Origin of the sequence: Tenacibaculum sp. SSH1-16 (assembly GCF_040104435.1) — a bacterium.
Classification (GTDB): domain Bacteria; phylum Bacteroidota; class Bacteroidia; order Flavobacteriales; family Flavobacteriaceae; genus Polaribacter; species Polaribacter mesophilus.
Map to the genome: position 1 here is coordinate 230,687 of NZ_JBECOV010000002.1, position 230,686 is coordinate 461,372.

The window sequence follows — 230,686 nt, forward strand, 5'->3', positions numbered from 1 at the left end:
ACTTCTTTTTATTGGCCCTGTAAAATCGTCAATATTATCTTTTACTTCGTTTACTTCTCTATTTATATCTTTAACAAAGTCTGTATCTATACCTTGTTTTTTGGCACTGTCATTAATCTCTCTTTTTATATCATTCGTAGCGTCTTTAATTTGACGCATACCCTTTCCTAACCCTCTGGCTATTTCAGGAATTTTATCTGCACCAAATAACATAACCACTATTAATAAGATTACAAAAATCTCAGGTCCACCAATAAATAAAAATATTCCATTCATTACTGCAAAGATAATTAATTTAAGCTTCTTATATTTTTTTGAATTAAAAAAAAGCAACCAAAACTTGGTTGCTTTTAATTGTATAATGATAAAAGTATTTTTTTAGTCTGCTAAAATAATTACTTTATTATCTTTCATTTCAATAGTACCAGATTTTATTTTCATAATTAAAATCTTATCATCTTCTGGTAGTCTTTCTATACTTCCATGTAAATCATCAAAAACTAGGTGCTCTTGAGTATGGACGTGCACTTTAATTTTACCTTGACTTAAAATAGATACTACAGGTGCGTGGTTATCTAATATTTGGAACTCTCCATTTATACCCGGAACTGCTACAGAATCAACTTCTGATGAAAATAAGATAGCTTCTGGTGTTACAATTTCTAAATACATATTTTAATGCTTTAGGCTTTAAGCTTTTGCTTAAAGTAATTAATTATGCTTCTGCTAACATTTTTTCTCCAGCATCAATTGCTTCTTGAATTGATCCTTTTAAGTTGAATGCTGCTTCAGGATATTTATCTAATTCACCATCCATAATCATGTTGAATCCCTTAATAGTGTCTTTAATATCTACTAATACACCTGGAATTCCTGTGAATTGCTCAGCTACGTGGAATGGTTGAGATAAGAAACGTTGTACACGACGTGCTCTATGAACTACCAACTTATCTTCTTCAGATAATTCTTCCATACCTAAGATTGCAATAATATCTTGTAATTCTTTATAACGTTGTAGTATTTCTTTTACTCTTTGTGCACAGTTATAGTGCTCATCTCCTAAAACATCAGCAGTTAAAATTCTTGATGTAGAATCTAATGGGTCTACCGCTGGATAAATACCTAACTCAGCAATTTTACGAGATAATACTGTAGTAGCATCTAAGTGAGCAAACGTTGTTGCTGGTGCTGGATCCGTTAAATCATCCGCAGGTACATAAACCGCTTGTACAGATGTAATAGATCCTTTCTTAGTAGAAGTAATACGCTCTTGCATTGCTCCCATCTCTGTTGCTAATGTTGGTTGATATCCTACCGCTGATGGCATACGTCCTAATAAAGCCGACACCTCTGAACCTGCTTGTGTAAAACGGAAAATATTATCTACGAAAAATAATACATCTTTCCCTTGTGCTTCACCAGCTCCGTCACGGAAATACTCAGCAATTGTTAATCCAGATAAAGCTACACGAGCACGTGCTCCTGGTGGCTCATTCATCTGACCGAATACGAAAGTTGCTTTAGAATCTCTCATTCCTGGTTTATCAACTTTAGATAAATCCCATCCTCCATCTTCCATAGAGTGCATAAAATCATCACCATATTTGATAATTCCAGACTCTAACATTTCACGTAATAAATCATTACCTTCACGAGTTCTTTCACCTACACCTGCAAATACAGATAAACCTCCGTGTCCTTTTGCAATATTGTTAATTAACTCCTGAATTAAAACTGTTTTTCCTACTCCTGCTCCTCCAAACAATCCAATTTTACCTCCTTTTGCATAAGGTTCAATTAAATCAATTACTTTAATCCCTGTAAATAGTACTTCGGTAGAAGTTGATAATTCTTCAAATTTTGGTGCTTGACGGTGAATCGGTAAACCAGCTTCACCTTCTTTAGGTAAATCTCCTAATCCATCAATTGCATCTCCTGTTACATTAAATAAACGACCGTAGATATCATTACCTATTGGCATTTGAATTGGGTTACCTGTAGCAATTACTTCTTGCCCCCTTTGTAAACCATCAGTTGCATCCATAGAAATGGTACGAACTGTATCTTCACCAATGTGTTGTTGAACTTCTAAAACTAAAGTTGAACCGTCTGCTTTTTTAATTTCTAACGAGTCATAGATCTTTGGTAATTCAGCATTTTCTGTATTAAACTCAACATCGATTACTGGACCAATAATTTGAGAAACTTTACCTGTTATTGTAGACATTACTATATGTAATTAAAGTTATTTTATTTACTATATGAGTTTTAACTCATTTTTTCAAGGTGCAAAGGTAATTTTTTTAGTGGAATTTAAAAAACCTTTCGTAAGTATTTTTACATAAAAAAAAGCCTCACAAATGTGAGGCTTTTATTGATATTGTGATTGTAATTAAATTACTTTACTAATTTAATCTCAACACGTCTGTTTTCAGCTCTACCAGCTCTTGTTTTGTTATCAGCGATTGGATAATCTTCACCAAAACCTGCAGAAGTTAATCTTTTTGAATCAATTCCACCTTTAGTGATTAAGTAATCTAAAACAGCCTTAGCTCTTTTTTCTGATAATCTTTGGTTTAACTTGTTTGACCCTGAACTATCAGTGTGACCTTGAATGCTAAAGTTAGCTTTTGGGTACTCCTTCATAATTCCTGCGATTAAATCTAATTTACCAGTAGTACCAGTTCTAAAAGAAGTTTTTCCTGAATTAAAATAGATAGCTCTTGCAAACTCATTTAATTTCTTAACAGCTTCTTCCTTAATCACTACTTCAGGACATCCGTTGTTAGATGCTACACCTGCTTCATTTGGACATTTATCGTCTTTGTCTAATACTCCGTCTCCATCAGTATCTGGCCAAGGACAACCATTGTTTGCAGCTGGACCAGCAGTGTTTGGACACTTATCTTTTCCGTCTACAACACCGTCTCCATCAGCATCTGGACATCCGTTGTTAGCTTTAGTTCCTTTTTCAGTTGGACAAGCATCATCTTTATCAGCGATACCATCTCCATCAGCATCAGGACAACCATTTAAAGCAGCTAAACCAGCAACTTCTGGACATGCATCGTCAGAATCTTTAATTCCGTCTCCGTCAGTATCAGGACACCCGTTGAATTCTTTTAATCCAGCAACTTCTGGACATGCATCATCCTTGTCATATACACCATCTCCGTCAGTATCTTTTCCTCCGAATTTAAATACTAAACCAATAGAGTGTTGGAAGTGATCTTGCACCTTATCAGCAAATTCTTTTTTCCCTCCAGATTGGAAGTTTAACCCTAAGTTATCGTTAAACCAAGTATTAAATCCTAAACCAGCATTTAACATTCCTTCTCCTTCGTCAGCTAAAGAAGTATAACCTCCACCAACATATACATAAGGATCGAACCATCCTGTTTCACCGAATAAGTTGTTTAAGTCATACTTTACGTTAGCATCGATAGCCCAGTAAAGCTCATCCATATCATCCTCCTTATAGACAGTTTCAATTTTATTTAATGATCCTGCTAATTGTAATGTAAACCCATCGTTTAAGTATCTATCAACAGTTACTCTTGAAATTGATGGTAAGATATTCCAGTCACTAGTACCGATGTAATCTTTAGCATAATCTCCAAATTTCGTAGGAATCCTAACGTCTACTGCGTTAACTCCGAAACCAACCGCCCAAGGGTTGTCTGAATCCTGTGCGCTAACGTTTACAGCAGCAAACGCAAATAAAGCCATCACAGCTAATTTTAATTGTTTCATTATTAAAAATTTAAATTAAAAGTTCGTTTATATATTACGCAAATGTAAGTTGTTCAAACTTATTTACAAAAACAAATCTACAAAAACTTACAATAAATACAAGTTTTTGAAGGACTAATTTATATCACTTTCAGCTCTTTCCCAACCTTTACAAATGCTTTTATAGCCTTGTCTAGATGGTCTTTATCATGAGCTGCAGACAACTGTACTCTAATTCTTGCTTGTTCTTTTGGAACTACTGGATAAAAGAAGCCAATGACATAAATGCCTTCTTCTAACAACCTATTTGCCATTACTTGTGATAATTTAGCATCGTACAACATAACTGGAACAATTGCAGCATCAGCTCCTACTAAATCAAACCCTGCTTTTTCCATTTCAGTACGGAAATAGTTAGTATTCCACTCTAGTTTATCACGCAATGTAGTATCATTAGCTAATAAATCAAATACTTTTAAAGATGCTCCTACAATAGCAGGTGCTAATGAGTTTGAAAATAAATATGGACGTGAACGTTGGCGTAAAATTTCTATAATTTCTTTCTTTCCTGTGGTATATCCTCCCATGGCTCCACCAAGTGCTTTCCCTAAGGTTCCTGTAACAATATCAACACGATCCATTACATTTTTTAACTCTACAGTTCCTCTACCTGTTTTTCCAATAAACCCAGCTGCATGACATTCATCTACCATTACCATAGCATCGTACTTATCTGCTAAATCACAAATTTCATCTAACTTCGCTACGATTCCGTCCATAGAAAAAACTCCATCAGTTACAATAATTTTAAAACGATGTCCTTGCTTATTTGCCTCAATTAATTGCTCTTCTAATGATGCCATATCGTTATTATCATAACGATAACGTGCTGCCTTACACAAACGCACTCCATCAATAATAGATGCATGGTTTAAACTATCAGAAATAATAGCATCTTCTTTGGTTAATAATGGCTCGAAAACACCTCCATTGGCATCAAAAGCTGCTGCATATAAAATAGTGTCCTCAGTAGTATAAAAATCAGCAATCTTTTTTTCTAGTCGCTTGTGAATATCTTGCGTTCCACAAATAAAACGTACGGATGACATTCCAAAACCATGCGTATCCATTGTGTCTTTTGCTGCTTGAATTACTTCTGGATGATTTGACAACCCTAAGTAGTTATTAGCACAAAAGTTAATCACTTCTTCTCCTGTAGATATTTTTATCACTGCGTCTTGTGATGAAGTAATAATTCGTTCTGACTTATATAATCCAGCATCTTTTATATCCTGAATTTCTTGTTGTAATTGTTCTTTTATTTTTCCGTACATAATTTATGTTTGAAAGTTGTTTGCTATAATGGGTCAAAGTTAGTTGTTAAACTTCTTCAACCAAAATTTCTTCGTCAATATATACAAGTAGTTTTTTCAACACCTTAAAATTCAATGCTTGTAATACTCTTCCATATCGCAATAATTGCTGATGATATGCTTTAGAGGGCTTCCCTGTTTTGTAATCTATAATCACGACTTCGTCTTTCGAATAAAAAACTAACCTATCTGGAATTACTATTTGCCCATCAATATCTACAATTTCTCTCTCGTTAAACACTACAACTTCTTCAGAAAAATATTCTTTTAACTCAGAGTGATTTGCTATTTGTTGTATATTTTTTATTACTTCAGATGATTTTTCTCGTGGCAATACTCCTTGCTGTTCATAACGATAAACCACTTTCTCAACATCTTCTTTCGTCTTTATTTCTGCCATCATTTCATGAACCAAATTACCAAACTCAATAGCTTTTCCTTGTTCTGTATCCCATAATTTTGATGCACTTGCCAGCATATGTATATTATGTTCTTTCCAAAGTGTAGATATAAAGCACTCTTGTATTTGAACTCCTGATGCTTTCTCTTTTAAAATACTTACCCTTTCTTTATTTCCAAAGGAATACTCCAAAACTTCATCATTCCATTCACCTACCTTTTTTAGGTAGTTAATAAATACTCCCGAGTAAAAATTCGTATTTTCTTCTCCTTTGGATGAAATTTTATTTTCTGTTACAATATATAATTGCTCAACAGCCCTAGTGAGTGCTACATATAATAAATTGAAATTATCTAATTCCAGCTCTTCTCTTTGTTGTTCATAAATCTCAAAACCTCTATCATTCACATAATTCAACTCTTTATTAAAAGGAACGAGTAATTCTTTAAACTTGTCGTAATTCTCTGGTAATTCATTTAACCAAACCTTAGGATTTACTTGTCGGTAAATGTCCAAATCGTATGGAAAAATAACTACTGGAAATTCTAAACCTTTTGATTTATGAATTGTCATAACCTGTACCGCATTTCCACTCTCAGGAGCTACAATGCTCAGCTTATCTTTTTTTTCCGACCAATAATCTAAAAATTCTTGAATACTTGTTCCTTTTCGTTGTTGTTCTAAAACCACATCTAAAAAGAATTGCACATAGGCATCTGATGAAGCTATTAGCTGAAAACTTCTAATAATTTCCTCTATTTTCTCGTAAAAAGGTAACTGATGAAATGTAGATAAATCAAAAGATGTTCCATATTCTTTTAACTCTAAAAAGAGTTTTTCATTTGGTTGTTGTATTAAACTATCGATAAACAAGTGTTTATCTTTAGCTACTTTTAAATGTTCTTGCAAAAAATAAAGCATTTCCAGACAGGTTTCCTTATCATTTGGATGCTGAATTACTTGCAAAACATTTACTATAAAATTGACTTTAGAACTATTTTCTAACAGTAATGTTTCCGAGGAAACTATATCAATTCCGTTTTCAGATAAGTAATTTGCTACTGCAATTCCATCTTTCTTTTTACGAACTAAAATACAAATCTCATTCAGCGTAAAGTCAGCTTCTAAATTTTTAACAAGCTCTAAAACTTTCTTTGGATACTTAATTCCTTCCTCTTCTTTATTTTCTTCTTTCCTTAAAAAAGAAAGCGAGACATATCCCCCTTTTTTAGCAGTTGTTAATTGTTTATTTCCTTCAATAAATAATTGTTTATATGATTCGTTTTGAAGAAAATTTGCTGTATGTTGAAAGAACTGATTATTAAAATTAATCACCTCAGCATAACTTCTAAAATTAGTTTCTAAAGTTTTTACTTCTTTAGAAATTTGAAACGGATTATCTTTTTCTGAACCCAATCCTATAAATTGTTCTGATTTACCTCCACGCCAACGATAAATTGCTTGTTTTCCATCACCTACCAACAACAAATTACTATTTTCTTGTGCTAGCGCATTATCTATTAGCGGTATTAAATTTTGCCATTGTAAGGTTGATGTATCTTGCATTTCATCAATAAAATAATGCATAAATCGTTGCCCGATTCGCTCGTAAATAAACGGAGCAGGTTGGTCTTTGATGTTTTCTGAAATTAAATGATTGAATTCTGCATTCAATCTTAAATTATTTTCTTCTTTTAAGTGTGTTAATTCTTGATTGATATTGTTTAAAACTGCTAATGGAATAATACTTTTCAACGCTAGCTTATTCATTGAAAACTGTTGATATAATTGTTCCGATTCTGCATACAGCTTTAGTAATTCTGGTAAAATTCCTTCAATAGCAGATTTTATATCCTCTGATTTTGATTTTGAATAAAAGTTACCCTCCTCAATTCGTTCCCTTAATTTACTTTGATCAAAAAACTTTGCTTTTTCAGGATTTTTAGACAGTGCTACAAAATGATTTGGCAACATTGATCGGTAAAAATCTTTATGATCTAGCTGTACTGATTGAATAGCTTGCAAAGCTTCTTCTCCAATTTCTTTCCAACGTTTTTTTATTTGCGTTTGATGTTTTGACAACTTTGTTTTTAGATTAGTAAAATCGGCAAGTTCGTTATCAGCTAGGTTTTTAAAATGCTTGGTATCATCTTCATTCAACAAAATTTTAGCAAACTCATTTAATTCACGAGAGATATCCCATGATTTATCATCATCTGCTTTATCTAGAGAAAAATCAATAAGTAATTTAGTCAACGCTTCATCACTTCCTATTTTTGAAATCAGTACATCTACTGCTTCATTTAGCAAAGAAACAGCATCCATTTCCACTTCAAAATTAAGTGGTAGCCCTAAATCATAAGCAAAACTCTTAATAATTTTATGTGTAAAACTATCAATCGTAGTAATTGAAAAAGCAGAATAATTTCGAAGAATTTCATTTAATATTTTTTTACTTCGGTCTTTTACGACACTTCTATCAAGTAATGTTTCTTCTAAAATAATCTCAAGCAAATCATTTGCTTCTCCTTCTGCAAAAGCTTGTAAGTTATCTAATACACGCTCTTTCATTTCACCAGCCGCCTTGTTGGTAAACGTAATTGCCAATATTTTTTGAAAGCGAAAAATATCTTCAGATTGCAACAAAACTTTTAGATACTCTTTAACTAATGTAAAAGTTTTACCACTACCAGCAGAAGCATTGTATACTTGAAAAGTTGACGGGTTTTCTAACAAAGTAAAATATAATTAGGTAGGCAATTTAACCAAAAAAAGATTCCCGCTTTTGCGGGAATTGTACTTTTATGTTTCATACGAGGGTTTTTCTATCCTAAACCAACATCTAACGACATCATTACTATAAACCCACCAATAAAACCTAAGGTAGCAATATCAGTATATTTATCTCGTTGGGTTTCAGGAATTACTTCTTCAACTACTACAAAAATCATCGCTCCTGCAGCAAATGCTAATGCATAAGGTAAAATTGGCGTAAAAAAAGATACCGCTACTGCACCTAGAACTGCTGCCATAGGCTCAACGATAGCTGATAATTGTCCGTACCAAAAACTTTTAAAACGACTTACGCCTTGTCTTCTTAATGGCATTGCAACTGCAAATCCTTCTGGGAAATTTTGAATTCCAATACCAATAGCTAGCGAAATAGCAGCAATTATCATTTCGGTTTGCTCTACCCCAACCATGGTTGAAGCTGCTCCAAACAACACTCCTACTGCCAAACCTTCTGGAATATTGTGTAAGGTAATTGCCAAAACCAACAAAGTTGTTTTATGCCAATTTGTTTTAACTCCTTCAACTTCGTCTTCTTTAAAATTAATATGCAAATGTGGCAACCATTTATCCATTCCAAAAAGCGCCAAAGCCCCCAGAGCAAACCCTATTGCCGAAGGAAGTACTTTTACAAATCCTTCACCCGGACTGTTATCAATTGCAGGTGATAGCAAACTCCAAAAACTTGCTGCCACCATTACTCCTCCTGTAAAACCAAGCATTCCATCTAAAACAGCTCTATTCATTTTTTTAAAAAAGAATACTAAACTTGCTCCTAAAGCAGTTAAACCCCAAGTAAATAACGAGGCATACAAGGCTGCTTGAATTGGGTGTTCTTTACCAAAACTTACTAGTTGATTAAATAAATTCATTTATAAAATTATTTCTTATTATTTGCTTAACGTGGTTTTTGAATATATAGATTGCTTGCTATTTTATTAGATACTGTAAGAGTTTTCCCGTCCATTTCTATGACTAAAGAACCATCAAAAGGCTCTTTTTCTACCACTTTTATTTGTTTCCCTAATGCTATTTCTTGCTTATCTAAAAATCGTAAAAACTCTGAAGAACTATCATCAACACCAACGCAAACACCTATTTCATTTTTCTTTAAAGTAGACAACAAACTTTTTTCTATTATTTGCAAGTTTCCTTCTTTGTCTGGAATAGGGTCTCCATGCGGATCTCTTTTTGGATAATCTAAAAAAGCATCTAATTCGTTAATTAATTTTGGGGATTTAATATGCTCTAACTGTTCTGCTACTTCATGCACTTCATCCCAAGAAAAATTAAGCTTATCTACCAAGAAAACTTCCCATAACCTATGTTTACGAACAATATTTGCTGCTATTTTCTTTCCAAAATCAGTTAACGTTACCCCTTGATACTTTTTATAAGCAACTACATCTTTTTCAGATAATTTTTTAATCATATCAGTTACTGAAGATGCTTTTGTATCTAATTTTTTTGCAATCGCATTCGTGCTAATTCCTTTCTTGTAATCAGCAGCTAAATGATACATTGTTTTTATATAGTTTTCTTCAGATTGACTAAACATTATATTTTTTTAGGTATGCAAATATATAGTTTTTGATTTAATTAAACATATTTTTAGTCTAGACTAAAAATTAATTTATATTTGCAAAAATATTTTGATTTAAAACCATTCAACAGCAAATCATTTTTAACATGAAAAATCATATTACCTTAGTAATTATATTATTATCAACTATTGTAAGCGGACAAACAATTAAAGGGAAAGTCACTTCATCTTCAGGAGAAACTATACCTTTCGCTAATGTATTTATAAAGGGAACAGAAAACGGAACAACTACAGATGAATCTGGAAACTACACATTAAAAACAGCTAAAAACAAATTTGTTTTAATTGCTTCATCTATTGGTTTTTTACCAGAAAGAAAGACTATTACAATAAACACTAACGAAGAGAAAACAGTAAATTTCATACTAACTGAAACCGCAGAAATTCTAGATCAAGTTACTGTTACTGGAACACGTACTGATAAACGCAGAACTAACAGCCCAGTTATAGTTAATGTTATCAATAGCCAAACCTTATCAGATGTACAAGCTTGTAACTTATCTGAAGGATTAAAATTCCAAACTGGTTTACGTGTAGAAACAGATTGCCAAACTTGTAACTATACCCAACTTCGTATGAATGGTTTAGCTGGCGGGTATTCACAAATTTTAATTAATGGTCGTCCTATTTTTAGTCCGTTAACTGGGTTATATGGTCTAGAGCAAGTACCTACTAATATGATTGAACGTATAGAAGTAGTCCGCGGTGGTGGCTCTGCCTTATATGGTTCAAGTGCCATAGGAGGAACTGTAAATGTAATTACAAAAATTCCGAAGAAAAATAATTACAGCATTGGTTATACTTATCAAAATATTAAAGGAGTTTCAGATCACATAATTGCTGGAAATGCTACAATAATAAATGAAGACAGAAATGCTGGTGCTTCGTTTTTTATCAATAATAGAAAAAGAGACCTGTATGATGCTAATGGTGATAATTTTTCTGAATTACCTGAATTGAAAAATAATTCCTTTGGAACTAATTTATTCTTCCTTCCAACAGACAATCAAAAAATAGAGGTTAACTTTAGTAAAATGAATGAATATCGTTATGGTGGTGAAATGGTAGATAAAGCTCCTCATTTTGCGCTACAATCAGAAGAACGTGTGCATGATGTTTATGTAGGAAATATTGATTATCAAATTAATTTTAATGATGACAAAAGCTCTATAATTTCCTATTTAGCTACACAATATACCGATAGAGAACACTACACAGGAATTCGCCCTGACACAAACACTCCTGAAGACACAGAACATTTAGCTAAACCACCATATGGTAACTCTACGACAACGACTTTTCAAGGAGGTTTACAATTCAATCATAAATTAGAGAAATTTTTAGGTGGAAATAATGTACTGACTTTAGGTGGTGAATTTGTACAAGATGATGTTTTTGATGTTATAGAAGCATACGAGTACAAAGTAGATCAATTAACACAAAACTTCGGATTCTTTTTTCAAAGCGATTGGGAAATCAACAAGCAATTAAATTTACTAACAGGTATTCGTTACGACAACCATAAATTAAACGCTTTAAAGCAAGACGGAACAGAAAAAACTATTGTAAACAACGTAGCTAGTCCACGAGTATCTTTACTATACAAGCCTTTTGAAAACACACAAATTAGAGGAACTTGGGGAACTGGTTTTAGAGCTCCACAAGCTTTTGACACCGATTTACACATAGCTTTTGCTGGTGGTGGAATTTCTCGAGTATTATTAGCAGATGATTTAAAAAGAGAACGCTCTAACAGCTACACACTTTCATTCAACTACGACAAGCCTACTGAACATTATATTTACGGATTTACTTTTGAGAGTTTTTACACTAACTTAAAAGATGCTTTTTATTTAGAGTCTATTGGAGAAGATGAGTTTGGTGAAGTTTTTGAAAAAAGAAATGGTGATGGCGCCGTAGTAAAAGGAATTACTTTAGAAACACGATTAAACTACGATGGAATTCTACAGCTAGATGCTGGGTTCACCTACCAATCTAGTAAATACAACTCAGCTGTAAACAACTCAGACGAACTACCCTTAAAAAAAGAATTTTTACGTACACCAAACACTTACGGATATGCTACTGCGACTTATACTCCAAACCAAAAATTTAAAACAGCTCTAAATTTAGTATATACTGGAAGTATGGAAGTACTACATTTAGCTTCTCCCAAAAATTTAACAGAAGACGAATACTTTAGTTCTCCTTCTTTTTTTAATTTAGGGGTTAACGCTAGCTATACATTTAATTTAGAAAAACTAAACACGAACCTAGAACTTACTACTGGAATCAAAAATATTTTTGATGAATACCAGTCAAAGTTTGATATAGGTAAAGAGCGTGACAGCAATTTCATTTACGGTCCAGCTACACCGAGAACCTTTGTTTTTGGTATAAAGTTTACAAACAATTAATGCTTTGATAACATATCGAAAGTCAGTTAACATTAACTAAACATTCTAATAATACAAACGTAATTTATACCTAACATTAGCTTTACTATTTAACTTGAATTTTGCGGGATAAATAAACAGAATTCAAAGATTAGAATGAAAAAAATATTATTTATAGCTTTTTTAAGCTTATGTAATCTAGCATTTTCTCAAAGCAAAGGTACTGTTACTGGTACAGTTACTGACAAAGAAATGAGCGGAGAGGCGTTACCTTTTGCTAATGTCTTTATTAAAGGAACTTCTATCGGGGGGACAACCGATATGGATGGTAAGTACACCCTTAGTGTGCCTGCAGGAAACCAAACCATTGTATTTAGTTTCGTTGGTTATCAAACTATTGAAAAACAAATAGTAATAAAAGAAAACAAAACACTTATAGTAAACCAAGAATTAGGCGCTAATGAAGGGGTAGCACTTGACGAGGTTAAAATTAACGCAACTGTTAGTAGAGAAAAAGAAACTGCTTTACTATTAGAACAAAGAAAAGCTACAGTAATTAAAGAAAGTATTGGAGCACAAGAACTATCTAAAAAAGGAGTTAGTGATGCTGCTACTGCTACAACTAAAGTAGCTGGGATATCAAAACAAGAAGGTTCCAATAAAGTTTATGTTAGAGGTTTGGGGGATCGATATAACACAACAACTTTAAATGGATTACCTTTACCTTCTAACGACCCTAGGTTTAAGAACATATCTTTAGAGCTTTTTGGGACTGACATGATCCAAAACATTGGAGTAAGCAAAACTTTTTCTGCTAATTTAAGCGGAGATGTTTCAGGTGCAAATATCGATTTAGCTTCTAAAGAACACTCTGGAAATTCTTCAATCAATATTGGTTTTTCTTCTAGCGCTAACACACAAACAACTGGCAAAAGTTTCAAGACAATTGATGGTGCAAATTGGTTTGGTATAGCTAACAACACTAAACATAAAGTAACTAGTCTTAATATTTTACCTTTTACAGATAATTTTACTCCAAATAATACTCACGCTGCTTTAAATACTAATTTATCAATCTCAGGTAGTAAGAGGTTTGATATAAACGAAGACTCAAGTCTATCTATGTTTTTAGTAGGTTCCTTTGGAAATAAATATAATTTCAGAAATGGAACATCAATAAACTACCTTAGAAATGACGGATCAACAGGAAACCGTTTTACATCTGCTAAACAATATAATTATGAAACTTCTAAAATGTTGATGGGAAATTTTATTTATAAGATTAATAATAATCATAAAGTTTCTTATAATTCATTATTCATACACTCAAACAATCAAAATATACAAGACTATTTTGGGAAAAAGCCTGATGTTGCTGATTCTGAAGGAGTATTTGCTAACATAGTTCTTCAAACAGAAAACCAAAATAGACTTTTTGTAAACCAATTATTATCCGAGCATAAGTTTGGTGAATCTATTGATTTAAATTTAGGCGCAACATATAACATGGTTAATAATGATGAGCCTAATAGAAAGAAAAATATTTTTGTTGTAAATAAAAATGACAATACCATAAAGTTTGCTTCGGGGGCTGCTAGAAATAATAGTAGATACTATCATAATTTAACTGAAGATGATTTTGCAGCTAAGACTAGCTTAATTAAATATTTTGGAACAAGAATAAAAGACGAACACAAAGCTAAGATAACTTTAGGGTACGAATTTAGAAATACTGTTAGAGACTTTAGAGCTATTTATTTTGATTATGATTTAGCTGCTCCTACAGAAGTTGACCCAAATAATATTAGTCAAGTTTTAAATCAGCAATCATTAGACAATGGTGTTTTTAGATTAAAAACTGGATTCGGATTTGGAGACAACGCTTTAGATCCTTTCACTTATGATGCTGATAAAATGACAAATGCCGCTTATGCCATGTTAGATTATCAAATAACAGATAAGTTCTTTATGAATATAGGTGCTCGATATGAAAATATCTGGATGGATGTTGCATGGAAAACAAACTTAACAAACTCCACTACAGACAATGGAGGACCTAAAAAGCTGAGAGATAATTATATTTTACCTTCCTTAAACTTAAAGTATGACATTAATGATGATAATTTACTAAGGTTATCTGCTAGTAAAACGTACACCTACCCACAATTTAAAGAAGTCGCTCCTTTTGTTTATGAAGGTGTAGATTATCAAGAAGAAGGTAATGAAAACCTACAACCTTCAACAAATTATAATTTAGATTTTAAATGGGAAATGTTCCCTAATAGAGGAGAATTAATTTCTGCAACCATTTTCGGTAAGTACATTGAAGATGGTATAAATAGAATAGAGTTAAATGCAGCTTCTGACAACTTTTTCTCTTTCAACAACACCGGTAACACCACTATTTATGGAGCAGAAATAGAACTAAGAAAACAAATTCTTAACCTTTCTAAAAACAACGATGAACATGACCAAAATATTAAGTTAGGGTTGAATGCGACATATATGAACACCAATCAAACATTTAATGTTACAAATCAGTTTAATCCCACCAACTCAGAGGAACCTACTGAAGGAGCAGCACCGTTTTTATTAAATACGGATATTTCTTACAATTACAAAAAAGATAATAAAGAAACAATTGCTACCTTAATATTTAATTATCAGGGAGAGAAACTTTACAGTATTGGTTCAGTTAATGGGTTACAAAGTATTTATCAGAAATCTATACCAACACTAGACTTCGTTTTTAAAAGACAGTTCAACAAGAAGCTTGGTTTAAAAATTAATGCCAAAAACTTATTAAACCCTAGCTATGAAATGTATAGAGATGTTCCTAACAAACTTGTAACAAAATCTTTCAAAAGAGGAATTGACTTCTCATTAGGGTTATCTTACAAATTATAATTATTAATATTTTATTAAACTTAAGGTAATCTTACCTTGAAGCAATAACACCAAATTTGCAACACTATTTAAAATAAATAAAAGAAAAAATGAAAACAATTAAATTATTATCAATTTTAGCAATTTCTGCATCATTAATGGTTGGATGTTCTGATGATGACCCAGTTACACCTCCAAGCCAAGGTTTTGATTTAGAAATTAACGGGCAAGATGACTTTGATCCTAAAGACTTAAAAGGAAATGTTAATGCAGACATTACATTAAAAGCTGGAGTTGAATATTTATTAACTAGTTCTTTAAGAGTAAAAGAAGGTAAAATTTTAACTATAGAGCCAGGAACAACTATTAAGTGCAAGGCAGGAGGTACTGATGTTTATGTAGCTGTTGAAAGAGGTGCAAAATTAGAAGCTGCAGGAACGGCTTCTCAGCCAATTGTTTTTACTTCTAATGCAACTAGTCCTAGATTAGGAGATTGGGGAGGTATTGTTATTGCTGGTAAAGCTAAAACAAATAAAGGAGCTGAAGCAGAAACTGAAGTAGCCGGTTTAAAATATGGTGGTACTCAAGATGATGATAACTCAGGAACATTAACGTATGTTAAAGCTGAGTACACAGGAGCTAAAATCAACGGAGATCAAGAATTTAATGGATTTTCTTTCTATACTGTAGGGTCAGGTACAACAATTAACAATTTAGTTGTTTCTAATGGAGCTGATGATGGTATTGAATTCTTCGGAGGTACTGTTAACGTAACAAATGTAATGTGTATTAACATTAAGGATGATATGTTTGACTTTACTGGAGGTTATACAGGAACTATGGACAACATGTTTGGTGTAAGAGAAAACGGATTTAACGATGCTACTGAAGACCCAAGAGGTATAGAAGGAGACAGTAATGGTTCTAACCCAGCAGCTGCACCAATATCTACTCCTACGATTAAAAATGTTACAGTATTAAACTTATCTAGCGTTACAGCTTTAAAAGCAGGAGCTGAAATTAGAAGAGGAACTGAAGCTACAATTGACAATGCTTTATTTGCTGCTTATGGCGGTGCTACTTTTGGAAATTTAATTGACACAAAAGATGATAAGGGCAATGGATCTTTAACAATCACAAACTCTTATAAAATGGGTACTGTTGGTGATAACAAAGAAGGTGGGACTATTACTGGAACTGTTGTAGAAGATGCTGAAGCTATTACTGCTGATGGTGATAACTTAACTGTAAAAGCAGGTAGAGGAGCTGACTTTACAAAATTTTCTTGGACAGGATATACTTTAAAAAAGTAATCTAACTCTAATTAAAAATAAAAAAACCGAGCAATATGCTCGGTTTTTTTGTTTTATAGTTTATTTACTTTTTAGTAATCTGTTGTTAACTCATAAACAAGAAAAAATCTTGATTTTTATAAGTGATTAATTATAAAATATATAAACTATGAAAAAAAAATTATTCCTTTTAGCATGCCTATTGTCACTACAAGCTTTTTCTCAATCTTATAATTCTCACGTTTTCTATTCAAGCTCTAAAGCTTTAGGTACTTTCAATAAAGAAATGGTTGAAAACATTCCTTGTGAAGAGACATTTGATTTTCAAGATTTAATTGGTAGGTTTTATGTGAACATTCAAGACTCAACACCTTTAGAACCAAACAAGTTCTACTTTTTAGATTTTGGTCAGGGCTTCAATTACTATTATTTAACATCTTCAAGAGTTGGTGAACATTCAGATGAAGATTACAGATTAAGCCTTCCTCATTCAATAACTCAAATATCATGTAGAAGCACTCCTTTACCAAAACAAATAAAAAGTTTTAAAGTAAATCAAGCATACTATAAAAATTTTTCAAGAAATAGTACTTTTGAATACGAATACGAAATTCAAGGTGATTATAGAGGTAAAAATAATAGTGGTAATAATGATATTACTATCTCTATATACTACAACAGTATCAATCAAAGTAACCTGATAACAAAAACTGTATGGGAAATGGATGAAGAGTTCTTCCCCATTTTAACCAAAAGAGAACCATGGGGAACTAGCTTTATTGACTATGACACCGACCCTAAAAGAAAATTTTATTTGAAATTTGAATATGCTGGTAATTCAGAGATACTTACTTATACGGTTCCTAAAGATACTAGAGATTTTGATGGTGATGGGGTACAAAACTGGCAAGACAACTGCCCCAACCAAGCAGGTCCTTCTTCTAACAATGGATGTCCTGTTGGCAATCCTGATTTTGTAATTGTAAGCATATCTATTGATGCAGGTGGTTTAACCACAAATACGAACGATGATAATTCATTAACTCTTAGAGAAAATCAAAACCATAAATTCTGTGTTAATATTAAAAACATAGGAGCTGCAACCGGTACAATTAATAATACAGCTTTAATTCTAACAAACAGCTCGAGCTTGAATAGTTCAAGTATTGTAGCTAACCTTCCTTATCCTAGCTCTTCGTTAAACATAGCTCCAAACCAAACTAAAGAGATGTGCTCAGAAATATATATATGGGATAATTACTTAGGATATAACCTTTCAAACTTTAATTATTTACATGCTATAGCAGATTATCATGGAAATACGTCTGAATCTAATGAGAGTAACAATCAGGCTTACGCTAGCGTTAACTCCTCTTCTTCTAAAAGCCCTGCTACCCAGTTGACTATCCATGATGTAAACGGGAATAAGGTTAAAGAAACTACTATCAACAATAAAACAGAAGAAACTGATGTTATTAAAAGCCTATCCGAAGGTTTCTATTTTATTGATAAAGACGGTAAAAAAAGTAAAATTTATAAAAAGAATTAATATCCTTTCTTTAAACAAAAAACCGAGCAATTTGCTCGGTTTTTTGTTTATTCTTTTACATCGGAAAGCTTATATAAAAAATCTTCTAGCTTTTTTAATTCTTTTAGTGGGGTTATTACATCAAATGTACTTGAGCTATATTCCTTATCAACTGTTTTTTAAACAATTCTACTAATAGTTAATCCATCTCTTATAGGCAGTAATACAGTTTCTAAACGACTATCTTCACTTAAAAGTCTATTATACTCTAAAAGAACTTTAGTGTCTATATCTTTAGGATTTAACTTCTCAACTACTTTTCCGCTCCAAAGTACATTATCAGATAAAATAACACCTCCTTTATTCATTTTTTCAATAATCAAGCGAAAATAGTTTACATAGTTAGATTTATCTGCATCGATAAATACTAAATCAAATTTGGAATCTATAGTTGGAATTATATCTAAAGCATTACCAACATATTGAGTTATTTGGTTTTTATGGTCAGATTGCTGAAAGTATTTATGTTGGAGCTCCTCTAACTCTTCATTTTTATCAATCGTATGAATCATTCCATCTTTTGAAAGTCCTTCAGCCAAGCATAAAGCAGAATACCCTGTGTATGTACCAATCTCTAAAATTGATTTAGGTTGAATTAATTTTGAAATCATAGATAAAACTCTTCCTTGAAAAGCTCCACTTAACATGCGAGGGTTTAAAACCTTTTGCCAAGTTTCTCTACTTAGTTCTTGTAGTATTTTTGGTTCAGCTTGAGAATGTTTAACAACATAATTATCTAATTCTTCAGGTAAAAAGTTCATGTAGGTTGTTTTTAATGGGCAAAATTAAAAAAACGGAATTTATCACTATAATAAATTCCGTTTCAATCTAACAAAAAATCAAAAAATGGTTCTTTAAAAAACCAAAATTGTCTAATTAAATTTACTTAACTGTTCTTTTAATTTTTCTTTGTCTTTACTTGATAAACAAGCGGTATGTTTTTTACAATCTTCTGATTTTAACTTGAAGATATCAGACATTTTTCTATTTTGTTTTGTATACAAGGCACAAATCTTACAAGTTAATAAATGCCAAGTAAGTTGCATTCTTTCATATATAGAAGCTTCTCCATATTGACTTTTGTCACAAATGGTAGTAGCTTCATCACATGTAATTTTTAAAAATTTAAACATTTTTTTACTTATTAAACCAGTTCTTTTCCATACAGCTTCTTAACTGTGTTCTTGCTCTATGTATTATAACCCATAAATTGGACGGAGAAATATCTAACTCCTTACAAATATCTTCAGTTTCAAATTGTTGAATTGTTTTCATTTTAAAAACCATGGCATATTTTTCAGGAAGCCCATCAATACATTTATCTAATTGATTTTTTAACTCTTCATTTTCAATATTCCTATCAGCATCATTATCCCATGTTTGTGGTACTCGCTCCTCAATCCAGTTTCCTTCATTTTCTCCGCTATCATAAAAACTCATTCTAACTTCAGCTTGTCCTTTTTTAGAATTTATTTTTCGATAATAATCGATTATTTTTCTCTTTAAGATTGAAACTAGCCATGTTCGTTCTGTAGACTTTCCTTCAAAGTTTTTAGCAGATTTTAATCCTGCAAAAAAAGTTTCTTGCACTAAATCTTTAGCTATGTTTGAATTATTTACACGAACAACAGCATAATTGAATAAATAATCTGCATAATTGTCTACCCATTTATCAGGAGATAAAGTATTTGAAGGATTTGTTAGATTCATTAAATCAAAGATAAGTTATTTTTTGTGGAAATAAGTAACATAAATTCTACTTAGTCCATTAGGAGTATTTTTAATAAAATTAATTATTTCATCTAAACTTTTCTTTTTACTTAACTTATTTGAAATTTTACTTTTATTTGTTGTATAATAAATTTTATTACTTGAAAGGTCTACAAAAGGGCAATAATCTAATTTGTTAGAGTTAATATTTGTTAAGTGTCTAGAAGCTAACCATTCTTTATTTCTTCCTTTTTTACTTATGTATAGGTCACCTCTACCTAAATCATCTTTTCTTCCATACGAAGTGAAAATGATAAAACTTTCATCAGGAGCAACAAAGGCATTAAACTCGTATTTTTCAGAATTTACTCCAGGACCAAGAGAAACAGGTTTGGAGTAAACACCATTAATAAGTCTACTTACATAAATATCTTCTTTACCTTTAGAGTTTTCATATTCTGCAGTAAAAAATAAGTCTCCTTTTTTTGTCACTGACGGATAAAATTCATCCGCAGGAGTATTAACTGGCGACCCAATATTTATAGGCTTAGACCAATCATGAGAAAAAGACTCACGTGTTACATACCAAATATCCATATCTTTCTTTACCTCACCAGAGGTATTATTCATTCTGTTAGAAGCAAAGAAAAGCTTCAATCCGTCAGGAGACAAAAAGGGCTCTAAGTCTTTATGCCTACCAGAAAAGTTAACAACTCCAGGTTTCTGCCATTTTCCATTTACTTTTTTTGAAAAAGCTATAAACGAATATTCTTTCAAGTAGCTTTCAACAGTGAAATAAAATTCATCTTGATTTTTGCTTATTGAAAAATCTCTGACGTTTGGTAAATCACTAAATAACTCTGGGTGAAATAATTCAGGTTCTTGAGCAAAACTAAAGCAAGAAACAAATAAAAAAAGAAATCCAATTTTTTTCATAAAACTATTGTTTAAGGGCTTTACAATTGTTTCTACGTCTCATATCAACTAAGTATATAATCTCCCATTTTCCATTATTATTAAAAAGTTGGAGAGAATTTGCTCCACAATGACTAAACTTTCCGTTTAAATAAAACTCATAAGGTGTCCATACAGAAGCTAAATTACCATCCACTTTAATACCCCATGACACTAATTTTTCTAAATAAGTATGTTCTGGTTTTTTATTAGCAATATTAGTAAGTAATTTGGCTTTACTTTCTGTAACCAAAACTTTTTTGCCTTCCTTATTAGTAAAAGTAGTTTGAATGTTAATTGTAGAATTAAGAGTTGAGCTTACTAATGTACTATCACCTTTATGAAGCCCTTCAAAAAAAGTTTCAATAGTTTTTTTAATGTCTTTTTTTTCTGAGCTTTCTTGTGCACTTATCACAGTTGTAAGAGCAAAAACAATTAATAAAGTAAAAACCTTTTGCACGTTAGTTTGATTTAGTTAGGTAAAGCTATTAAAAAAATAAAAGGCTAAAATTTAATTAACAGAAGATTAACGGCATTAAAAAAAGTAAATTAAAGAGATTATGAAAATATAATAAATAAAACCAGTGAATAATAATTATGTATTTTTACAATCCATAAAAAAAAAGAAATGTCAGTAGCAAAAAAACAATATAAAAGAATTACCACTAAATCTCTTGTTGAAATGAAAGCAAATGGAGAAAAAATCTCAATGCTTACGGCTTACGATTATACTATGGCAAAAATTGTTGATGGTGCAGGAGTAGACGTAATCTTAGTGGGAGATTCAGCATCAAATGTAATGGCTGGTCATGAAACTACATTGCCTATTACATTAGATCAAATGATATATCATGCAAGTTCTGTAGTAAGAGGAATAGATCGTTGTTTAGTAGTGGTTGACTTGCCTTTTGGTAGTTATCAATCAGATCCAAAAGAAGCATTACGTTCGGCTATTCGAATTATGAAAGAAAGTGGAGCACACTCAATAAAACTAGAAGGAGGAAAAGAAATAAAAGACTCTATTAAACGAATTTTAAATGCAGGTATTCCTGTAATGGGTCACTTAGGGTTAACTCCTCAATCTATTTATAAGTTCGGAACTTATACAGTAAGAGCAAAAGAAGAAGCTGAGGCAGAAAAGTTAATGACAGATGCTTTAATGTTGGAAAGATTAGGTTGTTTTGCTATTGTATTAGAAAAAGTTCCTGCTAAGTTAGCACAAAAAGTTGCTGAAGCTTTAACAATTCCAGTTATAGGAATTGGAGCAGGTGCAGGTGTAGATGGACAAGTATTAGTAACTCACGATATGTTAGGAATGACACATGAGTTTAATCCTCGTTTCTTACGTAGGTACTTAGATTTATATACAGGAATGACAAATGCATTTGAACAGTACATTACAGATGTTAAAAGTCAAGACTTTCCAAACGAAGAAGAACAGTATTAATGTAAAAGTCTTCCTTTTGGGAGACTTTTTTGTTTAAGATTATATTTTTAAAATGAAAATACTTCATTTAGACACTAATCACTCTCTGTTAATAAATAAACTAAAGAATTTAGGTTTTGAAAACTATGAAGATTATATCTCTTCAAAATCAGAAATTGAAGCTAAAATTCATTTGTATGATGGAGTTATTATTCGTAGTCGATTTACCATTGATAAACAATTTTTAGATAAAGCATCAAACCTTAAATTTATAGGACGAGTAGGAGCTGGATTAGAAAACATTGATTGTGATTATGCTGAAAAGAAAGGAGTACACTTAATATCAGCACCAGAAGGAAATCGAAATGCAGTAGGAGAGCATACGTTAGGAATGTTACTTTCTTTGTTTAACAAGCTTAATAAAGCAGATAAAGAGGTACGAGAAGGTAAATGGTTACGAGAAGAAAATAGAGGTGTAGAATTGGATGGAAAAACTGTTGGAATCATCGGTTATGGTAATATGGGGAAAGCCTTTGCTAAAAAACTCCGTGGTTTCGATGTAGAAGTAATATGTTACGATATTAAGCCGAATGTTGGTGATAATAATTGTAAACAAGTTTCTTTAGAAGAACTTCAAAAAAGAACTGATGTTTTAAGTTTACATACTCCACAAACAGAATTAACGATGAATATGGTTAATTCAGACTTTATTAATGGTTTTTCAAAACCATTTTGGTTGTTAAATACAGCTAGAGGAAAATCAGTAGTAACAAAAGATTTAGTAGTGGCTTTACAATCAGGAAAAGTTTTAGGAGCAGGATTGGATGTATTAGAGTATGAAAAAAAATCGTTTGAAAACCTATTTACAAACCAAGAAATGCCCGAGGCATTTCAGTATTTAATAAAAGCAGAAAATGTGTTGCTTTCTCCTCATGTTGCTGGTTGGACCATAGAAAGTAAAGAAAAGTTAGCGCAGACTATTGTAGATAAAATTAAAGAAAAATTTTGTTAACTTGATGCTTCAAAATCATGTAACATGAAATATGAAGCAGCTACAGTAGAAGAATATATTTCTCAAGTCCCAGAAGAACGACAAGAAGTTTTACAAAAGCTTCGTAACCTTATTAAGGAAAACCTACCTAAAGGATTTGAAGAAGGAATCAATTATAATATGATTGGGTATTATGTTCCACATTCAAAATATCCCGATGGTTATCATTGTAATCCAAAATTACCTCTTCCTTTTATGAATTTAGCTTCACAAAAAAACTCAATAAATCTATATCATAGCGGAATTTATGCTAAAAAAGAGTTATATGATTGGTTTGTGACAGAATATCCTAAGTATTCAAAAAGGAAATTAGATATGGGAAAAAGTTGTATTCGTTTTAAAAAGCTGGATGATATTCCGTATAAATTAATTACTAAATTATGTACAAAAATGACTGTTGATGAATGGATTTCTATCTACGAATCAGTTGTAAAAAAGAAATAAAATGAAGAAAAAAGGTAAAGTAATAGGAATAGGAGGAGTTTTTTTTAAAACAGAAGACCCGAAAGCAACGAAAGATTGGTATAAAAACAACTTAGGTTTTAACACAGATGACTGGGGTTGTACGTTTTGGTGAAAAGATAATGAGGGTAAAAAAGCTTCAACACAATGGAGTCCGTTTGCGAATGATACAAACTATTTTGAACCGTCTAAAAAAGATTTTATGTTCAATTACCGAGTAGAAAACTTAGTGGGGTTGTTAGAAGAGTTAAAAGAAAAAGGAATTACAGTGATGGATAAAATAGAGGAGTATGATTATGGTAAGTTTGGATGGGTTGTAGATTTAGATGGAAATAAAATTGAATTATGGGAGCCAAAAGACGAAGCTTTTTTATAAATTTAGCACCGTCTAATAAATAAAAAAATAAAAAAATGGATGTAATTGATGAAAACGGGAATACTGTTCCTAATCAAGAAAGTAAACGTGTATTAGCTGGTATTTTAGGAATAATCATAGGGGTATTTGGAATTCACAAATTTGTGTTAGGATATACAAAAGAAGGAATAATAATGCTATTGGTAACTGTGTTAACTTGTGGTTTTGGTGGCTTTGTAAGTAGTATTATTGGTTTAATTGAAGGGATTATTTATCTAACAAAATCAGATGAAGAATTTGTTGAAACCTATCAAGTAAATAAGAAAGGATGGTTCTAATCATCATATAAAAAAGCGCCTAAAGGCGCTTTTTTTATTTCAATTCAGAAAGGTTGTATAAAAAACCTTCCAGCTTTTTTAATTCTTTTGGTGGGTTACCTGCATCAAATGTACTTGACCTATATTCCTTATTAGCTATTTTAATAGTAAACTTCGCATGCAAAGCTGCGTCTGTTATTCTTTTTTCACTTGGTGCTTGTAAATCGCTTATTTGTTCTAAATTCAACTCATTTACTATAGTGTTTAATTCTTCTAATTGTTCTTTAGTTACTTTTTTACTCCCTTCTTTTTGATTTATTTTGTACGATAAGTTATTTCCTTCGATAGTTAACTGCACTATACTTCCTCTTGTTTGAGCTTCATAAGCTATTTTATCAAACTCTTTTATTTTATTTTGTGCTGCACAGTTCATCATTAATAAAAATACTACAGGAGTTATTATTTTTAGGTATTTCATCTATTCTTACTTTCTAGTTAATCATAATAAAAAGACGCTCTTTTAAATAAAGAACGTCTTAATATATGAATTTCGTATTAAAATAAATTAGTCTGCTATAGTAGACTCTAAATTCTACTGGAACAAATACTACACACCTATTCTAGTTTTTTGATCTTCTGTAAACATGTATATACAAGTATCATTAAAATAATAATCCACAAAGGGTTTATAACCTTTGCAAACATTTTAAAAACATTAATTATGAATAATAATTAACACTTTAAAAACAACTAGTGATAAACAAGTAAAATATCTGCTTAAATACCAAATATAAAAAAGACACCTAAATTAGGTGTCTTTTTATACTATATTATATTAAATAGCTATTTAAGCTTTTTCTTAACTGCTACTTCAGTATATGCTTCTAATGTATCTCCTTCTTTAATATCGTTATATCCTTTAATTTGAAGACCACAATCGTATCCTTTAGTTACTTCCTTAACATCGTCCTTAAAACGTTTTAATGAAGCTAACACACCATCATGAACTACAATTCCATCTCTAATTACACGAACTTTAGAGTCTCTTGTAATTTTCCCTGTCATCACCATACATCCTGCAATGTTACCAATCTTAGAAATTTTATAAACTTCTCTAATTTCAACATTACCAAGAACTTCTTCTTTCATTTCAGGAGACAACATTCCTTCCATTGCATCTTTCAGGTCGTTGATAGCGTCATAAATGATTGAGTAAGTTCTGATATCAACTTCTTCTCTATCTGCTACCGAACGCGCATTTCCTTGCGGACGTACGTTAAATCCAACGATAATTGCATCTGAAGCTGTTGCTAATAATACGTCAGATTCTGTAATTGCTCCAACTCCTTTGTGAATAATATTCACTTGGATTTCTTCTGTAGATAGCTTTTGGAACGAATCTGTTAACGCTTCAACCGAACCATCAACATCTCCTTTTAAGATGATATTTAACTCTTTGAAGTCTCCTAATGCAATACGACGACCAATTTCTGCAAGTGTTAATGTTTTTTGTGTTCTAACAGATTGTTCACGTTGTAATTGAGAACGTTTTGCTGCTATTTGCTTAGCTTCACGCTCATCTTCAAATACATTGAACTTATCACCTGCTTGTGGTGCACCATCTAAACCTAAAATTGATACTGGCGTAGAAGGTCCTGCCTCTTTTACTTTCCTTCCTTTATCATCAAACATAGCTCTTACTTTACCACTATGCTTTCCGGCTAAGATATAATCTCCAATTTTTAATGTACCTGCTTGTACCAATATTGTAGATACATATCCTCTACCTTTATCTAATAAAGCTTCTACTACAGCTCCGTTTGCGTTTTTATTAGGGTTTGCTTTTAACTCTAATACTTCCGCTTCTAATAATACTTTTTCTAATAACTCATCAACCCCTTGTCCTGTTTTAGCAGAAATTTCTTGCGACTGAATGTTACCTCCCCAATCTTCTACTAATAAATTCATAGAAGAAAGTTGTGTTTTAATATTATCTGGATTCGCGTTAGGCTTATCTATCTTGTTTATTGCGAAGATAATTGGCACTCCTGCTGCTTGTGCGTGAGAAATCGCCTCTTTTGTTTGTGGCATTACATCATCATCTGCAGCTACTACAATAATAACTAAATCCGTTACTTGAGCACCACGAGCACGCATTGCTGTAAAGGCTTCGTGACCTGGAGTATCTAAGAAAGCTATTTTATGTTCTCCTACCTTCACTGCGTAAGCACCAATGTGTTGTGTGATACCTCCTGATTCACCTTCAATAACATTCGCGTTACGGACGTAATCTAACAATGATGTTTTACCGTGATCTACGTGTCCCATCACTGTGATAATAGGTGCACGAGTTATTAAATCTTCTGGCTTGTCTTCAACTTCTTCTATAGATTCCTCAACTTCAGCTCCAACAAACTCTACAGTATAGTTAAATTCTTCTGCTACAATTTGTAATGTTTCAGCATCTAATCGTTGATTCATTGTTACCATCATTCCTAACATCATACATGTAGAAATAATTTGGGTAACGGGAACATCCATCATAGTTGCTACTTCACTAACCGTAACAAATTCTGTTACTTTCAACACCTTACTCTCTGCTTGTGCTGCCTGTAATTCAGCTTCACTTTGCTGGCGGTGGGCATCTCTTTTATCTCTACGGTATTTTGCTCCTTTTCCTTTTTTAGATTTACCCTGAAGTTTTTCTAAAGTTTCTCTAACTTGTTTTTGGATTTGTGCTTCTGTTAGTTCTTCTTTTGGAGCAGCTGCTGGTCTTCTACCTCTTTGACCTCCTCGGTTACCACCTCTCTGGCCTCCTCGGTTTTGACCTCCTCGGTTATTTCCTTGAGGTTTAGCGCCTGTTCCAGGACTTCCTGGTTTGCTAATTCTTTTACGCTTCTTTTTATCTCCATCAGCCTTATTAGCTTCAGGTTTCTTCTTTTTTGGTCTTTCAAATTGTTTTAAGTCAATTTTTTGACCTGTAAAATTAGGACCTTCTAATTTTTTGTACTGAGTTTTAATTTTCTCAGCATTTTCTGGAGTTATTTCTACCTCCTTTACTGGTTGCTTCACCTCTTTAACCTTATTTTCAACAGTCTTTTTAACTTCTTTAGGCTGTTCTTTCTTCACTTCCTTTTTAGGAGTATTAACTGTTTGTTCCTTTGGTTTTTCAGTTTTAGGAGGCTCTGGCTTTTTCTCTTCGACCTTAACTGGTTCTTCAACTTTTTTAGTTTCTTGAACTGGTTTAATAGGCTCTTCTTTCTTTGGTTCCTCTATTTTCTCCTCTTTTTTAGTAGGCTCCGGTTTTACCTCTTCAGCTACTTCTTCAATAGCCTTACCAGTTTCAACATCTATTTTACCTACTGTTTTAAGTTCTAACTTTTCAGCTTTGGCTTTTAAAACTTCTTGTTTTTTAGCTTCCTCTTCTAATCTCTTTCTTTCTTGCTCTTGTTCTAATTGCTGACGAATTGCCTCTTTCTCTTTTTTCTTTTCTTCGCTCACTTCCTTAGAGGCCACCTTTTTAGATTTATCAGTTTGGAAACCATCAAATAAAATTTGATATTCTGCATCTGATATTTTGGTAGTAGGGCGAGCTTCAATCTCATAGCCATTTTTAGCTAGGTGTTCAACAGCTCTATCTAAAGAAATGTTTAGTTCTCTTAAAACCTTATTTAGTCTTAATTTTTTGCCTTCAGCCATATATTATTTTATACTTTTTATTGAAAAAACACACTTTACACGTCTCTAGTACGTATAGTTATGCTCTTTTTCTTCTTTTTGCTAGATTTTATACAGTTTCCTATATTTAGGACACTAGCTTCCTTTTTTGTGTTATATTTAATCTTCGAATTCTTCTCTTAAAATTCGTTGAACATCTAAAATTGTTTCTTCCTCTAGATCTGTTCTTTGTACTAACATTGATACATCTTTTTCCAAGACACTCTTTGCTGTATCTAAACCTATTTTCTTGAATTCTTCAATTACCCAAGCTTCAATTTCATCAGAGAATTCTGTTAATTCAACATCTTCTTCTTCAATACCTTCTCTTTGAACGTCAATTTCGTAACCTGTCAACTCACTTGCTAAACGAATATTTACACCAGCTCTACCAATTGCTTTTGATACTTCTTCTGGTTTCAGCAAAACATTAACACGTCCTTTCTTACCATTCTTTTCTTCATCAAACATTTCAATGTCTACTGAAGTTACTTTTGCAGGACTTAAGGCTCTTGCTACAAATAACTGTTCGTTCTTTGTATAGTTAATTACATCAATATTTTCGTTTCCTAATTCACGAACAATACCATGAATACGAGATCCTTTTACACCAACACAAGCTCCAACGGGGTCTATTCTATCATCGTAAGAATCTACTGCTATTTTTGCTTTATCTCCAGGAATCCTTGCTACGCCTTCAATAGTAATTAAACCATCGAAAACTTCAGGAATTTCTTGTTCAAATAATTTCACTAAGAACGCTGGTGAAGTTCTTGATAAAATAATAGCGGGTTTATTACCTCTTAACTCTACAGATTTTATCACTCCTCTAACTGCATCTCCTTTTCTAAAGAAGTCTGAACGAATTTGTTCACTCTTTGGTAAAACAATCTCATTTCCTTCATCATCCAACAAAATTACAGCATTATGACGAATATGGTGTACTTCTGCACTATAAATTTCTCCTTCTAAGTCTTTAAATTGTTTAAAAACGTTTGTACTATCATGCTCGTGAATTTTAGAAATTAAGTTTTGGCGTAATGCTAAAATAGCACGTCTACCTAAATCTACTAGCTTTACTTCTTCAGAAACATCTTCTCCAATTTCAAAATCTGGTTCAATTTTCCTTGCTTCTGCTAGTTCTATTTCCTCATTATCATCTTCAGACATTCCATCTGCCACCACCACTCGATTTCTCCAAATCTCTAAATCTCCTTTATCAGGGTTTATAATGATATCAAAATTCTCATCTGACCCAAACCTACGCTTTAAGGCTGCACGAAATACTTCTTCTAAGATAGACATTAATGTTACTCTGTCTATACTTTTATTATCTTTAAACTCCGAAAATGATTCTATTAACGCAATATTTTCCATTTCATTCTCTAATTAAAATATGATCTTCACTTTTGCTTCTTTAATATCCTGATACGCTAGTATTTTTGTTTTTTCTACCGTATGCTTTCCTTTACCTATTGGCTTAGGCTCTCTTGCTTTCCAAAATAGGGTAATGGTATCTTCTGTTACCTCAGTTAACGTTCCTTCAAATTCTTCTGTTGCTGTTTTAACTTTTAGAATTCGGTTGATATTCTTTTTATACTGACGTTTTACAGCTATTGGATGTGCAATATCTGGTGTTGTCACTTCTAACGAAAAATCTTCTTCTTCTCTATCTAAATTATGCTCTATATTCCTACTAATACGAATACACTCACTTAGTGGCACACCTGAATCTCCATCTACTATTACCTTTATTTTGTTATCCGACAAGAATTGTAAATCTATTAAATATAAAGATTTGTTTTCTTCTAAGGCTTCTTGTAATAATTCTCTAACTCGTTCTTGATTCATCTTAGGTATAAAAAGAGGGGACTAACGTCCCCTTCATCTATCTGATTAATAAATTTGGTGCAAATATAGTAAGTTATTCATTAACACACAAATATCAACCCTCTTTCTTTATAACATTGTTTTTTGTATCTTTAAGAAACTATCTCTCTTAAAACTTTCTTATTATGAAAAAAATATTAGTACCTACTGATTTTTCGAAGTCTTCTGAATATGCTTCGAAACTAGCTTCAAAAATAGCTAGCAAAGCCAACAGTGAAGTACACTTACTTCATATGGTTGAACTTCCTACAGGAATCGTTGACATGGGGGCTGGAACTAACTTTAGTATTCCAGAAAGCATGTTATATATTAGAAAGGTTCGTGACAGACTCCTGGATTACAAAAAGGATTTTTTTCCTAAAATTAAAAATGTTAAACATGCTATCAGATTTCAAAGTCCATTTGAAGGTATTAGAGATTATTCTAAAAAAAACAGTACAGATTTAATCATTATGGGATCTAAAGGGCATACAAACCTTGAAGAAATCTTAATTGGGTCTAACACTGAAAAAGTTGTACGAAACTCTGAAATACCTGTCATTGTTACAAAAAAGAATAACGACAGTTTTACACCAAAAGATATCGTCTTTGCATCTAGCTTTAAACCTAAAAAAAATAAGGCTTTTGAACGATTTCTTGATTTTAGTAATAATTTTGATTGTACAATACATTTACTAAAAATAAACACTCCCCAGAAATTTGAAAACTCTCAAGACACTAACGAAAGAATTAAAAAAATTATAGACACATATGGTTTAGAAAATTACACTATTAATATTTACAATGACTCTTCTGTTGAGAAAGGAATTCTTCATTTTGCTAATAAAATTAACGCAGATATAATTGCTTTAGCTACGCATGGAAGAAGTGGCTTATCTCATATTTTTAATGGCAGCATTACTAAAAGTCTCTCTAAAAGTGCTATGCGACCAATGCTAACATTTAAAATTTAACAAAAAGGTCAAGGGAAAACCTTGACCTTTTTCTTTCATTAATTATTTTCATATACCTTTAGCAAATTTATAGCTTCCTTTTTTGCACTCCAATTTTCTATAATTTCTTTCCGAGCACTACTTCCTAAATAAGCATTTTTTTTACTCATTAGATTTACCATTATTTTTTGAAGTTCTGGTACACTTCCTGATGTAAATAAATATCCTGACTTCAAATGTGTTACTAGTTCAGAGTGAACTCCAACATCTTTTGTTGCTACTACTGTATTTCCACACGCCATTGCTTCTGCACAAACTAAAGAAAAGCCTTCTGTAAAAGATGGTACTACTGAAATTTTAGCTGCTTGGTAATAAGAAACAATATCTGAGGTTTCATCAATAAAATAAATCTGGTTTTCTACTTTATTTTTTTTCACTATTGCTTTTAATTCTTCTAAAAACAATGGTTTATCTACTTTACCGACAACAACCAGCGCCCAATCTTTATTTTCTTTTAATTTAGGAGCTACAGCTTCTAACAATATTTTTTGTCCTTTTGCTTTTCTTACCCTACCTGCACAAAGAATAATATTCTTTTGAGCAATATTACTTAACTTTTTTTCTGGATTAGGAATAAAAAGGTTTGTATTTATACCATGAGGTACTTTAACATTTGAAATACCTAGTTTTTTATGCATTGCACTTGTTAACGTAATAACTTCATCTGATTTTCTTAGTAAAAATCGTGTAAAATTAGAAGGATCTGTTTCTGCATGTCGCGTAGTTATTAATTTAAATTTTGCTCCTAAAAAACGATACCATAACATTTTTAAAACTTCATTATTTCGATGACAATGAACAACAATACTCTTTTTTGAGAATAACAACTTTTTTAACTCAGAAGTTGTCATTTTTTCACCTTTGATACCATAACCATAAAGATATGTTGTACACAGTTTTTTTAACTGAGGTAATACATTTTCAATACTTCTTGTAACACCTGTTCTTCGTTTATGAAAGTGAGTATGTATAACTATAAGATCAGAACTCATCTAAGCAAATCTTCTTTCTATGATTTGAAATAATCTATTTTCATATTCTTCTTTATCAGACCAATCATAATCTGGTTTAATCATTTTATTAATAAATTTTTTTGCTTCTTTTTCTGTTTTAAAAGTATTTAATTGAGAAATAACCCTATTAAAATCATTTTGATTTCCTTCAAAAAGGTGTTTTACAAAAGCAATTCTATCGTTTAAATCAATTTGAATTGTATTTAGAAAGTGATCATTTATTGTTTTCTTAGGTGCCGCCTTAGTAAATAAATCTGTAATTACATCAACTGATATAGTATCTTGCAACTCATCTTCTAAAGTAGGAGTTTTCCTATCCCCAACATCTTTTATATCATTTTTTACGTCCTCTCCATCACTATGTAACAGTTCTTCTAATTCATCAAAAGGCTGTTCAATGATTTCATTAGTAATTATTTCTTCATTAATTCCTTCTATTACTTTTTCAGCTATTTCATCTGCTTCTTGCTCAAAACCTTCTTTTAAGTCTTCTTCTAAGTGATGTACTTCCCTACTTTCTATAGACTCTTGTTCCTCCTTTTGTATCTTTTCTTCTGTAGACTTCTCTACTTTTACCTCTTCTTGAATTGGTTCTTTCTTTTTTTCAACCTCAGCATCCAAATCATCTACAACTTCTTTCTTTGTCTCTAAACTTACCTCTTCTATCTTAGGTAAAATTTCTTCAACAGCTTCAGCTTGCTTTTTTTCTTCGGCAAGTAAAACATCTTTTAACAGTTCCTCTTTAGTTTTTGTAGGATTAGGAGTATTATTTATGTATTCTTCTACATACGCTAAAACCGAAAGTTTTTCGTAAACCTCATATGCCTTTTGCTTTAACTCAAACACATCTTCTCTATTTTTCATCTGTAAAATACTGTGTGCTAAACTGGTTAAATCTGATGCTAGTTTTTTGTGCATAAGTTGTCGTTTGATATTAATTTTTGCTGTTAAATTTTAATAAATTTGTTCCTCATTCGAAAGTAATACAAAAATCAATAATTAGAGCTTAAAATTACAAAATGTTTCTTGAAAATACAGTAAATCATACAGAACAATTTGGTTGGATTGAGGTAATTTGTGGCTCAATGTTTTCGGGGAAAACCGAAGAATTAATTCGTAGACTTAAACGTGCTCAGTTTGCTAAACAACGTGTTGAAATTTTCAAACCTGCAGTTGACACAAGATACGATGAGGAGGAAGTAGTTTCCCACAATAAAAACAGTATTCGTTCAACACCTGTTCCTGCATCTTCTAATATTAGATTATTAGCCAATGATGTTGATGTTATTGGAATAGACGAAGCCCAATTTTTTGACGACGAAATTGTAGCTGTTTGTAACGACTTAGCAAATAGAGGAGTTCGTGTTATCGTTGCAGGTTTGGACATGGATTTTAAGGGTAAACCTTTTGGACCAATGCCTGCGTTAATGGCTACTGCAGAATATGTTACTAAAGTACATGCCGTATGCACTCGTACAGGAAACTTAGCCCATTATAGTTATAGAAAAGCACAAAGTGAAGATCTAGTTTTTTTGGGCGAAACTCAAGAGTATGAACCACTAAGCAGAGCTGCTTATTACAAAGCCATGAAGGAACACGAAACACAAAATAAAAAAGAAAGCACTAATGAATAACAATCATGTTACCGTATTAGAAATTAATACTAAAGCTGTACTACACAATTTAGCTTATTTTAAACAGAAGCTACAACCTACTACAAAAATTTTAGTTGTTGTCAAGGCTTTTGGTTACGGAAGTGAGTCTACTGAAATTGCTAAAATTGTACAAGACCATGTTGATTATTTTGCTGTTGCTTATTCTAATGAGGGAATGGCTTTACGTGAGGCTGGAATTACAACGCCTATCTTGGTTTTAAACCCTCAAATTCAAAACTTAAAAGATATTGTTAAATATCGCTTAGAGCCTAATCTATATAATTTTAAAATCTTTGATGCTTTTTTAAAACTTGCAGATGAAGAGCCTTTAATGAATTACCCTGTTCATTTAAAATTTAACACAGGATTAAATAGAGTAGGCTTTTGGCATACTGACGTTCCAACTATTGTAGCAGAGCTAAAAAAATCAAACAATGTAAAAGTTGAATCTATATTTTCTCATTTAGCAGCTAGTGAAGATTTAAACGAACAAGAATTCACCATAGGTCAAATAAATAACTTTGCTTACATAGTAAAACAAGTTTATGAGCACTTAGGATACCAACCTATGATACATATCTTAAATACATCTGGTATTATCAATTATCCACAAGCTCAATTTGACATGGTTCGCCTAGGCATAGGCTTATATGGTTTTGGAAATGATGAACAAGAAACAGCTCAACTTAAAAACACACATACGCTTAAATCTATAATTTCTCAAATCAATATAGTTCAACCAGGTGAAACTGTTGGATACAATAGAGCTTTTGTTGCTAGTCAACCTACAAGAAGCGCTACCATTCCTATAGGACATGCAGATGGTATATCAAGAAAGTTAGGAAATAAAAATGGATTTGTGTTCATTAACAATAAACCAGCTCCTATTATTGGAAATGTTTGTATGGATATGATAATGGTTGATGTTACTAAAATTGATTGTAGTGAAGGTGACGAGGTCATTATTTTCAACCATCAACAACACGTAGAATATATGGCTCATAAGTGTGAAACTATTTCGTATGAAATACTTACTGCCTTATCTCAACGTATAAAAAGATTGGTTAAAAGCTAATTTTTTTATATTTTTCAGTTCAATTAACTATTAAAAATCAAAAATATGGGAATGCTCAAAGAGTTTAAAGACTTTGCAATGAAAGGAAATTTAGTAGACATTGCAGTAGGTTTTGTAATGGGTGCTGCTTTCAAACAAGTAGTAACCTCTTTCACTGGAGGAATTGTTTCTCCTTTAATTGGACTTATTTTTAAAGCTAATTTTAAGGACATAAAGTATGTAATTAAAGAAGGAGTAACTGATGAAGCTGGTAAAGTAACAGGCGAAGTTGCTATAATGTATGGTGAATTTTTAACCAATGTTATTGATTTTATTATTGTAGCTTTTGTTATGTTTATGGTGGTAAAAGCAGTAAATGCTATGAAGAAAAAAGAAGAACCTGCTCCAGAAGCTCCAAAGGGACCTAGTCAAGAAGAACTATTAGCAGAAATTAGAGATTTACTAAAAAAGTAATCCGATTAAATATTAAATAGAAAAGCTCGCAATTGCGAGCTTTTCTATTTTCTAATAGTTCTATCTAATTTACACATGCTTTCCTTTCTCCCAACCATGTTTTCCTAAATATTGCTCACCACTTTCAACCGCTCCATCTTCAATACTTGTTCCCATAGAATCATTCCAACGATTTAAATACCCAAAAAGAGAAATCACACCTAACATTTCAACTATTTCACCTTCATCCCAATATTTATACAATTCTTCTTTTATCTTTTCATCTACCATATTTGGAACCATAGAAGCTGCCAATGAAAAATCTAACGCAGCGCGTTCAGCATCAGAAAATGCTGGGTGGGTTTTATACTCCCAAATATTATCCAATTGTTCTTGTTCAGCTCCATAACGCTCCGCTGCACGAATTGCATGAGCTTGACAATAACGACAACCAGTAGCATTGCTACTTACCCAAGCAATCATACGTTTTAAAGCAGAAGTTACACGACCATGGTTAGCCATTACCGCTTTATTTAAATTAATAAATGCTTTAGAGATTTCTGGTCTGCGCTGCATAGTTAAAACTGAATTCGGACAAAAACCTAAGGTTTCATTATAAAAATCAGATAATTTTTTAGTTTCCGCATCATGATTCGGATCTAAAGGAGTTACTAAAGGCATAGTTTTATTTTTTAAGTTTTTAATACTAACTTTTTACTGTAAGTTTGTGTTACTATTTAAATAATTAAGTCGAAACACACAGAGACTTACTTACGCAATAAACAAAAAATTATCAAGATATGGCAACAAACACAGTTACAACGATTTGGAAAGAAAACATGCAATTTGAAAGTAACAACCCTAGTGGACACCCAATAGTAATTGACACTTCTGAAGAGCATGGAGGAAATAATACTGGTTTACGACCTAAAGCTATGATGCTTTCTTCTTTAGCCGGTTGTTCAGGTTTAGACATTGTTCCTATGTTAGAAAAAATGCGTGTAAAAATTGATGATTTTAAAATTGTTGTTACTGGTGAATTAACTGAAGAACACCCAAAATATTATCATAAAGTTTTAGTGGATTATCATTTTTACGGAAGTGATTTAGACGAGAAAAAAATTAACAAAGCAGTAGATTTATCGATAGAGAAATACTGTGGTGTTATGGAAATGTTTAGAAAATTTGCTGATGTAACTACCGCTATTCATTTACATAATAACTAATCTATTTTCGATAAAATTGCTATGCGCTGGACATTAAAACCGCAACCAGACACTATTAAAGTAAAACAATTAGCCAAAGAACTATCTATCGACACAACCTTGGCTAAAATTTTAGTACAACGTGGTATTGAAACCTTTGATGAAGCAAAACATTTTTTTCGTCCTTCATTGAGTGATTTACATGATCCTTTTTTAATGAAAGATATGGAAGTTGCTGTACAGCGTATAGAAACTGCTATTACTAATAACGAAAATATTTTAGTTTTTGGCGATTACGATGTTGACGGAACTACCGCTGTTTCTTTGCTATCTTCTTACCTAAAAACAATTCATCCTAATATTGCAACCTATATTCCTGATCGATATGAAGAAGGATATGGTGTTTCTTTTCAAGGAATTGATTTCGCTGAAGATAATGGCTTTTCACTTATCATTGCTTTAGACTGCGGTATTAAAGCTATTGATAAAGTTACCTATGCTACTGAAAAAAATATTGATTTTATTATTTGTGACCACCACAAACCTGGAAATGAAATTCCTAAAGCAGTTGCTGTTTTAAATCCTAAGCAAATGGATTGTAACTATCCATATGATGAACTGTGTGGCTGTGGTGTTGGTTTTAAATTGATTCAAGCATTAGCTTCAAAAAGAAATCAAACAATTAACGATTTAATTCCATATTTAGATTTAGTAGCTACTGCAATTGCAGCTGATATTGTTCCGATGACTGGGGAAAATAGAGTTCTAGCTTATCATGGATTACAAGTCATTAATTCACAACCTAGAAATGGTATTAAAGCTATCATTCATCAGTTGCAAAAAAAAGAACTTACCATTACAGACGTAGTTTTTATCATTGCTCCTCGAATAAATGCTGCTGGGAGAATGAAACACGGAAACTATGCTGTTGAACTGTTAACCGAAATGGATTTTGATTCAGCAGTTGAGTTTGCTGCTGCAATTGAAAAGTTCAATTCTGACAGAAAGGAGCTGGACAAAGCAATTACACAAGAAGCCTTACTTCAAATTAAAAATAACAACGAACAAGAAAATTACACCACAGTTGTTTTTGATGAAAATTGGCACAAAGGAGTCATTGGTATTGTAGCTTCTCGTTTAACAGAAACTTACTACAGACCTACCTTGGTTTTTACTAAAAGTGGTGAAAAATTGGCTGCCTCAGCTCGTTCAGTAAAAGGATTTGATGTATATAATGCTTTAGAAGAATGCTCAGAATTTATTGAACAGTTTGGTGGACATAAATATGCAGCGGGTTTAACTTTATTACCCGAGCAATATCAAAATTTTAAAAATAAGTTTGAAGAAGTAGTGAAAGCCACTATTGATAAAGACTTGTTAACTCCAGAAATCACTATTGATGCTGAGCTTGACCTATCAGAAATTACACCTAAGTTTTTCCGTATAGTCCAACAAATGGCACCTTTTGGTCCGCTAAACATGAAACCAATTTTTACTACTTCAGCAGTAAGAGATAATGGATATGGTAAACAAGTTGGCGCAGACAAAAGTCATTTAAAACTAAACCTTATTTATGGTTCAGACCAAAAAACATATAATGCCATAGGTTTTGGTCTAGGAAATAAAATAGCCATCGCTCAAAACGATTTTGACATTGTATATACTTTAGATGAAAACACATGGAACGGACACACAACTATACAATTGATTTTAAAAGACTTAAAATAGCTGCTACTTTTATTTAGAATAATTCCAAATAATCTTATATATTTGTTACGGTAATAAAATATAGTTATGGACGGAATTACTAAAATATACGACAACAACATAGGTATTTCATTTCACTGGAAAGATAACAACTCTAAGCTAGTTCAATTAATATTTAGAGATACAGGGTTTCATTTAACTGAAGAAGAAATTGAATTATTTTTAGAAAAAGTTACTGATTCAAAACTTCAAAAAAACTGCGCTACTTGTAGTAAAGGTAAAGACTGTAGATCCATTCTACTACAAACACCTTCTAATAAAGTTAGCATGGCAGTTTCTTCAGTCGAACTGTGGCAGATAGACGACCTTTTAAAAGGCACACTATTTCAACTAAGAATGAATAATTATCTAAATGAGCTATGTAGAAATTAAGAAGGCTTGCAAAATTAGCAAGCCTTCTATAATTATTTATCTTCTTTAATTAAGTACATATATACCGGATAGTGATCACTATATCCTCCTGTATACTTTCCATAAGAGAAACTTCTGAAAGGATACCCTTTATAACGACCACTTTTTTGTGTTAAAAAACGTTTATTAAAGATTCCTGATTTAAACATTTTATAGGTTAAAAAATCTTTTTCTCCCTTATCTAATAGTGGAGAAGTAAACATAATTTGATCAAATAAATTAATATTATCTCTATACCCTAATGTATTAAATCCACGACGGAACATATCTTCATAAGGATTATAAATATCTCCCTCTTTAACGTTTTTCTTCTTACTTTTAGTTTGCAAAACAGATTTAAAGCTAGAGTTAATAGGATCATCGTTAAAATCACCCATAATTAACACTTTTGGATTTGGGTCGTTCAGCTTAATTTTTTCTATAATTTGCTTCACTTTATAAGCGGCTTTTTCACGCAATGGTCTACTCTTCGCTTCCCCTCCTCTTCGAGATGGCCAGTGATTTACAATAACATGTATTAATTCGTCATCTAAATAACCCGATACTAATAAAATATCGCGTGTATATACCTTTCTGTTTTGACTGTAAATATTAGGATTAAATACCTCAAAATGAATTGGCTTAAAATAACGTGGTTGATACAACAACCCAACATCAATCCCTCTTTTATCAGGAGAGTCAAAATGAATAATATTATAACGCTTCTTTTTTAACCTTTCCGATGCTACTAAATCTTCTAAAACTTTCTTGTTTTCAACCTCAGCAACGCCTAAAATTGCTGGACTCGTTTTTGTCTTTTCAGCTCCTAACTGTGAGATAACTTCTCCAAGTTTATCTATTTTATCTATATATACCTCTTCTTTATCTCCTTTCATTTCCATGATGGGACTTGCTTCATCATTCTTTTCAGGATCATTTTCGGTATCAAAAAGGTTTTCTAAATTATAAAAACCAACAGTTCTTATTTTATATTTTTTTGCTCCTTGTTGTGCATATGAAGAAAAAACAACAAGAGTTAAGACTAAAAATAAAGCTATATTTCTCATTTAATAAATTTTACGCAACAAAAGTAAAAACAATTTTCAAGCCAAAATCTATAATTTACATAAAACCATTTTTAGTAACTTTAACTTAATATTAACACAATTAGAATTTTCGTAGTTTTGCCTCCCTTTCGCTTTATTTTTTAGCTATGGGAAACAAATGTATTTAAATATTTTACAAACAATCATTTATGAAAAATTTTACGATAACAATGTTATTGCTTTTTTCAGGTTTATTTGGCTTGAATGCACAGAACATTGTAAAGGGGATTGTAATAAACGGCGATTCTGAAAATCCTATGCAAGGTGTTTCTGTAAGTATAAAAGAAGTAAGCGTCTCGAGTACTACAGACGCCAGCGGGGCTTTTACACTAAATGGGTTACCAAACGGAAGACAAATTGTAACGGTATCAGTAAATGGGTATGAAACCCAAAACTTTCCAGTTGAACTATCTGGAAAAACAGTAGATTTAGGCACAATCTTTATGTATGAAGATTTATCTGAAGATCAAGATTTAAGCACCATCACTATTACAGATGATGAGTTAAATGATGATACTAGTGCTGCTGATAACATTTCTGGTTTACTACAAGCCTCTAGAGATGTATATTTACGTACTGCCGCTTTTGAATGGAGTGGCTCTTTTTACAGAGTACGTGGTTTAGATTCTGAAAATGGTAAAGTTTTGATTAATGGAATTGAAATGAACAAACTATACAACGGAAGACCTCAATGGAGTAACTGGGGAGGTTTAAACGATGTATTGCGTAACCAAGAGTTTAGTAATGGACTAACTCCTTCAAACTATGCTTTTGGTGGTGTTTTAGGTTCTACAAATATTAACACAAGAGCTTCTGAATATAGTGAAGGTGGACGTATTTCTTATGCTTCTTCTAATAGAAGTTACAACCACCGTCTAATGGCAACATACTCTTCTGGTTTATTAGCTAATGGATGGGCAATAACTGTTTCTGGTAGTAGAAGAGCTGGTAACGAAGGGTATGTTGATGGTACTTTTTACGATGCCAACTCCATCTTTTTGTCACTTGAAAAGCAAATTAACGATGCTCACAGCTTAAACTTAACTATAATTGCTGCAGAGAACCAAAGAGGAAAATCTTCACCAAATACTCAAGAGGTTTTTGATATTAAAGGAATTCGTTATAACTCATATTGGGGAAAACAAGGAGACAAAAACAGAAACTCAAGAGTTAAGAGATTATACGAACCAATTGTAATGTTGAACCACTATTGGAACCTTTCTGAAAACACTACATTAAACACTAATATTGGTTTTCAGTTTGGAGAAATAGGTAATAGCCGTTTAGATTATAACGGTGCTAACAATCCTGATCCTACGTATTACAGAAAGTTACCAAGCTGGTATTTATCAGATCCTAATGGACCAGATTATGAAAATGCATACAAATCATTAACTGGTTTCCAAAATGATGGACAAATTGATTGGGATGAATTGTATATTGGAAACGAAGGAAGTCCAGAAAATGCTCGTGTAATTTTATATGAAGATAGAAACGATGATCAGCAATTAACAGCTAATATGATTTTATCTTCAGAGTTAAATGAAAATATTACACTAACTGCTAGTGGTGAATATAGAAAGTTAAAGTCTGAAAACTTTGCTTCTCCAATAGATATGCTTGGAGCTACAGGTTATTTGGATGTGAATACTTTTGGTGATAATTTTGACCAACAACAAAGTAACCTCTTAACTCCTAATAGAATAATTGGATTAGGAGACCGCTTTAAATACAACTATATCTTCAATTCTGAAGTATATGGTGGTTTTGCTCAATTACAGTTCAAATACAACAAAGTTGATTTTTATATAGCAGGACAAGCGAACAATACTACACACCAAAGAGAAGGTTTATTCCAAAACGGGTACTTTCCAACTAACTCTTACGGAAAATCAGATAAGTTAGATTTCTTTAACTATGGAGCTAAAGGAGGATTAACCTATAAAATTTCTGGTCGTCACTTAATTGATGTAAACGGAGGTTATATTACAAAAGCACCTTCTCTGCGTAACTCTTTTGCCAACTCAAGAGCTAACAATGTTACAGTTGCTGATGTTGCTGAATTAAATAGTGAAAAAATATTATCTGGAGATGTTAGCTATGTTTTTAGAAGCCCTTTAATTACTTCAAGAATCACAGGTTATTATACAGACATTAAAGATGCTACAGAAATTTCATTCTTCTTTGCTGATGGTATTGGAGGAGATACTTCGGCATTTATTCAAGAAATCTTAACTGGTATAGATAAAAGACATTTTGGTGTTGAGTTTGGGATTGAAGCGCAAGTTACTCCTACAATTAAATTAAAAGGGGCTGCAAACATTGGTCAGTACACCTATAATAATAACCCAAATCTTGTAATTACTACCGAAAACGCTAATACAGAAGGTTTCATTGATGGTAAAAGAGATATGGGGCTTGCTTCTCTTAAAGATTATAAACTTGCTGCTGGACCTCATAAGGCTTATTCTTTTGGTTTTGAATATAGAGACCCAGATTATTGGTTTGTTAGTGTTACTGCAAACTATATGGATGAAGCTTATGTAGATGTTTCTCCTATTAGAAGAACTGCTAATTTTATAAGTGATGCAGACGGAGCTGCTTTTGCAGATTACGACCCAGTGTTAGCTAGACAATTATTAACTCAAGAGCAATTTGATGATTATATAGTTGTAAATGCAATCGGGGGAAAATCATGGAAAGTAGGCGATGGTAAATACATTGGTTTATTTGCTAGTGTTAGTAACTTATTCAACGAAGAATATAAAACAGGTGGTTTCGAGCAAGGAAGAAATGCAAATTATCACCAATTACGCGACGATAACGCTAACGGGACACCAACCTTTGGAAATAAATACTGGTACGGTAGAGGCACTACTTATTTCTTAAACTTAAATTATAGATTCTAAAAAAACACTTAAAATGAAAAAAATAAATTTATACAAGATTTTTGCAATACTTTTTATTGCAATTTCTGCTTCATGTGTTGACAATAATGATTTTGAATTACCAACTATTGGACCAGACAAACAGTACGAAAACTTAAAGTCTTTAGACGAAGTCATAGCACAATATAACGGTAATATAGTTGAATTTAATGACGACACCACTATCTTTGGTTATGTTGTTTCTGACGACAGAGAAGGAAATTTCTATAAAGAATTAGTTATTCAAGACAAGCCTGAAAATCCCACAGTAGGAGTTGTAATTAAAATTGATGATGCTAACTTAGGTGCTAGATATAATATAGGAAGAAAAATATATGTAAAACTAAAAGGTTTAGCCTTAAGCAAACCATATTCAGCTTTTGAAATAGGTATCAAAGGTACTGGTAATCGTACTGATAGAATAAGCGCTAACGATTATATAAGTAAAATAGATAGGTCTTCTGAAATCGTTGATATTATACCAACTACTTTAACAATTGGTGAGTTAACTGAAAATCACATCAATACCTTAGTTAAAATTGAAAACCTCCAATCTGAAACAAAAGGATTACAATATGCTTACCCTGAAGACAATAGTTATATTACAAGAACCATGACTTCTTGTGAAACTTTTGAAAAAATTGATATTTCAACAAGTAAATTTGTTAGCTTCAAAGAATACTATATCCCTGATAACAAAGGTAGCATTACTGCTATTTTAGATGAATTTGCTGGTAACTATCAATTAGTTCTTAGAAACACTAATGATATTAACTTTACCGATGAATATGGTTGTAACGCACCTCCTATTGACGCTACTCTAAATGAAGTTAAAGCCTTTTATAAAGGTAGTGGAGAAGCAACAATTACAAAAAACTTAAAAATAAAAGTAGTTATTACTTCTGATTTAGCTTCTGGTAACTTACATCCCTTAAGTGCATTTGCTCAAGATGCTACTGCTGGTATTGCTTTACGTTTTAGTGGAGATCATAACTTAAACTTAGGAGACGAAGTAGAAATCGCTGTTGGAGGAACTAAACTAAGTGAATATAACGATTTATTACAATTAAACATTTCTCCTTCTAGTATTATTAAATCTACAGCAGGCACTTTACCAACCCCTGAGACTATCACTTTTGCTCAAGCTTTAACTGGTGATTACGAAAGTAAATTAGTACAAATTGATGGAGTACAATTCAAAGACAATACCAAAATTTATGACGGTAACAATGAGTTAATTGCTGAATGTGATGGTACTCCTTTAACCACTTATGTTAGAAAAGAGGCAACTTTTGCTAACAATAATGTAAATGATAAAAAAGGGGCTATAACAGGTATTATGACTGTTTTTGAAGGTACTCCTCAAATCTATTTAAGAAACGAAACTGATCTTAATTTTACAGAAGACTATGTTACATGTGGAGGTACTACTACTAATGCTATTTTCTTTTCTGAATTAGCAGACCCTAACAATAATGCTAATGCTAGATTTATAGAGTTATATAATTCTGGAACAGATCCAATAGACTTAACAGGTTGGACAATTAGAAGATATACAAATGATGCTACTTCATCAACATCTTCAATTGACTTATCTGGTAAAACCATAGCTGGAACTAGTACTTTTGTAATTGCCAAAAATGCTGCAGAACTCTCAAGTATATATGGTGTTACTGCTGATATGGAGTCTACTTCTGCAGCAGCAGATTCTAACGGAGACGACCAATTAGAGCTAGTAGATCCAAGCGGAACTGTAATCGATATCTTTGGAGTTATTGGGGAAGATGGATCTGGTACAAATCACGAATTTGAAGATGGTAGAGCTTACCGCAAAGCTTCAGTAACACAAGGAAACCCAACATATACATTTGCAGAATGGGATATTTGGAATGACACAGGAGATGCAGGTACTACAAATGCACCTCAAGATGCCCCTGGTGCTTTTACACCTGGAGTAAGATAATCTCTTTTTTGATATAAACAACCCAAGGCTTAAACCTTGGGTTGTTTTTTTAGCTAAGTGACACTAGATTCATGCTCTTAGTTTTTAATAAACACAAAATATTTATCAAAATGTAAGTAGACGGATTTTCCACACGTTTTTCTTTTGATTATAGCTATGTAACGTTAAAAACACCTTTTCTTCCTTTCCATTTATTAATCGACCATTATTCCCTTTAAAGTTTTTCCCTAGAAAACTATAATAATCCTCTTGCGTTAATTCATCTATAGGCTTTTTTAATTCAACTGAAAACATACTACTATTAAACAAACTAGTCCCCATAAGCTCTTTGCTATAACAATATAGTTTATTACTATTTGAGTCTTCTATATATAAATAGTCATATATACTCATAAAAAAAGGTTTTGGCTTGTTTTCTAGCCTTAACCCTTTTGCTGTTTTTACAATTGTATTAACCCCCTTATTTATCTTAATTCGTAATTCTTCATTAAAATATATATTCCCAACAGAATCTTTTATATGATAAGAGGGGTTCAAATCTTTATTATAGAGACTTTCCCATATACAAAGTAGTAGAGTACTAAAAAAATATAAATCATACTCAGGGTTTGATTTACTTAAACCATCTATTCTTAAAACTAAGGATGGATTAATAAGTTTCTCTATTTCTTTATCTATATTCTTTTTCATCTATTGCAGTTTTTTTTAGAGTATCAACATAATGAATAGTTAAGACTAAACATAGACACTAACTACAAATAACTACTCCAAGATTTTTGTCCTTCCTGTATTTCTTTTTCAGGATATTGTTTGTTGTACTTTTTATATTGACTTCCAAAAAATACAGGCACATTTTCAGCAGGAGTTGTATCAAAATCGTTGACAATAGTCGTTCCTAAAGTATATAATTGTCTTAAGTTAGGCATATCTTTAACAAACTTAATAGATGCTAAACTTTTACAATCCATAAGTTGTAATACTTCTAATTCTTTCAATTCACCAATAGGATTAAAATTTTGTAGTTTCCAACAAATATCAAATTCTAAATATTTTAACTTTTGTAAAGTTGTTATATCTGAAATGTCAGTTAAACTTCTAACACCACCAAAAGACACACACTTTAAATTGGTTAAAGTTTCAATTCCTTTTAAAGATTTTATTTTTGCTGTTTTAAAACTTAAGGTTTTTAAATTGGTTAATGAACTTAATTTGGTTAAATCTTTTTCATCGTAATCTGAAATGGTTAAGTGTTGTAAATTAGTTTTGTTTAATGCTTCAATATTTATAATGCTTTTTTTTGTCCAGACATTTAAATGTAATGAATACAGAGATTTAGGAAGATTTGAACAATCTAAAATAAAATCACAATCCCTCCATAAAGGAATAACCAAGCCTTCTATTTTTGGGAGTTTATAAACAAAAGAATTATCTCCATTATTTCCATATTTATTTCCAATATCTAAATTTTTAACTGTTTTAAATTTTTCTATAAACTCTTTTAAAAACTTATTCTCAAATTTACCAGAAAGTCTGACAGTATATTTGTTTTTCAAAAAATCAGGATTTATATTTTCTAAATCCGAATCTGGTTTAACCATTAAATATGGAGAGTGTTTAAAACCTGATAAATACATATTATTTAAAAATTAGGGGAGTTAAAAGTTGGTGGTAAATTATATTTTTTTGCTACTTTTTCAGCTTTATCATAAAAATCTTTTAATCCTTCCGGAGAGTTTAATTTAAATCTTCCTCCAACAGGATTCACTTTATTTAATAATTTAGCCAAAGAATTTTTTGCAGGGTTAATTTTTCCATCATATTTTCTCAAAATTACAAATTGCTCATACATTTCACGCTCTAATTTAGTTGAACCAGACATTTTATAAACAATTTCTTCACTTTGTTTTATTGTATTTTTTAATTTACCGCTTGTTCAAATTCATTCTTCCCAGTAGTATTTTACATTTAAACGCTCATAGTTAGGGTAGTCTTTTTTATTTATAATAATTTCGCCCCAAAAAGCTGACATTTCTCCTACTTCAGGACAAGGTTCATTAGGTTCTTCCCAATTTATATTTATTATATTGTTTTTTAGTGTAACCGATATTTCACTCGGACTTGCCCCAAAGCAACCACCCCCAACTTCAAATAAATAAACTGCATTTTTCGAATAAAATCTTTCGTTTTTATTACTTTTCTGAGTTAACCCTATCCTTAGTGCTTCTTTGTATGTTGTAACTAACTTTGCCTTTCCTTCCCATTTTACTGAATAATCTATAGCTCTAAATGATAATTCTCTTTCTTTTTGGGGTTGTTTTGGGATTATTTTACAAGAAAGAAGTAATATCCCTATAAAAACTATTATACAATTTTTCATATTTTTTGCCTATTTTTTTCATCAAGAACTGAGCATTTACCATTCAATAAAATAAGTTCTTAATAGTTTTTAACTTTACGAGCCTTCTTCAAAAATATCTTTATCATCCAATGTGATTTTTCCTGTTTTTCCATTAATACGGATATTATAAATATAAAGTCCTTTCACATAATAAATCCACCATTCTCCATCATCCTTTCTAATCGTTGTATTATTCGTGTCTTTTAGGTTTACCTCACGTTCCTTAAGCAACTTTAATAAATCTTCCCATGTATAATTGTAACCTTTGTCATAATTGGTTTCTTTTATCAAATTACCTTTCTTGTCGTACTCTTTCCATATGCCTTTTTGGAAACTAGAATTAAAATATTTTCCTGTTATCTTAAGGTTTCCATTTTTATAGTATTGATTTTTTACTTCAAAAAAAGATTCTTTTTGCTTAATAGTTTCTGCAAAAACTTCTTTAAGTTCCATTTGTTCTACAATAGTTCCATCACCTAAAACATGGTAATATTCATTACGAATTGTGTCTTTATATTTATTAAATTTTTCTATATCAATTTTTTTCATCGTTGTTATTTTTTGAGCGTTACAAGCTGTAACAACAATAAATCCCATATAAAGAATAAACAACTTAGTGCTATGAGCCTTCTTCAAAAATATCTTTATCATCCAACGTGATTTTTCCTGTTTTTCCATTAATACGGATATTATAAATATAAAGTCCTTTCACATAATAAATCCACCATTCTCCATCATCCTTTCTAATCGTTGTATTATTCGTGTCTTTTACGTTTACCTCACGTTCTTTAAGTAACTTTAATAAATCTTCCCATGTATAATTGTAACCTTTGTCATAATTGGTTTCTTTTATCAAATTACCTTTCTCGTCGTACTCTTTCCATATACCTGAATAAAAATCGTTTTCAAGAAAAAAACCGCTTATTTTTAATTTTCCATTTTTATAATATGAATTAAACTCTTGAATATATTTATCCTTATATTTTATAATTTCAATATATTCATCATTATCTTCTCTTTGCGTTATAACAGTTCCATTTTCTAGAGTTTGGTAATATTCATAACGAATAGTATCTTTATGTTTATTAAACTTTCCTATATCAAACTTTTTCATAATTGTTGTTTTTTGAGCGTTACACGAGGTAAACAATATTATTAATATTGTAAATATTCTGTTTTTCATATTATTCGGGCTTTATTAGTGTATTATTCCATAGTTTTCTCCATTGCCAAAGCCATGTTAATATTCGTTTTTTATTACCATAAATACCCCAATGCGAATAATCCATAATATTATAGGTTTCTCCTTTTTTATATGTATAATTTGCTTTTGAAGAAAAAGTATGATACAAACCTAAAGCATGCAAGGCTTCGTGAGCTACTGTAGCCACGTTATGCCCTTTAAACAATACAACTGCGTCCGAATTAAAGTCTTTAGACTGTCCGTTAACTCTTCTATTTGTTTTATTTCCATTTTTATCAAGAACAGGACATTGATCGCCAATAAAATAAACTTTTAAATAGTTGTTATATTTAGTATCCATTTTACCATTTAAATAATCGTGTAAGCCTGTTCTATTCTCAATATATCCTTGACCTTTTGGGTCAACTTGCTTATTAAAGGTTTTATCTTTTTTTAAATCCAAAGTTTCAATTATAATATTGGGCTTAATTAAGGCTTGTTGTAAATATTGGGTTAAAAATGTTCTCTTGCCTGTAGAATTTCCTTTTACAGGTTTACCTTTACCTTTTAAATCAGTTTTTACCTCCACAAAAACAACATCTAATTTTTTACGTTTACTTTTAGCATTGGCTAAAATGTTTAGTTGCCCTAATTGTTGGTTACCATACATAACCTTAATGGTTTGGTCGGTACTAAACTCCTTTAAACATTCAACGGTTAAAAAGTCATCTAATCTTTTTTTCTTTTTACTTTGAGCTGGTATAGTATCTGTACTTAACTTAAATAATTCGGTGTTGTATTCTAAACAAATATCTAACTTTTTAGGGTTATTTATCGTTTCTAACTGCAAGCTTAATGTTACGGTTTGCTGTGGATATAAAGTTAACCAACTTTGTATGTACTCAATTTCTTTCCCTGCACTATCTTTATACCAAGGAAATGTAAGCGTTTTATACTCATTGTCTTTTAGTTTTTTATATTTAAGAGGGTCTTTTTTAAACTTTTTTACTCGTTTTTTTAGTTTAAAATCATTGTACTGATTAGGTCCTACAATATCTTCATAAGTAACATAATCATCTTTCTCTTTTTTATGTCTTATATAATCAAAACCGTATTCCCCACTATAATTTTTACTAGGTCTAAAGTCTACAATTACTTTAGGCGGTGCTATAATTTCTAAAGAAGTGCTTTCCTTAGTACTGTCAAAATAAGTAGCAGTAGCAACCAGTTCATCTATCTCTACATTTTTAAAATCTTCCCACTCTTTCTTTATTTTAAAGTCGGTTATAGTTACTTTATTACCAGCAACATGTTCTTCCAATACTATTTCTTTAGTATTATTATCAAAACTAGTATTGTCTTTTTTTGCAATACTAATTTTTACCTTTCCTCCATTAGGGTTATTCAAATCTATTTCAAGACCTAAGTTTTCTTCGTAATGACTACTATTTACAACTTCATTACTCTTATTAATCCAGTTTACTTTTACAACACGAGGTGTTGTGTCTTCTTTCGCCTTATAAGGAGTATCTTCTATAGGTGGTATAAAACTCTCTTGCCACGGTTTTATATAACGAGTTCTACTTTTTCTACGCCAATCGGTACTATTGTTAAAAAAACGATAGTCTTGCATTGCAGGCGATATGGTTAAGGTAACCTGCATACCTTTTTGATTATCAAAAACCTCATGGTAATTTATAAGTACACCGTCTTGAAAGTTGTATTGGAATAGCTCTACTCCATCAAAATCATCTTCATAAAAAACTACTTTCCCATCCCTTAATAGGTAAAGATTAAAAGGATGTCGTATTTTTTTATTGTCTTTTCTATCGGCTATAATCCATTCAATAAAGGTATCATCGTACATTTCTGGTTTAAAAGTAACGGTAAAAGCACCTCCCATTAGGGCTGATGTTGGTTTACCATTCCAATCGATAAGACGAATGTAATTTAAACTAGTAGAGATTAATTCTCGTTCCTCTCCACACACAAAGAGTTTGGCTTTTATATTCATAGTAATTTTCTTTATAGCTAAACACTGTTATACAGAAACTTAACAGCTTCTACATAAAAACATTGATAACAAATTTAATAGAAATAAAATAAGAGCAAAAAAATAGATAGAAAAATAATTTTAAAAAAACTACTATATTTAAAGCGCTTAACAAAAAGAAGTTATAAAAATTGCTTTTGTATTTAAATTGCTGTATACAATAAAAAATTAACATCCTTTATAACCCATAAGGTTAAGCAAAAAACAATACAATAACTTAAAATTACAATCTTATGGCATCAATTTCAGAAACAGGTCATGCAAAAAATGTAGCTAACTTTCAAGAACTAATATCTTTTTCTAAAGGATATGCAGAAACGTATAACCCTGTAAATACACGGTTAACCATTACTGAATTAGAAAAACTATATACCACTGCCTCAGAAAAATTAGAAGAAGTAGCCACTGCAAAAGCAGCGTATAGTAACGCAGTGAACAATCGTAAAAATGCTTTTGCAAACTTAAAATCACTAGCAACAAAAACACTTAATAGTTTTATAGTATCTGGCGCAGATGCGTTAGCTATTCAAAATGCAAAAACAATTAACAGAAAACTACAAGGGTCGTCAAAAAAAACAACTGTAGAAAAAGAAAAAACAATAGAAGAGTCAACAAACAAAACAATTTCCACCTCACAACAATCTTACGATCAGTTAATCAACCACTTTGCAAACCTCATACAAGTTTTAGTACAAAATACCATTTACAACCCAAACGAAGAAGAACTAAAAACAACTTCGTTACAGGCTAAACTTAACCAATTACAAGAAAACAACACAAAGCTAATTAATGCCTATACACAGTACAGCAATGCTATGATTCAAAGAAACAATACACTATACAATCCATTAACAGGCTTAGTACAAACATCAAAAGAAGTAAAACTTTACGTAAAAAGTATATTCGGTACCAAAAGCCCTAAATACAAACAAATAAGTGGGTTAGAATTTAAAGTTATAAGAAAATAACTAATAGCTTTATTATTAAAGCAAACTGCAGTTACACTTTGTGTAACTGCAGTATTTTTTTTATAAATGGTAAAAATAGTTAAGCTAACTGAATTTATTATTTTATATACTTCAATTATACTTTTTATAACTTCTTTAATATTTTTACTTACTGCAATATTATTTTTATCATAAACATTTATAAAACTATAAACTCAAATAACATATAAAGAAGTTGCAATAATAATTCTACTAACTTAAAGTTTTATTTTTACACTTTGTAAAACCTACTTTTTAACCAATTGTTTAGTATACCTTTTCCCTGTATCATCTAAAGACACAAAATAAATTCCTGCTGATAGTTTTGAAACATCTATATTACTATTTCTAGAACTCATTTTTACTTTTGTAAGCAACCTTCCGTTAGCATTATAAATAGCAACTTCTCTATTTTTCCACAACTCATTATTTACTTGTAAAACTATAGAGTTTCCTTCGATAGGGTTAGGTGAAAAGGCAATTACATCTTTATCATTTACTAAAACTTGCCTTGCATTTAAATTATCGGTTTTAGCACTACCACAATTTCCAATATTATTCCATCCACTTGAAGTTCTTTCATACAAAACATTAAAATAAACAACCCTATCACCAACCTGATAGTTTTGGGAAGAATCATATTGAGGTACCCCATCACAAATATTAGTATTAGTACCTCCATCACCCTCAATAATAGTTATAGTATAATCTTCAACCTCTCCATAATCAAACGAACCACAAGAAGAAGGAATATTATTGTATCGCATAGACACTCTCATTCTTGTATTACCTAATTTTGCAGTAGTAGGTACGGCAAACGTGCCATTAACAGAACTATCAGAAGAAGCACTTTTAACCCATACTTGCTCTCCACTATCTTCAAAATCAGAATCCTGATTATAATCAATCCAAACAGTATATCCTTCTTTATAAACTGTACCTGTCCATTTAGGAGTAATAGTAATTGTATTAGAGCTACCTCGTTCTAAATCAGTAGAAATACTAGTAAAATCTTGATACCCATTTGTAGCTCCTGAATTATTATTAATTGACCCAAGTGTTACATTCTGAATATATTCATCATTTACATTATTTCCTTTTGATTCACAATACGTTGGTACACTAACGCTTCCTTTACTTTTAGCTACTTCAATTAAGTACTCTAAACCAAGTTTCGCAAATTTTGCCGCATGCGTAGCATTTGCAGTTGGAAATCGGTCAGACGTATCGTTCACTGTATGAATATATGGACTCGAACCATTAAATGAAGCTTCAAAAGGAAAAGCTGCATCATACCCTTGTTGTGCCCAACTATAATGATCTGAACAACCATAATTACATCGTGTATAATCGTAAGTAAATTGATGACTTCCTGAAGCATTGTAATGATCCATAAGGCTAGCTAAAAAAGCATTAAGGGTACTACTATTATAACTATCATCAGAAATATAAACATCCTTTGGTGACCCTTTGTAATTCGTCATATCAAACTGCACATACGACAACACATTAACATTTCTATTTTTATAATCCTGAGCAATTTCTTTTGAACCTCTTAAGCCAACTTCTTCGGCAGCAAATGCCATAAACTCTATAGTTCTTTTTGGTTCAAAATTCATTTCAAAAAGTACTCTTGCCATTTCAGTAATCGTAGCAATACCAGAAGCATTATCATCAGCACCAGGAGCATTCGTTTCTCTTTCTGGACTAACAGAATCAATATGACCACCTATTATTACGTATTCATTTGGAAGATCACTTCCTTGAATAGTCATAACAACCGAAGGCATTGTGGTACTATTGTGGTTAACTATTCTTACACTAACATCAGACCTGCCACTAGCCATGGTTTCCCATTTCTGTTTTAAATCCAGAACAGCATCTTTTGCCTTTTGTGTAGTATGATATCTAGTACCATAGTTTTCAAGCTCTACTATTTGATTCGCAATATTTGTATTATTCACCAAACCCAAACTTTGATTTACAAGTTGGTCTTCACTAATAGTGTAAGAAGCTCTTTTATAATGCGATTTTTTACTTTGTAGCTTCTGAATTGTTTGTAAAGCATCTTTTTCAGAAGACTCATAAATAAACCCAGGACCATGAGTTAAAATCATATGGTGTAACTTTTCTGCCGCATAATCACTTAACTTAACAGCACTGAAGCCATTAGCAGAGGAAATAATTTTAATATCAGAAGGAGCAACTTCTTGCAGTTTTAAGGCGTCTTTAGTTTCAATGGTACCATAAAACATCTTTTTTTGGCTGTAAATAGTAGAAAAACTAAGGCACAGCAATAGTAGCGAAAGTAGAAAATACTTTTTTTTCATTTTTGAAGGGTATTAATATTAATTTAAAATTTTACGTAAGTTATTAAAAATTAACATCATAGAACAACAATTGTTTTTTTAATTATCTTTTAGTTATAAACTTAATTCTAAAATTTATTCATTCTATCGCTCAACCAGTTTTGCAGTATATTCCTTTTTTTGCATCTTTATATACACACAAATTTTTGCTACAAATGTTTTCAAAACATAGGATAACCAAAGCTTTTAAAAAAGCAAAAGAACTACCTTTAAACAAGGATTCTAAATACATTTTATTTTCTGATTGCCATAGAGGTGATAACAGTTTTGCTGATGATTTTGCTCACAATCGAAAAATATATCACTATGCATTATCTCAATATTTACAAAAAGAGTTTATCTATATAGAATTAGGAGATGGAGATGAACTTTGGGAAAATAAATTTGTAAATATTTTCAATGCAAATAAAAACATCTACTTATTACTTCAAAAGTTTCATCAACAAAACAAACTACATTTTATTTGGGGAAATCATGATATGAATTACAGAAAACCTAAAAACGTTGCTAAAAACTTTAACTCTTATTACGATACCATTGACGGAAAAAAGAAAGAATTAATGCCCAATGCTTCCTTTTCAGAAGCAATTAAATTGATACAAGAAAATGGGAAATCTATTTTTTTACTTCACGGTCATCAAGCAGATTGGTTTAACTATACTTTTTGGAAATTAAGTAGGTTTTTAGTTCGTTTACTATGGCGACCACTACAAATACATGGAATTAAAGATCCTACAAGTCCCGCTCAAAACTTTAAAGAGCTCATAAAGGTAGAGAAACGTTTGGAAAAATGGATTAAAAACAATAATAACCAAATGATTGTTACAGGACACACACACCGTCCTCGATTTCCATCAGAAAACGAGCTTCCACATTTTAACGATGGTAGTTGTGTACACCCAAGATGCATTACTGGTTTAGAAATTGAAAACAATGAAATAACTCTTATTAAATGGCATGTAATTACTAATAAAGATGGTACCATGCAGATAACAAGAACAGTTCTTGAAGGACCTAAAAAAATAACTAACTACATTTAAAACCTTAACTCTTTCTTAACTTCAGGTGTTACATCATATAACAATTTATTAAATTACACTTAATATTTACATTAAAAAAGAGAAATACTTTTGAATTACCTCTAACTTGAGGTGTATGGTCAATATAAATTTATTAGTTTTTGTCGACTATTTATTTGACTTACCATATACTGCCTTGAAAACAAGGCAGTTTTTTTAATATTTGCTTAACTTTAAGTTAACATTAGGGTTAGTAATTTGTCTCGACAAAAACTAATAAATTATCCTTAATGTATTACAAAAAAATACTTACAGCTGTAAGTATATTTATGTTGACGCATATATATGCACAACAAGGAAAAGACTCAAAATTTGGTAATGGCTTATTTAATATCATAGGGAAAGATAGTACTTGGTCTATGAAAATGAGTGCCAGAATGCAATTCTTAGCAACTGCCGAATGGGATTCTAACAAAGATGGTTTATATAACCCAACATCTTCAATGTTAGTAAGAAGAGCTCGTTTAAAATTTAAAGGATTTGCTTTTTCCCCTAAATTAAAATATAAAATGGAGCTTGGGTTATCTAATAGAGATATTAGTGGCGCTTCTGAACACACAGGAAATGCACCAAGATATATATTAGATGCTGTTATAAAGTGGAATTTCTTTCAAAATTTTGAATTATGGTTTGGGCAAACCAAACTACCTGGCAACCGTGAGCGTATTATTTCTTCAGGTGATATGCAATTAGTAGATCGCTCTCTATTAAACAGCCGTTTTAATATTGATAGAGATATGGGAGTACAATTAAAACACCATTTTAATTTATCTGACAAGTTTATTGTAAAAGAAGCACTAGCCTTTTCTCAAGGTGAAGGAAGAAATGTTACTGTAGGCAACCTAGGAGGACATCAATATACCGCTCATCTAGAACTTTTACCTTTTGGAAAGTTTGAAGGTAAAGGAGATTATGTAGGTGGTGACTTAAAAAGAGAACAAACACCTAAACTTGCTATTGGTATGAGTTACGACTTTAATAACAATGCCGTAAAAACTAGAAGTAACCAAGGTACTTATATGGTTAATGATGAAGGATACTATCAAACAAACATATCAACCTTTTTTATGGATGCTATGTTCAAGTATAAAGGATTCTCTTTTATGGGAGAATATTCATACCGAGACGCCGAAGATCCTTTCGCAAAAAACTCAGACGGCACACTTACTGGAGAAATTGTACAAGTAGGAAGTGGTTTAAACCTTCAATCAGGATATTTGTTTTCTAAAAACTGGGAAATATCTGGTCGTTTTACTAATATTTCTTTAGATAAAAAAATCACAGGAAAAGGAACTGAAAATCAATATACAATAGGATTATCAAAGTATATTGTTGGTCATAAATTAAAAGTACAAACCGACATTAGTTACTTAGATATAGCGACAGCTACAAATCAATTAATGTATAGATTACAGGTAGACATACACCTTTAAATGATAACATAAACATAACATGAGAGCATTCTTGTGTAACTAAATTTGCAAAACTTAATTAAAAACTAAAAAATGGGAGATCCATATATTTTGATGCTAGTCGCTTTGGCTGTTTTAGCTATTGTAGACTTGGTTGTTGGAGTTAGTAACGATGCTGTAAACTTTTTAAATTCAGCAATCGGTTCTAAAGCAATTAAAGTAAGAAATATTATGATAATTGCGAGTGTTGGAGTATTTTTTGGAGCAGTTACTTCAAGCGGAATGATGGAAGTTGCGCGTAAGGGGATATTTAATCCTAACATGTTTATGTTTCAAGACATCATGTTTATTTTTATGGCAGTTATGATTACTGATATTTTACTATTAGATATCTTTAATTCATTGGGTATGCCTACATCAACTACTGTTTCTATTGTATTTGAATTATTAGGAGCCGCAGTTTGCATTTCGTTAATTAAAATATCTGCTAATGATTCACACTCAATTTCTGATATATGGAATTATATAAATCATAAAAAAGCAGTTCAAATTATAAATGGTATACTACTCTCTGTTGTAGTAGCATTTTCTGTTGGTGCTATAGTACAGTTTTTTTCTCGTTTAATTTATTCATTTAACTTTGAGAAAAGACCTACCTATATCAACTCTTTATTTGGTGGTTTTGCTATTACTGCAATTACTTATTTCATAATTATAAAAGGGATGAAAGGAACACCTTTTTATAGTGATGTTAAACATTTAATTGAAGGAAATACATTGCTCATTATTACTGGAAGCTTTATTTTTTGGAGTGTAGTATCTCATATATTAATACAGTTTTTAAAAGTTAATATTTTAAAATTAATTATTGGTATTGGTACTTTCTCTTTAGCTATGGCTTTCTCTGGTAACGATTTAGTAAACTTTATTGGTGTACCAATTGCTGCTTGGAACTCATACCAAGCTTGGGAAGTATCTGGTGTTGCTCCTGATGCTTTTTCTATGGGGATTTTAGCTAAAAAAGTACCTTCTAACGTATGGTTATTATTGTTAGCTGGAGCTATTATGGTGGTTACTTTGTGGACTTCTAGTAAAGCGAGAAATGTTATTAAAACTGGTATCGATTTATCGCGTCAAGGAGATGGGCATGAAAAGTTTCAACCAAATCCATTATCAAGAATTGTAGTAAGAAGTGCTATGGGGATTAATGCAGTTGTTAGTTTTATTGTACCTAAAAAAACTTTAAACTTTATAGACTCAAAATTTCAAAAACCTGTAATTGAATTACCTAAAGACAAAACCTATGAAATGCCTGCTTTCGATTTAGTAAGAGCATCTGTAAACTTAATTGTTGCTGGTATTTTAATTTCTATTGCAACCTCTATGAAGTTACCTTTATCAACTACTTATGTAACGTTTATGGTAGCAATGGGTACTTCTTTAGCTGATAGAGCTTGGGGGCGTGAAAGTGCCGTTTATAGAGTTGCTGGTGTAATTAATGTTATTGGAGGATGGTTCTTAACAGCCATTACAGCTTTCTTAACTGCTGCTTTAGTAGCTTATTTAATTAGCTGGGATATGGTAATGATTCCTGTATTGTTATTGGTGGTTGCTCTTTTAATTGCAAGAAACACATTACAACACAGAAAGAAATCTAAAGAAGAAAAGAAACAAGTACATATGGAAAGAGCAGAATTAATCACTATTAACGGAGTGATTGAAGAAAGCTCAGATCATATTGCTGGTGTTGCTCATCGTATTAACAAATTATACTCAAGCGTTGTAAAAGATCTTGCTACTCACGATTTAATAAAATTACGTAAAACTGATAAGCACGTTACTAAGTTAAACGATGAAATCGATAACTTAAAAGACGGAGTTTTCTATTTTATTAAGTCGTTAGACGATACTTCCGTACAAGCAAGTAGGTTTTATATTTTAATTTTAGGGTATTTGCAAGACGTTGCTCAGTCTATTAGTTATATATCTAGAGCTACTTATAAGCACGTTAACAACAATCACAAACACCTTAAAAAAGGGCAAATTAAAGATCTTAAGAGTATTGATAATACACTTTCTAAGTTATTAACTGATATTGGAGATACTTTTGAAAATAGAAGCTTTGATAATTTAGAGCATATTATTAATGAAAAGAAAGAATTATTAAAGGATGTATCTAAATCTATTGAAAAACAAGTAGATCGTATTAGAACAGACGAGACAAGTCCAAAAAATACTACATTATACTTTAGTATTTTAATAGAGACACAAGATTTAGTTTCTGGATTAATGAGTTTACTGGAAACCTACGAAGAGTTTCATATTAGTACAAAATCAGCAGAAATAGAAGCTTAATCAAACAAAAGCCGAGGGATTACCTCGGCTTTTTTATTTCTCTATTTTTATAAACTATAATTATTCCTTCTTCTTCATGGGGCGCATTAAACCTTCTTGTGCTACCGAAGCAATCAGTTTACCTTCCCTTGTATAAATATTTCCACAAGCAAAACCTCTTGCACCATTAGTGTTTGGGCTTTCTACCGAGAACAACATCCAATCGTTAAAATCAAAATCGCGGTAAAACCACATCGAATGATCTAAACTTGCCATTTGTGTGTTTCCGAAATTAGCTACACTTGCATTTGGGTTTAAGCAAGCCGTTAAAATATTATAGTCTGATATATACGTTAATATTTGTTGTTTAATTCCTAACGATAAATCAGAAGCTTCTCCTTTTAATTTAAACCAAACATCTACTACTGGAGGTAAATCTTTTCGGTCTAACGGATTTACGATCTGCACTGGTTTAAAATCAATAGGTCGCTCAATACTTAAAAAATCTTTCATTTTCTTTGGTAAAAAAGCTCCAAATTGATCTAACATATCTGTCCAACTCAACAACTCTTCAGGTTGTTTTAAGTCTTTTTTTATAGGCATTTGATGCTCATATCCTTCTTCTTCTTTATGAAAAGAACAAGACAGTATAAAAATCGTTTTATCTTTTTGATGTGCTGTAACTCTACGTGTAGAGAAACTACCTCCATCACGAATAGTTTGCACATTGTAAGTTATAGGCAACTCTAAATTTCCTGCCTCTAAAAAATACGAGTGTAGCGAATGTAATATACGTTCTTTAGGTGTCGTTCTATACGCTGCATTTAGTGCTTGTGCTAATACTTGGCCTCCAAAAACATTTGGACTTCCTATATCTCTACTTACTCCATTAAAATTCCCTTCACCTAAATCGTCAAGGGTAAGTATATTTAATAATTCTTGTGTGTTTTTCATTTGTTAATACAGTAAAAAGGGTTAATTCTTTATACTTGTTTTGTTTTAAAAGGCTTTATTAACCTAAATTCTGTTGGTTGAATTCTGTTCAAAAATAAGCTTAAAATACGATTTGGAATGCTTTTTCTATGCCGTAAATAAATTGTTAAGTCCTGTGGTGTTGCTCCTACTGAACTTTTTATTTCGCTAGCTGTTCTTCCAAAATTTATCGTTTTTATATTATAGTCTATACCCAATAATATATAATCATATAGCATTCGTTGGTAAATAGCATAGGTTTTATTTACGGTATAATCAATTCCTACAAAATGGGCATCTAATGAGTTTTTATTTTTTATTCCTGACAAAAACCCAACTAACTTGGTTCCTAACCAATATACTTTAATAACATAGTTATCTTTTAAATTTTCTTTTAAAGATATATACGTTTCTATATTAAAATACCCTAAATTAAAGCTTGCCTTGTTTGATACATTTTTATACAATGACGTCACACTTGGCAATAATTGTTTCAAAACATCAATACTTACTTCTTCCGTTCGTAAGTCTTTACTCTTCTGTAACGCTTTTTTTGCTTTTACTCTATACTTTGTTTTTAATGCTGCTAAATAATCATCAAAAGTATTCCAATTATCATCTAACGTTAACATCATATTTGGATCTACATTAAACGAATTATATCCTACACTATGTAATGCATCGGTAATAAAAAGCGATTCGTTTACAAAATCTTTCAACATAAAAGCATCAATTGTTTCTTTTGAAATGTCTTTTTCAAAGGCTACAATAGCTTTAGCTAGCTGTTTTACAATTCGCTTTTTATCTTTATTTGGTTTAATAAATATTCCGTGCTCTCCACTTACAAAAGTATTACCGCATGTAAGTATTTTAAATGGTTTTTGAGGAGACAACAAATGTAGTTTCCTCCCAATACATCGTATCCATTCTACAACCGATTGTAAATTATTTTGAACACTTTCTAAATAAAAATCTACCAATTGAATAGTAGCAAAGGCTATTGCTTCTTTGTTTTCATCAAATAATAAAATATAAGAAAACTGTATTTGTTGATTGTTCTTTTCTAAAGCTTCTAAATACGCTGGCTGAAAATATAAATTATCTACACAGTCAAGCTCTTTCCAAACATTTTCAGGTATTTCCCTTACTGAAGAAAAGTAGCGTATATTGGATGATTTTTTTTTACAGGATAAAATAATAGTGTTTTTTACGATTTGTATTCGTGTAAATTAGTAAAAGTTTGTTAATTACTCTATAAATTATTTTAAATGACACCATTATTCCAAACAGGCACTTTTAAAAATCTACTTATTTTTACCATATCGCTCAACAAGTATTCTTTATCTCCATGATTTAACAAGTTATAACGTTCTCCACTTTGAGTAACTAAATTCACCTCGTAACAATGGTAACCTCCAGACTTGTTTCCTTGAATAAATTTTGATAAAACTTGTAAAGCATATACTTGCTGAAAAGATATAATTTCACCATCTACTAATACCTTTCTTTTTTGTGAGTTTAAAAAAGCTTTAGCTCCAAATGAAAACAATAAAAAAACTCCTATTAATACAAAGGGACCTCCTGAGATGAAAAACATTTTTCCTCCTTGCATAAAGGTTAATGGCTCTTTTGAAAACTCAAAAAACTCTATATAAGACCAAGCCACATAATTTAATCCCATCAAAAAGAAACTCCAAGCCATAAATTTCATATAAGTACTCGAAGTAATTTTATATCCAGAACTCGTTTTTCGTAAACGTTCGCTTAAAAAATTACTCCCTGACCCTTTAACTGGATCCCAAGAAATGTATTGACCTATAGCGTCTGTTGTAAAATCTTCAAAAGAAAATTCTATCTGTTTATTATTTGACGAGTTTTTCTTTCTTTTTGCCCAGTAACTAGAACCAAACATACCAATAAACATAAAAGCTAATACTGCCAGCATTCCGCCTGTTTTATAATAGGTGTACCGTTGTTTATCTATACTCAACTGATGAATTGGAACTGTAATTTCTAGACGTTTTATATTGTTTAAATCTTCTCTTGTAGGTTTAGTAAGTTGTTGTAATGAGTCCAGTTTTCGTGCACTTTGTTGTACTTCAATTTCTCTCTTATGAAATGATTCATACATGTTTTGTAACTGAGGAAATACTACAAAAAAGAAAATTCCGATTGGAATTATTGCAAAAACCCAAGAGCTGGTGAGAGATACTTTTTTCATGTTTTATTTTTTGGAAAGCAAATTTGAGAAAAGTTTTTGGTTTTGTCGTATAAAAAAAGACCTTTACATAAATGTAAAAGTCTTTCTAAATTATATTTTAAAAACTCTATTTGCAGTATTCTACTTCAAATGAACCAGATACTTTATTTTGTTTATCGATTGATTTAGCTTCTATTTTTAAATTAATTTTAGAATCTGAAATACTTACAACTTCAACATTTGATCCCAAAACATTAACTAAGTTTCCTTCTCCATCTTTGAAAACAACATTTACATCATTATACGTTCCAACTTTACCTTCTACTAATAAAGAAACTTCTAACTTATAATCAAAAATATCTGAATCACAACCTACCTCTTCGTTTGTAATATTAATTGAAACTTCTCCATCTTTTCCTGATGCAAATGACTTCCCTCCTTTAGCAGTAAAATCTTTTCCATATACCTTTCCTTTTAAAATAGTACTGGGTATTGGAGTACCTATGTTGTCCGTATTATCATCATCTGAACAACCAGTCATTACCAATGTTAAACATACTAAAGTTACATAACTAATTTTGAAAAAATTTTTCATTTATTGAATATTTATTATTTTTTAATAAGCGCTAATATAACCTAAAATAAAAAAGTACTAAATAAATAGTTTATTGTTATTATTACTCACAAAAAGGAACCGTAAAAAAGCCTTCTATTGAATTATCTGAACTTGAATTTGCTTTTATTTTTAAGGTAACTTCATTACTTGTTAACCTTACAACCTCAACAGCTCCTTGAAGGTAATTTAAAGGATTCGCTCCTTTCTTATTAAAAACTACATTCACGTTATTATAAGTTCCTAACTCTGCTTTCACATAAGTTGTAATTTTTAATTCGTAGTTGAGAACATCAGAAGTGCAATCTGCTTGAATGTTGGTTACATTTACTGAAAGTTCATTATTTCCAGACATAAATGCTTTACCCCCTTTGGCCGAAAAACTTGTTCCAAATACTTTTCCTGATAATTTTGTGTTTGCGATTCCTTCTGGATCATTATCGCTATCAGAACAACTACTCATTACTAAAGTAAGACACATCAAAACCGCATAGCTAATTTTAAAAATCTTTTTCATTTGTTTAAATTTTAATTTGTTTTTATAGGTTGCGAATTTAGCTTAAAAATAAAAACCCACAAACAAATTAATTGCTTGTGGGCTTTCTATATTTATTTAAGGTTAACTTACCCTACAATATTGATAATTTTACCTGGAACAATAATTACTTTTTTAGGCTCTCTTCCTTGTAATTGTTGTTGTGTTTTTTCATGTGCCATGACTGTTTTCTCAATTTCATCTTTGCTCATGTCTAACGGTAATTCTAAAGTAAAACGCATTTTTCCATTGAAAGAAACTGGATAGTTCTTTGAGCTTTCAACTAAATGTTTTTCTTCAAATTTCGGAAAAGCTACAGTTGCAATAGACTCATTGTGCCCTAACTGACTCCATAATTCTTCTGCAATATGCGGAGCATACGGAGAAATTAGCACTAATAAAGGTTCTAAAATTTGTCTCTTATTACACTTTTGAGCAGTCAACTCGTTTACCGCAATCATAAAGGTAGAAACTGACGTATTGAACGAGAAATTTTCAATATCTTCTTCTACTTTCTTAATTGTTTTATGTAAGGTTTTTAACTCCTCTTTGGTTGGTTCTGCATCAGAAACATTGATACCATTTTCATCAGTAAATAATTTCCATAATTTCTTTAGGAAAGAATACACTCCTGAAATTCCTGAAGTTTTCCAAGGCTTGGTTTGCTCTAACGGTCCTAAAAACATTTCAAACAAACGTAAACTATCCGCTCCGTATTCTTCACAAATTAAATCTGGATTCACCACATTGTATTTCGATTTTGACATTTTTTCAACCTCGCGTGAAACTTTAAAAGTTCCATCTTCTTCATATATAAATGTAGCATCTTTAAATTCTGGTCTCCAATTTTTAAAAGCTTCTGTATCTAATTCATCAGAAGCATTTACCAATGAAACATCAGCATATTTATGTTTCAAAACTTCAAATTGAATTTTATCACTTAAATAATTTATTAACTCTTCTTTAGTTTGAATTTCATTTAAATCTAAAAGTTCAGTGCCGCTTAAAAATTCATTAATACTATTACTCCATAATATTGGAAGACTAGAATCAAGGAATTCTAATAATTTATTTTTTGCTTCTTCATTCTCAAAAAAACCATCATTTATTAATTTTTTCGAAAATAAAAACTTAGGATATTTTTTCCATTTCCAAAAACTACTATTAATTTTGAGAACAGGAATTACTTCATAAACAAAAGCAGAAGTTCCTAAGATCATTCCCTGGTTAATCAGTTTTTTAGCAAACTCATCCACAGGTAACAATCCTCTATCAAATAAGAATTTTTGCCAAAAACGCGCATATAACAAGTGCCCTGTAGCATGTTCAGAACCTCCAATATATAAATCTATTTGCTTCCAATAGTCAACCGCTTCTTTACTTACAAATTCTCCTTCATTATTTGAGTCCATATAACGGTTAAAATACCAAGAACTTCCTGCCCACCCTGGCATTGTGTTTAACTCCAAAGGAAATACAGTTTCATTATCTATTAACTCATTACTCACTACTCTATTCTCAATACTATTCCATGCCCAAACTTCAGCATTTCCTAACGGTGGCTTTCCATCTTCAGTAGGTAAATATTTCTCTACTTCCGGTAATACGATTGGTAAATGCTTTGCATCAATCATTTGTGGCATTCCGTCTTTGTAATATACTGGGAAAGGTTCTCCCCAATAACGCTGACGGCTGAATACTGCATCTCGTAAACGATAGTTTATTTTTCCGTAACCAAATCCACGTTTTTCCAATTCATAGATTACAGTTTTCATTCCTTTCTTATAATTTAAACCATCTAAGAAATCAGAGTTTGCTAATTTAATTCCGTCTTTAGCATCATTCGCTTTTTCAGAAATATCAACATCTGCAAAAATATTCGGAATCTCTAATCCGAAGTGTTTTGCGAAATCGTAATCACGTTGATCACCGCATGGTACCGCCATGACTGCTCCTGTTCCGTAACTTGCTAATACATAATCACCAATCCAAATCGGTACTTGTTTTCCTGTAAATGGGTGTAATGCATACGCACCAGTAAACACTCCTGAAATAGTTTTTACATCTGCCATACGATCACGCTCAGAACGTTTTGCTGTAGCTTCTACGTAAGCTTCAACAGCCTCTTTTTGCTCAGCAGTTGTAATTTTCGCTACTAAATCGTGCTCTGGAGCTAAGGTCATAAAAGACACTCCGAAAATAGTATCAGGACGTGTAGTAAATACATCAATTTTAGCATCGTGACCATCCACGTCAAAAGCAACCATCGCTCCTTGCGAACGACCAATCCAGTTGGTTTGAGAATCTTTTAATGGTTGTGGCCAATCGATATTTTGTAATCCATCTAACAAACGTTGCGCATAGGCAGAAATTCGCATAGACCATTGAGTCATTTTTTTACGAACTACAGGATGCCCTCCACGTTCTGAAACTCCGTTAACAATTTCATCGTTTGCTAATACAGTTCCCAGTGCTGGACACCAGTTTACTTCAGTATCCGATAAAAAAGTTAAACGGTATTGTAATAATATTTCTTGTTGTTCTTTTTTAGAGAAGCTCTTCCATTCTTCCGCAGAAAAAATAGTTATATCTTCATCAGCAACTGCATTTACATTCGCATTTCCTTCTGCTTCAAACTTTACTACTAAGGTTGCAATATCTTCTGCTTTATCTGTGTCTTTATTATACCAAGAGTTGAACAATTGGATAAAAATCCACTGTGTCCATTTATAATATTCTGGATTTGAAGTACGAACTTCACGAGACCAATCAAATGAAAATCCGATGTTGTCCATTTGATTTCTGTAACCCTTTATTACAAAATCCAAGTGATTTTCTAATTTGGTAGATATTTTTTCTCCCTTTTTGATTAATGCCTCATCCTTAATAAATCCATCTTCATCAATATACTTCTCATCTAATTTACCTTCTTCATTCAAACAACCATCAATATTTATAATAGTTGTATTTTTCGGATGCTGTCCTGTTTGAATCGCATATTGTTCAGCAGGCAACCCGAAAGAGTCATATCCTTGTGGATGCAATACATTAAACCCTTTATGGCGCTTGTAACGCGCATAAATATCAGAGGCGATATATCCTAGTGGATGCCCAACATGTAACCCTGCTCCTGATGGATAAGGAAACATATCTAACACATAATATTTTGGTTTATCAGAATTGTTACTAGCTTTAAATGTTTGGTCCTTAGCCCAAAACTCTTGCCACTTACGTTCTATTTCTTGGTGATTGTATTGCATTTGTAATCGCTTGTTTTAAAGGATACAAATTTACAGTTATTGTTGATAAGTAAAAAGTTTAGTTCTTTTAATACTTTATAAAGACTTAAATAAACAAAAAACCTCACAAGCATTTAAGCTTTGTAAGGTTTACAAATTGAAATAAGAGAGTTTTTATATTGTACTAATGTGCTATGTACATCAAAATTACTTTTAACGTTACTACATACATATCATGACTATTAAACGTTATATGCTTTTACTAATTCTTTTATTTGGTGTTATTCGCAAAATATTAATTGAGTTATTATAAAAGCTGAAAAATATCTTTACTGCCTATTTTTGAGTAATAAGTGATTTAATTTCAGTCTCTAAAACTGTTAACATAACTTCATTAGCTTCTTTTTTAACTAGTTCTATTTTTCTAATTTAGGGAACTCAACAACTAACCTACTTATGAGCGAAAATATAACGACTTTAGATATTAAAGAAAAAGTATCTATCTTACTTAAAGACTCTATTAAACAATCTGAAATTGAAAATTTAATAAACGAAATACATACTTACTTTAAAGAATTAACTCAACTTACTGGATTTGACAATCATATAGAGCACTTAGCTGCCATAACAACTTCAAAAGGAAAAGCTTTAGGGTTGAATCATGCAGCTCAATGTTTACTAGATTATAAACGAACTGTGAAGTTTTTAAAAGCTATGATAATGGCGATTAAAGAAAAACAACAAAATCATCCTAATGAAACAATCCGTGTTTTTTATGCTGGTTGTGGACCTTATGCTCCGTTTATTACTCTAATTGCTCCGCTTTTTAGTCCTGAAGAAGTACAGTTTTCTTTACTAGAGATTAATGATAAGTCTCTAGAATATGCAAAAAATCTTATTCAAAAATTGGAACTTACCAATTATATAACAAACTACTATACTGCTGATGCTGTTACTTTCAAAATACCTGAACCTGAAAAGTATCATATACTGTTTAGTGAAACATTGGATGCTTTGTTATATAGAGAGTGCTATGTTCCTATTTTATTTAATCTACTACCTCAACTATCAGAGGACATCGCTGTAATTCCAGAAAATGTATTGATAAAAATGAGCTTATCGGTTAATTCAATTACAGATTCTAAACATATAACTGAAGAAATTGACACCATTATAAATGTTAGAGAGGTTATTTCATTAAACAAATCTGATATTATTTCTACTCAACTACCCGATAAAAAAGTAACTGTAAAATCGTTAAATATAGAACAGTACAATTACTTACTATTAGACACATTGGTGCATATTTATGATAATATCTGGCTAACAAGAAACGAGTCTTCATTAACAATTCCTCTTGAAATGGGAATTGAACATCCTTTCCTATTTAATTCAATTGTTTACACTTACCAAATGCATCCAGATATTGAGCTAAAATACAAACTAGAGCAATAATATTTCTTAGATTATTTTAAACAAAAAAAGCATAACCAAATTAGTTATGCTTTTCTTATTTCTGAAATTTCTTTTGCTTATCCTTTTATAGGAACAGTAACAATAATGTTGTCCCAACCAATGTACATGTTAAATGTATCATCTTCTCCTTCAAAAACAATTGAAAAAGCTTCAATTGTTTCGTCCGACTTAGAAGTAGGAGCAATAACTCTAGCTACATCTTCACTTTCGTTATAAAAGTAAGACCCCCAAACATTTTTAGCTGTATTTAAAATAAGAGTCCATTCTTTTTCCCCTGGAATTGTAAATAAGGTATAGGTTCCTGCTTTTACTTTTTTACCTCCAAAAGTTATATCTTTATAAAATGTAATTTCAGCTGCTTCATTCGCTCCTGTTCTCCATACTTTTCCCATAGGAGCTAGTTTTGCTAACGATCTTCCTTTTAATTGTGGACGGCTATAAACAACTTTTACTTTTTTATCTGAAATTCTATAACTACTAGGAAAAGCAGCTGCATCCATTGGACTTTTATCTAAATTCGCAAATTTTTGAGCTGTTACTTCGTTTGAAAAAACTAGAGCTACAGCGAGCACGATAATTGATAAAATTGATTTTTTCATGTTCTTATTTTTAATTATTAATTGAGGGTTTTGTCATCAAATTTAAGAATCCTTACGTAAAATTCACTCTTTTTTTAAAACAATCCTATTTTTTGACTCTAAACAAGCAAAGAATAATTTTCTTAAAAATTGTAATTCAAGTAAATAGATGTTCTATATTCTACTTCTATAGTTCCTTGTGCTAAATTTTGCTGTATTGGATACATTGCTAAGGCTCCTACTGTTAATTTTTTTGCATTATACTCGGCACCTAAGCTAGAAAACAATGCATGACCTTCAGTATTTTTAACTTTTAATCCAATCATTTTATTACTTTCATAGAATTCTCCTGAAACTCCTATTGAAGGCACAAAACTATTTTGCTTACTATCTTTAAAAGCATAAAAGAAAGTACTATTGAAATTAAATTGATTTCCAAATCGATATTCTTCTTTATTTGTAGTTTTTATGTAATAATTAAGATAATTTGTAACTCCAAAATTATTTCTCTTAAATACGTACTGAAGGTTCGTTATTACATCAACACTTCCTGTTCCTAATTGAAAACTAGGGTTTATTGAATTATTAATTGCTTCGTTGTAAGTTCCTGTTGGTAACTTTAACCCTCCACCAACTTTTAATAAATGATTAGAAGATATAACCTTATCTTTTTCTTCTTTATAACTTCCTGTATTTTTATTTAAAACGGTATAATTAATTAAAAAAGATATATCTCCTAAACCTTCAATAGCTGTTGTTTTATCAACATAGTCTCTTGAATGAAAATGAAAAGGAACAAAAATTTGGGCTTCTAAATACTCTTTAATAATTGGAATTCGAGACCAAACTTGTACTGTATTAAAATACTCATTTATAATTGGAGAGTTGTTAAAAATCCCATCTTTTGATTGGTATTTTTGGTGTAAATAACGTACACCAACAAAATTATTATCTATTATTCCTCCCATTCCTAAACTACCTCCGCTGTTACTACAACCACAAGCATCGCAGTCTAAAAATAGCTCATATCGCTTAGGGAATGTGTCCGCTTGTATTTGTCCTGAAATTAATAATACTAATATGAGTAGTACTTTATTCAGCAAATCTTTTATCTGTGATAAATTCTTCATCTGTTAATGTTTTTAAAAAGGCTATAATGTTTTCTTTTTCTTGCTCGTTTAATGCTATTCCGATTGTTCCATTCTCATTTTTAAGAATTGGATCTAGGTTTTGGGTTTCTTGAACTCCTGTTGCATAAAAATTCAATACCGATTTTAAAGACCCAAATCGACCGTCATGCATATACGGAGCAGTAAGTTCAATATTTCTTAGACTAGGCACTTTAAACTTGTATTTATCTTCTTCTAATAAGGTAACCGTCATTCTTCCTAAATCGTTAATTTCTGGGTTTATTGGTAAACCATTATTTCTAAAAGCATCATCTGTAAACAAGTCAGATGTATGACAAGAAGCACATTTTGATTTAAAAAGCTCTAGTCCCTTTCTTTCTTGCTCAGAAAACTCTCCTCCTTTTTCCACTCGAATATATTTATCGTACTTTGAATTGGCTGAAACCATCATTAACATAAATTGAGACATCGCCTTAAACGTGTTGTCAGCATTGATTTCTCCATCTTCAAAAGCTTGACTAAACAATTTTCGGTAAGCTGCATCTTGTTGTAGTTTTTCCAAAATATTGGTTACTGTTTCGTCCATTTCAACGGGATTGGTAATTGGTATTATTGGAAATATATCTAAGTGAAAAGCAGCTCCATCCCATGAAAACTGTTTTTGGAAAGCCATATTTTGAATTGGAGGCGTATTTCTAGTCCCTACTCTATCTTCTACACCGTGACTTAATTGATGTCCATGGTGTGTAAACGCAAACTTTTGCTGATGACAAAAAGCACAAGAAACTACTCCGTCTGACGATAGTTTTCCTTCATAAAAAAGCTTTTTCCCTAACTCAAATCCCTTTTCTGTAATTGGGTTTGAGCTTAAATTATAATGAGGTTCAGGAAAGTTGCTCGGTTGTTCAAAAGCTAATTCAACATTAGTATACACATCTTCCTGCTTACAACTAAAAAAAGAACATACTAGCAAGACAATCATTATTTTTTTCATTACATACGGTATTAATAGCTAATTTTTTTCAATTAGCCTATTACACTTAAAAGAATAGAGTGAACTTTCACCCTATTCTTTTTGATTAGATGTGTTAATTAATGATGGTTTGTATGATGTACATGGTGAACCATGAACATCTCAGTATAGTTTTCTGCTATGGTAGCTGCTTTATCTCCCCCCATAATAGTTGCACCTTCTGAAAGTTTAATTTTAGATTTACCATCTAACATTGTATTGGCATCTACTTTAATATGCAACTGTGGCGATTGTTCTTTACTCACAATAGCAGCATCCATAGGTAATTCTACTTCCTTATATAAATCTACTGTTGTTCCTCTACTTGCAATATGAAGCATATATTGTTTTTCATCACTAGTAGTGTTTTCTTTGTAATTTCCTTCTAAAACCACAAACTTATAACCCGCTTGCCAACTCCAAGTTAAATTGTATTTTTCTGCTAAAGTCCAAAAGTCTTGCTGAACAGCTTGTCCTTCTTTAAATCGTTCTTGATCTACACCAATTCCGAATTTAACTTTTGTATACTTTCCTGCTGGTACGTCTTTAAGTGATATTTGAATTTTCTTAGGTTTGTCTCCTCCTCCTTCACTAATTATAAAGTAACTTTCTTCTTTAGGGTATACAAATTCTTCTCCTTCTTCTGTTACAAGCACAAAGTTACTTACGATATAATCGAAAGAATTTACAGTTAATACTTCTCCATTTCCGTTCGTGTATGTTGAAGTCCCTAATAAAAGCTTGTCTTCAGCAAAACCGTTATCGAACTCTATTACTACTTCGTTTTTTCCTTCTAATTTATCATTAATTATTTCATCGTCACTACATGAAGTGAACACCATAGCAAAAGCTATGATAGCTAATATTTTTTTCATCTTTTAATTTTTATATACTACAGTACTTCTTTAACAATGCTGAGCATCATTAAAGTTTTTGCCTGTAAATTGTGTTTTAATCTTGTTTTTATTTTACAATAGTCTACTCTTTTGATTACGTTATTTGTAACCAATTAGTAGTAATTTTAGCCAATTATGAAGATTAAATAATAGGAGGATGAAATACTTCTTTATTAAATAAGTAGTGATAGTTTTTTTTATAAGAAAATGTTCCTTTCTCTTTTACAAACTGTTTTTCTTCTAAATTTATATTAAGAATAGAAACAAACCCAATAGGATATTCTTCCATCGAGATTCGTAGCGATTTAAAGTCGTCGTCTTGTTGTTTTTCAAGCTCCATCATTAACTGACACTTACCGTTACAGTTTAATTCTGGCTTATCTTTATTAATACATAAAACTTTTGATATATAATCATAATTTATTGCATACTCAACAAAAGGAGCTATTGGGCGCAACATGGCTATCATGTAGAGTGCAACAAAAAAATATATGCTTAGTTTTTTTATCAAAAAAAGGACTTTTTTCTCACGCAAAGATACGATTATCCCTACTTATAATCAATAATAAAAATACATGTTTTTTGTTTTATTTTAATTTGTTCTAAATAAAAAACTTATCTTTGCAAAGATTTTATTGAAGAATAATGATTGTTTTTTATACTGAAACCAAGAAAGTTACCTCTAAAGCTTCTATTAAGAGACTAGAAAAAGTTACTTTTTGCAGCTCCGCATGTACAAGTAATTGTATTAAGCCTAAAAGTAAATGCTGTAACAAATATCAAAAGAAAGGTGTTAATTGTAAAAGGTGCCCTTTAACATTTGATTTAAAAGCAGTTTCGTAATTAACAACTATTTTCTCACGTTTGTTTATATATTATAAACAAAAGCCCTTAAAAGAAATTTCTTTTAAGGGCTTTTTTAGTTTTTGCCTACGATTTTCTTTATGCTACCTTTAATAAAAAGTAATTTTTCTTACCTCTTTGTAATAACACGTATTTATCAGCAATAAGGTCTTTTGAAGTGATAACAAAGTCTTCACTTACTTTTTCTTTATTTACTGATATTGAATTCTCTTTTAAAGCTCTTCTTGCATCACCGTTTGATTTTAAGAATCCAGTTTTAGCGGCTAAGGCTGCAATCATATCTAAGCCTTCAGCTATGTCTTCCGATGTTACCTCAGCTTGCGGTACACCATCAAACACATCTAAAAAGGTTTGTTCATCTAAATTCTTTAAGTCGTCAGCTGTTGACTTTCCAAATAAAATATTTGAAGCAGCAATCGCTTTATCTAACTCTTCTTTAGAATGTACGAAAATTGTTACTTCTTCAGCTAACTTCTTTTGTAATGCTCTTTGGTGTGGTGCTTCTTTATGTTCAGCAATTAAAGCATCAATAGTTTCTTTATCTAAAAACGTAAATATTTTAATATACTTTTCAGCATCTTCATCCGAAGTATTTAGCCAAAATTGGTAAAACTTGTAAACTGACGTTTTATCTGCATCTAACCAAACATTTCCTCCTTCAGACTTTCCAAATTTAGAACCGTCAGCTTTTGTTATTAATGGGCAAGTAGCTGCAAATGCTTTTGCATCCTCTCCTGGTGTCATTCTACGGACTAGTTCAGTACCTGTGGTAATATTACCCCATTGGTCAGAACCTCCCATTTGTAATTTACAGTTTAAGGTTTTATATAAGTGATAGAAATCATACCCTTGAATTAATTGATACGTAAACTCTGTAAAACTCATCCCGTTACCCGCTTCTCCTGTAATACGTTTTTTTACAGAATCTTTTGCCATCATGTAGTTTACAGTGATTCTCTTACCAACATCACGTACAAATTCGATAAATGAAAAGTCCTTCATCCAATCGTAATTGTTTACTAATAAAGGAGAATTTTTAGCTCCGTTATCAAAGTCTAAAAAGCGACCTAATGTTCTTTTTAAACCTGCTACGTTTTTAGCTAAAGCCTCTTCATTTAATAAATTACGCTCATCTGATTTTCCTGTTGGATCACCGATCATACCTGTTGCACCTCCTACTAAAGCTACTGGCTGATGCCCTGCTTTTTCAATGTGAACTAGTAAAATAATTGGAACTAAACTACCAATGTGTAACGAATCTGCAGTTGGATCAAAGCCAATATAAACCGACGTCATTTCTTTTTGAAGTTGTTCTTCGGTTCCTGGCATAATGTCGTGAATCATTCCACGCCATTGTAATTCTTCTACTAAATTCTTGGTCATTTTATTCTATTTTTAAAGAAGCAAAGATAAGTTTATCAACCAAAATAAACTAAATTCGCTTTATGATTTTAGTTACAGGAGGAACAGGTTTAGTAGGCTCACATTTATTATATCATTTAAGCCAAAAAAACGACAAGATTCGAGCTATTTTTAGAACTGAAGAAAAGCGTGAGCATGTAAAAAAAATCTTTTCTTTTTACACAAACGATGTGCAACAGTATTTTTCTAAAATCGAATGGATACAAGCTGACATTACTGATATTCCTTCCCTAGAACCTGTATTTGATAACATCACACAGGTTTATCATTGTGCTGCATTGGTTTCTTTTAACCCAAAAGATTATAGAAAAATGCGTCAGGTAAACATTGAAGGAACTGCCAACTTAATCAACTTTGCTATTGATGCGAATGTTGATAAGTTTTGTTTTGTAAGCTCTATCGCTGCTGTTGGTAACGCTATTAATGGAAAACCAATTAACGAAGAAAACGAATGGCTTGATACTGATGAAAATCATGGGTATGCAATTACCAAGTATGGTGCTGAAATGGAAGTTTGGAGAGGTAGCCAAGAAGATTTAAGTGTAGTAATTGTGAATCCTGGTGTAATTTTAGGAGGAGGTTTTTGGAATGAAGGCTCTGGTAAGATGTTTACCCAAATAAGTAATGGATTAAACTTTTATACTGAAGGTGTTACTGGTTTTGTTGGAGTAAATGATGTGGTGAAGGCTATGATAGATCTAATGAATTCTAACATAAAAAATGAACGTTTTATTCTTGTTTCAGAAAACAAATCGTTTAAAGATGTTTTATTTAGTATTGCTGATAACCTAAATAAAAAGAGACCCTCTAAAAAAGTAGGACAGATTGCTACTTCAATATTTTGGAAAATTGACTGGTTTTTAACAAAGCTTACTGGTAAGGAGCCTTTACTAACTAAGAACTCTGCAAAATCTGCTCACAACAAATCGTTCTATACTGCTAAAAAAATTATAGAACAACTTAATTTTGATTTTGAATCAGTGAATGATGTAATTACTAGAGTTTCTAAAGAGTTTAAAAGGTAAGTTACTTAATTTTCTTTAAGTCCTTTTTTTCAAACTCTCTATCTTCTCTTTTTATTAATTCTTTAGGAAGATCATTCAATAATAGTTCTTTATCTAAAATTGTATCTCTTTTTAATTTTCCTTCCTTTTTAATTCCTTTTATTGAATCTTGAACCTCTTGCTTTTTTCTATATAAAACGTATAATGAATCAATGTTCTTTTTTACTTTATTTAAAATTTCAGTATACTCATCAACCATAGAAGTGTAATATATATTACTAGCATCAAAGCGAGCACTGTCAATTCTATACTTTTCGTATACCAAAAACATATAGTTTTTTTCTCTCTTTAAAAACTTATTTTTTTGATTTTTGGCAGAAGAAGCAATATACATATCGGTTAGTAACGAAATCATAGAATCTTTCGGAATTAAATTATCAGGCTTTTTGTATATCGTATTACTTGTACACGACACCAAAAACAAACCAATACATATGTAAAAAAAAGACTTCATTTATCTGTTAAATAATAATCGTTTCCCTTTAATTTCTTCGTTAAAAATTCCCTCGTTATACATTAAGTTACCATTTACAAAAGTGTGTGTTATTTGATTTGAAAACTCAACACCTTCAAACGGAGACCATCCGCATTTATATAACACATTTTCTTTATCAACAGTCCATTTCTTATCTGCATCAATTAAAACCAAGTCAGCATAAAAACCTTCTTTTATAAATCCTCTTTTTTCAACTTTGAAGATTTTCGCTGGATTGTGGCTCATCTTTTCTACTGCTTTTTCTATTGACAGTACTCCTTCTTTCACCTTTTCTAGAATAGCTGGAACTGCATGCTGTACTAATGGACCTCCACTAGGTGCCTTTGTATACATATTATCCTTTTCTTCTAAGGTATGCGGTGCATGGTCGGTTGCAATTATATCAATCCTATCATCTAACAACGCCTTCCATAATCCATCTTTATCTTTTTGTGTTTTCACAGCAGGATTCCACTTAATGTGTGTTCCTTTTTTATCATAATCTGCATCGGTAAACCATAAGTGATGTACACAAACCTCTGCCGTAATTTGTTTTTCCTCTAACGGAATATCATTTCGAAATAAGTGCGTTTCTTTTTCTGTAGATAAGTGGAAAATATGTAAACGTGCTCCTGTTTTCTTTGCTAATTCAATTGCTTTTGAAGATGATAAATAACAAGCTTCTTCACTACGAATTAACGGATGGTATTTTATAGGAATATCATCACCATATTTTGCTTTGTACTCTTCTGTATTTTTCCTAATGGTTGCTTCATCTTCACAATGCACAGAAATTAACATCTTAGTTGATGAAAATATTTTTTCTAATACTTCTTCATTATCAACTAACATGTTTCCTGTTGAAGAGCCTAAGAATAGTTTAATTCCCGCAACGTCTTTTGGATTCGTTTTTAACAATTCTTCTAAGTTGTCATTAGTTCCACCAAACATAAACGAATAGTTAGCATACGATGTTTTACTTGCAATTTCAAACTTGTCTGCTAATAATTCTTGAGTTGTTGCTTGAGGTACTGTATTTGGCATTTCAATAAAAGAAGTAATTCCTCCTGCAATTGCTGCCTTACTTTCTGTAGCTATATTTGCTTTGTGTGTTAAACCTGGCTCACGAAAATGTACTTGATCGTCAATCATACCAGGAATTAAAAACTTTCCTTCTGCATCTACCATTAATACATCACCTGTAGGAATTATGTTTTCTCCTATTTCCTTAATAAATTCTCCTTCTATTAAAACATCGCCTTTAAAAACCTTGTTTTCGTTAACGATTTGTGCGTTTTTAATTAAATATGATTGTTTCATTTTCTACTAAATTTCCATTTTCATGTTAATCAAACTTTTGTTAAAACCAAAGCGTTCGTACGCCTTTATTGCTGATAAATTGTCGTTGTAAACATCAAGTCTTAACTCTCGTATTTCTTTGCTTTTTGCCCAATTTTTTAACGAATTCAAAATTAAAGCACTTATTTTTTTACCTCTAAAATTAGGTTTTACATATATAAAACCAATATATCCATTATGTTCATTTTTACGATAACTTCTAGATTTTTCTATTCTGAGATAACCTGACCCCACAATTTCATCTCCAGATACTGCCACAATTAAATGTACATTGTCAGCAAAAATCATTTCTTTCAGATTATAGTAACTAATTTTTCCTTCCTTCAGTGATGAATCAAAAGGTCTTTCAGCTTCTATTACACCCTGTTCAAACCCTAACAAGATTTCTAAATCTTCTTTTTTTGCTTCTCTTGTCGTAATTGTGGTCATTCTCCTATTTCGGTAATCCGTTAATTCTCATTTTTATCACTCCAAAAACAGCTTCTTTGATTATGCCTTTACTTAATTTAGACTTTCCTAAGACTCTATCAGTAAAAATAACTGAGACTTCTTTGATATTGAATTTGTGCTTCCATGCCTTGTATTTCATTTCAATTTGAAAAGCATATCCTACAAATTTAACTTTATCTAACTTAATTGTCTCTAAAACTTTTCTTTTATAGCATACAAAACCAGCTGTCGTATCATGAATAGGCATTCTGGTTATTAACCGTACGTATTTTGATGCAAAATAAGACAATAACACTCTGCTCATTGGCCAATTAACAACATTTACCCCTACTGAATATCTTGAACCAATAGCTACATCTGCTCCATTATTAACACATTCATTGTATAATTTGATAAGATCTTTTGGATTATGTGAAAAATCAGCATCCATTTCTATAATATAATTGTATTTTTTAGAAATTGCCCATTTAAAACCATGAATATACGCAGTTCCCAATCCACTTTTCCCTTTTCTTTTTTCAATAAAAAGCTGATTAGGAAATTCTTTTTGTAACTTTTCTACAATTATTGCAGTTCCATCAGGGGAACTATCATCTACAACCAACACATGAAACACCTTTTCTTGACTAAAGGCTGCTCGAATAATAGCTTCAATGTTTTCTTTTTCATTATACGTAGGAATTATGATTAAAGCGTCTGACTTCATGTAATTTTCATATAAATCTGGGCAAAGATACATTTATTTATTACTAATTTTGTGTTAATTAAAAAAGTATAAAAACAATTGAAAGCAATAGAAAGAGTTGTATATAATGATAATTGGATTACTTTAGTTATCATACTAGCTATTGTATTATTGGCTATGATGAAGCTACTAAAACCTACTAAGTTATATGGATATACTATTGCTTTTGTAACTCCTGGTTTTTTTCATAAAAGAATGGAAGAAGGTGTTTCTTTTTTCACACCTTTTAAATTGTTACTGTTTTCTTTTTCTATAATTGTTATTTCTTTATTTTTATTTTTCACTTTAGTATCAGAAATATATTCTCATAGTTTTCTAGCTTTTTTAGGACTCTTCTTGTTTGTTTCTGTATATTTTTCTGTTCGTTTTTTTTTAGATTATGCATTGGCAAATATTCTTGGTTTATCTAAAACCGTAAGCTATTTTTTATATACAAAATCGGGTTATTTATATGTTCTTAGCATTTGGTTATTTCCCATTATCATACTGTATCAATACACTTTTACAAATAAACTTTTCTTAATTTATTCTTTCTGTATCTTGCTTGTTTTTAGGGTCTTTTTAATTTTAACAAATAATAAAAAACTTGTAATTAGTAAGTTGTTTTATTTTATTTTGTACTTTTGCACCCTTGAAATAGCACCGCTATTAATTCTTTATAAAACAACAACTACGTAATAAAGAGAAAGTTTATGAAAGTTAAAACTATTTTAGTCTCTCAACCAAAACCAAAAACAGAAACATCGCCATATTTTGACTTGGCAGAAAAGCAAAAGGTTAAGGTTGACTTTCGATCGTTTATTCATGTCGAGGGAATACCTGTAAAGGAAGTAAGAGCTCAAAAAGTTGATTTAAACAATTACACAGCCATTATACTTACCAGTAGAAATGCTGTTGATCATTTTTTTAGAATCGCTGAAGAAATGCGTTTTACTGTCCCTGATGATATGAAGTACTTCTGTCAATCTGAAGCTGTAGCCTATTATTTACAGAAATACGTTGTGTACCGTAAACGTAAAATTTATGTTGGTAATAGAACATTTCCTGAGTTAACTAAATTAATCAAGAAACATAAAGACGAGAAGTTTTTACTTCCTTCTTCTGATAAATTAAAATCTTTAATTCCTGAAGAATTAGATAAATTGGGAGTTAACTGGAAACGTGCGGATTTATATAGAACTGTAGTCAGTGACTTATCTGATTTAGAAAATGTTTTTTATGATATTTTGGTATTCTTTAGTCCATCAGGGATTGATAGTTTATTTGAAAACTTTCCTGATTTCAAACAAAACAATACTCGAATAGCTGTTTTTGGAAACACTACTATTAAAGCTGTTGAAGATAGAGGTTTACGTGTAGATATTGCTGCTCCGACACCAGAAACACCTTCAATGACTATGGCTTTAGAAAAATATATTAAAGAAGCTAATAAAAAATAAATAGCCTACTTGCTTTAAAAAGCCGCTAATTAAATTAGCGGCTTTTTTTTGTAATGCAAATATATTTCTTTCGACTTTTCCATTTTATTCTAATTAATGGAAAGTCCATAAATGTCAAAACAACCCAATATAGCTATTCTTATTTTTGCAAACTCTTCTAAAAGAGAGGCTGAAAATAAGTTTTTAGAAAAAGGGGAACAGTTATTTGACTATTTAAATAAAAAGATTGTTTTTGAAGCTTCAAAAACAAACGCTCAAATATGTATTTGTAATGAAACTCACCAAATAGGAGCTACTTTTGGTCAGCGTTTTACAAACGCTATAGAAAACACTTTTGCCAAAGGGTTTCATAACATAATTGTTGTAGGAAATGACAGTCCAAATTTAAACGCTTCCCACTTACAAAAGGCTATTGACCATCTTCAAAACGACCTTCCTGTTTTAGGTCCTTCAATAGATGGAGGCATTTATTTACTCGCCATTAATCAAAAACATTTTAACAAGAAAAGTTTTGCAACACTTCCTTGGAAAACTCCCGATTTATTTAGTACGCTAAAAAAAATACTTGAAAAAAACGAACATTCTGTATCACAACTCGCATACTTAAAAGATATTGATTCAGAAAACGATTTAATCTATTTTTTAAATCGTTATTCAACGAACAGTTTCCTAAAATATCTAATTAATAAGATACTTCTCTTATTGAGAAAAAGTTTTTACAACACCTCATACACATACAGATATCAATACACCTCAGTACTTTACAACAAAGGTTCTCCTACAACTTCACAAAGAACTTCCATTTTTTCTTAAGTGCAACAATATCATAACAATCATTCATTTAGTAGTAAAATGCTTTGCTTTTTATTTACTCTTTGATGATTCTCAATATGAAACAAAATTTATAAAATACATGAAACAAATCTTACTGGGGTTGTTATTATGCCTAACCACCTTTGCGAATGCTCAATATACCATTAGAGGAAAAGTAACCTCAAAAAACAATGGAACTCCCATTCCTTTTGTTAACGTAACTATCAAAAACACCACGAAAGGAACGGTTACAGATAATAGTGGCAATTACTCTTTAAAAATAAAGAGCAAAAACGATATACTAATTTTTTCTTCTATAGGCTATAAAACAGCAGAAATTAAAGTTGGGAATCAAAAGAGTATATCTATTTATTTACAAGAAGAAAATACAGGGTTAGACGAAATAATTATTACTGCTTTAAATAAAAAAAGAGAGTCTAAAGAGCTAGGATATGCTATTCAAAGCATCCAACAGAAAGATATTTCAGAAGTTAAATCGGTAAATTTTTTAGATAATTTATCAGGAAAATTAGCGGGTGTTAATATTACCAGTGGTGGGGCTACTGGCGTTGGCTCATCTTCAAAAATCGTTATACGAGGCGAACAATCTTTCACCAATAACAATCCACTTTTTATTGTAGACGGTACCCCCATAAACAATAATACTATTTTTAATAATACTAATGAGGCAGCTGCAGGTTTTCAAGAAGCTGATTTTGGTAACGGTGCTATGGAAGTTAACACCGATGATATTGCCTCTGTTTCTGTATTAAAAGGAGCTAGTGCTGCTGCTTTATATGGTACTAGAGCTTCTAATGGAGTTATTATCATCAACACAAAAAAAGGAAGCAATGCTTTTCAAATGAGTGTTAATTCTTCTTTATTTATTGACACAGCTTTCCAACTTCCTCAGTTTCAAAACGAATACGGACAAGGAAATTCTGGACGTTTTGAATTTGTTAATGGGTTAGGTGGAGGAACTAACGACAATATTTCCTACAGTTGGGGACCAAGATTAAACCAAGGTACTTTAATTCCTCAATTTGACAGTCCAGTATCTCTACCCGATGGCACTACCGTTAGAGGAGGTGATACTGCTTTGTACAATGGATTTCCTATCACCCCCACTCCATTTATAGCACACCCTAACAACTTAATAAATTTTTATAAAACAGGTATTACAACGATTAATAATATTGCCATAGCATCGGGATTTAACAAAGGGAATTATCGTTTGTCATTGACCGATGTTAACAGTGAATCAATTATACCAGGTGTTAATTTACATCGTAAAACAATTGCTACTAATTTGCAATTCATCCCTTCAAAAAACACTACCATTACTTCGCATGTTAATTATGTAAATAGCAATAGTGATAACAGACCTTCTAATGGATACGGATCTGAAAACGTAAATTATTCATTAGTAGCTTGGGGGCCTCGATCGTTAAACATTAACAGTTTAAAAAATTATTGGCAACCAGGATTGGAGGGTAAACAACAATATTCGTTCAACTATACTTTTTTTGACAACCCATATTTCATATTACACGAAAATAGAAATGAATTTAACAGAGACCGTGTTTTTGGTAATATTTCAGCAAAACAACAAATTACCAATAACCTAAACCTAACACTAAGAACAGGAATGGATTACTCTAGTGAAAACAGGCGTTTTTTAAGAAACTTTAGTTCCAATCGGTTTAGGAATGGTGCATATGCTGAACACAAAGTAACCTATAGAGAAATTAACACCGATTTTTTAATTAATTATACCCCTAAAGTTAATAATATTACTCTTGATATTTCCTTAGGAGGAAATCGTCTTGATCAAAAAGCTAGTACACAACAAACACAAACTACAGAATTAGCACAACCCGGTATTTTTAGCTTTAACAACGCTGCTTCTCCCATTGAAACTTTTAATTTTTTATCAGAAAAAAGAATCAACAGTTTATATGGCTTGATAAAATTAGGATATAAAAATATTTTCTTTTTAGACATTGCAGGTAGAAATGATTGGTCTAGCGCGCTTGCTACTCCAATTACCACCACTAATACTTCTTTCTTTTACCCTTCGGTTTCTACCAGCGTCATTTTAAGTAAATTATTTCCCCTTCCTACAACGGTTTCATTTGCAAAAGTTCGTGCAAGCATTGCTCAGGTTGGTAACGACACCAATCCATATCAAACTTCAAGAACCTTTATCCCCACAACAAATGTACATTCACAACCAGCATTTACAAGTCAAAATTTTATTGCCAACCCTAACTTACGCCCAGAAAAAACAACTTCTTTTGAAATAGGGGCTGATCTTCGTTTTTTTAATGATCGCTTAACTTTTGATATTACTTATTACAACGCACTTACCAAAGATCAAATTTTATCACTTCCAATTCCTATTTCATCAGGCTTTAAACAACAAGTAGTTAATGGCGGAAAAGTACGTTCTGAAGGGGTAGAACTTGTTATAAATGCCACTCCTTTTAAAACCAATAACTTCAAATGGAATACTACTGTGAACTTTAGTAAAAATGTTGCCACCATTGAATCGTTACCTCAAAACAGTGGACGAATTACATTGGCGTATTCAAGAGTATACAACAATCCAGATCAAACAGTTTGGTTTCAAGTAGAAGAAGGCGGACGCATCGGTGATTTTTACGGAACTGGTTACTTAAAAAATGAAAAAGGTGATTTTGTCTTAACATCAGAAGGAAATTTTATTGCAGACCCTACACTTAAAAAACTAGGAAATTACAATCCTGACTTTACAATGGGACTCAACAATAGTTTTTCGTACAAAAACTGGAATTTAAACTTCCTTTTTGATTGGCGACAAGGGGGAGAATTAGTTTCAAGAACCTTAGCTTTAGCAGGAGTTGCTGGTCAGTTAAAAGAAACAACTTACCGACCAACATCGGGTATTATTCCACAAGGGGTTGTAAATACTGGTACTCCAGAAAACCCAATATACACCCCAAATACAACTGCAATAACTCCCGAAAGTTATTACAGACAATTTTACGACAGAAATCATGAAGAAAACAATGTCTATGACGCCTCTTATTTAAAGTTACGACAATTTGCCTTCAGTTATACCTTCAATTTAAAAAACAATGCCTTTGGTTTCGTTAAAAATGGAGCTGATGTAACTCTTTCTTTTATAGGTAAAAATGTATTTGCAATTAGTAACATTCCTCATTTTGATCCAGAGCAACTAGCAGTGCAAGGAAATAGAATTGTTAGTGGTGTCGAAGATATGTCGTATGCTACCACCAAAAGCTTCGGATTTAAACTAGGTGTAAACTTCTAAAAAACAATATCATGAAAAATTACATATCTCTCTTCCTATTAGCACTTATAACAAGTTGTACTAGTGATTTTGAAAAAATAAATACAAACCCTAACTTTCCTGTTGATGTAGAACCCAGTTTATTATTTCGTAAAGTTATTTACAATTATGGAGAGGCAATGTCGTATGAAGGTTTTGTTGCAGGTAATTTATTAAGTCAACAACTTACTGCTTTAGATTTTAATTTATTTGATCGTCACGCTTTAAAATCACCACAATTAGGAGGGAATCCATGGCCTGTATTTTACACTAATTTAAGGGACAATGAAATTATCCTAAACAAAGCCAAAAATAATCCAACATTTAAAGTGTATGAAGGCCCTGCTTTAATTTTTAAGGCATATATGGCTATGGCTTTGACAGATCTTTTTGGAGATGTTCCCTATAGTGATGCTTTTAATGGAGATAACAAAACTGTTACTCCCAAATACGACACACAAGAAGCTATTTACTTAGCAGATGGAGGTATTTTAGATAGTTTAAAAAAGGGAATAATAGCAATTAAAAATTACACGGGTAGTTTACCGCTAACGGGCGATGTTTTATACAACGGAAATCTAGATAGCTGGATTTTATTTGCCAACTCATTACGAATAAAAGCACTCATCCGTATTTCATCAAAACAAAACACAAGAAAAGAACTTCAAGAAATTGTAACCGATGGCAACTACATTGCCAACAATGCTCAAAATGCTGTTTTTAATTTTACAGATGGAGAGCCTAATAACTTTAGAATGGCACGTTTACGGGTAGGAGATTTTAACAACTTTGTAATGTCTAAAACTATTGAAGAAATTTTAAAAGAGCTAAATGATCCTAGAATTCAAACTTTTTTTAGGCCCTCTAGTAATATTCCCAGTAATTATAACGGGTTAATTAACGGAATAGACGCTTCAAAAACCACTATTTCATTGGGAAATTATTCATTAGCTGGCTTCATTTTTAGAGAACATTCCGGAAATTTGCAAGCCAATTATATGACCGCTTGGGAAACTAATTTTTTATTAGCAGAAGCAGCTCATAAAGGTCTTATTACCCACGATGCCAAATCACTATACGAATTAGCTACCAAACAAGCCTTTAGTTATTGGAACACCAACATACCTAATGATTACCTTACAACAACTGCTAGTTTTGACGACACAAAAGCCCTTGAGCAAATTATTACACAAAAATGGATTGCTAATATTATTAACGGCTATGAAGGGTGGATAGAATATCGTAGAACTGGGTTTCCTAATCTGAACCCTATTTCAGCAAGTTTAAATAACAATTTAATTCCTGTAAGAATGCCCTATCCTGCAGAAGAAGCCTCTTTAAATAAGATAAATTACGAATTAGCTGCTCAAGCTACTAATGGTAATAGTATTAATTTTGGTGTTTGGTGGAATAACTAAAGTAAGAAATTAAAATTTTCTCAGAACATGTACAACCAATGAAAGAAATAATATACATTTGGCAATGGGGTTTGCTACTTAGTACCAGCTTAGTATTTTTAATATTAGCACCTTTTGCCCAAACCAATCAAACTTTCTTTAAAGCTACACACAATAAAAAAGCACCTAATACATTATTACTCACAGGTAGCTTAGTCATCTCTTGGATTTTTGCTAAAAGTATTACCAATGCCGCTAATTTAGGCTTACAGTTTGGACTTGTAGGAGGGGTTGCGTATGCACTGTATTACCTTTCGTTTGCCGTTGCTGGAATAATTATATATCAACTACGTACCAAAGGAGGTTTTAAAAGCATTCATGACTTTTTAGGTATTCGATTTGGTAATACCGCTATTCTTGTATTTTCAATTTTAATTCTCATTAGACTATTTAACGAAGTTTGGTCAAACACCATGGTTATTGGTTCTTATTTTGGAGCTGTAGGTAGCTCTTCATACTACACTTCTATTGTGGTTTTTACACTTTTAACCTTGACTTACGCTTTAAAAGGAGGTTTGAGTAGTAGTATTTTTACCGATGCAATTCAAATGTTATTTTTCTCTGTACTTTTGGCAATTATTCTTTGGAATATTTACTCTACTAAAGGTATAAATTACGAAACCGTTTCAAATTCTGGTAAGTGGACGATGGCTTTAGGAGGAAACTTAGCTATCGCTGCTTTTTTACAATCGTTTAGCTATCCTTTTCACGACCCAGTGTTAACCGATCGTGGTTTTATAAGTAATCCGAAAACAACCCTAAAAAGCTTTCTTTGGGCTACTGTTATTGGGTTTTTATGTATTGTTTTATTTAGTTTTGTAGGTATCTTTGGAAAAATCAATGGCCTTAATGGTCAAGCAGCTGTTGCTTTTAGTAAAACCTTAGGTGTTGGAATGTTATTAGTTGTTAATTTTATTATGATTACCTCAGCTGCATCTACCTTAGATTCTACATTTTCATCAACAGCTAAGCTTTTTGCTATTGATTTAAACATTAACCCCTCTGTTTCATTTGGTAGAATAATAATGCTACTCATTGCTATTATAGGAACTCTTCCTGTGTTCTTAAACGCTTCAATTTTATCAGCAACCACTATTAGCGGTACTATGGTTATTGGACTAGCTCCAGTTTTTATATTATGGAAGTTAAAACCTCCTAAAATTAGTTACTACTTATCTGTAGGCACTGGTATTATCATTGGATTTTTATTAGTTTTTGATGCCTTTCCTTCTTTGTTAATTTTTACTTCTGGCAAGTATGCCAATTTACTTTGGAGCAATGTTTGGGGAAGTATTCTTTGTTTTACTCTTTATTTAATTCCGTTATGGATACAAAAACAACATACATAAATACCGTTAAAGGAAAAGTACTTTTGTTTGGGGGTATTTACAGTAATCTACAAGCTTTAGAAGCTTTAATTAAAGTCGCTGAAAAGGAAAATATAGCACCTGAAAACTGTTTTTGCACAGGTGATATTGTTGGCTATTGTGCACAACCAGAAGAAACAGTACAAACCTTTATAAACTGGGGAGCACATAGTATTATTGGAAATGTAGAACAACAGTTACGAAATAGAGAGGTTAATTGTGGTTGTGATTTTACAGAAGGTTCTCGTTGTGATGTTTTTTCAAAAGCGTGGTATCCTTTTGCTCAAAACCAACTTTCGGAAGCTTCAATTAATTGGATGCAAACCCTACCCAATTATATCTCTTTTACTTATGCAAATAAAAAGATTTTCATGGTACATGGTTCATACCATTATATTTCTGAATTTATTTTTAAATCTACTCCATGGAAAAATAAAATTTCATCATTCAATGAAACTAATTGCGATGTAATTGTTGCTGGACATTCCGGACTTCCTTTTACAGATGAAAAAGACTCGCTTCTTTGGTTAAACCCGGGAGTTATTGGCATGCCTGCTAACAATGCAAAACCACATGTTTGGTATGCCATTTTAAATGACACTAATGGTTTTTCATACTCTTTTCATACTCTTTCTTATAATTATAAAAAAGCAAATACATTAATGACTGAACAACAGCTACCTCCTGCTTATGCACAAACATTACTTACAGGTTTTTGGGACAATATGGAAATTTTGCCCCAAGAAGAACGACTATGGAAAGGACGAGATTTATTTAAAATTATAAATCATTAATTCATTATTTTTATTGCTGAAATTTATAGCTCCTATGGAAAGATACCTAGAAATCGTAAAAAACTCCTACACTGGTTATTGGAACTACTTAAAACAATCTGTTTTGTTTGAAATTCAATGGGAAAATTATTTTTATGGTTTAATTATAATTTCTCTTATTGTTTGGGGATTAGAAATTATCTTTCCTTGGCGCAAAAACCAACCTTTATTTCGTAAAGATTTTTGGCTGGATACTTTTTACATGTTTTTCAATTTCTTTTTACTAAACCTCATCGTTCTTATTGCCTTATCAAATACAGCAGAGCAGTTTTTTAATGATATTTTAGGTTTGGTTGGATTATCGGTTGCTAATTTTCAATTATTCGACATCAACACATTTCCTTATTGGGCGAGACTCTTAGTATTTTTTATTAGTATTGATTTTGTACAGTGGTTCACTCATACATTATTACATCGATATGAATTTTTATGGAACTTTCATAAAGTGCACCATTCCGTAAAACAAATGGGGTTTGCTGCCCACTTACGTTACCATTGGATGGAACCCGTAGTATATAACTCTATGAAGTATATTCCTCTTGCTATTATGGGCGGATTTACAGCACAAGACGTTGCTATTGTTCATTTTTTCAACATTACTATTGGTCATCTTAATCATGCCAATATTAACTGGGATTACGGTTGGTTAAAATATATTCTGAACAATCCAAAAATGCATATTTGGCATCATGCAAAAGAGCTTCCTGAAGGCAGAAAAATGGGAGTAAACTTTGGAATTACGCTAAGCATATGGGATTACATTTTTAAAACTGACTACATTCCTTACAATGGGCGTGATATTGAATTAGGTTTTGACGGGGATGAAAAATTCCCTAAAGACTTTATTCACCAAGAAATATATCCAATAGGAAAAAAATAACATTTTAAGTCTTTTTTAACCTATTACTTAATACTTTCAATTAGCTGTTTTGCTGCCAATTTGTATCTTTAGCTTTTTAAAAATAAACAGATGAAGTATATAAAAATTCTATTCTTATTTATTGTCGTTCAAGTTACTGCACAGCAAGGAGGTATGTGGATTCCTTCTCTTTTAGAAGGAATGAATGAACAAGAAATGACCTCTTTAGGAAGTAAACTTACCGCTAAAGACATTTATGATGTAAATAACTCAAGTTTAAAAGATGCTATTGGGCATTTTAACGGAGGTTGTACTAGCGAAGTGATTTCTCCTGAAGGATTAATTTTAACCAATCACCACTGTGGTTTTGGGCAAATTCAATCACACTCTTCTTTAGAAAATGATTACCTAAAAGATGGTTTTTGGGCGATGAATAAAAAAGAAGAATTACCTAATAAAGGGCTATATGTTGAATTTATTATTCGTATTGATGATGTAACTACCAAAGCATTGAATGGGGTTACTGATACTATGACTGAACGTGAAAAACAATCGACTATTGATAAAAACATCAACGAAATTCAAAAAACAGTACAAAAAGAAACATGGCAAGGTGTTAAAATAAAGCCATTTTACAAAGGCAATCAATATTTCTTATTTGTTACAGAAAAATTTGAAGACGTTCGTTTAGTAGGTGCACCACCAAGTAGTATTGGAAAATTTGGTAGTGATACCGATAACTGGGTTTTCCCTCGTCATACAGGAGATTTTTCATTATTCAGAATTTATGCTGATAAAAACAATCGTCCTGCTAAATACAGCAAAGACAACGTTCCTTACAAACCAAAGCACTTTTTACCAGTTTCTTTAGATGGAATTGAAGAAGGTGATTTTACTATGGTTTTTGGTTTCCCAGGTCGTACTAATGAATATTTACCCGCTGTTGCTATTAAACATATTACACAAGAGTTTAATCCGAGTAACATTGCTATTCGTGAAGCTGCATTAAAAGAAATTGATGCACAAATGAAAGCTAGTGATGCTGTTCGTATTAAATATGCTTCAAAACAAGCACGTATTGCAAATGCTTGGAAAAAATGGATTGGTGAAAATCTAGGAATTAAAAAGAGTAATGCTATCGCAGAGCGTCAAGCTTTTGAAGCTACTTTCAAAAAAGCATTAAAAGAAAAAGGATTAGAAAAAACCTACGGAAATATTCTTCCTGAGTTTGAAAAATTATATACAGACTTTGCTGATATTAATATTAAAAGAAGAAACTTTATTGAAGTTTTCTTAGTTACCAACGAGTTGATGCAAATGACTTTTAGAGCGTATCAGTTAGAACAAGTAGCTTTAAATAAACCTGAAAAGTTTGAAGAAGCTAGAACTTCTTTGATAAATCGAATTAAAGGAATTCATAAAAACTTTGATATAAATGTTGATAAAGGAGTGTTTAAAAATGTAATGCCTTTATACAATCCTACTAATGTAGATGCTTCTATTTATGACAAAACAAATTTTACTGATTTAAATAAAGCTTTACAATTATTAGAAGGAGACGCTAAAAAGGTGGTAAAAAACTTAAACAAAGATGCTGCTTACCAATATGCTAAGCCTATGATTGAAGAGTTTTACACAAAAATCAATCCTGAGTTTCAACAGAAAAATCAGCCAATTACAGCGTTACAAAAAACATACATGAAAGCATTAATGGAAGCATTACCAAATGCACGCTATTTTCCTGATGCTAATAGCACTTTACGTGTTACTTACGGTCAAGTTCGTGGATACTCTCCTAGAGATGCTGTGTACTACAATCCTGTAAGTTATTTAGATGGTGTTATTGAAAAATACGTTCCTGGTGATTATGAATTTGACGTTCCTCAAAAGTTACGCGATTTATACGACGCTAAGGATTTTGGACAATACACTGATAAAAACGGAAAAGTTCCTGTTTGTTTCTTAGGAACCAATCATACCACAGGTGGTAACTCTGGTAGTCCTGCTATTGATGCACATGGAAACTTAATTGGTTTAAACTTCGACCGTGTATGGGAAGGAACGATGAGTGATATGAATTACGATCCTGAAATTTGTAGAAATATTATGGTTGATGTTCGCTATGTATTATTTATTGTTGATAAATATGCAGGAGCAAAACACTTAATTAAAGAAATGAAGTTAGTACACCCAAAGAAAAAATAAAACATTTTTCTACATAAGAATAATATAAAAGCGAGGTTGTAAAATACATACCTCGTTTTTTTATATAAATAAACAAGCCTTTTGAGATTGAACTCTAGGCTATCTGTGATTAAAAATATTGACCTATACCAAACACAAATCCTTTTGATCCATTCTTTGTAAGCCCATGCCCATAATCAATTCTAAAAATTGCATTAAATATTTTTTTATTAATGAAACGTAAACCTATACCTGAATAAACTTTCATATTATCTCTATTGATAAAATCATTAAAACTTCCTCCTGGATTACGCCATGTTCCAGCGTCTACAAACACATTACTTTGAATAACAAACCATTTTTTTTCATACAGCGTATGCCTATATTCGGTATTCCAAACAATACTTCCAGTACCTCGATCAACTAAAATACCAACTCCTCGTAAATTCAAATTATTATCTAAAGCAAATGGAGCAAATGGAGTATCATCATTAGATGACAAACCAAAACGCAATCTGTTTGCCCAATTTCCTTTTTCACCTATTCTTTTAAAGTAAAAAAAGTCATTCCAAAAAATTAAAAAATCATTCTGATATTCATTTTCAGAAGTTACATACTGTCCATGAAACTCATTTTTTATTCCGTTAATGTATTGATAATTATAATCTAGATTATCAAAAACATAAATTAGCTTCAGTAGCTTTTTATCTACATTTAACTCAGTAGGAACATCCGATGAAGTACTTCCTCTTAAATAATTATACTTTTCCTCAAAAAAATTAATTCCAAATTGAAACTGATTTTTAAAATTGTGTTGGTATAAAGCCAAAGCTTCATAAGAGATATTCTGATACTTATAATTGGCTGATTCACTACCAAAATAAAGTGGTTCTTCACTCGTCCAGTTTTGATGACTTAATGACACTCCCCATTTTGCTGAAAATAACGTAGGAGCCCTAAAGTTAATTCCATAAGAATCAAAACCATTGTATTGGTAAAACGCACCTAAGGTCATGTTCCTTCCCAAAAAGTTATACTCACCCACTCCTATTCTGTAGGCTAATTTTTGATTGATCGTTTTGTGAAAATTAACTTCTGGAATTATTGTAAAGTTCTCTTCTACAGTTACAACAACATTACATTTACCCTCAGAACATGATGCTTTAAAATACGCATTAGAAATTGCTGGTAAGCGCTTCAAACGAATCATATCTTCTTTTAATACCATTGAATCAAGCACTTTATTTTCTTTTGATTTCAGTATTTTCTTTAAAACATGTGCTTTCGTTTTTTTAGCTCCTGAAAAAGTAATTTTTTCTATACTTTTTTCTTGTGAATAACAGTTTACAGACAACCAAAATGTTGCAAGAATTATTGTCTTCAAGAAAAATAGATACTTATTTTTATATTTTTCATTTACTATTTTCATACATCTTTTTTATAGTCAATTCTGCTGGTTTGTTTTGAGGTGTAAACCTATTGTTATCTTCCCCTCCAACTTCTTTATGATTATGAAACCATTTCCAAACAAAACCACCAGCAAACCAATCTTCTTTCCAAAATTGATTATACAAAGCTTGTAATGCTTTTTGTTGGTTTTCTAAATTGATATCTCCTTCTATTCTATCTGATTTCCATGGCTCTTTACCCGTAAAATTTACACTTCTGTACCCATACTCGGTAAATAAAACAGGCTTATTAAACTTACTTTGAACCTGAATAATTTCATTTTTGTGAGGTTGCCAACCTTTTTCAAAATCTTTAAGAGTGGGGGATTTTTGATCACTTAACGGAAAATAAGCATCAATTCCTATAAAGTCTAAATCCTCCCAAAAGTCTACTCGCTTAAATTCGTCCCAATTTGCTGCATAGGTCAATTTTCCAGAGTATACCTTTCTAATTTTTTTAATGAGTTTTTTCCAGTATTCTGGTCTGTTTATTACAAACTGCTCCAATTCTGTTCCAATACAAAAAATTTCTGCATTAATTTCTTCTGCTACTTTGGCAAAAACGAGGATAAAATCTTCATACGATTGTTCTAACTCTCTCCATTCATCTTCAGATTTCATTTTTATAGTTCCTGTATACACCCCATTCCAAACCCAAATTTGTGGTTTCAACATAATCTTTATTTTACTTTGTTGAAACTCTTTGGCATATTGTTTTACACCTTCTTTTGTCTCTCCAAACCATTGCTTTTTGGAGTCATAAATTACATTTGGAGAAGACAAGCTTTTAACAAAAGCAAAAGGCATCAACGTTACATAATTTGCTGATACCTTTTTTACATCATTAATATGTTTACTTGTTATCTTCTTTGAAGAAGCAACAAAACTAACACCGTTTATCTTTTTTGATTGGCTCGTACAAGAGCTTACCAAAAAAACACAACTTATTATAAAAAGGAGTTTTAGAGTTTTCATTACTCCTCTAATTTACTATTTTTAAAATAATGCCCTTAATCCTACATTAAAACTTTGTCCTAGCCCATTGTTGTTTCCTCTAACAAAGTTACTGTACAAAACCTCCAAGTTTAAAACACTGGTTAATTGATATTTTCCTCCCAAACCTAAAGCTGTATAATCTTGTGTAAAATCTCCAAATCTTTGTGAATGTTGAGAAAACACTAATACGGTAGACTTTTCGTTGGGAAAATAACTAAAGAAAACACCAGGAGTTAACAAAAAAGTATTGTTCGCAAAGCTATCCTCATCACCAAAATTGTACTCCGTATTTAACTCTGTAAATAACTGCCATTTTCCACTAGAAAAAGTATAATCGTAAAAAAATCGATTCTGAAAAGTCCATGCTGTTTGATCTAAAAAGACACCATTTTCTGTTTCATTACTCACCAAAGGAATATGTATTGCTGATTGAACGGAAAAGTTTCCTACATTTTTTAATGGTTGAAACTTAATAGCTGGTGCAATTGATGTAATTCCTTTTCTTTCAGAATTTGGGTTATCTTCTAAACTAAATACTGATAATGCTTGACGCCCTCCTATTGTGTTGGAACGAAACTCTACAATTGCTCCTACGTTAATACGGTTATTTTTAGAAATTCCAGTGAAAGCTTCCAACGTTGAAGTAAAGTAATTCTCTCTTGCTTTCGATTTGGTGTTACCATCTGCATCTGCAAATTTTGTTTCAGTATATAGGTTATTAAACCATTTAATATCCCACTGACCATTATTTAAAAGCTTAGATGGTGTATATGTTTGAATATTTGATTTTTCTGCTTTATCATCTTGAGCATTTGAAAGTTGCACTACAAAAAACAGTAAAACTGTAAGGCTTGCTAATTGTCGTTTCATAAGGTTAATTTTTTATATAGATCTTAAGTCGCTTAAAAAAAACTTCTCTTACAAAGCTCTTTTATTTAAAATCATTCTAAATTCAATTCCTTTATTAAGTTCTTAACTTTAGCAACGACCTAAACAGCAAATCAACATTTATGGAGCACGTTGTTATTATTGGTAATGGAATTTCTGGAGTTACAGCCGCAAGGCATATCAGAAAATTATCAGACAAAAAAATTACCCTTATTTCTTCTGAAACTGATGAGTTCTTTTCAAGAACAGCTTTAATGTATGTGTACATGGGACACATGAAATTTGAACATACACAACCTTACGAATCTTGGTTTTGGAAAAAAAACAGAATCAATCTCAAAAAAGGTTTTGTTTCAAAAGTACATTCATCAGAAAAAGAAATAGCCTTTAGCACTGGAGAAAAACTGTCTTACGATAAGTTAATTATAGCCACTGGTTCTAAACCTAACAAGTTTGGTTGGCCTGGACAAAACTTAAAAGGTGTTATGGGAATGTATCATAAACAAGATTTAGAGGCTCTTGAACAATATGCTCCAAACAACAAAATATGTAAAAGAGCTGTTATTGTTGGTGGAGGTTTAATTGGAATTGAACTTGCCGAAATGCTTCATAGCAGAAATATCCCTGTTACCTTTTTAGTTCGTGAAAATAGTTTTTGGGACAAAGTGTTACCCAAGGGAGAATCTGCCATGATAAATCGTGAAATTATAGAAAATCATATCGATTTACGCTTAGGTGTAAACTTGAAGGAGATAAGGTCAGATAAAAACGGGCAAGTTACATCTGTAATTATTGAAGAGACTGGTGAAGAAATACCTTGTAATGTTGTTGGTTTGACTGCTGGTGTTTCTCCTAATATTGACTTTTTAAAAGATTCGAAAATTGAACTTGGTAGAGGAGTTAAAGTCAATCGTTTTTTAGAAACCAATATCAAAGATGTGTATGCAATTGGAGATTGTGCAGAACAACATGAAGCAATTGGTTTACGTCGTCCTATTGAAGCTGTTTGGTACACTGGTAGAATGATGGGAGAAACTGTTGCACAAACTATTTGTGGCAATCGAATTCAATACAAACCAGGGCACTGGTTTAACTCAGCAAAATTTATTGATATTGAATACCAAACTTATGGTTGGGTATGGCCGCAACCTAAAGAAAATGAAGCTCATTTTTACTGGGAGCACGAAAGTGGTAAAAAATGTATTCGAATTAACTATGATAAAAACACGCAAGAATTCCTTGGTATAAATACATTAGGGATACGAATGCGTCATGAGTTTTTTGACAAAATTTTGAATGAAAAGCAGTCTGTAACTTATACTTTAGAACATTTAGCAGATGCAAACTTCGACCCAGAATTCTATAAACTTCACGAATCAGAAATTGTAGCAAAATTCAACAAAGAAAACAACACCAATATTCAATTAAAAAAGAAAAGCTGGAAGCGAATTTTCAGCAGAGTTTAGGATGAAAATAATAAAACAAACAGGTCTACTTCTATTCTTAATAGGGTTAATCATTTTTTCAGGAGTAATTTTTACGGGTTCTTTTAATTTAAATCAATCAGAACTAGATTCATTTATTACTGAAAAAGGATATAAAAGCGAAATCATAAAAGAGGAACTCAGTAAAGCTATTGTTACCGATGAAAGCTTTAATATTTTTGAATTTTCTAGTCGGGTTAGAAATGCTTATGAAGCATCTAACAATCATTATAATACTCTAATTGCTAAATACGACGCTGAAAAAAATTGGGATAAAAAAGGTGAACAATACCAATATTTAATTTATGGGAAACCCCATACCTTGAGTTATGAGTTAGCTAAAAAAGCTGGAAATGGTTTTGTTAGAAACAACTCAAGTTTGCTATGGTTACTCACTTTTGGTTTAGGTATTTTGGGAGCACTGTTATTTATACTTCCTAATTTTATTTTACTTGGTCCAAAAGGAATAAAGAATAATGGTATTTATTTAGAAGCTAGTACAAATCGAGGATGGATAGCTTGGTTAGTTTTAATTTACTTAGTTGTTTTTTACTTGTTGCTTTATTTTTTTCCTGATTATGTGGTTAACTGGACTTTTATATTAGACCCTATCAGTAAATTTTTAAACGGCGGTGAGGCAAGCCAGTGGTTTGTATACGGTTTTTTATACTGTGTGATTATGCTTACAATGGGAGTGAGAATGTATATAAAGTATAGACACAACAAATACCAAGTTATAAGAACAACTTCTGTTTTATTTTTTCAGATTGTATTTGCCTTCCTTATTCCAGAAATCATGACCAGTTTAAATATGCCTGGATATGATTTTAAAAATGCTTTTCCGTTAGATTATGATTTCTTTTTTGAATGGAATTTAGATAGCTTGAGAAATAGCGGAGCTATTGGTTTATTTATTTTAGTTTGGGGTATTGTACTTACGCTTATCATTGTTCCTGTAATGGTATATTTCTTCGGAAAAAGATGGTATTGCTCTTGGGTTTGTGGTTGTGGTGGTTTAGCTGAAACTTTAGGTGATCCATACCGTCAGCATTCTAACAAAAGTATGAATGCATGGAAACTAGAGCGCTGGTTAATACATAGTGTTTTGGTGTTCTCGTTAATAATGACCGTTGTAACGTTATACTGTTACTTTACTGGTGCACAATCTTTCCTTGGAATCAACTCTCAATGGATAAAAGACACCTACAGCTTTTTAATAGGAGCTTGGTTTGCAGGAGTTATTGGTACCGGGTTTTATCCAATTTTTGGAAACCGTGTTTGGTGTCGTTTCGGTTGTCCGTTAGCCGCTTATTTAGGAATTGTACAACGTTTTAAATCTCGATTTAGAATTACTACCAATGGCGGACAATGTATTTCTTGTGGAAATTGTTCTACGTATTGTGAACAAGGTATTGATGTACGTGCATATGCCCAAAAAGGAGAAAATATAGTGCGTGCAAGTTGTGTTGGTTGTGGTATTTGTTCGGCAGTATGCCCTAGAGGAGTATTGAAGTTGGAAAATGGTCCGGAAAAAGGACGTATCAACCCAACAGAGGTTTTATTAGGTAACGATGTTGATTTAATGAAATTGGTAAATGAAAAATAATGTTTTCATACTATGCTTTTTTATTACTTTCTCTTTAGTTGGGCAAAAAACATATCATAAATCATTTTATGAAGAAGGAACACTAAAAGAAGAAGGCTGGCTTGAAAATAATAAAAAAACCGATTATTGGATTTTTTATTACAAAAATGGAAACATTAAAAAAGAAGGAAGTTTTAAAAATAACCTTCCTGTTAAGTATTGGCATTTTTATTATGAAAACTCTTTTAAAAAAAAGGAAGGACATTTTATTAATGGATTACCAAACAAATGGTGGGTCTTTTACAATAATAAAGGAGGTATTTATCAAAAATGTCAAATCAAAAACAATAAAAAAAACGGTTACTGTTTATTATACAAAAAACATAAGGTAACAAAAGCTATAAAGTTTAAAGAAGGACTAAAGCTAAAAGAATGGAATAATTTGTCTTCTTTTGCAAAAGAAAACAATCTCAACGACTTAAAATAATTAATGAATCCACTTATAAAAGTTATCATCCCCGCATATAACGAACAAGATTCCATTGCCCATGTAATCAATGACATTCCTTCCATAGTAGACGAGGTAATTGTTATTAGTAACAATTCAACAGATAATACTGAAACCATTGCTAAAAACGCAGGAGCAACAGTACTTTCTGAAAATAGAAAAGGTTACGGATATGCTTGTTTGAAAGGGATGGAATATATTTCTATTAAAAACGAAAAGCCAGATATCGTTGTTTTTTTAGACGGAGATTATTCTGATTATCCTGAACAACTTACTGAGCTTGTTGCTCCAATAATGAATGATAACATTGATTTTGTAATTGGTGCTCGTGTACAACGACTACGTGAAAAGGGTTCTATGACTCCTCAACAAGTTTTTGGTAATTGGCTAGCAACTACTTTAATGAAGTTGTTTTTTGGTGCAAAATTCACTGATTTAGGTCCTTTCAGAGCAATAAAATATGATAAACTACTAGCTTTAAACATGGAAGACAAAACGTATGGTTGGACAGTAGAAATGCAATTAAAGGCTTTGAAACAAAAATTAACTTATACAGAAATTCCTATGAAATATAGAAATAGAATTGGCGTTTCAAAGGTTTCAGGAACTGTAAAAGGTAGTATATTAGCCGGCATAAAAATTTTAGGTTGGATCTTTAAATATAGCTTTAAATAATGGTTTTAGAATATATAATAATTACGCTATACACTATATCATTAGTACTTATATTGTTATACGCTATAGCTCAGTTAAACCTGCTTATCAACTATTTGAAAGCTCAGAAAAAAAGGGAAAGCACACCCAAATTAGATTTATCTGACATTAACAAAGTTCCGTATGTAACAATACAGCTACCTGTATATAATGAGCTATATGTAATGGAGCGTTTATTACACAACATTTCTCAATTAGAATATCCACGCGAAAAGTTAGAAATTCAAGTATTAGATGATTCTACCGATGAATCAATTGAGAGCACAGCTAAACAAATTAAAGAGCTTCAAAAAACAGGTTTAGACATTCAACATATTAGACGTGAAAACCGTCAAGGATTTAAGGCTGGCGCCCTAAAGGAAGGACTTAAAACGGCCAAAGGTGAGTTTATTGCTATTTTTGACGCCGATTTCTTACCTAAGGAAAATTGGTTATTGGAAACCGTTCCGTATTTTAAAGATCCTGAAATAGGTGTAGTTCAAACTCGTTGGGGACATATTAATAGAAATTATTCAACTTTAACAAAAATTCAAGCGTTTGCTTTAGATGCTCATTTTACTTTAGAACAAGTAGGCAGAAATAGCCAAGGACATTTTATTAATTTTAATGGTACTGCAGGTATTTGGCGTAAAGAGTGTATTTACGATGCTGGAAACTGGGAGGGAGATACTTTAACAGAAGACTTAGATTTAAGCTACCGTGCACAATTAAAGAATTGGAAATTCAAATATTTAGAAAATGTTGTTACTCCTGCTGAATTACCTGTAGTTATTAGCGCTGCTCGTTCACAACAATTTAGATGGAACAAAGGAGGAGCAGAAAATTTTCAAAAAATGTTGAAGAGAATTATTACAAGTTCTACTATTCCCTTTAAAACAAAACTTCATGGAACACTACACTTACTAAATAGCTCTATGTTTACTTGTATCTTTTTAGTAGCTGTTTTAAGTATACCTATGTTGTATATTAAAAATGAATATGCTCATTTAAAAATTTACTTTATAGTCATGAGCTTTTTTATTGTAAGCACCTTTATTTTCTTTATCTGCTACTGGTTTATGTATAAAAGGACTTACGGAGGAGGTTTCTGGAATTTTATCAAATATATTGGCGCCTTTTTCGCTTTTTTCTCTATTGCCATGGGCTTCTCTTTACACAATACAATTGCTGTTTTAGAAGGTCATTTAGGTAAAAAAAGTGAATTTGTAAGAACCCCTAAATTCAATATTAAGTCGTTAAAAGATAGTTGGAAAAACAATAAATATATTCGTAAAAGACCCTCTTTACATGTAATCATAGAAGGTTTATTAGCTTTATACTTTGCTTTTGGTATGTATAGTGCTTTTACTGTTGGTGATCAGGGTGGAGACTTTGGTTTGTTTCCTTTTCATTTAATGTTATTTGTTGGTTTTGGATATGTCTTTTTTAAATCGATTTTCTCAAAAGCTTAAATGTCTTTTTTTAAAAAATATAGCTCAATTATACTAACCTTTGTTAGTGTTCTTCTTTATTTTTTATTTGCTTATACAATTGATCGTACCGAATTTAACAAGTTACTTTTTCTCTGGATTAGCCTATTTACTTGTTATTTTGCTCTTTTACGAGATAAAGAATTATCGTTTGCTCATTTAGCTGGAATTTCGGTCTTATTTCGATTGGTTTTCTTTTTTGCTATTCCTAATCTATCTCAAGATTTCTATCGTTTTATTTGGGATGGACGTATGATTTTAGAAGGAATAAATCCTTATTTATCATTACCTCAAACATTTATTGAGCAGCATAACTACCCTATTAACCAAGCTAAGGATTTGTATGAAGGAATGGGAGCCTTAAATGGTAGTCATTATACCAATTACCCCCCAATTAATCAGTTATGCTTTTTAATAGCCGCTCTGTTTGCTAAAAACAGCATTATTGGGAGCGTCATTGTAATGCGAACACTTATTATCTTGGCTGACATTGGTATTTTATACTTTGGAAAAAAGCTTTTAGAAAAATTACAATTACCCGTTAAAAACATTTTTCTATGGGTTTTAAACCCATTTATTATAATTGAACTTACTGGAAACTTACATTTTGAACCTGTTATGTTATTCTTTCTGGTTTGGAGTATTTATACACTACATAAACAGAAGTGGTTTTTAGCAGCTATACTAATGGCTTGTTCAGTTTCTGTAAAACTGATTCCTTTACTCTTTTTACCTTTATTTTTTCAATGGTTTGTAAAAAATGATTTTTCACTCCTTAAAGGATTACAAAAATTAGCATTTTTTTACGGAACTGTAGTTCTAACAATTGTGTTACTTTTTCTTCCTTTCTATTCTCCAGAGTTAATTTCAAACTATACTAACTCTGTTGGTTTATGGTTTAGAAGCTTTGAGTTTAATGCTAGTTTTTACTATTTAGCTAGAGAAATTGGTTATCAATTTAGAGGCTATAATGAGATTGCCATTATTGGTAAAATAATACCTATTCTTACCGTTTGCTTTTTATTAATTCTTACTTTTTTCAAAAAGAACAAGTCAACAAAACAATTAATTCTAAGTATGCTATTTGCTTTGTCGTTCTACTATTTTTCAACAACAACAATGCATCCTTGGTATATAGCAACGCTTTTAATTTTATCTGTATTTACTCAATATCGTTATGCTGTTTTGTGGAGTTTAGTTATTATTCTAAGTTATCAGGCATATGCTAATTCTCCATGGAAAGAAAATCTTTGGTTAATTACTTTAGAATACATTATTCTATACAGTTACTTTATTTGGGAAGTTTTTATAAAAAGAAAACCCACTCAAAATTGAGTGGGAAAAATTGCTATGAAAAAGAAAAAGAAAGTGGTTTAAAAACCACTGTTCAAATATAAATAAGATTTTTCTTTTCACAAATATTTTTTTTAAGTTTTTTCACTTTTTTTAAACTTTAACTTAAAGTTTTCTTAACTCATTGTTTTTCAAGATATATTTATCTCCACTTTCTGGGCAAGTAGCCAAACCTTCATCATCAAAATTTAACCGATGTCCGTACTCACTAATCCACCCTATTTGTTTTGATGGGTTTCCTACAACTAACGCATAAGGTTTAACTTCTTTAGTTACCACTGCTCCTGCTCCTATAAAAGCGTATTCTCCAATATTGTTACCGCATACAATTGTTGCATTTGCTCCTATACTCGCTCCTTTTTTAACAATTGTTTCTAAATACTGATCTTGTCTTTTTATGGCGCTACGTGGATTAATTACATTGGTAAAAACCATAGAGGGTCCTAAAAAGACATCATCTTCGCATCTAACACCCGTATATATAGAAACATTATTTTGAACCTTTACATTATTCCCTAAAACAACCTGAGGCGACACTACTACGTTTTGTCCAATATTACAATTATTACCAATGTTACAATTAGGCATAATATGGCTAAAGTGCCATATTTTAGTTCCTTCTCCAATTATACAACCATCATCAATAACTGCTGTCTCATGTGCAAAAAACATTTTATCTGTATCCATATATAACAAAAATAAAAAAAACTCAACCAGTTGGCTGAGTTTTTACTTTTTATTCCACTCTAAAAGTAATTGGTAGCGTATATTTTACTTTTACTTCTTTATTATTCTGTTTTCCTGGAGTAAATTTTGGAATTTTATTTACTACTCTGTTTGTTTCCTTTTTTAATTTAGCATGTGGTGCCCTAATTTGAATATCCGTAACATTACCTAACTTATCAATAACAAACTGTGTCAATATTTTATATTTACCAGAATTTAATCCTACATCTTGCGCCAATTCTGAGTTAAAATTACGCTGTATATGCTGTTGCATTTTTCTTTCAAAACATTTTATATTTTCTTCTTCTGAGAGTCCTTCGCAACCTTTAAAAACTGGAGTGTTTTGGACATTCTTAATTGAAACTGGATCATCGTCTTTATCAACTACCTCTTCTTCTTTTACCTGAGTTAGTGTTTCAACATCTATAGAACCATCATCAACAGGTAAATCTATTACCGAGGTGTTTTCCGTATTATTATCTACTACTTCTGGTTTAAATACTTCTTTAATTACACGCTCTTGATTTGGCTTTTCTATTTCTTTTACTTCTCTTTTTACAATAACAGGAATGTCAAAAGTGTAAACTTTCTCATAATCTTGTGCATTAGTAGGTTCAACTACCGCTGTATCTTTAACTGTTTCGTGCTCTAAAACAAGAAAACGACAAACAAAGTTAGCACTAAGCCTAATTGTGTAAAAATAGTTGAAAATTTTTCTAATTGCTTTTTAGCATGCTTCTTAGGTGTTTTCATAGTATTTGTTTTTTATGTTAATACTATGTTAAAAACAAGAAACGTGCCAATAAAAAAAGACAATCCGTTTTGGATTGTCTTTTTTTATCTTTTAGTAAGTTTCTACTACTCTACATTAAATGTAATAGGTAACGTATAACCTACTCTTACTGGTCTACCTCTTTGTCTACCTGGTTTCATTTTAGGTATTTTCTTAGCAACTCTTTCTGCCTCTTTTTTTAATCTTGGATGAGGAGCTCTTGCCGCTACACTAGTAATAGTACCGTCCTTATCAATTTTAAACTGTACATAAATTCTTTTCTTACCTGGAGATAAACCTAATTCATTTGCTAATTCTGCATTAAAGTTACGTTGAATATGCTTCTGTAACTTTTTATTCAAACATGCTTTCTTTTGAGCTTTTGTTCCACTACAACCAGGAAATACAGGAACTTCCTCAATAATAGCGAATGGTACATCTTCTACCACTTCTTCAACCTCTTCAACCTCTTGAATATCTTCTACCTCTACAGCTTCAGATTCATCAGTTTCAGTTGATTCGATAACTGTTTCTTCAATCTCTTCTTCGTCTTCTACTACTTCAATTTTTTCAGGAGCTGGTGGTGGAGGTGTATTTGGTTTTGGCTTTGGTGGCTCTATTTGAAGCTCAATAGTTTCTTCTTCAATATCAGTAGCCATGTTAGCCATACCTAACTCTCCATACTCTTTATCATATGTCTTATTCTCAATAGCAACATACGTTACAAATAAAGCTAAAACCAAACCTATTTGCATAAATAGTTTACTATAGTTCTCTAAGTTTGATTTTGGATTTTTCTTGATTTCCATCCTAAATGTTTTTAATAGTTCGCTAATTTAATTAATTTATTTCAACTTTTACAAGCTTAATCTTTAAATAGCTTTATTTTTCTTAAAAAAAAGTTATAAACTATGAAAGCTATTAAAATACCCGTCGTGTTTGCCATTATATCTAAAACCTCTCCTGATCTATATGACGTTGTTGTAACTTGTAGAACCTCAATAATTATGCCGTAAAAAAAACAACAAAAAACAGTAATATATTTATTAATTTTTGTTGTTTTTAAAGCTAACAACCATACCAAACTTAACACGAAATAAGCAAAGGTATGTTCTAGCTTATCTACATGGTTAATTTGTATAGGAGCTTTTTCTATTTTTACTAAACTAATAATAGCAATACTTAAAGTTATTAGTATTGCTATTATGGTTAGTTTATCCTTTAATAAGTTCTTGATATGCTTCAGCACTTAATAAATCTGCTACTTGTGAATCGTCAGATAATTTTACTTTTATCATCCACCCGTTTCCATAAGGGTCAGAGTTTACTAATTCTGGTTCATCTTCTAAAGCTTCATTAAACTCTACTACTTCTCCTGATAAAGGCATAAAAAGGTCTGAAACTGTTTTTACTGCTTCTACAGAACCGAAAACTTCTTCAGCATCTAATTCCTCGTCTAATGTATCTACGTCAACGTATACGATATCTCCTAACTCTCCTTGTGCAAAATCAGTAATACCAATAGTTGCTACACTATTTTCTACTTTAACCCACTCGTGGTCTTTGGTGTACTTTAATTCTGATGGAATGTTCATTGTAATGATTTTTTATTGTGTTTGTTTTAATTTCCTAAGTTGTATACTAAATTAATTCCTGCATTAATAGATTGTCTTGGAAAAGTGGTAGAAACTGCATATTCAAATGTTTGGTGATTGTAATAAAAAGATGCTGTTAAATTGCTGCTTAAATTATAGTCGGCAATAAATTTTAATCCAAATAATTTCTCCCCTCCTGTAATCTGACTATTTTCTTCATCTACACTTCTTATCAATGTTAAGTTATCTCTTAACGATATATCAGCTCTTAAATTTATATCTCCTTTTAAAGTTTCTTTTTTTCCTGTAAATCTAGTGACAAATTTAACATCTCTTATCTTGTATCCAAACCCTAAAACATATTCTGTTCCTTTAACATCTGTTAAAGTATTATTATTAAAGTTTAATGTTAAAGACCTGTCTCTTCTTATCTCTCCTTTGAATGAAACTGAATTCTTCATTCTAAAATCTACTTTTATTAATGGTGAAAACTCATCAATTAAAGTTGCGGACGAAATTAAGAGTTCTGGTTGATAATTACCAGAAGTATTTGTATTTGTTTCTCTATTATTTGAATCATACTGTAAATTATTAGAATAGTTACCTATTGTATACGATGATTTGTAACCATGTGATAGAGTAAACGAAGAAAAGTTTTTCTTAAACCATTTATATTTCATAAAACCATTATAACGTAATGTCCAGTTAGGAATCGGAATATTTTTAAAGATTCCTGTACTTACCGAATTCGGACTATTACCAGAATATGCAGCAATAAATGCTGGAAGCATTGCTTGCTGTCCGTTTGTTTGATACGCTGCTGTACCTGTATTAGGCAAGCCTGTTTCTGCCGATAGTCTATTTGAAATAGTGCTTCTATAATCTAAGAAGTTTTGATATAATGTTTCATTATCAGTAAAAATAGTTCCTAACATAAAATGGCTAACACTATAATTACCTGTTTCAAAAGGTTTTATATTCGGGTCTTGCTCAAAACCTCCACTACCATTTGAAACAACATCTAACTGCTGTGTTAAGTTACTTGTTTGAATTCTGTTCCCTCGTAAATCAATAGTTAAATCTCTAAAAGGTTTTACAGACACATTATAATCTAGTTTTTTATATCTTGTTTTAGAGTAATTCTTACTGTAATACTCATCTCCAGCGTTTCTAGTAATTAACCATCCATTTTCAATTGCTGTATTTAAAATATCTGTTTGACTACCAAATACAAATCCTAAAGTTGGAGCTAAGCCTCCATCAAAACCATTTCTTCCTAAAAATCCAACTGAAGGCTTATATCCTTGTAGTAAAGTTCCATTATTTTGAGAGTAACTAATTTTTGCTCTTTTTACCGATGTTAACACATCATATACTCCCTTTCCTAATTTTTGACCAAAAGTAGCTTTCTTTTTAAGCTTTGGCTTTTGGGCTACTTGATTTCCTCCTAATGTAGCTGTTCCTTTTTGAGTTGGTTGCTTTTTTGTTCCTTTTAACAATAGTTTATCTACACCAACAATTTTATAAAAACGACCGAAATCTATGTTTGTGTTTAAGTTATGTGTATTGGCGTTCTGAATCATGTTTCCTACTTGCTCAATATAACTTTGTGAACCTGCTTTCCAATCAAAATCAGCTGTATATCCGTAATCTGCATTGATAAAATTCAAGAATGGGAACTTATTTAATGGTAATTTATAAGTTGTGTTTAACTTTTGATGGTAATTATCTGGTCTTCCTATACTGAAAAATTGATCGTAAACTTCTAATTGTTCATCTTCTCCAAAACTATCGTATATATAATTGTTTGTCGCATTAAAGTTTAATTGTAATGACTTAGTTAAGTCGAAACCGATTGTATAATCCCAATTAAATAAAAATCTTCTTTGTATGAGTTCTGGTTGAGCAGGTAAAGGATTCACTGGGTCAATAATCAAGTTTCTTGACTGTTGACTGTTATAGTTTCTATTAATTCTTGAGTTTAATGCTATTGTTTTAGGTACTGGATTAAAGTTTAAATCTTTTATAAATTGTAAGTACCTACTTTTAAATCCTTCTGATTTTTTAAATGGCTCTATACTAAAAGGAACAAAAGTGAAATTATAACTAGCACCAGCCATTACATTTTTGTTTACATAACTTTCAATATTGTAATCTTTATGAAACTCCTCGCTATGTGAATATGAGGCTGAAAAATTCTCTACATCATAAAATTTAGGTTTCTTCTTACTTTCTGGGTTTCTATTCTTTTTTACATTAATGAAACTAATGCTTTTTCTTCTTGTATAGTCTTGGGCATTTTTACTATTTGGGTTTTTATCAATTGCGTCTTCTAATTCTACATCTTGAAATTGTGGATCGTATTTTGGGTCTCTAAACTCTTCTCCATAACTATAATTCATAGGTACTTGCATGTTCCATTTTTTTGGCATCATTTTACCTAACTGAATATTGGTAGCTACACTATATTGTTTTATTTCTTCAATACTTCTTTGTTGTACACGATCTTCTACATTACCAAAACCTATGGTTGACATTCTTCCAGCTAAAGAGACATCCATTACATCAGCCATATTAGCATCTGCATTTACAACTGCTGCCCATCCTCCTTTGTTATCAAAGCCTACTGCACGTAATTCATTAAACCAAACTTCAACAGTTTTATTATCGCTAACTGTATTTTTAACCCCTAACATCACCGTTCTTACTTGAGCTAAGGTTGGGTTTCCTCTCACAGAAATTTTTAATCCATTAGAGCTTATCGACGAATACACATCAGTAAGATTGCTTCCTGTTGGTCTTTCAATTTTTAGGTTAGCTAACTCTTCTAATGGAATATCTAAATTATTTTCCTGAGGCCAAACATCTAAAGATGAAGCGTTTGATGTAGATATTTTTAATGGCTTTTCTACTTGGTAATAGTTATCGTTTAAATCGGTACCTAAACGTATAATTGCTACCATTTCATCATCATTTGCGCCTGTAACGCTATTTTGATTTTCAGCATGTAAAAACATACGCAGCTTTTTATACCTACGCATATCAATACTAATATTTTTATAAATAGTTCTAACCTCGTCAGCTTCTAAGTCAGTTACCTTTAACGTTACAGATTGCTCGTTTTGACGTTGAATTCTATTGGTTCCTTGCAAACGTTCTCTTTGAATTCCTGGTGGCAGTTTATAACGGTCTTGATTTTGTTCAATGCTAACTACTCCTACTTCAAACTTGTTTAATTTATTTGAATCTAAATCCTCAGGAGGAGTGTTTGTATCTGGTAATGTTTTTGTATAACGTCTCCAATCTCCTCTTACCAATTCTAATTCTCCAAAACGTAATACTACTGGCATTTTGAATTGCGTTAAAAACATTCGTATAAAACGAATGCTATTAAAATCAGTAATTCCATTAATTTTTTGAGCATCGGTAACATTTCTAACAGGTATTCTAAATTGATACCATTTAGTGGTTCTTGTTGCTCCGTTTAAAAGTGTTACATTTTGTGTTTTTACATCAATAATATTATTTTGACCTAATACTAAATCTGTTTTATTTAGAGAAACCTCATACTCAAAATAGCTATTCACAGGATTCATTGTTTGATCCTTATTGATGTCTTCTGTATCTGGGTAGGTGGTTGATGATGTTGGATATGATTCGTTTGACTGACTCGCTGTTGGTGAGTTACCTTCTGTACCGTTAAAGTTTTTATATCTGGATAAAACTGATGGATTGGTGTTTTCTATTTCTCCTCCTCTAAAAAACTGGAAATTATCTCCCGCTGGGTCATCTAGTCCAGCAAATGCAGGGAATTTTATTCTTTCTTCTTCATCACTTAAACCGTCTAAACCAATATCTTGATTCGTTCTTGCATCATTACTAGAGTCAAAAGCATATAAAATAGAAGGATTTATAGGGGTATCTCCCCAAATAGAAGTTTGGATATTACCTCCGTCAGCTTTTTGTCCATCGGCAGGGAGCCCATTTTCATATTGCTTTCTTCCATCTTTTAATATATCTTCAGAAACATTACCTAAGTTTATAAATAATTTCCCTACTTGATTTGTTGGGTCATTTGGGTTAATTCCTGCAGGCAAACCTTCTTCAGTTGTAATTGAATAGTTTTCATACGGATCCATTAACCAAAATTGAATATACTCAACATTTGCTTGCTCAAAATTATTCGTGGTTAATGCTCTCATAATACCACCCCAGCGCTCTTCAGCTGTTACACTGCTTGCATTTTCATTATAGTTATATGGTCCTCTTTCTGCAGGGTAATAAGCTAAATCTAAGGTTCTAACTAAGTTTTGTTGTGTAATGTCTAAATCTGTGTTAGGAAATAATTCATTATATCGAATTTGACGTACCTCATCTCTAGACAATTCATTCTCATCAATATTACTTGGTCTGTTTCCACTTCCGTAGAATAACTGATCTATATTATACCAAGCTAATTTTCCTCTTTTGTAATTATACTCTAAACCAAAAGTTCCTCCATCAAAACCTTGAGATTCTGGCGTACTCGCTAAAAACCATTGCTGTGGTGAGTTTAAGTTAATTGGTATTTGTGAAGCTTCAAAATCATCTAAATATGAAGTTGCAGTACCATCTACATTAATTCCACTAGGAGATCCTGGTAACAAATATGCCATGTCAGCTCTAACCGAAACATTTGACGGAGCTTCAGTTTCAACGAAAGGCAATTTGTTTGCTAGTTTTGTTAAATAGGGTACTTCTGAAGAATAGTCTAAGTTCAAACCTAACATAATATTATCTATAGGCTCTCCTCCTAAATTTACCTTAGGTGTAATTGGCTTTTCACTAACATTTAAAAAAGTTCCCCCTAAAATAAAATCTTCAGAAAAACGATGTTCAACATCAATTCCTATAAATGTTTTTCGTTGCTGATTAAAAAATGTATTATTTTCTACAGATGCGTTAATTGGAATTCCTGAAGCTTCTAAACCTGGGTCTAAAATTTGCACACGACCTAATTGATAATCTACCACATAATCTATCCCTTCAACCAATTGTCTTCCTCCAGCTGTAACGCGAACTGACCCTCTTGGAACATTGAAAGCCCCCAAAGAGATCCCTCTACTTGTTTCTGATTTAAAATATCCTTTTAAGAAGAATTTATCTAAGTTCTGATACTCGTTTTTAGCTTGAATTTTAGTAGTTAAATATAATTCTTCGAAACCGTATTTTGTTTGATCTGTTGGATTGGTTAATTTCAGTAATAAATCTTCACCAAATGGTTCTGGTTCAGGAAACAAAATGTATCCTCTTTCAGAATTTACCGTAATTCCTTCTACATAATCAAAAAAACCATCTCCATTTGTAACTGCATATTCACTTTGGTCTAATTTATCTAAATTAAGCAACCTTAATAATGGTTCATTCTTTAACGCTGTATTTGCTGCATTTTGTAAAGTGTTTTGTAAGGTTCCTGTTTCATCATCACGATACAATAACTCAAAACGAAAACCTTCACGTTGTAATGGAAATGCTCCTAAAGCATATACGTTTTTCATCATTAAGCGCCACGTAGGAAAAGGCTCACCGGGACTATTTGCTGTAGCTGTTCCTGGTCGAACTGTATTTAAAATTTCACTACGTAATAATTTTACTGCTAGGTTTGCTGGTGCAACAACTCCATCGTTTGAAAACTCTCCTACTCTAAAAACTGTTTCACTATTAGAGGCTCCTACCACAGTATATTCAAAAGCTACTGCTAAAACTTCTCCGTCATTTAATCGTCTATTTAACGAGATAAACCCTAACTGTGGATGTAGTTTGAATTCATTAGGTTGTAACTTACGAGCATTTTGTAAGTATGTATAGTTAAAGCCTTGTCTCGCTGGAACACCAATACCATTAATTGCAGCATCAATAGTTGCAACATCTCTAATCCCACCTGAATTTGCTGTTAATAAAGAACTTAAATTATTCACTCCATTATAAGGTATAATTTCAGAATTAACTGATATAGCTCCAGGTGTTGTTGTTATTTCAGCTGGATTCACTTCATTTGCATCATCAGATTCTCCTAAATCGGCAAAAGCTACAATACTACGATAATCGGTTACGTTTTGATTTCTATTAGTTACCCAAACCTCAACTCTAGTAATATTTATAGGACTGTTAATTAAAGGGTAATTCTCTAAAGCTTCTTTGTAATTTTCTCTAAAATATTGTGATAAAAAGAAATGTCGGTCATTATCATAGTCAGATGCTCGTAATTCAAATGGTTCTATGGTTGCTCCACCTTCAGCAACTACTGTTTTAGATTGTGAATTTTGCTGTGAGAATGCAGCTGTAACATATGTTTTACCAAACTGTAATTCTGTTTTTACCCCAAATAACGATTGTGCTCCATTAATAAGTGAGTTTTTAATTGGCATACTAATATTACCTGCCTCGATATTTCTAATAATATCATCTTCGGTTGGAGTATATTCTAATTTAATAATATTTTGAAAATCAAAAGTAGATTGGGTATCATAATTTGCCGTTACCGTTAATCGTTTACCTACTTTTGCTTGTAAACTCGCACTAATTTGTTGATCAAAATCAAATGTAAAGCTGCTTTGATTTTCAACAGAGATTTGAGGATTTTCATTGTTTTGATATACACCTCCAAGTTTAATATTTATTTGTCCTGTTGGGTTTACCTCAACAGTGTTACCTCCAAAAACAGATTCGAAAAACTTAGAATTTACATAGTATTTAGGTAATAAGTTTTTACGAGCAGCCTCACTGCCCTTCTTTTTAGGATTAGTAGCGTCTACTTTTTCTTTAAAATAATCTTTTAAATCATTTTTTAAGCGGTATTCATTATACTCTTTAGGTGTCATAAAAATAGGGGTACCTACATAGTAATCTCCTATTTTTTCAACAATCATAAACTTATTCAACGCCTTATCATAAGTTACTACTTTTTGAGAAGGGTTGTTTAAATAAAGTGTTCCGTTTTGGTTATATTTAAAATTATACTTAAGGGGAATAACAGTATCCTGTTTAGCATTACTTATCTTATTTTTTTGAGTATTTTGTGAAAACGAAACAACACTTACTAAAATAGCAAGTGCTGTAAGTAGTCTATTAATAACTGCTTTTTCCAACCTTTTTTATAAGTTTTTTAACGCCTGTTTTATAAGTTTTTCAACACTAGCATCAGGTGTTTCTTTTAATATATTCCCTATTACCTTGTCAGCTTGTTTTCGTGCAAACCCAAGAACTTCTAAAGCAGATAACGCTTCTTCTTTATTTGTATTGTTCTGTACCACAGAAACTTCATCTATATCAAAAGTTTTTAAGACTTTGTCTTTTAAATCAACAATAACTCGTTGTGCAGTTTTAGCTCCAATACCTTTAACCGTTTGAATTAATTTTACATCTCCAGAAGCTATTGCCTGTGAAACCTCTTGTGAAGTCATAGAAGACAACATGGTTCGTGCAGTACTTGGTCCTACTCCTGAAACCGAAGTTAGTAACCTAAAAACTTCTCGCTCTGTTTTTGTTGAAAATCCATACAACGTATGAGCATCTTCTCTAATGGATAAGTGTGTATATAACAACACATATTCATCGTTTGGTAATAATGAATATGTGTTTAAAGAAATATGCATTAAATATCCTACTCCATTGCAATCTACAACAGCGTATGTAGGATTTTTTTCCACAAGTTTTCCCCTTATTTGTGTTATCATCTAGCTATTTTTTTCTATTGGTCTAAAATAGAAAAAATTATCTTTTAAAAAAATTTCTCTTATCTTATTGAGAAACTTTGTTTTTTGCTTTCATTTCCTTGTTTTGAGCATCTACAACTGCTACTGCAGCCATATTTACCATTTCATCTACACTTGCCCCCAATTGCAAAATGTGTACTGGCTTACTCATTCCAAGTAAAATTGGCCCTATAGTTTCTACTTCATCAACAGCTTTCATTAACTTATAGGTAATATTAGCCGATTCTAAATTTGGAAAAATTAATACGTTTGCTCTTTTTCCATTTAGTTTAGAGAAAGGAAACTCTTTTGCTAATAATTCTGGATTTAAAGCAAAATCTGCTTGCAACTCACCATCAACTACAACATTTGGATAATGACGGTGAATGTAAGAAACTGCTTCTCTAATCTTAGTTGAACTTTCAGATTTTGATGATCCAAAATTTGAAAATCCTAACATTGCAACGTTTGGTTTCATCCCAAACATTTTAGCCAACACAGATGTTAACTGTGTAATTTTAGCTAAATCTTTTGCTGTTGGATTGATATTAATTGTGGTATCTGCTAAGAACATAGGCCCTTGCTTCGTTAACATCATATTTGTTGCTGCAACTCTTGTTACTCCATGATCCTTTTCAATCAATTCTAACATAGGTTTCACTACTGAAGGATAAGGTCTTGAATATCCTGTAATCAATGCATCTGCTTCCCCAGAATTCACCATCATTGCTGCAAAATAGTTGCGTTCACGCATCCATTTTTGTGCCTCTAAAAACGTAACTCCTTTACGTTGTCTTGATTTCCAAAATATTTCAGCATATCGGTTTCTTCTTTCTTCTTCCTCATCTGTTTTAGGATCAATAATTGGCACATCAGCATCAAATCCTAACTCAGTTTTCAGTTCTAAAATAATTTCTCTTCTTCCTAATAAAATCGGTTTTCCAATTTTTTCTTCATAAACTCTCTGTGCTGCTTTTAAAACATCTAAATGATCTGCTTCAGCAAACACTAATCTCTTAGGATTCTTTTTAGCTCTGTTGTGTAATAAGCGTACTTCTTTACTTCCTGTTCCTGAACGATCCATCAACTCCTCTCTATACCTATCCCAATCATCGATAGGTTCTTGAGCAACTCCTGAGTCCATCGCTGCTTTTGCTATTGCTGGTGGAATTTCATAAATTAACCTTGGGTCAAATGGTTTGGGTATAATATATTCTTTTCCAAAAGAAAGGCTTACTTCATCATATACAATATTTACCTGTTCTGGCACTGATTGTTTTGCTAAATCTGCTAATGCGTGTACAGCAGCCATCTTCATTTCTTCGTTAATTTTTTTGGCGCGTACATCTAGTGCTCCACGGAAAATAAAAGGAAAACCTAATACATTGTTCACCTGATTAGGGTGATCTGACCTTCCTGTTGCCATGATAATATCGTCTCTTGTCGCTATAGCTAAATCGTACTCAATTTCTGGTTCTGGATTTGCCATTGCAAAAACAATTGGGTTTTTCGCCATTGACAAAAGCATTTCAGGAGATACCACATTTCCTTTTGACAAACCAATAAACACGTCGGCATTTAACATTGCTTCCTCTAAAGTATTTACATCTTGATCTGTAGCAAATTCCGCTTTTTGTGATGTTAGATTATCTCTATCTTTTCTGATAACCCCTTTACTATCACACATAATTACGTTTTCACGACTCGCACCTAAAGCTAGATACAAACGCGTACATGATATTGCTGCGGCTCCGGCTCCGTTCACAACAATTTTTACATCCTTAATATCCTTTTCATTAATCTCTAATGCATTTTTTAAGGCTGCGGCTGAAATAATTGCTGTACCGTGCTGATCATCGTGCATTACAGGAATATCCAACTCCTCTTTTAATCTTCTTTCAATTTCAAAAGCTTCAGGAGCTTTAATATCTTCTAAATTAATTCCTCCAAAAGTAGGAGCTATAGCTTTTACTGTTTCAACAAATTTATCAACATCAGTAGCATCTACTTCAATATCAAAAACATCAATATCAGCAAAAATTTTAAAAAGTAATCCTTTTCCTTCCATTACTGGCTTGGATGCTTCAGGACCAATATTACCTAACCCTAAAACTGCTGTTCCGTTTGAAATAACAGCCACTAAATTGCTCTTTGAAGTATATTTATAAACGTTGTTTTTATCTTTCGCTATTTCTAAACAAGGTTCAGCAACACCTGGTGAATACGCTAATGATAAATCGTGTTGTGTTGCGTATTTTTTGGTAGGTACTACTGCTATTTTTCCTGGCTTCGGTTTGGCATGATAAAGTAAAGCTTCATGCCTTTTTCTAGAATCTCTCATAGGTTCGTTCTTGTTTGTTTGAACTTACAAATATACATTTTGTTTGTTAAGTAAAAGTAACTTGCTTACCTATAAAAGTTATATTATCTCATTAAACTCCTTTGGCTATTAACCCTAACTTTTGAGAATTATAAACATCATGAATAAAATTATTAAAAAATAATTAACAACCTGATAAAAGTCATATTTAGTCTTTCTTTTTCTTCTCAAATTTGCCCTAACCTTAAACCAATAGAAATGGAAACTACACAAAGACACATTATTAACGAAGAAGTACAATGGGATAAAACAAAAACCATTGTAAGCAAAACTGATGTTTACGGAACTATTTTATATGCTAACGATGTTTTTTCTAACACCTGTGAATACAGTACCATTGAGTTAGTTGGCGAACCTCATAATATTATCCGTCACCCAGATATGCCCAAGGTAGCTTTTAAAGTTTTATGGGACGCTCTTAAGAAAGGTGAAAACTTTCATGCAATTGTTAAAAACCTAACAAGAACCGGCAGATATTACTGGGTTATTACTGACTTTACCATTGATAAAGATGAAGAGGGTAAAATTGTAGGGTATACCGCTAGAAGGAAAGCCGTTCCTGATGGAGTTGTAAAAAAAATTGAACCTATATATAAAACACTTTTAGACATTGAAAAACTTAAAGGTGAAAAAGCTAGTGAAATGTATTTTGATGCCTACTTAAAAGAAGAAGTTGGTAAAACATATAATGAATTCGTAGTTGATTTGTTTAACGAAGAGCTTTCTAAAGAAGAAGCTGAAAAAATTAAGAATGAAACAAACCCTTTAAAGAAAGGATTAAATTGGTTTTTCTTTGGAGAAACAAACCCAACATAAATTTACTACCCCTAAATAATCCCTCTTAAAATGTTTTTTAAAAGGATTGAAACAATTGTTTCAATCCTTTTTTTTTCACATTTACTCCTTACTGTTAGTTAATAATACAATTCTATTATCAAAAAACAAAAAACTAACATAATTCTATTATCATACAACTAATATTTTAGACCAAATAAAAATTACATTCTCTTACCATAACTAAAAATCCTTTCAAAGCAAACTCCTACTTCAAAAACCTTATATTTGTTGATTATTTTTTGAGTAAACCACCCCGAATAACTATTAAAACAAAAAAAATGCACACAAACAATTCTCTTAGACCTTCTAAAGTTATAGATGAGGAAATAAAATGGGACAAATCAAAAACAATTATTAGTAAAACAGATCCTGCAGGGACTATTTTATATATGAACGATACCTTTGAAGAGGCTTCGGAGTATAATAAAGTAGAACTTATTGGAGAACCTCATAACGTTATTAGGCATCCTGACATGCCTAAGGTAGTCTTTAAAATATTATGGGATAACCTAAAGCAAGGAAATAATTTCCATGCTATTGTTAAAAACTTAACAAGAACAGGTAGGTACTACTGGGTTATTACTGATTTTGATGTAGAAAAAGATGATAACGGAAAAATCACTGGATATACTGGAAGGAGAAAATCTTTACCTGAAAACGTTATAAAAAAAATTGAACCTTTATACAAAACGCTATTAGAAATTGAAAAAGTTAAAGGTGAAAAAGCAAGTGAATTATATTTTAATTCTTTCTTACAAGAAGAGGTTAACGCATCTTATGAAGATTTTGTTGTAAAATTATTTGAAGGAGAAACTGTCAACGCAAAAGAAACAGAAAAACAAACTCCTGTAAAAGAAAGTGGAATGCTAAAAAAAGGACTTAATTGGTTTTTCTTTGGAGAGACGAATCCTAAATAATCTTTAAAACATAAATAAAACCGCTTTTCTAAGCGGTTTTATTATTTTATAAAGTCAATATTTCTTAATAACCCTGAAAACTTAGTACGCTTTACTGCCGATTTTTTAAACACTTTACTAAAGGTTTCTTGTGTTAACTCTTGCCAATCACGTTTTGTCATTTGCAGTAAGTTTTCTTGAGGCGTAAATAGACTTTCTTCGTGCGGTTGTGAAAAACGATTCCATGGGCATACATCTTGGCACACATCGCAACCAAACATCCAATCTTGCATTTCTCCTTTAAATCCTGACGGAATTGCATCCTTTAGCTCAATTGTTAAATATGAAATACATTTACTTCCATCAACTGTATTATTAGGCAAAATAGCTTGAGTTGGGCATGCATCAACACAACGAGTACAACTACCACAATGATCTGTTTTAAAAGGGTCGTCGTATTCGAGTTCTAAATCAATAATTAATTCCGCCAAAAAGAAAAACGACCCTTGTTGTTTTTGAATTAACAACGAGTGTTTCCCGTTCCAACCCAACCCTGATTTTTTTGCCCAAGCTCGTTCTAACACAGGAGCAGAATCAACAAAACAACGACCAGAAACTTCTCCTATTTCATCATTAATCAACTGTAATAATTCTCGTAATTTATCTTTGATGATATGATGATAATCTTGTCCGTAAGCATATTTAGAAATCTTATAACTTCCTTCTTGCTGAACTTCCGAAGGAAAATAGTTGTACGACAAGGAAATTACTGATTTTGCACCATCTACCAGCAGTCGTGGATCTAAACGTTTATCAAAGTGATTTTCCATATAATGCATTTCACCGTGATATCCATTTTGCAACCATTGCTCTAAACGAGGTGCTTCTTCTTCTAAAAAATCAGCTTTTGCAATACCACAACCTAAAAAACCCAAGCGTTTTGCTTGTGCTTTTATAAAATTTGAGTATTGCTGTTTCTTATTCAAAATACATAGTTTTATCGCCGCAAAATTACCAAAAGAAAAATTATAATTTTATTCACTTTCTATTTACAAATAAATGTTGAAATTTGTTCGTTAGTATTACATGACAAACTTTATTCATAATGAAAAAGATATATAAAATATTATTAGGTATTATAGTTTTTTTCTTCATCCTTTTGATTAGTACTCCCCTACTATTTCAAGATAAAGTGATGAACTTGGTAAAAACTACTATTAACAACAACGTAAACGCCAAAGTTGATTTTAGCGATTCTAGCTTAAGCCTACTTAGAAATTTCCCAAATGCATCAGTTCAATTATCTAACCTAACAGTTATTAACAACACTCCTTTTGAAGGTGATACTTTAGTATATGCTAAAGAAGTAAACTTAGCATTAAAACTTACAGAACTTTTTAAAGCTTCATCTGAGCAGCTAAACATTAAATCATTTACTATTGATGATGCTCTAGTAAACGTATTGGTTGATAAAAAAGGAAATGCTAACTACGATATTGCAAAACCTTCTGAGACAGAAGAGGCAAAAAATGAAGAACCATCTACTTTTGGACTTTCCATTAATTCATATGCCATTAACAATGCTACGATAAAATACAATGATGAGCAAGGTAAACTAAACCTTGAACTAGCTGAGTTAAACCACAGTGGAAGTGGTGACTTTTCTCAATCTAATACAGAACTAGATACTCAAACATCTACTTTAGTTTCTTTTGGAATGGACGGTAATTCGTATGCAAAGAATCAAAAAATAGAGTTAGATGCTATTTTAGGAATGGATTTAACTAATATGAGGTTTTCTTTCTTAAAAAATGAAGCTAAATTAAATAACCTTCCTTTGGTTTTTGATGGTTTTGTTCAAGTAAACGAGAAAAACCAAGAGGTTGATATTAACTTCAAAACTCCGTCTTCTGACTTTAAAAACTTTTTAGGTTTAATTCCTGAAGCTTATACTAAAAGTATTGCTGACGTGAGTACTACAGGTAATTTTAGTGTAAATGGAAAAGTAAACGGAATTATTGACGATAAACACATTCCGAAATTAGACATTTCTATGAAGTCAAATAATGCTTCATTTAAATATCCTGATTTGCCTAAAAGTGTTCAAAACATTAATATTGATGCGCAAATAAAAAACACTACTGGTAAAACCGAAAATACGTTTGTTACTATTAATGGTCTTTCTTTTAAGATTGATCAGGATACTTTTTCTGGAAAAGGAAATATTTATAATCTAACTACCAATCCAAAGATAAATGCTAGTTTAAAAGGTGTTTTAAACCTTGCTAATATTAATAAAGCATATCCTATTGATTTAGAAAATGATTTGAGCGGAATTTTAAAGGCTGATTTGCATACGGAGTTCGACATGAAAGCGATTGAAAACAATACTTTAAGTCGTATTAAAAATAATGGAAAAATGGAGGTGAGCGACTTTATTTTTTCTTCAAAAGATGTTGTAAATCCACTTCATATTAAAAATACAGTTGTCAATTTTACACCTGGTACCGTTAGCTTAACAAAGTTTGATGCTACTACTGGAAAAAGTGATTTAAATGCTACTGGAACACTTAAAAACTTATTAGGTTTTTTACTTTCTGACAAAAAATTACGTGGAAATTTCAAACTGAATTCGAATAACTTTTATGTTAGTGATTTTATGCAAGAAAACCCTGAAGCTTCCAAAAACATAGAAGATGACTCTACAAAAGATACACCTAAAGAATCTTTAAAAATTCCTGCATTTTTAGACTGTGCCGTTTCTGCAAACGCTAAAACTGTATATTACGATAATTTGACTTTGAAAAATGTAAGAGGAACATTGCTTTTAAAAGACGAAAAAGCCATTTTACAAAACATGAATGCCGGTATTTTTAATGGTCAAATTGCTTTAAACGGAGAAGTTAATACACAGCAAAAGAAACCTACATTCGATATGAAGTTAGGCATCAAATCTTTTGACATTGCTCAATCATTTACTAGCTTAGACTTATTACAATCATTAAGCCCTATTGCCGGAGCTATGAATGGTAAATTAAATTCTGACATTGATTTAATGGGAAGTTTGAATGACGATTTTACTCCAAACCTTACCTCAATTTCTGGTAATGCTTTAGCTGAACTATTGACAACTAGCATTAACCCTGAAAAAACAAAAGCACTTAGTTTATTAAACAATAAATTGTCTTTTATTGATTTAAAAAAACTAGATTTATCTGATATTAAGACATATTTATCTTTTAAAGAAGGTAATGTAATTGTAAAACCATTTGATTTAAAGTATAAAGATATTGGTATTACTGTAGGAGGTAACCATGGATTTGATAAAACAATGAACTACAACGTTACACTTAATGTTCCTGCTAAATATTTAGGTAATGAAGCACAAGGATTACTTGCAAAATTAAGCGCGAAAGAGCAACAAAACATAACAGTTCCTATTACTGCTAATATTACAGGTAACATGACAAGTCCTTCTGTAAAAACAGATTTATCTTCATCGGTTACTAAGTTAAGCCAGAAATTAGTTCAACAACAAAAAGACAAGTTAGTAAACAACGCTATAGGTGGTTTATTCGGAAACAAAAAGAAGGATAGCACTAGTACAACCAACAAAAAAGAAGAAACCGTTAAAAAAGTAACAGATGTTTTAGGTGGTTTGTTCGGAAAGAAGAAGAAAAAACAAAAAGATACTGTTAAGTAATCTTTTGTAACATTATTTCTTTTTCATAGTCTTACATTATATATTAAGAGAACTTTGTAAGTTATTTAACACTTCTTAAATACAATTTACAAAGTTCTTCTTTTATGTTTGTCACCAACAACTAACTGACTATGAAAACCATAACTACATTTTTATTTTTAGCATTCTCTTCAATTGTTTTTTCTCAAATTACAGGAAAGGTTACCGATATTAAAAACCAACCTATCTCTTTTGTAAGTGTATATTTAGAAAATACTATTACAGGTGCTACAACCAACACAAACGGCAACTATGAATTAGCTTTTAACTCAACAGGACAGCACACTCTAGTATTTCAAATGTTAGGTTATAAAACTGTTAAAAAAACAGTTGAAATTAACTCTTTTCCTTTTATCTTAAATATTGTTTTAACTGAAGAAGAAGTTTCCTTAGATGAAGTCTTAGTATCTTCTAAAGAAAACCCTGCTAACAAAATTATTAGAAATGCTATTGCTAGTAAAGCAAAAAATACTGATAAATTTGCTGAGTATACTGCCGATTTTTATTCTCGTGGTTTATTTAAAGTAAAAGATTTACCGAAGAAGTTTTTAGGACAAGATATTGGTGACATGGGTGGTGGATTGGATTCTACTAGAACAGGCATCGTTTACCTGTCTGAAACCGTATCTAAAATCTCATTTCAAAAAAGACCTAAAAACTTTAAAGAGCATATTATAGCTTCAAAAGTTAGTGGACAAGACAACGGAATTAGTTTTAATCAAGCAGAAGAAGTAAATTTTAACTTCTATGAAAATTCTTTTGATTTAGCTGATGTTAAAGTTATTTCTCCTATTGCTAATGGTGCTTTTGGATACTACAACTATAAACTCACTGGTGTTTTTTATGATAAAAACGGAAAACTCATTAACAAAATTCAACTTTTACCAAAACGTAAAAACGATCGTGTTTTTAGTGGCTTCATCTATATAGTTGAAGATGATTGGGCTATTTATGGTGCCGATGTTATTGTCACTGGTGCACAAATAAGCCTACCAATTGTAGATTCACTACACATTAAACAAAACTATAATTTCTCTACTAAAAACAAAGCTTGGGTACCTGTTACTCAAACTATAGATTTTAAAGCTGGTTTATTTGGATTTCATTTTAATGGACGTTTTTCTGCTGCTTATTCTAACTATAATTTCAACCCTAACTTTACCGAAGATACTTTTGGTAACGAAGTACTTTCGTTTGCTGAAAATGCTACAGAAAAAGATTCGGTATATTGGAATGAAATTCGTCCCGTGACTTTAACTTCTGAAGAAATATCAGATTACAAATTAAAAGACAGCATAAAAACTATTCGAAAATCGAAGAAATATTTAGACTCTATAGACACTAAAAATAATAAGTTTAAACCGTTAGATATTCTTTCTGGGTACACTTACCGAGATTCTTACAACAAGTGGTCGTTAAGCACTTCTTCCCCCATTGAAAGCCTTAACTTTAATACGGTGCAAGGGTGGAATTCTTCTTTAGGTGTTAACTATCGAAAATCACTTAACAAAAAAGGAAAACGTTTTAGTATTGGGGCTAATGTTAATTATGGTTTTTCAGAGAAAAAAGTGCGTCCTACAGCCAACTTCAACTATCGTTGGAACAATACTACGCGACCAGTTTTAACAATTTCTGGAGGAGTTGCCACACCACAATTCAACTCTAAACAACCCATTTCTAAATTTTGGAACACAATAAGTTCTATTGGTTTTGAACGAAACTATTTAAAAATTTATGAAAAGACATTTGCTAAAGCAATCTTTTCACAGGAAGTAACTAACGGAATACGCATGTTCTCTTCTTTAGAATTTGCAGACAGAAAGCCACTATTTAATACAACCGATTATGTAATGTTTCCGCAAGACGATGTAGACTACACTTCTAATAATCCGCAAGATCCTACAGATTTCTCTACAGGTTTTACGCCGCATCAAATGTGGACTTTGTCTTTAGGAGCAAACATTAGTTTTGGTCAAAAGTACTTATCATATCCTGATGGAAAATATAATATACCAAGTCGTAAGTATCCATCGCTATATATTGGTTATCAAAAAAACTTTGGGTCAGGAAACTCTGAATGGAATTCTGATGTGATTTTTTCTCAATTGTATCAACAAATCAATTTAGGTAATTGGGGTGAGTTTGCTTACAAAGCAAAAGGAGGTGTGTTTTTAGAGAAAAAAGACATTCCGTTTATAGATTATGCTCATTTTAATGGAAATCGCTTGTTAATAACTCCAAAAGACAACTATTTGAACAACTTTTATATGCTTCCTTATTATAAACTAAGTTCTAATGATAAATATGCTGAACTTCATGGAGAATATAACTTTAAAGGAGCATTGTTAAGTAAGGTTCCTTTGTTAAATAAACTTAACTTTCATTTAGTTACTGGTGCTAAAGGATTATTTACAGCGGGCAACAAACCTTATTCTGAGTTTGCTATTGGTTTAGATAATGTTGGTATTGGAAAATGGCGCTTTTTACGTGTAGATTTTGCTCGCTCTTACTTTAATGGAAAATCTGAAAATAGAGTTGTTTTCGGGATAAAATTGTAGATTTGTTATATGAAAATAACTCTACTATTTTTCGGTATGTCAACAGATTTAGTTGATAATTCTTCATTAGAAATTGAACTACCTAACAAAAGTACGGTTGCTAGTTTTAAAAAATTTCTTATGGCAGAATTCCCTGAACTACAAAAAATGAGTTCGTATGCGGTAGCTATTAACGAAAGTTACGCTACTGACAACATACTAATAAAAGAGAATGATGTAATCGCTATTATTCCTCCAGTAAGTGGAGGATAATTATTTTCTTCCTAATAAAAGAAACTATTAAGCCTTAACCTTTTTTAAGTATTTTCCAACGAAAAATGTTCCGAAAGGTAGAATAGACAGTAAACAAACGATTCCGAAAGTTTTACCATTCCAATTTAGCTCGTACTTTAACATAATAGCTAATACAATATAGCCAACAAATAGTAATCCATGAGGCATACCAAGCATTTTAACATACTCTGGATTTCCTTGTAAATATTTAATTGGCACAGCAATAAAAAGTAATAAAATATAAGATATCCCTTCTAATAAACTTACTAATCTGAAAAAATTAATCATTTGGATTTTCACTTAAAAATTGGTTAGCAAAGATACTGAAATATTACGTCCTGCAGCTGAAACTCCTGAAGCAAATTCTTTATAATGTTCATCAAACAAATTAGACAATTGCGCTTGCAAAGCAATGTTTTTTGTGAACTGATATTTCCCATACAACCCAACAGTCATCCAACTAGGGCTTCCGTAGTATTTATCAATATCCTCAGTCGCATCTGCATTTACAATTGGTGTTTGTTCATGGTTATCAATACCCTCAGTTATATTATAATCTGAAATATCTTTTTTTGCATTAAAAACTAAGTTGGCTCCACCTTCTAACTTCTTGCTTACATAACTTACATCAAAACGACCAAATAATGGAGGAATAGACGACATTGGCTCGTTGGTATCATAAGTTTTTCCATACGTATAAGTAACAAATCCTGAAGTATTCCAATTTCTATGTAACTTTCCTTGATAACTAACTGTAGCACCCGTAACATAAGCTGTTCCTTTATTAACATTAGCTACAATAGCTCCGTCTTCTCCGTCATACTCAATAGTTGAACTTCCATTTAGTTCAAAATTTTCTCTATAAATGTAATTATTCAACAAAGTGTAATACACATTTGCCCCAACCCTAAATTTTCTATTGTTAAAATATTTTTGAGCTCCAATTTCAGCATTGTATGCATGTTCTGGTTTTAAACTTGTATTCGGTATAGTTACCTTACCGTTCTTCTCTCTTATTTTTCCTACATCATCAATATTTGGTGATCTAAATCCAGAGGATAACACCGTGTTTAATTGCCAAGTTTTATTTGGCTTATATACATACCCTATCGTTGCTGTTAGCGATTGATTATCTAGCCTTATATCATTTTGAGGAATATCTATAAACGTTTCATCTAACCATTTTGCTTTCAATATTGTATTAGTACCTCTAATTCCTGTATTTAATGTTGATTTACTATTAATGTCTTGACGATAATCTACATAAAAAGCTGAACTCAAGTAACTACTTCCTCCATCAGGGTATCGAGATTGTACAGTAAAGTCATTATCAAAACCAACAATTTTATTACCATTAACACGTAATGTTTTTCCGTAAGAGTTTGATGCTACATCATTGTAAGTAACTTCTACTCCATACCCTAAATTCCTTCTTTTAGCTAAGGGTATTGTAAAGTCTCCATTTAAACTAAAAACATCAACTTTTTCTTCTCTGTAAGACCTATCTAAGCTTCCAAACTTTCTTTGTATGCGACTTTCTTTTATATTTTGGTATGCTAAAGTAATAGTTCCATTATCCATCCATTTTTTCTTAGGATTTATAATTAACTGTGGAGATACTAACAAACGTTCTTGTGGACCATAATACCATTCAGCAAACTTTAAATTTCCATTTTTTAACTCTGTTAACTTATCAAAACGAGGAATGTTTGAAGAGGTTGAATACTGTAAGTTTAGTTTAAAGTCTGTGTTTTTTGAAAAAGGAACATAAAACTTTTGTAATACATCTGTTTGACTATAGCCTGTATTTCTTTGTAAGTTTTGATTAGAATTAACAACCGGTGTCTCGTTATAAAAAGTATTAGTATTGTTAGAGTAAAAAGGCAATTTACCCCAATTTTCAAAACCATGAGAACGGTTTTCTCCCATCTTTAAATCTCCAAAATTACTATGAGCTACACTTGTAAAAGACGCCCATTTTTTAAATCTTAATTCAGCAGAAGCTACATTAGTTATTTCATTGTTTACTGAACTATATCTTAAAAATGTATTTCCTTTAATTTCACTTCCTTTTTCTGATAACTTCGGGGTTTTAGTATAGTAGTGAATTACACCACCTAATGCATCTGAACCATAAATTACTGATGACGGACCAAAAACAACCTCTGTTCTATCTAATAAGTTTGGAGCTACTGTAATTGAGTTTTGTAAGTGTCCTTTTCTATAAATTGCATTATTCATACGAACACCGTCAACCACCAAAAGAACTCGATTACTTTCCATTCCACGTAAAACAGGACTCCCTCCTCCAAATTGTGATTTTTGAACTTTAATTCCAGGTACACTCGCTAATAAATCTGCTGAAGTCTGTGGAGATAGTTTTTCTATTTCTTTTGAAGACACCACTGCTATTTGCTCTGCTATACGGTTGGTTTTTTCTCTGTTCTTAAAAACAGAAACAACTACCTCATCTAACTGTTCTGAGTTTTTTGATAAATATACGTGGTAATTATTCTTTTTTATTACAGATATTTTTTCTTGGTACCCTGCATAAGATACATGAGCAAACGTAAGCAATTCATTTTTTTTAAAATTAGAAACATCAATTTTACCTAATTCATTACTTATTGCAGATGTTGTTTTGTTTTTATTAAAAACTGCCACAGCTTCTACAGGTTTTCCTGTTTCAGCATCAATTACAGTAATAGTTTGAGAAAAGATTGTAACAGTTAAAAGAAAAAAAAATACAGTAATTATGTTTTTCATATTAATTAAACACGGTTTCTAAAACATCTAATGATTTAGGTTTTCTAAATCCTTCCAAATGTAATTCATAATATTGAACTATAATTCGGAGAATAATTTGTCTTTCTTTTTTTGAATAAGAAATTGAATTTATTGCATCAAAATTTATGCCTAATATACCTTTAAAAAGAAGTAATTTTTTTCCCGATAGAGTTAGCTTTTCATATTCCGTATCGGTAAAACCTCCTTCTAACAAATTAAATGCTGTTTTATCAATATTGGTTGTATCTGGATAAAAACCTAAATACCTAGATAAATTTAATAAAAATAGTAAATGAAAGTTTGCAACCTCATTATGTGTATCTAACCAAATTATAGAAGTTTCAATATAACTGTATAAAGGATTATTTTCTTCCTCTTCTTGTAGAATATATGATAACACTTCAGATAAAAATAATACAATTGTTTGCTTAACAACAGAAGTATAAATAGTTTCATAAGGATGAATCACTTGCACTTCTTTAATAGAATGCAATGAGCTTTTATTACTATGGTTTGCCGTAAGGTTTAACTGTGTTAATGGTTGAAAGTGCGCAGGTTTTAACTTTCCTTTTTTTGATTTTAGCACTCCTTTTATCATGTACGATTTTACTCCTTCTTGTAAAGTAAAACATTTTACTATCAAACTAGTATCTCCATATTTAAGAGAGCTCAAAACAATGGCTTTTGTAGTAACTACTGCCATTTAACCAAGTTTAACTATTAAAATCATTAATCAAAGATATACCAATAATACCAACAAAAATAGTACATTCGTGTAAAATTGATTCCTTTAGTATGGCAACAGAGATAGAGCGAAAATTCTTGGTAAAATCTACAGACTTTAAACAAGAAGCTTTTCAAAAAAACTACATAAAACAAGGTTTTTTAAATTCAGATAAAAAAAGAGTAGTACGAGTTCGCTTAAAAGATAATACTGGTTTTTTAACTATCAAAGGGGCATCAAGTGCTAATGGAACTACTCGATTTGAATGGGAAAAAGAAATTGATAAGAAAGAAGCTGAGAGTCTTTTTGATTTATGTGAAAAAGGTAGTATTGAGAAATATAGATATTTAGTAAAAATTGACAATCATATTTTTGAAGTAGATGAATTTTTAGGGGATAATGATGGATTGCTTATTGCTGAAGTTGAGTTAGAAAATGAAAATGAAAGTTTTACAAAACCTGAGTGGTTAGGTAAGGAAGTTACTGGAGATGCTAAATACTATAATTCTAACCTAAGTAAATTACCGTATAAAAAATGGTAAAACCATCTAAAAATAGATGATTTTACCATTTTTTATTTTAATAATCTTTTTATTTTTTTAAAATACTAAGTGTTTTTATTTCTTCTCCTGATTGTATTTTCAACAAATACATCCCCTCTTTTTTTAAGATGCTTTCATCAATCACTACATATGTTGAGGATGAGTTAACCTTTTCAGTATAAATATGTCTCCCCAATAAATCGTATACATGTAATTGTATATCCTCTTTTTTAGAAAAACCCGAAAGGTTTATTTTTGTTTGTGATTCAAAAGGGTTTGGAGCAGCATAAAGCGTAACATTTTTACTTAACTCATTATAACGAGCTCCAACAGCTCCAATTCTATTTACGGTTGTAATTGGCAAGTTTGCCACTTTATTATAGGCATAATCTGTTAGTGTGTAAGATTGCCCATTACTTGCTACTGAAACATGAAACCATCCATAATGTGTATTTCCATTTATTTTAAAAGAAAAACCTATAAATCCTGTTTTTCCATTCCATAGAGTATAATCAGAAGAACTAACTAAAAAACTATGTGAATCTGTTACGAAATTACTTGAACTTCCAATTACTACTCCTTCTTCTAAATACGACACTTCATTACTCACTCCATTACATACCAATTCTTTACCGTAAGTTACTAATCGTAAAGTATTACCTGTATACCAAGCACCATAATCTGTATCATCACCTGATTCGATTCTAAAAAATTTCCAAGTATCATTTGATCTGACTGTAAGGTCATCTATATCAACATATACAATATTATCTGTTGTATCACAAGGCAAACATGAACCTCCACAATCAACACCAGTTTCATCACCGTTTTGAACACCATCATTACATGTTGGCAAAGAATTCTCAGATATTATTATTTTATAATCCTCAACCTCTCCATAACTAAAAGACTCACAAGATGTTGCTATACCATTATACTTCATTGAGACCCTCATTCTAGTATCTCCTAATACTGCCGAGTTAGGCACAGTAAATTGTCCAGAAACTATATTATCTTTAGACGCTGATTTACTCCAAACCAGTTCACCTGGATCTGTAAAATCTCCATTTTTATTATAATCAATCCAAACACTATAACCTTCAGAATATTTTGTTGTTCTCCAACTCGGAGTTATTGTTACTGAATAACTATCTCCCCTTAATAAATTAGTAGATATAGAAGCTGTATAATCAGCATACCCATTGCTTGAACTAGAAGAACTATTATCTATTGTATGTAATTGTACTCTACTAATAAATTCATCGTTAGCATTTTTACCATTAGAATCACAGTAAGTAATAGCTACGTTACATGGCTCACAAGTACCACCACAATCAACACCAGTTTCATCTCCATTTTGAATACCATCATTACACGTTGGTTGACCTCCATAAACTTTACTTCCTGCTTTAATTTCTCCATAGGGTTCTGTACTATACGCATAATCTAGAAGTGAATAGGAAGAACCATTATTATTCACTTGTACTCTAAACCATCCATAATTTAACTTTCCTGGATATAGTTGAAATTGAAACCCTATATATGCCGTTTTACCATCCCAAGCTGTATAATTTACATCTCTAATCACATGCAAATCGGGGTAAGCCCCTCCTGACACCCATGAACTTTGCTGGTTAATTTCAGTATCGAGTGTTAATGGTATTGGGTTTCTTGTTCCTGGTTGACATACCAACGCTTTTTGATACGTTTCCAATTTTAGTGCGTTGTTTTCAAAAAAAGTTCCGAAAGCATTATCATTTTCTGCTCCTTCTATCCTAAAAAACGTCCAAGTACTACCTGAGTTCGCGGTATAATCCTGGTTATCTACATATACTATTTTGTAAGGGTCATAAAAACTAAACTCAAAAGCTACTTTATTTGAGTTTAAGGCTGTTGTACCTCCCGAAATTGCAGCATCTTTAAATGTTATAATTCCAGTTGAATTATTTGCTTTTACATGGTTCAGAGCTTTACCTGTAAAATTTACACTTAACTTTCTGTTATTAACTACCGAAATTTGTGCTGATATTCCTTGTGGAAGATTTAAGTCAAAATGAGTACCAAGAGACAGGTTTCCAGATCCAACAGCAAATGTTCCTCCCTCTAATGTAATGTGCTTTAATTCATTAACAATTGTACCGTTATTTGTTAGTGCTTCTTCAACTTTATTATTATCTACCACAAGTGAACCTCCTGACAAATTAACTCCTGTAGCTACTAAGTTAGATGGTTGCCATAAGGGTTTACGAGCTGGATGATCTAATGCTACTAACATTCTATTTATTTGCCCTTGTGTAAACATTTTTGCACAACCTGATGCGGAATCATAGCCCATATAGTTTTCATAGTTAATTAAATTACCACAATCACTCGCACCAACATTACAACCATCATCTCCTGAGTTAGTGTCTTCTTTTGGAGTATCATCTACATAATCTCCATTGGGATCATTACAACCCCCTTCAAATGTATGAATAAGATTTAACCAGTGACCAAACTCATGGGTTAATACTGATGCAAACTCTTTATTGGTATTTCCATGAATATAACGTCCATTATAAACTACTCTTGCTGTATTATTATTAGACATTGCTGTGTTAGGATACCATGCAACTCCTGAGTTTGTCGAACTTCCATCTGCATATAAGTCTCCCATAATATATACATTCATGTACTTATAATTATCCCAGGCATCTGCAGCTATTTGAGCATCATAACCACCTCCATTCCCATAACCAGCCTTTTCTGGATGGAATACAACACCATTAGTGCTCCCTCCATTAGGATCTATCTTAGCTAATGCAAACCGTATACTAAGTGTACCTCTTCTACCAGAAAAAACAGGGTCTACCGTATTAAAGTCATCATTTAGTCCATTAAAATCTTCATTTAACTTATCTAATGCTACTTTTATCTTATCGTAAGTTACAGTTAATCCATGCTGAGTAGCACCATAAACATGTACTACTACTGGAATGATGTACGTTTCTCCCGCTCTATTTGATTGCGAAATTTGCTTTTTACTAACTACTTTTTTTGTGTAGTGGTTGAACCTCTCAAACTCTTTCTTTGATTCAGGGTATTTTGAAAATACCTTTTGATTTTCAATTGTAACTTTACAGTCTTGAGCCAACATAACCTCAACACAGAAAAACAACAAAAAGAAGAAGGGGAACAAAATATTTTTTTGTTTCATAATTGATTGATTTTAAATTACTTAACAAACCTACAACTACAAAACAAATTAAATTAATACAATAGTAACCAATATAAATAATAAATTACCAATTAATATAAATTTAACTTTAAAATGATTTTTTATTTATTTTTTTAACATTAAAACTAAACAAAAAACAAAACACATATGAAATGAGATAAACTTCCAAGCAAAACAAAAACATGAAACGTTGCGTGATTATAGCTCAATTTTTTTATAGAGTAGAAGATAGCTCCAACGGTATAAAAAACACCTCCAAGAAAAAGATACATTACCCCATCTTCATGCAACCTTTCCATTAATGGTTTTATCAAAAAAACTACTTGCCAACCCATTAATAAATACAATGCTGTAGAAAGCCTATCAAACTTCCCTGTAAAAAAGAATTTTAATATAACACCTATAAATGCAAACACCCAAACAAAGATAAACATATACCAACCTAATTCTCCTGACAAAGTAACCAGACAAAAGGGAGTATAAGTTCCTGCTATTAACACATAAATAGCTGCATGATCAAAAATATTTAGTTTTCGTCTTAGCTTAGGTTTTTTAGCTGCATGATAAAAGGTAGATGCTGCATATAGAATTACTAAACTAAATCCATAAATTAAAAAACTGACTATCTGCCATAAACCATCGTAATTGAATGATTTATGTGCCAGAAAAGGTAAGGCTATAATACTTAACAATAGCCCAAAACCATGAGTAAGTATGTTTAATCTTTCCTCTTTTTGGCTGTAATGGTTATTTAAACTTTCTTTCATGAATGGAACGATTTGTGTCTTTCATATACAACTCATCATTAATTAATTCATTGTATATTATATTATAAGTCTGCTCCCTTAACTTGTTCTTATCTTGAGTAATTAAATTTTTTGTCTCTATGAATTTACATTGTTTTACTCGTAGTAAACCTGGTGACCCTTTAAAGAAATCCCATGAAAATAAACGCTTCCCGTCATAATAAACTTGAGGTACAATAGGTATTTGATGCTCTATAGCCAAACTGAATGCTCCATTTTTAAAAGGTGCTAAAACTACATCTTCTGTTGGCACTAAACCTTCAGGAAAAATAGCAATACTTGTTCCATTTTTTAATCTCTTATGGGCTTCTTCATATACTTTTTTTCTACTTTCTAAATCACTCCTATCAACTACAATAACGACTTTTTTATAAAAAAAACCAAAAATTGGAAATTTTGCTAATTCTTTCTTCCCTACAAAAACTATTGGGTTTTTACTCATTGCTATTAACACCCACGGATCAATAAATGATGCATGATTACTACAAAACATGTAACTCTCATTACAGTTTATTTCCTGTTCCCTTTCTATATTTAATCGAAACCCCATTCCATAAATTAAAAAGAAAGCCCAAACTCTAACCATTTTCCAAAAAGCAGGGTAATACTTCTCATCTGAAGTTAAGACTAGTAAGAAAGGTAACATTATTAGTATGGAAACTACTATTAACGTGTAAAACCAAACACGCCAAATAAAACGAATAGGAAAATATATGTATTTCAAATTTTTAAAATTTATAATTAACCAACTAACTTTATTTTTCTTTTTTGAGGAATTTAAAAACCTAAACTCGTTTAAAATGCGAAAGTAGTAATTTCTTTTGTTTGATAAATTTTAAGCTTATTTTTGTTGACTTAAGCAAGCACTTATTAATAATATTTCAAAACAGACTTATGTCAAGAATTTTAACAGGAGTACAAAGTACAGGAACCCCACATTTAGGAAATTTATTAGGAGCAATTTTACCTGCAATTGAAATGGCTAATGATTCTAAAAACGAATCATTTATATTTATTGCAGATATGCACTCTTTAACCCAAATTAAAGATGGAAATGAATTGCGCGAAAACACTTATAGTGTTGCAGCTACTTGGCTTGCTTGTGGTATTGATATTAATAAAACTGTTTTTTATCGTCAAAGTGACATTCCTGAGGTTACTGAATTAACTTGGTATTTAAGCTGCTTTTTTCCGTACCAACGTTTAACCTTAGCACACGGATTTAAAGATAAAGCTGATCGTTTAGCAGATGTTAATGCTGGTTTATTTACGTATCCAATGTTAATGGCTGCGGATATTTTGCTGTACGATGCTGAAATTGTTCCAGTAGGAAAAGATCAGTTACAGCATTTAGAAATGACGCGTGATGTTGCTAACAGATTTAATAACATAGTTGGTGAAACCTTAGTTCCACCTCAAGCCAAGATAAATGAAAACACAAAACTAGTACCTGGTGCTGATGGTGAAAAAATGAGTAAATCTCGAAATAACTTCATCAATATTTTCTTACCAGACAAAAAGTTACGTAAGCAGATTATGGCTATTCAAACAGATAGTAAAGCGTTAGAAGATCCAAAAGATCCAGATAGTGACAATGTTTTTGCTATATATAAATTGTTAGCTTCGGAAGAACAAATAGCTCAAATGCGTGCTAATTATGAAAATGGAGGGTATGGCTACGGACATGCAAAACAAGCTCTTTATGAATTAATTGTAGAAAAATTTGCTGATGTACGTGCTAAGTATAGTCACTATATGGAAAACCGTCATGAAATTGACGAAGCTTTAGCTGTAGGTGCAGAAAAAGCTCGTGTTATAGCAAAAGATGTGCTACAAAGAGTTCGAGGTAAAATAGGATATTAATTATATCATCTAGTAAATAAGTCTTTTTATCCTTAAAAAATCAGGAGTATATCCCTATGAAAAACGGGGAATAGGTAACCTTTGTTAGTTGTGTTTTTTGATAGTTTTACACTACTATTAACCTCAAACTAATATATTATGCCACATTATGCACAAGGAACAACAGGATGGACAAAACTAAAAGAATATCAAGCTTTATGGGATCCTAAAATTGATTTGGGTAAGTTTTACTTTACGACATTTCAGGGGAAAAGACAGGAAACTCCATATATGACAGCAGATAATTTTGCTAGAGTAATTGACATTTTAAGAAATGAAACTCCTGTATATGGAAACGCAACTACTGGATCTGTAACCACACAAGGAGAACTTGTAGGCGAAGAAGAAAGCTAAGAAATTCAAATATAATAACTAAACCCAGAATATATATTCTGGGTTTTTAATATAGGATATCAATAAAAAATATTCATATAAAATTTACAAAAGTACTGTAATCTTTTTTTACTTTTACTTCTCAAAAGGTATTAAAACCTCGCATGAATAGCAAGGTTACAAATTATAGTAAAAGGTTAATTTATCTTGTGAATTTTCTTAAGTGATATCTTTTGTCGCTAGGGGTATAATCACTTCTAATATAAAAATCTTTATATTTAAAAATAGTGTAGGCAATATCGCTTTTTCTAGGGGGTACTTTTTATTTTATCAAAAATATTCCTAGGTATTTTGGTGTCTTTAATGTGCTCAAAACCTGTGTTAAATAAACATTCAATTTGAGTTGATTTTGTATTGGTGAAAGAATTATATGCAAACATGGTAGGGTTAAAGAAAAGGTTCACATTTACACTTCCTAGGCTAGCTATTGGTTCGCCTATTCCTCCAAAACCTGCCATCATCATTGGAGCAGCAGACCTTTGTTCAACATACCCCTCTAAAGTAAACAAGTAACTATTTTTATTTTTAACGACTGAAACACCAATTTTACCAGTAGTTATTTTACGTAAAAATTTCTTAGTTTTTTCTAGCTCTCTATAACCGTTATAAAAGTCTCCTTTTTGAATGATTGGAGAGTTTTAAAGAGTATTTCCTCATCTTTACTAGCAGCTGAAATTCCCAGTTGCTAAGTCTAAGATGTATATTGATAAAATATCCTTCGTAGTTGCTACTACTGCTATTTTATTAACAAAGATAAAAGAATTGTTTTTTTCTTCCTGATTTAATATTAGAAAGAGGCTTGTTGAAAGTTGCTGTTGAAACTTTATGGTTTGTTAAGTTTACAGTAAATAATTGAGTTATATTTTTAGTTATTAAGAAGTATAAAAAAACTCGCATTAAAGCGAGGTTGCGAATATAATCTGTCTTATTTATTAGAATCAACATTTAATACTTTTTTAGCTACAATATATTTTCCATCTTTAGTTATTCCTTCTATAAAAAGAGAGATATTTGTATTAGCTGGGTTGTGTATTTTAAAACTTAAATTTCCTTCATTATCTAACATAACGTTAGGAATCCAGTCTATTACAGCATATTCCTTGTAAAAGGAAGTCTTGTAAGTTTTGTATTTAGGGGTGTAAAACTTTTTGCTACTTGAAAAGGTTAAAGGGAAATTAAACTTCCTGTTATTGTCAATTTTTCTTCTTACGCTAGAAGATTTACGTGTATAAATCTTTAAAACTCCATTAGACCCACGCATACCCTCACCAAATCCATGACGATTTGCAACCATATAATCTATATCATCCATATTAAAATGATGCAAAAAGTCTAAATTTGATTGAATTACATCGTCTAAGTAAACAGTTGGAGGTGCTGAGTTGAAGGATGATCTTCCAGAACTTTTACTTAGAATAAATCGTCCCATATATTCAGTAACAGTAAACCCCATTACATATGAAGTGATATAGTTAGGTAATCTTAAATTAGACTTTCTAAGAGAGTCATCGATTAAATAGATATCGCCCCAATTTTTAGATTGAATCTTATCAATTTTTTGCTGTCTTAAATTTACACTAATAACAGCTTCGTCTAGGTTTTGGTATTCATCAAGCTCAGAGTATAAAAAAGGGCTTCTTTTAAATTCATATGAATAATAACTGTTTTCTGGAGGCAAGGATGTTTTTAAATAGTTATTAATTAAGGGGATTTTATTAGGAGAAAATTGAACGTATAAATTAGGTTTAATTAGTTTTCCATTTTTATTTAATTCACTTAATTTTAAAGATTCTTTTTCCAATGGATATAAGCCGTCTTCCATAAAAAACTTTTTATTTTCTTGGACATTTATAATACTTGGATTATTAAGCTTTAATGGAGAAATAAAAAATTTAGAGTTATTAATATTATTTTTATTAACTTTAATGGTAATGCCATTTTCAAAAGCAAAGTGGTTTGAAGTATTGTTTTCAAAAATTGAGTTCCAATCATAACTACTCCAGCCTTGAGTGAGGAGTAAATTGTCTAAATGATATTTCTTTTTTCTATTAATGTTGGTGAAATAATATCTAGCATTTTCTATATAGCCTTTAACATATGGTTGTAGGTGTGTATAAGAAATTATATTATGGTTTTTTTGATAAGCTTTAGTTTCTTTTGGTAGTACAGATACACTAAGATGAATATTATTTTTAGGTCTGTTAGAAAGTTGAAAGAAGGGGATGTCAATTTGTAAAGAATCTCCTTTTTTTGAAAGTTTAGGCTCTTTTAAAGTTAACGTTTCAATACCTTTATAATTGAAAAAAAGACGTTCTAAAATAGGGTTATTGTCTTCGTCAAAAAGTGTAAAAATATTTATACCAGGGAGTAATTTTTTATGATCAATTACTTTAAAAAAACTAGTTTCTTTAAATTTAATAACTGCTTCTTTTATAATAACTCCATTATGGATAGTTAATTTAAAAGGCTTATTTTTAATATTTCTTAATGTTTTTTGATTTGTTCCTAACTCTATAAGAACTTTGTTGTTCACTTGGTTTAGTTTAATTGAAACTCCTTTACTTTTAATTCCTGTTATGGTGTGTTTATATTCTTTATCTAAATGTATGATTTTAACTATGTAATTTTGTTTCGCTTTTGGAAGTAAAGAAAAATTACCAATACCTAAGAAGTTAGTTTTAAAAGTAGTAATAAGGGTGTTGTTAGAATCGTATACTTTACCTGCTACATTTGGAATACCATATCCGTTACTGTCTTTTATGGTAACTCCTACTTTAGTTTTTATATTGTTTATGAGGTAACCACCTTCGGGTAAAAATTGAGCATCTATTACACTAGAAAGAGTCTTTCTTTTTAAGTAAGAATTTTTTTCTGGATCAATGACTTTAAAAGATTCAACAAAGGTGTTGGGTTCATCAAAATTTTTCATCCAGTTTGTGTATGCTTTAAAAGTATACTTTCCACTAGAGAAAAGACTATCAATCTCAAAAGAGTTATATGCAATTCCTCGATTAACTTTAATTAGTTTACCCTTAATAATATGATTTTTTTCATCTGTAATAACACAATATAAGTTTTTAGTTAAGAGTGAAGGAGTTTTTTTAGCCTTATCAATTATATAACTACAAAACCCCAGAGTTTCTCCTTTTATATAGGTAGATTTGTTGAGTTGAGAATAGGCTAGCTCTCTATAGTCAGAAGCATAGTTTTGAAAATTAGTAATTACTGGGTTTGTTTTTTGTTGTTGTGTAAAAGAGTAGGTTTTAATAAAAAGAAAATTAATAAATAAAGATAACTTAAGGGTTTTGGTTAGCTTTTTGTAGAATAAGAGTTCAGTTTTCATGTAATTTTTTTACTAATGAGTGTCAAAAGCCTTTCAAAAATTATGCCTTAAATTAAGTGTATTTATAAGGTGTACTAAAGATTTAATAGAATCGTAGTTTTAAAGGGTTTATTGATAGGCAGTAAGGAGTTAAAATCTCTTGGGCAAATAGGTTTAAAAAAAGTAAAACCTCACTGGAGAGTGAGGTTTTGTATATAAATTGTATTTTAATTTTAAGCTATAAACTCCCCATTATTCACCTTTTCAGAAGGTTGAACAAAAGCTAGTTTACCATCAGGAGTATCTGTCATTAAAATCATTCCTTGACTTTCTACACCACGTAATTTTCTAGGAGCTAAATTACACAGTACAGATACTTGCTGACCAACGATATCTTCTGGTTTAAAGCTTTCTGCAATACCAGAAACAATCGTACGTGTATCAATACCAACATCGACGGTAAGCTTCAATAACTTTTTTGTTTTAGCTACTTTTTCAGCAGCAACAATAGTCCCTATTCGAATATCCATTTTTGTGAAATCGTCAAATTGAATAGTTTCTTTTTGAGGCTCAACTACTTTGTTAGCAGCTTCATTTGCTTTCTTGGTAGCTTCTAACTTGTCTAACTGTGTTTGAATTGTAGTATCTTCAATTTTAGAAAATAATAATTCAGCTTTGTTTACTTGATGGCCTTCAGGTAATAAAACATCTTTTTCAGCTACATCATTCCAGGCAAGCGTAGTATCAATATTTAAAATTGACTTTAATTTACTTGAAGTAAACGGTAAAAAAGGTTCTGATAACACTGCTAAACCTGTTGCGATTTGCAAGGCAACGTTCATAATAGTTTTGGTGCGCTCTTCGTCAACTTTAATTACTTTCCATGGCTCTTCGTCAGCTAAATACTTGTTACCTAAACGAGCTAAATTCATCATTTCTTGAGAAGCTTCTCTAAAACGATAACGTTCTATAGATTTTGCAATAATATCTGGGAATTGCTGTAATTGCTCTAAAGTGTCTTTGTCAATTTCTGAGAATTCCCCCGCAGGTGGCACCTGCCCGTTGTAGTATTTGTTTGTTAATACTACAACACGGTTAATAAAGTTTCCGAAAATAGCAACTAACTCGTTATTGTTCTTTGCTTGAAAATCTTTCCAAGTAAAATCATTATCTTTATTTTCAGGAGCGTTAGCTGTTAAGGTATAACGTAACACATCTTGTTGGTCAGGAAATTCCTCTAAGTACTCATGTAACCAAACCGCCCAGTTTTTAGAGGTAGATAACTTATTCCCTTCTAAATTTAAAAACTCGTTAGCGGGGACATTTTCTGGTAAAATAAAATCACCATGTGCTTTTAACATGGCAGGGAAAATAATACAGTGAAATACAATATTATCTTTACCAATAAAGTGTACTAATTTGGTATCGTCTTTTTTCCAATAGTCTTCCCAGTTTTTACCTTCACGAGCAGCCCATTCTTTAGTAGAAGAGATATAACCAATAGGCGCATCAAACCAAACATATAAAACTTTTCCGTCAGCACCATCCACAGGAACAGGAATTCCCCAATCTAAATCACGGGTTACTGCACGAGGACGTAGTCCGTCATCAATCCATGATTTACATTGCCCTAATACGTTAGGTTTCCAATCATTTTTATGTCCTTCTAAAATCCATTCGCGTAAGAAAGCTTCGTGTTTATCTAAAGGTAAAAACCAATGTTTAGTTTCTTTTAAGGTAGGAACATTTCCAGTAATAGCTGATTTAGGATTAATTAAATCTGTAGCATTATGACTTGTCCCACATTTTTCACATTGGTCTCCATAACTTTCTTCGTTTCCACATTTAGGGCATGTACCAATAACAAAACGATCTGCTAAAAATTGATTAGCTTCTTCATCATACAATTGTTGCGTAACTTCTTCAACAAATTCACCATCATTGTATAATTTAATAAAGAAATCTGAAGCTGTTTTATGATGAATTTCAGCCGAGGTACGCGAGTAATTATCAAAAGAAATACCGAAATCTTCAAACGATTTTTTAATGATTCCGTTGTACTTGTCAATAATAGCTTGTGGAGTAACACCTTCTTTTTTAGCACGCATTGGTATCGCAACTCCGTGTTCATCAGAACCACAAATATAGGCTACGTCTTTTCCTTTTTGACGCAGATAACGCGCATAAATATCTCCAGGAACATACACTCCTGCCAAATGTCCAATATGGATTGGGCCATTTGTATAAGGTAATGCTGCTGTAATTGTATATCTTTTTGGTGTACTCATGTTTTTCTACTAAAATTAAAGCGCAAAAGTACGAAAAAGCAATTTTTTATACTGTTATAAATTAGGTACATTTGATGGACTTTAGACTTTTAAAGTCAAGAAAAGTAACTTGTTTATGGAAAAAAGAATTTTCACCTTATTTTTTATACTGATAATTATATCAGGTTATGCACAAAATAAAACGATGAAGTTAACCACACCACCCTATTTGCAAAAGGGAGATACGATTGCAATTGTTGCTCCTGCTGGAATATTAAAAAATCGTAAACAAACCATTGATAAAGCTAAAAAATTAGCAGAAATTTGGGGGTTAAAGGTAGTGTATGGGAAGCATATGTTTAATCAGAATGATCATTTTGCAGGTACTGATGAAGAACGTTGTCAAGATTTTCAAGACGCGTTAGACAATCCTAGTATTAAGGCAATTTGGAGTGCACGCGGAGGATATGGTTCTGTGAGGATTTTAGATAGATTAGATTTTACTAATTTTAAAAAACATCCAAAATGGATTATTGGGTATTCTGATGTTACAGCATTTCATAATCATATTCATAATTTAGGTATTGAAACAATGCATGCGATGATGGGAACAAGTATGGAAGAAGATCCAAAAGATCTTGTGCAAACAATCGCTACTTTTAAGAAAGCATTATTTGGAGAAAAATTACGCTATGAAGTTCCTGCTTCACAAGAGAATAAAGTAGGTGAGGTTTCAGGAGAATTAGTGGGAGGTAATATTGCTATTTTGGCTTCGATGTTAGGGTCGGACAGTCAAATTTCTACAGATGGAAAAGTTTTGTTTATTGAAGAAATAGGAGAATATAAGTACTCGATAGATAGAATGTTACAAAGTTTAAGGCGAGCAGGGTATTTTACTAAAGTTAAAGCGATTATTGTGGGAGGTATGACTAAGATTAAGAGAAATACCACTCCTTGGGGAAGTTCAATAGAACAATTAATTTTAGGAGTTGTTCCTGAAGATGTTCCTATATTATTTAATTTTCCTGCAGGTCATGAACCAGATAATAGAGCATTGATAATGGGCAGAGAAGTTAAATTATCGATAAGTAAGAATAAGCAGTGTTTGGTAGAATTTAATTAACTGTTTTTTGTTCTACATGTGTTTATTCCTAACAACTTGTATAATGGGCAAAAATTTATTAAACTAGTAACCAAAAGTATAATTGCTAATACAAGTAAGATATTACCAAAAATTCCTGTAATAAATTCAAAGTAAGATAGCATAGCTATTATAAGAGCAATGAAAGTTCTAATAGCTTTATCAATGTTTCCTATGTTTTTTTTCATGATAAAAAGACTTACGGTTACTCAAATATAAGTTTTTAAATGGCACAACACAATGAACTTGGTAAGAAGGGAGAGCAACTAGCAATAGATTATCTTGTTAAAAATGGGTACACTATTGTTGAAAAAAATTACTATTTCCAAAAAGCAGAGGTTGATATTATTGCTCAAAAAAAAGATGTATTGGTTGTTATTGAGGTTAAAACAAGATCTACATCTTATTTTGGAAATCCACAAGACTTTGTGAACTCAAAGAAAATAAAGCTATTAGTTACTGCTATTGATAATTATGTAAATGAACGAGGGTTAGATGTTGAAATACGGTTTGATATCATTGCTATCATTAAACAACGAAATGAGTTTGTAATAGAGCATATTGAAGATGCATTTTTATATTTTTAAAAAAGAAAAAGCTCAACAAATTTGTTGAGCTTTTTCTTTACGTTATATTGATATTTATTTCTTATCGCTATTGAAATATTTTTCTACGTCTTCAACGTGATCAGGCATAGCAATAATATTTTTGTCTTTGTCTAATACGAAATAAGACGGAGTACCAAGTAGGTTATATTTTTTTACGGTTTCGTTGTCAAACTTATACTCAGGATGTGTTCCAATAGCATTGTGCCATCCTGGTAAATTCTTAACAAACTCGTCCCATTCATTTTCTTCATTTTCAATACCAAAAGAAACTACCGATACTTCTTTATGAGTTTGCATAAACTTATAAAGTTCTGGAATTTCTTTTATACAGTGTGGGCAACCAGTACTCCAGAATACTAACAAATACTTGTTTCCATCATTTAATGTTGATAATTTATATTCTTTATCTCCTTCTTTCCAAGAAAAGTCAGGTGCCACTCTACCTACTGTTGCAAGTAAGATGTCTAGTTTTTCCTTTTTAAAATCAACATCTTGATCTTCAGCAGGAAGTTTGTCATAATATTCAGCAAACATCCAGTCTACTGCAGGCCCGTTACGTTTTTCAGTAAGAGCACTAATTAAATAATCGATAACTGCTTTTTCTAACTTGTTAGAAGAAATTTTCTTCATAACATTGGTAATAGATTCCTTTATTAATTTTTGTTGAACATCCTTATCTTCTGAATAATTTAGGTAAAAAACATAATCGTTAATTCGGTCAATCAAAAAAGAAGAATTGTATAGTTTGTCACTTTTAAAATCTACATATTCAAAAAAGTTTTCACTAGTAGCAGATAAATAATCTTGAACGTTATCATGAGGGTTAGATGAATTATAACGGCGAGAGGCTTTTATAAAACTATTTACTAACATTCCTTCAGACTTATTTTCATACATTTCTTGAACATCTTCTAACTCTTTAAGCTCTTTTTTGTATGCTTTTTTTGTGTCTTTTGATTTAGTTTCAATATAAGAAGCTTGTAATGAATCTATCTTTTTTTGAACAGCATTATATGCTTGTAAGTATTCATTGTATAATTTGTTTTCTCTAGAGCTAGTAAATAAAACCGATTGGTCCGGATATTTTGGATTAAAAACAAATTCAACATTTTCTTTATTAAAGAAAAAATCAACAAAACCTGCACCAGAATTTCTATAAGTAGCTCTGTAAGCACCTGGAGTTGCTGTATTAGGTAGTTCAAAACTAAATTTACCTAAAACTTGTTTTTCACCGCTTATAGCTACAGTATCAAATTTAATGGTGGCATTGGCAAGAAACTTTTGTTTTGCTCCCTCAATTTTATATAAAATAACCCAATCTCCTTTGTCTGGAGGGGTCATGGTACCTTTAACAGTATACTGTGCATTTGCAAGTGATGTAGTGAATATTAATAGAGCCAGTAATTTTTTCATCATAATATTTAAAAAGGGTTATTAATAAGGTTTTAAAACTAGTCATTTACGAACTTCTATCCAAGAAGTGTACCACTTTTATTTTATCTTGTGTATTTTAGAAACGTTTTTTTAATCATTTGAAAACATGAACTTTAAAGAACAAATATTTTGGGTAACAGGTGCGTCTTCAGGAATCGGTAAATCTCTAGTCATTGAGTTATCTAATTATGAAGCAAAATTAATTATATCATCAAGAAATGAAAGCATTTTAAGAGAAGTGAAAAAGAGTTGTAAATTTCCTGAAAAAGTTATGATTTTGCCTTTAGATTTAGAAGATTATGAAAACCTTCATGAGAGGGTAATCAAAGCAATTTCATTTTTTGGAAGAGTAGATGTTTTAGTGAACAACGGAGGAATAAGTCAACGATCGCTAGTGAAAAATACTTCAATAAAAGTTGATAAACGTTTGCTGGATGTTAATTATTTAGGAACTGTGGCGCTTACAAAAGCCTTGTTACCTCATTTTATTGAAAATAAATCAGGGCATTTTGTTGTAACTACGAGTATTGTTGGTAAAATAGGAACTCCATTACGTTCTACGTACGCTGCTACGAAACATGCTTTACATGGTTTTTTTGATAGTTTGAGAGCAGAACATTATAAAGACAACATTGCTGTTACTTTAATTTGTCCAGGATTTGTAACTACCAATGTGTCGAAAAATGCATTAACAGGAAATGGTACCCCGCAAAGTACAATGGACATAGCGACAGCAAATGGTATAGATCCAGATAGATTTGCTAGAATGATGTTAAAAGCTATAAAGAATAAAAAAGAAGAAGTTTATATAGCAGGTGTGAAGGAAAAGTTAGGTGTATATACGAAACGTTTTTTCCCTAAGTTATTATCAAAAATGATTCGGAAATTAAGTGTTACTTAATCAAAAAAATTAATTAGTTCAAAATAATTAATGATGGCTTCTTTCATTAAAACAGATTGTTCCCCAGGTTTTAAATTAGGTAATTCTGTTAAAGTTTTATAATGAGGCCATCCATCATCGTCAAAAAAATCGAATTCATAGTATCCGTAAGGTTCTAACAACTTACAAATAGCAATATGCATAAGGTTGACCTTTTCATCTTTTTTAAACTTACGATGCCCTTGTCCCAATTCTTGAACGCCAATTAGGTAGATAACTCCATCTATATTAAGCTCATCACCGTCAGCAAATTGTTGTGATAATTGAGTTATTACAAAATCCCACTTTTCTTTTAAATTGATTTCTTTTGCCATTTGTGCTTTTTGAAAAAGCAAAGATACAAATGAGTTATGTATATTTGAGCATAGATTTTATAGTAGAAGGCTTTTATATTTATGAATACTTTTGATATTATTATTGCAGCATTACTACTTTTTGGCTTTGTAAGAGGTTTAATGAAAGGGTTGTTTGTAGAGGTTGCTTCACTAGTTGCTTTGGTTGCAGGAGTTTATGGGGCTATCCATTTTTCATACTTTATTGGAGATTGGTTGAAAACTAGTGTTACTTGGGATGAAAAGTATATTTCTTTGGCGGCTTTTGCTGGAACTTTTGTGGTAATAATTGTAGCTATAGCACTATTAGGAAAAATTTTAACCAAAATAGCTGATTTTGCAGCTTTAGGAATTTTGAACAAAATTTTAGGTGGTGTTTTCGGTGCTTTAAAAATTGGATTAATTTTAAGTGTAGTTTTTATTTTCTTCGGAAAAATGAATGATACTATTCCGTTTGTAAAAGAGAAAAGCCTAGAAGAGTCTATTTTATTTAAACCAGTAAAGAAGATTGCTCCAACGATTTTTCCTTCGATTATAAAAGACCAAGAAACACAAGAAAATAAAGATAATAAAGAGCTAGAAATAACAATATAAGTGCTGAGCCTCTTTAATTTGTTAAAATCTATCGGGTGTCATCTCTTAATATACTAAGACCAACTTCTCTTTTTAAACCCTTCCTCTGTATACTTTTTGTACTGTAACAGTTTTATAATTAGGTTTACACATTAAATCTATCAAAAAGTCAATATAAAATTTATATTGACTTTCTATTTTATTTCTTTTGCCCAACTATGGAGCTGGATTAGGAATCATTGTATGCACCGCTTCAATCTCTGCTAAAATATCTTCAGACAGTTCAATATTAATAGAATTGATATTCTCTTTTAGCTGACTCATTTTTGTAGCTCCAATAATATTACTCGTTACAAATGGTAACTGATTGATGTATGCTAACGACAACTCTGTTAATGTTAACCCGTGTTTATTTGCTATTTTTTGATACTCTAAAACCGCTTTTTCTGAACCTTCATTTTTATATCTAGCGATAAACCTTGGAAATAAGGTTCCTCTCGCTCCCTCTGGAGTTTTTCCATCAATATATTTTCCTGTTAATACTCCTTGTGCTAAAGGAGAGTAAGCCAGTAAGCCAATATTTTCTCTCATAGAAACCTCAGACATTCCCACTTCATATCCTCTATGAATTAACGAGTACGAGTTTTGAATCGTAACCATTCTTGGTAAACCATGCTGTTCTGCTGTTTGCAGATATTTCATCGTTCCCCAAGGAGTTTCGTTAGACAAACCTACATGTTTTATCTTTCCTTGTTTTACGAAGTCATTCAAAGTTTCTAAAATCTCTAAATGCTTTTCAGCTTCTTCTGCAGAAGTTTTATACGGATAATCACGTACTCCAAAACAGTTTACTCCACGATCTGGCCAATGCAATTGATATAAATCGATGTAATCTGTTTGTAACCGTTTCAAGCTACCTTCTATAGCTTCTGATATATTTTTTCTATTGAAGCCACCTGTTCTAATATGAGCTGTGTAATCGCCTCCTCCAGCAATTTTAGACGCTAACACTACTTTTTCTCTGTTTCCTGTTTTCTTAAACCAAGAACCAATAATTTTTTCTGTTGCTCCGTATGTTTCTGGTGTTGCTGGTACAGAATACAATTCTGCGGTATCAAAAAAGTTTACCCCTTTCTCTAAGGCGTAATCCATTTGTTCATGACCTTCTGCTTCAGTATTCTGTCGACCCCATGTCATTGTTCCTAAACAAATTTTAGAAACTTTTACATCGGTATTGGGTAGTGTTGTGTATTTCATTTATTCTGTAATTATTAAAGATTTACTGTAAACCAATGATCATTTCGAAAGAGGTACAATTGAGAAATCTTTAATTTAAAAAGTTACTCCTTTATTAGATTTCTCGCTACCACTCGAAATGACGAATTATTTTAAAATAGCTTCAATTCCTGGTAAGGTTTGTCCTTCTAGCATTTCTAACATTGCTCCTCCACCTGTAGATACATAACTCACTTTATCAGCAAATCCGAATTGTTTTACCGCAGCAACCGAATCTCCACCACCTACAAGTGAGAACGCTCCATTTTTAGTTGCTTCTTCAATAGCATGTCCTAAACCAATGGTTCCTTGTGCAAACTTTTCCATTTCAAAAACTCCTAAAGGACCATTCCATAAAATTGTTTTTGATTTTGCGATAACTTCAGCAAACTTTTCAACAGTTTTAGATCCACAATCTAATCCCATCCATCCATCAGGAATTTCGTTTGTATCTACTACTTGCGTATTCGCATCGTTTGAAAAAGCATCTGCAATAACAGCATCTATTGGTAAATGGATTTCTGTATTATTCTCTTTTGCTTTCGCTAAAATTTCTAATGCCAACTCTAATTTATCCTCTTCAACTAATGAGTTTCCTATCTTACCTCCTAAAGCTTTGATAAACGTAAACGTCATACCACCACCAACAATAATGTGATCTACTTTTTCAATAATATTTTCAATCACACCAATTTTAGACGACACTTTCGCCCCTCCTAAAATAGCGGTCACTGGTTTCTCTGAATTGTTTAATACCTTATCGATGCTTTCAATCTCAGTTGCTAATAAATTTCCAAAGCATTTATTTTCTGGAAAAAATTGTGCGATAATCGCAGTAGATGCATGTGCTCTGTGTGCTGTACCAAAAGCATCATTTACATACGCATCTCCCCATTTAGCTAATTGTTCAGCAAAAGCAACATCTCCCGCTTTTTCTTCTGTATAAAAACGTAAGTTTTCTAACAATAAAACTTCTCCGCTTTTTAAATTAGTTACTGCTTCTTCAACTACTGAACCAATACAATCATCAACAAACTTCACTTGTACACCTAACACTTCTGTTACCTTGCTAACAATATGACGTAACGAAAATTGATCTTCTTTTCCTTTCGGACGCCCTAAATGCGACATTAACACACAGCTACCACCATCTTCTAATATTTTAATAATCGTTGGTTTTGCTGCTTGGATTCTTGTATCGTCTGTTACTTCAAAACTATCGTTTAAAGGCACATTAAAATCTACGCGAATTAATGCTTTTTTATTTTCGAAATTGAAATCGTTCAATGTTTTCATTTTAAGTTGTGTTCTGTTTCAGCAAACAAAAATAATTATTTAAATCTGATTGGTTTCTATTCTTTTTGAGCTTTCAATCTTATATCTTTGTTAAACTTACATGCTTATTAATATGAACACAACATCTATAAAAATAACTTCTGAAAAACTTAATTTACAGGAATGTTACGATTTTGTAGCTGATCCTTCTTGTGGTGGAATCGCTGTTTTTGTAGGTACTGTAAGAAATGCTACACAAAACAAAAAAGTAACTCAACTAGATTTTTCTACCTACAAGCCCATGGCAATTAAGGAAATGCAAAAAATTGCGGATGCAGTTTTGGGAAAGTTTAGTGTAACAAAAATTGCTATTCACCATGCGGAAGGCTTGTTAACGATTGGTGATGTTCCTGTAATTATTACTGTTTCTTCTCCACATAGAAAAGCGGCTTTTGAAGCTTGCCAATATGCTATAGATACCTTAAAAGAAGCAGTTCCTATTTGGAAAAAAGAATTTTTTGAAGATGGTGGAGTTTGGGTGAATGCGCACCCTTAAAAACACTATATTTGGTAATAAATCATTTCTAATAATGTAAATGCATAACAATCTTTATTTGGGCATTAGCTCAGTTGGCTAGAGCGTTTGACTGGCAGTCAAAAGGTCATCGGTTCGACTCCGATATGCTCCACTATTTTTAAAATTATGATTGAGTTTACCACAGCTTCTAATCAAACAGAATTGCTTCAAATATTGAAGTTGCAACAACAGAACTTGCCTGGTAATTTATCAGAAATAGACAAAAAAGAACAAGGTTTTGTTACCGTTCATCATGATTTGGAATTACTGCAAAAAATGAATGATGTACATCCGCATATTATTGCAAAAAGTAACGGACTTGTTGTTGGTTATGCTTTATCCATGTCTAAAATTTTCAGAAATGACATCCCTATTCTCATTCCTATGTTTGATGAAATAGACACTACTTCAGAGGGTGCTAAACCTTATATTTTAATGGGGCAAGTTTGTATAGACAAGCATTACCGAGGAAAGGGAATTTTTAGAGGTTTATATACTAAAATGAAAGAAGAATTCTCTGAAATATACGATTCTATCATTACTGAAATTGATAAGAAAAACACTCGATCTATCAATGCACATAAAGCGATTGGTTTTAGAACTTTAAAAACCTACACAAGTAACGACCAAGATTGGAAAATTGTTTATTTAAAGATTTAATAAGGTAAATCGGTAGGCTCAATAAAATTGATTGTCGGGTCGTATAATTCCGTTAACAGATTCTTTATTTCTGCTATAAATTCTTCTAATCTTTCTTCTGTAATAGCGTTATCAGGTTTTCGATAATTAGATGAGAAATTCATCTGTAAAAAGCCACTTTTTAAGTTTTTGAAGGAGATAATTCCTGCTGCCAATCGTTTCTCAAAATTAAATTGTGTGTGTTGAGTATATAAAAACGCATATAACATTACCTGAATGGCTTTGTGGTATTTTAAATCGCGTATCACTTCAAAGTCGAGTACTTTTAAGTTCGTGCTATCAACCATTCCTGTTTTATAATCAATAATTCTAGTAACACCGTTGAGTTCATCAATTCGATCGACAATTCCTTTTATTTTTATTGGAAAATCAATTCCTTCAACCTTTATTTCTGAAGACAATTCCTGCTCAGTAGCAATTATTTTTAGTTGGTTATTCTCATCTTTCAGCAATTGTTTTTCCTTTAGTAAAAAATTCTCTACAAAACGATTTGCAACTTCAAAAATTAATCGATTCTTTCCTGTAGTTAAATCTCCGTTTTTAAAATGTTTTGAAAAATAAAAAGTTACGAGTTCTTTGGTTTTCTTCTGCATATTTTCAACATCTCCTAATTGCAAATATTTTCCTTCAAAGGGTTTATATAATTCTTCTAAGATATCATGCACAACAGTTCCCATCGTATTTGCAGCAACTGTTTCTTCAACGTCGTCTAGTTCATTAATTTTTAAAATTTTCTGTTTGTAAAAGGCAATCGGATTGTACAAATAATTGGTTAATGCTGATGGAGAAATCCCTTTTTGAGCTAATTCTTGTAAGCGTTCAAGAACTTTTTCATCCTTCTGAATTTCTTTTAATTGAACAGGCGATGTTACTACTTTAGGACTCACTATTTTTTCGGTAATATCGTCTCGCATCATTTCTAACTGCGTTACAAAACGACTTTTTTCTCCGCTTCCAAATACATCATGCTCTGTATTGTACAAAATGTAAATGTTTTTAGCACGTTGTAACAATCGGAAAAAATGGTAGGAGAATAGAGCATCTTTTTCTCTGTAGGTTGGCAACCCAAATTCAATCTTTACATCAAAAGGAATAAACGTGTTTTGTTGCTGATTGGCAGGCAAAACTCCTTCATTCACAGAAGTTATAATAACATTTTCAAAATCTAATACACGTGTTTCTAATACTCCCATTAACTGCAACCCTTGTAAAGGTTCTCCTTGAAATGATAAACTTTCCGATTGTATTAGTTGTCTAAAAAACTGATGTAAGGTTTTTAAATCTTGTACATAACCAAACTCATTATGCAAGTTTTGTAACTGAGTAAATGCAGTATAAAATCGGAATAAGTACTCTTTTTCTAACTCGTTAGTATTTTCCTTCAACAAGTTAATTAACTCTATAATTCTGTTTAAAAACTCACTAATTGATACTAACGGATTAAAAATTGTCGTTATAGTTTTCTTTATTTCTTCACTTACAACAGACAAAAATGTTACAACCTCTTCTTGACCAACAAACGTATTGTTTTCTTTAGCAATCGCTTCTGAAAGTGTATCGGCTATATTAGTTTGCTCATCAATCTGTAATAATCGATAAATGGTGGTATCTTTTACTAATCGAATTACATCTTTATGATAAAAAAGATTTTCTTTCTTCTTTTCTAACTTTTCTTGATTTATAAATAGATGGAAAATAGCAAATACTAAACTTGTAGTAGGCACATCTTTTAAAGGGTATCCCATTGTAATGTTAACTGCATTTACAGTTTCGGGTAATGAATTTAAGGTAATTGGCAACAAAGTTTCATCTGCCAAAACCAATGCTGTATTGTTGTAATTAGGAAGTTTAGCTAAAATCTCTCCTGCATATTTTATCTGCGTGATGTTTTTTGAAGCTCCGATAACCTCAATATGTTTCTTTTCAGAAAAATATTCTTTAATCGTTTGAATTGGGTGCTGCTGATAATACTTCCATCGAGTTTTGTACTTCCTTAAAAAGCTTCCTGCTTGGTGTTGACTTTCGTAAAACGTTTTGTCAATATCCCAATAAGCTTCTGCATTTCCATTCAACAAAAATTGTTCAAACAAGAATTCTTCCGCTGCATTTAATGCATTGAACCCGATAAAAAAGTATTTTTTCTGTTGATTTCTATGGATAAAATCCGTTACTTTTTTAGTTGATTCTCTATATAAAACCCCTTGGTATCCGATATTATTTTCAAGTAAAAACTGATAAAAAGTATCGTAATATTTATTCAACTTTTCCATGAAAGCAAAATGGTCTTTCATTAATTCAGTTTCTTGAAACTCTCCCTTTACTGACCATTTTCGTAAGCGATGAATGTCTCGCAAATACACAAATATTTCTCGTGTGTTAATCAAATGCTGATCGATCTCATTAAAATCTTGCAATACTGTAAATGCCCATGATGAAAACACATCAAAAGAATCTGGGGTTTCTTCTTGTTTTTTATAAATTGTATAAAAATGAAAAAGGAGCTGGACGGAGTCTACCTTTTTCATTTTTGAAATTTCTTCAATAAAATCACCAATATTGATAATCTCTGGTAAAAAACCTGCCGAAATTTTCTTTTTAAACGTTTCTTTTACAAAAACTCCTGCCCTTTGTGAAGGCAATATAAACACAACATTTTCAAACGATTTGGTGTTTTGTAAAATAATATCTAACGTTTCTGAGATAAAAGACTGCATACCTTGGTTTTCTTGTAAGCAAAGTACAATTTTTATCCTACTTTTGATAGTACAGACAATATATGATTATGAACACAACGAATACTTTAAAAGTAGCTTTGATTCAATCGGATTTGGTTTGGGAAAATCCAACAGAAAACAGAAAACGATTTGAAAAAAAAATCAATGGTTTATCAGACGAGATTGATTTAATCGTTTTACCTGAAATGTTTACTACAGGTTTTACCATGAATGCTTCAGCAGTTGCTGAAACTATGGAAGGAGAAACAGTACAATGGTTGCAAAATTTAGCACAAGAAAAGAGCATTGCTATTACTGGAAGTATAATTATTAGTGAAAATAATAATTTTTACAATCGTTTATTATTTGTGCATCCTTCAGGAAAAATAGATTCGTATAACAAAAAACATACGTTTACGCTAGCAGGCGAACATGAAGTATTTTCTGCAGGAACTGAGAGAATTATAGTTGGCTATAAAGGATGGAAAATTTGTCCGTTAATTTGTTATGATTTACGCTTTCCTGTATGGGCTAGAAATACTGAAAATTACGATTTATTACTCTATGTGGCAAGTTGGCCTAAACCGCGTATTGAAGCATGGGACAGCTTATTAAAAGCTCGTGCTATTGAAAATATGAGTTATACGATTGGAGTAAATAGAGTAGGTGTAGACGTTAACGGTTATGAATATATTGGAAATACGGTTTGTTACGATACTCTAGGCAATTGTTTAGCTAAAAATAACCAAGGAACTGAGGAAATATTAATTATTGAGTTAGATAAAGATAAACAAATAGAAACACGCAAGCGTTTTTGTTTTTTAGATGACAGAGATGCCTTTGTTATTAAAAAATAACGTCATTACGAGGAGTTTATGACGAAGTAATCTGTTTGTAGAATAACCATAAACCAGAAGATTACTTCACTACCGTTCGTAATGACGCTACTTAATCAGTTTATGCAGGAATCATCCATTTAAAATTGAACTTAGTATCTGGTACTACAATACGTTCTGTGATTCGATACATTCTATCTGGTAACTTCATTAAGAAATCTCGTGCTTTTTCTGCTTCTGGAGTTAAATTAGTAATCTTATCTATTTCCCAAGCTTCATTTAGTTTTCTCACAATATCAACATAGTCAAAGCCGGTGTATACACCTATTCGTTGCGCAACGGTTGAAAAATCGTCAAACAGACTTCCTTTCTCCCCAAATGATTCTCTTAAATGCATTGCAGGCATAACTATTTTGTGTTTCATCATGTGTTGAAATGCCAACATCATTTCACTTGGGTCAATCTTGAAGATTTCCTTTACAAACTCTGTATACGCTAGGTGATGACGCATTTCATCTCCCGCAATAATTCGAGACATTTTTGCCAAAGCTTTGTGCCCTTTCTTTTTCGCTATTTTTGCTACATTTAAGTGCGAAATATACGTTGCTAGCTCTTGAAAACTAGTGTAGACAAAGTTTTTATACGGATCTGTTGCTGTACCGATATCAAATCCATCAGCAATTAAATGCTGTGTAGATACTTCTACCTCACGCATATTTACTCTTCCTGAAAGATATAAATACTTATTTAACACATCTCCATGACGATTTTCTTCAGCTGTCCAAGCACGAATCCATTTTGCCCAACCATTGTCTGGTTGTTGTGTTACTCCATCTAAATCTAACAACCATGATTCATAGGTTGGTAAAGCTTCTTCAGTGATTGTGTCACCTACTAAAACCACCCAAAAATCATCGTCAAGCTCCTTTGAAATTTCTTGAATTTCTTTTACTTCATCAATAAAAGAATCTTTTTGAGAATTAGGTAAAAAATCGGTTGGTTGCCAAATTTTTTCAATTGGCATTAAGAATTTGTCTACAAAACTGTCTATATTTTTTTCCAGCGTTTGCATTACTTCCTTTCGTATGTTTTGTAATGACATAATGAAATTTAAGGATTATATTTATTGTTGTTTGTTTTTAGTGTATTCCAGATTTAACTGTTGCTTCCACTTTGGTAATTAACTCATCAAACGGTAAGCTGTCTACTTTTATTGGTTCATGAGTCTGGATCTTTATAGGACTTCCTATTCCTAATGGAAATTTTCCGTATTTAAATACTTTCCACGAATTATTTATTGATAACGGAACGATATAAGCTTGTGGATTGTATTTAGCTATCATTTTAAGCCCGTTTACAGAGAATACCTTTGGTTTTCCTGTTCTACTTCTTGTTCCTTCCGGAAAAATCGCGGCAGACCATTTATTTTTATTAATTCGTTTGGCGAACTTGCCTAATTCAGATAAGGCTTGCTTAGGATCTTTCCTGTCAATTAAAGCAGCTCCTCCATATTTTAAATTGAAAGAGATACTGGGAATTCCTTTCCCTAGCTCTTTTTTTGATACAAATTTTGGGTAATGTTTTCTAAGGTACCAAATTATTGGCGGAATATCAAATGTACTTTGATGATTTGCTACAAAAATCAACGTTGTGTTTTTTGGCAACTTGTGTTTGTTTTCAAACTCAACTCGAATTCCTAAAATCAATAAAGATTTTATTAGGAACCAATTCATAATATTTACTACATTTTGGTGTCCTTCTTGACCAAAGAGTTTTAACCCTAACCATTGTAATGGGTGAAAAATTAATAATAAAGAAAAAAACACCAATGCAAAGATTGATGAGAGTATATAACTTAAAACCTTCATTTTATATAGTTATTTTTTTGTTTGCTTAGTTCTATTAATATAATAGATAAAATCGTTATCAAATCATACCGATTTCATTATTAAAACTTTACTGATGCGCAAAAATAGAAAATCCCGCGGAAGCGGGACTATAATTTTATCTTAAAACCAATTATTCCAAGGAATTCTTGAGAGAATTAATAACAACGCCAATCCGTAAAAGATAGCAAAGGTTTTAAACTTGGCTTCGCTTTTTACTTGTTTTTTATGTTTAGACCATCCTATCGTAATTAACACTATAGCAATAATCATAGTTAATGGATGTTCAATTGCCAATAATCTTGCTGCTGGCTCTTTCATCACCTCTCCTCCATTAGCTTTTAAAGCTTGATACCAAGGAGACATAAAATACCATCCTAAGCCTATTAATAATTGAATATGAGTAGTGATTAGAGTAAATAAACCTAAACGGAACTCTTTATGGGTAAATTCTTTTTTTTGTACTAAGCCTATAATAGCATTTACTACCGTAAATATTAAAACTGCTAATACAATATATGCCCAATAAGAGTGCAAATTTTTCATCATGATTTGTTAATTTTTTGTACTTGTAAAAGTACTGAATTTTCTGCATAAAAAAACCACCTCGTGTAAGGTGGTTTTTGAGTTTTGTGTAGATTTAGTAATTAGAATGTATAGTTTACACCTATATTCCAAGTTCTTCCTAATCCGAAGTATACTCTGTTACTTGTATTGATTCCTCTATAAGTATCATCTCCAGGCTTAGCTTCGATATTCGTATCAGATTCTGACATGTATAATTCGTCAGTTAAGTTACTAACATTTAATCTTAATCCAATAGAGCTATTATTTTTAAAACTATACTTATACGATAATCCAGTATCTATTAATGCATAACCTGGTAACTGAATAGTTTTTCTATTTTTAGCCTCTAAAATATCTGATGGTGAATCAGTTGAGCTTGCTCCGAAAGATTCTGGATCAATTCCTCCACCATATAAACTTCCTACATAAAAGCTACTAATATCAAATCTTAAACCTTCTGTAACTTTATAATCAAATCCTAATCTGAAAGTAGTTTGAGGTGCATCACCGACTTTTTTACCATCTAAGTATAAAGTTTGTGTTTGCTCTTGACCATTAACTAAAACAGGGTTGTTTGATTCATCAAAATACGTAGCAGTTACATCCGCACCATATTCATAATTAGCTATAGACCCCATTAAGCTTACTGTTAAATTTCCAAATTTTGCAGTAGCATCCAACTCAACACCTTGGTGAACTTGTTCAACGCCTTCTAAGTTAGCAGTACCTCTTACTTCATTCGCTTGACCTCTATTAAATGTAGCAGATGCTCTTAAGAATCTATCTTTCCAAGATGTTCTATATAAGTTTAAGTTAACACTATAATTTTCATGACGGAAACCATAGCCAATTTCTAATCCTAAAATTTTCTCATTGGTTAATCCTTCGTTAACGTTATTATCATTGTAGTTAGGGAATACAGCATCAAATAACGGTTGCTTAGAATAGAAACCAGCATTACCAAATATGTTATGCTCTTCATTAATATTCCAGTTAAGACCACCTTTCACATTTCCACCCCATAAATTTTGCCAATCAGATTCTTGCTCTGGGTCAGAATCTAAATAGTTAAAATAATCAATTCTTTTGAATCCTTGACGAGAAACAGCTGCCTGAATAAATGCAGAAATATCATCATTCTTATACTCTAACTGAGTAAATCCACCCATCCAGTTTACTTTACCATCATTGTAATAATCTACTTTTACTTCATCATCTATATTAGAAAACACATTTAAAATATTAGAGATAGAAGGTTCATACGTTTTTGTTACTACGTTACCTAAATTATTAATATTATCATTATCGATATAAGCATCAGCTCCCATTAAATCAACTAATCTTCTATAGTGAATTCCTTTATAAGTTCTCAAATCAACTCCAAAATCAAGCGTTAAGTTCTCGTTTAATTCTGTATTAAAGTTAGAAATAATTCCAAACCAGTTGTGTGAATTCATTGAAGATCTTTGTGTAATTCCATTCTCAGCACTATATCTCCAGTTGCTATCGTACCCTGAGATTAAACTTCTGTGGGGAGAGTAACTTTGGTTACCATTAATAAACTGACCTTGTATTGAAGCAGGTCCCCCTACGTTTCCAGTATACGCTTCTCTATCTGCTCCAAAATCAGGAACTGATTGTCCAGAGTTCCAAGCTACAATATCATCAAAACGAATTAATCCATTTTCATCTTTAAGATCATCTGAATAAGACTGACCTCCATTAATACGTCCTAACGAACCAACTGATCCTCCACGTCCTAGAGATGCATATAAAACCGTAGATAACTTAGAGTTATCATTTATGTTCCAGTCCCAGTTTAATGATGCTACTGGTTTGTGATAGAAGTTTCCGCTAAAAGTATCTTCTTTCCCTTTTCTATACCCCCAATCAGAATTGTATCTTCTGTTTGGTTCTCCATTACTACCATATTGAATATAAGTAGCTATACTTGGTGCAAAACCTCTTTGGTTATGTCTTTGTGGTGCACCTGTAATTGTTAATTGTAAATTATGATTATCATTTGGTCTGTATCCAAATGCCAAATAATAACTATATCCTTCGAATTCAGTACCATTAACATAACCGTCTCCATTTGTTCTACCAAATAAAGCTGAAACTGACATACCGTTTTCTAATAAACCTGTATTGTAAGAGACAGTTGTTTTTAAATAATTATCATTACCTACACTAGCATAAACTCTACCTCCCTCTTTCTTATCAGCAGAACTAGTTAATACGTTTATAGTACCACCAACAGAAGAAATAGCTAATTTAGAAGAACCCAAACCTCTTTGTACTTGCATTGCAGAAGTTACATCTGATAAACCTGCCCAGTTAGACCAATACACCCATCCGTTTTCCATATCGTTAACAGGCATACCATTAATCATAACAGCTGTGTTTCTTTGATCGAAACCACGAATATTGATTCTTGAATCACCAAAACCTCCACCTTGCTTTGTTGCATAAACAGAAGGTGTAGTGTTTAAAATTTCAGGAAACTCCTTAGATCCTAATTTTTCTTGAATTTCTTCTGCTTTAATAGTAGACACAGCAACTGGTGTGCTTCTATCTTTAGCAATATCAATAACTCCTGTGATAATAACCTCTCCTAGTACATTAGATGGTTCTAAAGCAATTGTTCCCAAATCAGAAGCCCCAGAAAAAGACACTTCTTTGTTGGTATATCCAACAAACGATACTACTACTGCCCCTGAATTAGAACTAGCGTTTAGTATAAATTTTCCATCAAAGTCAGTCGCTGATCCGTTAGTAGTCCCTTTTACTACAACGTTAGCTCCTGGTAATGGTTCCCCCATTTCGTCAACTACTGTACCAGTAATTTTTGTTTGACCTAAAACCGTAGCTGTTACAAAGAACAAAGCTACAAGTAATACATTTTTAAATGTTTTCATTTTTTAATCTAATTGTTATTAAATGCAGGTGCAAATATCCTGCTTTTCATTAGTGCTAATATTAACTTAATGTTAAGTTTTAACAAGAATTTAAGACACCACAATATACAAAAAATGATTTAAAACATTTAATTACAGCATTTTACCCCCCCCGGCATTGTTAATAAAATCTACATATAAGTTAAAAAATGTAAAAGAGATACGATTGATTAGAGTTTAATCGTTTGTAAGTTTTTTTTGAGCTAGTTCTTTTCCTAGTTCTACACCAAATTGATCGTATGAAAATATATTCCATATAACTCCCTGAGTAAAAATTTTGTGTTCATATGTAGCTAAGAGCATCCCTAAAGAATAAGGTGTTAGTTTTTTTAAAACTATTGAATTACTAGGATGGTTACCTTTAAATACCTTATATGGTAAGAGCTTATTTATTTGACTTAATTGATTATTAATTTTTAAATCTAAATGAGCCTCTTCTTTTGTTCTTCCAAAAGCTAAAGCTTCTTGTTGCGCAAAATAATTTGCGAGCAATTTTTCATGATGATCCTCTAGATTATGTAACGGTTCTTTAAACCCTATAAAGTCAACAGGTATTAACTTAGTTCCATGATGTAATAATTGCATAAAGGCATGTTGAGAATTTACACCTGTTCCTCCCCAAACAATTGTTCCTGTTTGATAATCAACTTTATTTCCGTTTCTATCAACATCTTTACCATTACTTTCCATCACCGCTTGTTGTAAATATGGTGGAAGCTTTTCTAAATATTCACTATAAGGCAATACTATTTCGGTTTCAGAATTGAAGAAATTATTATACCAAATACTTAAAAGAGCTAAGACAACTGGTATATTTTTATTAAAGTCAGCAGTTTTAAAATGGTCATCCATTTTTTCGGCTCCTTTTAATAATTCTTTAAAATTTTCAAACCCTATAGACAGAGAAATTGATAAACCTACGGTTGACCAAAGAGAAAATCGACCACCAACCCAATCCCACATTGGAAATATATTTTTTCTATCAATTCCAAAGTTATCGACTGCTCTAGTATTACAAGAGACTGCAACGAAATGTTTAGAAACATCAAAAACAGTTGCTGACTTTAAAAACCAATCTCTTATTGTATTAGCATTATTAATTGTTTCCTGTGTTGTAAAGCTTTTAGAAACTACGATAAAAAGTGTTGTTTCTGGGTTTATTTTTTTAAGAATTTCTGAGACATGGTCTCCATCAATGTTTGACACGAAATGAGTGTTCAGTTTATTCTTGTAAAACTGTAATGCTTCTGTAACCATTTTTGGACCTAAGTCAGACCCTCCAATACCTATATTAACAACATCTGTTATTGACTTCCCTGTATAGCCTTTCCATTTTCCTGAAATAACTTTATTACTAAAAGCTTTCATTTTTCGTAAAGCTGTATTTATTTTAGGCTTTACATCTTTTCCTTCTACAAGAATAGGAGTATCTGAACTACTTCTTAAAGCTGTATGCAATACTGCTCTATTTTCTGTAGCATTAATTTTATCTCCTGAAAAATATTTTTCTATAGCTTCTTTTAACTCTACTTCTTCTGCTAAAGAGATTAATAAATCGATTGTTTCTTGAGTTATTCTGTTTTTAGAATAATCAACACTTAATTCATCTAACAAAATAGAAAATTCATCTTTTCTGTTTTTATTTTTACGAAACAGTTCCTTTAACTCATAACTTTTCGCCTCATTAAAATGTTTTGTTAACCTCTCCCAAGCTTTAGTTTCTGTAGGGTTTATATTCTGTAATGGCATAATTAATGTGTAGCTAAAATTTCTTTTTCTTTAAATGAAAGCGGTTCTGGTTGTGGTAATTTTATACTGTCTAATTGTCTTTTTAATGGTTTTATATACTCTAAATACGTTGGTTTTATTTTGGGGTCTAAAGGTTCTGCTGAAGGTAATTTTTCACGGAATGGATCTACTTGACGTCCATTTTTCCAAAAACGATAACAAACATGCGGACCACTTGTATTCCCTGTCATACCAACCCAACCAATAATATCTCCTTGCTTCACATAGTCTCCTACTCTAACATTACGTCTTTTCATGTGTAAGTATTGTGTTGTATAGGTACTATTATGTTTTACTTTCACATAATTACCATTTCCTCCTCTTCTTGCTGATTCTACAACAGTACCACTTGCTGTAGTCATAATTGGAGTTCCATACCTAGCTGCGAAATCAGTTCCTTTATGTGGTCTTACTCTATTACCATATAACTTAATTCGTCTTCTTAAATTGTATCTTGAAGAAATTCGATATTGGAATTTAATTGGTGATTTTAAAAATGCTCTTCGTAACATATTTCCTTCCTGATCGTAATACTCTGGAATTTTTTTTATTGAATCGGCTACATATCTGTAAGCATACAAATCTTCTCCGTTATGTTTAAAAATAGCTGCTTTGACTTTACCATAGCCAACAAAGGTAGTGTCATTTATAAATTTTTCTTCATATATCAATTTAAATGTATCTCCTTTTTGCAAACGATAAAAATCCAAAGTCCAAGCATAAATATCTGCTACAGTATTTGTTAGCGTTGGCTTTAATTGTAGGCTATCCATTGTTACAGATAAATTAGAGTAAATTTCACCAGCTATTTCTTTTTCTACCGTTTTTATCTTTTTTCTATGTTTATATGCAGAGATTATTGAGTCTTTAAAATCTATAACTGTAGCTTCTACTTTATTATGTTTGTAAATAAAAACTTGAGCCTGATCTAAACTATCTTTTGAAGCTAAAATTGTGTACGCCTTTCCAGATCGTATTCTCCTTACATCAAAAGTATCTTTAATTTTAGTAGCTATCTCATTAATTTTAGGGTACATTACGTGATGTCTATCCATAATAACACCAAAGCTTTCTCCATTATTTATAGTATCGTTAATAACCTTATAGTTATCTAAATTAAACCCGTAAGCTATAACAGGTTTAGGTTTTTCTATTTTAACGGGCTCTTGCACGACTACTTTCTTTTCTTTTTTACACGAAAAGAACAGACATAAAAGAATAAATGTAAAAATGATTTTTTTCAAAAAAAGCTGCTTTAAATTTGGGTTTATGCGCAAAAGTACAAATAAATAGTATTTTTTCTCTCACTTTAACAATTCTTAAACAGCTTATATATTTTTTTTCAATCAACTATTATTTCAAAAGGATTTGCTAATCCTTTATAAGCATCTAATTCTGCACGTAAAGAACCTACGGCTAAAGAGGCTTTCATTTTTATTGGAATTTTATTATCATCTGCTGAAATCCAAATGGTAACACTTTCTTTAGCTTTAAAAACTCTACCTGCTTGTACTAATGGTCTAAATTTTTGTGTTTTTACTTTACCAAATTTTGTTTTTAATGTTTCATAGCCTAAAAAACGCAATTTAAAAGGGTAGCTTTTATTATCAAAAAACATATCAAGCTTAATTTCATCTCCTTTTCTTAATTTTTTTGTGTTCTGACTTCTTAAAAAATAGAACGTAGAAATCATATCTTGAGGAGACTTAATAGAAATTAACGTATCTTTTTGTTTACGGAAATCCTGTACGTACGCTGTTTTTTTCTTGTGATTAAAGGTTATATGTCGATTTTTTTTATGTCCGCCCTCATCTATTTTTCTTTTGAATAAGTAGGGCTCAACTTTGTCAATTCCAAAGTAACTTTCATATCTATCATCAACTTTAAAGAACCAACTAATAACACCAGTTGTTTTACCTGTTCCTATAGCATGTAGTACTTTTTGGTTATTTAGGTTCTTCTCTTTTAGTTGTAAAACAGCTGTTCCTGCTTTTAAAAAACCACTATAACTCATATCAAACCGAAGCCACTCTCCACTTTTGTATGCTTTTGGTTGACTTTGTGCAAAAAAACTTTGTGCAACGATTAAAAATGTAAAAAACAATATTCTTTTTCTCATAATGTTCAAACTTATGAAAATTGATAGACAATTACCATTCCAAAAATTAAAAAAACTGTTTAACAGAACATTATGCTTCTTTTATCTTCTTGTTACTAGAATTTAAAAAGTTCCCCAATTTTTTAATTCTTCTTCGCTCCATAAGTATGGAAAGAAAATTCTTCTTTGGTACTTTGGATGTAAATACTTTCTCCAATTACTTCCTCCTGTGGCTTCCAAATCCCCATCAGTTCCTCCTAAATATTTTCCTGCTGCATTGTAATGAGCCATTACCCATTTTACATTTACTGTATAATCGTAGTGACGCATTGCTTTTATTAGTTCTTCATTTGCTTGAACTTCTTCAGGTAATTGTTTGAATTTTTTTGAAAGGTTACAGTCATTATAATCTTCCATAAAATCTATAAATTCACCCATATACTTTTTCTCAAACAAATTTAATAATGTTGTTTTTTGACCCGTTGTATAATTTTTACCTGCTGCTTGCCAATATAAGTGATCATAGGCATTTTTAAATGATGAATTTCTATCAATTGTATCTCGATAACGAGCATCTATCAAATTAATAAGATCGGTAGACGCAAATTCAATCTTACGATATTGTGCACTTTGAAAACCACTTGCTGGTGTTAATGTGTTTCTGAATTTTAAGTATTGGTCTACATCCATTCCATCACCCATAACTGTAAAAGAACTACATAACATATCAAAATAACGACTTATGCGCATTAAATGCTTTGAGAATTTATCTGGTGTAATTTCTTCTGCTTTTGCTACTTGGTCAATTTCCCACAAAATCATTTTAAACAACAGTTCATTTACTTGATGATACATGATAAAAACCATTTCATCTGGTAACGTAGTTCTAGGAATTTGCAATCCTAAAAGTGCATCTGTTTGTATGTAATCCCAATAAGTTATTGGCTCACTCCATAGCAGTCCTTCTAGCATTGCTTCTACAGGAACTCCTAACTTATCGTATTTTTCTTCTATTGCCTTTAATATTTCTTCTTTACTCATTTTCTTGTTTTTTTGAGAAAAAAGAAAAGAGAAAAGAGAAAACAGACAGTCTAACTATCTATTTTCTTTTCTCTTTTTTCTATTATCTATCTTAGTCTATAAAGTTCCTCTTAATTGTTGTTCTCTTTCAATTGATTCGAACAATGCTTTAAAGTTTCCAGCTCCAAAACCACGGGCTCCCATTCTTTGAATAATTTCAAAGAATAAAGTTGGACGATCTTCTACTGGTTTTGTGAAAATTTGTAATAAATATCCTTCTTCATCAGCATCAATCATAATTCCTAAAGATTTTAGCTTTTCAATATCTTCTCTTAGCTCGTGACTAAATTCTTCTAATCTTCCTGGAACTGCTTTATAATATTCTTCTGGTGGTGTTGATAAGAACTCTACTCCTTGAGACCTTAATTGGCTTACTGTTTTTATAATATCATCAGTAGCAACCGCAATGTGTTGTACTCCTGCTCCTTCATAAAAATCTAAATACTCTTCAATTTGAGAACGTTTTTTTCCTTCAGCTGGTTCATTTATTGGAAATTTAATTCTTCCATTTCCGTTAGACATTACTTTACTCATTAACGCTGAATATTCTGTATGAATTTGCTTATCATCAAATGATAAAAAGTTTTCAAACCCCATTACATCTTCATACCATTTTACCCAAACATCCATTTGATTCCAACCAACATTACCTACCATGTGGTCTATATATTTTAATCCTGCTGCTGGTGGATTATAATCTGATTCCCATTTTTGGAAACCTGGTAAAAATGTTCCGTTATAGTTTTTACGCTCAACAAACATATGAACTGTTTCTCCATACGTATAAATCCCTGCTCTTACAACTTCTCCGTGCTCATCTTTTTCTACAGTAGGCTCCATGTACGATTTTGCACCACGTGAAGTTGTTTCTTCGTATGCTTTTCTTGCATCTTCTACCCAAAGCGCTACCACTTTAACTCCATCACCATGTTTTACAATATGATCATTAATTGGAGATTTACTATTTAATGGTGTTGTTAAAACCAGCTTAATTTTGTCTTGCTTAATAACATAACTTACTTCTTCTGTAGACCCTGTTTCTAACCCTTTATAAGCATATGATTGAAAACCAAAAGCCGTCTTATAAAAGTGTGCTGCTTGCTTTGCATTACCAACATAAAACTCTACATAATCTGTTCCTAAAAGTGGTAAGAAGTCTTGCGCTCCTTCAAATATTTTTTCTAAACCGTAGTTTACTGATTTTATTTCTTTTGACATTTTTCTCTATTTTGAAAATTTGATAATTAGTTAATTTGAAAATTGAATTGACACATTTTCAAATTGTCTCATTAATATACTGAATTACTCTAGCCAAGATTTATAATAATCTTCATCTGCTATTTTCATAGCTTCTTCAGTTACTTTTAAAGGTTTAAAGGTATCTACCATTACTGCTAGTTCTTCAGTTACTTTTTCTCCGATACTTCTTTCTGTAGCTCCTGGATGTGGCCCGTGAGGAATACCCGCTGGATGCAACGAAATATGACCAGCATCTATATCATTTCTACTCATAAAATCTCCATCTACATAGTATAATACTTCGTCAGAATCAATATTACTATGATTGTATGGTGCTGGAATAGCTTCTGGATGATAATCGTATAAACGAGGCACAAAACTACAGATTACAAATGCATCTGTTTCAAATGTTTGGTGTACTGGAGGCGGTTGGTGTATACGCCCTGTTATTGGTTCAAAATCATGAATTGAAAAAGCATAAGGATAGTTATATCCATCATACCCAACAACATCAAAAGGATGTGTTGCGTATACCATTTCAATAATTTCGTTTTGTTTTTTTACATTGATAACAAAGTCTCCTTTTTCGTTATGTGTTTCTAGTTCTTCTGGCCTGCGAATATCACGCTCACAAAATGGCGAGTGTTCTAATAATTGACCAAACCAGTTACGGTATCTTTTTGGAGTGTATACTGGACGATAAGATTCTACAATAAACAACCTGTTGTCTTCTGTATCAAAATCCAATTTATAAATAACTCCGCGAGGAATTACTAAATAGTCTCCATACTTGAAATCTAAGTTCCCAAGCATTGTACGTAATTTACCTGTTCCTTTGTGAATAAAAATTACCTCATCTGCATCCGTATTTTTATAAAAATAGTCTTTAGTAGATTCTTTTGGAGCCGATAAGATGATGTTACAGTCAGAATTGGTAAGTACTACTTTTCTACTTTGTAAGTAATCATTTTCTTGCGGAACTTGAAAACCTCTAAAACGATACGATTGGATATTATTTTCTTTTGCTACTTTCGGAGCAATAGAGTATTGCTTACGAATTTCTTTAACCATTGTTGGTCTATATTCATGATAACTATTGGTTGACATTCCGTCAAAACCAATTGTACCAAATAATTGTTCGTAATATAAACTTCCGTCTTCTTTACGAAACTGGATATGTCGCTTATGTGGAATTTTTCCTAATTTATGATAAAAAGGCATCTTTAATTAATTTGATTATTCAACAATTTGTTAATTATATAATTAACTCTCTTTCTTTATTTAGCCTATCATTTATATTAATAGTAGCTAAACTTCAAAACCAAACAACAATAGCTATTCCGGGTTCCTTTTTATCATGAACTTTAAATGCGCTAAAAGGTCTTTCCAATGCATTTTAAATAGGTTTTTAGTTGTGTTTTACAAATATACCAAAATTAAAAAGATGTTGATATCTCATTAAATTTCAAAATTTTAGATTTTTTTATTTAAAATTAATCTAAATAAGTTTTGACATTAAGTTTTGTTAAAATACTTTTGCCTCATAAAATAACTTTATTAAATCTAAATAATAATAAAAAATGAAAAAAATCATACCCATATTGTTGGTATTGTTTTTATTTATTACAACATCAATAGTCGCTCAAAACAGCTCTATTAAGGGTTTTATTGTATCAGAAAACAATAACTTCCTCTCTTCTGTGAATATAACTTTAAGTTCTACAAATCATGGAATTATTAGTAATGAAAAAGGAGAGTTTGAGTTTAAAAACTTAAAAAAAGGTAAGTATGTAATTAATTTATCAATGGTTGGTTTTGAGAAAAAATCAATTACAGTAAGACTTAAAAATAATGAATCTAAAAATCTTGGTAGGATTCTTCTTAAAGAAGCTATCGATGAGTTAGACGAAATCACCATTAATGGAGTAAAAAACAGATACGCTAAGAAGAAGGTCTCTAATTCTTTACGCTTACAAACACCTATTAAACAACTACCTCAAAACATTCAGGTAGTTGGCTCAGAGGTTTTACAAGATCAACTTGTTACAAATATGCTCGAAGGAGCTTTTAGGAATGTAAGCGGGGTTAGTAACATAGAACATTGGGGGAATTTCGCACGTATTAACATGCGTGGGTTTAGATTACCAGCTTTTAGGAATGGTGTAAATATTCAAGACTCTTGGGGGCCTTTGTCTGAAGATACTTTTATGATAGATCGTATAGAATTTGTCAAGGGACCTTCAGGCTTTATGATGGCTGCGGGTGAACCTGGTGGTTTTTATAATGTGGTTACAAAAAAACCTACCGAAGAAAAAATAGGGTCTATAAACTTAATGGCAGGCAGTTTTGATACATATCGAGCTGCGGCAGATTTTGGTGGATCTTTAACAAGTGATAAGCGTTTACTAGCTCGTTTGAACGTTTTATATCAAAACACTGGAAGTCATAGAAAGTTTGAGGATAGTGAACGTATTGGTGTTGCTCCTTCATTATCATATAAAATAAGTGATAAAACAGACTTCTTAACTGAGTTTTCTTTTCAAAAACTAAACACTCTTTTAGGAGCTGCTTACATTTTTGCTCCTTTAGATAAAGGATTTGGGAGTCTTCCTAAGAACTTTTCTATGGTTGACAGTAATTTTCCTGATACTGATATTAAAGAAGTTAGTTTATTAAACCAAGTAACACATCGCTTTAATAATAACTGGTCTGTAGAAGCAAAATATGTTACAATGTTGTATACTCAACAAGGCGCTTCTGCATGGATAGATACGAAAAGTGGTGTACAAGATAATGGTGATGTTATTAGAACTATAAGTGTTTGGGATGCTATTTCTGAAAGTGAATATTTTCAATTATATGCTAACGGAAAGTTTAATACCGGAGCAGTAACCCATAAAGTTATGGGAGGGTTTGATTATACGGATAAAGAGTATTTTGCTGATTTTTATCAAGGTGGTGCAGTAGACACTCCTACAACCCCTTTTAATATATACAATCCAACTTACGGAGATCGTATTTTTCCTGTATTTGATAGAAGTACACCTTTAAAAGACCGTACACCTTCTTACTCTTATGGAACAAAAATAAACTCTATATATGCTCAAGACGAAATAGGATTTTTAGAGAATAAAATACGTTTAACATTAGCGGGTAGATACACTCAGTTAACTCCTAAAGGAGATATTACAACTAAAAAGTTTACTCCTAGAATTGGTTTGAGTGCTGATATAACTCCACAAATTACTGCGTACGGTTTATATGATCAATCATTCTTAGCAAATGATGCCATAGATAATACAGGAAACAGATTTGACCCTATTGAAGGAACTATTTACGAAGCTGGTTTAAAAACCAATTGGTTAAATGGAAAAATAAACGCCTCTTTAAGTACTTACATTATTAATAAGAATAACATTACTACTAGCGATCCTACCGACCCTACTCGTCAGTTTAGTATTTTACTTGGTGAGGTTGAATCAAAAGGTTTTGAGTTTGATATGCAAGCGCACATTACAAGTGAATTAGACTTATTATTAAATTACGCTAACACAGATGTGAAAATCGCAAAATCAAACATATCAAACGCAGTAGGAACTCGAATTGCAGGACACGCTAAACATATTACCAATGGTTGGTTAAACTATAATTTTAATCAAAATTCTGCCTTAAAAGGCTTTGGAATTTCTTTAGGATATCAATACTTAGTAGATAGAACTTCATGGACAATAGGGGCCAATAATAAGGCAGAACTTCCTGACTATTTTAGAATGGATGGTGGAGTGCATTGGAAAAATAATAAACTTCGTATTGCTTTAAATATTAATAATATTTTAAATAAACATTTATATTCTGGCACCAAAAACGATAAATTTCTTTATTGGCAATCTGAACCAGGAATCAATGGTAGGATTTCTCTTACCTATAACTTATTCTAACAACCCAAAAACCACCTAAAATTTAGGTGGTTTTTATAAATTATTAAAAAATGAAAAAATCAATTCTTACTTTATTATTCTTAGCTGTATTTAGCAATTCTTTTGCTCATTATATTTGGATTGAAACTAGCTCTAAAGGAACATTAAACAACGAACACGAAGTAAAAGTTCGTTTTGGAGAGTTTTCGGAAGGTGTAATTGAAAAAGTAGGCGGAGAAAACTATAACAATGTAAAAAACTTTACTATTTGGTTAATCGCTCCTGATGGAACTAAAACAACTTTACAAACAATAGCTAAAGACGATTATTATAGTACCTCTTTCGTTCCTAAACAAAAAGGAACATATACCATTGCACTTGACAATAAAAATATAAAAGTGTTTGATTTTACAAAATACGATTACACAACCTTTAAACCCGAATATCATGCTAAAGCTAGAGTTGTCGTAGGTACATCAATAACAGAATTAAAAAGTACAAACCCAGAAGGAATTGAAATTATCGACGTTACTCCAAAACACCATACAAATGCTGATGAAGTTACCTTAAAAGTATTATACAAAGGCACTGCCCTTAAAGAAGGAGAAGTTACTTTATTCACTCAAGGAAAATGGTCGGTAAAAGAAAAAACCAATGAAAAAGGATTAGTAACATTTAAACTACCTAAAAAGACTACTTATACCGTAGAAGCTACACATGAAGAAAAGACACCTGGTACGTACAACAATGTTAACTATAACATTATTTGGCATTGTGCGACTTATTGTATAAAAAACTAGTGTTAAAATTTATTTAAAATAATTCTAAATAAATTTTGGTGTTAATTTTTCTTAAAATACATTTGCTTAATTATATTTATTAAATCTAAATAAGAAAAAAATGAAGGGCTTATTAACTACCATTCTATTATTTTTAGTAATGGTAAACACAGTAGCACAAGAGAGAAATATTAGTGGTACTGTACTAGACAACAACAATGAACCTTTGGTAGGGGTTAATATTATTGTTAAAGGGACAAAAAATGGAGTACAAACTGACATTGATGGTAACTTTACATTATCTAATACAAAGGGAGAAACAACATTAATAGTGTCTTATGTTGGCTTTAAAACGAAAAACATAAGTACTAATAGTGGTACAAAAAACTTAGTAATTACCTTATATGAGGGTAACGAGATACTTAATGAAGTTACTATTGACACTCATAGAAAAAATAAATTCTCAAGAAAGAAAACAGCTTATGTAGCTAAATTACCTTTGAAAAATATTGAAAATGCTCAGGTATATAGTACAGTTACCAATCAACTACTAGTATCACAGTCTGTTACTAGTTTTGAAGAAGCTTTAAAAAATACAACAGGTGTTGAAAAATTATGGTCATCTACTGGTAGAGGTGGTGATGGAGCAGGTTTTTACTCTATCCGCGGTTTTTCTGTTCAACCACAATTAGTAAACGGTGTTCCTGGAATTACAAATGGGTTTATAAACCCAGACAATGTTGAAAGAATTGAAGTTGTAAAGGGGCCTTCTGCTACCTTATACGGGAGTACTGTAACATCTTACGGTGGTTTAATTAATATTGTCACTAAAAAACCATACAAAGGAACAGGAGGAAATATTACCGTTGGTGGAGGTTCTTTCGGGTTTAAAAAACTAACAGTAGATCTTAACACAAACTTAGAAGATAATGAAAACATTTCATTACGATTAAACGCTGGATATCAAACACAAGATAGCTTTCAAGATGCTGGGTTTAGAAAAGCATTATTTTTAGCCCCATCTGTTTCTTACAAAGTAAATAATAGGTTAACTTTAAACTTTAATTATGAACTTTCTTCAACAGATCAAACAAATCAAGCTTTCTTATTTTTAAACAGGTCAGCCCCGCTTACCTATAAAAATTTAGAAGAATTAAACTACGATAGAAATAAATCATTTACAAATAATGATATCTCTATTAAAAATCCAACGCAAAACTACAGAGGGGAAATAGCTTATAAAATTACTGACAATTGGTCTTCTCAAACAATTATAGCTGGCGGTAATGCTAAATCTAAAGGATACTATACATATTTGTACAATGTTCAAAATGATTTGTTTGGAACGTATGCTATAAAATCAGATGCAGAAACAAATACACTTACATTACAACAAAACTTTACTGGTGATTTTAAATTAGGTTCTTTAAGAAACAGGTTAGTTATTGGTGTCGATTATTTAGACTCTCAAGTTTTAGACAATAGTACAGATCCAAAAGGGATTAATGTTGTAAACCCTCAAGGGCAATTAATTCCTGTACCACCTGCTTTTGGTTTTCCTAATTTACCAACTACAAGAGCAAATATTGATACTGTTTTAGCCAACTCTTCAAGAGCTAATTCTGATATCAATCAAAATATTCTTAGCGGTTATATTTCTGATGTTATAAACATTTTACCAGAACTATCGGTAATGGCAGGGGTTCGTTATGATAGATTTAATTATAAAGGTGATGCAAACGACCCAAGTGACGATGAAAAAGAATATACTAAGTCTACTTTTTCTCCTAAATTCGGAATTGTTTACCAACCAATTTTAGATCAACTATCTGTTTTTGCTAATTATCAAAATGGTTTTTCTTATGTTAATCCAGAAAGAGTTCCTGTTGATATCGCCAACCCTGACGGAGATTCTAAGTTACAATCTTATGATTTAGAACAAGCAAACCAATTAGAATTTGGTATAAAAACAAATTTATTTAATAATAAACTGGAAACTACTTTGAGTTATTACGATATTACTGTAAAAGATAAAGTAATGCTTGATACTAATCTACAAGATGGTACAGTAAGAAGTAAAGGTTTTGAGCTAGAAATGAATGCTAACCCTGTTGACGGATTAAACTTACGTGGTGGTATTAGCTATAATGATGCTAAAGTAACAAAATCAAAATCTAGACCTGATTTAGTTGATAAACGTTTAGCTGAAGCAGGCCCTGAAACTTCTTATAATTTTTGGGCTGATTATAAATTCCAAGAAGGAGCTATTAAAAATGTAGGATTAGGTTTTGGGTTAAACGGTGCAAGTAAATATAATACTATGGTAGGTTATCCTGCTGCAGGTGATTTTTACCTGCCTGCCTATACTATTTTTAATGCCTCAATTTATTATGAAGTTGATAAATTTAGAATTAGTGTAAAAGGAAATAATTTAGCAAACGAAGAATATTATACAGGATGGAGTACTATTACTCCTCAAAATCCAAGAGCCTTCCTTGGAACTATAAGTTATAAGTTTTAAATATGAATATCTATTTGAATTATTAAATGTTGCAAACACAAAACTCTGAACTTTTATGTTCAGGGTTTTGTTATTTCATTGAACTACTATGAAAACAGTTACTCTTTTCCTTATTTTCATCGGATGTTATGCCTTATACAGCACTTCTGAAAAAGCATTGTTAATTAAGAACACCCGCTTACAAAAATGGTTTCATAATAATAAACGTAATACCAAGATAATTGGAACAATTACATTATTGATAAGTTTGCTCTTATCAATAACCTTTTTTGGTCTTTCTGCTGGAATTATTACATGGATTGTAGCTGCCTCTTTGTTTTTAAGCCTTATCGTACTCATCACTCCATTAAGAGTGATAAACTACTCTTTTCTAACTGCTTTATTTATGTTAACTTTTTTAATAGAACTCATTTTTTAATATGCCTGCTAATTCCAAATATTTAAACCAATCCCCTTGGCAACAATTTGCAAAAATATCTGCAGGTCTCATTGGTGGATACATAATAAGTGCCTTACTACATATGTGCTTAGTTTTATGGCTACCAAACCCAAAAGGAATACTAATCACATCTATCTACACCATTTTTATTGTTTGGGGTGCTTTACTAATTGTTCCTTACCTATTTAAAAATGGATGGAAAGCTTGGGTTATATATCTCATAATTTCAATAATCTTATATGTAATTTATTATTTAGGAAACCAACAAAATCCGTTTATATAATGAGTAATAGAAATTACAATGTGTTCTTTAACACACATACAGTTAGCGGTATTGTTATAAGTGTAGCCTTGTATATTATCTTTTTTACAGGCGCATTTGCCCTTTTTAAAGATGAAATTGCTTCTTGGGAAGAAGGTAAGCACTCAAAAAATATTGCTCGAGAACATATAGATTATGATTTTTTATTAAAAAAACTCTCTAAAAACTATCATTTAACTAGTAGAGATATTCGTTTTTATTTAGGAGATAAAAACGATGAAATATATGTATTAACTTATCCTGCAAAAGACACAGTAAATATCCCTAATGAGGCTAAGTATCAAAATTATCAAGCAATAAATATTCATACTGGAGAAACTGCTTCTTATGTAGAAAAATATAGCTTAGGAGAGTTTTTATATCGTCTACATTTCTTTACTCAAATACCTACTATTGGAATTTACCTTGCTGGTTTTGTTTCTTTATTCTTTTTGTTTGCTATTGTTACCGGAGTCATCGTTCACTGGAAAAAAATAATTTCAAACTTTTATCAGTTCAATCCCAAAATTGCTTTAAAAAGAGTGTGGACAGATGCACACACTGCATTAGGTATTATTGGACTTCCCTTTCAGTTTATGTATGCTGTTACTGCAACTTATTTTTGTCTTAGTCTTTTTGTTTTACTTCCTGCTAATTTTTTATACGGTGGTGATCAAACAAAATTAATGAATGATTTACGTCCCGACCGCAAAACTTATGAATGGGCTGCTGAAACTAACAAAACGCTTCCTAGTGTAAATGAATTTGTAAAAGAAAACACCAACCGCTGGTCTCATTTTAACCCTACCTATGTTTTAATTAAAAATTATGGAGGTACCAACATGAAATACTTTCTTATTGGAGAGTTGGACCATAAAGAACGTTTTTTAAGTTCGGGAATGGTAATTTATGATTTAGAAACCAATAAAACTTCAGTAATAAGAAACCCCAATGAAAGTAAATATACCGACGATGTGCAGCTTTCTTTAGGGCGTCTTCATTATGGAGACTTTGGAGGAATTGCTGTAAAAGTTATTTATTTTGTCTTAGCTCTTATTACATGCTTTGTTATTATAACTGGTGTGTTAATTTGGATTGAAGCTCGTAATAAGAAAAGTATGACCTTAAAACAACGTTTATATACTGCGAAAATAGGGCACATTTATCTTGCTATTTGCTTGTCTTTGTATCCTGTAACAGCCTTATTTTTCTTGATTGTTAAGCTACTACCCGAAGCATATCAAACTCAAAAAATGAGCATTTTATACACTTGGTTTTTTGTTGTTTGGTTATTAGCAACCCTCTTTTTTAGATTTAAACGAGATAATTATTTCACAAATAAAACTACTTTGTTAGCAGGCGCTATCCTTGGATTTTTAATTCCTATTGTTAATGGTGTTGTTTCTAACAACTGGGTTTGGAACACCTACAAAGCTAAGCAGTTTGACATTCTTACAGTTGATTTATTATGGATAGCCATCTCAATTACTGCATTATTTATATACCTTAAAATTAAACCTGAAGTAAAGACTAAAAGTGCTTTTACAAAACATCCTATAGATTATAAAAACCGTAAAAAACTGTTAGCTGAGGAGGCTAAAAAAACGGCTCAAACTACAGAAAAAAATAAATTATTAAAAGATAAAAACCACATACCGATGAGAACAAAAATTAGTATCCTTTGGATATTTTTAGCAATTGGCTGGATAGTTCACCATATATATGGGCTATTCAATATATACTACAATGAAACTTTAGTAATGGAGGGTGCAACAGGTGAAGCTCCTATTGTACATCACTTATATCGTATTTTATTTGAAGGAATGTGCTTACTTTTTGGTTTGCTAACTATTGAGCTTTCTAAAAAATGGTTCAAGATAACTTCTCTGGTTTGGGCGAGTATTGCCGGTTTATATAATGTGTACCATTTCTTTGAAGCTATTCTTCATGAAGCTAATAATATATCTGAGATATTTATGCTTCTTTTGGTAGCAATAGCTAGTATATTTTTAATTATTAATATTTATAAGTGGATTAAAGATTAATTCCTTCTTAGTATAGGCTCATTCCCCATTTCCTATATCCCCCGTATTTATGGAAATAGTTACTGCCAACAATAAAAAGTCACAGTTAAAAAAATTTCTGTGCCTTAAAATAAAAAGTATGGACTGTGGTATAAAAACTTCAGTCTATACTATTAATTCTCTTTATGGTAAAGGGACGATAATAAGTTATTATTTTGATGGCTTATTAATTAATTTGATTAACGCTAAACTCAAAGAAGATTTTCTTTTTATCTCTAGCAACAATAGTAATAGTTTTAATACTTTAGAACTTTCTGTTTTAATAGATGGGGAAAAAATTATTCGTTTTTCCAATCTAGAAAATGATCTTATTATCGAAAAAAGTGAAAGTTATTTATTACATGATAATGGTGATGATAAAATTGTTTTTTACAGAAATAAGCATATAAATGAAGTTAAAATTAAGATGCATGATTCATTTATTAAAAAACATAAAATGCAAGCACTTTTTTCTAGTAACAAAGTTTCTAACTTAAGTACTACACAGCAGCTAACTTCAAATATGGAAAGAATAGTTAATGATATGCTCACTAACTCGCAAAAAGGATTGTTAAAACGTCTTTTTTTAGAATCAAAAGTATTAGAATTAACACATTTACAACTAAACATTCATTCTAAGAAAGGAAATAGTTCTAATGAAAAAGTTCTTAAAAAAATATATAAAGTAGAAGCTATACTCCAAACCAATATTCATGAGCAAATATCAATTCAGCAACTTGCTCGTAAAGTATTATTGAATCAAAATGTTTTAAAAAATGAATTTAAGAAATTGTTTGGTGAAACTATTTTTAATTACACCAAAAATTTAAGAATGAATAAGGCAAAAGACTTATTAGCTTATACTCAAAAACCTATTTATGAAATAGCTGACATAGTTGGATATAAAAACCCTACACATTTTACAGCTGCTTTTAAAAAATTTGAAAAAACAACCCCAAAAGAATTTCGGAAAAATTATACTTACAAATCCTAAATTAGGGTTTTAACTCATACTTTAACTTTCTTAATTGTGCATTTATAACTAATTCCATTCTACGTAAACTCTTACTTTCTAAATTCAAACAAGCATCTACCCACATCGCAGTAATGTCTTTCAACTCTTTCTTTTGTAAAGGAAAAACTCTTTTTATACATTTATAGTGATTGTATTGAAAGCTAAAGTTTGATTTTTCCATATAATTTATAACCGATGATATTCCCGTTTCTTCATTAAAAACACAATCTACCAAACCCATTTCTTCTAATTCTTCGGCCTTGTATATGTTTCCTGTGTATAACACTTTAAGAGCTGCTTTTATATTTAGTTTTCTACATAAAAAACTATAAGCTCCCATACCTGGAAAAAGATGAAACTTGTTTTCTGGTAAACAAAATTTAGCTGACTTATGAGATAGTATAATATCATGTGCCATTACACATTCAAAACCTCCTCCGTAAGCATTTCCCTCAACCAAAGCAATACTTAGTACGGGCAGCCCAAAAGTATTATATATGTTGTAAATAGCGTCTATACATAAATTAGCGTATTCTGATAATGCTTCTTTATTTTCAGATTTGATGTTTTTTAAAAAATAGGGTAAATCTCCTCCTAAATTATATACCTCTTTATGTGTAGATGCCGATACAATATATTTTAATGGATACACCTTGTCTGCAAACATCATTTTTAAATCTTTAGCAAAGTCTTTAAACTCCCATAATATTTCTGGTGAAAAATTAGGAACTCCTTTTGACTTAATACTCCAAACAATCATCTCATGTTCTGGATAATAGTCTACTTTAAAATTTTCATATTGCTTTATCATCCTTTTTTATTTTTAGCGTGTACTTAATGAGTTCTTTTTAATCCTAAATTTCCATGCTTCGTCTCTATATTCTTTTGCTTTTTTTCCTCCATCAATGTGATTCCAGCCTGGGGGCATAAAAAGGTATTTTACTTTATCTAGTAAGGTAGGAGCTTTTTTTATATCCAACCATAATTCTTTCCATAGTAAAAACTGCACATGCCATAAGTTCTCACTATTAAGTTTCTCATGCATGATTCCGTAGACTATTTTTTCATTATCCAATTCTTTTTGAAACGTTTTAAATAAACGATCCCAAATACTAAAGGTTTCACCATAATTTCTATCTAAATAAATATGATTTTTTGCATGATGTACTCTATGGACTGAAGGTGTTATTAATAGTTTATCTAACCATTTTTGCTTTCCTATAACTTTTTCATTTACATGTGTTAGTGTTGCATAAAGGCGTGCAATGGGTTCAATTACAAAAATCATTAATGGGTGAAAACCTAATATTGGAAGCCATATAAAGTTGAACGGAGTGAAAAACACATCAAAAATTGATCCTCTAGCAACCACGGTTAAATTCATTTCTTCAGCCGTATGGTGTACTCCATGAATACACCATAAAACTCGAACTTTATGTCCTAAAAAATGAATAAAAAACACTGTAAAATCATACAACAAATATGCGACAATCCATATATACCATTGAAAACCTAGAGTAAAAATTCTGTTTTCATATAACCAAAACATAGTGCCAACAATAAATATTTTTGATAATAAGAAGTAAGGAATACTTTGTATTAGATACGAAACAATACTTACGACTCCTTCTTTATTTTTTTCAACATAACTTGTTACAATTAGTATTCCCCATTCAACAAGCATTAAAACGAGTACTATTAGACTCATATGTTCTAGTTTTCCTGCAAGTATTTCTATAGATGATAAATTCATATTTAAACTATTTCTTAGAAAAATTCTTTTTTAAAAACGTAGCTATTTGTGCTACTGCTGCCTTTGATGCTACTGTTTCTCGCAAGGAGTTCAGTACAATAAAATCATGTATTGTTCCCCCATATCTAGTTGAAACTACTGGTACACCTGCCATTCTTAATTTTCTTGCATAGGCTTCTCCTTCGTCTCTTAAAACATCATATTCTGCAGTTATTAAAAGTGTTTTAGGTAAGTTTTTAAGCTCTTCTAAAGTTGCTTTTAACGGAGCTACTGTTGCTAATGAGTATAATTTTTTTTCTGGTACGTAAACATTCCAAAACCATTTCATTGTTGCTCTCGTTAAATAATGCCCTTTTGAGAATTGTTCATACGACTTCGTATTTAAATTGGTATCGGTAACTGGGTACAATAATAGTTGTCCTAGCAACTTAGGAGTTCCTTTTTGTTTTGCCATCATAGCTACAACTGTTGCCATATTTCCTCCCACACTATCTCCACCAACAATAATTCTATTTGTATCTAACCCATATTGTTTTCCATATTTTGAAATGAACAAAGTTGCCGCATATCCTTCTTCATTTGCTATGGGGTATTTAACCTCTGGTGCTCTTGAATACTCTACAAAAACAATTGCTACATTTGCTTTTAAAGCTAAGTCTCGCATTAATCGTTTATGCGTTTTAAAACTATTAAACACCCATCCACCTCCATGAAAATAAAGTAATACAGGTAATAATTTTTTTGTTTTTTTTGGCTTTACAATTACTGTATTTACTTGTTTATCTTGTTCTTTAAAAGAAACCTTAGTAAAGGTTACTTTATCGTAGGTTAATGTGGAATCTTTTTGCATGTTTTCCATGGCATTCCTTCCTATCTCTAAAGGTAAGTCCTGCAACGGTGGACCTTGATAAGAATGAATAACTTCTAAAAATTTCTGAACATATAAATCTAAGCCATCGCTTCCTGCTAAGTTTACTTGTGTATACGTTTTTACTCCTATAAACAAGCTTAGTATCATAACTATTTTTTTCATAACTATGTAATTGCTTGTTTTACTCTTTTTGTAGATGAAGATTGTTTTTGCTTTGCTATTAGTTTAATTGCTCTTTTCTTTGTCCAAAGAACACCAAATGTTAGCAATGTAATTCCTATAATAATTGCTAATAGTTTTAACTGACTTGTTTGTGATGAATATCCAAAAAACAATACTCCCCAGTATATAAGTACCCACTGTACTAAATAAAATGTTGTTACATTTTTACTTGAGTAATAAATTACATCGTACAGTTTATTGTGTGGAATACAGGTTACTAATATATGCCCAAACCAAACTAAAAATAAATTCACTCCAATAAAAGCTATGGTTCCTCCTGGCCCTAAATGATAGTAATCACCAAAATGATATTCATAATTATAATAGCATAATACTACACCTATACACATAAATAAAACACCTGAAACTAGCATTCTTTTATATGTTAAAATAATATTATTATTACTTTCTTGATACCACATTCCAAAGAATAATCCTATTAAAATAAACGACATCCATGGAAATACAGGAAAGTAAACATTGTAGGTTTTTCCCCATAATAAATCACATATATAATCTACCCCAACAATGTTAGGTTTATAACCACTTAATTCTCCTGTGAAAAAAACAATAAGTAATGCTAAGGTTAAAGCTGCATACTTGTTTTTAATAAACTTGATTATAACTCCCATTATAATCAAGGAAATCCCAGCTAACTGCAAGATATCTCCCAATAAAATAAAAAACAGATAATTATATGAATCTCCTAGAGTTAGCCCATTACCTTCTATAAAAGCTCTAGGGAATCCTCCAAATAACAACATGGGTACTGCAAATCTTAAAATATTAAGTAAATACCCTTTTGCTAAAATGTTTATTCCTCTTTTAAAGATTTTAAACATGCTTAACTTACTTGAAAACACAAAAGAAAACCCCATCACGACTAAAAACATAGGAGTTCCTTTTTCTAATACTTGAGCTACCTTCCCTAAAAAAGAATTGTTCCAAGTATCCATTGTCGAATATATAATCATGGAATGAACAGGTATCATAGATAAAACACTAATTCCTCTTGCCATATCTATGGCTAATACTCTCTTTTTTTGTTCCATTTTTTATTCTTTAAAATGCCAGCTTAATTTTTTAGATAGTGGCTTTCGTTTTCTATTTACTTTAGGAAGATTTTCTTTTACATGTCCTATAAAAAAAACACCTAAAAATTGTTCATTTTCTTCTAAACTAATTTCTTTTTCACCATACTTTATAGTTGCTATACTGGTATCCCAATAGCTTCCTAAATTTAGACTTGTACAGCTTAACCACATGTTTTGTACTGCGCTTGAAATAGCTGCAATTTCTTCCCATTCCGGGAGTTGTGCTCTTTTACTAGGTTTAAAAATCACTCCTATCATGCTGGCTTTACTGGCATACCTTTTTGTTTCTTTATAACGTTCGTTAGAAAATTCTTCTTCTGAATATATTTTTCGATAATAATTAGCCATAAACTCACCTAATGCTTCTCTATGTTTTCCTTCTAACACTACAAACCTCCAGGGTTGGGTTAATTTATGAGTTGGTGCCCATAGCGCATTGGTTACAATTGCTTCAATCGTTTCCTTCTCTATTTTTCTATCCGAAAAATCATACGCGTAGGTGGTTTTTCGTTCTTGTATAATTTTAGTTATCTGTTTAAAACTCATATTAAATACTTTCTAAAGATTGTACCGTTTTTACTGTTTCTTTTTTTAACCTTGCGAGTGGGTTTTTTAATACTCCTTCTAACTTTAGACTTTCAATCGGATTAGCTAAACTGAGCATTTGCTTGGTATTACTTAACTGCAACCTGTTCAAACAACAGCGATCAAATTCTTTAACAAATAAATCGTATTGCTTATATTTTTCTGAAAACTCAGGATGTTGTTCTTGATATTCATACACACAATCTGCCACTAATTGCCAAAAATTATCCTCTGAAAAACTTGAATAACAATCTAACTGTTGAGCCATAAAACGGAAGAAGCAATCAAACACATCAGTAAAAATTGAAAGCACTTTCATTTTATCTGAAGTCTTAACAAACAATCTTTTAGCATGCTCAGGTAAGTGCATTGTTTCGTTAAAAACAATAACCTCTTCTGTAATATCTTTCATTAACACATGCACTGGTGTATTTTCTTCTAGCACTAGAATTAGGTTTTCTCCATGTGGCATAAACACAAATTCGTACTTATAAAAACAGTGTAATAAAGGTGCTAAATAGGCTTTTAAATAACGTTGAATCCAGGTAGTTGTGTTATAAGGTGAAGCTTCTATTAAAGCCGCTAACAATGATTTGTCTTGGTAATCTATATGCAATAAAGCAGCCATCGTAAACACGCGTTGATTAGAGCTTATTTTTGTAAACGGGCTCTCACGCCACAAAGCTGATAACATTTTGTTATGCGGATTCGTTTTCCCTAAAGTTTCATAATAATGATTGTGATACCCCGCTGTTGCCACTTCTCCTAACATGGTAAACCCATTGTTTTGTAGGTAAATATCATCTGCTAACAAATCTGTTATCCATTGAGTAATATGCGGCGTACTTTGCATGTAATATGGAGAAAGTCCACGCATAAAGCCCATGTTTAAAATAGACAGAGCTGTTTTTGTGTATAACTTTTCTGGATGTGACGCATTAAAAAGTGTTCTAATAGATTGCTGCGCAGAGAATTCATCATCACTTTCTCCTACTAAGATGATATTTTTTTGAGCAATATCTGCTCCAAAAACAGCTACAATTTTGTTTTTCCATTGCCATGGATGCACAGGCATAAAAATGTAATTTTCAATAGCTACATTTTGCTTCTTTACAACTTCTTTAAATGATGCTAATTTTTCTTTTCCTAATTCGCTCTCTAAAAGTTTTTCATACTCATAGTTTTTAACAGCCGTGTAGGTAGCATATTTTTTATGAGCTGCTATCCATAAAAGCTTAAACGGTTGATTGCTTTCTGGTGCATATTTTTGATAATCTTTAATATTGAACCCTATTCTCCCATTGTTCGCTACAAAACAGGGGTGACCTTCAGTCATCGCGTGTTCAATTTCTTGAAAGGTTTTTTCAGCTAATTCATTGGCTGAAAATTTCTCGTTAACATACTTATATGCTGCTCCTGAAAGTGTACTTGTTATTTCCTCTAAATAAGTTGCTAAAAACTCATCAGGAATACCAAGAGTATTTTGAAACTCTGTTATAAAATGTAGTGCATCTAAATAAACTTCATTCGATATATTATTTTTTTTAATAATGCTTTTTTCATCAACCAACCAATGATTGAGAGCATACTTTTTTGCTTTAAATTGATACGTGAACTCATTATTATCTGAGGTAATCAGGTATATACAGCCATCTGTTTCTTCTAAAATAAACTCAGGAGTTAAAATAAGCTCATGTGAAAATTCACTGATTGCTTTTTTTATTAATTGACGATTTACAAAACTCCATACCTTTGGTTGTAAATGGGCTATATTATTTGTCATGTTGTTCTAGTTTAATTAAAGCTGATTGATACGTCTCTCTTGTACAAAAAGCTAAGGCTGCTTTTTTATGAGGTAACTCAATTTCTTTTTGGTATTTAAAACCAGCTTTTTTATTTAGCGTATGAATTTTTTCATTATTCACATCGGGTTCTACAACAATTCTTTCCACTTGTGGTAAACTGAAAAAATAATCGATAATAGTTGAAAACACATGCCATGTAAACTGTGGTATTCTTTTTTCTACAGGCGCTACTAAAACATGCATACCATAATCATTTTCTTGTACATCGTAATAGTCTGCTATGTTATCTTTTGAAGCTTTGTAACGCTCCATTAAAAACACTGGGGTACTCCCTATCATTCCTACATAACTATAATGATGCGGATTGTTTTCTATTTCTTGGTATTCAGCATGTACTTCTTCTACAGACTTATTTAACATTCCCCAGTATTTTGCATAGGGTTGAGTTACCCAACGATGTAACATTGGTGTATCTGTTTCTAATTTAAATGGACGAATGTTGATTACCCCCAATCCAATAATTTCTTTACTAAATATTTTTTGATACGTTTGAACCATAATTATACTTCTTGGTTTTTAAATACCGCTATTGGGTTTTTTAACTTTCCTGCAAATTGGAGTAGGGCAACAGGGTCATCTAAATCAATCATTTGTTTATGATTATTTAATTGCAACCTATTTAAACACGAAAGTTTAAAATCTTCAGCAAACAAATCATACTGTTTAAACTTGCCTGACAGTTCAGGAAACTGCTCTTGATATTCATGAATATTTTCTGCTACGAGTTCCCAAAAACGATGCTCTCCATAATTCGCATGTTTTTCTAAAATTGGAGCTAAAAAGCGAAAGAACCCATCAAACATATCTGTAAAAATGGATAGTAATTTGACATCTTCTGGTACTGGCGCATACATTCTTTTTAACTCTTCTGGTAGCTCAACTTCAGGATTTAAAATACATGCTTCTTCCGTAATATCCTTTAGTAAAGCATATACAGGAATGTTATTTTCTAATACCAAAATAATGTTTTCCCCATGTGGCATAAACACTAAATCGTAATAGTAAAAACAGTGTAACATTGGGCTTAAGTACGCTTTTAAATAGCTACGTAACCAATTATCTATTGAAATACCTGAGTCTTTAATCATTTCCAGCAACAATGCTTTTCCGTAATAATCTACATGTAATAATGCTGCCATCGTTAGTGGTTTTTGGTTTTCTTTAACCACGGAATACGGACTTTCTCTCCATAATGAAGCTAGCATTTTATTGTAATCGTTATGTGGTCCAAACTCTTCAAAATATGGATTCACATAGCTAACCGAACCTATTTCACTTAACATTCTAAATCCATTTGTCTTTATATAAGCATCGTTATATAATAGGTTTTCTAACCAAACTGCCATTTTTGGAGCTGTTCCTAAGTAGTATAAAGGCAATCCTCTCATAAAGCCCATGTTTAAAATAGATAATGCCGATTTGGTGTAAAATTTCTGCGGATTGCTTATATTGAATAACGTTCTAATTGATTGTTGTGCTAAGTATTGATCTGGTCCGTATCCTAAGCAAATTAAATCTCCTTTGGCTACTTCTGAAGCAAAAATTGTAGCTAGTTTGTTAAACCATTGCCATGGATGAACAGGTATAAACAAGTAGTCTTTTGGACTGAAGCCTTTTTCTTCAATTATTTTGTTGAATTGTGCTATGGTATCAACATCTAATTCCTGATGTATTAGGCTTTCATAAGGCAATGCTTCTATCGCTGAAAAAACTGCTTTTAACCTATGTCCTGCCAACCATAATAACGAAAAAGAATTTCCCGCTTCTGGTGCATAAGAACGATAATCGCTGCTGTCAAACCCTATTCTACCATTATTTGCTACAAACCCTGGATGCCCTTCGGTCATAGATTGTTCTATCGTTTGAAAATCGGCCGTTGCTAATTCTTCTACAGTAGGGTTTCCTTTGGTAATTTTAAATGCACTTCCGTATAGTGTACTTATAACTTCTTCTAAATACACAGGCATTTTTTCATCAGCAATTCCTAACGCTTTTCTAAATTCTTTTATAAATGTAATTGCATCAATTTCTTCTTCAACTTCTTTTATATATTTTCTTATGGAGTTTTCATCAATCATCAAATGATTCAAAGCCATTGGTTTTGCTTTAAACTCATATTGAATTTCTGTGTCATCTGCATAAACTTTATACAGTTTATATCCGTTATCTACTTCTTGAATTATTACTGGTTGTATTAATAGTTCATGCGAAAACTCACACAATGCTTTTTTCACTAGTAATAAGTTGGCTTTTTGCCACACTTTTGGTTGTATATGTTGTGTTGATTGTTGTGGAGAAACCACATTATCTAAGGTATTCATGGCACTTCTTTTAAATGGTGAAAAGGATTGGATTTTTTGTTGGTAATTGGTCTTGGTTAAAAATGCTAATTGTGCTGTTTTGTTAGGAAGTTCTATCACCTTTCCCAGTTGAAAACCTATGCGTTGACACAGCGCAAACATTTTTTTGTTTCGAATATCTGGCTCTACTACTATTCTGTTAATAGTTGGGTTTGTAAAAACAAAATCCATAATTGCTCGAAACATAAACCACGTAAAGTTTGGTGTTTTAGTGATTTTTGGCGGTGCTACAATAATATGTACACCACAATCGGATATTTTAGCTTTATAAAAACCATTAATAATATCTAATTGCGGGTTGTAACGTTCTACTATAAATGCCGGTTCACCATTAAACATTCCTACAAAAACATCGTAATGTTCTGGGGCTATAAGTTGAGTATATTCTTCTTCAACTTCTTTTACTGTTGCGTTTTGCATCCCCCAAAAAAAAGCATATTCTTGAGTTACCCATTGCTGTAAAAAAACACTGTCTTTTTTTATTTGAAAAGGACGAATGGTTATTGTTCCTAAACCTTTATACTCTTTTGAAAAAACTATGGCATCAGTTGTTATCATAATTTAGGTTTTAGCTAGTTGTTTATGTACTTTTCTTACCGATTTAAATACAATAAAGTACAAGACCAATGTGAGTGTAAATCCGCCTAATGCAATGATAAAAGGCATTCGTAAATCGAAACTATCGACTATAACTCCTACATTTAAAGAAGCTAGTAATACACCTAAGTTTTGGAAGAAATGTATTTTACTATAATCAACCGAGTATGATTCTGGCGTGCTTAATTCAAATAATAAAATGTCGAATTTCACAACTCCTTGAAAAATTGCCCAGCCATAAATAATTCGCCCTAAAACAACTACTAATTCATTGGGTATTCCTTGTAGCATAAGTCCAATTAGCCCTATAAACAAGGCATTTATAATTCCTTCATGCCCTTTTGATTTTCGCTTATTATTAATCCACAAGGCTACTAAGGCTACAAAGCCCGGGATAGCGTATATAGTGCCTGAAACCAATTTGCTTTTGTACGTTGAAAAACTTTCCCAATATGATGAAAAGAAAGGCCTAATTAAAAAGTCGCTGAAGTATAATATCAACGTAATTAGTCCTAATTTCAAGATAAATCCTTTCGGAATTATCTTTTTATCAGTAGCGGTAGATTCTTCTGAAATGATTAAATCGGTAGCATACTTTTTACTTTTTAATAAATAACCACTCATAGCCATTTGAATAAAATCTCCTGCTGCCATTATTAAAAAAATGCTACTTGGGTTTATATAATCTACCGTTATACCTCCCAGCACAGCTCCTAAAATACCTCCTAAATGTACCACTACTGAAAGCAATCCGATTGTACTTGGATGTTCTTCTTTTGTAATGATTTTTAAAATGTACGGATATACCAGTAAATAACTTCCTTTAAATAGTACCATGATAAGAGATACTACCCAAAAATTAATGTACGATGTAGTGTAGTAACAATACAATGCTAATACGCCTGCAACTGCTTGGGTGTACACTAGAATATTTAATTCTGATATTTTTTTAGAAATATATGCCCAAAATGGAAATGCAATCATTACCATAAAACAGATGGCTGCAAAGTAATATCCTACATTTTTAGGGTTTGTCATTCCAAAACGAAGCTCAAAAAATTGTGGATAAAATGGATGCAGTAAATAATCACTTACTACTGCAACCAACGTCATTACTATTAAAAATGTTTTTAACTTCATACCTTTATGCAAAGACATTGAGCTCTATTTCTTCCTCTTGTGTAACCTCAAACTGCTGAAATGCTATCTTTTGCTCAATAGGATAATGCTCTACTCCTGTTATTTCTTTGATTATATAAGAATTTCTGTAAGCAGCCATCCCTAAATCTGGTGTAACAAATCCATGTGTATATAATTCTACATTTTGAACAAAAATTTCATTATGATTTTCATCAATTGAATAGTTACGCTGTACATCAAATCGATTTTTAACATCCCATAGAATTCTATTTGAAATTCCTTCAATAAACTCTGGTAATTTATATTCATATCCTGTAGCAAGGACAAGTCCATCTGTTTCATGTTCAAAATATTTGTCTTGTTCTACTTGGTGAAGTTCTAGTTTAATGCCTTCATCTGATACCTTGGTAGTTTTCAATTCAGAGTTAGTACGTAATGAAATTTTTAATGGTTCTTTTGATAGGACTCTTTTTGCGTATAATGTATCGTGAATAGCTCCTATTAAATCTTGATTTATCCCTTTGTATAAATGCTTTTGATTTTTAATGAGTGCATCTCTTTTGGATGCTGGTAAGTTGTAAAAGTAATCTACATACTCTGGAGAAGTCATTTCTAATGTTAGCTTAGCATACTCTAAAGGAAAGAAACGTGGTGAGCGGGTAATCCAATTCAACTCATACTCTTTAGTATCTATTTCTTGTAATAAATCAAAAAATATTTCAGCAGCACTTTGTCCGCTTCCCAATACTGTTATCCTTTTTTTATTTTGTAGTTGTTCTTTGTTAGGTAAGTATTGTGATGAATGAACAGCAATATCTTTTAACTTTTTACAACAAGCAGGAGTGTAAGGTTGTGTTCCTGTTCCTAGAACCAGTTTTTTTGCTTTATAAATTTTAATTTCTTGTGTTTTTGTGCAAACACTAGTAACTACATAAATGCCGTCTTTTTGATCGTAGTCTATATTCGTTACTTCTGTATTAAAATATATATTAGAAAGTTTACTAATTACCCACTGACAATAATGATTGTATTCGTTTCTAAGTAACAAGAAATTTTCTCGTATGTAAAAAGAATATATTCTGCCCTGTTCTTTAATATAATTTAAAAAACTAAAAGGATTTGTAGGATCAGCAAGAGTTACTAGATCTGCCATGAAAGGAACTTGTAAAGTTGTATCTTCTAATAACATTCCTGGATGCCAATCAAATTTTTCTTTTTTATCAAGAAACACTCCATTTAAATCTTCAATTGGTTCTGATAAGCAAGCTAAACCTAAGTTAAAAGGTCCTACACCTATGGCTATAAAATCAACTGTATTATTCTTCATTTTTTCTAGTTTGTTATTTTGTATTGTTCTCCTGTAGTTTGAATCATTTCTATAATGTATAGGAGATTGTTAATTGTATTTTTAGGGTTTAGTAGCGTAAATTTTAGGTATATGTTACCATTTAATTTGGTACTTGCTATGGATGCTTTTCCTGCTTTGTATAAAGTGTTCTTTATATATAAATTTATAGCATCATGAATCCTGTTCTCTTTAATACCTTGTGCTTTATACCTAAATACTAGTGTGCTTAATTCTGGTTCATGTACAGTTTCAAAACAGTCTTTATCTTTAATTTCTAAGTATACATTTTTAGCTAGGTAATGTACTTCTTCTAAGTAGTTAGCAATTGTTTTTGTTCCTAGAGTTTTTAAAGTTAACCAAACTTTTAAGGCATCGAAACGACGTGTCGTTTGAATAGATTTTTCTATAAGATTTGGTCTTTGAGAATCTTTCTCTTCAATAGGGTTTAAATAATCTGCATAATATGATACGTACTTAAAATATTGTTTATTATTTACCAAAAAAGCACTACAACTTACTGGTTGAAACAGAGTTTTATGAAAATCAACCGTTATTGAATTAACCATTTCAATACCATTAAAATATTCTTTATGCGTGTTCGTTAGTGCATAGGCTCCTCCATATGCTCCATCTGCATGTAGCCACATTTGATTTTCTTTAGCAATTTTCCCTATGATTTTAATTGAATCAAAACTACCGTAATCGGTAGTTCCTAATGTAGCTACTATTGCAATTGGAATATTATCTTCTTGTTTTGTTTTTTCTATAGCCAAGACTAACTCGTTAGTATCCATTTGCATTCTTTCATCTACTCTTACTGGAATAACAGCATCATATCCCATACCTAAAAGAGCTGCACTCTTTTGAATACTAAAGTGGGCTTTTTCAGAACAAAAAATTCTAAACTTACTTATTTCATTACTCCACCCATGTTGCTTAATGTTTATGCCAAAATGTTTGAAAGCATAATCGTCTCTGGCCATTAACATTGCCATAAAGTTAGACTGTGTTCCTCCACTTGTGAATACTCCATCTGAATTATCAGACATATTAAATACTTTTGAAGTCCATTGAATTACTTCTTCTTCTATAAAAGTTGCCGAAGTACTCTGATCCCATGTTTCAACGGCTGTATTAATTGTAGTTGCAATCATTTCTGCTACAATAGAAGGGAGTGTAATTGGACAATTTAGGTGTGCTACATAAGTTGGATTGTGAAAAGCAATAGCATTTTTTATATATAAATTGTTTAGCTCTTCTAAAACACTATCTATCGCTTGTGTTTCCTCAATATTTATTAGCTTAGCTTGTTCTTTGTTTTTTAGAATTTCTGCAAGCTCATCTCCTTTATAAAAAGTTCTGTTAGATAAAAACCGCTCTATATAAGAAAATGTTTTTTGAATGTATTCTTCATATAACTTTACAGACTCATCACTAAACAAATAACTATTTAATGACAATTCTTTTAATGAAGGGGGAGTTTTTAGAATCATTTATTTTTATTTAGTCTTAATAATTTGAAGCAAAAATATATTTAGACCAAACAAATTAAATGACGCAAATGGAATTTAAAATGACGTAAGTGGTATATTTTATAAAAAGAAAGCGCAGTATTTAGTGTACACTAAATACTGCGCTTTAAAAATTTTATTCTTTTGTTCTTAACTCTCTGGAGCTAACTCAACTTCTAAACCATCTAAATCTGGGGTCATTTGTATTTGACACCCTAATCGGCTATTATCTTCTACATAAAAAGCCTCTGCTAACATTGCTTCTTCATCATCTCCCATTTCTGGCAATTCATGATCTGATTTTACATAGCATTGACAAGAAGCACACATTGCCATTCCACCACAAATTCCAATAGTTCCTTCAGGAGCTAATTCGTACGAACGAACCACTTCCATCAAATTCATTGCCATATCTGTGGGTGCTTGTATCTCATGCGTTACCCCGTCACGATCAGTAATTTTTATAGTAATATCTTGTTCCATTTTATTTTACAGGTTCATTTTTTTTCGAAGTGTTTTTGCTCTTTTATCTTCTCCATCATGTGTCCAACCGGGTGAGTTAAAGATATAATTTAGCTTATCACTCCATTTATCAGCTCTTTTAACATCCTTCCAAATTGCAGCATATTCATGAGTAGCCACTTTTACTGGATTAAACGTTTCAATATTTACGGTTAATCCATATACTGGTTTATCAATTTCTTTTAATTCTTCAGAGAAAGTACCAAAGATACGATCCCAAATAATTAAAATTCCTGCATGATTACAATCTAAATAACGAATATTAGATGCGTGATGTACTCTATGATGTGATGGTGTATTGAAAATTAATTCAATAGGCTTCGGAAGTTTATCTACCAATTCTGTATGCACAAAAAACTGATAAATTAAACTGATTCCCATCATAGTAAACATCATTAATGGATCAAATCCTAATAAAGGAATCCACATCCAAAAGAAAAATTTATGGATACGTTCACCGACTCCTTGACGCAATGCTGTTCCTAAATTCATATGCACCGATGAATGATGTGGTACATGACCTGCCCAAAACAAACGTACTTCGTGATTTAATCGGTGAAACCAGTAATAAGCAAAATCATCAGCCAATAACAATAAAATCCATGCCCACCATTGACGTTGAACTATACCTTTTAACGGACTCATCTCATACAAATAGAAAAACGCTATGAAGGCTAAAATTTTCGGAATAAACTCAACAATAGCAGAAAATACCATCATTAGCATTGATACTCCAGTGTCTTTACCATGGTATTTTTCTTTTGCTATTCGGTATTCTACCAACATGCAAATGAAAAATACAGGTAAGGCGAAGTACAATAATTTATCTTCTGATAACTGCTGTATATATTCAGTTAATGTCATGCTTAATTAATCGCTTTAACTACTGCTTTTGGAGCTTCTTTTCTAGTACCATCAAATCCATCAACACCACCTACCGTCGTATACTTCATCACATATTTTTTATCTGGATGAATACGTTTGTAAGCACTCTGGCACATTAAGGTTGCTTCATGGAATCCGCATAGAATTAATTTTAACTTTCCTGGATATGTATTTACATCTCCAATTGCATAAATTCCTTCTACATTTGTTTGATAGTCTAATGCATTATTTACTTTTATGGCATTCTTCTCAATTTCTAATCCCCAATTTGCAATAGGGCCTAATTTTGGAGACAATCCAAATAACGGAATAAAGTGTTCACAAGGTAATGTAAATGGTTCTTGATCTTTTTGCTCTACTACTACGCCTTCTACCTTTTCTTCTCCTACAATACCTTTAACTTCTGCTGGTGTAATTAACATTAGTTTACCTTCATTTTTTAACTCTTGTACTTTATCAACAGAGTCTAAAGCTCCACGGAATTCATTTCTTCTGTGAATTAACGTTACAGATTTTGCCACATCTGTTAAGAAGATAGACCAATCTAAAGCAGAGTCTCCTCCTCCAGCAATTACCACGTTTTTGTCACGATAAATTTCTGGTTCTTTAATCATGTATTCTACTCCTTTGTCTTCAAAATCTGTAATATTAGGAATCGGTGGTTTACGTGGTTCAAAGCTTCCTAAGCCTCCTGCAATTGCTACTACGGGTGCTTGGTGCTTTGTTCCTTTATTAGTAGTTACAATAAACGTTCCGTCTTCTTGCTTTTCAATAGTATCAGCACGTTCACCTAGTGTAAAACCTGGTTCAAATTGTTTAATTTGTTCCATTAATTTATCGGTTAAATCACCTGCTAAAATTTCTGGATATGCTGGAATATCGTAAATTGGCTTTTTGGGATAAATTTCTGAACATTGCCCTCCTGGTTGCGGTAAGGCATCAATTAAATGGCAACGTAATTTTAACAACCCTGCTTCAAAAACAGTAAAAAGCCCAGTAGGCCCTGCTCCAATAATAAGTATATCTGTATTTATCATTTTGTAACAAAATTTTCTTTTTATATTGAGATTCCCACCTTAAAAATAAGGCAGGAATTGTATGTGTTAATAATTGAAAGGCCTGTTTAAGTGTTACTTATTGTATAAAAAAATAAGTAAAGGAAACGCTTAAAACTCAAAAATATGATACTTTTGTTAATCAAAACCTGATATAAATCAGGTTATTCAACATTAATTACCTCTTTAATTTCTGGTGCGTATTTTTTTATTGTTGCCTCTACTCCATTTTTCAGAGTCATTTGATTAACAGAACATCCACTACAAGCTCCTTCTAATTGTACTTTTACTGTACTGTTTTCTATAGATAATAATTTTATATTACCTCCATCACTTACTAAAAAAGGGCGGATTTCTTCCAACGCTTTTTCTACGTTATTTCTTATGTCTTCTGTTGCCATAACTGCTTATTTTGAGCTACAACCACTCATAGTAGTAATTCGTACTACTTCTGTTGGTGGTAAGTTTGCATTTCTTTTTAATAGTTGCGAAACCATTTCTTTAGTTACCTCTGTAAAAGCTTCTGCTAGTGGTGTATTTTCTTGTAACGCTACTGGGTGTCCAACATCACCTGCTTCTCGTATGCTTTGTACTAATGGTATTTCTCCTAAGAAACTAGTTTCAATATCTTCTGCTAAATTTTTAGCACCTCCTTCTCCAAAAATATAATATTTATTGTTAGGAAGTTCTGCTGGTGTAAAATACGCCATATTTTCAACGATACCTAATACTGGTACGTTAATACTTTCTTGTTTAAACATTGCCACTCCTTTTTTAGCATCTGCTAAGGCAATGTTTTGAGGTGTACTTACCACGACCGCACCGTTAATTGGTACTGCTTGCACTATTGATAAATGTACATCTCCTGTTCCTGGAGGTAAATCTATTAATAAGAAATCTAACTCTCCCCAATCTGCATCAAAAATTAATTGATTTAACGCTTTTGAAGCCATTGGTCCACGCCAAATCACTGCCTGACTTGGATCTGTAAAGAAACCTAATGATAATAGTTTTACTCCATAACTTTCAATCGGCTTCATTTTTGAACGCCCATTTACGTTTACCGCTAATGGTTTTTCTCTTTCTACATCAAACATTAAGTGCTGTGATGGTCCATAAACATCGGCATCTAACACTCCTACTTTAAAGCCCATTTTTGCTAATGAAACTGCCATGTTTGAGGTAATGGTAGATTTTCCTACTCCACCTTTACCTGAAGCTATAGCTATGATATTTTGAATATTGGGAATTTCTTTCCCTCTAATTTGATTTGGATTTTCTTTTTGTTGAACTTCCACCTTCACATTCACTTTTACATCGATTTTTTGATCAACGTGTTGGTGAATTGCTTTCATTATCTCAACTTCTACCTTCTTTTTTGCTTGTAATGATGGATTTGAAATAGTAACATCTACAATAACCTCATCTCCAAATGTAACTACATTTGTTATATTTTCGTTTTCTACTAAACTTTTACCTTCTCCTGGTGCCGTTATGGTTTCTAACGCTTTGTATATATCTTGTTTTTTAAAACTCATGTTTTATGCTATATGCTTTAAACAGCAAGCGACAAGCTTGTTGCTTATTTTTATTTAATCTTAACTGCAAAGATACGTTTTAGCCCTCAGAAAATAAAGTCTTTAGATTGGTAATATTTATAGGTTGATAAGTTGGTTTTATAGATGATTTTAAACTTGATTTTTTTAGAAAAAATCAAGAAATATAACCTTTCTCAAACCCGTATGTTAATAACACTTCATACGGATTACCCTCTAGACCTAAAAGTTGCGCAAACGCTGGTTCAGTTTTAAATCCTTGTTGTTTTAGAGCTATAATTTTAGACCTGAATTCTTTTCCTTCTTTTAACAATACTTGATATTCGATAAGCATATGTAGATATGAGTCTTGCTTTTCTGGCTGTTTATTCTGCACAAAAATCTCTATTGGAAAGGTTTTATACTCAAGTGTAATGATTGTTGTTTTTAAGTTTTTGTATGATGGTATCGTCTTTATTTCAAACCTTGAAAACTCTCCATAGTTTTCGCTCACAACTTTTACAAACTCTTCATGATTATCACTTTGACAAATAATATCTAAATCACTTGAGTCTACATCAATATTTATGGGTATAGTGCCCACTAAAATAGGATTGAAGTGTTTTAATAGTTCAAAAATATTCAGCTCTAATAATACTTTATGAGCTTCTTTTTGACGGACAGTTCCTTCTTTTAAGTATGTTATATCTCTGAAGTTTATCACAATTCTTCACTTGGATTCCAAAATACCTTTTCAAAATCTTGAATTTGATTCTCAACCACCTCTATTCCTTCACTTTCTAACAATTGTTGCATAAGATTTGTTCCGTCAAAATGATGTTTTCCTGTTAATAATCCTTTTCTATTAACTACTCGATGCGCTGGTACTTCTTTTTCTGAAGAGTTATTCATTGCCCAGCCAACCATTCTTGCTGAACGAGCTGCTCCTAAATAGGTAGCTATGGCTCCATAACTTGTAACTCTTCCATGTGGTATTAAACGTGCTACTTCGTACACTTTTTCGAAGAAATTTTTATCTGCCATGTGGTAAAGATAGGATTCTTTTAAAAAATATACGAATATGGTTCTCGATACAATTTTCACTCATTTCAATCTTGAAAATCACTCGAACGGACATTTATCAAAAAATCAATACGTTAGCGGTTACAGCAAGCTACCATGTAACTCGGAAAGCACGACCCAAAAGGAAACGTCCGAGGCAAAAAATCCTGCAAAAAGCAGGATTAGTAATTAAGTTTAAATTTTATATAAGTAATCGGTTTTCCGATTTCTAAATATTGTTTTTCGTAGAATGTTTGCGTACCGGTTACCTCTTCTGGACTGTACACATTTTTATACACATCGTGATTAGCGTGCAAAATTTCGTGACCTTCTCCATGCAATAAACCTAAAGTGTAACCATGCATGAATTCACTATCAGTTTTTAGATTAACTGTTCCTTCTGAATTTAAAATACCATGGTATTTCTTTAAAAACTCAGAATTCGTCATACGATGTTTAGTACGCTTATATTTTATTTGAGGATCTGGGAAAGTAATCCAAATTTCAGAAACTTCATTTTCAGCAAAAATATAATCTACTAACTCTATTTGTGTTCTAATAAAAGCTACATTTTCCATGTTATTTTCTAGTGCTGTTTTAGCTCCACGCCAAAATCGTGCGCCTTTAATATCAATTCCAATAAAGTTTTTATCAGGATTTTTTTCTGCTAAAGCAATCGTGTACTCACCTTTACCACAACCTAGCTCTAAAACTATTGGATTGTCGTTTTTAAAAAAAGTATTCCATTTTCCTTTATAAGAAAAATCGTTAATTACTTCTTCGCGTGTTGGTTGAATAACGTTAGCAAACGTTTCATTTTCTTTGAAACGTTTTAATTTATTTTTGCTTCCCAAAGTGTGTAGAAATTAGGCTCTATCTTCTGTTCCTTCTCTTTTAAAACGAGCAGCTTCTTTCATCCAATATGCAAATAACACTAATAACACTAATAAAAAGAACCAGTTTACAGCGTTTGAAGTCCACCAACCTGCATCTGATTTAGCTAACGTTAAGCGTAACCAATTGAATGGTGCAAATAAAAAGTCGGTAAATAAACTACCAATCCATCTAAAAATATTGCCTGCTATCATATCTTAAGTATCTTTACAGCTGCAAAAATATAAAAAGAAACAATGTTAGCCAATTTTTTCGGTAAATCTAAGCCTATAAATTTTATTGTACTGTTTGTACTGTTTTTAGGGTATTTTGTTTTAAGTATTTTTTCTAAGCAATTATCTTTTAATTTAATTAAAGAACTTGGTTGGTTTTTAGTTGTTTTTTCTGTATACAACTTTATTCTTGCCAAGAATTTATTGACTTATGATAATTCTTTTGCTTTTTTGTTTTTTGTAATACTAATAGGTTTTTTTCCTGATACTATACAGATAAATAAAACTTTTTATGCTAACTTAACTATACTTCTTTTTTTACGAAAAGTATACAGTTTACAGTCTTCAAAAAACATGCTACATAAATTGTTTGATGGTGGTTTGTGGCTTGGGGTATCGTTTTTAATAGAACCTTATGCTCCTTTATTATTAATATTACTTTACCTATCTATATTTTTGCATCAACGATTTACTTATCAAACATTATTAACTCCTATAATTGCTTTTTGCTCTCCTGCTTTTTTATACTTCACCTACTATTTTTGGTATGATAACCTTGAAAAATTTTGGTTACTTTTTGATTGGGATTTTTACCCTGATTTAAGCTTTTATTCTCATGAAAAGTATTTGTTCCCTATTCTTTTCATAAGCTTTTTTTTAATAGCTTCTATTTTTTTAAAAAGCCCAAAGGCACTTGCTATTAAAAATAAATTTAGAAAAAACTGGATATTAATTCTTACTCATCTTGTAATCACTACAGCTATTTTACTTTTAGTTCAAGACGGTTCTGGAAGTGAGTTTTTATATGTATTATTCCCTGTTTCTGTTATTTTAGCTAATGGAATTGAGTTTTTTCAAAAAAAATGGTATGCTGATGTTATTATTCTCTTATTCTTAATAGTGTCTTTTACAATGAGTGCTATTGCATAAACTACATTTTTGCTCCATAAGCTAAATCACCTGCATCTCCTAAACCTGGCACTATATAGCCTTTATCATTTAGTTTTTCATCAATATCACCAATCCATAAAGTAGTACTCTCTGGTAAGTGTTTAGCTACATATTCTACACCTTGAACTGAACCAATAACCGAAGCTATTATTATTTCTTTTGGCGTTCCATACTTTTTTATGCCCTCATAAACCTCAACCATTGAACGGCCTGTTGCCAACATAGGATCTATAAGTAATAATGTTTTTCCATCTATTGAAGGCGAAGCAAAATACCCTACCACGATTTCAAACTCTTCGTCATTGTTTGGGTGATGGCGATATGCTGATATAAATGCATTCTCTGCATCATCAAAATAGTTTAAAACTCCATTGTGTAGTGGTAACCCTGCTCTAAGAATAGAACACAATACTATATCATTTTCTGGCAATTCTACCTTTTTTGTTCCTAATGGCGTTGTTATTTCTTTAACCTTATAGTGTAACTCTTTACTTAACTCGTATCCTATCACTTCACCTATTCGTTCGATATTTCTACGAAAACGCATTGAATCTTTTTGAACTGATGTGTCTCTGAGTTCAGCTAGGAATTTATTGAGAATAGAATTTTGTTTGGCTAAATGATGAGTTTTCATGAGGTGTATTCTTTTTGTACGCTACAAAAGTAACAGATTTTATCAAGCTTTTATAAAGTTGCTTAATGCTTTTAGTAGTTCTTCTTTTGCTTCAACATAACTCATATGTCCGTTTGGTATTGCAATTAATGAGGTATTAGTTCTCTTTGCTTCTTCTTCAACAGTAGTATAATTTAATATTGGGTCATTTTTCCCTGCTATCATCAATCTCTTTTCTATTGTTTGTAAAACAACTTCCTTGTTTTCTCGCAAACGCATTCCCTCTGTTGCTGCAATATACCCTCTAACTGGAGTTTTTAAGGCTTCTTCTCTTATTTTTTCTATTTCTTCGGATAACTGTAAACGCATATTCTCTGCAAACAAGTTGCTAATTGACATTTTTACCAATGTTTCGTAATTTTCCTTAGCCATTTCAACAGCTCTGAGTCGTAATTTCTTTCGTTCTTCACTATCTGCTTGAGAGGTAGAGTTCATCAAACAAATTCCTTTTACATTTTTTTGATATTTTTCTGTAAATGCCAAAGCAACATATCCCCCCATGGAATGTCCAATAAAGGTAGCTCGACGAATTTTTAATTCTCTTAAAACAGATTTTACTGCTTCTGCCATTTCTTCCATCGTATGAATATACCCAACACATCCTGTTTTTCCATGCCCTAATAAGTCAATACAAATCACGCGATTTTTTCTGGATAACTCATCAACCACCTCATTCCACATAGTCCTATTTTCTAAAAACCCGTGTAATAAAACAATACTACTTCCCTTGCCAGTATCTGTATAAAAAACAGTGGTTTCCTTAAATTTTGCAATCATTTTTTAATGTATATTCGTCGCTTACTAATTTGTTAAGCAATGCACAAAACTAAGGAGATATTTATAAACGGATTTGCTTTATTTTCAATGTTTTTTGGAGCTGGTAATTTAATTTTACCTCCATTTTTAGGAAAAAATGCTGGAAGCTTATGGTTTTGGGTAACTATTGGCTTTTTTATTACTGCTGTTATTATTCCTATGATAGGTATTTTAGCCCATGCCAAACTACAGGGTACTATGTATGATTTTGGCAAAAAAGTCTCTCCAATTTTTAGTCTTATATATTGCTTTGTTGTATACACTATTTGTATTGCTTTACCTGCACCTAGAACTGCTTCGGTTACTCATGAAATGGCCATTGCTCCTTACTTTAGCAACAGTAGTTCTTTAGTTACTAGTACAATTTATTTCGGACTTGTTTTTCTTTTTACCATGAACCGGTCAAAAGTACTAAACCTACTAGGCAAGTTTTTAACACCTCTTATTATAATCATTTTATTAGCTATTATTTTCGTTGGTTTTTTTATAGCCCCTGATATGATTGCTCCAACTACCCTTAAAGCTCCATTTGTTGATGGTTTGTTAGAAGGATATCAAACTTTTGATGCCATTGCTTCCATAGTTGTTGGTGGTGTCTTAGTCATTTCAATGAATTTTAATACGAATACAACTTTTGAAGAGAAAAAAGAGCTTATTACCAAAGCAGGTTTTATTGCTGGTATAGGCTTATTAATTATTTATGCTGGCCTTATTTATAATGGAGTTTTATTTAGTTCTACCTTTTCTGAAAGTGCTAATAGAACAGAAATCTTAAACTCTCTGAGCAATCAAACTTTAGGAAATATTGGAAGTGTTTTTCTTAGTGTTTTAGTTGCTTTGGCTTGTTTTACAACAGCGGTTGGAATTATTACTGGAACTGCCGATTATTTTAAAGGAATTAGCAATAACTCTCAAAAGGTCTTTACAATTACTGCTATTATTAGCTGTTTACTAGGAATTGCTGTTGGTCAATTTGATGTGAAATATATTATCAATATTGCACTACCTGCTTTGATGTTTATTTATCCTATTACTATTGTTTTAATTGTACTAAATGTACTTCCTGAAAAATACACCTCAATTTTAGTTTTTAAAAGTGTAGTAGCGGTAACCTTTTTATTTAGCATTCCAGATTTTTTAGGCTTTATTATCAATCCTAATTACTTAGTTGAAATAAAAAACAACATTCCCTTTGCTAATCATAATTTAGGGTGGGTATTACCTGCTATATTGAGTTTTGTTTTTGCTAATTTGATTAAAAGCAAAAAGCAAATTCCAACTGAATAAGTTACTTAATGAATGATATATTATATAAAAACAAAAAGCTCGTGATTACGAGCTTTTTGTTTTTATTTGAGTTGAGTATATTAAAAACGATACCCTAAATTTATTCCTACTCTTGGCACAATTGAACGAGCTTCTGAAGTAAACAGGTTTCTACCCAAACCTCCATATACATCAAGTACAAATCCTCCAGACGATACGTATTTTGAACCAAAGGCTAAACCTAAAGCTCCGTCAGTATATTCCTTATATTTTTTTATTGTACTCCCTTGAACTTCAACTTTTCTTTCTCCTGTATTTATTCCCATAAAAACTTCTCCAAAATAGTTCCAATTGCTATTGTTTGTAAAGTAATGACGAAAAAAAGGAGTAAACATTCGTTCTTCATTGTATCTAAAATCTGCTGATTTTTTTTCAAAGTTAAACAAAGCTGAAATACCAACCGAAGAACGATCAGTTGTATAATACTCATAAGACACCTCTAACGTTTTAAAAGCCAATGCGTCTAGTAAATCTACTTTTACCTCTTGCTGTGCATACGTGAGAGAACTGACAAAAACTACAGCTGCTAATACTATTTTTTTCATTTTAGTTTTTTACTAATTATAATTTATCTACTTCCTACAAGGATGATACCACAAACATACATCTTTTGTAAAAAAACAGTTTGGTTATTTATCATTTCTTGCTTAAGAACAGTTACAATTTGTATCACAGCTGCTATTTTTTTTAGGCTTAAAAAAGAACTTTTTCACTAAAAAAATAACGGCTCCACAAACGACTAGATATGTTAAAACTTCTTGCATTAACTTAAAAATTGATAGGCTATAAATGCTGATAAATAAGCCAAAACTCCCATACTTGCTAGTTGAACCATTGGCCACTTCCAACTTTTTGTTTCCCTTTTTACTATTGCTAGTGTTGCCATACATTGCATTGCAAACGCATAAAATAACAATAAAGAAATTCCCGTAGCAAAGTTGAATCTTTTTTCTCCTGTTTCCGGGTTTATTTCTGACCTCATTTTTTGTTTTATAGTCGTTGTATCTTCTCCATCGTCTTCTACGCTATAGATAGTAGCTAATGTTCCTATAAACACTTCTCTTGCTGCAAAAGAACTAATTAGTCCAATACCTATTTTCCAGTCATAACCTAATGGTTTAACAACTGGTTCTATTGTTTTTCCTGCAATTCCTATATATGAGTTTGCCAACTTAGCAGATGCTATTTTTTTAGCTAAATCTTCTTCTGAAAGATTTTTATTTGCAGTATTCTCTATAACACTTTTCTCAGCATTTTCATAAGATGATGGTCCATGAGACGCTAAAAACCAAAGTACTATTGAAATTGCTAAAATGATTTTTCCTGCTCCAAAAACAAATGCTTTTGTTTTATCTAAGACATCAAAAAACACATTTTTTACTGATGGTATCTTATAATTAGGCATTTCAACCACAAAAAGTGAGTTGTTTTTTATTTTCAATGTTTTATGCAAAATATATGCTGCGATAATTGCTGCAGCAAAACCTAAAATATATAATGCTAATAAAGTAAACCCTTGTAAACTTAAAAAACCAAACAACTTAGTATCAGGAATAATTAATGCTATTAAAATTGCATACACCGGTAATCGTGCTGAACAGGTTGTAAAGGGTGTTACCAAAATAGTGATTAATCGTTCTTTCCAACTAGCAATAGTTCTAGTTGCCATAATTGCTGGAATAGCACATGCAGTACCTGAAATTAATGGAATTACACTTTTACCACTCATTCCAAAGCGACGCATAATTTTATCCATTAAAAATACTACTCTACTCATATAACCTGTTTCTTCAAGAATAGATATAAACAAGAATAAAATAGCTATTTGAGGTATAAAGATTACTACACCACCTACTCCAGGAATAATTCCGTCAGTTAATAAATCGGTGAACATTCCTGCAGGTAGTTGCGCTTTAGTAAACTCTGCGATATCAGCAAATAAACCATCAATAAGATCCATGGGAGTAGAAGCCCAATCGAAAATAGATTGAAATATCAATAATAACAATCCAAAGAAAATAACATACCCAAATATTTTATGAGTAAAAACTCTATCTAGTTTACTACGTACATCCGTAGCTTTAGAGGCATCTACCTTGTAGGTTTTATTTAAAACAGCATTTATTTGCTGATATCTATATATAGTTTCTTTATGTTGATACTTTTTTTGCTTTGTAATTTCTCCTTCAAATTCTTTTATTGCTTCTTTTTCTGAGGAAGAAAGTAATGGTTTATGATTTTTTGTAAGCATCATCCACAACTCATAAGCTGTAAATTCATTACTTACTTTAGCTAACTTTTCAAAGTAAGCACTATCTATCTTTTGAGATAATTCGTTGAAAGTTGAGTGTACTTTTAACGAATTATAATTAGCTACTTCTTTTTTTAAGTCATCAACTCCCTCGTTAGTCCTTGCCGACATTAATACTACTTTGGTATGTAGTTCTTTTTCTAAGGCTGGCACATCTATAGAAATCCCTTTTCGCTTTAGTTGATCAGCCATGTTTAACGCTAAAATCGTCGGAACTTCTAAATCTTGAATTTGCGAAAAGAGTAATAAGTTTCTTTTTAAATTTTCAATATCAGCAACTACAACAATTACATCTGGTTTTTCTTCTTGATGCGTAGTCATCAAAGTTTTTAAAACAATGCTTTCATCTATAGAGGTGGGATTAATACTATAAGTACCAGGTAAATCAGTAATCGTTGCATTTTTATCATTAGGCAATTTACAAACTCCTTGTTTTTTGTCAACCGTAACACCAGGGTAATTTCCTACTTTTTGGTTTAACCCTGTTAACTGATTAAACAATGATGTTTTACCTGTATTAGGATTTCCAATTAAGGCTACATTAATACGATTACTCATCAGCTATAGTTTTATAATTGAAATTTGACAAGCTGTTTCTTTTCGAATCGCTAAATGACTTCCGTTTACACATATATACATTGGGTCTTTTAATGGAGCTATTTGAAGCAACTCTACTTCACTTCCGGGTAAACACCCCATTTCTAATAATTTCAACGGAATTTTATCCAAGCACTCTTCAGATATAATTCCTTTTTCCCCTAAATGTAACGATGCGATAGTACTCAAAAGATATATTTTTAGCTTGCAAATATACTAAAATAGAATCGTTCTAAACAGTATACCAACACAATATTATGATTTATTTAATAGGTTGCTCTCTCTATTTGATGTCTTATATTTGTAGTATGACTTTCGACGATATTCTTGGGCAAGAACATATAAAAAACCACCTACAGCAATCGGCTGAAAATAACAGAATTCCGCATGCACAACTCTTTGTTGGTAAAGAAGGTAGTGGTACTTTACCAATGGCAATTGCCTACGCTCAATTCTTATTATGTAACTTCTCCGACAATATAGAAGCTTGTAATATTAAATGTAGCAAACTACAACACCCTGATTTACATTTTGCGTTTCCTGTAACTACAAATGATTCTGTTAAAAAGCACCCAGTTAGTAATTTATTTTTAGATGATTGGAGGTCTTTTATAGAGGAGCAACCTTATGGAAGTTTGTTTAATTGGTTACAACATATTGGTGTTGAAAATAAACAAGGACAAATTGGTGTTGATGAAGCGGAAGACATTGTAAAAAAATTACAGTTAAAATCATACGAAGGTGGTTTTAAAGTAATGATTATTTGGATGGCAGAAAAGATGAACATTGCCGCCTCTAACAAATTATTAAAACTGATTGAAGAGCCACCTAGTAAAACTATTTTCATCCTTATTACTGAAGATGAAGAGCAAATTATTAATACCATAAAATCTCGATGTCAGGCATTGCACTTCCCAGCACTAAGTGAAAGTGACATAGCCAATGCTCTAACACAACAAAAAGAAATATCAGAGAACGAAGCAATAAAGATTGCTCATCAATCAGAAGGGAATTATAACAAGGCTCTACACATTTTAAACAACAATTCAAACGATTTAGTTTTTGAACAATGGTTTATTACTTGGATTAGGGCTGCATTTAGAGCCAAAGGAAATGCCGCTGTTATTCAAGATTTAATTGGTTGGTCTGAAGAAATTGCTAAATCTGGTAGAGAAACTCAAAAACAATTCTTACAATATTGTTTGCAATTTTTTAGGCAAGCTTTACTTCTAAATTACGGAACGCCAGATTTAGTTTTTTTAGAAACTCAGTCTGCAAACTTCGAACTCGCAAAATTTGCTCCGTTTATTCATAGTGCTAATATCTTAATCATAGAAAAAGAAGTAAGTGACGCACAGTATCATATTGAAAGAAACGGAAATGCTAAAATTATTTTGTTAGATTTATCTATTAAACTAACGCGTCTTCTACACACCAAAGAAGAAAAAATCCAATCTTAATCATGAAAACAAAACACATAATTACCGCACTTATTTTCGGAATACTTTTTGTTGCTTGTAAACAAGAAAAAAAAGGACCGCTATTACAAGAATATTTGGTTGGAAATTGGGAAACAACATATTTGAAAATTGAATATTTAACTGCCAACGAAACCGATAGCACTTCTGTTTTTGAAGACGATTTTAGTAAACCTAATTCAGGAAAAGCACAATCTACCTATAACAGCGATGGTACTTTTTCTGCATGGTTTATACAAGCCGATGGGAAAAAAGTTGGTGAAACTAACGGTAAATGGAAAACTAGTGGAGATAGTTTATTTGTTGATTATCCGTATTTAGGAAAGCAAGTACAGGCTTGGTATAAAATTACACAAACTAGCAATGGTTTTAGCGCTACCTCCACTTATGACTGGGATAATGATGGAGAAACAGATGACACTTTGCTTATGAGAACTAAAAAAATTGAATTATAAAATTGCGTATTTTCAATAACATATCACTTCGAATTAGAATTTTTCTGTCAATGATACTTTTAGTGCTATTGGCATCAATTTTAATTGTAATGGTTACCATATACCAATACGATGAGCAGACAAAAGATTATAATACTGCACGTTTTGAACGTAAAGAGTTTTCTACAAAACAAGACATTGAAATAGAACTCAAACGCAGAACCACATATCCAGTAACTACTGAGAATTTAGCTAAAATTTTTCAAGATAGAATTTACGATATAGCATACGTTCATAAACTTACAATTTCTATGTATGATATGGATGGAAAGTTGCTAAAATCTTCCATTCCTTATAATTTTGATAAAAAAGAAGGACAAGATCTTCCTAATGAAACTGTTAAAGATTTAGCCAACAACTCAAATCATAAAATTTTAAAAAGTAGAACTGAAAAAGGTATCACTTACCAATCTTCATACACTTACTTAAACGACCCTCGTTTTAAAAGGATTGGAATTTTAGAATTACAAATTGCACAAGATAATGAAGAGCAAAAACATGAACTACGAGAGTTTATTTCTCGTCTATCATTAGTTTATTTGCTAATGCTCATTATTGCCATTGTTTTAGCTTACTTTTTATCAACTTATATTACTAGATCCATTCAAACTATCTCGCAAAAAATAAACGAGACCCGTTTAAATAAGCGTAACGAAAAAATTACTTTAAACTCTGCTAGTTCAGAAATCAATTCGCTGGTTGCCGCTTATAACAACATGATTGACCAGTTAGAAGAAAGTGCTGTAAAACTAGCGCAAAGTGAGCGAGAACAAGCCTGGAGAGAAATGGCCAAACAGGTAGCTCACGAGATTAAAAATCCGTTAACACCTATGCGCTTGTCAGTACAAAGTTTTGAAAGAAAATTCAATCCAGAAGATCCTAATATCAAAGAAAAAATGTCTGAATACAGCGAAACACTTATTCAGCAAATTGATGTAATGAGTTCTATTGCTTCAGCTTTTTCTGATTTTGCTAAAATGCCTACACAACGTAGAGAAAAGTTAAATGTAGTTGATATCGTTAAACATTCTTTAGATATTTTTACTGAAGATTACATACATTATTTCCCCCAAGAAAAAGAGTTGTATGCCAGTTTAGACAAAACACAGTTGATACGAATTGTCACGAACTTAGTTAAAAACTCAATTCAAGCAATAAAAGACACTGATAAAAACCCTAAAATAGAAGTTAAAGTTGCTTCTGAAGGAAATAGTGTTAAAATAACAGTTTCTGATAACGGAAAAGGTATTAGCGAAGAAAATAAGGAGTTAATTTTCGAGCCTAAATTTACTACTAAAACTAGTGGAATGGGCTTAGGACTATCTATCATAAAAAATATAATTGAAGCGTATGACGGTACAATATCCTTTACTTCAACTAAAGGGGTTGGAACTGTTTTTACTGTAATATTACCTAAAACATAAACATAATATGAATTTTGAAAATATTTTAGTTGAACAAACTAATGCATTAGCAACTATTACCATTAACCGACCAAAAAAATTAAACGCTTTAAACAAAGCTACTATTGAAGAGCTTCATAATGCTTTTAAAGCCTTGGAAGAAGACGCTACTATTAAAGTAATTATTATCACAGGTAGTGGAGAAAAAGCATTTGTTGCTGGGGCAGACATCTCTGAATTTGCACATTTCTCTGTTGAAGAAGGAGGAATGTTAGCAAGAAAAGGACAGGAAATCTTATTTGACTTTGTTGAAAATTTATCAACTCCTGTTATTGCTGCTGTAAATGGTTTTGCTTTAGGTGGCGGACTAGAATTAGCAATGGCTTGTCATTTTAGAGTAGCTTCAGACAATGCTAAAATGGGGCTACCTGAAGTTTCTTTAGGAGTTATCCCTGGTTATGGCGGAACACAACGCTTGCCTCAATTAGTAGGTAAAGGAAAAGCCATGGAGTTAATTATGACAGCAGGTATGATTTCTGCTGATGAAGCTAAAGAAACTGGATTGATAAACCATGTAACTTCGCAAGAAGAATTATTACCTTTAGCTCAAAAAATAGCTTCAAAAATTATGCGTAACTCTTCTGTTGCCATTAGTGCAGCAATTAAAGCTGTAAATGATAATTTTAAAGACGGTGTGAATGGTTTTGAAAGCGAAATTACAGAGTTTGGAAACTGTTTTGGAACTGAAGATTTTAAAGAAGGGACTACTGCTTTTTTAGAAAAACGTAAACCTGAATTTCCAGGAAAGTAATTTTTTTACTAAAGAAACAACTACAAAAAAATAGCATCTAAATTAAAACTTAGATGCTATTTTTACAATAAGGGGATTACATTAATAAAATGGGGGTTATTAACTGAAGCAAATATATACTAAATTCAACAACATCCAAATTTTAACATAAAATTTTTATTAAAATAACATATATTTTACATTCTAAACACAATAAATACTAAATAATTCCATTCCATTCTTTATAGAATTGTTCTAAAAAACCTTCCATATAAGCATGTCTTTGCTCCGCGATTGCTTTTCCTGTTGTAGTATTCATTTTATCTTTTAACAGCAATAATTTCTCATAAAAATGATTAATAGTAGGTGCTGTTGATTTTTTATATTCTTCTTTTGTCATTTTTAAATTAGGAGGAATTTCTGGATTGTACAATTCTCTATTTTTAAATCCACCATAATTAAAACAACGAGCTATTCCAACAGCTCCTATGGCATCTAATCGGTCTGCATCTTGGATAACATTTAACTCAGGAGAAGTGAAACTTTGTTTAAAGTTTCCTCCTTTAAAAGAGATATTGGTGATAATTTTTTCTATATGAGTAATTATTTCTTCTGATACTTGTTGACTTTCAAGAAAAGTTCTTGCTTTTTGCGGACCAACAGTTTCATCACCATCGTAAAACTTACTATCCGCTATATCATGCAACAATGCCCCTAAAGAAACTACAAACTTATCAACATTTTCATTTTTTGCAATTAATAAGGCGTTTTTATATACACGTTCAATATGAAAAAAATCATGCCCTCCTTCTGCTCCTTTCAAGGTCTCTTTTACAAACTCAATAGTATTCTGTATTATTTGTTCTCTATTCATATTTCAAAAATAAAAATCCTGTACTTACAAGCACAGGATTTTAAACGTATTATTATAATTTATTAACTAAGCAATAACCGATGGCTTAACTAAGCCCTTAGCCACTAAATATTCTGCTATTTGAATTGTATTGGTCGCCGCTCCTTTACGTAAATTATCAGCAACAATCCACATATTTAAGGTATTTGGTTGAGATTCGTCTCTTCTAATTCTACCCACAAAAACCTCATCTTTATTATTTGCTAAAATAGGCATTGGATAAACGTTGTTTTGTACATCATCTTGTACAATAACACCTTCAGTTTGCGTAAGTAACTTACGTACTTTATCTAATTCAAAATCATTTTCAAACTGAACATTTACAGCTTCAGAATGTCCTCCTGCTGTTGGTATTCTAACCGCTGTAGCTGTTACTGCAAAAGAATCGTCTCGTAAAATCTTTTTAGGTTCTTTTACCAGCTTCATTTCTTCTTTAGTATATCCATTTTCTAAAAATACATCACAATGTGGTAATGCATTTCTTCCAATAGGGTGCGGATATGCCATTTCGCCTTCAACTCCCGCTTCTTCATTGTCTAATTGTTGAACCGCTTTAACACCAGTTCCCGAAACTGATTGATACGTTGAAATTACCACACGCTTCATTTTATACTCTTTGTGTAACGGAGCTAATGCCATTACCAATTGAATCGTAGAACAGTTTGGGTTTGCAATGATTTTATCTTCACTGGTTAATACATCTCCGTTAATTTCTGGAACAACTAATTTCTTCGTTGGATCCATTCTCCACGCTGAAGAATTATCAATTACCGTTGTCCCTACTTCAGCAAATTTAGGAGCCCATTCTAAAGAGGTATCTCCACCAGCCGAAAACAATGCAATATCTGGTTGCATAGCTACTGCTGTTTCTAAACCTACTACTGTATAATTTGTTCCTTGAAACTCAATTTGATTTCCTACTGAACGCTCTGACGCAACAGGAATTAATTCTGTTACTGGAAAATTACGTTCTGCTAATACTTGTAACATTACATTACCTACCATTCCGGTAGCTCCTACCACTGCTACTCTCATTTTTTTGATTTTTGAGTATAAAATTTATTGTTTGTATGCTACAAAGGTTTAAAAAAAACAAATTGGTTGTATCTCTTTTGTTAGAAAAAATACGTTAAAATTTAAAAAATATACCATTTAGGCTTAAATAGTATTGTTTTAAACAGTAAAACTCAAAAAATCAGTACATTTGCACCGTTTTCTAGAAAAACCACAACATTTTTGTTTAACTTAAAAAAGTATAGCATGCAACTGTACAACAAGTTAAGCGCAGAAGAACGCGCTAAATTAATTGATGATGCGGGTAAAGACCGTATCACTATCTCATTCTATCAATATCATAAGATAGAAAACCCAACTTTATTTAGAAATAAATTATTCCTTGAATGGAACGAACTAGATGTTTTAGGAAGAACATATGTTTCATACGAAGGAATCAATGCTCAAATATCTGTTCCCTCAGAAAACTTTCTAGCGTTAAAAAAACAACTAGATAGTATTTCTTTTTTAAATGGAATTCGTTTAAACGTAGCTATTGAGCACGATAATAAATCGTTTTTAAAACTAAAAGTAAAAGTTCGTAACAAAATTGTTGCTGACGGATTAAACGATGACACTTTTGACGTTACTAACAAAGGAGTTCATTTAAATGCAAAAGAGTTTAATGAAATGCTAGCAGATCCAAATACGGTTTGTGTAGATATGCGTAACCATTACGAAAGTGAAATTGGACATTTTGATGGCGCAGTAACTCCAGATGTTGATACGTTTAGAGACTCGTTAGATATTATTGAAGAAGATTTAAAAGACCATAAAGAAGATAAAAACTTATTAATGTATTGTACAGGTGGAATTCGATGCGAAAAAGCTTCTGCCTACTACAAACACAAAGGTTTTAAAAATGTTTTTCAACTTGAAGGAGGGATTATTGAATATACTCGTCAGGTAAAATCAGAAGGTTTAGAAAACAAGTTTTTAGGTAAGAATTTTGTTTTTGATCACCGAAGAGCTGAAAAAATTTCTGATGATGTAATTGCCAATTGTCATCAATGTGGAAAACCTTGCGACACGCATACCAATTGTGCTAACGAAGGTTGTCACTTATTATTCATTCAATGTGATGAATGTGCTGAGAAAATGGAAAACACCTGTTCTCCTGAATGTCAAGACATCATTCATTTACCATACGAAGAGCAAAAAGAATTGCGTAAAGGGAAACACGCAAGCAATAAGATATTTAAAAAAGGACGTTCAGAAGCTTTAAAATTTAAAAAGTAATGCAAAAGATTGAGTTAATGGCTCCTGCTGGTAATTTTGAATCGTTACAGGCAGCTTTAGACAATGGATGTGATTCTATATATTTTGGTGTAGAGCAATTAAATATGCGTGCTCGAGCATCTATTAATTTTACCTTAGATGATTTAGAAGAAATATCACGTAGGTGTTCAGAAAAAAATGTTCGTACCTATTTGACTTTAAATACGATTGTTTATGATCATGATTTATCGATTGTAAAAACTTTAATCAAAAGAGCCAAAGAAGCTAATATTACTGCGGTAATTGCAATGGATCAAGCTGTAATTGCAATGGCTAGAGCAGAAGGTATGGAAGTCCACATTTCTACTCAAATTAACATTACCAATATAGAAACGGTTAAGTTTTATGCCATGTTTGCTGACACTGTGGTATTGAGTAGAGAATTAAGCTTACGTCAAGTAAAAAAGATTACTGAACAGATTGAAAAAGAAGAAATCAAAGGACCTTCTGGTCGTTTGTTAGAAATTGAAATTTTTGGTCACGGAGCACTTTGTATGGCGGTTTCTGGGAAATGTTATATGAGCTTGCACTCACACAACTCATCTGCAAATAGAGGAGCCTGCAAACAAAATTGCCGTAAAAAATATACAGTGATTGATCAAGAATCTGGTTTTGAAATGGAATTAGATAATGAGTACATCATGTCTCCAAAAGATTTATGTACGATTGATTTCTTAGATCAGGTTGCCGATGCTGGGATTAAAGTATTGAAGATTGAAGGTCGTGGTCGTGCTCCTGAATATGTTGCCAAAGTGATTAAATGTTACCGTGACGCTATTGACAGTTTATATAATGGAACTTACGATAAAGAGAAGGTGATTAGCTGGATGCAAGAATTGGAAAAAGTGTACAATCGTGGTTTCTGGAACGGGTATTACTTGGGGCAAAAATTAGGAGAATGGAGTAAAGAACCTGGTTCACACGCTACTCAAAAGAAAGTATACTTAGGAAAGGGAATGCATTATTTTCCTAAAGCAGAAGTTGGGGAGTTTAAGATTGAAGCCTACGATTTAGCAATTGGCGATACTATTCTAATCACAGGACCTACTACAGGTGCTCAAGAAATGGAATTAAAAAGCATGTTTGTAAACGATAAAGAAGCACAAACTGCTACCAAAGGTGATGAAGTTACTATGAAACTAGATTTCAGAATTCGCCCATCAGACAAGTTATACAAAATTGTAAAAACCGAATTTGCTAAAAACTAATGGTTGTAATTACGTTACAAAGAAATAAATGTATTGGTTGTAATTATTGTGTAGAGTTAGCTCCCGCACAATTTCAAATGTCTAAAAAAGACGGAAAATCTGTTTTACTGCATTCAACTGAGAAAAAGGGTTTCTTTACCATAAAATCACACGACGATAGTATTTTTGAAGCTTCATACGAAGCCAAGAAAGCATGTCCAGTTAAAATTATTGAGGTAAAACAAGTATAACTTTATACCAAAAGAACAAAGACATCTTATAAAGCTCTCTTAATCTTAAGAGGGCTTTTATTATTTTTACAGAATGGAATTACAACCTCCTTTTCGTAAAATTATTCATGTGGATATGGATGCCTTCTATGCATCTGTTGAGCAATTGGATAATCCTGAATTACGAGGAAAACCTGTTGCTGTTGGTGGTAGCGAAGTTCGCGGTGTGGTTTCTGCTGCCAGTTACGAAGCTAGAAAATTTGGAGTTCGTTCTGCCATGAGTGGTGTGTTGGCTAAACAAAAATGTCCGCATATCATTTTTGTCCCTCCAAGATTTGATCGTTACAAAGAAATTTCTTCTAAAATTAGGAAGATATTTTACGATTATACCGATTTGGTAGAACCTCTATCGCTAGACGAAGCCTATTTAGATGTTACTGAAAACAAAAAAGGAAATCCGTCGGCTAGCATGATTGCCCAAGAAATTCGACAACGAATTTGGGAAGAATTAGAACTACGAGCGTCGGCAGGAATTTCCATCAATAAATTTATTGCCAAAGTAGCTTCAGACATTAATAAACCTAATGGACAAAAAACTATCAATCCAGAAGAGGTTCTTGAATTTTTAGAGCAACTTCCTGTGAATAAATTTTATGGAGTAGGTAAAGTTACCGCTGCAAAAATGCATAACCTTGGTATTTTTACAGGCCTAGATTTAAAACAAAAATCATTAGAAGAGCTTTCCAAGTTGTTTGGAAAATCGGGAGTACATTATTACAATATTGTTCGAGGTATTCATAATTCAGCCGTAAAACCTAATCGAATTCGAAAATCAATCGCTGCTGAAACTACTTTTAGAGAAAATCTATCTTCAGAGGTTTTTATGTTAGAACGTCTTGATAAAATTGCTGACGAACTAGAACGTCGAATGAAAAAATCAAATACTAAGGGAAAAACCGTAACTCTTAAAATTAAATACAGCGATTTTACGCAACAAACACGTAGTAAAACTACCAACCATTACCTACAATTAAAAAAAGAGTTCTACCCTATTGTAAAAGAGTTATTGTACCAAGATACACTTAATAACTCTGTTAGGTTATTAGGAATTTCTTTTAGTAATTTAAACACAGAGAAAACTGAACCTGTTTGGGTACAGTTACGATTTGATTTTTAAAGTATTGGTATTTTCAACGAAACTTTGGTGCCTTTAGGGTTTCCTTCTTTGTCAATTATATCTGTATAAATTAATGAATAATTATTAGCATATTCGTTGGCAAAGTTTCGTAATCGTTCTTTGGTTAAATCTATACCTATAGATCTGCGATTAAGCGACTTGTTTTTTCTAATTTTCATAGCCGCATCCCTACCAATTCCATTATCTACAATATCAATTTGTATAAATTCGTCTGATATTTTTGTAACTGACAACGAAACTTCTTTTTTTCCTTTCTTAGATGAAAGTCCATGCCAAATAGAATTTTCTAAGAAAGGTTGCAATATAAGTGGTGGAACTTTTATTCTTTCAATATTTACACCTTCATCTACTTTTTCTATATAGTTTACTTCGTTAGATAATCGAATATTTTCAATACTCATATATAAATTCATTGTTTTTAGTTCTTCACTTAATGTTACCTCCTTTACAGATGAAGATTCTAAAATACTTCGAATTAGTTTTGAAAACTTATTTAAGTAATATACAGCATTTTTCTGCTCATTATTAATAACGTATAGTTTTATTGAATTTAATGCGTTAAACACAAAGTGTGGATTCATTTGAATTCTTAGAGCTTCTTGCTCTAACATTAGTATTTTCTTATCATTATTCAATAAGCGTTGCCTGTAAATTGAGTATAATAACACCCCTAATAAAGCTATTGAAACTAATGCTATAATTAAAACATTTCTATTTCTTAATAGTTTTAATTTAGCTATTTCATTCTCTTTTGCTAGACTCTTTATTTTATTATTACTTACTTCATTATCATACTTATTAATAAGGTTATTAACGTATAAAATGTTCTTATCGTTAAATGTTTTTCTCTCTCCTTCTATAGCTTTTTTATAAAAGCTATATGCTTTTTCATAATTCTTCTTTTTTTCATATAATTCAGATAAATATAGATTAGAATGGTTTACTCCTGATGGAATTTTATGTTTATTAGCAACTTCTAAACTTTCTTCTAAGTATACTTTTGCTTTATCTAAACTATCTAATTTTAATAATACGCTTCCAAATGTAACATAGACATCTGAAGTATAATAATGATTACCAATACCTTCAGAAACAGATACTACTTCGTTTATGTATTTGTATGCCTCCTTATATTTACCCTGTAATAATAAAACCTTGCTAATACTAGTATGACAAATTACCTTACCTATACTCGAATTATTTTCAATATTATATTGTAATGATTTATTATAATGTTCCAAAGCAGCATCTATATCACCAAGGTTTTGGAAAGCAAGCCCTATATTTTGATGATTAATAGCTAAACCTCTTTTATCATTTGTTTTTTCTTGAATTAAAATTGATTTTTTAAACTTTTCTAATGCTAATTGATATTGTTTAAGAGCTAAGTATATATTACCAATACTATTATTTGATATACTAATACTAATTTTAGTATCAACATCAGGAAACTCAATCTTATCAGCTAACTCCAGTGCCATTTGATGATAATTCAATGCACTCCTAATCTTATCTTGTCGTCGATATACTACGCCTATTTGATTTAAGGTAACAATTTCTGCGTTTACATCCTTAATTTCTTTTGATAAATCAAGTGCTCTAATATGGCTTTTTATAGAACTATCAAAAAAAGAATTATTTCGATAATATTTACCTAACAAGTTATAGGCATGTATTTCCCCTAATTTATAACCTACTTTTTTACTTTTATTTAAAAGAAAAGTTATTTCTTCTTCCTCAAAGTTTTTACGTTTAAAAAGACGCTGTAAGTCATAATAATTATCTATTTTTTTTTCAGTAGCTAATTTAATTAAACTATCTATTGTGTTTTTGTCTCTTTGTGAAAAACCCAAAAAAACAATGAAAAATAAAAAGGTTGTAATTATTAATTTTTTCATTTAAAACTTCTCAAGAAAATCAGATTTTCTCTGTCTAGAAACAGGAATCTTATGGTTATTTTCTAACACAACATAGCCGTCAGACTTCAAAAATTCTTTTATTTTATTCAAGTTAATAATATATGAGTTGTGTATTCTAAAAAAATGATCTTCGGGGAGTAATTGATTTATTTCTTTTAGTTTTTTTGTTACTACTATTTTTTTATTAGTTCCTGTAGTATATATTGTTGAATAATTACCGTCAGATTCTACAAATAAAATCTCATCTTGAGCTAGAAAAACTAATTTTCCATCAGTATTAATGGTAATCTTTCTTCTATTAAATTTTTTATTAAAACTTGATAATATTTTTTCTACCTTTTCAGTATTATTATTATTCTTATAATGTTGTTTAATTCTTCCTATTGTTTCTTCCAAATCATCGGAATCAATAGGTTTCAGCAAATAATCTATAGCTTGGTTTTTTAAAGCCTTTATAGCATACTCATTATATGCTGTAGTAATGATTATAGCGAAATTTTTATTCTCTAATTTTTCTAGTAATTGAAACCCATCCATCGTAGGCATTTCAATATCTAAAAAAAGACAATCGATAGTATTCTCGTTAATAAATTTAATTGCTTTTTCTGCTATTGTAAATGTTTCTATGATTTCTATATCATTTTCAAAGGTTGACAATTCCCAAGAAAGTCCTTGTATTGCTTTAGGTTCATCGTCAACTATAACTGCTCTCAACATTTTATATACATTTGTACCAAATGTAACAGATAATATTTTAAAAAAGAAATGTCAAGCATAGCTTTTGTTACAAAAAATTAAAGCTAAATGATTTCTGTATATATTTTTTACCATTTACACATAAAAGCACACCATTTATACATCCTTTACTCTAAAAAAGATTCTTTTATATGATATTTGTAGTGTAATACACAAGGGGAATCATATTGATAAATTGGGGGATTAATCAATAATGATATTAAGTTATAAAAACACCACTTTAAAGTGGTGTTTTTTTATATATAAATTTCAATGTTCGTTTAATTTATATGCACAAAAAAAGCTCAACTAAATTAAATTTAGTTGAGCTTTTTATCTTATCCTAATCAGTTAGTTTCCTAAGCCTCAAATGGAGTAACAGAAACGTATGATTTATTATCTCTTTTCTTTTGGAATTTTACAACACCATCAACTTTAGCATGTAAAGTATGATCTTTTCCCATGTAAACATTTTCACCTGGATTGTGTTGAGTTCCTCTTTGACGAACAATAATGTTACCTGCAATAGCAGCCTGTCCTCCAAAAATCTTTACTCCTAATCGTTTCGATTCTGATTCACGACCGTTCTTCGAACTACCGACACCTTTCTTATGAGCCATCTTTGTAAGTTTTTAAAGTTAATTATTTACTTAATGCTTCAATTAATTCTGCTTTCTTTAAAGAAGTGTATCCTGAAATACCTTTTTCTTTAGCTAAAGCTTTTAATTCTGCAACAGTCATTGAACTTAAATCTGTCGATTCTTCTTTAACCTCTGTTTTAGGAGTTTCTTTTTTAGCTGCTGCCTTTTTAACTCCTGATGCAGAAATTCCTTCGATTTGGATTTCAGTTAAATACTGTCTGTGTCCATTTTTCTTTTTGTAACCTTTTCTTCTTTTCTTTTTGAAAACGATTACCTTATCACCTTTTAAGTGACCTAAAATCTTTGCAGTTACTCCTGCACCTTCTATAGCTGGGGCGCCAATAGTTACGTTTCCTTTATCTTCAATAAGCATTACATTATCAAAAGTTACTTTTGATCCTTCTGCTTCTGGTAAACGGTGTACGTATACTTTTTGGTCTTTTGCTACTTTAAATTGCTGCCCTGCTATCTCTACGATTGCGTACATACTATTTGTTTTGCGTTTATACTTTATTCACACTTTCTTAATAAAAATGCGGGTGCAAATATACATTTTTTACTTCAAAAAAAAATGTATTACTCAGAAAATTACTCTTTTAAGATAAAAAAGTTTAATTTTTATTGTTTTGAATGTAACAATTACTATAACTTCACGTCACATACACGAAAATATTAAAAATTAAACTTTAATCAATGAGAAAAAGAGTTATCACTCTAGCTTCAGCTTTTATAGCATTTCATTTTACGTATGCTCAAAAAGTTGATTTTGAAGAGTATGATTTAAGCAATGGAATGCATGTTATTTTACATCAAGATAATACAGCACCAGTAGTAACAACATCTGTTATGTACCATGTAGGCGCGAAAGATGAGCAACCAAATAGGACAGGAATGGCTCACTTTTTTGAGCATTTATTATTTGAGGGTACAAAAAACATAAAAAAAGGAGAGTGGTTTAAAATAGTTTCCTCTAATGGAGGTACTAATAATGCTAACACTACCGATGATAGAACTTATTATTACGAGGTTTTTCCTTCTAATAATTTAGAATTAGGCTTATGGATGGAGTCTGAACGCTTATTACACCCAATTATTGGTCAAGAAGGTGTAGATACACAAAATGAGGTTGTAAAAGAAGAGAAGCGCTTACGTGTAGACAACCAACCTTACTCTCGTTTTTTAGAAAATGTTAAGAAAAACATGTTTAAAAAACATCCATATAAGGGAACTACTATAGGTAAGATGGAACATTTAGATGCTGCTACCTTAGAGGAATTCTTAGCATTTAATAAAAAATATTATGTTCCAAACAATGCTACTTTGGTAGTTGCAGGAGATTTTGAGCTTAAAGAAGCTAAACGACTTATAAAAGATTATTTTGAGCCTATACCTAGAGGTAAAGATATAGTAAGAAATTTTCCGAAAGAAGACCCTATTACAAAAGAGTTTTTTGCCAAAGCTTACGACCCTAACATTCAAATACCTGCAATTATGGCTGCTTATAGAACTCCTTCTATGAAAACCAGAGATGCTAGAGTGTTAGATATGATTTCTACTTATTTAAGTGGTGGAAAAAGCTCTGTACTTTATAAAAAATTAGTTGATACTAAAAAAATGGCTTTACAGGCTGGTGCAATAAACCTAAGTCAAGAAGATTATGGGACCTATATTTTATTTGCACTTCCGCTAGGAAATAACTCTTTACAAAGTTTAGTAAAAGAAATTGATGAAGAGGTTGTAAAACTTCAAACAAATTTAATTTCAGAAAAAGATTATCAAAAGCTACAAAATAAATTTGAAAACAACTTTGTGAATGCAAACTCAAGTGTAGAAGGTATTGCTAATTCATTAGCTCGCTACAATGTATTGTATGGTGATACTAATTTAATAAATACTGAAATTGATATTTATAGATCAATTACACGTGAGGAAATTAGAGACGTAGCAAAAAAATACTTAAACACTAACCAACGTTTGGTAATGGAATATTTGCCAGAATCAAAAAAATAATTCAGTAATAAGACATTCAATATGAAAAAAATAATAATAGCAGCATTAGCAGTTGTAAGCATGTCTTTTGCTGTAAATGCTCAAATAGATAGAAGTGTACAACCAAAGCCAGGGCCAGCTCCTAAAATTAAGTTAGGGAAAGCCGAAAAGTTCAAATTAAACAATGGTTTACAAGTAATTATGGTTGAAAACCATAAATTACCAAGGGTTTCTGCTTCATTAACAATTGATAACTCTATTTATTTAGAAGGTGATAAAACAGGTGTTTCTCAGGTTATGGGAGACATGCTAGGTAACGGCACAACAAATATGCCTAAAGATGAGTTTAATGAAAGGGTTGATTACCTTGGAGCAAATGTTTCTTTTAGAAGCAATGGAGCCTCAGTAAGATCATTAACAAAGTATTTTGGAGAGGTTTTAGGTTTAATGGCTGACGGGGTTAAAAACCCTAAATTTACACAAGAAGAGTTTGATAAAGTAATTGAACGTACTTTAGAAGGAATTAAATCTAACGAAAAAAGTGTAGAAGCTGTTGCTAGAAGGGTTGAAGATGCTTTAGTATATGGTAAAAATCATCCGTATGGCGAGTTCATAACTAAAGAAAGTATTAAAAATATTACACTACAAGATGCAAAAAACAATTATAACACCTACTACAAGCCAAATAACGCATATCTTGTAATAGTTGGAGACATTAACCCTACTGAGACTAAAAAATTAGTTAAGAATTTATTCAGCGATTGGAAAAAAGGAACCATACCTACCACTAGCTACAATGTACCTACCAATGTTGAAACTACTGAAATTAATTTTATAAACATGCCAAATGCAGTACAATCTCAAGTAGCTGTAATTAACACAGTTGATTTAACATTAGGTGATAAAGATTATTACGCAGCTCTATTAGCAAATAATATTTTAGGAGGCGGTGGTACTGCACGTTTATTCATGAACTTACGTGAAGATAAAGGCTATACATACGGGTCTTATTCGAATCTTTCACAAGATAAAAATAAAAATGCTGGTGTTTTTAAAGCAAGTGCAGCTGTAAGAAATATAGTTACAGATAGTGCTGTTGTAGAAATTCAAAAAGAAATTAATAAAATTCGTTATCAAAAAGTAACACCTGAAGAATTAAAAAATTCAAAAGCTGAATATATAGGTAGTTTTGTACGTAATGTTCAAAAACCATCTGTAGCAGCGAATTTTGCATTAAATATTGCTCGTTATAATTTGCCAAACAATTTTTATGAAAAATATTTAGAAAATATCAACTCTGTTACTTTAGACGATGTACAAAACGCAGCAATTAAACATTTCAGAGGAGATAAAGCTCGTATAATTATTACAGGTAAAGGAATTGATGTTTTAAAGAACTTAGAAAAAACATCAGAATATAAAATAAATTATTTTGATGCGTATGCTAACCCTACTAAAAAACCTGAAATGAGCTTACCTATTCCTGAAGGAACTACAGCAAGTTCAGTTATTAACAATTACTTTAAGGCTATTGGAGGATTAGATAAAGTAGGAAACGTGAATTCTTTAATGATTTCTTCTGAAGCAAAAGTTCAAGGAATGCAATTAAGTTTAGTCCAAAAAAGCGCTACACCTAATAAATCTTCTGTAGTCGTTTCTATGATGGGCAACGTAATGCAAAAAGTAATTTTTGACGGAACTAAAGGATATCAAGAAGTTCAAGGTCAGAAAAAAGAAATGACAGGTGAAGATTTAGAAGAAGTTAAAAACACTGCTGCTCCTTTTGCTGACAAAGCTTATAAAACAGGCACTTTGGACAGAATTGAGCCTATAGACGGAAACAATGCTTATGTGATTAAACATGGTAAAAAAGAAATCTTTTATGATGTAAAATCTGGGTTAAAGGTTAAAGAGGTTAAAACCGCTAAAGGACCACAAGGAGAAATGAAAGTACCTGTTGTTTTTTCAGATTACAAAGAAGTAAATGGAATTAAATTCCCTCATAAAATGATTCAAAAGAATGGACCAATGACTTTTGAGTTCATCACGAAAGAAATTAAAATTAATGAAGGGGTTTCTGACGCTGATTTTAAATAATAGTTAGACTTAAATCTATAAAAACTAAAAAAAGAGCCAAAATATAATATTTTGGCTCTTTTTATTTAAGTCATTTTTAAAATTATCTTGCTTTATTTACCAACCAAACTCCAAGCAGAATAATTCCTCCCGCTAACAACTGAATTAAACTCAATTTTTCTCCATCAATAATTCCCCACATTACAGCAACTGCTGGAATTAAATATGTTACAGAAGCTGCAAAAACAGGAGATGATAAATGCACCATTTTATTAAATAACACTTTTGCTACTCCTGTACCTACAACAGCTAATATTGCTACATAACCCAATGCAGAAGTTGTTTCTGCTGTTATTGCAAAAGTTGAAAAAAAGCCAGAAAACGCTAAAACGATAAATGCTGGAACAGTAAGCACTACAAAATGTCCAACTGTTATTGCTAAAGCATCCAAATCAAATAAGTATTTTTTTATTGTATTAACGTTAAAAGCATAACCTATTGACGCAACTACTACTAATAATGCATACCAGTAATTTTGGTTAGGATTTAACTCTGCTCCTTTTAAAATTAAAATTAAAGTACCTATTAAGCCTATTAAAATTCCAACTAATTGTTTCTTTTTAAAAGAAAACCCAAAAACTAATGCTCCAAAAACAAAAGTGTTAAAAGGGGTAAGCGAATTTAAAATAGCAGCTATTGAGCTATCTATTCCCTGTATTGCAAATGCGAATAGAAATACAGGAAAAAAAGTTCCTAAACCAGCCGTAATTATCACATACTTCCAGTGTTTTTTTTGAATTCTTTTTAAACTCTTAAACCCAACTAACAATAAAAAAAATGCCGTAATTAACATTCGTAAAGCACCTACCTGAATTGGAGTTAATCCTATCAAGGCTTTTTTCATTAAAATAAAAGAACTTCCCCAAACTAGCGAAAGCACAATTAAAAACAACCATTTTTGTTGTTGATTATTCATTTTCAATAATTTTAAGCACAAAAGTCGTTTATTTCTATTTTTAATTTTGATTTTATTGATAAATTTGCTGAATAACTCAATAAATAAAAATGATGAAAATTCAGAAAATACTATTTGCTTTAGTTATCGTAAGTTTTTTAGCTGTTGGATGTAAAAATGAAGCTAAAAAAGAGGAGGTTACTCAAGAACAAAAAACTGAAATTGCTGCTAATGCTAAAGAACTTTCTTTAAGTATTTCAGGAATGACTTGTGAAATAGGATGTGCTAGAAAAATAGCTTCTGACTTAAGTAAGAAAGAAGGCGTTTTAGAAGCAAACGTTGTTTTTAATGATAGTATTGCAACTATTAAATATGATGCTAACAAAACAAACAAAACTAATTTAATTGCTTTTGTTGAAGGAATTGGTAGCGGTGACATGTACAAGGCTTCAGAGATTACAAAAAAAGAAGAAGAATAACCTTGCTACATCTTAATTTGGCGTAAATAAGATTCAATTTAAACAATATCGAAAGCTCCTTAATAAGGAGTTTTTTTTATGCCTTTTAAGTATCTTTGCTAAAACTTTTCGTCAGATGAAGAAACATTTTCCTCTCATTGTAAAAATCTCGTTGATTGCTGTATATGTTATTTTTCTAGCCGGTTCTGTTGTTCGTATGACAGGTTCAGGAATGGGCTGTCCTGATTGGCCAAAATGTTTCGGGTATTACATCCCACCAACTTCTGAAGAAGAAATTACTTGGCAACCTAATTACGAGTACAAAAAAGGAATGATCATCGTAAAAGATGAAGCGTTATTTGTCGCTGGTCATAACATAAAAACCACTGATGAATTTAACGCTAACAACTGGGAAAAGTACACCAAACACGATTACGCTAAGTTTAATAAATTTCATACTTGGACGGAATATATTAACCGATTGAGTTCTGCTCTGGCGGGTATTCCTTTTCTATTTTTAATTTTTGTTTCTGTTAAATTTTGGAAAGAAAACAAACAAATAACTCTTTTATCTTTCGGAGCTTTCTTTTTAATGTTGTTTGAAGCTTGGCTAGGAAAAACTGTTGTAGACTCAAACCTAAAACCAACAATTATCACCATTCATATGGTTGGAGGTTTAGTTATTGTTGCTTTATTATTATGGCTGCTTTACATCGTTTCCGATCGAAAGAAAACATCTTACAAATACAATTCATTATTTAGTAAGTTAGTAATTCTTTCAGCTATATTTTCGCTAATACAAATTGCTTTAGGAACACAAGTACGCCAATTTATTGACGAACAAGTAAAACTACACGGATTTGAAAACAAGCACTACAGCTTAATGGATCCTAACCTTAAATTTTATATTCATCGTTCGTTTACTATTGCTATTGTATTGGTAAATCTTGGATTATTCTACTTAAATCAAATAAAAAATTTAGGATATAAACTAGTAAATTGGATAGTTTTCTTAATCTTTTTAGAAACGATTACAGGTATTTTAATGTACTATGCAGAATTCCCTTTAGGCACGCAAGCTGTACACTTATTATCAGGTGCTATTTTATTCGGATTACAATTTTATTTGTGGTTACAGAGTAGGAAAGTAACGATTCAATAGCTTAATCTTTCCATTCAAGCGTTTCCATCATATGAATCATATCTTTTTTGATGTATTCAACTGCTGGTAAAATAGAATCGTAATTTGGTTTGGTATAAAAGAATAAAGACCCTTTTAAAAAGTGTTTAGAGCTATCTGTTGCGTGAAACTGCACTTGTGATGCAGCATTTCCTAAAATTTGGTATAAACTTCCGTAAACTTTTGTATTTGGATTTGCATATTCTACTGGAGCAGTAATTTGATCTGCTTTAATAGCATGTTCAAATACTAGTTTTTCAGATTCTATTAATAATTCTCTTAAATTTCCTTCAATAGGGCGATATGTGATATCTACCGATGCTTTTAAACTTGGATACTCAATTTTTATCCAGCCTTTCGGTAAATCTTTGGTTTGAGCTATTTGAGCTATTTCAAACGCATATGGTTTATTTAAATTTTCTTTTTTATAAACCTTATCAGGATACTCTAAACTTAGATAACCTTTTGGCTTAGGTAAGGTTTCCTCACCACAACTTATTAAAAATATTGCTGATATCAGCAAAGAGAGTTTACGCATTTCGGGTAACTTTTACTTGTTTTATACGTTTTTTAGCCAACGCTTCAATAGTAAACGTATAATTACTAAAGTTTATTTTTTCACCTTTTTTTGGAAATTTACCTGAGACTTCTAAAATAAAACCTGCTATAGTTTCACTTTCTCCTTTAGCCTCTTCAAATTTTTCCTCATCTTCATCTTCTAAGACACGGCAAAAATCTTTAATAGTTATTTTTCCTTCAAAAATATAATTATTTTCATCAAGTTTCGAGTAAGTGAGGTCTTCATCGTCAAATTCATCATTGATATCACCTACTATTTCTTCTATTACATCTTCTAATGTTACAATTCCGCTTGTACCACCGTACTCATCGACTACAATTGCCAAATGTTTTTTCTTTTCTTGAAACTCTACTAGCAAATCATCTAGTTTTTTATTTTCTGGCACAAAAAATGGTTCTCTCAACAACTTTTGCCACTTAAACGTTTTCTTACTCAAGTGCTCTAATAAATCTTTAGCATATAAAACTCCAGTAATATTATCAATACTTTCATGATATACTGGATTTCTTGAATATCCGTTTTTTAAAATAGTTTGTAACACCTCTTCGTAACTAGTATCATCTGCTATTGCACACACATCTGTTCGAGGCTTCATAATTTGTACCGTTTCAGTATTCCCAAAACTTACAATCCCTTCTAAAATCTTTTGTTCTTCTTTAGTCGTTGCGTCATCAGATGTTAACTCCAATGCTTGTGACAAACGCTCTACAGAAAGGTTATTATTCTTATTGCCAAGCTTGTTTTCAACAACACTTGTTAATCTAATAAGCGGTAAACTTAAAGGTGTAAGTAAAGTGTTTAATGCTAAAATAGGTTTTGACATAAACTCTGCAAACTGTAATGATTTTCTACTAGCATATACTTTAGGTAACACTTCACCAAATAATAAAATTAAGAAAGTAACAAGAATCACTTCTACCAAAAACCTCAAAACATCTGATAAACCAATAAAAAACACTCTACCAATACTTGCAAAGAGTAATACAATAAGAATATTAATAAAGTTATTTGTTATTAAAATGGTCCCTAATAACTTTTTAGGGTCTTGAAGTAGTTTTACTACAGTGTTTTCTTCTTTGGAATTCGCTGATAACTCATCTAATTCTGTTTGTGAAATTGAAAAGAAAGCAACTTCAGTTCCTGAAACTAATGCAGAACAAATCAATAATAAAAGTAACAACAAACAGTTGATAGCAGTCAACCAATCAAAACTTGATAATACTAAAAGTAAAGGTTCGGGTTCTGGGTCCAATTTTTAAAATTTAATTAAACTAAAACGGTAAATCATCATCTTCTTCATTACCTACATTTGGTGGTGTATGATTAGGAGCTCCTTGAGTAGGCACCACATTTGGTTGTGCATTGTTTGGATCTTTTTTCGTTGATAAAAACGTCATGTCTTGTACATGAATTTCGGTTGTATACCTTTTTTGTCCATCAACTTCATACTGTCGTGTTTTTATACGCCCTTCACAATACACTCGATCTCCTTTAGTTAAGTATTTTTCACAAATTTCTGCTAGTTTATTACGTACAACTACATTATGCCATTCAACATTTGTTATTCTTTCTCCTGTTTGTCGGTTGGTGTAGGTTTCATTGGTTGCTAAAGGAAATCGCCCTATTGAATTTCCTCCTTCAAAATAATGCATTTTAACCTCATCACCTAAATGCCCTATTAAAATGACTTTATTTATTGTTCCTGCCATAGCATTATAATTTTGCGTAAAATCAAATATACAAATTTTAAGATTCTTTGCTTAAATATTCCTCTAAAAACTTATCAATTAACACTGGTACTGGATATTTTTTTACTACAGTCCAATCCATCGTTTGTTCATTAACTTTCCTAGTTTTTACTATCCAAAACTTAGTAATTAAGTGTTGATGCGATAGTTTATGAATAATATCTTCAGTATTAAAAAGAGAAATTGTAGTTTCTTCTGGGAAAAGCATTGTAAACTGTTTATTTTTCACTAATTCTTCTTCGCTTGTTTTCTTTTGTGTCTCCACTAAAGGAAATTGATACAATCCTTGCCATATACCTTTACCCTTTCGTTCTTCTAAAACAGTTTTATTTTCTTCTGTTATTGGAACCAAATAATTAAAATATCTTTTTTTAATTTTTGTTTTTTTTTCTTTTACTGGAAGCTCTTTTATTTGATTTTTTGCTAAAGCCACACAGCCATTAGCTAATGGACATTTATTACACAGAGGATTTTGAGGTTTACAATGCATCGCTCCAAAATCCATTATAGCTTGATTATACACATCCGGTTGTGAGGTATCAATAAGTGTTTGCGCCAACTCCTTAAACTCTTTAATTCCCTTAGTAGAATTTATTGGGGTACTTATGCCGAAATAACGAGAAAGAACTCTGTACACATTACCATCAACAACAGCAACTGGTTCTTTAAAACAAATGGAAGCAATAGCTGAAGCCGTATAATCTCCCACGCCTTTTAACTTAATCAACTCTTTGTACGAACTAGGAAACATACCTTTTAATTCATTTGCCACGAATTTAGCTGTAAAATGTAAATTTCTCGCCCTAGAGTAGTAACCTAAACCTTGCCATAATTTTAACACTTCACTTTCATCTGCTTTTGCTAAATCAAACACTGTTGGAAATGCCTTTGTAAACTTTAAGTAATAAGGCAAACCTTGCTCTACTCTGGTTTGTTGTAGCATTATTTCACTCAACCAAATAAAATAAGGATTCTTTGTCTCTCTCCAAGGAAGACTCCTTTTATTCTCACCATACCAACAAATCAATTTAAAAACCAAAAAAAAACACTATTTAAATTAAAAAAAAACACAACAAACAAAAACACAATTACATTATAACCACTTAAAACAACAAAAAACAAACAAAAACATAATTTAGTTAGTTTTTTTTTACAAAAAAGTAGGGTAAAAATACTTTAAACTGTTATTACTTCTGATAATGAAGGGGAAAATTTATTTTTTTCCGGGTACTAATTTAAATAATTTAATTAATGAAATCTAAATTCATGCTAACACTATTTATAGTGTTACTTGGGCGAATAACATACGCTCAAGAAAAAAGTATTTCTGGTACAATTTCCGACACAACTGGACCTCTTCCTGGTGTTACTGTTTTAATTAAAAACACAACCAAAGGAACAGAAACAGATTTTGATGGAAATTATACCATTAGAGTAAATCAAGGAGATGTACTTGTTTTCAGTTTTATTGGAAAAAAGACTACTGAAGTAAAAGTACTAAACCAATCCGTAATTAATTTAGTATTAGAAGATGACGCTAACATTCTTAATGAAGTAGAAGTTATCGCTACTGGTTACGACAAAATAAACAAAAAAACCTTTACGGGTTCCGCCGTCTCTGTAGGGATAGATGATCTTAAATTAGATGGAGTTGTAGATGTAACTCGCATGTTAGAAGGTAGAGTTGCAGGGGTTAACATTCAAAACCTTTCAGGAACATTCGGTACTGCTCCAAACATTACCATTAGAGGGTCTTCTTCTATTTTTGGAAACAACACACCTTTGTATGTAATTGATGGTGTGGTACAAGAAGATGTTATTGAACAAAACCTAGATCAATTAACATCTGGTGACCCTTCAACCTTAATCAGCTCATCTATAGCAGGTATAAATGCCAATGATATTAAAAAAATAGATATTTTAAAAGATGCTTCAGCTACATCTATTTATGGTGCTAGAGCAAGAAATGGTGTAGTAGTAATAACTACTAAGTCTGGTAGAAAAGATTCTCCTTTAAAACTTAATTATAACCTAGAACAAACAATACGCGACATACCTTCGTATAATAATTTTGATTTATTAAACTCTAAAGAAAGTATGGCTATTTTTAGAGAAAATGAAAGTAGGGGTTTTTTTCAATTACCTAGCGTTTCTAGAGGCAGATATGGTGGTGTTTATTATATTAGAGCTACTGCTTTAGATAATTACAATGAATCTACTGGAATGTTTGAACTAGGAAATACTCCTGAAGCTAGAGAAGCTTTTTTACGTAAGTATGAGCTAGCTAATACTGACTGGTTTAAAACATTATTTAGAAATAGCTCTTTAATGCAAAACCACTCTTTAAGTCTTTCTGGTGGTAGTGAAAATAATTCTTACTATGCTTCTGTGAGTCTTTTGCATGATCCGGGATGGACGATTGCTGATAAGGTAACTCGTTTTACAACTAACTTAAAAAATACGTTCTATTTTTCTGATAAGTTTAATGCTACTCTTGCTGTTAACGCATCCATAAGAAAACAAAAAGCACCAGGTACATTCAGCAGAGAATCAGATCCAGTAACAGGAGACATATCTCGTGAATTTGATATCAACCCTTTTAGTTACGCTCTTAATACCTCTAGAACATTAAGACCATATAACGATACTGGAGGTTATGAGTATTATAGAAACAACTGGGCTGACTTTAATATATTAGAAGAGTTAGCTAACAACTCTATTGACATCAACCAAAGAGATATTCGATTCCAATTAGATGCATCTTATAAAATAACAGACAACATCACTTACGATTTTAATGGTGCTGGTCGTTTTGTTAATACCGTAAGAGAACATAACGTTAGAGAAAATTCAAATGTTGTAAGAGCTTATAATGCTGATTCTTCAACTGTTTTAAGAGATGATAATATATTCTTATATCAAGACCCTACAGATCCTGATGCTTTACCTGTTGCGGTTTTACCAAACGGTGGTATCTATTTTAAAAACGACGACTACTTAACGACTTTTTATGCTAGAAATAGTTTTAAGTACGACAATACGTTTAATGAAAAACATAATTTTAATGCATTGTTAGGTCAAGAGATAAGATTTGTAAATAGAAATTCAGACAGGTTTACAGGATATGGATTACAATACGACAATGGTTTAACAGCATTCACAGACCCTAGAATTCTTGAAAAACTGATAAATGGAGGCGAAGCTTATTTTGGATTAACTAAAGAAAGAGAAAGAACAGTAGCTTTCTTTGGTAAGGCAACTTATTCTTATGACGATAAATATGTTTTCTCTTTAACAGGAAGATATGACGGGTCTAACAGACAAGGGCGCAGTAGTAGCTCAAGGTGGTTACCAACAGGAACTGTTAGTGCTAAATGGAACGCTAGTAAAGAGTCTTTCTTAGAAAACTCTAACACTTTTAGTAACTTACAGTTTAGAACTTCATATGGTTTAGTGGCAACTCCTGGTAACGCAACAAATGCATTAGCTATATTTACAAGTCAAATAGCAGACAGACTTTTACCAGCAGATAGAGAAAACTTCTTAAATATAACTGCATTACAAAATTCTGAGTTAACATGGGAAAAGCAATATGAATTAAACTTTGGTGTCGACTTAGGCTTATTCAACAATAGAGTTAATTTAATAACAGATGTTTACAAAAGAGATATATTTGATAATATTGATTTTGTAAGAACTTCTGGTATCGGTGGGCAATTTATAAAACAAGGAAATAACGCAGATGTTGAAACTTATGGTATAGAATTTACTTTAGACACTAAAAACATAGTAACAGATAACTTTACATGGTCTTCTAACATTAATTTCTCATATTTTGATCAAGAAATTACAAAATTAGACAATACACCTATTGCCTTTGATTTAGTAGATCAAACTGGAGGTAATGTTGTAGGGTACCCTATCAACTCAATGTTTTCTTTTCAATTTGCAGGTTTAAATAACGAAGGATTACCACAGTTTATAAATAAAGATGGTGAAGTAGCTTCTGTTTTAGACTTTCAAAACAACGAAAACTTAACTGACTACTTAAAACACGAAGGTTCCGTAAACCCTAATATATCAGTTGGTTTTTCTAACAATTTCACTTACAAAAACTGGGATTTAGGAGTATTGATAACTGGTAGCGGAGGAAATAAAGTAAGGTTAAACCCTGTATTTAGCTCTACTTATTCTGATACAAGCATTTTTTCTAAGAGTCATGTAAACAGATGGCTTAACCCTGGAGATGAGAATATAACCAACATCCCTGTATTACCAGACCCTTCTGCTTTTCAAAGAAACTCAAACTTAAGAACGGTTTATAATGCTTACAACTATTCTACTGAGCGAGTAGCAGATGGGGATTTTTTACGTATGAAAAACATTTCATTAGGATATAAGTTTAATAATGAACTAGTTGAAAAACTAGGCCTTTCACATTTAAAAGTTAAATTTCAAGGAACAAACTTGTTTTTATTATACTCTGACTCTAAACTTAACGGTCAAGATCCAGAATTCTATCAAACAGGTGGAGTTGCATTACCAATTACTAGGCAATATACTTTCTCATTAAATTTAGGATTTTAACAAAATAATAGTATGATTAAAAATAAAATAAACAAAGTTATACTATATGCTACATTAGCCTTTACTTTTGTAGGATGTAGTGAATACTTATCTGAATTACCAGATAACAGAACATTAATTGATTCTCCTGATAAAGTTTCTCAATTAATTACAGCAGCATATCCAGATCAAGATTATGCACTAATGGCAGAAATAATGTCTGACAATGCTGATGATAAAGGTAATGTTTCAAATGTTGAACAATTAGATCTACAACTATATCAATGGCAAGACTCTAATTTAGAAGAAAGAGGCTCTCCTGTTAACTATTGGAATTCTTGTTATGAAGCAATTTCACAAGCAAACCAAGCATTAGCTTCTATTGAAGAATTAAAAAATAAGTTTGACTTAAATGCTCAAAAAGGTGAAGCTTTAATTGCCAGAGCTTATGCTCATTTTATGTTAGTTAATTTTTGGGCAAAACACTATGATGCTAATACAGCTTCTACCGACCTAGGAATTCCTTACGTATTAGAACCTGAAACTGTTCTTTTTAAAACCTACAAAAGAAATACAGTTCAAGAAGTATACGATCTTATTGAGAAAGATTTAATTAAAGGACTTTCAATGGTTGGTGATAATTATAACTCTCCTAAGTTTCATTTCACTAAAGATGCTGCTAATGCCTTTGCTGCTAGATTTTATTTATACAAAGGTCAATGGGATAAAGTAATTGAGCATGCAGATAAAGTAGTTACCAATCCTGTTTCTGAAGCTAGAAATATGGTTGCTTATGGAAATATGAATTTAACAGGAATAAGAATGTTATATAATAGTGTTGACGAGCCTGCCAATTTATTAATCATTTCTACAAACTCAATATGGGCAAGAAGACATAGATCTTCACGATTTGGGTTATCGGTAGACAAAATAAGACCTCAATTATTTACAGGATCATCAAACCCATTTAAAAAGAATTGGGCTTATGACACATATAGATCTAATCAGTACACTTATTTTACTCCAAAATATAACGAATATTTCAAGTATACAAATGAAAGTGCTGGTATCGGCTTACCTTATTTAGCACAAACAATGTTTGATAAAGACGAAGTAATACTAAATAGAGCAGAAGCATCTGTTATGTTAGAAAATTATAATGAAGCCTTAAATTACTTAAACGCTTACATAGGAAACAAAACAGAAACCTATGATCCTAAAACCGATATACTAACAGAAAGCTTAATTCAGTCAGAATATCCTGTTATTGCTAATGAGTACACACCAGCTTATGGCTTAAATGATAAGCAAACCTCTTTCATTAAAGCTATAGCTGAGTTTAAAAGAAGACAGTTTTACCACGAAGGCTTCCGTTGGTTCGATGTAAGACGTTTTAACCTAAGTATTACACACGAACTAGATAATGGTTCAAATGTTGTGCTTGAAAAACAGGATTTAAGAAAACAATTACAAATACCTTTAACAGCTCAAAACGGAGGTTTACAGCAAAATCCAAGATAAAACAAACAGTATGAAAAAAATAAACAAATTATTATTAGGTATTGGCGTGCTGGGATTAATTTGCTCATCATGCACAACAAAGGAGGAAGATTTGGGTTCAAGTAATATAAATATCTCTACACCTGTACTGAATGAAACCGACAAGTGGTTACGAGATAATTATACTACACCCTATAACATAGAGGTTTCTTACAAATGGGGGCCAGGGAAAGTTGATTTAAACAGATATTTACACCCACCTAAGATAGAGAATGTTAGACCTGCAATGGAGGCTATTAAAGCAGTTTGGGTTGAACCTTACTCACAATTAGGAGGTGAAAACTTTATTAAAAATATAGCACCTAGAGAAATTCTTTTAGTGGGTGGACAAAACATAAACCCAGGTGGAGCAACTTCTGTTTTAGGTTTAGCCGAAAGTGGAATGCGAATCGTGTTTTTTGAAGTAGATAATCAAGACTATAAAAACAAAGATCAATTAATACAATTCATTGGAACAATTCAACATGAATATATACATATTTTAAACCAAAGAATTCCCTTTGATGAGATAGCTTATAGAAACATTACTCCGTCTGATTACACAGGGCAATGGTTCGAGATATCTGATGCTGAGGCTAGAGAATTAGGGTTTATTTCTGCTTATGCAAGAGCAAACGAACATGAAGATTTTGCTGAAATGATAAACGCTATGCTATCTTCAAACAAAGCAGATTATGATGCAAAAGTAAACGGTATTACAAGCACTAAAGCAAAAGAAGATATCAGAAAAAAGGAAGCTATTGTAGTTAAATACTACAAAGATAATTTTAATATAGACTTGTATGAACTACAAGAGTTAGTAGCAAAAAATGTTGATGAATTCACTAAATAATTAAAATGATAAAAAAACATATAACTAAAATACGTGTGCTTTTGGCTTTATTTACTCTATCTCTTTTTATTACATCTTGTAATGAAAATAAAGAAGAGGAGTTATTTAATCAATCGCCAACCGAACGTATGAATCAAAGAGAGAAAGAATTAAGAGATTTACTTCTTTCTTCAGAACACGGATGGAAAACAGTATACTTTACTGATAATAATAACCTAGGAGGATATACTTTCTTATTTGATTTTTTAGATGAATCTAGAGTTAGAACAATAGGTAACTTTAATAATAATATTTCTCCAGTTGAAAGTGAATATACCATAGGTTTAAACACTACAACAACTTTAATTTTCACAACAAAAAGTGAACTTCATGAATTATCAGATTCTGGTAACTCAGCTCCATTGCCTAATTTTGGTGGTAGTGGATATAAAGGTGATTTTAACTTTATGTACTACGGTGTTGAAAACGATGAAATTGTTTTTAGAACTTCTAGAGATTTTGTTGAGGTGAGATTTAAAAAAGCTACAGCAGAAGATTGGACAGATTTTCAAAAGTACCAAGACATGAAAGATTTCCTTAATAGTTCTTCTGGTCATTTAGCTTATGAAAATAATGGAACTGTTCACAATTTTTCTTATATCGGAAACGATGAAATAAGGTTTGCTACAAACCTTGAAGGTAATTCTTCGTTGAACTTCGGAGTAGGCTTCACGTCTAGTGGCATCGAAATTTCACCGGCGATTGATGTTAACGGAACAAAATATTCTGAGTTTACATTAAATGAAACGGAAAATAAATACACTTCGGCTGATGGAAGCTTTTCTATTTCTATAGTGTCTAGTCCTATCGACATGACTGTTACTTGGACTACAGCTGCTAGACCTGCATTTAGTAATCAAGAATTTATTGATACTTTTAACACAGTAAAACCTATCCACGACTCGTTATTTCCATCTTTCCCTTTAAATGACATATATCTTCTTGGTGAAGGTGAGATTACATTTTTAATAGGCTCTACTTCTGGTGTACATGGCATGTCTTTTTCTGGTGTCTTAGGCAATAAAGATTTATTAGCTATAGGTAAATTAGCCCCTGGTAGAAACTGGAGTTTACTACCACATTTAAATCCTCTAGTTGATTTATTAGTGAATAAATCTCCTTATAAAGTGCAGTTAATAAACCCTGATACAGCCATTTTAACAAGTGATGGCGACCCTAACTTTGTGTTTACAATAGTTAAATAAAAGCTTGTTCTCATTAAACTTACCCAAAAAACAATTGTTTTTTGGGTTTTTTATTCTTATTTTTTCCGGAATGAATTAATTATCATATATTTGCACCCTCAATTTTTTAAAAGAAAACAAACAAAATATATTTATAATGACAAAAGCAGATATCGTATCTAAGATTTCAGATAAGAGCGGAATTGAAAAAGCAGATGTTTTAGCCACTGTTGAAGCATTTATGGAAGAGGTAAAAGATGCATTAGAGAATGGTGACAATGTATATTTAAGAGGTTTTGGTAGCTTCATTATTAAAACTAGAGCAGAAAAAACTGGTAGAAACATTTCTAAAAATACAACTATCAAAATTCCTGCACACAACATACCTGCTTTTAAGCCTTCTAAAGTATTTACCGAAGGGGTAAAAACAAAAGTAGCTGTAAAATAATTAAAAAAGTATTAACCCAAAACCTTCAATAAAAAGGTTTTACAAAACATTTTAACTATGCCAAGTGGTAAAAAAAGAAAGAGAGCTAAAATCTCTACACACAAAAGAAAGAAAAGAGCAAGAGCAAATCGCCATAAGAAAAAGTAAGCAGTAGCTTACTTTTTCGTTGCTTTTATAAATTACGTTCATTGACATTAAGGTTTTAACACCTTAAATGGTATAAACAACATACCTGTTTACAAATTTTAATCCGTCTTCGTAAAAATTTACGATGGCACAAAACCATATTCAGAATGAAAACAGAATTAATAATTCGTTCCAATTCTTCTGATATTGATTTCGCCTTACTTAGAGATGGTAAACTTATTGAGTTAAACAAAGAAACGAGCGATCATAATTTTTCAGTCGGTGATATTTTCCTTGCTAAAATAGGAAAGGTAATGACTGGTTTAAATGCCGCTTTTGTAAATGTTGGTTATCCTAAAGATGGTTTTTTACACTATCACGATTTAGGTCCACAAGTACAATCTTTAAATAAATTCATTAAAAAAGTAAGCACAGGTAATTACAAAGAATTCACTTTAAAAAACTTTCGTTTTGAAGAAGATATCAATAAAGACGGAAGTATTAACGATGTACTAAAATCAGGTCAAAATTTATTAGTACAAATTGTAAAAGAACCAATATCTACCAAAGGTCCGCGTATTAGCTCGGAACTTTCTATTGCAGGTAGGTTTTTAGTTTTAGTTCCTTTTTCTAACCGCATATCGGTATCACAGAAAATAGCAGATCCGAAAGAAAAGGAACGTTTAAAAAAATTAGCAAAAAGTATCAGACCAAAAGGGTTTGGACTTATTTTACGTACTGTTGCCGAAGGTAAAAAGGTAGCAGAACTTGACAAAGATTTACAAAACTCACTTGATAGATGGAAAACTATGTGCAAACGCATAGCTAATAATAATACTCCTACAAAAATATTAAGCGAATTAAACAGAGCAT

Annotated in this window: 198 protein-coding genes, 1 tRNA gene and 1 pseudogene (2 of these 200 cut by a window edge); 82 read left to right on the top strand and 118 right to left on the bottom strand. The window is 31.5% G+C overall.

The window, feature by feature from the left end; all coding sequences use genetic code 11:
• The 8 genes from ABMY20_RS03755 to ABMY20_RS03790 all read right to left on the bottom strand — a co-directional run.
• Window positions 1-276 carry the 5' portion of a twin-arginine translocase TatA/TatE family subunit gene (locus tag ABMY20_RS03755; protein ID WP_047790677.1) on the bottom strand. It extends 6 nt beyond the left edge of the window, so the window shows 276 of its 282 coding nt (coding positions 1-276); the start codon lies at window positions 274-276; its stop codon lies beyond the left edge, outside the window.
• A gap of 102 nt (window positions 277-378) precedes the next feature.
• Entirely contained in the window at window positions 379-672 is a 294-nt protein-coding gene (locus ABMY20_RS03760) for a F0F1 ATP synthase subunit epsilon (protein WP_047790678.1), read from the bottom strand.
• A gap of 43 nt (window positions 673-715) precedes the next feature.
• Window positions 716-2,227 carry a F0F1 ATP synthase subunit beta gene (atpD, locus tag ABMY20_RS03765; RefSeq protein WP_047790679.1) on the bottom strand — a complete coding sequence of 504 codons (1,512 nt, stop codon included), beginning with the start codon at window positions 2,225-2,227 and terminating at the stop codon, window positions 716-718.
• 170 nt (window positions 2,228-2,397) lie between these two features.
• Window positions 2,398-3,753 carry an OmpA family protein gene (locus ABMY20_RS03770; protein WP_349264671.1) on the bottom strand — a complete coding sequence of 452 codons (1,356 nt, stop codon included), beginning with the start codon at window positions 3,751-3,753 and terminating at the stop codon, window positions 2,398-2,400.
• 119 nt (window positions 3,754-3,872) lie between these two features.
• A complete protein-coding gene (kbl, locus tag ABMY20_RS03775) occupies window positions 3,873-5,066 on the bottom strand; it encodes a glycine C-acetyltransferase (protein ID WP_047790681.1) in 1,194 nt (397 codons plus the stop codon).
• Between the two features lie 46 nt (window positions 5,067-5,112).
• Window positions 5,113-8,241, bottom strand: a complete 3,129-nt coding sequence (locus ABMY20_RS03780; RefSeq protein WP_349264672.1) for a UvrD-helicase domain-containing protein — start codon at window positions 8,239-8,241, stop codon at window positions 5,113-5,115.
• A gap of 89 nt (window positions 8,242-8,330) precedes the next feature.
• Window positions 8,331-9,167, bottom strand: coding sequence for a ZIP family metal transporter (locus tag ABMY20_RS03785; RefSeq protein ID WP_349264673.1), 837 nt, complete (start codon window positions 9,165-9,167; stop codon window positions 8,331-8,333).
• 26 nt (window positions 9,168-9,193) lie between these two features.
• Window positions 9,194-9,853 (bottom strand): metal-dependent transcriptional regulator, encoded by a 660-nt coding sequence (locus tag ABMY20_RS03790; RefSeq protein ID WP_159610952.1) that lies wholly within the window; start codon window positions 9,851-9,853, stop codon window positions 9,194-9,196.
• A 131-nt stretch (window positions 9,854-9,984) separates the two neighbouring features.
• Between ABMY20_RS03790 and ABMY20_RS03795 the strand changes: the two genes are divergently transcribed.
• The 4 genes from ABMY20_RS03795 to ABMY20_RS03810 all read left to right on the top strand — a co-directional run bounded on the left by ABMY20_RS03795 (window position 9,985) and on the right by ABMY20_RS03810 (window position 18,021).
• Window positions 9,985-12,315 carry a TonB-dependent receptor gene (locus ABMY20_RS03795; protein ID WP_349264674.1) on the top strand — a complete coding sequence of 777 codons (2,331 nt, stop codon included), beginning with the start codon at window positions 9,985-9,987 and terminating at the stop codon, window positions 12,313-12,315.
• Window positions 12,316-12,450: 135 nt separating this feature from the next.
• A complete protein-coding gene (locus tag ABMY20_RS03800) occupies window positions 12,451-15,201 on the top strand; it encodes a TonB-dependent receptor (protein WP_349264675.1) in 2,751 nt (916 codons plus the stop codon).
• Window positions 15,202-15,290: 89 nt separating this feature from the next.
• Entirely contained in the window at window positions 15,291-16,493 is a 1,203-nt protein-coding gene (locus tag ABMY20_RS03805) for a hypothetical protein (protein WP_349264676.1), read from the top strand.
• A 148-nt stretch (window positions 16,494-16,641) separates the two neighbouring features.
• Window positions 16,642-18,021 (top strand): thrombospondin type 3 repeat-containing protein, encoded by a 1,380-nt coding sequence (locus ABMY20_RS03810; protein WP_349264677.1) that lies wholly within the window; start codon window positions 16,642-16,644, stop codon window positions 18,019-18,021.
• 158 nt (window positions 18,022-18,179) lie between these two features.
• Here the strand turns inward: ABMY20_RS03810 and ABMY20_RS03815 are convergent, their stop codons facing one another.
• From ABMY20_RS03815 to ABMY20_RS03835, 5 genes are all read right to left on the bottom strand, one after another.
• A complete protein-coding gene (locus ABMY20_RS03815; RefSeq protein WP_349264678.1) occupies window positions 18,180-18,821 on the bottom strand; it encodes an O-methyltransferase in 642 nt (213 codons plus the stop codon).
• 111 nt (window positions 18,822-18,932) lie between these two features.
• On the bottom strand, window positions 18,933-19,193 hold the full coding sequence (locus ABMY20_RS03820; RefSeq protein WP_047790690.1) for a hypothetical protein: 261 nt from the start codon (window positions 19,191-19,193) through the stop codon (window positions 18,933-18,935).
• Between the two features lie 4 nt (window positions 19,194-19,197).
• Window positions 19,198-19,770, bottom strand: coding sequence for a sigma-70 family RNA polymerase sigma factor (locus ABMY20_RS03825; protein ID WP_047790691.1), 573 nt, complete (start codon window positions 19,768-19,770; stop codon window positions 19,198-19,200).
• Window positions 19,771-19,785: 15 nt separating this feature from the next.
• Entirely contained in the window at window positions 19,786-20,706 is a 921-nt protein-coding gene (locus ABMY20_RS03830) for a hypothetical protein (protein WP_349264679.1), read from the bottom strand.
• Window positions 20,707-20,710: 4 nt separating this feature from the next.
• Window positions 20,711-21,184 (bottom strand): nuclear transport factor 2 family protein, encoded by a 474-nt coding sequence (locus tag ABMY20_RS03835; protein ID WP_349264680.1) that lies wholly within the window; start codon window positions 21,182-21,184, stop codon window positions 20,711-20,713.
• A gap of 168 nt (window positions 21,185-21,352) precedes the next feature.
• On the opposite strand from ABMY20_RS03835, the gene panB reads away from it, so the two are divergent.
• From panB to ABMY20_RS03860, 5 genes and pseudogenes are all read left to right on the top strand, one after another.
• The gene (panB, locus tag ABMY20_RS03840; protein WP_047790694.1) at window positions 21,353-22,171 is read left to right on the top strand and encodes a 3-methyl-2-oxobutanoate hydroxymethyltransferase; all 819 of its coding nucleotides are present in this window, start codon (window positions 21,353-21,355) and stop codon (window positions 22,169-22,171) included.
• A 52-nt stretch (window positions 22,172-22,223) separates the two neighbouring features.
• Window positions 22,224-23,162, top strand: a complete 939-nt coding sequence (locus ABMY20_RS03845; protein WP_173358920.1) for a 2-hydroxyacid dehydrogenase — start codon at window positions 22,224-22,226, stop codon at window positions 23,160-23,162.
• Between the two features lie 24 nt (window positions 23,163-23,186).
• On the top strand, window positions 23,187-23,645 hold the full coding sequence (locus ABMY20_RS03850) for a DUF1801 domain-containing protein (protein WP_073182208.1): 459 nt from the start codon (window positions 23,187-23,189) through the stop codon (window positions 23,643-23,645).
• A gap of 1 nt (window position 23,646) precedes the next feature.
• Window positions 23,647-24,039: pseudogene (locus ABMY20_RS03855) on the top strand (VOC family protein).
• Between the two features lie 35 nt (window positions 24,040-24,074).
• Entirely contained in the window at window positions 24,075-24,356 is a 282-nt protein-coding gene (locus tag ABMY20_RS03860; protein ID WP_159488561.1) for a TM2 domain-containing protein, read from the top strand.
• A 34-nt stretch (window positions 24,357-24,390) separates the two neighbouring features.
• On the opposite strand, the gene ABMY20_RS03865 is transcribed toward ABMY20_RS03860, so the two are convergent.
• From ABMY20_RS03865 to rimP, 4 genes are all read right to left on the bottom strand, one after another.
• The gene (locus ABMY20_RS03865; RefSeq protein WP_159488563.1) at window positions 24,391-24,813 is read right to left on the bottom strand and encodes a hypothetical protein; all 423 of its coding nucleotides are present in this window, start codon (window positions 24,811-24,813) and stop codon (window positions 24,391-24,393) included.
• Window positions 24,814-25,178: 365 nt separating this feature from the next.
• Window positions 25,179-28,034 (bottom strand): translation initiation factor IF-2, encoded by a 2,856-nt coding sequence (gene infB / locus ABMY20_RS03870; RefSeq protein WP_349264681.1) that lies wholly within the window; start codon window positions 28,032-28,034, stop codon window positions 25,179-25,181.
• 138 nt (window positions 28,035-28,172) lie between these two features.
• Window positions 28,173-29,429, bottom strand: coding sequence for a transcription termination factor NusA (gene nusA / locus ABMY20_RS03875; RefSeq protein WP_047790701.1), 1,257 nt, complete (start codon window positions 29,427-29,429; stop codon window positions 28,173-28,175).
• Between the two features lie 12 nt (window positions 29,430-29,441).
• Window positions 29,442-29,903 carry a ribosome assembly cofactor RimP gene (gene rimP / locus ABMY20_RS03880; RefSeq protein ID WP_047790702.1) on the bottom strand — a complete coding sequence of 154 codons (462 nt, stop codon included), beginning with the start codon at window positions 29,901-29,903 and terminating at the stop codon, window positions 29,442-29,444.
• 164 nt (window positions 29,904-30,067) lie between these two features.
• Here rimP and ABMY20_RS03885 point away from each other — a divergent pair, with 164 nt between their 5' ends.
• Window positions 30,068-30,895 (top strand): universal stress protein, encoded by an 828-nt coding sequence (locus tag ABMY20_RS03885; protein WP_159610954.1) that lies wholly within the window; start codon window positions 30,068-30,070, stop codon window positions 30,893-30,895.
• Between the two features lie 38 nt (window positions 30,896-30,933).
• Here ABMY20_RS03885 and ABMY20_RS03890 read toward each other — a convergent pair whose 3' ends face one another.
• Complete coding sequence (locus ABMY20_RS03890; protein ID WP_349264682.1) at window positions 30,934-31,926, bottom strand: glycosyltransferase family 4 protein; 993 nt, start codon at window positions 31,924-31,926, stop codon at window positions 30,934-30,936.
• Window positions 31,927-32,865: a hypothetical protein gene (locus tag ABMY20_RS03895; protein WP_349264683.1), complete on the bottom strand. Its 939-nt coding sequence runs from the start codon at window positions 32,863-32,865 to the stop codon at window positions 31,927-31,929.
• Window positions 32,866-32,966: 101 nt separating this feature from the next.
• On the opposite strand from ABMY20_RS03895, the gene ABMY20_RS03900 reads away from it, so the two are divergent.
• The 3 genes from ABMY20_RS03900 to mscL are packed head-to-tail and all read left to right on the top strand — an operon-like array spanning window position 32,967 to window position 35,130.
• Window positions 32,967-33,581 (top strand): thymidine kinase, encoded by a 615-nt coding sequence (locus ABMY20_RS03900; RefSeq protein ID WP_073182215.1) that lies wholly within the window; start codon window positions 32,967-32,969, stop codon window positions 33,579-33,581.
• Window positions 33,574-34,677: an alanine racemase gene (gene alr / locus ABMY20_RS03905; protein ID WP_349264684.1), complete on the top strand. Its 1,104-nt coding sequence runs from the start codon at window positions 33,574-33,576 to the stop codon at window positions 34,675-34,677. Before ABMY20_RS03900 ends, alr begins: the two co-directional genes overlap by 8 nt.
• A 51-nt stretch (window positions 34,678-34,728) precedes the next feature.
• The gene (gene mscL, locus ABMY20_RS03910) at window positions 34,729-35,130 is read left to right on the top strand and encodes a large-conductance mechanosensitive channel protein MscL (RefSeq protein WP_073182703.1); all 402 of its coding nucleotides are present in this window, start codon (window positions 34,729-34,731) and stop codon (window positions 35,128-35,130) included.
• A gap of 69 nt (window positions 35,131-35,199) precedes the next feature.
• Here the strand turns inward: mscL and ABMY20_RS03915 are convergent, their stop codons facing one another.
• Window positions 35,200-35,790: a carboxymuconolactone decarboxylase family protein gene (locus ABMY20_RS03915; RefSeq protein WP_125066097.1), complete on the bottom strand. Its 591-nt coding sequence runs from the start codon at window positions 35,788-35,790 to the stop codon at window positions 35,200-35,202.
• 119 nt (window positions 35,791-35,909) lie between these two features.
• Between ABMY20_RS03915 and ABMY20_RS03920 the strand changes: the two genes are divergently transcribed.
• From ABMY20_RS03920 to ABMY20_RS03930, 3 genes are all read left to right on the top strand, one after another.
• A complete protein-coding gene (locus tag ABMY20_RS03920; protein WP_349264685.1) occupies window positions 35,910-36,335 on the top strand; it encodes an OsmC family protein in 426 nt (141 codons plus the stop codon).
• Window positions 36,336-36,356: 21 nt separating this feature from the next.
• Window positions 36,357-38,042 (top strand): single-stranded-DNA-specific exonuclease RecJ, encoded by a 1,686-nt coding sequence (recJ, locus tag ABMY20_RS03925; RefSeq protein WP_349264686.1) that lies wholly within the window; start codon window positions 36,357-36,359, stop codon window positions 38,040-38,042.
• A gap of 66 nt (window positions 38,043-38,108) precedes the next feature.
• Complete coding sequence (locus ABMY20_RS03930) at window positions 38,109-38,453, top strand: hypothetical protein (RefSeq protein ID WP_047790766.1); 345 nt, start codon at window positions 38,109-38,111, stop codon at window positions 38,451-38,453.
• A 32-nt stretch (window positions 38,454-38,485) separates the two neighbouring features.
• Here the strand turns inward: ABMY20_RS03930 and ABMY20_RS03935 are convergent, their stop codons facing one another.
• Window positions 38,486-39,538: an endonuclease/exonuclease/phosphatase family protein gene (locus ABMY20_RS03935; protein ID WP_253679425.1), complete on the bottom strand. Its 1,053-nt coding sequence runs from the start codon at window positions 39,536-39,538 to the stop codon at window positions 38,486-38,488.
• A gap of 188 nt (window positions 39,539-39,726) precedes the next feature.
• On the opposite strand from ABMY20_RS03935, the gene ABMY20_RS03940 reads away from it, so the two are divergent.
• The gene (locus tag ABMY20_RS03940; RefSeq protein ID WP_349264687.1) at window positions 39,727-42,486 is read left to right on the top strand and encodes a TonB-dependent receptor; all 2,760 of its coding nucleotides are present in this window, start codon (window positions 39,727-39,729) and stop codon (window positions 42,484-42,486) included.
• A gap of 13 nt (window positions 42,487-42,499) precedes the next feature.
• A complete protein-coding gene (locus tag ABMY20_RS03945; RefSeq protein ID WP_349264688.1) occupies window positions 42,500-44,467 on the top strand; it encodes a DUF5689 domain-containing protein in 1,968 nt (655 codons plus the stop codon).
• 105 nt (window positions 44,468-44,572) lie between these two features.
• On the opposite strand, the gene ABMY20_RS03950 is transcribed toward ABMY20_RS03945, so the two are convergent.
• From ABMY20_RS03950 to tssD, 7 genes are all read right to left on the bottom strand, one after another.
• Complete coding sequence (locus ABMY20_RS03950; protein WP_349264689.1) at window positions 44,573-45,157, bottom strand: hypothetical protein; 585 nt, start codon at window positions 45,155-45,157, stop codon at window positions 44,573-44,575.
• A gap of 62 nt (window positions 45,158-45,219) precedes the next feature.
• Window positions 45,220-46,101, bottom strand: a complete 882-nt coding sequence (locus ABMY20_RS03955; RefSeq protein WP_349264690.1) for a hypothetical protein — start codon at window positions 46,099-46,101, stop codon at window positions 45,220-45,222.
• A 5-nt stretch (window positions 46,102-46,106) separates the two neighbouring features.
• Window positions 46,107-46,346, bottom strand: coding sequence for a hypothetical protein (locus tag ABMY20_RS03960; protein WP_349264691.1), 240 nt, complete (start codon window positions 46,344-46,346; stop codon window positions 46,107-46,109).
• 60 nt (window positions 46,347-46,406) lie between these two features.
• A complete protein-coding gene (locus ABMY20_RS03965; RefSeq protein ID WP_349264692.1) occupies window positions 46,407-46,844 on the bottom strand; it encodes a hypothetical protein in 438 nt (145 codons plus the stop codon).
• Window positions 46,845-46,919: 75 nt separating this feature from the next.
• Window positions 46,920-47,414, bottom strand: a complete 495-nt coding sequence (locus tag ABMY20_RS03970) for a hypothetical protein (RefSeq protein ID WP_349264693.1) — start codon at window positions 47,412-47,414, stop codon at window positions 46,920-46,922.
• Window positions 47,415-47,484: 70 nt separating this feature from the next.
• Window positions 47,485-47,979: a hypothetical protein gene (locus ABMY20_RS03975; RefSeq protein WP_349264694.1), complete on the bottom strand. Its 495-nt coding sequence runs from the start codon at window positions 47,977-47,979 to the stop codon at window positions 47,485-47,487.
• Between the two features lie 70 nt (window positions 47,980-48,049).
• Window positions 48,050-50,062, bottom strand: coding sequence for a type VI secretion system tube protein TssD (gene tssD / locus ABMY20_RS03980; protein WP_349264695.1), 2,013 nt, complete (start codon window positions 50,060-50,062; stop codon window positions 48,050-48,052).
• 272 nt (window positions 50,063-50,334) lie between these two features.
• Between tssD and ABMY20_RS03985 the strand changes: the two genes are divergently transcribed.
• Entirely contained in the window at window positions 50,335-51,069 is a 735-nt protein-coding gene (locus ABMY20_RS03985) for a hypothetical protein (RefSeq protein ID WP_349264696.1), read from the top strand.
• Between the two features lie 266 nt (window positions 51,070-51,335).
• On the opposite strand, the gene ABMY20_RS03990 is transcribed toward ABMY20_RS03985, so the two are convergent.
• Entirely contained in the window at window positions 51,336-53,417 is a 2,082-nt protein-coding gene (locus tag ABMY20_RS03990; RefSeq protein ID WP_349264697.1) for a M20/M25/M40 family metallo-hydrolase, read from the bottom strand.
• A 194-nt stretch (window positions 53,418-53,611) separates the two neighbouring features.
• Here ABMY20_RS03990 and ABMY20_RS03995 point away from each other — a divergent pair, with 194 nt between their 5' ends.
• The 3 genes from ABMY20_RS03995 (at window position 53,612) to ABMY20_RS04005 (ending at window position 58,302) form a co-directional block, all read left to right on the top strand.
• Window positions 53,612-54,496 (top strand): metallophosphoesterase, encoded by an 885-nt coding sequence (locus ABMY20_RS03995; RefSeq protein WP_159610972.1) that lies wholly within the window; start codon window positions 53,612-53,614, stop codon window positions 54,494-54,496.
• A gap of 269 nt (window positions 54,497-54,765) precedes the next feature.
• On the top strand, window positions 54,766-55,968 hold the full coding sequence (locus ABMY20_RS04000; RefSeq protein ID WP_159488587.1) for a porin: 1,203 nt from the start codon (window positions 54,766-54,768) through the stop codon (window positions 55,966-55,968).
• 72 nt (window positions 55,969-56,040) lie between these two features.
• Entirely contained in the window at window positions 56,041-58,302 is a 2,262-nt protein-coding gene (locus ABMY20_RS04005) for an inorganic phosphate transporter (RefSeq protein WP_047787860.1), read from the top strand.
• 60 nt (window positions 58,303-58,362) lie between these two features.
• Here ABMY20_RS04005 and ABMY20_RS04010 read toward each other — a convergent pair whose 3' ends face one another.
• The 6 genes from ABMY20_RS04010 to ABMY20_RS04035 form a co-directional block, all read right to left on the bottom strand.
• Window positions 58,363-59,235 carry an acyl-CoA thioesterase II gene (locus tag ABMY20_RS04010; RefSeq protein ID WP_159610976.1) on the bottom strand — a complete coding sequence of 291 codons (873 nt, stop codon included), beginning with the start codon at window positions 59,233-59,235 and terminating at the stop codon, window positions 58,363-58,365.
• Between the two features lie 29 nt (window positions 59,236-59,264).
• Window positions 59,265-60,233 carry a peptidogalycan biosysnthesis protein gene (locus ABMY20_RS04015; protein WP_231128372.1) on the bottom strand — a complete coding sequence of 323 codons (969 nt, stop codon included), beginning with the start codon at window positions 60,231-60,233 and terminating at the stop codon, window positions 59,265-59,267.
• A 284-nt stretch (window positions 60,234-60,517) separates the two neighbouring features.
• Window positions 60,518-61,474: a hypothetical protein gene (locus ABMY20_RS04020; protein WP_159488589.1), complete on the bottom strand. Its 957-nt coding sequence runs from the start codon at window positions 61,472-61,474 to the stop codon at window positions 60,518-60,520.
• A gap of 106 nt (window positions 61,475-61,580) precedes the next feature.
• A complete protein-coding gene (locus tag ABMY20_RS04025; protein ID WP_047787864.1) occupies window positions 61,581-62,048 on the bottom strand; it encodes a hypothetical protein in 468 nt (155 codons plus the stop codon).
• Window positions 62,049-62,130: 82 nt separating this feature from the next.
• Window positions 62,131-62,583 carry a hypothetical protein gene (locus ABMY20_RS04030; RefSeq protein ID WP_159488593.1) on the bottom strand — a complete coding sequence of 151 codons (453 nt, stop codon included), beginning with the start codon at window positions 62,581-62,583 and terminating at the stop codon, window positions 62,131-62,133.
• A gap of 107 nt (window positions 62,584-62,690) precedes the next feature.
• Window positions 62,691-65,861 (bottom strand): class I tRNA ligase family protein, encoded by a 3,171-nt coding sequence (locus ABMY20_RS04035; RefSeq protein ID WP_349264698.1) that lies wholly within the window; start codon window positions 65,859-65,861, stop codon window positions 62,691-62,693.
• Window positions 65,862-66,296: 435 nt separating this feature from the next.
• Here ABMY20_RS04035 and ABMY20_RS04040 point away from each other — a divergent pair, with 435 nt between their 5' ends.
• Window positions 66,297-67,295 (top strand): phytanoyl-CoA dioxygenase, encoded by a 999-nt coding sequence (locus ABMY20_RS04040; protein WP_349264699.1) that lies wholly within the window; start codon window positions 66,297-66,299, stop codon window positions 67,293-67,295.
• Between the two features lie 77 nt (window positions 67,296-67,372).
• Here ABMY20_RS04040 and ABMY20_RS04045 read toward each other — a convergent pair whose 3' ends face one another.
• The 6 genes from ABMY20_RS04045 to tyrS all read right to left on the bottom strand — a co-directional run bounded on the left by ABMY20_RS04045 (window position 67,373) and on the right by tyrS (window position 73,179).
• Window positions 67,373-67,915: a DUF2911 domain-containing protein gene (locus ABMY20_RS04045; protein WP_047787869.1), complete on the bottom strand. Its 543-nt coding sequence runs from the start codon at window positions 67,913-67,915 to the stop codon at window positions 67,373-67,375.
• A 122-nt stretch (window positions 67,916-68,037) separates the two neighbouring features.
• Entirely contained in the window at window positions 68,038-69,024 is a 987-nt protein-coding gene (locus ABMY20_RS04050; RefSeq protein ID WP_053056614.1) for a hypothetical protein, read from the bottom strand.
• Window positions 68,987-70,018, bottom strand: a complete 1,032-nt coding sequence (locus ABMY20_RS04055; RefSeq protein WP_073182233.1) for a cytochrome c peroxidase — start codon at window positions 70,016-70,018, stop codon at window positions 68,987-68,989. The genes ABMY20_RS04050 and ABMY20_RS04055 overlap by 38 nt, the downstream gene beginning before the upstream one ends.
• A 98-nt stretch (window positions 70,019-70,116) precedes the next feature.
• Window positions 70,117-70,911, bottom strand: a complete 795-nt coding sequence (locus tag ABMY20_RS04060) for an MbnP family protein (RefSeq protein WP_073182234.1) — start codon at window positions 70,909-70,911, stop codon at window positions 70,117-70,119.
• Between the two features lie 163 nt (window positions 70,912-71,074).
• Complete coding sequence (locus ABMY20_RS04065) at window positions 71,075-71,443, bottom strand: hypothetical protein (protein ID WP_239178205.1); 369 nt, start codon at window positions 71,441-71,443, stop codon at window positions 71,075-71,077.
• 431 nt (window positions 71,444-71,874) lie between these two features.
• Window positions 71,875-73,179: a tyrosine--tRNA ligase gene (gene tyrS, locus ABMY20_RS04070; RefSeq protein ID WP_047787874.1), complete on the bottom strand. Its 1,305-nt coding sequence runs from the start codon at window positions 73,177-73,179 to the stop codon at window positions 71,875-71,877.
• Between the two features lie 62 nt (window positions 73,180-73,241).
• Here tyrS and ABMY20_RS04075 point away from each other — a divergent pair, with 62 nt between their 5' ends.
• A complete protein-coding gene (locus tag ABMY20_RS04075; protein WP_349264700.1) occupies window positions 73,242-74,243 on the top strand; it encodes an SDR family oxidoreductase in 1,002 nt (333 codons plus the stop codon).
• Window position 74,244: 1 nt separating this feature from the next.
• Here ABMY20_RS04075 and ABMY20_RS04080 read toward each other — a convergent pair whose 3' ends face one another.
• From ABMY20_RS04080 to ABMY20_RS04095, 4 genes are read right to left on the bottom strand one after another with little or no spacing between them, the layout of a single operon-like run.
• The gene (locus ABMY20_RS04080; protein ID WP_349264701.1) at window positions 74,245-74,736 is read right to left on the bottom strand and encodes a DUF4296 domain-containing protein; all 492 of its coding nucleotides are present in this window, start codon (window positions 74,734-74,736) and stop codon (window positions 74,245-74,247) included.
• Window positions 74,737-76,077, bottom strand: a complete 1,341-nt coding sequence (locus tag ABMY20_RS04085; protein WP_349264702.1) for a dihydroorotase — start codon at window positions 76,075-76,077, stop codon at window positions 74,737-74,739.
• Between the two features lie 6 nt (window positions 76,078-76,083).
• Entirely contained in the window at window positions 76,084-76,545 is a 462-nt protein-coding gene (locus ABMY20_RS04090; RefSeq protein WP_159610994.1) for a GNAT family N-acetyltransferase, read from the bottom strand.
• Between the two features lie 4 nt (window positions 76,546-76,549).
• Window positions 76,550-77,305 carry a polyprenol monophosphomannose synthase gene (locus ABMY20_RS04095; protein WP_231128370.1) on the bottom strand — a complete coding sequence of 252 codons (756 nt, stop codon included), beginning with the start codon at window positions 77,303-77,305 and terminating at the stop codon, window positions 76,550-76,552.
• A 45-nt stretch (window positions 77,306-77,350) separates the two neighbouring features.
• Between ABMY20_RS04095 and ABMY20_RS04100 the strand changes: the two genes are divergently transcribed.
• The 9 genes from ABMY20_RS04100 (at window position 77,351) to ABMY20_RS04140 (ending at window position 89,618) form a co-directional block, all read left to right on the top strand.
• Window positions 77,351-77,989, top strand: coding sequence for a DUF4271 domain-containing protein (locus tag ABMY20_RS04100; protein WP_349264703.1), 639 nt, complete (start codon window positions 77,351-77,353; stop codon window positions 77,987-77,989).
• Window positions 77,990-78,003: 14 nt separating this feature from the next.
• Window positions 78,004-78,750 (top strand): uroporphyrinogen-III synthase, encoded by a 747-nt coding sequence (locus tag ABMY20_RS04105; protein ID WP_047787881.1) that lies wholly within the window; start codon window positions 78,004-78,006, stop codon window positions 78,748-78,750.
• Between the two features lie 111 nt (window positions 78,751-78,861).
• The gene (locus tag ABMY20_RS04110) at window positions 78,862-79,563 is read left to right on the top strand and encodes a DUF2064 domain-containing protein (RefSeq protein WP_239178209.1); all 702 of its coding nucleotides are present in this window, start codon (window positions 78,862-78,864) and stop codon (window positions 79,561-79,563) included.
• Between the two features lie 100 nt (window positions 79,564-79,663).
• Window positions 79,664-82,879 (top strand): SusC/RagA family TonB-linked outer membrane protein, encoded by a 3,216-nt coding sequence (locus ABMY20_RS04115; RefSeq protein WP_349264704.1) that lies wholly within the window; start codon window positions 79,664-79,666, stop codon window positions 82,877-82,879.
• A gap of 11 nt (window positions 82,880-82,890) precedes the next feature.
• The gene (locus tag ABMY20_RS04120; protein WP_349264705.1) at window positions 82,891-84,315 is read left to right on the top strand and encodes a SusD/RagB family nutrient-binding outer membrane lipoprotein; all 1,425 of its coding nucleotides are present in this window, start codon (window positions 82,891-82,893) and stop codon (window positions 84,313-84,315) included.
• Between the two features lie 38 nt (window positions 84,316-84,353).
• On the top strand, window positions 84,354-85,703 hold the full coding sequence (locus ABMY20_RS04125; protein WP_159611001.1) for a sodium:solute symporter: 1,350 nt from the start codon (window positions 84,354-84,356) through the stop codon (window positions 85,701-85,703).
• Window positions 85,679-86,515 carry a metallophosphoesterase family protein gene (locus ABMY20_RS04130; RefSeq protein ID WP_159611003.1) on the top strand — a complete coding sequence of 279 codons (837 nt, stop codon included), beginning with the start codon at window positions 85,679-85,681 and terminating at the stop codon, window positions 86,513-86,515. Before ABMY20_RS04125 ends, ABMY20_RS04130 begins: the two co-directional genes overlap by 25 nt.
• A 34-nt stretch (window positions 86,516-86,549) precedes the next feature.
• Window positions 86,550-87,434, top strand: a complete 885-nt coding sequence (locus tag ABMY20_RS04135; RefSeq protein ID WP_167712784.1) for a sterol desaturase family protein — start codon at window positions 86,550-86,552, stop codon at window positions 87,432-87,434.
• A 90-nt stretch (window positions 87,435-87,524) separates the two neighbouring features.
• On the top strand, window positions 87,525-89,618 hold the full coding sequence (locus ABMY20_RS04140) for a S46 family peptidase (RefSeq protein WP_349264706.1): 2,094 nt from the start codon (window positions 87,525-87,527) through the stop codon (window positions 89,616-89,618).
• Window positions 89,619-89,727: 109 nt separating this feature from the next.
• Here the strand turns inward: ABMY20_RS04140 and ABMY20_RS04145 are convergent, their stop codons facing one another.
• From ABMY20_RS04145 to ABMY20_RS04155, 3 genes are read right to left on the bottom strand one after another with little or no spacing between them, the layout of a single operon-like run.
• Window positions 89,728-91,026 carry a POTRA domain-containing protein gene (locus ABMY20_RS04145; protein WP_349264707.1) on the bottom strand — a complete coding sequence of 433 codons (1,299 nt, stop codon included), beginning with the start codon at window positions 91,024-91,026 and terminating at the stop codon, window positions 89,728-89,730.
• Window positions 91,010-92,020, bottom strand: a complete 1,011-nt coding sequence (locus ABMY20_RS04150; protein ID WP_073182249.1) for a glycoside hydrolase — start codon at window positions 92,018-92,020, stop codon at window positions 91,010-91,012. The genes ABMY20_RS04145 and ABMY20_RS04150 overlap by 17 nt, the downstream gene beginning before the upstream one ends.
• 21 nt (window positions 92,021-92,041) lie before the next feature.
• On the bottom strand, window positions 92,042-92,911 hold the full coding sequence (locus ABMY20_RS04155) for a transporter (protein WP_281980097.1): 870 nt from the start codon (window positions 92,909-92,911) through the stop codon (window positions 92,042-92,044).
• 140 nt (window positions 92,912-93,051) lie between these two features.
• Here ABMY20_RS04155 and ABMY20_RS04160 point away from each other — a divergent pair, with 140 nt between their 5' ends.
• From ABMY20_RS04160 to ABMY20_RS04185, 6 genes are read left to right on the top strand one after another with little or no spacing between them, the layout of a single operon-like run.
• Window positions 93,052-94,395 (top strand): FAD-dependent oxidoreductase, encoded by a 1,344-nt coding sequence (locus ABMY20_RS04160; protein ID WP_349264708.1) that lies wholly within the window; start codon window positions 93,052-93,054, stop codon window positions 94,393-94,395.
• A gap of 1 nt (window position 94,396) precedes the next feature.
• Window positions 94,397-96,019, top strand: coding sequence for a 4Fe-4S dicluster domain-containing protein (locus ABMY20_RS04165; RefSeq protein ID WP_047787892.1), 1,623 nt, complete (start codon window positions 94,397-94,399; stop codon window positions 96,017-96,019).
• A complete protein-coding gene (locus tag ABMY20_RS04170; protein WP_047787893.1) occupies window positions 96,009-96,485 on the top strand; it encodes a hypothetical protein in 477 nt (158 codons plus the stop codon). Before ABMY20_RS04165 ends, ABMY20_RS04170 begins: the two co-directional genes overlap by 11 nt.
• Before the next feature lie 3 nt (window positions 96,486-96,488).
• Window positions 96,489-97,181, top strand: a complete 693-nt coding sequence (locus ABMY20_RS04175) for a glycosyltransferase family 2 protein (RefSeq protein ID WP_047787894.1) — start codon at window positions 96,489-96,491, stop codon at window positions 97,179-97,181.
• Window positions 97,181-98,671: a cellulose synthase family protein gene (locus ABMY20_RS04180; RefSeq protein WP_349264709.1), complete on the top strand. Its 1,491-nt coding sequence runs from the start codon at window positions 97,181-97,183 to the stop codon at window positions 98,669-98,671. The genes ABMY20_RS04175 and ABMY20_RS04180 overlap by 1 nt, the downstream gene beginning before the upstream one ends.
• Window positions 98,672-100,024: a mannosyltransferase gene (locus tag ABMY20_RS04185; protein ID WP_349264710.1), complete on the top strand. Its 1,353-nt coding sequence runs from the start codon at window positions 98,672-98,674 to the stop codon at window positions 100,022-100,024.
• 123 nt (window positions 100,025-100,147) lie between these two features.
• On the opposite strand, the gene ABMY20_RS04190 is transcribed toward ABMY20_RS04185, so the two are convergent.
• The 8 genes from ABMY20_RS04190 to ABMY20_RS04225 all read right to left on the bottom strand — a co-directional run bounded on the left by ABMY20_RS04190 (window position 100,148) and on the right by ABMY20_RS04225 (window position 113,209).
• Window positions 100,148-100,729: an acyltransferase gene (locus ABMY20_RS04190; RefSeq protein ID WP_047787897.1), complete on the bottom strand. Its 582-nt coding sequence runs from the start codon at window positions 100,727-100,729 to the stop codon at window positions 100,148-100,150.
• A 49-nt stretch (window positions 100,730-100,778) separates the two neighbouring features.
• Complete coding sequence (locus ABMY20_RS04195) at window positions 100,779-101,042, bottom strand: energy transducer TonB (protein WP_349264711.1); 264 nt, start codon at window positions 101,040-101,042, stop codon at window positions 100,779-100,781.
• Between the two features lie 584 nt (window positions 101,043-101,626).
• A complete protein-coding gene (locus ABMY20_RS04200; protein ID WP_047787899.1) occupies window positions 101,627-102,349 on the bottom strand; it encodes an energy transducer TonB in 723 nt (240 codons plus the stop codon).
• A gap of 56 nt (window positions 102,350-102,405) precedes the next feature.
• The gene (locus ABMY20_RS04205) at window positions 102,406-102,789 is read right to left on the bottom strand and encodes a VanZ family protein (protein ID WP_349264712.1); all 384 of its coding nucleotides are present in this window, start codon (window positions 102,787-102,789) and stop codon (window positions 102,406-102,408) included.
• Window positions 102,755-103,135: a glycine cleavage system protein GcvH gene (gene gcvH, locus ABMY20_RS04210; protein WP_349264713.1), complete on the bottom strand. Its 381-nt coding sequence runs from the start codon at window positions 103,133-103,135 to the stop codon at window positions 102,755-102,757. The genes ABMY20_RS04205 and gcvH overlap by 35 nt, the downstream gene beginning before the upstream one ends.
• Before the next feature lie 26 nt (window positions 103,136-103,161).
• The gene (gene sprA / locus ABMY20_RS04215) at window positions 103,162-110,262 is read right to left on the bottom strand and encodes a cell surface protein SprA (RefSeq protein WP_349264714.1); all 7,101 of its coding nucleotides are present in this window, start codon (window positions 110,260-110,262) and stop codon (window positions 103,162-103,164) included.
• A gap of 6 nt (window positions 110,263-110,268) precedes the next feature.
• Window positions 110,269-110,850, bottom strand: a complete 582-nt coding sequence (gene ruvA, locus ABMY20_RS04220) for a Holliday junction branch migration protein RuvA (protein ID WP_047787902.1) — start codon at window positions 110,848-110,850, stop codon at window positions 110,269-110,271.
• 64 nt (window positions 110,851-110,914) lie between these two features.
• The gene (locus tag ABMY20_RS04225; protein WP_047787903.1) at window positions 110,915-113,209 is read right to left on the bottom strand and encodes an NADP-dependent malic enzyme; all 2,295 of its coding nucleotides are present in this window, start codon (window positions 113,207-113,209) and stop codon (window positions 110,915-110,917) included.
• A 237-nt stretch (window positions 113,210-113,446) separates the two neighbouring features.
• Here ABMY20_RS04225 and ABMY20_RS04230 point away from each other — a divergent pair, with 237 nt between their 5' ends.
• Both ABMY20_RS04230 and ABMY20_RS04235 read left to right on the top strand, forming a co-directional pair.
• The gene (locus ABMY20_RS04230; RefSeq protein ID WP_047787904.1) at window positions 113,447-114,064 is read left to right on the top strand and encodes a PAS domain-containing protein; all 618 of its coding nucleotides are present in this window, start codon (window positions 113,447-113,449) and stop codon (window positions 114,062-114,064) included.
• A gap of 299 nt (window positions 114,065-114,363) precedes the next feature.
• Window positions 114,364-115,002, top strand: a complete 639-nt coding sequence (locus tag ABMY20_RS04235; RefSeq protein ID WP_047788346.1) for a PAS domain-containing protein — start codon at window positions 114,364-114,366, stop codon at window positions 115,000-115,002.
• A 41-nt stretch (window positions 115,003-115,043) separates the two neighbouring features.
• Here ABMY20_RS04235 and queG read toward each other — a convergent pair whose 3' ends face one another.
• A complete protein-coding gene (queG, locus tag ABMY20_RS04240; RefSeq protein WP_239178214.1) occupies window positions 115,044-115,967 on the bottom strand; it encodes a tRNA epoxyqueuosine(34) reductase QueG in 924 nt (307 codons plus the stop codon).
• Window positions 115,968-116,086: 119 nt separating this feature from the next.
• Between queG and ABMY20_RS04245 the strand changes: the two genes are divergently transcribed.
• The 3 genes from ABMY20_RS04245 (at window position 116,087) to moaD (ending at window position 121,533) form a co-directional block, all read left to right on the top strand.
• The gene (locus tag ABMY20_RS04245; protein ID WP_349264715.1) at window positions 116,087-118,684 is read left to right on the top strand and encodes an AsmA-like C-terminal region-containing protein; all 2,598 of its coding nucleotides are present in this window, start codon (window positions 116,087-116,089) and stop codon (window positions 118,682-118,684) included.
• A 131-nt stretch (window positions 118,685-118,815) separates the two neighbouring features.
• Window positions 118,816-121,281: a DUF5686 and carboxypeptidase regulatory-like domain-containing protein gene (locus ABMY20_RS04250; RefSeq protein ID WP_349264716.1), complete on the top strand. Its 2,466-nt coding sequence runs from the start codon at window positions 118,816-118,818 to the stop codon at window positions 121,279-121,281.
• Between the two features lie 9 nt (window positions 121,282-121,290).
• Window positions 121,291-121,533, top strand: a complete 243-nt coding sequence (moaD, locus tag ABMY20_RS04255) for a molybdopterin converting factor subunit 1 (RefSeq protein WP_047787908.1) — start codon at window positions 121,291-121,293, stop codon at window positions 121,531-121,533.
• A 27-nt stretch (window positions 121,534-121,560) separates the two neighbouring features.
• Here the strand turns inward: moaD and ABMY20_RS04260 are convergent, their stop codons facing one another.
• Genes ABMY20_RS04260 through recO form a run of 3 tightly spaced genes read right to left on the bottom strand, consistent with a single transcriptional unit; the run spans window position 121,561 to window position 125,044 of the window.
• On the bottom strand, window positions 121,561-121,842 hold the full coding sequence (locus ABMY20_RS04260) for a DUF3817 domain-containing protein (RefSeq protein ID WP_047787909.1): 282 nt from the start codon (window positions 121,840-121,842) through the stop codon (window positions 121,561-121,563).
• 12 nt (window positions 121,843-121,854) lie between these two features.
• Window positions 121,855-124,320 (bottom strand): TonB-dependent receptor, encoded by a 2,466-nt coding sequence (locus ABMY20_RS04265; RefSeq protein WP_349264717.1) that lies wholly within the window; start codon window positions 124,318-124,320, stop codon window positions 121,855-121,857.
• A 1-nt stretch (window position 124,321) separates the two neighbouring features.
• On the bottom strand, window positions 124,322-125,044 hold the full coding sequence (gene recO, locus ABMY20_RS04270) for a DNA repair protein RecO (RefSeq protein WP_159611031.1): 723 nt from the start codon (window positions 125,042-125,044) through the stop codon (window positions 124,322-124,324).
• A gap of 92 nt (window positions 125,045-125,136) precedes the next feature.
• Between recO and ABMY20_RS04275 the strand changes: the two genes are divergently transcribed.
• Complete coding sequence (locus tag ABMY20_RS04275) at window positions 125,137-125,607, top strand: CYTH domain-containing protein (protein ID WP_073182265.1); 471 nt, start codon at window positions 125,137-125,139, stop codon at window positions 125,605-125,607.
• Window positions 125,608-125,656: 49 nt separating this feature from the next.
• On the opposite strand, the gene ABMY20_RS04280 is transcribed toward ABMY20_RS04275, so the two are convergent.
• The 3 genes from ABMY20_RS04280 to ABMY20_RS04290 form a co-directional block, all read right to left on the bottom strand.
• On the bottom strand, window positions 125,657-128,803 hold the full coding sequence (locus ABMY20_RS04280; protein WP_349264718.1) for a M43 family zinc metalloprotease: 3,147 nt from the start codon (window positions 128,801-128,803) through the stop codon (window positions 125,657-125,659).
• Window positions 128,804-128,949: 146 nt separating this feature from the next.
• A complete protein-coding gene (locus ABMY20_RS04285; protein WP_349264719.1) occupies window positions 128,950-129,591 on the bottom strand; it encodes a hemolysin III family protein in 642 nt (213 codons plus the stop codon).
• Window positions 129,572-130,354 (bottom strand): lysophospholipid acyltransferase family protein, encoded by a 783-nt coding sequence (locus ABMY20_RS04290; RefSeq protein ID WP_349264720.1) that lies wholly within the window; start codon window positions 130,352-130,354, stop codon window positions 129,572-129,574. Before ABMY20_RS04290 ends, ABMY20_RS04285 begins: the two co-directional genes overlap by 20 nt.
• 170 nt (window positions 130,355-130,524) lie before the next feature.
• Here ABMY20_RS04290 and trpS point away from each other — a divergent pair, with 170 nt between their 5' ends.
• Both trpS and ABMY20_RS04300 read left to right on the top strand, forming a co-directional pair.
• Window positions 130,525-131,493 carry a tryptophan--tRNA ligase gene (gene trpS, locus ABMY20_RS04295; RefSeq protein ID WP_349264721.1) on the top strand — a complete coding sequence of 323 codons (969 nt, stop codon included), beginning with the start codon at window positions 130,525-130,527 and terminating at the stop codon, window positions 131,491-131,493.
• A 138-nt stretch (window positions 131,494-131,631) separates the two neighbouring features.
• Window positions 131,632-131,886 carry a hypothetical protein gene (locus tag ABMY20_RS04300; RefSeq protein WP_047787916.1) on the top strand — a complete coding sequence of 85 codons (255 nt, stop codon included), beginning with the start codon at window positions 131,632-131,634 and terminating at the stop codon, window positions 131,884-131,886.
• Window positions 131,887-132,173: 287 nt separating this feature from the next.
• On the opposite strand, the gene ABMY20_RS04305 is transcribed toward ABMY20_RS04300, so the two are convergent.
• The 3 genes from ABMY20_RS04305 to metG all read right to left on the bottom strand — a co-directional run bounded on the left by ABMY20_RS04305 (window position 132,174) and on the right by metG (window position 137,535).
• Window positions 132,174-132,434, bottom strand: a complete 261-nt coding sequence (locus ABMY20_RS04305; RefSeq protein WP_349264722.1) for a hypothetical protein — start codon at window positions 132,432-132,434, stop codon at window positions 132,174-132,176.
• 416 nt (window positions 132,435-132,850) lie between these two features.
• Entirely contained in the window at window positions 132,851-135,268 is a 2,418-nt protein-coding gene (locus ABMY20_RS04310; RefSeq protein WP_349264723.1) for a hypothetical protein, read from the bottom strand.
• Between the two features lie 212 nt (window positions 135,269-135,480).
• Complete coding sequence (gene metG / locus ABMY20_RS04315) at window positions 135,481-137,535, bottom strand: methionine--tRNA ligase (RefSeq protein WP_349264724.1); 2,055 nt, start codon at window positions 137,533-137,535, stop codon at window positions 135,481-135,483.
• Between the two features lie 115 nt (window positions 137,536-137,650).
• Between metG and ABMY20_RS04320 the strand changes: the two genes are divergently transcribed.
• Window positions 137,651-138,637 (top strand): LD-carboxypeptidase, encoded by a 987-nt coding sequence (locus tag ABMY20_RS04320; protein WP_349264725.1) that lies wholly within the window; start codon window positions 137,651-137,653, stop codon window positions 138,635-138,637.
• Here the strand turns inward: ABMY20_RS04320 and ABMY20_RS04325 are convergent.
• On the bottom strand, window positions 138,634-138,843 hold the full coding sequence (locus ABMY20_RS04325) for a DUF2892 domain-containing protein (RefSeq protein ID WP_159611051.1): 210 nt from the start codon (window positions 138,841-138,843) through the stop codon (window positions 138,634-138,636). The two genes, ABMY20_RS04320 and ABMY20_RS04325, sit on opposite strands and share 4 nt — an antisense overlap.
• A gap of 39 nt (window positions 138,844-138,882) precedes the next feature.
• Between ABMY20_RS04325 and ABMY20_RS04330 the strand changes: the two genes are divergently transcribed.
• Window positions 138,883-139,242 (top strand): YraN family protein, encoded by a 360-nt coding sequence (locus ABMY20_RS04330; RefSeq protein ID WP_159611053.1) that lies wholly within the window; start codon window positions 138,883-138,885, stop codon window positions 139,240-139,242.
• Window positions 139,243-139,296: 54 nt separating this feature from the next.
• On the opposite strand, the gene ABMY20_RS04335 is transcribed toward ABMY20_RS04330, so the two are convergent.
• Window positions 139,297-140,679: a TlpA disulfide reductase family protein gene (locus ABMY20_RS04335; protein WP_349264726.1), complete on the bottom strand. Its 1,383-nt coding sequence runs from the start codon at window positions 140,677-140,679 to the stop codon at window positions 139,297-139,299.
• A 124-nt stretch (window positions 140,680-140,803) separates the two neighbouring features.
• Here ABMY20_RS04335 and ABMY20_RS04340 point away from each other — a divergent pair, with 124 nt between their 5' ends.
• On the top strand, window positions 140,804-141,598 hold the full coding sequence (locus ABMY20_RS04340) for an SDR family oxidoreductase (RefSeq protein ID WP_349264727.1): 795 nt from the start codon (window positions 140,804-140,806) through the stop codon (window positions 141,596-141,598).
• Here ABMY20_RS04340 and ABMY20_RS04345 read toward each other — a convergent pair.
• Window positions 141,595-141,951: a hypothetical protein gene (locus tag ABMY20_RS04345; RefSeq protein ID WP_047788262.1), complete on the bottom strand. Its 357-nt coding sequence runs from the start codon at window positions 141,949-141,951 to the stop codon at window positions 141,595-141,597. The two genes, ABMY20_RS04340 and ABMY20_RS04345, sit on opposite strands and share 4 nt — an antisense overlap.
• 81 nt (window positions 141,952-142,032) lie before the next feature.
• On the opposite strand from ABMY20_RS04345, the gene ABMY20_RS04350 reads away from it, so the two are divergent.
• Entirely contained in the window at window positions 142,033-142,563 is a 531-nt protein-coding gene (locus ABMY20_RS04350; RefSeq protein ID WP_159611057.1) for a CvpA family protein, read from the top strand.
• 195 nt (window positions 142,564-142,758) lie between these two features.
• Here ABMY20_RS04350 and ABMY20_RS04355 read toward each other — a convergent pair whose 3' ends face one another.
• Window positions 142,759-143,799: an NADP(H)-dependent aldo-keto reductase gene (locus tag ABMY20_RS04355; RefSeq protein ID WP_349264728.1), complete on the bottom strand. Its 1,041-nt coding sequence runs from the start codon at window positions 143,797-143,799 to the stop codon at window positions 142,759-142,761.
• Between the two features lie 126 nt (window positions 143,800-143,925).
• Window positions 143,926-145,113: a phosphoglycerate kinase gene (locus ABMY20_RS04360; protein WP_239178223.1), complete on the bottom strand. Its 1,188-nt coding sequence runs from the start codon at window positions 145,111-145,113 to the stop codon at window positions 143,926-143,928.
• A 112-nt stretch (window positions 145,114-145,225) separates the two neighbouring features.
• Between ABMY20_RS04360 and ABMY20_RS04365 the strand changes: the two genes are divergently transcribed.
• The 3 genes from ABMY20_RS04365 (at window position 145,226) to ABMY20_RS04375 (ending at window position 146,329) form a co-directional block, all read left to right on the top strand.
• On the top strand, window positions 145,226-145,648 hold the full coding sequence (locus ABMY20_RS04365) for a molybdenum cofactor biosynthesis protein MoaE (RefSeq protein ID WP_047787920.1): 423 nt from the start codon (window positions 145,226-145,228) through the stop codon (window positions 145,646-145,648).
• 60 nt (window positions 145,649-145,708) lie between these two features.
• Window positions 145,709-145,781, top strand: a tRNA-Ala gene (locus tag ABMY20_RS04370).
• Window positions 145,782-145,795: 14 nt separating this feature from the next.
• Window positions 145,796-146,329 carry a GNAT family N-acetyltransferase gene (locus ABMY20_RS04375; protein WP_349264729.1) on the top strand — a complete coding sequence of 178 codons (534 nt, stop codon included), beginning with the start codon at window positions 145,796-145,798 and terminating at the stop codon, window positions 146,327-146,329.
• Here ABMY20_RS04375 and ABMY20_RS04380 read toward each other — a convergent pair.
• Window positions 146,326-149,082, bottom strand: coding sequence for a PD-(D/E)XK nuclease family protein (locus tag ABMY20_RS04380; RefSeq protein ID WP_349264730.1), 2,757 nt, complete (start codon window positions 149,080-149,082; stop codon window positions 146,326-146,328). The two genes, ABMY20_RS04375 and ABMY20_RS04380, sit on opposite strands and share 4 nt — an antisense overlap.
• 68 nt (window positions 149,083-149,150) lie before the next feature.
• Between ABMY20_RS04380 and ABMY20_RS04385 the strand changes: the two genes are divergently transcribed.
• Complete coding sequence (locus tag ABMY20_RS04385; RefSeq protein WP_349264731.1) at window positions 149,151-149,939, top strand: amidohydrolase; 789 nt, start codon at window positions 149,151-149,153, stop codon at window positions 149,937-149,939.
• Window positions 149,940-150,039: 100 nt separating this feature from the next.
• Here ABMY20_RS04385 and ABMY20_RS04390 read toward each other — a convergent pair whose 3' ends face one another.
• The 10 genes from ABMY20_RS04390 to ABMY20_RS04435 form a co-directional block, all read right to left on the bottom strand.
• Window positions 150,040-151,020, bottom strand: coding sequence for an acyl-ACP desaturase (locus ABMY20_RS04390; RefSeq protein ID WP_047787924.1), 981 nt, complete (start codon window positions 151,018-151,020; stop codon window positions 150,040-150,042).
• A gap of 37 nt (window positions 151,021-151,057) precedes the next feature.
• A complete protein-coding gene (locus tag ABMY20_RS04395) occupies window positions 151,058-151,786 on the bottom strand; it encodes a lysophospholipid acyltransferase family protein (RefSeq protein ID WP_349264732.1) in 729 nt (242 codons plus the stop codon).
• 141 nt (window positions 151,787-151,927) lie between these two features.
• The gene (locus ABMY20_RS04400) at window positions 151,928-152,350 is read right to left on the bottom strand and encodes a hypothetical protein (RefSeq protein WP_047787926.1); all 423 of its coding nucleotides are present in this window, start codon (window positions 152,348-152,350) and stop codon (window positions 151,928-151,930) included.
• Window positions 152,351-152,451: 101 nt separating this feature from the next.
• Entirely contained in the window at window positions 152,452-155,289 is a 2,838-nt protein-coding gene (locus ABMY20_RS04405; protein ID WP_349264733.1) for a carboxypeptidase-like regulatory domain-containing protein, read from the bottom strand.
• A 216-nt stretch (window positions 155,290-155,505) separates the two neighbouring features.
• A complete protein-coding gene (gene pgi, locus ABMY20_RS04410) occupies window positions 155,506-157,077 on the bottom strand; it encodes a glucose-6-phosphate isomerase (RefSeq protein ID WP_349264734.1) in 1,572 nt (523 codons plus the stop codon).
• A 2-nt stretch (window positions 157,078-157,079) separates the two neighbouring features.
• Entirely contained in the window at window positions 157,080-158,360 is a 1,281-nt protein-coding gene (locus ABMY20_RS04415; protein ID WP_349264735.1) for a peptidoglycan DD-metalloendopeptidase family protein, read from the bottom strand.
• Window positions 158,361-158,458: 98 nt separating this feature from the next.
• Window positions 158,459-159,235, bottom strand: coding sequence for a DUF3108 domain-containing protein (locus tag ABMY20_RS04420; RefSeq protein WP_073182275.1), 777 nt, complete (start codon window positions 159,233-159,235; stop codon window positions 158,459-158,461).
• A gap of 102 nt (window positions 159,236-159,337) precedes the next feature.
• Window positions 159,338-160,255: a tryptophan 2,3-dioxygenase family protein gene (locus ABMY20_RS04425; protein WP_047787931.1), complete on the bottom strand. Its 918-nt coding sequence runs from the start codon at window positions 160,253-160,255 to the stop codon at window positions 159,338-159,340.
• Between the two features lie 96 nt (window positions 160,256-160,351).
• A complete protein-coding gene (hppD, locus tag ABMY20_RS04430; protein WP_047787932.1) occupies window positions 160,352-161,512 on the bottom strand; it encodes a 4-hydroxyphenylpyruvate dioxygenase in 1,161 nt (386 codons plus the stop codon).
• Between the two features lie 84 nt (window positions 161,513-161,596).
• Window positions 161,597-162,754 (bottom strand): homogentisate 1,2-dioxygenase, encoded by a 1,158-nt coding sequence (locus ABMY20_RS04435; RefSeq protein ID WP_159611073.1) that lies wholly within the window; start codon window positions 162,752-162,754, stop codon window positions 161,597-161,599.
• A gap of 359 nt (window positions 162,755-163,113) precedes the next feature.
• Between ABMY20_RS04435 and ABMY20_RS04440 the strand changes: the two genes are divergently transcribed.
• From ABMY20_RS04440 to ABMY20_RS04470, 7 genes are all read left to right on the top strand, one after another.
• A complete protein-coding gene (locus ABMY20_RS04440) occupies window positions 163,114-165,471 on the top strand; it encodes a TonB-dependent receptor (protein ID WP_349264736.1) in 2,358 nt (785 codons plus the stop codon).
• Between the two features lie 50 nt (window positions 165,472-165,521).
• Complete coding sequence (locus ABMY20_RS04445; RefSeq protein WP_349264737.1) at window positions 165,522-166,250, top strand: DUF4198 domain-containing protein; 729 nt, start codon at window positions 165,522-165,524, stop codon at window positions 166,248-166,250.
• A 100-nt stretch (window positions 166,251-166,350) separates the two neighbouring features.
• Window positions 166,351-168,750, top strand: a complete 2,400-nt coding sequence (locus ABMY20_RS04450) for a TonB-dependent receptor (RefSeq protein WP_349264738.1) — start codon at window positions 166,351-166,353, stop codon at window positions 168,748-168,750.
• 88 nt (window positions 168,751-168,838) lie between these two features.
• On the top strand, window positions 168,839-169,168 hold the full coding sequence (locus tag ABMY20_RS04455; RefSeq protein WP_349264739.1) for a hypothetical protein: 330 nt from the start codon (window positions 168,839-168,841) through the stop codon (window positions 169,166-169,168).
• 1 nt (window position 169,169) lies between these two features.
• The gene (locus tag ABMY20_RS04460; protein ID WP_349264740.1) at window positions 169,170-169,472 is read left to right on the top strand and encodes a hypothetical protein; all 303 of its coding nucleotides are present in this window, start codon (window positions 169,170-169,172) and stop codon (window positions 169,470-169,472) included.
• Entirely contained in the window at window positions 169,472-171,535 is a 2,064-nt protein-coding gene (locus ABMY20_RS04465; RefSeq protein ID WP_159508845.1) for a PepSY-associated TM helix domain-containing protein, read from the top strand. The genes ABMY20_RS04460 and ABMY20_RS04465 overlap by 1 nt, the downstream gene beginning before the upstream one ends.
• A gap of 118 nt (window positions 171,536-171,653) precedes the next feature.
• Window positions 171,654-172,547 carry an AraC family transcriptional regulator gene (locus ABMY20_RS04470; RefSeq protein ID WP_173358978.1) on the top strand — a complete coding sequence of 298 codons (894 nt, stop codon included), beginning with the start codon at window positions 171,654-171,656 and terminating at the stop codon, window positions 172,545-172,547.
• 1 nt (window position 172,548) lies between these two features.
• Here the strand turns inward: ABMY20_RS04470 and ABMY20_RS04475 are convergent, their stop codons facing one another.
• The 20 genes from ABMY20_RS04475 to ABMY20_RS04570 all read right to left on the bottom strand — a co-directional run bounded on the left by ABMY20_RS04475 (window position 172,549) and on the right by ABMY20_RS04570 (window position 192,061).
• On the bottom strand, window positions 172,549-173,379 hold the full coding sequence (locus ABMY20_RS04475) for a crotonase/enoyl-CoA hydratase family protein (protein WP_281980125.1): 831 nt from the start codon (window positions 173,377-173,379) through the stop codon (window positions 172,549-172,551).
• 12 nt (window positions 173,380-173,391) lie between these two features.
• Window positions 173,392-174,321, bottom strand: coding sequence for a sterol desaturase family protein (locus ABMY20_RS04480; protein ID WP_196781600.1), 930 nt, complete (start codon window positions 174,319-174,321; stop codon window positions 173,392-173,394).
• A 7-nt stretch (window positions 174,322-174,328) separates the two neighbouring features.
• A complete protein-coding gene (locus ABMY20_RS04485) occupies window positions 174,329-175,354 on the bottom strand; it encodes an alpha/beta hydrolase (protein ID WP_349264741.1) in 1,026 nt (341 codons plus the stop codon).
• Between the two features lie 2 nt (window positions 175,355-175,356).
• Window positions 175,357-176,466 carry a heparan-alpha-glucosaminide N-acetyltransferase domain-containing protein gene (locus ABMY20_RS04490; protein ID WP_349264742.1) on the bottom strand — a complete coding sequence of 370 codons (1,110 nt, stop codon included), beginning with the start codon at window positions 176,464-176,466 and terminating at the stop codon, window positions 175,357-175,359.
• Window positions 176,467-176,469: 3 nt separating this feature from the next.
• The gene (locus tag ABMY20_RS04495; RefSeq protein ID WP_159508839.1) at window positions 176,470-177,054 is read right to left on the bottom strand and encodes a nitroreductase; all 585 of its coding nucleotides are present in this window, start codon (window positions 177,052-177,054) and stop codon (window positions 176,470-176,472) included.
• Window position 177,055: 1 nt separating this feature from the next.
• Entirely contained in the window at window positions 177,056-178,876 is a 1,821-nt protein-coding gene (locus tag ABMY20_RS04500; RefSeq protein WP_349264743.1) for an IucA/IucC family siderophore biosynthesis protein, read from the bottom strand.
• The gene (locus ABMY20_RS04505; protein ID WP_349264744.1) at window positions 178,866-179,456 is read right to left on the bottom strand and encodes a GNAT family N-acetyltransferase; all 591 of its coding nucleotides are present in this window, start codon (window positions 179,454-179,456) and stop codon (window positions 178,866-178,868) included. Before ABMY20_RS04505 ends, ABMY20_RS04500 begins: the two co-directional genes overlap by 11 nt.
• 2 nt (window positions 179,457-179,458) lie before the next feature.
• The gene (locus tag ABMY20_RS04510) at window positions 179,459-181,876 is read right to left on the bottom strand and encodes a GNAT family N-acetyltransferase (protein ID WP_073182282.1); all 2,418 of its coding nucleotides are present in this window, start codon (window positions 181,874-181,876) and stop codon (window positions 179,459-179,461) included.
• A 3-nt stretch (window positions 181,877-181,879) separates the two neighbouring features.
• On the bottom strand, window positions 181,880-183,073 hold the full coding sequence (locus ABMY20_RS04515; protein ID WP_253055646.1) for an MFS transporter: 1,194 nt from the start codon (window positions 183,071-183,073) through the stop codon (window positions 181,880-181,882).
• Entirely contained in the window at window positions 183,060-184,382 is a 1,323-nt protein-coding gene (locus ABMY20_RS04520; RefSeq protein WP_349264745.1) for a lysine N(6)-hydroxylase/L-ornithine N(5)-oxygenase family protein, read from the bottom strand. The genes ABMY20_RS04515 and ABMY20_RS04520 overlap by 14 nt, the downstream gene beginning before the upstream one ends.
• A 5-nt stretch (window positions 184,383-184,387) precedes the next feature.
• The gene (locus tag ABMY20_RS04525; protein WP_047787947.1) at window positions 184,388-185,896 is read right to left on the bottom strand and encodes an aspartate aminotransferase family protein; all 1,509 of its coding nucleotides are present in this window, start codon (window positions 185,894-185,896) and stop codon (window positions 184,388-184,390) included.
• A 168-nt stretch (window positions 185,897-186,064) separates the two neighbouring features.
• On the bottom strand, window positions 186,065-186,397 hold the full coding sequence (locus ABMY20_RS04530) for a 2Fe-2S iron-sulfur cluster-binding protein (RefSeq protein WP_073182284.1): 333 nt from the start codon (window positions 186,395-186,397) through the stop codon (window positions 186,065-186,067).
• A 6-nt stretch (window positions 186,398-186,403) separates the two neighbouring features.
• A complete protein-coding gene (locus ABMY20_RS04535; protein WP_349264746.1) occupies window positions 186,404-187,300 on the bottom strand; it encodes a sterol desaturase family protein in 897 nt (298 codons plus the stop codon).
• Between the two features lie 2 nt (window positions 187,301-187,302).
• Window positions 187,303-188,358 carry an NAD(P)/FAD-dependent oxidoreductase gene (locus ABMY20_RS04540; RefSeq protein WP_047787950.1) on the bottom strand — a complete coding sequence of 352 codons (1,056 nt, stop codon included), beginning with the start codon at window positions 188,356-188,358 and terminating at the stop codon, window positions 187,303-187,305.
• 182 nt (window positions 188,359-188,540) lie between these two features.
• On the bottom strand, window positions 188,541-188,777 hold the full coding sequence (locus ABMY20_RS04545; protein WP_047787951.1) for a NifU family protein: 237 nt from the start codon (window positions 188,775-188,777) through the stop codon (window positions 188,541-188,543).
• A gap of 6 nt (window positions 188,778-188,783) precedes the next feature.
• Window positions 188,784-189,914, bottom strand: a complete 1,131-nt coding sequence (locus ABMY20_RS04550; protein WP_047787952.1) for an Mrp/NBP35 family ATP-binding protein — start codon at window positions 189,912-189,914, stop codon at window positions 188,784-188,786.
• Between the two features lie 175 nt (window positions 189,915-190,089).
• A complete protein-coding gene (locus tag ABMY20_RS04555; RefSeq protein ID WP_073182286.1) occupies window positions 190,090-190,635 on the bottom strand; it encodes a DUF4269 domain-containing protein in 546 nt (181 codons plus the stop codon).
• Complete coding sequence (locus ABMY20_RS04560) at window positions 190,632-190,955, bottom strand: MGMT family protein (protein ID WP_073182287.1); 324 nt, start codon at window positions 190,953-190,955, stop codon at window positions 190,632-190,634. The genes ABMY20_RS04555 and ABMY20_RS04560 overlap by 4 nt, the downstream gene beginning before the upstream one ends.
• Before the next feature lie 200 nt (window positions 190,956-191,155).
• Window positions 191,156-191,827 carry a tRNA (guanosine(46)-N7)-methyltransferase TrmB gene (gene trmB / locus ABMY20_RS04565; RefSeq protein ID WP_125343839.1) on the bottom strand — a complete coding sequence of 224 codons (672 nt, stop codon included), beginning with the start codon at window positions 191,825-191,827 and terminating at the stop codon, window positions 191,156-191,158.
• Between the two features lie 12 nt (window positions 191,828-191,839).
• Window positions 191,840-192,061, bottom strand: coding sequence for a hypothetical protein (locus tag ABMY20_RS04570; RefSeq protein ID WP_047787956.1), 222 nt, complete (start codon window positions 192,059-192,061; stop codon window positions 191,840-191,842).
• Between the two features lie 42 nt (window positions 192,062-192,103).
• Between ABMY20_RS04570 and ABMY20_RS04575 the strand changes: the two genes are divergently transcribed.
• Window positions 192,104-193,009: a DUF6427 family protein gene (locus ABMY20_RS04575; protein ID WP_349264747.1), complete on the top strand. Its 906-nt coding sequence runs from the start codon at window positions 192,104-192,106 to the stop codon at window positions 193,007-193,009.
• A gap of 1 nt (window position 193,010) precedes the next feature.
• Here ABMY20_RS04575 and upp read toward each other — a convergent pair whose 3' ends face one another.
• Window positions 193,011-193,664 (bottom strand): uracil phosphoribosyltransferase, encoded by a 654-nt coding sequence (upp, locus tag ABMY20_RS04580; RefSeq protein WP_167712708.1) that lies wholly within the window; start codon window positions 193,662-193,664, stop codon window positions 193,011-193,013.
• 42 nt (window positions 193,665-193,706) lie between these two features.
• Entirely contained in the window at window positions 193,707-194,480 is a 774-nt protein-coding gene (locus ABMY20_RS04585; RefSeq protein ID WP_349264748.1) for an alpha/beta hydrolase, read from the bottom strand.
• A gap of 39 nt (window positions 194,481-194,519) precedes the next feature.
• Here ABMY20_RS04585 and brnQ point away from each other — a divergent pair, with 39 nt between their 5' ends.
• The gene (gene brnQ / locus ABMY20_RS04590; protein ID WP_349264749.1) at window positions 194,520-195,806 is read left to right on the top strand and encodes a branched-chain amino acid transport system II carrier protein; all 1,287 of its coding nucleotides are present in this window, start codon (window positions 194,520-194,522) and stop codon (window positions 195,804-195,806) included.
• 80 nt (window positions 195,807-195,886) lie between these two features.
• Here the strand turns inward: brnQ and ABMY20_RS04595 are convergent, their stop codons facing one another.
• The 3 genes from ABMY20_RS04595 to ABMY20_RS04605 all read right to left on the bottom strand — a co-directional run bounded on the left by ABMY20_RS04595 (window position 195,887) and on the right by ABMY20_RS04605 (window position 198,942).
• Complete coding sequence (locus ABMY20_RS04595) at window positions 195,887-196,390, bottom strand: DUF3575 domain-containing protein (protein ID WP_047787961.1); 504 nt, start codon at window positions 196,388-196,390, stop codon at window positions 195,887-195,889.
• Window positions 196,391-196,608: 218 nt separating this feature from the next.
• Window positions 196,609-198,714, bottom strand: coding sequence for a ferrous iron transport protein B (feoB, locus tag ABMY20_RS04600; protein WP_349264750.1), 2,106 nt, complete (start codon window positions 198,712-198,714; stop codon window positions 196,609-196,611).
• Between the two features lie 3 nt (window positions 198,715-198,717).
• Entirely contained in the window at window positions 198,718-198,942 is a 225-nt protein-coding gene (locus ABMY20_RS04605; RefSeq protein ID WP_047787963.1) for a FeoA family protein, read from the bottom strand.
• 119 nt (window positions 198,943-199,061) lie between these two features.
• Between ABMY20_RS04605 and ABMY20_RS04610 the strand changes: the two genes are divergently transcribed.
• From ABMY20_RS04610 to ABMY20_RS04625, 4 genes are read left to right on the top strand one after another with little or no spacing between them, the layout of a single operon-like run.
• On the top strand, window positions 199,062-200,213 hold the full coding sequence (locus ABMY20_RS04610; RefSeq protein ID WP_047787964.1) for a DNA polymerase III subunit delta': 1,152 nt from the start codon (window positions 199,062-199,064) through the stop codon (window positions 200,211-200,213).
• Between the two features lie 2 nt (window positions 200,214-200,215).
• A complete protein-coding gene (locus ABMY20_RS04615) occupies window positions 200,216-200,686 on the top strand; it encodes a hypothetical protein (protein WP_349264751.1) in 471 nt (156 codons plus the stop codon).
• Between the two features lie 50 nt (window positions 200,687-200,736).
• Entirely contained in the window at window positions 200,737-202,149 is a 1,413-nt protein-coding gene (locus tag ABMY20_RS04620; RefSeq protein WP_073182294.1) for an ATP-binding protein, read from the top strand.
• 7 nt (window positions 202,150-202,156) lie between these two features.
• Window positions 202,157-202,939 (top strand): enoyl-CoA hydratase-related protein, encoded by a 783-nt coding sequence (locus tag ABMY20_RS04625; protein ID WP_073182295.1) that lies wholly within the window; start codon window positions 202,157-202,159, stop codon window positions 202,937-202,939.
• 199 nt (window positions 202,940-203,138) lie between these two features.
• On the opposite strand, the gene ABMY20_RS04630 is transcribed toward ABMY20_RS04625, so the two are convergent.
• Both ABMY20_RS04630 and ABMY20_RS04635 read right to left on the bottom strand, forming a co-directional pair.
• Entirely contained in the window at window positions 203,139-203,792 is a 654-nt protein-coding gene (locus tag ABMY20_RS04630; RefSeq protein WP_047787968.1) for an HD domain-containing protein, read from the bottom strand.
• Window positions 203,793-203,858: 66 nt separating this feature from the next.
• Complete coding sequence (locus ABMY20_RS04635; protein WP_349264752.1) at window positions 203,859-204,866, bottom strand: aspartate-semialdehyde dehydrogenase; 1,008 nt, start codon at window positions 204,864-204,866, stop codon at window positions 203,859-203,861.
• A 225-nt stretch (window positions 204,867-205,091) separates the two neighbouring features.
• Here ABMY20_RS04635 and ABMY20_RS04640 point away from each other — a divergent pair, with 225 nt between their 5' ends.
• The 4 genes from ABMY20_RS04640 to dinB all read left to right on the top strand — a co-directional run bounded on the left by ABMY20_RS04640 (window position 205,092) and on the right by dinB (window position 208,756).
• Window positions 205,092-206,123 (top strand): rhodanese-related sulfurtransferase, encoded by a 1,032-nt coding sequence (locus ABMY20_RS04640; RefSeq protein WP_073182298.1) that lies wholly within the window; start codon window positions 205,092-205,094, stop codon window positions 206,121-206,123.
• Complete coding sequence (locus tag ABMY20_RS04645; RefSeq protein WP_159611114.1) at window positions 206,123-207,370, top strand: peptidase U32 family protein; 1,248 nt, start codon at window positions 206,123-206,125, stop codon at window positions 207,368-207,370. Before ABMY20_RS04640 ends, ABMY20_RS04645 begins: the two co-directional genes overlap by 1 nt.
• Complete coding sequence (locus tag ABMY20_RS04650) at window positions 207,370-207,600, top strand: ferredoxin (protein WP_073182300.1); 231 nt, start codon at window positions 207,370-207,372, stop codon at window positions 207,598-207,600. Before ABMY20_RS04645 ends, ABMY20_RS04650 begins: the two co-directional genes overlap by 1 nt.
• Window positions 207,601-207,673: 73 nt before the next feature.
• Window positions 207,674-208,756, top strand: a complete 1,083-nt coding sequence (gene dinB / locus ABMY20_RS04655; protein ID WP_125343853.1) for a DNA polymerase IV — start codon at window positions 207,674-207,676, stop codon at window positions 208,754-208,756.
• On the opposite strand, the gene ABMY20_RS04660 is transcribed toward dinB, so the two are convergent.
• The 4 genes from ABMY20_RS04660 to rplU all read right to left on the bottom strand — a co-directional run bounded on the left by ABMY20_RS04660 (window position 208,753) and on the right by rplU (window position 212,559).
• A complete protein-coding gene (locus ABMY20_RS04660) occupies window positions 208,753-210,675 on the bottom strand; it encodes a tetratricopeptide repeat protein (protein ID WP_239178265.1) in 1,923 nt (640 codons plus the stop codon). The two genes, dinB and ABMY20_RS04660, sit on opposite strands and share 4 nt — an antisense overlap.
• On the bottom strand, window positions 210,676-211,413 hold the full coding sequence (locus ABMY20_RS04665; protein ID WP_253055637.1) for a LytTR family DNA-binding domain-containing protein: 738 nt from the start codon (window positions 211,411-211,413) through the stop codon (window positions 210,676-210,678).
• A 377-nt stretch (window positions 211,414-211,790) separates the two neighbouring features.
• Complete coding sequence (gene rpmA, locus ABMY20_RS04670; protein WP_028891690.1) at window positions 211,791-212,051, bottom strand: 50S ribosomal protein L27; 261 nt, start codon at window positions 212,049-212,051, stop codon at window positions 211,791-211,793.
• 22 nt (window positions 212,052-212,073) lie between these two features.
• Window positions 212,074-212,559 (bottom strand): 50S ribosomal protein L21, encoded by a 486-nt coding sequence (gene rplU / locus ABMY20_RS04675; protein ID WP_047787976.1) that lies wholly within the window; start codon window positions 212,557-212,559, stop codon window positions 212,074-212,076.
• A gap of 206 nt (window positions 212,560-212,765) precedes the next feature.
• Between rplU and ABMY20_RS04680 the strand changes: the two genes are divergently transcribed.
• Together ABMY20_RS04680 and ABMY20_RS04685 are read left to right on the top strand one after the other, a co-directional pair.
• Window positions 212,766-214,082, top strand: coding sequence for a pitrilysin family protein (locus ABMY20_RS04680; protein ID WP_073182303.1), 1,317 nt, complete (start codon window positions 212,766-212,768; stop codon window positions 214,080-214,082).
• A 21-nt stretch (window positions 214,083-214,103) separates the two neighbouring features.
• On the top strand, window positions 214,104-216,158 hold the full coding sequence (locus ABMY20_RS04685) for an insulinase family protein (protein WP_349264753.1): 2,055 nt from the start codon (window positions 214,104-214,106) through the stop codon (window positions 216,156-216,158).
• Window positions 216,159-216,240: 82 nt separating this feature from the next.
• On the opposite strand, the gene ABMY20_RS04690 is transcribed toward ABMY20_RS04685, so the two are convergent.
• Window positions 216,241-217,113: an EamA family transporter gene (locus ABMY20_RS04690; protein WP_047787979.1), complete on the bottom strand. Its 873-nt coding sequence runs from the start codon at window positions 217,111-217,113 to the stop codon at window positions 216,241-216,243.
• A gap of 89 nt (window positions 217,114-217,202) precedes the next feature.
• Here ABMY20_RS04690 and ABMY20_RS04695 point away from each other — a divergent pair, with 89 nt between their 5' ends.
• Complete coding sequence (locus tag ABMY20_RS04695) at window positions 217,203-217,571, top strand: heavy metal-associated domain-containing protein (protein WP_231128367.1); 369 nt, start codon at window positions 217,203-217,205, stop codon at window positions 217,569-217,571.
• Between the two features lie 115 nt (window positions 217,572-217,686).
• Complete coding sequence (locus ABMY20_RS04700; RefSeq protein ID WP_047787981.1) at window positions 217,687-218,712, top strand: COX15/CtaA family protein; 1,026 nt, start codon at window positions 217,687-217,689, stop codon at window positions 218,710-218,712.
• Window position 218,713: 1 nt separating this feature from the next.
• On the opposite strand, the gene gldD is transcribed toward ABMY20_RS04700, so the two are convergent.
• The 4 genes from gldD to mutY are packed head-to-tail and all read right to left on the bottom strand — an operon-like array spanning window position 218,714 to window position 222,097.
• Window positions 218,714-219,268, bottom strand: a complete 555-nt coding sequence (gene gldD, locus ABMY20_RS04705; protein ID WP_073182305.1) for a gliding motility lipoprotein GldD — start codon at window positions 219,266-219,268, stop codon at window positions 218,714-218,716.
• On the bottom strand, window positions 219,261-220,562 hold the full coding sequence (gene gldE / locus ABMY20_RS04710; RefSeq protein ID WP_173358996.1) for a gliding motility-associated protein GldE: 1,302 nt from the start codon (window positions 220,560-220,562) through the stop codon (window positions 219,261-219,263). The genes gldD and gldE overlap by 8 nt, the downstream gene beginning before the upstream one ends.
• A 19-nt stretch (window positions 220,563-220,581) precedes the next feature.
• The gene (gene ssb, locus ABMY20_RS04715) at window positions 220,582-221,019 is read right to left on the bottom strand and encodes a single-stranded DNA-binding protein (RefSeq protein ID WP_047787984.1); all 438 of its coding nucleotides are present in this window, start codon (window positions 221,017-221,019) and stop codon (window positions 220,582-220,584) included.
• A gap of 37 nt (window positions 221,020-221,056) precedes the next feature.
• Entirely contained in the window at window positions 221,057-222,097 is a 1,041-nt protein-coding gene (gene mutY, locus ABMY20_RS04720; RefSeq protein WP_349264754.1) for an A/G-specific adenine glycosylase, read from the bottom strand.
• Window positions 222,098-222,309: 212 nt separating this feature from the next.
• Between mutY and ABMY20_RS04725 the strand changes: the two genes are divergently transcribed.
• The 6 genes from ABMY20_RS04725 to ABMY20_RS04750 all read left to right on the top strand — a co-directional run.
• Window positions 222,310-225,645, top strand: coding sequence for a SusC/RagA family TonB-linked outer membrane protein (locus ABMY20_RS04725; RefSeq protein WP_349264755.1), 3,336 nt, complete (start codon window positions 222,310-222,312; stop codon window positions 225,643-225,645).
• Between the two features lie 12 nt (window positions 225,646-225,657).
• Window positions 225,658-227,145 (top strand): RagB/SusD family nutrient uptake outer membrane protein, encoded by a 1,488-nt coding sequence (locus ABMY20_RS04730; RefSeq protein WP_159611121.1) that lies wholly within the window; start codon window positions 225,658-225,660, stop codon window positions 227,143-227,145.
• Window positions 227,146-227,155: 10 nt separating this feature from the next.
• Window positions 227,156-228,016, top strand: coding sequence for a substrate import-associated zinc metallohydrolase lipoprotein (locus tag ABMY20_RS04735; protein ID WP_073182310.1), 861 nt, complete (start codon window positions 227,156-227,158; stop codon window positions 228,014-228,016).
• A 5-nt stretch (window positions 228,017-228,021) separates the two neighbouring features.
• Window positions 228,022-229,260 (top strand): DUF4302 domain-containing protein, encoded by a 1,239-nt coding sequence (locus ABMY20_RS04740; protein ID WP_167712678.1) that lies wholly within the window; start codon window positions 228,022-228,024, stop codon window positions 229,258-229,260.
• Between the two features lie 136 nt (window positions 229,261-229,396).
• Window positions 229,397-229,687: an HU family DNA-binding protein gene (locus ABMY20_RS04745; RefSeq protein ID WP_047787990.1), complete on the top strand. Its 291-nt coding sequence runs from the start codon at window positions 229,397-229,399 to the stop codon at window positions 229,685-229,687.
• A gap of 293 nt (window positions 229,688-229,980) precedes the next feature.
• Window positions 229,981-230,686, top strand: the beginning of a protein-coding gene (locus ABMY20_RS04750; RefSeq protein WP_349264756.1) for a ribonuclease E/G. Its footprint extends 839 nt past the window's final position; the window shows 706 of its 1,545 coding nt (coding positions 1-706); the start codon lies at window positions 229,981-229,983; the stop codon falls past the right edge of the window.

Excerpts from the sequence above, each read along its gene's own strand:
- ABMY20_RS03760 (WP_047790678.1), bottom strand. The coding sequence starts at position 672 with ATGTATTTAGAAATTGTAACACCAGAAGCTATCTTATTTTCATCAGAA.
- atpD (WP_047790679.1), bottom strand. The coding sequence starts at position 2,227 with ATGTCTACAATAACAGGTAAAGTTTCTCAAATTATTGGTCCAGTAATC.
- ABMY20_RS03770 (WP_349264671.1), bottom strand. The coding sequence starts at position 3,753 with ATGAAACAATTAAAATTAGCTGTGATGGCTTTATTTGCGTTTGCTGCT.
- kbl (WP_047790681.1), bottom strand. The coding sequence starts at position 5,066 with ATGTACGGAAAAATAAAAGAACAATTACAACAAGAAATTCAGGATATA.
- ABMY20_RS03785 (WP_349264673.1), bottom strand. The coding sequence starts at position 9,167 with ATGAATTTATTTAATCAACTAGTAAGTTTTGGTAAAGAACACCCAATT.
- ABMY20_RS03790 (WP_159610952.1), bottom strand. The coding sequence starts at position 9,853 with ATGTTTAGTCAATCTGAAGAAAACTATATAAAAACAATGTATCATTTA.
- ABMY20_RS03795 (WP_349264674.1), top strand. The coding sequence starts at position 9,985 with ATGAAAAATCATATTACCTTAGTAATTATATTATTATCAACTATTGTA.
- ABMY20_RS03800 (WP_349264675.1), top strand. The coding sequence starts at position 12,451 with ATGAAAAAAATATTATTTATAGCTTTTTTAAGCTTATGTAATCTAGCA.
- ABMY20_RS03805 (WP_349264676.1), top strand. The coding sequence starts at position 15,291 with ATGAAAACAATTAAATTATTATCAATTTTAGCAATTTCTGCATCATTA.
- ABMY20_RS03810 (WP_349264677.1), top strand. The coding sequence starts at position 16,642 with ATGAAAAAAAAATTATTCCTTTTAGCATGCCTATTGTCACTACAAGCT.
- ABMY20_RS03815 (WP_349264678.1), bottom strand. The coding sequence starts at position 18,821 with ATGAACTTTTTACCTGAAGAATTAGATAATTATGTTGTTAAACATTCT.
- ABMY20_RS03820 (WP_047790690.1), bottom strand. The coding sequence starts at position 19,193 with ATGTTTAAATTTTTAAAAATTACATGTGATGAAGCTACTACCATTTGT.
- ABMY20_RS03825 (WP_047790691.1), bottom strand. The coding sequence starts at position 19,770 with ATGAATCTAACAAATCCTTCAAATACTTTATCTCCTGATAAATGGGTA.
- ABMY20_RS03830 (WP_349264679.1), bottom strand. The coding sequence starts at position 20,706 with ATGAAAAAAATTGGATTTCTTTTTTTATTTGTTTCTTGCTTTAGTTTT.
- panB (WP_047790694.1), top strand. The coding sequence starts at position 21,353 with ATGTCAGTAGCAAAAAAACAATATAAAAGAATTACCACTAAATCTCTT.
- ABMY20_RS03845 (WP_173358920.1), top strand. The coding sequence starts at position 22,224 with ATGAAAATACTTCATTTAGACACTAATCACTCTCTGTTAATAAATAAA.
- ABMY20_RS03850 (WP_073182208.1), top strand. The coding sequence starts at position 23,187 with ATGAAATATGAAGCAGCTACAGTAGAAGAATATATTTCTCAAGTCCCA.
- ABMY20_RS03860 (WP_159488561.1), top strand. The coding sequence starts at position 24,075 with ATGGATGTAATTGATGAAAACGGGAATACTGTTCCTAATCAAGAAAGT.
- ABMY20_RS03865 (WP_159488563.1), bottom strand. The coding sequence starts at position 24,813 with ATGAAATACCTAAAAATAATAACTCCTGTAGTATTTTTATTAATGATG.
- infB (WP_349264681.1), bottom strand. The coding sequence starts at position 28,034 with ATGGCTGAAGGCAAAAAATTAAGACTAAATAAGGTTTTAAGAGAACTA.
- nusA (WP_047790701.1), bottom strand. The coding sequence starts at position 29,429 with ATGGAAAATATTGCGTTAATAGAATCATTTTCGGAGTTTAAAGATAAT.
- rimP (WP_047790702.1), bottom strand. The coding sequence starts at position 29,903 with ATGAATCAAGAACGAGTTAGAGAATTATTACAAGAAGCCTTAGAAGAA.
- ABMY20_RS03885 (WP_159610954.1), top strand. The coding sequence starts at position 30,068 with ATGAAAAAAATATTAGTACCTACTGATTTTTCGAAGTCTTCTGAATAT.
- ABMY20_RS03890 (WP_349264682.1), bottom strand. The coding sequence starts at position 31,926 with ATGAGTTCTGATCTTATAGTTATACATACTCACTTTCATAAACGAAGA.
- ABMY20_RS03895 (WP_349264683.1), bottom strand. The coding sequence starts at position 32,865 with ATGCACAAAAAACTAGCATCAGATTTAACCAGTTTAGCACACAGTATT.
- ABMY20_RS03900 (WP_073182215.1), top strand. The coding sequence starts at position 32,967 with ATGTTTCTTGAAAATACAGTAAATCATACAGAACAATTTGGTTGGATT.
- alr (WP_349264684.1), top strand. The coding sequence starts at position 33,574 with ATGAATAACAATCATGTTACCGTATTAGAAATTAATACTAAAGCTGTA.
- mscL (WP_073182703.1), top strand. The coding sequence starts at position 34,729 with ATGCTCAAAGAGTTTAAAGACTTTGCAATGAAAGGAAATTTAGTAGAC.
- ABMY20_RS03915 (WP_125066097.1), bottom strand. The coding sequence starts at position 35,790 with ATGCCTTTAGTAACTCCTTTAGATCCGAATCATGATGCGGAAACTAAA.
- ABMY20_RS03920 (WP_349264685.1), top strand. The coding sequence starts at position 35,910 with ATGGCAACAAACACAGTTACAACGATTTGGAAAGAAAACATGCAATTT.
- recJ (WP_349264686.1), top strand. The coding sequence starts at position 36,357 with ATGCGCTGGACATTAAAACCGCAACCAGACACTATTAAAGTAAAACAA.
- ABMY20_RS03930 (WP_047790766.1), top strand. The coding sequence starts at position 38,109 with ATGGACGGAATTACTAAAATATACGACAACAACATAGGTATTTCATTT.
- ABMY20_RS03935 (WP_253679425.1), bottom strand. The coding sequence starts at position 39,538 with ATGAGAAATATAGCTTTATTTTTAGTCTTAACTCTTGTTGTTTTTTCT.
- ABMY20_RS03940 (WP_349264687.1), top strand. The coding sequence starts at position 39,727 with ATGAAAAATTTTACGATAACAATGTTATTGCTTTTTTCAGGTTTATTT.
- ABMY20_RS03945 (WP_349264688.1), top strand. The coding sequence starts at position 42,500 with ATGAAAAAAATAAATTTATACAAGATTTTTGCAATACTTTTTATTGCA.
- ABMY20_RS03950 (WP_349264689.1), bottom strand. The coding sequence starts at position 45,157 with ATGAAAAAGAATATAGATAAAGAAATAGAGAAACTTATTAATCCATCC.
- ABMY20_RS03955 (WP_349264690.1), bottom strand. The coding sequence starts at position 46,101 with ATGTATTTATCAGGTTTTAAACACTCTCCATATTTAATGGTTAAACCA.
- ABMY20_RS03960 (WP_349264691.1), bottom strand. The coding sequence starts at position 46,346 with ATGTCTGGTTCAACTAAATTAGAGCGTGAAATGTATGAGCAATTTGTA.
- ABMY20_RS03965 (WP_349264692.1), bottom strand. The coding sequence starts at position 46,844 with ATGAAAAATTGTATAATAGTTTTTATAGGGATATTACTTCTTTCTTGT.
- ABMY20_RS03970 (WP_349264693.1), bottom strand. The coding sequence starts at position 47,414 with ATGAAAAAAATTGATATAGAAAAATTTAATAAATATAAAGACACAATT.
- ABMY20_RS03975 (WP_349264694.1), bottom strand. The coding sequence starts at position 47,979 with ATGAAAAAGTTTGATATAGGAAAGTTTAATAAACATAAAGATACTATT.
- tssD (WP_349264695.1), bottom strand. The coding sequence starts at position 50,062 with ATGAATATAAAAGCCAAACTCTTTGTGTGTGGAGAGGAACGAGAATTA.
- ABMY20_RS03985 (WP_349264696.1), top strand. The coding sequence starts at position 50,335 with ATGGCATCAATTTCAGAAACAGGTCATGCAAAAAATGTAGCTAACTTT.
- ABMY20_RS03990 (WP_349264697.1), bottom strand. The coding sequence starts at position 53,417 with ATGAAAAAAAAGTATTTTCTACTTTCGCTACTATTGCTGTGCCTTAGT.
- ABMY20_RS03995 (WP_159610972.1), top strand. The coding sequence starts at position 53,612 with ATGTTTTCAAAACATAGGATAACCAAAGCTTTTAAAAAAGCAAAAGAA.
- ABMY20_RS04000 (WP_159488587.1), top strand. The coding sequence starts at position 54,766 with ATGTATTACAAAAAAATACTTACAGCTGTAAGTATATTTATGTTGACG.
- ABMY20_RS04005 (WP_047787860.1), top strand. The coding sequence starts at position 56,041 with ATGGGAGATCCATATATTTTGATGCTAGTCGCTTTGGCTGTTTTAGCT.
- ABMY20_RS04010 (WP_159610976.1), bottom strand. The coding sequence starts at position 59,235 with ATGAAAAACACACAAGAATTATTAAATATACTTACCCTTGACGATTTA.
- ABMY20_RS04020 (WP_159488589.1), bottom strand. The coding sequence starts at position 61,474 with ATGAAAAAAGTATCTCTCACCAGCTCTTGGGTTTTTGCAATAATTCCA.
- ABMY20_RS04025 (WP_047787864.1), bottom strand. The coding sequence starts at position 62,048 with ATGAAAAATTTTTTCAAAATTAGTTATGTAACTTTAGTATGTTTAACA.
- ABMY20_RS04030 (WP_159488593.1), bottom strand. The coding sequence starts at position 62,583 with ATGAAAAAGATTTTTAAAATTAGCTATGCGGTTTTGATGTGTCTTACT.
- ABMY20_RS04035 (WP_349264698.1), bottom strand. The coding sequence starts at position 65,861 with ATGCAATACAATCACCAAGAAATAGAACGTAAGTGGCAAGAGTTTTGG.
- ABMY20_RS04040 (WP_349264699.1), top strand. The coding sequence starts at position 66,297 with ATGAGCGAAAATATAACGACTTTAGATATTAAAGAAAAAGTATCTATC.
- ABMY20_RS04045 (WP_047787869.1), bottom strand. The coding sequence starts at position 67,915 with ATGAAAAAATCAATTTTATCAATTATCGTGCTCGCTGTAGCTCTAGTT.
- ABMY20_RS04050 (WP_053056614.1), bottom strand. The coding sequence starts at position 69,024 with ATGAAGAATTTATCACAGATAAAAGATTTGCTGAATAAAGTACTACTC.
- ABMY20_RS04055 (WP_073182233.1), bottom strand. The coding sequence starts at position 70,018 with ATGAAAAAAATAATGATTGTCTTGCTAGTATGTTCTTTTTTTAGTTGT.
- ABMY20_RS04060 (WP_073182234.1), bottom strand. The coding sequence starts at position 70,911 with ATGAAAAAAATATTAGCTATCATAGCTTTTGCTATGGTGTTCACTTCA.
- tyrS (WP_047787874.1), bottom strand. The coding sequence starts at position 73,179 with ATGACCAAGAATTTAGTAGAAGAATTACAATGGCGTGGAATGATTCAC.
- ABMY20_RS04075 (WP_349264700.1), top strand. The coding sequence starts at position 73,242 with ATGATTTTAGTTACAGGAGGAACAGGTTTAGTAGGCTCACATTTATTA.
- ABMY20_RS04080 (WP_349264701.1), bottom strand. The coding sequence starts at position 74,736 with ATGAAGTCTTTTTTTTACATATGTATTGGTTTGTTTTTGGTGTCGTGT.
- ABMY20_RS04085 (WP_349264702.1), bottom strand. The coding sequence starts at position 76,077 with ATGAAACAATCATATTTAATTAAAAACGCACAAATCGTTAACGAAAAC.
- ABMY20_RS04090 (WP_159610994.1), bottom strand. The coding sequence starts at position 76,545 with ATGACCACAATTACGACAAGAGAAGCAAAAAAAGAAGATTTAGAAATC.
- ABMY20_RS04095 (WP_231128370.1), bottom strand. The coding sequence starts at position 77,305 with ATGTATCTTTGCCCAGATTTATATGAAAATTACATGAAGTCAGACGCT.
- ABMY20_RS04105 (WP_047787881.1), top strand. The coding sequence starts at position 78,004 with ATGAAAGTTAAAACTATTTTAGTCTCTCAACCAAAACCAAAAACAGAA.
- ABMY20_RS04110 (WP_239178209.1), top strand. The coding sequence starts at position 78,862 with ATGTCAAAACAACCCAATATAGCTATTCTTATTTTTGCAAACTCTTCT.
- ABMY20_RS04115 (WP_349264704.1), top strand. The coding sequence starts at position 79,664 with ATGAAACAAATCTTACTGGGGTTGTTATTATGCCTAACCACCTTTGCG.
- ABMY20_RS04120 (WP_349264705.1), top strand. The coding sequence starts at position 82,891 with ATGAAAAATTACATATCTCTCTTCCTATTAGCACTTATAACAAGTTGT.
- ABMY20_RS04125 (WP_159611001.1), top strand. The coding sequence starts at position 84,354 with ATGAAAGAAATAATATACATTTGGCAATGGGGTTTGCTACTTAGTACC.
- ABMY20_RS04130 (WP_159611003.1), top strand. The coding sequence starts at position 85,679 with ATGGATACAAAAACAACATACATAAATACCGTTAAAGGAAAAGTACTT.
- ABMY20_RS04135 (WP_167712784.1), top strand. The coding sequence starts at position 86,550 with ATGGAAAGATACCTAGAAATCGTAAAAAACTCCTACACTGGTTATTGG.
- ABMY20_RS04140 (WP_349264706.1), top strand. The coding sequence starts at position 87,525 with ATGAAGTATATAAAAATTCTATTCTTATTTATTGTCGTTCAAGTTACT.
- ABMY20_RS04145 (WP_349264707.1), bottom strand. The coding sequence starts at position 91,026 with ATGAAAATAGTAAATGAAAAATATAAAAATAAGTATCTATTTTTCTTG.
- ABMY20_RS04150 (WP_073182249.1), bottom strand. The coding sequence starts at position 92,020 with ATGAAAACTCTAAAACTCCTTTTTATAATAAGTTGTGTTTTTTTGGTA.
- ABMY20_RS04155 (WP_281980097.1), bottom strand. The coding sequence starts at position 92,911 with ATGAAACGACAATTAGCAAGCCTTACAGTTTTACTGTTTTTTGTAGTG.
- ABMY20_RS04160 (WP_349264708.1), top strand. The coding sequence starts at position 93,052 with ATGGAGCACGTTGTTATTATTGGTAATGGAATTTCTGGAGTTACAGCC.
- ABMY20_RS04165 (WP_047787892.1), top strand. The coding sequence starts at position 94,397 with ATGAAAATAATAAAACAAACAGGTCTACTTCTATTCTTAATAGGGTTA.
- ABMY20_RS04170 (WP_047787893.1), top strand. The coding sequence starts at position 96,009 with ATGAAAAATAATGTTTTCATACTATGCTTTTTTATTACTTTCTCTTTA.
- ABMY20_RS04175 (WP_047787894.1), top strand. The coding sequence starts at position 96,489 with ATGAATCCACTTATAAAAGTTATCATCCCCGCATATAACGAACAAGAT.
- ABMY20_RS04180 (WP_349264709.1), top strand. The coding sequence starts at position 97,181 with ATGGTTTTAGAATATATAATAATTACGCTATACACTATATCATTAGTA.
- ABMY20_RS04185 (WP_349264710.1), top strand. The coding sequence starts at position 98,672 with ATGTCTTTTTTTAAAAAATATAGCTCAATTATACTAACCTTTGTTAGT.
- ABMY20_RS04190 (WP_047787897.1), bottom strand. The coding sequence starts at position 100,729 with ATGGATACAGATAAAATGTTTTTTGCACATGAGACAGCAGTTATTGAT.
- ABMY20_RS04195 (WP_349264711.1), bottom strand. The coding sequence starts at position 101,042 with ATGCAACAGCATATACAGCGTAATTTTAACTCAGAATTGGCGCAAGAT.
- ABMY20_RS04200 (WP_047787899.1), bottom strand. The coding sequence starts at position 102,349 with ATGGAAATCAAGAAAAATCCAAAATCAAACTTAGAGAACTATAGTAAA.
- gcvH (WP_349264713.1), bottom strand. The coding sequence starts at position 103,135 with ATGAACATTCCATCAGAATTAAAGTACACCAAAGACCACGAGTGGGTT.
- ruvA (WP_047787902.1), bottom strand. The coding sequence starts at position 110,850 with ATGATAACACAAATAAGGGGAAAACTTGTGGAAAAAAATCCTACATAC.
- ABMY20_RS04225 (WP_047787903.1), bottom strand. The coding sequence starts at position 113,209 with ATGAGAGATTCTAGAAAAAGGCATGAAGCTTTACTTTATCATGCCAAA.
- ABMY20_RS04230 (WP_047787904.1), top strand. The coding sequence starts at position 113,447 with ATGGAAACTACACAAAGACACATTATTAACGAAGAAGTACAATGGGAT.
- ABMY20_RS04235 (WP_047788346.1), top strand. The coding sequence starts at position 114,364 with ATGCACACAAACAATTCTCTTAGACCTTCTAAAGTTATAGATGAGGAA.
- ABMY20_RS04245 (WP_349264715.1), top strand. The coding sequence starts at position 116,087 with ATGAAAAAGATATATAAAATATTATTAGGTATTATAGTTTTTTTCTTC.
- ABMY20_RS04250 (WP_349264716.1), top strand. The coding sequence starts at position 118,816 with ATGAAAACCATAACTACATTTTTATTTTTAGCATTCTCTTCAATTGTT.
- moaD (WP_047787908.1), top strand. The coding sequence starts at position 121,291 with ATGAAAATAACTCTACTATTTTTCGGTATGTCAACAGATTTAGTTGAT.
- ABMY20_RS04260 (WP_047787909.1), bottom strand. The coding sequence starts at position 121,842 with ATGATTAATTTTTTCAGATTAGTAAGTTTATTAGAAGGGATATCTTAT.
- ABMY20_RS04265 (WP_349264717.1), bottom strand. The coding sequence starts at position 124,320 with ATGAAAAACATAATTACTGTATTTTTTTTTCTTTTAACTGTTACAATC.
- recO (WP_159611031.1), bottom strand. The coding sequence starts at position 125,044 with ATGGCAGTAGTTACTACAAAAGCCATTGTTTTGAGCTCTCTTAAATAT.
- ABMY20_RS04275 (WP_073182265.1), top strand. The coding sequence starts at position 125,137 with ATGGCAACAGAGATAGAGCGAAAATTCTTGGTAAAATCTACAGACTTT.
- ABMY20_RS04280 (WP_349264718.1), bottom strand. The coding sequence starts at position 128,803 with ATGAAACAAAAAAATATTTTGTTCCCCTTCTTCTTTTTGTTGTTTTTC.
- ABMY20_RS04285 (WP_349264719.1), bottom strand. The coding sequence starts at position 129,591 with ATGAAAGAAAGTTTAAATAACCATTACAGCCAAAAAGAGGAAAGATTA.
- trpS (WP_349264721.1), top strand. The coding sequence starts at position 130,525 with ATGTCAAGAATTTTAACAGGAGTACAAAGTACAGGAACCCCACATTTA.
- ABMY20_RS04300 (WP_047787916.1), top strand. The coding sequence starts at position 131,632 with ATGCCACATTATGCACAAGGAACAACAGGATGGACAAAACTAAAAGAA.
- ABMY20_RS04310 (WP_349264723.1), bottom strand. The coding sequence starts at position 135,268 with ATGAAAACTGAACTCTTATTCTACAAAAAGCTAACCAAAACCCTTAAG.
- metG (WP_349264724.1), bottom strand. The coding sequence starts at position 137,535 with ATGAGTACACCAAAAAGATATACAATTACAGCAGCATTACCTTATACA.
- ABMY20_RS04320 (WP_349264725.1), top strand. The coding sequence starts at position 137,651 with ATGGAAAAAAGAATTTTCACCTTATTTTTTATACTGATAATTATATCA.
- ABMY20_RS04325 (WP_159611051.1), bottom strand. The coding sequence starts at position 138,843 with ATGAAAAAAAACATAGGAAACATTGATAAAGCTATTAGAACTTTCATT.
- ABMY20_RS04330 (WP_159611053.1), top strand. The coding sequence starts at position 138,883 with ATGGCACAACACAATGAACTTGGTAAGAAGGGAGAGCAACTAGCAATA.
- ABMY20_RS04335 (WP_349264726.1), bottom strand. The coding sequence starts at position 140,679 with ATGATGAAAAAATTACTGGCTCTATTAATATTCACTACATCACTTGCA.
- ABMY20_RS04340 (WP_349264727.1), top strand. The coding sequence starts at position 140,804 with ATGAACTTTAAAGAACAAATATTTTGGGTAACAGGTGCGTCTTCAGGA.
- ABMY20_RS04345 (WP_047788262.1), bottom strand. The coding sequence starts at position 141,951 with ATGGCAAAAGAAATCAATTTAAAAGAAAAGTGGGATTTTGTAATAACT.
- ABMY20_RS04350 (WP_159611057.1), top strand. The coding sequence starts at position 142,033 with ATGAATACTTTTGATATTATTATTGCAGCATTACTACTTTTTGGCTTT.
- ABMY20_RS04355 (WP_349264728.1), bottom strand. The coding sequence starts at position 143,799 with ATGAAATACACAACACTACCCAATACCGATGTAAAAGTTTCTAAAATT.
- ABMY20_RS04360 (WP_239178223.1), bottom strand. The coding sequence starts at position 145,113 with ATGAAAACATTGAACGATTTCAATTTCGAAAATAAAAAAGCATTAATT.
- ABMY20_RS04365 (WP_047787920.1), top strand. The coding sequence starts at position 145,226 with ATGAACACAACATCTATAAAAATAACTTCTGAAAAACTTAATTTACAG.
- ABMY20_RS04375 (WP_349264729.1), top strand. The coding sequence starts at position 145,796 with ATGATTGAGTTTACCACAGCTTCTAATCAAACAGAATTGCTTCAAATA.
- ABMY20_RS04380 (WP_349264730.1), bottom strand. The coding sequence starts at position 149,082 with ATGCAGTCTTTTATCTCAGAAACGTTAGATATTATTTTACAAAACACC.
- ABMY20_RS04385 (WP_349264731.1), top strand. The coding sequence starts at position 149,151 with ATGAACACAACGAATACTTTAAAAGTAGCTTTGATTCAATCGGATTTG.
- ABMY20_RS04390 (WP_047787924.1), bottom strand. The coding sequence starts at position 151,020 with ATGTCATTACAAAACATACGAAAGGAAGTAATGCAAACGCTGGAAAAA.
- ABMY20_RS04395 (WP_349264732.1), bottom strand. The coding sequence starts at position 151,786 with ATGAAGGTTTTAAGTTATATACTCTCATCAATCTTTGCATTGGTGTTT.
- ABMY20_RS04400 (WP_047787926.1), bottom strand. The coding sequence starts at position 152,350 with ATGAAAAATTTGCACTCTTATTGGGCATATATTGTATTAGCAGTTTTA.
- ABMY20_RS04405 (WP_349264733.1), bottom strand. The coding sequence starts at position 155,289 with ATGAAAACATTTAAAAATGTATTACTTGTAGCTTTGTTCTTTGTAACA.
- pgi (WP_349264734.1), bottom strand. The coding sequence starts at position 157,077 with ATGCCATTACAGAATATAAACCCTACAGAAACTAAAGCTTGGGAGAGG.
- ABMY20_RS04420 (WP_073182275.1), bottom strand. The coding sequence starts at position 159,235 with ATGAGAAAAAGAATATTGTTTTTTACATTTTTAATCGTTGCACAAAGT.
- ABMY20_RS04425 (WP_047787931.1), bottom strand. The coding sequence starts at position 160,255 with ATGAGTAAAGAAGAAATATTAAAGGCAATAGAAGAAAAATACGATAAG.
- hppD (WP_047787932.1), bottom strand. The coding sequence starts at position 161,512 with ATGTCAAAAGAAATAAAATCAGTAAACTACGGTTTAGAAAAAATATTT.
- ABMY20_RS04435 (WP_159611073.1), bottom strand. The coding sequence starts at position 162,754 with ATGCCTTTTTATCATAAATTAGGAAAAATTCCACATAAGCGACATATC.
- ABMY20_RS04440 (WP_349264736.1), top strand. The coding sequence starts at position 163,114 with ATGAAAAAAATCATACCCATATTGTTGGTATTGTTTTTATTTATTACA.
- ABMY20_RS04445 (WP_349264737.1), top strand. The coding sequence starts at position 165,522 with ATGAAAAAATCAATTCTTACTTTATTATTCTTAGCTGTATTTAGCAAT.
- ABMY20_RS04450 (WP_349264738.1), top strand. The coding sequence starts at position 166,351 with ATGAAGGGCTTATTAACTACCATTCTATTATTTTTAGTAATGGTAAAC.
- ABMY20_RS04455 (WP_349264739.1), top strand. The coding sequence starts at position 168,839 with ATGAAAACAGTTACTCTTTTCCTTATTTTCATCGGATGTTATGCCTTA.
- ABMY20_RS04460 (WP_349264740.1), top strand. The coding sequence starts at position 169,170 with ATGCCTGCTAATTCCAAATATTTAAACCAATCCCCTTGGCAACAATTT.
- ABMY20_RS04465 (WP_159508845.1), top strand. The coding sequence starts at position 169,472 with ATGAGTAATAGAAATTACAATGTGTTCTTTAACACACATACAGTTAGC.
- ABMY20_RS04470 (WP_173358978.1), top strand. The coding sequence starts at position 171,654 with ATGGACTGTGGTATAAAAACTTCAGTCTATACTATTAATTCTCTTTAT.
- ABMY20_RS04475 (WP_281980125.1), bottom strand. The coding sequence starts at position 173,379 with ATGATAAAGCAATATGAAAATTTTAAAGTAGACTATTATCCAGAACAT.
- ABMY20_RS04480 (WP_196781600.1), bottom strand. The coding sequence starts at position 174,321 with ATGAATTTATCATCTATAGAAATACTTGCAGGAAAACTAGAACATATG.
- ABMY20_RS04485 (WP_349264741.1), bottom strand. The coding sequence starts at position 175,354 with ATGAAAAAAATAGTTATGATACTAAGCTTGTTTATAGGAGTAAAAACG.
- ABMY20_RS04490 (WP_349264742.1), bottom strand. The coding sequence starts at position 176,466 with ATGGAACAAAAAAAGAGAGTATTAGCCATAGATATGGCAAGAGGAATT.
- ABMY20_RS04495 (WP_159508839.1), bottom strand. The coding sequence starts at position 177,054 with ATGAGTTTTAAACAGATAACTAAAATTATACAAGAACGAAAAACCACC.
- ABMY20_RS04500 (WP_349264743.1), bottom strand. The coding sequence starts at position 178,876 with ATGACAAATAATATAGCCCATTTACAACCAAAGGTATGGAGTTTTGTA.
- ABMY20_RS04505 (WP_349264744.1), bottom strand. The coding sequence starts at position 179,456 with ATGGTTCAAACGTATCAAAAAATATTTAGTAAAGAAATTATTGGATTG.
- ABMY20_RS04510 (WP_073182282.1), bottom strand. The coding sequence starts at position 181,876 with ATGATAACAACTGATGCCATAGTTTTTTCAAAAGAGTATAAAGGTTTA.
- ABMY20_RS04515 (WP_253055646.1), bottom strand. The coding sequence starts at position 183,073 with ATGTCTTTGCATAAAGGTATGAAGTTAAAAACATTTTTAATAGTAATG.
- ABMY20_RS04520 (WP_349264745.1), bottom strand. The coding sequence starts at position 184,382 with ATGAAGAATAATACAGTTGATTTTATAGCCATAGGTGTAGGACCTTTT.
- ABMY20_RS04525 (WP_047787947.1), bottom strand. The coding sequence starts at position 185,896 with ATGATTCTAAAAACTCCCCCTTCATTAAAAGAATTGTCATTAAATAGT.
- ABMY20_RS04530 (WP_073182284.1), bottom strand. The coding sequence starts at position 186,397 with ATGGAACAAGATATTACTATAAAAATTACTGATCGTGACGGGGTAACG.
- ABMY20_RS04535 (WP_349264746.1), bottom strand. The coding sequence starts at position 187,300 with ATGACATTAACTGAATATATACAGCAGTTATCAGAAGATAAATTATTG.
- ABMY20_RS04540 (WP_047787950.1), bottom strand. The coding sequence starts at position 188,358 with ATGATAAATACAGATATACTTATTATTGGAGCAGGGCCTACTGGGCTT.
- ABMY20_RS04545 (WP_047787951.1), bottom strand. The coding sequence starts at position 188,777 with ATGGCAACAGAAGACATAAGAAATAACGTAGAAAAAGCGTTGGAAGAA.
- ABMY20_RS04550 (WP_047787952.1), bottom strand. The coding sequence starts at position 189,914 with ATGAGTTTTAAAAAACAAGATATATACAAAGCGTTAGAAACCATAACG.
- ABMY20_RS04560 (WP_073182287.1), bottom strand. The coding sequence starts at position 190,955 with ATGGCAGATAAAAATTTCTTCGAAAAAGTGTACGAAGTAGCACGTTTA.
- ABMY20_RS04570 (WP_047787956.1), bottom strand. The coding sequence starts at position 192,061 with ATGATAGCAGGCAATATTTTTAGATGGATTGGTAGTTTATTTACCGAC.
- ABMY20_RS04575 (WP_349264747.1), top strand. The coding sequence starts at position 192,104 with ATGTTAGCCAATTTTTTCGGTAAATCTAAGCCTATAAATTTTATTGTA.
- upp (WP_167712708.1), bottom strand. The coding sequence starts at position 193,664 with ATGAAAACTCATCATTTAGCCAAACAAAATTCTATTCTCAATAAATTC.
- ABMY20_RS04585 (WP_349264748.1), bottom strand. The coding sequence starts at position 194,480 with ATGATTGCAAAATTTAAGGAAACCACTGTTTTTTATACAGATACTGGC.
- brnQ (WP_349264749.1), top strand. The coding sequence starts at position 194,520 with ATGCACAAAACTAAGGAGATATTTATAAACGGATTTGCTTTATTTTCA.
- ABMY20_RS04595 (WP_047787961.1), bottom strand. The coding sequence starts at position 196,390 with ATGAAAAAAATAGTATTAGCAGCTGTAGTTTTTGTCAGTTCTCTCACG.
- feoB (WP_349264750.1), bottom strand. The coding sequence starts at position 198,714 with ATGAGTAATCGTATTAATGTAGCCTTAATTGGAAATCCTAATACAGGT.
- ABMY20_RS04610 (WP_047787964.1), top strand. The coding sequence starts at position 199,062 with ATGACTTTCGACGATATTCTTGGGCAAGAACATATAAAAAACCACCTA.
- ABMY20_RS04615 (WP_349264751.1), top strand. The coding sequence starts at position 200,216 with ATGAAAACAAAACACATAATTACCGCACTTATTTTCGGAATACTTTTT.
- ABMY20_RS04620 (WP_073182294.1), top strand. The coding sequence starts at position 200,737 with ATGATACTTTTAGTGCTATTGGCATCAATTTTAATTGTAATGGTTACC.
- ABMY20_RS04625 (WP_073182295.1), top strand. The coding sequence starts at position 202,157 with ATGAATTTTGAAAATATTTTAGTTGAACAAACTAATGCATTAGCAACT.
- ABMY20_RS04630 (WP_047787968.1), bottom strand. The coding sequence starts at position 203,792 with ATGAATAGAGAACAAATAATACAGAATACTATTGAGTTTGTAAAAGAG.
- ABMY20_RS04635 (WP_349264752.1), bottom strand. The coding sequence starts at position 204,866 with ATGAGAGTAGCAGTGGTAGGAGCTACCGGAATGGTAGGTAATGTAATG.
- ABMY20_RS04640 (WP_073182298.1), top strand. The coding sequence starts at position 205,092 with ATGCAACTGTACAACAAGTTAAGCGCAGAAGAACGCGCTAAATTAATT.
- ABMY20_RS04645 (WP_159611114.1), top strand. The coding sequence starts at position 206,123 with ATGCAAAAGATTGAGTTAATGGCTCCTGCTGGTAATTTTGAATCGTTA.
- ABMY20_RS04650 (WP_073182300.1), top strand. The coding sequence starts at position 207,370 with ATGGTTGTAATTACGTTACAAAGAAATAAATGTATTGGTTGTAATTAT.
- dinB (WP_125343853.1), top strand. The coding sequence starts at position 207,674 with ATGGAATTACAACCTCCTTTTCGTAAAATTATTCATGTGGATATGGAT.
- ABMY20_RS04660 (WP_239178265.1), bottom strand. The coding sequence starts at position 210,675 with ATGAAAAAATTAATAATTACAACCTTTTTATTTTTCATTGTTTTTTTG.
- ABMY20_RS04665 (WP_253055637.1), bottom strand. The coding sequence starts at position 211,413 with ATGTTGAGAGCAGTTATAGTTGACGATGAACCTAAAGCAATACAAGGA.
- rpmA (WP_028891690.1), bottom strand. The coding sequence starts at position 212,051 with ATGGCTCATAAGAAAGGTGTCGGTAGTTCGAAGAACGGTCGTGAATCA.
- rplU (WP_047787976.1), bottom strand. The coding sequence starts at position 212,559 with ATGTACGCAATCGTAGAGATAGCAGGGCAGCAATTTAAAGTAGCAAAA.
- ABMY20_RS04680 (WP_073182303.1), top strand. The coding sequence starts at position 212,766 with ATGAGAAAAAGAGTTATCACTCTAGCTTCAGCTTTTATAGCATTTCAT.
- ABMY20_RS04685 (WP_349264753.1), top strand. The coding sequence starts at position 214,104 with ATGAAAAAAATAATAATAGCAGCATTAGCAGTTGTAAGCATGTCTTTT.
- ABMY20_RS04690 (WP_047787979.1), bottom strand. The coding sequence starts at position 217,113 with ATGAATAATCAACAACAAAAATGGTTGTTTTTAATTGTGCTTTCGCTA.
- ABMY20_RS04695 (WP_231128367.1), top strand. The coding sequence starts at position 217,203 with ATGATGAAAATTCAGAAAATACTATTTGCTTTAGTTATCGTAAGTTTT.
- ABMY20_RS04700 (WP_047787981.1), top strand. The coding sequence starts at position 217,687 with ATGAAGAAACATTTTCCTCTCATTGTAAAAATCTCGTTGATTGCTGTA.
- gldD (WP_073182305.1), bottom strand. The coding sequence starts at position 219,268 with ATGCGTAAACTCTCTTTGCTGATATCAGCAATATTTTTAATAAGTTGT.
- ssb (WP_047787984.1), bottom strand. The coding sequence starts at position 221,019 with ATGGCAGGAACAATAAATAAAGTCATTTTAATAGGGCATTTAGGTGAT.
- ABMY20_RS04725 (WP_349264755.1), top strand. The coding sequence starts at position 222,310 with ATGAAATCTAAATTCATGCTAACACTATTTATAGTGTTACTTGGGCGA.
- ABMY20_RS04730 (WP_159611121.1), top strand. The coding sequence starts at position 225,658 with ATGATTAAAAATAAAATAAACAAAGTTATACTATATGCTACATTAGCC.
- ABMY20_RS04735 (WP_073182310.1), top strand. The coding sequence starts at position 227,156 with ATGAAAAAAATAAACAAATTATTATTAGGTATTGGCGTGCTGGGATTA.
- ABMY20_RS04740 (WP_167712678.1), top strand. The coding sequence starts at position 228,022 with ATGATAAAAAAACATATAACTAAAATACGTGTGCTTTTGGCTTTATTT.
- ABMY20_RS04745 (WP_047787990.1), top strand. The coding sequence starts at position 229,397 with ATGACAAAAGCAGATATCGTATCTAAGATTTCAGATAAGAGCGGAATT.